Consider the following 230,686-nt stretch of genomic DNA (forward strand, 5'->3'; position numbering starts at 1 on the left):
CGTGCATCCGGTTCGACATTGAACGCAGTTGGCCGGGATAAGTCGGAAAAGGGTGATAGCGGGGCAGTAAGAGAACGCGAAAGGCGGTATCGACGCGGTTGTGCGGGGGATAACGCAACATAGCCGTCAAATTTTTACAAGAAACATTGCAGAAGCGATCGGATGCGGCACAGTTGCCGCGCATTTTGTTATAAACGGTCTGCGAATCGAGGCAGGGCGCGGCGCGCCCGCCGGTTCCGGGATAGAAAAGAATCGACGCAAGGACTTTGGGATGAGCGAGCCGCAGCACCCTTTCGGGACAGACGGAACAGAGACCAACGCAGGCTGTTCGGGATCCGACGGCTCGCCATCGCCGGTGCAGGCCGTGCCCGACACGCTGGCCTCAGTAGGCGCGCGTCTTGCGCAGTTGCGCACGGCAAAGGGCTGGTCGGTCGAGGATGTCTCGGCGCGTCTGAAAGTGGCGGTGCCGAAGCTGCGCGAGCTCGAGGCGGGCGATATCAGTCATTTGCCGGATGCGACGTTCGCGCTCGGCGTGGTGCGAGCCTACGCGAAACTGCTTGGCGCCGATCCCGCGCCGCTTACCCAGGCGCTGCGCCGCGAGCGCGGCGTGCCGCAGCCGGATCTGTCGATGCCCGCATCGGCGGGCGCGGATTTGCCGCGCGGCCGCGTCTCGCTTTCGCTGGGCGGCGGCGGACATGCGCCGCGTCGACGTGCATCGTGGCTATGGGGCCTCGCGCTCGTCGTGATCGCCGTGATCGGGATTTCGATGTGGCACACGAATAGCGGCGAATCGTCGGCATGGTTCGCGCGTCTGAAGTCGATGACGGGCGGCGCGACGAGTGCTGCGAGCAACGAATCGGGCGCTGCTTCGGCCACGGTGGCCGAGGGCTCGACGGCGGGCGCAGCGGTCGAGCGGGGTGCAGGCCAGGAGCGAGGTGGCGAGGCCGCGAACGCTGCCAATGCAACGAACACCCAGGCAGACGGTCAAGTTAGCGGTCAGGCGGCAGGCGCTCAAGGCGCAGCGAGCGCACCGCAGCCGGCCTCAGCCGCACCGGCAAGCGCCACGCCAGCCGCTACCCCCGCGCCGGCGAGCGCAGCGGCGGTAGCGGCAGCCGCACCGGAGCAAGCAGCTTCGGCGCCGGCGGCGCCCGGCACGTCTACGTTCGCGATTCGCGTGACGCAAGATTCCTGGGTCAGCGTGCGCCAGAAAGATGGTAAGGAGCTCTTCTCCGGGCTGATCCACGGCAACGATGGGCGTGAGATTTCCGGTGTCGAGCCGCTCAGGATCACGGTGGGCAACAAGGCCGGCATCGAGTCGATGACCATCGACGGCCAGCCGGTCGATGCATCGAAGTATGCGTCGGCGCGTGGCAATGTCGCGCGCTTCGTGCTGCCCTGATCAAGATATGACGTGCATCGCGGCCAGGTGACGGGCCGCGATGCTTTTTCAATTCGCGCTGCATCGCACTCGTCACGGGTGTCGTCGCGCGCGAGGTGTAAATGTGGGTTCTTCGATGCAAAGCGAAACGCTATCCCCGTCCAGCAACAGCCAGATATGTTCCAGCGAGCCTATCCTCGGCGGTCACGCGCCGCGCCGCAAGTCGCACGCGGTGCACGTGCGCTGGGGCGGCCAGTTGGTGACGATCGGCGGCGACGCGCCGGTGCGCGTGCAGTCGATGACCAATACCGATACCGCGGATGCGATCGGTACGGCTATCCAGATCAAGGAACTGGCGCAGGCCGGCTCTGAGCTCGTGCGCATCACGGTGAACACGCCGGAAGCCGCCGCGGCCGTGCCGCATGTTCGCGACCAGCTCGATCGCATGGGCGTGACGGTGCCGCTCGTCGGCGACTTCCACTACAACGGCCACTTGCTGCTGCGTGACTATCCGGCGTGCGCCGAGGCGCTCTCGAAGTACCGCATCAACCCGGGCAACGTTGGCCAGGGCGCCAAGCGCGACACGCAGTACGCGCAGATGATCGAAGCCGCCATCAAGTACGACAAGCCGGTGCGTATCGGCGTGAACTGGGGCAGCCTCGACCAGGATCTGCTCGCGCGCATGATGGACGAGAACGCGGCGCGCTCAACGCCGTGGGAAGCGCAGAGCGTGATGTACGAAGCGCTGATCCAGTCGGCCATTGGTTCGGCGGAGCGTGCTGTCGAACTCGGTCTCGGTCGTGACAAGATCATCCTGTCGTGCAAGGTCAGCGGCGTGCAGGACCTGATCGCCGTATACCAGCAACTCGCGAGGCGTTGCGATTTCGCGCTGCACCTCGGCTTGACCGAAGCGGGCATGGGCTCGAAGGGCATCGTCGCGTCGACGGCGGCGCTCTCGGTGCTGCTCCAGCAGGGTATCGGCGACACCATCCGCATCTCGCTGACGCCGGAGCCGGGTGCTCCGCGCACGGGCGAAGTCGTGGTCGGACAGGAAATTTTGCAGACCATGGGTCTGCGCTCGTTCACGCCGATGGTCATCGCCTGTCCGGGCTGCGGTCGCACGACCAGCACGTTGTTCCAGGAGCTTGCATCGCAGATCCAGAATTATCTGCGCGCGCAAATGCCGGTCTGGCGCGGTGAATATCCGGGCGTGGAGACGATGAACGTCGCCGTCATGGGCTGCATCGTGAACGGCCCGGGCGAGTCCAAGCACGCGAACATCGGCATCAGCCTGCCAGGCTCGGGTGAGAATCCCGCAGCGCCGGTCTTCGTCGACGGAGAGAAGGTCAAGACGCTGCGCGGCGAGCATATTGCCGAGGAATTCCAGCAGATCGTGAGCGACTACGTCGTGCGCAAGTACGGCAAGACCGAAGCGACGGCCTGAGCGCCGAGTTTTTCGGATATCGATTCCTGGCGCAACCGAATATCGCCCGAATTTCACTATTCGCAGGCACATACGCAACGCAATGACTGAACAGAAAAGAAAGCTCGAAAAACTGACCGGCGTGAAGGGCATGAACGACATCCTGCCGCAGGACGCAGGGTTGTGGGACTTCTTCGAAACGACCGTGAAGTCCATGCTCCGTTCGTACGGATACCAGAACATCCGCACGCCGATCGTCGAGCATACGCAGCTCTTTACGCGCGGTATCGGCGAAGTGACCGACATCGTCGAAAAGGAGATGTACAGCTTCACCGACGCGCTCAACGGCGAGAACCTCACGCTGCGCCCGGAAAACACGGCTGCGGTCGTGCGCGCGTCGATCGAGCACAATCTGCTCTACGACGGCCCGAAGCGTCTGTGGTACGTCGGCCCGATGTTTCGTCACGAGCGTCCGCAGCGCGGCCGTTATCGCCAGTTCCATCAGGTCGGCGTAGAAGCGCTCGGTTTCGCGGGCCCGGATGCGGACGCAGAAATCATTTTGATGTGTCAGCGTCTTTGGGACGACCTCGGCCTGACCGGCATCAAGCTGGAAATCAATTCGCTGGGTCTTGCCGAAGAGCGCGCCGCGCATCGCGTCGAGCTCATCAAGTATCTCGAGCAGCACGTCGATCTGCTCGACGAAGACGGCAAGCGCCGCTTGTATACGAACCCGCTGCGCGTGCTCGACACGAAGAACCCCGCGCTCCAGGAAATCGCAAACAATGCGCCGAAGCTGATCGACTTCCTCGGCGAGCACTCGCGCGCCCACTTCGACGGGCTACAACGTCTGCTCAAGGCGAACAACATTCCGTTCAAGATCAACCCGCGTCTCGTGCGTGGTCTCGATTACTACAATCTGACCGTGTTCGAGTGGGTTACGGACAAGCTCGGCGCGCAGGGCACGGTGGCAGCCGGCGGCCGCTACGATCCGCTGATCGAACAGCTCGGCGGCAAGCCGACGGCCGCGTGCGGCTGGGCAATGGGTGTCGAGCGCATTCTGGAATTGCTCAAGGAAGAAAACCTCGTGCCCGAAGAGGAAGGTTGCGACGTCTACGTTGTGCACCAGGGCGAGGCGGCACGCGAGCAGGCGTTCATCGTGGCCGAGCGGCTGCGTGACACGGGTCTCGATGTCATCCTTCACTGCAGCGCGGACGGTCAGTCGGCGAGCTTCAAGTCGCAGATGAAGCGTGCGGACGCAAGCGGAGCGGCGTTCGCCGTGGTGCTTGGCGAAGACGAAGTGGCCAGGGGCGAAGCGGGCGTGAAGGCGCTGCGCGGTGGCGCCGATGCGGCTCGCAGCGAGCAACAGACGGTAGCACTCGAAGACTTGACCGAATATCTAATCAATGCGATGGTTGCATCCGCCGAAGACGGCGACGATTGATAGGGCCACTTCGGGCAACTTCGGGGCGCGGGGTCTTCACGATCAGGATCGATGCATCCAGCCGGTGCCTGTGGCGCGCCCGGCAGTTGGCTCCAGAATAAACAAGGAATCGCTACGCGATGAGTTACCACGACGAACAGGAATCGATCGAGAGTTTCAAGGCATGGTGGGCGCAGTGGGGCAACGCCACTACGTGGATCGTGCTGATCGTTATGCTCGCGCTCGCCGCGTGGAACGGCTGGAACTTCTGGCAACGCCGCCAGGCCGCTGAGGCCGCGGTGTTGTACGACCAGGTGCAGCAGGCGACCGCTGGCAGTGACAAGGCCATGCTCACACGCATCGCGACTGACATGGAAGACCGCTTCGGCGGCACCGCGTACGCACAGATGACCGCGCTGGGTGTGGCCAAATCGCTCTATATGGCGGGTGACACCGCGGGAGCGAAAGCTCAATTGCAGTGGGCGGCCGATCATGCGAAGGACGAGGAGTTCCGCCAAGTCGCGAAGATCCGTCTGGCTTCCGTCCTGCTCGACGAGAAGGCTTACGATCAGGGCCTTGCGCTGATTCCGCAACCGGATTCGGGACCGTTCAAGGGTATCGTCGCGGATGGCCGCGGCGACCTGCTCGCGGCAGCGGGCAAGCAGGATGAAGCGCGCGCGGCCTACAAGCTTGCGCTCGACACCCTGCCCAAGAGCGATGCCGCCGAACGCCAGTTGGTCCAGTTCAAGCTTGACGCGCTGGGTGGCTGAGCAAGCTGCGCGTGCCGCCCGTGAATATAAACGCTAAACCATTTCCATTCATGCTTCGTTCACCGATGAATTTGCTGAAACGAACCGTTGTACCTGTCGCCTGTGCGATGACCGTTCTCGCGCTGGCGGCTTGCTCGTCGACGAAAGATGAGCGTCGCGTACCGGTGCCGCTGACCGAGTTCAAGCCGGTGCTGGACGTCCAGCAGGTGTGGAAGGCGAGCGTCGGCAAGGCAGGCCGTTATCTGTTCTCGCCGGTCGCCGTGGGCGATGCGGTGTATGCTGCCGGCGAAAACGGTTCTGTCGCAAAGTTCGACGCGCAGACGGGCAAAGAAGTCTGGAGTACGAAGCTCAAGGACGATATCTCCGCAGGCGTTGGCAGCGATGGCAATCTCACGGCTGTCGGCGGTCTGAAGGGCAACGTCTACGTGCTCGACGCCCATGGCAAGCTCTCGTGGCAAGCCAAGGCGCCGGGCGAGATAATTTCGCCGCCGTTGGTCGGCAATGGTCTCGTGATCGTGCGCACCATCGACGGCCAGATCGTCGCGTTCAACGGCCAGACCGGTGAGCAGAAGTGGGTCTATCGCAACCGTGCGGTGCCGCTCAACCTGCGGGTCTCCGCCGGTATGACTTTCGCGGGCGAGCAGGCTGTGATCGCCGGCTTCCCGGGCGGCTCCTTCGCAGCGATCAACCTGCAAAGTGGCGATGCGTTCTGGGAAACGCCGGTGTCCTATCCGAAGGGTGTGACCGAAGTCGAGCGCATCAATGACGTGAGTGGTCCACCCACGCTCGTTGGCGCGACCACGTGCGCGGTCACGTTCCAGGGCCAGTTGGGCTGCTTCGACGCCAATTCCGGCCGTCCAATGTGGGAGAAGCCGTTCTCGAGCACGAGCGGAATCGCCCAGGGCGACACCGAGGTGGTCGGTGGCGACGACTGGTCGGTCGTGAAGGCATATAACGTCTCGACCGGCGAGCAGGTCTGGAGTACGGACAAGCTTAAGAACCGCGACGTCAGCGTGCCTGCCGTGCTCGGCCACGCAGTCGTGGTTGGCGACTACCAGGGTTACGTGCATTTTCTTTCGCTCGACGACGGCAGCTTCGTCTCGCGCGTGAAGACCGACGGCAGCCCGATCACCGCCGCGCCGGTGCTGGCTGGCAACACGCTCGTCGTGCAAACGAAGGACGGCGATCTGTACGGCCTGCGTCCGCGTTGACCGGACGGGGACGCCCAGCGCGTGCTGCCGGGTGTCGCATCGAGGGGCCGCGCCCGCAGGCAGCGGCCTCTTGTATTTTGTGCTTGCGCATTGCTTTCCTCGGGCCGGTTGGCGGGGATGGGGCGCACCGATGTTGGGCCCCGATGGTCGCCCCTTGTCAGGCTGGGAATCCCGCTCGACGGCACGGCACGTGCCGGAACCCCTAAGGGCTCATCCAGCGGGCGCGCGACCCAATTCGTGATAATTTGCAACTATTGCAGCTCTGCAAGCCTGAACGCAGACGCTTGCCGCGCGATGCGCCGGACGTGCCGACGCCGCGCCTTACCGTAGAAAAGATCAGATGAAACCCGTAATCGCCCTAGTCGGGCGCCCCAATGTGGGGAAATCCACGCTCTTCAACCGGCTCACGCGTTCGCGCGATGCGCTGGTGGCCGATCTGCCCGGCCTCACGCGCGACCGCCATTACGGCGAAGGGCGGGTGGGCGATCGCGCCTATCTCGTGGTCGATACCGGCGGCTTCGAACCGATCGCGAAAGACGGCATCCTGCACGAAATGGCGCGTCAGACGCGCCAGGCGGTGGAGGAAGCAGACATCGTCGTGTTCATCTGTGACGGCCGCAATGGACTCGCGCCGCAGGACAAGCACATCGCCGATTACCTGCGCAAGACTGGCCGGCCGATCTTTCTCGTGGTCAACAAGGCCGAAGGCATGAAGTACAGCGCCGTCGCGGCCGACTTCTACGAGCTTGGCCTTGGCGACCCGCGCGCGATTTCCGCGGCGCACGGCGACGGCGTAACGGAGATGATCAACGAAGCGCTCGATCAGGCCTATGCGGATCGTCCGGAAGCGGGTGACGAGGACGCCGGCAAGCATGGCATCAAGATCGCGATCGTCGGCCGCCCGAACGTGGGCAAGTCCACGCTCGTGAATACGCTGATCGGCGAAGACCGCGTGATTGCCTTCGACATGCCCGGCACCACGCGCGACTCTATCTATGTGGATTTCGAGCGGGGCGGCAAGAAGTACACCTTGATCGACACTGCGGGTTTGCGTCGCCGCGGCAAGGTATTCGAGGCCATCGAGAAGTTTTCGGTCGTGAAGACGCTACAGTCGATTGCCGATGCCAACGTGGTCATCCTGCTGCTCGATGCGCGCCAGGAAATCTCTGATCAGGACGCGCATATCGCCGGCTTCGTGGTGGAGCAGGGGCGTGCGCTCGTGGTGGGCGTGAACAAGTGGGACGGCATGGACGACCACGCGCGCGAGCGCACCAAGCACCACTTGCAGCGCAAGCTGAAGTTCCTCGACTTCGCGGAAATGCGCTTCATCTCGGCGACCGAAAAATTCGGCATTGGCCCGCTGATGCGCTCGGTGGACGAGGCGTATGCCGCGGCAATGTCCAAGCTTCCGACCCCGCGCCTGACACGCGCGCTCATCGAAGCGGTGGAGTTCCAGCAACCGCGCCGTCGTGGCCCTGTGCGTCCGAAGCTGCGCTATGCGCACCAGGGGGGACAGAACCCACCCATTATCGTGATTCACGGCAATGCACTCGATGCGGTGACTGAGACCTACAAGCGCTACCTGGAGAACCGCTTCCGGGAAACTTTCTCGTTGACCGGGACTCCATTGCGCATAGAGTTTCGCTCTTCGACGAATCCCTACACTGAAAAAAGTTGAGCTGCGTTCGTTACCGCGCGCAAGTGCACTGTTGGGCCTCCTGGCCAGACGGTGTGGAGGGGTGCGGTGGAACGAGAATCAGCTATAGTGTAGCGATTGGCGCCGGATTTCTTTTTCTTCGGCGCCAGTTTAGTTAAACCTGCAAAAAATACGGAGTTTGCTATGAGCAACAAAGGGCAACTGTTACAAGACCCGTTTCTGAACGCGCTGCGCAAGGAGCACGTGCCTGTTTCGATCTATCTGGTCAACGGCATCAAGCTTCAAGGGAACATTGAATCGTTCGACCAGTACGTCGTGTTGCTCCGTAATACGGTTACGCAAATGGTTTACAAGCACGCCATTTCCACGGTGGTCCCGGCGCGTCCGGTGAACTTCCACCCGGACGCGGAAGCGTCCTGATCCTCGACGCGGCCGGTCCGGAGCGCCCCGCTGGCGCTTGCGGCCCGGCCGCTTTCATTTTGATATCTGCTAATTTGATCAACGCCGCACTCGTCGGCATCGACTTCGGCAAGACCGACTTCGAAGCCAGTCTCGAAGAACTCAGCCTGCTCGCGAAGAGCGCGGGCGCCTCGCCCGCTGTCACGCTTACCGGGCGCCGCTCCAGCCCGGACGCCGCCATGTTCATCGGCAGCGGCAAGGCCGAGGAACTGCGTCTCGCCTGTGAAGCGAACGACATCGAAATCGTCATTTTCAATCACGCGCTTTCGCCTGCCCAGCAGCGTAATCTGGAGCGTGCGCTGAATCGCCGCGTGGTGGATCGCACGAGCCTCATTCTCGACATCTTCGCGCAGCGCGCGCGCAGCCACGAAGGCAAGCTCCAGGTCGAACTCGCGCAGCTTCAATATCTCGCCACGCGCCTCGTGCGCGCATGGACTCACCTTGAGCGCCAGAAGGGCGGTATCGGCCTGCGCGGTCCCGGCGAGACTCAGCTCGAAACCGACCGGCGGCTGATCGGCGAGCGCATCAAGATGCTGCAGGGCAAGCTCGCCAAGCTGCGTCGCCAGCACGGCACGCAGCGGCGTCAGCGCGAGCGCACGCGCACGATGTCGGTTTCGCTGGTCGGTTACACCAACGCGGGCAAGTCCACGCTGTTTAACGCGCTCACCAAGGCGCAGGCTTATGCGGCCGACCAGTTGTTCGCGACGCTCGACACGACGTCGCGGCGCGTGTGGCTTGGCGACGAGGTCGGCCAGATCGTGTTGTCGGACACCGTCGGCTTTATTCGTGAATTGCCTCACCAGCTCGTTGCGGCGTTTCGCGCAACGCTGCAGGAAACCGTGCAGGCCGACTTGCTGTTGCACGTGGTGGACGCGTCGAGTTCCGTGCGGCTCGATCAGATCGACCAGGTGAACGAAGTGCTGCACGAGATCGGCGCGGACACGATTCGCCAGGTGCTGGTGTTCAACAAGATCGACGCCGTGCCAGAACTGGCGGCCCGGGGCGGGACGGTCGAGCGGGACGAGTATGGTAATATTTCGCGCGTCTTTTTGAGCGCGCGCACGGGCGTCGGAGTGGATGCGCTGCGCGCCGCCATCGCCGAAATCGCGACTGCCGAGCCGCTCGCCCAGCCGTCGCAGTTCCTCGCCGCCGACTGGAGCGCGGCGCCGCACGAACAACCCAGCAGGGAGCCCGAACTCGGCCGCTGAACGCTATCGGAAAGCGCCTCGCGGTGCGTCCGAACGGCGGACTGAAGTGCGCCGACGAGGTATTTCCACGCACATGACCCGCTGTCTACTCTGGTGAACGAACACAGGTGAACGATTACAACAAGCGGACTGGCTGGCAGCGCGCGAGCGCCATTTTCTCGTTGAACGACCCGCGTTGGGGCCGTGGCGAGGGCAATGGCCAGCGCACCGACGACGCACGGCGTCCGTCGGGCAACAACGGCGGCGGCAAGGGTGACGGCCCCCCCGATCTCGACGAAATGTGGCGCGATTTCAATCGCCGGTTGTCGACGCTCTTCGGCAAGAAGGGCAACAAGGGTCCGGGCGGGCTCGGGCCTCGACCGGACAACGGCCGCAATGCGCGCATCGGCGTGGGTATCGTGCTTGGCGTGCTGATCGCCATTTATGTGGGCAGCGGTGTGTTCGTCGTCCAGGAAGGGCAGGCCGGCGTCGTGCTGCAGTTGGGTCAGTATCGCCACACGGTCGGTCAGGGCGTGCACTGGCGTTTCCCGTTCCCGTTCCAGTCGCAGGAAATCGTGAATGTCGGCCAGATCCGCAGTGTCGAGATCGGTCGTAATAATCTCGTGCGTCCGGCGAATGTGAAGGACGCCTCGGTGCTTACGCACGATGGCGATATTCTCGATGTGCGTTTCACCGTGCAGTACCAGGTCAAGCAGCCTACAGATTACCTGTTCCATAGCGCCGACCCCGACCTTGCCGTGAGCCAGGCCGCGCAGGCCGCCGTGCGCACCGTGGTGGGCGCGCGTAGCACCCACGATCTGCTCTATGCGGACCGTGAACCGATTCGCGCGCAGCTTGCCGATTCGATCCAGCATGCGCTGGACGTCTACAAGACAGGGCTTGGCGTGGTCGGCGTGACGATTCAGGGCGTTTCGGCGCCCGATCGCGTGCAGGCCGCCTTCGACGACGAGACGAAGGCGCGCCAGGAAAGCGAGCGTGCGAAACGTGATGCGCAGGCCTACGCCGATCAGTTGCTGCCGCGCGCGCAAACCGAGGGGGCGCGTGTGATCGAAGACGCCAAGGCCTACAGCGACCGCGTGGTGGCGAAGGCGCAGGGCGACGCGCAACGCTTTAACAGCGTCTACGATCAATATGCGAAAGCGCCGGCCGTGATTCGGGAGCGCATGTATCTGGACACCATGCAGCACATCTACTCGAATACGACGAAGGTGTTCGTCGACAGCAAGTCAGGCAATAACGTGATCTATCTGCCGCTCGACAAGATCGTCGACGCGACGCGTCAGCGCGCTGCGGCTGCAACGGGCGCTCCTGGCACGGACGCCGCGCCGGCGAGCGGTGCATCAGATGCAGCGAGCGCCGCAGCCGCGCCTGCGGCAAGCAGCGACGCGCAGCCGCAAAGCACGCAGCAAGGTGCGCAGCAGGGCGCGCAATCCGCGCCGCGGAGCGCGGCACCGGCGCCGTCTGCGAGCGAAGCGGCCCAGGCGGCCAGCGATGCTTTCCGTTCGCGCGACGCGCTGCGTTCGCGCGGCCGCGAAGACGATGTGCAATAACGGAGCGCCGACATGAACAAGATCATTGCGTTCGTCGTCGCCTTCGTGGTGGTGGTGCTAGTGGCGTCGTCGGCGGTGTTCGTCGTCGATCCGCGCCATGTTGCGGTGGTATCCGCCTCGGGCGGCGCCAATGCGACGCTCGCGGGCCCGGGCCCGCACGTGAAGCTGCCGCCGCCGTTTCAGACCGCCACGCTCATCGACACGCGTATCCAGGCGTTCGATGCGCCCGATGCTGACCGTTACACGATGGCGGACAAAACCGAGCTGCTCGTGAACCCGGTCGTGCGTTACCGCGTGGCCGATCCGCTCAAGCTTTTCGCGGCCACCAAGGGCGACCCGCAGACCCTCGCGGACCGGCTCGCGCCGCTTTCGCGCGATGCGCTGTCGAGCGCGTTCTCGAAGGTCGATTTGAGCGAAGCTCTTGCACAGCAGGAGGCGATCGCCAACGGCGCGCGCGACGCCCTCAAGGTGGCTGCGGCGCCGCTCGGCATCGATGTGATCGACATCGAGCTCACGCGCATCGACTATCCGGCGGAGCTTGCCGAGGTGGTCTACAAGCGCATGAGCGCCGCGCGCGAGCAGGCCGCCGCCGAGCAGCGCGCGAAGGGCACTGCCGAGGCGCAGAAGATCAAGGACGCAGCCGAGCGCCAGCAGCAGGCAGCGCTTGCCGATGCGAACAGCCAGGCGCAGGCCATCAAGGGCGAAGGTGACGGCAAGGCTGCCGCAATCGCCGCGCAGGCGTATGGCCGCGATCCGGACTTCTATCGCTTCTATCAAAGCATGCAGGCGTACCGCGAAAGCTTCAAACCGGGCGACGTTGTCGTGGTCGATTCCTCGAGTGACTTCTTCCGCTTCATGCGCAGTCCGAACGGAGAGGCGCAGCCGGCTCCCGCTGCTGCTGCGCCGCGCAAACATTAAACAAACGAGACACGGGCGCCGCGCACCTGCGCGGCGTGTTTTTTCGCATGAACATAGCTGGTTCCCTGTTGCTCGCGATCGCGTTGATGCTGATTATCGAGGGCATGTTCCCGTTCGTCTTTCCGGCGGCCTGGCGCGACACGTTTCGTAGAATTGCGGAACGGCCGCCGCATCACATCCGGATCGGCGGGCTGATCGTGATGGGGCTCGGGCTCGTGTTGCTGTTGCTCGCTACTTGAATTCAAGGCTCATGCCTCGCGGCATGCGCCGTTTCTATCGTTCGGCCCGCGCATCAGGCGCGCGTTCGCGCTCAGGCCCTGCGGCTGGCGCGTTCCGCCGCCGCGTGGCCCTTATCGCTGTAGTTGTAGGATTGATTCGATGTCGACCTGGTTACTTCCCGAGAATATCGCCGACGTGCTGCCTTCCGAGGCACGCAAGATCGAAGTGCTGCGCCGCAGCCTGCTGGACCGCTTTCGCGCCTATGGCTACGAGATGGTCATGCCGCCGCTGCTCGAGTATCTCGAGTCGCTGCTGGTGGGCAGCGGGCGCGATCTGAACCTGCGCACCTTCAAGCTCGTCGATCAACTGTCGGGCCGCACGCTCGGACTGCGCGCGGACATGACGCCGCAGGTTGCGCGTATCGACGCGCATTTGCTGAACCGCCAGGGCGTGACGCGCCTGTGCTACGCCGGCAACGTGCTGCACACGCGCCCGCGCGGCCTGCACGCCACGCGCGAGCAGATTCAGATCGGCGCGGAAATCTATGGCCATGCGGGCCTGGAGGCCGACCTCGAAATCCAGCAATTGATGCTCGACGCGCTGCGCCTCGCGGGCCTCGCGAAGGTGCGCCTCGATCTTTCGCACGCGGGCGTGCTCGCGGCGATCTTCGAAGCCGATCCCGCCGCCGCGGCGCTCGGCGATGCTTTGTATGAAGCGCTGGCTGGCAAGGACGTGCCGCATCTGGCGGAACTCACCGCCGCTCTGCAGCCCGTGTCGCGCGACGCGCTGCGCGCGCTGCCGTCGCTGTACGGCGACGCCAGCGTGATCGACGAGGCGCGCAAGCGCTTGCCGGCGCTGCCCGGCATTGCGCGCGCGCTCGACGACCTCGCGTTCCTCATGGGCGAGATCGAGGGTGCGGAACTGATGATCGATCTCGCCGATCTGGGCGGCTACGCGTATCACAGCGGCGTAATGTTCTCTGCCTACGTAGACGGCGTGCCCAACGCGGTCGCGCGCGGCGGGCGTTACGACAAGGTGGGCGAGGCGTATGGCCGCGCCCGCGCGGCGACGGGTTTTTCGCTGGATCTGCGTGAAGTGGCGCGTATTTCGCCGGTCGAGGCACGCAGCACCGCGGTGCTCGCGCCGTGGGCCCACGACGAGTCGCTGCGTGCCGCGGTCGCGGCGCTGCGCGACGCCGGCGAGGTCGTGATCCAGGCACTGCCGGGCCACGAGCACGACATGGACGAATTCGCCTGCGACCGCGTGCTCGTCGAGCGCAACGGCGCGTGGGTGGTCGAGGCGCGCGCCTGAGTCGCAGCCAGGGAGCCGGGACGGCACGCGGTCTGCACGCATGCCGTTGAGCGCAAAAGGAAATCCTGGGAATTTTGGGAAAAAATGGCGGCCTTGCCGCCGAACCCAGGTAGAATACGTTTTTAACCAGCTAACGAAACACCATGTCTGCCAGCGCAGTGAATGTAACCCCGGGGCGCAATGTCGTCGTCGTGGGCACCCAATGGGGCGATGAAGGCAAGGGCAAGATCGTCGACTGGCTGACGGACCACGCGCAAGGCGTGGTGCGTTTCCAGGGCGGCCACAATGCCGGTCACACTCTCATCATCGGCGGCAAGAAGACCATTCTCCGGCTGATCCCCTCGGGCATCATGCGCGCCGGCGTCGCCTGCTACATCGGCAACGGCGTGGTGCTCTCGCCCGAAGCCCTGTTCAAGGAAATCGGCGAACTCGAAGAAGCGGGCATCGACGTCCAGAAGCGCCTCTTCATCTCCGAAGCCACCACGCTCATCCTGCCGTATCACGTCGCCATCGACCAGGCGCGGGAAGCCAAGCGCGGCGCCGCGAAGATCGGCACGACCGGCCGGGGCATCGGCCCGGCTTACGAAGACAAGGTGGCGCGCCGCGGCTTGCGCGTGCAGGACCTGTTCGAGCCGGAAGTCTTTGCCGAGCGCCTGCGTGAGAACCTCGACTATCACAACTTCGTGCTCACCCAATACCTGGGTGCGCCCGCGGTCGATTTCCAGCAGACCCTCGACACGATGCTCTCGTATGCCGAGCGTCTGAAGCCGATGGTCACAGACGTTTCGCGTCGCCTTTACGACGTGAACTGCCAGGGCGGCAACCTGCTGTTCGAAGGCGCGCAAGGCACGCTGCTCGACATCGATCACGGCACCTATCCGTACGTCACGTCGAGCAACTGCGTTGCCGGTGCGGCGTCGGCGGGCGCGGGCGTGGGCCCGCAGCAGCTCAACTACATCCTCGGCATCACCAAGGCGTACTGCACGCGCGTCGGCGCGGGCCCGTTCCCGAGCGAACTGTACGATGCCGATAACGCTGACCGTCAGGAAGAAGTCGGCCTCACGCTCGCGAAGGTGGGCAAGGAATTCGGTTCGGTCACGGGCCGCCCGCGCCGCACCGGTTGGCTCGACGCCGCCGCGCTGCGCCGCTCGATCCAGATCAACGGCGTGACGGGCCTGTGCATCACCAAGCTCGACGTACTCGACGGCCTCGACGAAGTGAAGCTGTGCGTGGGCTACAAGGTCGACGGCAAGGATGTCGATATTCTGCCGCGCGGGGCGTCGCAAGTGGCCGCATGCGAGCCGGTCTACGAAACGTTCGAAGGCTGGAAGGAAAGCACCATCGGCATCACGCAATGGGATGCCCTGCCCAAGAGCGCGCAGGCGTATCTGTCGCGTGTGCAGGAAGTGGCGGGCGTTCCGGTCGACATGGTCTCCACGGGCCCCGATCGTGACGAAACGATCCTGCTGCGTCATCCGTTCAAGGCGTAAAGACGCAGAAATAAGCAGAAACAAGGTAGATGCAAAAATGATTCAGATGATGGACCCGCGCAACGACGAAAAGAATCTGTGGGTCGGCTGGGATGAGTATCACCGGCTGATCGAGCTGCTCGCGCTTTCGGTACACGATTCGCGCTGGAAGTTCGACCAGATCCTGTGTCTTGCTCGGGGCGGCTTGCGCGTGGGCGACCAGCTCTCGCGCATTTACGACTTGCCGCTCGCGATCCTAGCGACGAGTTCGTACCGCGAAGCGGCGGGCACACAGCAAGGCGATCTCGACATCGCGCAGTACATCACGATGACGCGTGGCGAGCTTTCGGGCAACGTGCTGCTCGTCGACGACCTCGTCGACTCGGGCGTCACGCTTGCGCGTGTGCAGGAGCATCTCAAGGAACGCTACCCGGCCGTGACCGGTGTGCGCTCGGCGGTGCTCTGGTACAAGGGCTGCTCGAAGGTGAAGCCCGACTACTTCGTTCAGCATTTGCCGACTAATCCCTGGATTCATCAGCCGTTCGAGGAGTGGGATACTGTGCGTCCCCACAATCTCGGCGCATGGATCAAGCGGGGTCTGCAGCAGGCCCAGCAGGATGCGCAGAAGTAAGCGTCTGTAAGCCGCTGACATTACCGCGATACCCCCTCCGGAACGGAGCCTTTCAGGCTCCGTTTTTTTTATGCGTCGCGCGCTTTTAGCGCTATTGCCGTACGCACAGGCCAACCACGATACACGACCCGGTTGGCGCAGCTGGGGGCCATGCTAAACTCCCGCGGGACAGGCAGGCGTCGCGGGGTCGCAACGATCACTCGGGTTTCGTCCGCAGCCAGTTTAGAATAGCGCTCGTTTTTTCCGCCTCAAACGGATTTCCGCGTATATGACAACTAGCACGCACGTGGCAAAGCAGCCGCTACCGACACTCGCAGTAGCGGCTATCGGCGTGGTGTTCGGCGACATCGGCACGAGTCCGCTGTATGCGCTCAAAGAAGCGTTCAGCCCGGCCCACGGCATTCCGCTCAACAACACCTCCATCCTCGGCGTGATCTCGCTGCTGTTCTGGGCGATCATCATCGTCGTCAGCGTCAAGTACGTGCTCTTCGTGATGCGGGCCGACAACAACGGCGAAGGCGGCGTGCTCGCGCTCATGGCGCTCGCCATGCGCTCGTTCGACCGCAAGAGCAAGTCCGCGGTGGTGCTGACGGCGCTGGGCATCTTCGGTGCGTGCATGTTCTACGGCGACGCCGTGATTACGCCCGCCATCTCGGTGATGTCGGCGGTCGAAGGTCTCGAGATTGCGGCGCCCAAGCTCTCGCATCTCGTTCTGCCGCTCACGATGGTGATCCTCATTGCGCTGTTCTGGATCCAGCGGCACGGCACTTCGCTGGTAGGGCGTCTGTTCGGGCCGATCATGGTGCTCTGGTTCGTGACCATCGGCGTGCTCGGCGTTTCGCGCATCGTTCATGCGCCTGGCGTGATCGCCGCGCTTAATCCGTATTACGCGGTCACGTTCATGGGCGCGCACCTGCTGCAGGCCTATGTGGTGTTGGGCTCGGTCGTGCTGGTGTTGACCGGCGCCGAAGCGCTCTACGCCGATATGGGCCACTTCGGCGCCAAGCCGATTCGCTACGCGTGGTACGGGCTCGTGATGCCCTCGCTCGTGCTCAACTATTTCGGCCAGGGCGCGCTCCTGATGCAGGAGCATCGCGCAATCGAAAATCCGTTCTTCCTGCTTGCGCCGGAATGGGCGCTGCTGCCGCTCGTGGTGCTGTCGACGGTGGCGACCGTGATTGCGTCGCAGGCCGTGATTTCGGGCGCGTACTCGCTTACGAGTCAGGCGATTCTGCTCGGCTACGTGCCGCGCATGAAGGTGCTGCATACGTCCGATCTCGCCATCGGCCAGATCTATGTGCCGGTCGTGAACTGGATGTTGCTCGTCATCATTCTGTGCATTGTCGTGGGCTTCAAGAGCTCCGATAACCTCGCTGCCGCGTATGGCATTGCCGTGACGGCAACCATGGTCATCACTACCATGCTCGCGAGTGTCGTGATGGTGAAGGTTTGGAAATGGAACGTCTGGCTCGTGACGTTCATCATTGCGTGTTTCATGATCGTCGACCTCGGCTTCTTCGGCGCGAACCTGCTGAAGGTCGAGGAGGGCGGCTGGCTGCCGCTCAGCATCGGCGCGCTGCTGTTCTTCCTGCTGATGACGTGGTTCAAGGGACGGATGATCGTCAAGGAGCGCACTGCCGCTGACGGTATTCCGCTGATGCCATTCCTGCAGGGGCTGCTCGCGCATCCGCCGCACCGCGTGTCCGGCACGGCCATTTATCTCACGGGCAGCGACACGCTCGTGCCGGTGAGCCTGCTGCACAACCTCAAGCACAACAAGGTGCTGCACGAGCGCACGATCTTCCTGACGTTCCGGATTCGCGACATTCCTTATGTTGCCGACTCGGAGCGCGTGCAGATCAAAGATATCGGCGGTGGCTTGTATCTCGTGAAGGCCGACTACGGTTTCAATGAAACGCCGGACGTGAAGGCGGTGCTCGAAGAGATCGGCCGCAGAGAGAGCACGTCGTTCGAGATGATGGATACGTCGTTCTTCCTGGCGCGTGAAACGGTCGTGCCCACGCAGTTGCCGGGCATGTCGATATTTCGCGAGCGCGTGTTCGCGTGGATGCATCAGAACGCCGCGAAGCCGACCGACTTCTTCAGCATTCCCGCCAATCGCGTGGTTGAACTGGGGACGAAGATCGAGATTTAAAGTTTCGATCGTTGCGTGAACAACAAAAAAGGCACCGCTGCGGTGCCTTTTTTGTTGTTACCTGTTGCGAAGCGCGGCGCGGGGCTTCGCAGTTCCCGCGCCACCCCGCGCTGGTGCGTTAGCGCTTGAGTTTCGCGAAGGCCGCCGCCATTGCGCCTGCCGGTTCCGCGTCGCGCGAGCGCTGGCCGCCGCGGTTCGCATTGCTGCCGCGCTGATCGCGGTTGCCGCCATTGCTGCTGGCGCCGCTGCGTTGTGCGGCGCTTGCCGGATCGTCGTCCATGCGCATCGTGAGCGCGATGCGCTGGCGCTTCACATCGACGTCGAGCACCTTCACCTTCACGACCTGGCCCGCCTTCACAACTTCGTGCGGGTCCTTGATGAATTTCGTCGACATGGCCGAGACGTGCACGAGGCCGTCCTGATGCACGCCCACGTCGATGAACGCGCCGAACGCCGCCACGTTGGTCACGACGCCTTCGAGCACCATGCCTGGCACGAGGTCGGACACCTTTTCGACGCCTTCACGGAAGGTCGCCGTCTTGAACTCGGGGCGCGGATCACGGCCCGGCTTTTCGAGTTCCGAGAGGATGTCGCGCACGGTCGGCAGACCGAAGCGCTCATCGACGAACTCGGCCGGCGAGAGACCCGAGAGCGCCTCGCGGCTACCGAGCACGTCGCCGATAGTGCGCTTGATCTTCGCGAGCATGCGCTCGACGACGGGATACGCTTCGGGGTGCACCGACGAGCGGTCGAGCGGATTCTCGCCGCCGTTGATGCGCAAAAAGCCCGCGGCCTGCTCGAAGGTTTTGTCGCCCAGACGCGGCACCTTCTTCAGATGATCGCGTGAGGGGAAGGGGCCGTTGGCGTCGCGGTAATCGACGATATTGCGCGCGAGCGTCGCGTTCAGACCCGACACGCGCGCAAGCAGCGCCACCGATGCGGTATTGGCGTCGACACCCACGGCGTTCACGCAGTCTTCGACCACGGCGTCGAGCGAGCGCGCCAGCTCGCGCTGGTTCACGTCGTGCTGGTACTGGCCCACGCCGATCGCTTTGGGCTCGATCTTCACGAGCTCGGCGAGCGGATCTTGCAGACGCCGCGCGATCGACACCGCGCCACGCAGCGAGACGTCGAGCTCGGGGAATTCCTTCGCTGCCAGTTCGGACGCCGAATAGACCGAGGCGCCGGCCTCGGAGACCACGATCTTTTGCAGCTTGAGTTCGGGATGCTTCGAGATCAGTTCGCTCGCGAGCTTGTCGGTCTCGCGCGAGGCCGTGCCGTTGCCGATGCTGATGAGCTCGGCCTGCGTTTGCGCGGCGATGCGCGCGAGCTTCGCGAGCGAGCCGTCCCAGTCGCGGCGCGGCTCGTGCGGATAGATCGTATCGGTGGCGAGCAGCTTGCCCGTGCGGTCGACGACGGCGACCTTCACACCGGTGCGCAGGCCCGGATCGAGGCCGATCACGGCCTTCGGGCCGGCGGGCGCGGCGAGCAGCAAGTCCTTGAGGTTGCGCGCGAACACGCGGATCGCTTCGGTTTCGGCCTGCTCGCGCAGGTTCGTGAGCAGCTCGTTTTCGATGTGCGGCTGCACCTTCACACGCCAGCACCAGCGGCAGACGTCGGAGAGCCATTTGTCGGCAGGACGGGCTTGGTTGGCGATGCCGAAGTGACGCGCGATCATCGCTTCGCCGGGATGCGGCACCTGCGCGTCGAGCTCGCCGCCGAGGCCGAGCTTGACCATCAGCACGCCGGCGTTGCGGCCGCGAAAGAGGGCGAGCGCGCGGTGCGACGGCACCGTCTTGATCGTTTCCGAGTACTCGTAGTAGTCGCGGAACTTCTCGCCTTCCTCGTTTTCCTTGCCCTCGACCACGCTCGAAATCACGACGCCCTGGTTGTACAGCCAGTCGCGCAGCTTGCCGAGCAACTCGGCCGTTTCGCCGAACTGCTCCGAGAGGATGTCGCGCGCGCCGTCGAGCGCGGCCTTCACGTCGGCGACGCCCTTTTCGGCGTCCACGTACTGCGCGGCTTCCGTTTGCGGGTCGAGCAGCGGATTGGCGAGCAGCGCGTCGGCGAGCGGCTGCAGGCCGGCTTCGCGCGCGATCTGCGCACGCGTGCGGCGCTTGGGCTTGTACGGCAGGTAGAGGTCTTCGAGCACCTGTTTGCTGTCGGCGGCCTCGATGGCGGTGCGCAACTCGTCAGTGAGCTTGCCCTGTTCTTCGATGCTCGCGAGGATCGCGGCACGGCGGTCTTCGAGTTCGCGCAGATACAGCAGCCGTTCCTCGAGCGTGCGCAGTTGCGTATCGTCGAGATTGCCCGTGACTTCTTTGCGGTAACGGGCGATGAACGGAACGGTCGCTCCTTCGTCGAGAAGCTGGACGGCGGCCGCCACCTGACGCGGTTGAACGGTCAGTTCGCTGGCGATGCGCTGGACGATCTTGAGTGCTACGGTTTCCGTCATAGAGTCTGGATATTCCTGCGAGGATCGGTTTGCGGTCCCGGGTTCGTAATCCTGGGTTTGCGGCCGGATAGCCGGGCGGCGAGTCAAGCGAGCGAGCGCCCGCCGGCTGGTGGAGCGGGGCATTTTGCCATAAATGGCGGGGCGCTCAACTCGGGGGGTGTTAGAATTTCAGGCATGTTCCGTTGCCCTCAGAAGACGTTGATACCATCCCGTTTGACACAAATCCAGCCCGACGCGCGCGAACGCGCAGCATGGCGGACCACCGCCCGAGCGGCGGCCTGCGCTGTCGCATTGCTGGCGACGGCGAGCGTTCCGGGCCTCGCGCAAGAAGTGACGGCCAGCGGCGCGCAAGACACGCGCCCGGTCGAAGTCGGCGGGCCAATCGAGGGCGCGGGTGCGGCGTCGGCAGTGGAATCGGCGCACGCGCCGGGTGCGGCGTTGGGGGCTGCTCCGGGTGCAGCGGCGGTGGCCACGGGCGCAACGGCTCCGGATGCCGCCGCGAGCAATGGCTTCGCCGAGCGGCAGAAGGTTCTTGACCGGCGTACTGCGGAAAACAATTACCAGTACGCCGTCGCGCAGCACAATTGCTACGACACGTTTTTCGTGAACCGCTGTCTCGGCAAGGCGCGTGATGCGATGCGCGTCGTGCAGGCGGATATCCGCCGCGAGCAGTTGACGCTCGACGAAGAGCAGCGCGCAGACAATGCGCGCCGCCGCGACGAGCAGGCCGCGTTGCAGCGGGCGAAGGACCAGGCCGACGCGCCACAACGCGCTGCGAATGAGGCAGCGAGTGCGCAGGCCTATGAAGACAAGCAGCGTCAGCACGCACTCGCTCAGGCGCAGCGTCAGGCAGAAGCGCCGCAACGTGCCGCGAACGAGCAGGCGTTTCAGGAGAAGCAGCGCCAGCACGCGGTGCAGCAGGCACAGCGCGAGGGCGGACAGGCTCAGTCGCAACGTGCGGCCAACCAGGCCGCATACGACAAGAAACAGTCGGATTATCAGAAGCAACTGGACGAAGCTCGCCGCGAAGGCCAGCAGAAGGCGCAAGAGCGTGCCAAGAAAGCTGAGCGCTTCCAGCAGAAGCAGGAAGAGGCGGCGAAGCATAAGGCTGATGTGGAAGCACGTCAGAAGCAGGCGGCCGAGAAGGCGCAGCAGCAACAGCAACAAAAACCGCAGGGCCAGTAGAACTGAAAGGCCTCCAGCGGTACCAGGCAGCACCCCGCTTTTTCAGCCGGACAGCAACCTCAGGCGTGCGACCTTTCGCACGGCGTGCGCCGATCATGACGAGGAGGCGAGCATGCGCGAGCATCGTGAAGTCAAGGGCGAGGTCCTTCGTGACCGCATTCTGCAACTGGAATCGGAACACGACGGTCTCGACCGTCTGATCGAGAGGATGTGCGAGACATCGGACTACGATGATCTCGAATTGCAGAAGCTGAAGAGGCGCAAGCTCAAGCTGAAGGACAACATCATCCTGCTGCAACTGCAGCTGGAACCCGATTCAACAAAGACCTCGAACGGGCACGCCTGATTCCGGGTCCTGGCAGGCGCCGGGGCGCGGCTGGAGTCGGGCCGCGCTCCGAGGACCGAGCAGGAACCGCTTGCCTTGAATTCAACGACCGTTTCCCGATCCCGTCCCGCGCGCGAAGGCGGCGCGCAGGAGGGGGACGCACGCGCCACCCATTCATCATCGGCTGCACCTGCATTGAGCGCGCGCCGCGGCGCCGAGCTCGAAGAGCTCTTCGCCACCAATGGGTTGCTCGCACGCGAGATCGATGGCTATCGCCCGCGCGCCGCGCAGATCGAGATGGCGCGCGCCGTGGCCGCAGCGATGGAAGCCGCTGCCCAGGCCTTGCCGGAACCGGCGATGTTCGAGGCGCAGTCGCGTCCCGCACGGCGTCTCGAGCGTGGTGCACCGGTCCCCGCGCAGGATCGTGCCGAAGATGCCGCGCGTGCAGCCACCGAGTCCGGCGACAACACGCTGATCGTCGAAGCGGGGACCGGCACCGGCAAAACCTACGCCTATCTCGTGCCGGCCATGCTGTGGGGCGGCAAGGTAATCGTCTCGACGGGCACCAAGCACTTGCAGGACCAGCTATTCGCTCGCGATATTCCAACGGTGCGTGACGCGCTCGCCGTGCCCGTGAGCGTGGCCATGCTCAAGGGCCGCTCGAATTATCTGTGCCACTACTATCTGCAGCGCACGGCCGACAATGGCCGCTTGCCGTCGCGCCAGGAAACGGCGTATCTGCAGGAGATCATCCGTTTCGCGAAGATTACGCGTTCGGGAGATAAGGCTGAGCTCGCGAGCGTGCCGGAAACGGCCGCGGTCTGGTCAATGGTCACCTCCACACGCGACAACTGCCTGGGTCAGGAGTGCCCGAACTACAAGGACTGCTTCGTAATGCAGGCGCGCCGCGAGGCACAGCAGGCCGACATCGTTGTCGTGAATCACCATCTGTTCTTCGCCGACATCATGCTGCGCGACACGGGCATGGCCGAGCTGCTGCCGAGCGCCAACACGATTATCTTCGACGAGGCGCACCAACTGCCCGAAACCGCCACGCTGTTTTTCGGCGAGACGCTTTCGACTGCGCAGTTTCTCGAACTCGCGCGCGATTGCGTGGCTGAAGGCCTGAGCCATGCGCGCGATGCGGTGGAGTGGGTGAAGCTCGGGGCGGCGCTCGAACGCGCGGCGCGCGATGTGCGGCTCGCATTCAAGGAAGATTCGCTGCGCGTGTCGATCACGCAGTTGCCGGAGGATCATCCGCTCTTCGACGCGCTCGATGCCTTGCAAACCGAGCTCGACGCGCTCGCCGCCGCACTTGCGGGGCAAGCTGAGCGTGCAGAATCGCTGGGGGCGTGCCTGCGCCGCGCGCGCGAACTCCAGGGCGTGCTGGCAGGGTGGGTAGCGCCAGCCGCGTCCGGTGACACGTCGTCGCGCGTCGCGCAGGCTGCCAGCGGTGCTGACCAGCCCGACGCTCCAGGTGACGCCGCAGGCGAGTCCAGCGCCGACGATGAAAAGGTCCGCTGGGTCGAAGTGTTCTCGCACACGGTCCAGTTGCACGAGACGCCGCTTTCGGTGGCGCCCATTTTCGCGAAGCAGCGTGCGGGTGTGCCGCGCACGTGGATCTTTACGTCGGCGACGCTTTCCGTGCGCGGCGACTTCACGCACTACGCGGCGCAGATGGGCCTGAGCTCGCGGCGCTCGATGACGTTGCCGAGCCCGTTCGATTATCCGCAGCAGGGTTTGCTGTACGTGCCGCGCAATATGCCGCAGCCGTCGTCGCCGCAATTCACCGACGCGGTATTCGACGCCGCGCTACCCGCCATCGAAGCGTCAGGGGGCGGGGTTTTCATGTTGTGCACGACCTTGCGCGCCGTCGACAAGATCGCCGGGAAGCTGCGCGACACGATCGAGGCGCGTGGCTGGAATACGCCATTGCTGGTGCAGGGCGATGCGAGCCGTACTGAATTGCTCGAACGCTTTCGCGCGTATGGCAACGCGATCCTGGTGGGCAGTCAGAGCTTTTGGGAAGGTGTCGATGTGCGGGGCGATGCGCTGTCGCTCGTCGTCATCGACAAGCTGCCGTTCGCGCCGCCCGACGATCCTGTGCTGGCCGCACGCCTCGACGCGCTGGCGAAGAAGGGCTTGAGCCCATTCGCCGTTCATCAACTGCCGCAGGCCGTCATCACGCTCAAGCAGGGCGCCGGGCGCCTGATTCGTGCGGAGACCGATCGCGGCGTGTTGATGATCTGCGACACGCGCCTCGTGGACAAGCCTTATGGGCGGCGCATCTGGCAAAGCTTGCCTCCGTTCAAGCGCACGCGCGAGATCGAGGTCGTGCGGGCTTTCTTCACGGGCGAGGAAGATCAGGGCGCTCAATGACGCTGCCGAGCGCGCGTCGTGTAATTTCCGCTTGCATATGCGCAACGGTCGTTACATGCGTTGCGCATATGTCTGTGTGCTGACATGACGTTAAGTGATCGAGAAGATACAAACAAAAAGGCCACGAACCTGGGTTCGTGGCCTTTTTGTTTGCCCGCCGCGCATCTGACGAGGCCATCAGACTGCCCGGCGGTTCGCTTCGATGCTCGCTGAAGCCGGAGCTTCGGGCGAGCATCTCGCGAATGCAGCTTACTGGCTTGCGCCCGAAGCCGGAGCAGCAGCGCCAGCGTCCGAAGCAGCAGCGGTAGCCGAAGCAGCAGCGTCGCTCGCAGCAGCCGTAGCGTCGCTCGCAGCAGCAGCGGCGCCCGAAGCAGCAGCGGCTGCGTCCGAAGCGGCAGCAGCCGGTGCCGAAGCAGCAGCAGCATCGCTAGCCGGCGCAGCAGCTTGGTCGCTGCTCTTGTTGCACGCAGCCAGTGCAACAGCTGCCAGCAGGGATGCTACGAGGAGGGATTTCTTCATGATCACGTCCTTTTATGGTTAAAGGTAAGCAACAGCGCAAAATAATACCGGTAATGTGCCCCAACACCGACCTGAGCCGCTGGTGGAGATGCACTGCAAGAGCGTGAATCTTCCCTACGGCCTGGGCGGAAATTATAGGCACTTTCGTATCGACCGTCGACAAATCCGGGGACAATACGTTGTCTTTCTCATACAAGCACTATATTAGTACGGTATAACAGTCCGAAGCGCTTACGCAAGCACCCCGAGCCGTAACCAGCCCGCACAATACCATCCGTGTAGCAACGATGTCACACACGAATCGTGTGAGAGTGTTACAAAGCGTTTCCCATCCAGAAAGCGGTTGTCGGCCAATGCCGGCAGCCATTTTCTCACTTCTTTGAGCAAGTACTGCTCCCCGTTCAGGTAATACGACCGCGCATCGTAAAGCAGGATTGTCCTGCGGTCGAGTCTTATCCCATTTTTCGCGGCGCGCGCAACAAAACGCGCTTCGTCCAGCGGTTTCTCGGGAGCGTCGAATACCACATTCGATTTCGGTTCCGAAAGCCAGGAGCCGACGAACGAAGATACATCCGCTCCGTCCCATCGCACTTTAGCAAGCACGGCCGAGACGCGCTCCACAAGTGCCGGGGGCAGTTGTGCCGCATGCAACACCGCTGGCTGGTCAGGGTCGCGGTAGAGCGTGGGGTTGCCTGCGCTGCTGTTCGCGTCTTTGTCTTTGCCCGAATTCCGGCCAGCGGCGCCGTTTGCGCCGCGCTCGGCCAGCCAGTAGAGAAACTGGCTCGTGAGTTCCGTCGTGGAAGGCGAACGAAAGCCGATCGAGCAGGTCATGCATTCGCCCTCGGCCACGCCGTCGTGCGCGATGTGCGGTGGCAAGTACAGCATGTCGCCCGGCTCCAGCACCCATTCCTCTTCGGGTTCGAAATTCGCGAGGATCTTGAGCGGCAGCCCTTCCTGCAGCGACAGGTCGCGCTGTGCGCCGATGCGCCAGCGCCGCTTGCCATGCACCTGCAGGAGAAACACATCGTACGAATCGAAATGCGGGCCGACACCGCCGCCGTCGGAGGCGTACGAGATCATCAGGTCGTCGAGGCGGGCGTCGGGTGCGAAGCGAAAGCGTTCGAGCAGCGCCCGCGCGCGGTCGTCGTGCAGGTCCGCGCCTTGCACGAGCAAGGTCCATTGACGCGTCTTCGGTGTCGGCAGTTCGTCGGCGGCGAACGGGCCATGCTCGAGCGCCCAGCGCTTGCGAAAATGCGTGATGAGGCGGGATTCGACGTCGTCCTGGTCGGCCAGCGCGAAGAGTTCGTCGCGCGAGAGTGGCGCGGCGATGCCGGGTATCGCCTGGCGGATCAACAATGGCTTTTTCTGCCAGTATTTCTTCATGAACTGCGCCGGACTCAGGCCGCCAAGCAGTGGCGTGGGCGTATCGGGCGCGGGACATGCCAGGGAGGAGGGGGCGCGTCGCTTGCGGGCGTCCTCCGGGTGGTCTGGGGACCGCTTGGGCATCGTATAATGTGGTCTGTAATCTGGAGGATCGAATGAAAATTGCAAAGGACACCGTCGTGTCGGTCGCTTACAAGCTATCGGATGCGCAGGGCAATCTGATCGAGGAAAGCGACGAGCCGATGGTCTATCTGCACGGCGGCTATGATGGCACGTTCCCAAAGATCGAGGAAGTGCTGGACGGCAAGGAGCCGGGCTTCGAGACCCAGATCCAGCTTGAGCCTTCCGACGCTTTCGGCGAGTACGATCCCGAACTCGTCAAGATCGAGCCGCGCAACCGCTTCCCGGAACCGCTCGAAGTGGGCATGCAGTTCGAAGGCACGCCCGAAGAGGGCGACGACGATCTCGACACGCTCATCTACACCGTCACCGACGTTGCAGAAGACAAGGTCGTGCTCGACGGCAATCACCCGCTAGCGGGCATGGCGCTGCGCTTCGCGCTGTCGGTCAAGGAAGTGCGTCAGGCGACCGAGGATGAGATCGAGCACGAACATGCGCATGGCGCGGACGGTCTCGAAATCGCCGATGAGGACGATGACGAAGACGGCGACGAAGCCGCCTCCAAGCCCACCCTGCATTGACCGGGCAACGCGCTGGCAGTGACCTGGTAGTGACTGCTGGCGCGTTTTGCTTCGAGTCCCGGTTCGTTTCTCGCCTCGTGGAGTTCATGGCGCCGTGCGCTGTGAAGGCCACGCGGGCATCACCGTTCCCGCGCTCGCGCCGCCTGGCGCACCCATGTCTCCCGCCTGATTTGCACCGCTCGCGCCGTTTGTGCCATTCGTGCCGTTTTCGGCGGGCGCCTGTTGCATCCCGGGAATCTCCGTCACGTCGGGCATCGACGATATTTCGGGCATTTCCGGCAACGCGGGTTCGCTGCTGCCACCCTGCAGAAGAGCCGGCGGTTGAGGCGGCAGCAGCGGCAGGTGCCTGGGCACCTCATGCACACTCACGCGCAGCGGTGTGCGGCGCGCCATGTCCGCGTCGATTTGAAGCCACTGCGTGAGCGGGTCGTGAAGCGAGAATGCAATCCGCGTGACGTTAGCAATCCTGATTCCTTTCTCGTTGTGCAAGGGCTGATCGATGGCGAAGCCACGCGCGAGCTTCGTCGTTTCCGGATGCACGAGGATCACCGGGCCCCGGAACGTTTCCGCGAGCTTCGTGAGACTGTGCCGCAACTCGGTGTAGCCGTCGCGTGGCGTGCGGCGAAAACGTAGCCATGCAAAGCGGTCCTTGCGCTCGTACTGCTCGGGCATCGCATCGCCCTGCATGAAGATGACGATGGCACGCGCATTGCGGCGGCGCGCAAACTCGGCTGCATGCTCTAACCAGAAACCGTTGGCGATCACGCGGTCTTCGAATTCGCCGTTGCGGCCGCCGGCGTTCAGAAAATGATTGTTGCCGTTGGGCGCATTCAGTGCGATGAACACCGTGTCGCCGAGTTGCCAGCGTGTATTTTCCCGATAAGGCCGAAAACGCGAGACCTCGCTTTCGCGCGTGAGCGTGAGAGGGGATTGGCCGAGCGAATTGGTTTCGGTGAAAAAATTCTGGCGCAGGAAATCGAGCCGCTCGACTGGATCGTAGCCGCCTGCGCCAGCGCTGCCGCAGGTGGTCCAGTCGCGCTGGCCCGGCACGAACACGAGCGGTGCGCGCGAGGCGTCGAGTAATGCGCGGCGCCGGTCGTAGAGGTGATCCGTGCATGTCTCGTGCGGTCCTTTGAGATTGCCATCGTAAACGACGAACGAAATCTGCGGATCTCGGCCGATAGCGTCGATGAGGCGCTGAAGCGTAGCTTCGTCGCCCGGCTCGGTGACGACGTTCGCGACGACGGCGAACGAATAGCGTGGTGAAGACGAAGAATCTTGCGCTCGCGCGGCGAGGGACAGGCCGAACAGCGCCAGGCAGACAAGCGCGCACTGTAGTCCGCGACGCGACGAAATAGTGACACCCGGAACGACACCCGGAGCAACGCCTCGCACCTCGCCCCGGCCATGTGGAAATGGCCGGGGCGGCGTCGCGAGGCGACGCTCAGCGTTTGCCGTCCGGCGCGGTGGCCAGTTCATGCAGTTCGTACAGCAGATCGAGCGCATCGCGCGGTCGCAACTCGTTCGGATCGAGCGCGCGCAGCCGCTCGGCGACGAGCGCGGCGCCCGGGTCGGCTGCTGCCGGTGCGTCTTCCACGTACGGTTGCGTGTCGAAATCGTCGTCTTCGGCAGCGGCGGGGGCGGCGAACAGGTCGAGCTGCGGTGTGGGCTGTCCGGCCGAGAGCTGCTCCAGATACACGAGGTGCTTGCGCGCCGCGCGGATCACCGGGTTGGGCACGCCCGCAAGTTGCGCGACCTGGAGCCCGTAGCTCTGGTTGGCGGGGCCTTCGCTCACGGCGTGCAGGAACACGATGCCGTGTCCGTGCTCGACCGCCGACAGATGTACATTGGCTGCCTGCGCGAACTCCGCGGGCAACTGTGTGAGCTCGAAGTAGTGCGTCGCGAACAGCGTATGGCAGCCATTGCTCGTGAGCAGGTGCCGCGCGATGGCCCATGCGAGCGCGAGGCCGTCGAAGGTTGACGTGCCGCGGCCGATTTCGTCCATCAGCACGAGGCTTTGCGGCGTGGCGTCGTTGAGGATGGCGGCGGCTTCGGTCATTTCGACCATGAAGGTCGAGCGGCCGCCCGCGAGGTCGTCGGCGGCGCCGATGCGCGTGAAGATGCGGTCGATCGGGCCGAAGCGCGCGCGTTTTGCCGGCACATAGCTGCCCACGTAGGCGAGCAGCGCGATGAGCGCTGTCTGGCGCATGAACGTCGATTTACCGCCCATGTTCGGGCCGGTGATGAGCAGCAGCTTGCGCTCGGCGCTCAGGGTGCAGTCGTTGGCGATGAACTGCTCGACCTGCGCCTCGACGACAGGGTGGCGACCCTGTTCGATCTCGATGCTGGGCGCTTCGGTGAATTCCGGCGCATTCCAGTCGAGTGCGCGCGCACGTTCGGCGAAGGCCGCGAGCAGGTCGAGCTCGGCGAGCGCTGCCGCGACGCGCTGGCAATCGGGAATGAAGGGCAGTAGTGCCTGGAGCAGCGCGTCGTAGAGCGCCTTCTCGCGTGCGAGCGCGCGCTCCTGTGCGGAGAGCGCCTTGTCCTCGAATGCCTTGAGCTCGGGCGTGATATAGCGCTCGGCGTTCTTGAGCGTCTGGCGGCGGCGGTAGTCGTCGGGCACCTTGTCGGTCTGGCCGCGCGTGACTTCGATATAGAAGCCGTGCACCTTGTTGTATTCGACCCGCAAATTGCCGATCCCGGTGCGTGTGCGCTCGCGCGCCTCGAGATCGATCAGGAACTGGCCACAGTTCTCGGACAGGTTGCGCAGTTCGTCGAGTTCGGCGTCGTAGCCGGTCGCCATTACGCCGCCGTCGCGCACCATGGCGGCTGGCTCGGGCGCGACCGCGCGCTGCAGCAGGTCCGCGCACTCGCCGGGCGGTACAAGCCCTTCGACGATGTGTGCGAGCGTGGCCGAAGCGCCGCTCGCTGCGGCGACCTGCTTGCGCAGCGCAGGCAGATTGGCGAAGGTGTCGCGCAAGCTCGACAAATCGCGTGGGCGTGCCGAGAGCAAGGCGAGGCGCCCCGTGATGCGCTCGACGTCGGCGATCTGGCGCAGCGCGCCGCGCAATGCGTCGACGCTGGCGGGCGGCGGCGCTTCGAGCAGCGCGCCGATGGCCTGCTGGCGCATCTGCGCGATGCCCGCGTCGCGCGGCGGATGGTGGAGCCAATGCCGCAGCAGACGGCTGCCCATGGCGGTGCTGCACGTGTCGAGCAGCGAGCACAGCGTGGGTGATTCGGTGCCGCGCAGCGTTTCGGTCAGTTCGAGATTGCGGCGCGTGGCCGGATCGAGCCCGATGTATTCGGATTCGGCTTCGACCTTGAGGCTGCGCACGTGGCGCAACTGCTGGCCTTGCGTGGCGGCCGCATACAGCAGCAGCGCGCCGGCCGCGCCGCATGCGCTGGTGAGAGCCTGCGCGCCGAAACCGTCGAGGCTTGCGACGTCGAGCTGGTCGCACAGGCGCTGCTTGCCCGAGGTGACGTCGAAGTGCCAGGCCGGCACGCGCGTCAATGCTCCGCCTGAGCCTGCGCCGGTTCCAGCGGGCGGCGCCCAGCCCGAGGATTCCGCCGGCATTTCCGCGATGAGGATTTCCGCGGGACGAATGCGCTCGAATGCCGCCGCGGCCTGTTCCGGCGCGACTTCGGCGAGACGCAGCGCGCCGCTCGCGAGGTTCAGCCACGCGAGCCCGACGTTGACCGTCACGCCGCGCCGGTTGTGACCCGGGCAGACCGCCATCAGGTAGACGTCGTTTTTATCGGAAAGGAGTGCGGCGTCGGTCAGCGTGCCGGGCGTGACCACGCGCACGACCTTGCGCTCGACCGGTCCCTTCGAGGTGGCCGGGTCGCCGATCTGCTCGCAGATCGCCACCGACTCGCCGAGCTTCACGAGCTTCGCGAGATATTGCTCGACGGCGTGATGCGGCACGCCCGCCATCTTGATCGGATTGCCCGCCGACGCGCCGCGCTGCGTGAGCGTGAGATCGAGCAGGCGCGCGGCTTTCTCGGCGTCTTCGAAGAACAGCTCATAGAAGTCACCCATCCGGTAGAACACGAGCGTGCCCGGATGGTCGGCCTTGATGCGCAGGTACTGCTGCATCATGGGAGTGTGTTGCGCGGTGTCGCTGGCGCTGGCGGTGTGTGTAGCCATCCTCGGTGTCTTGCTAAGGGTTCAGGGCGTGAGTTTAACCCGCGTCGCGCTCGTGCGAACCTGGCCGGACGGCCTGGTGCGCGCGAGGCCCGTCGACGAGCGCCTGCATGTCGTTCGTGCGTGCGTTTGCCGCACTGCGCCGCATCGCGAGCCCGATCATCGCGGCGACGAACAGGCCGAACACGACGATGATCCACTGCACCGGCATCCTTGCCGTCAGCAGCAGCGCGTAGGCGCCGAGCATTAGCAGCACGGCGAGATTCTGGGTGAAGTTCTGCACGGCGATCGAATGGCCCGCTGAAAGCAGCGTCGCGCCACGATGCTGGAGCAGTGCGTTCATCGGCACGATGAAAAAGCCCGCGAGCGTGCCGAGCAGCACCATCAGCGGATACGCGAAGAGCAGGTAGAAGGGCATGACGAATGCGCCGACGCGCACGCCTTCGCCCGCCGGAAAGAGCGCCTTGCTGTAGAACGCCATCGCCACGGCCACCAAGCCGCACAGCACGCCCACCGGCAGCACACGCAACGACGCGCGCAGCGACACCCAGGCGGCCGCGGCCGCCGCGCCCAGCGCGATGCCGAGCCCCGTCACGCCTTGCATCACGGCGGCCTTCGAGAGCGACAGGCCGAGATTCGCATCGGCCCATTTGAGCACGAGCAGTTGCAGCGTGACGGCGGCGCCCCACATCAGCGTCGTGACCCATAGCGCGATCTGCGCGAGCTTGTCGGCCCACAGCACATTGAAGCAATGCACGAAGTCGGACACGAGGCGGCCCGGCTCCCTGAGCCGGTTCTCGTAGCGCGCGCCGGTGTCGGGAATGCCGATATTGATGAGCGCGGCGAGCGCGTAGGTAAGCATCACCGCGAGCATCGCGAGATCGGCGGCCGTCCGGATGAATGGCATCGGATGATGGGCGACGAAGCGTTCCGCGTAAGTAGAAACGAGCGCACCGCCCAGCATCGTGCCTGCGATCGTCGAGAGCACGGTGGCCGATTCGAGCCACGCGTTCGCCGCGACGAGCTTTTCGGCAGGCAGCAATTCTGTGAGGATTCCGTACTTTGCGGGCGAGTAGGCCGCCGCGCCGAAGCCCACCACGCCATAGGCGATCATCGGGTGCGCGCCCGCGATCATCAGCAGGCAGCCGGCGGCCTTTAGCGCGTTCGAGACGAACATTACGTGGCGCTTTTGCAGCGCGTCGGCGAACGCGCCGACGAAGGGCGCAAGCAGCACGTAGGAGATCGTGAAGAAAATCTGCAGGAGCGGCGTGACCCAGGCCGGCGACGAGATCACCGTGAGCAGCGCGATTGCCGCAATCAGAAGCGCATTGTCGGCGAGCGACGAAACGAACTGCGCGGCGATGATCGTATAGAAGCCTTTCTTCATCGCGGGGAAGAGCTGTTGAGGTGCCATCGTGGATCATCAGGGCGACGACCTCGCGCGAGACACCGTGCGCGAAACAAAAAAGCGGCCGAAGCCGCTTGATGCGCCAGAGCTGCGCGCGCAGGCGGCTTCGCTCAGCCTTCCTTCTTCACGCGCGTGTACTTCGAGAGCACGGGCACCATTTGCGCGTAAATCTTCGGATTGCCCGCGACGACTTCACCCATGTGCAGGAAGTCGGAGTCGCCCGTGTAGTTGCCGACCAGGCCGCCGGCTTCCGTGACGAGCAGGCCGCCCGCCGCGACGTCCCACGGGTTGAGACCCTGTTCGAAGAAGCCGTCCATGCGGCCCGCCGCGACGTTCGCGAGATCGAGCGCGGCGGCGCCCGGGCGGCGCAGGCCGGCGCAGACGTTGGTCATTTCGGCGAAGAGCTCGCAGTAGCTATCGAGGCCGTTCTTTTCGCGGAACGGAAAGCCTGTGCCGATCAGGCCGTCGGCGAGCCGGTCGCGGCGGCCCACGCGGATGCGGCGGTCGTTCAGGAACGCGCCGCGGCCGCGCGAGGCGGTGAAGAGGTCGTTGCGGGTGGGGTCGTAGACCACTGCCTGCGTGACGATGCCCTTGTGCGCGAGCGCGATCGAGACGCAGTAGTACTGGAAGCCGTGGATGAAGTTGGTCGTGCCGTCGAGCGGATCGATGATCCACTGATATTCCGATTCGTTCTCCGAGTGGCCGGATTCTTCGGCAAGGATCGCGTGATCGGGGTAGGCGGTCTTGAGCGTGTCAATGATGGCCGCTTCGGCCGCCTTGTCGACCTCCGTGACGAAATCGTTATGCTGCTTCTTCGCGACCTGGATGAGGTCGAGGTCGAGCGACGCGCGGTTGATGATCTGTCCGGCGCGGCGCGCGGCCTTGACAGCGATGTTGAGCATGGGATGCATGTGCCTGGATCCTTGTTGTCCGGCGCTTGCCCGAGCATGCGGCGCGCCGGTGGTGCAGAAGATAAAAGCGTCTAACGATTGGACAGGGCGCGAGCCACGAACGGCTCGCGGCTGGGCTTACAGGTCCTGAACCGCCAACGGAGACGAATTGGATAAGAGCGGGGCGCGTTGGCCTGGCCGGCCGAAAACGCGCGAATCTCGTATTTTACCCGAATATAGGTATTCCTATATCGCTGTATCGATAGCCATGCCGATAGAGGCTGGTCGACGGCGCGGATAGGCCGGGAGGCCAAGGCGCGATAACATAGAAATTTCTATATTTGTTGCTCTCAGAGATTCATCTTGGTGCCCCCAGATTCACACGTCCCGCCCGCCCATCCGGCCGCTACAGCGGCATCCCCGTCGCCCGCCGGCGAGGCCCACGAACCGCTACGAGGCGGTTTCACGTCCACCCGCTTCGTGCTGGTCGAGCCCAGCCATCCGGGCAACGTCGGCGCCGCGGCGCGCGCGCTGAAGACCATGGGTTTTTCGCGACTCGTGCTGGTCGCGCCGCGCGTGCCGCAGGTCCATTGCGATCCGGAGGCCGTCGCGATGGCGAGCGGCGCCGACGACGTGCTCGCCGCCGCCCACATCGTCCCGACGCTGGCCGACGCCCTCGCGGGCGTGCAATGGTCGATGGCGCTCACGGCGCGCACGCGCGAATATGGACCCCCGCCGGGGGCGCCGCGTCAGGCGGTGCAAGATGCCTGCCGCCAGGTCGCGCACGGTGACATCGCGCTCGTGTTCGGCAACGAGCGCACCGGGCTCTCGAACGACGACGTCGAGCGCTGCAGCGCTCTCGCCCACATTCCGGCGAATCCGGCCTACAGCTCGCTCAATCTCGCGCAGGCGGTCCAGGTGCTGGCCTACGAACTGCGACTGGCGTACCTCGGCGAGGGCGAGCCCGGCATGGCATTGCCGGGCGCGGGGGCGGTGCCGGGCGGGCCGTCCGCAGGGACGCCGCTCGCCACGAGCGACGACATCGAGCGCATGTATGTGCATCTCGAGAACGCCCTGATCGCGCTCGATTTTCTCGATCCCGCCAATCCGAAGAAGCTGATGTCGCGTCTGCGCAGGCTGTTCGCGCGCTCCGGGCTCGAGCGCGAGGAGGTCAACATCGTGCGCGGTATCGCCAAGCACATCCTGATGCGCAAGGGCAGGGAAGGCGGGAAATAGCCCGCATCGAGGCCCGCATCGAGGCCCGCATCGACGCCCCTAAGGAGGCGCACCGGGAGCAGACGCCACGGCCGCGCGTTCGACCTTGATGCCTGCGGGGGCTTGCTGGCTTGCGCGCGCCTTTCGCCTACAATCGATTTTCGATCACAAGCAAATAAGGATGGCTGCTAAAGCCGTGCATGAGCTGTGCGCGCCAAGGGCGACGCGCGGCCTTTTCCCCATGTCCCTCACGTCGAGCGTGTGACAGCCATGTTCAAGAGACTTCGCGAAGACATCGCCACGATCCGCGAGCGCGATCCCGCCGCCCGCAGCGCCTGGGAAGTCTTGACCTGTTATCCGGGTCTGCATGCGCTCGTCCTGCATCGCTTTGCCCATGCCTGCTGGCTCGCGAAGCGCCGCTGGCTTGCGCGCTATGTCTCGCAGGTTGCACGCTTTTTGACCGGCATCGAGATCCATCCGGGCGCCACCATTGGGCGGCGCGTGTTCATCGATCACGGCATGGGCGTGGTGATTGGCGAGACCGCTGAAGTCGGCGACGACTGCACGATTTACCAGGGTGTGACGCTCGGCGGCACGTCGCTCACGCGCGGCGCGAAGCGCCATCCGACGCTCGGCCCCGGCGTGATCGTGGGCGCGGGTGCGAAGGTGCTGGGCGGTTTCACGGTAGGCGCGCAGGCGAAGATCGGCTCGAACGCCGTGGTCGTGAAGCCGGTGCCCGCGGGCGGCACCGCGGTGGGTAATCCGGCGCGCATCGTCGCGCCCGCGAAAACCGCGCCGGAGCAAGTGAAGTCGGGGAGCGCGCGTGAGGGCTTCTGTGCCTACGGCATCACGCCGAATGCCGATGACCCTGTTTCGCTCGCCATTCACGGCCTGATCGATCATGCCGCCACGCAGACGCAGCGCGTGGATGCGATTGCCGCCGCGCTCGAGCGGCTGGGCGCGCGGCTCGAGGCGCTACATGGCGCCGATGCGACGCTCGCGGAACTGCGCCGGCTCTCGGAGGGACTAGAGGGCGGGGCGACCCCGCGCGAGCCCGGAAATGCACAAGAACAGGCGGCACGCGTCTGAGCGTCTCACGGTATTTTTTCATGTGCTGGCGCGTGTTTTCCGGCACGCGCTCAATCGAGCGGCAACATCCTGAACCCTTCAGCGTCGACGCGCAAATAGCCGCCGCGCGACTTGCCGTGATCGAGATCCCAGTCGGGCAGCACCCAGCGCGTGCCGCCGGGTTCCTGATGGCGCGCGGGACGATGCGTATGCCCGTGAATGATCGTGTTCGCGCGTGCGCGCCTGAAGAGCGTCGCAACCCCCTTGGCGGTGACATCGTATTTCGGCAGCGCGGGCCGCTCGCGGCCTGCCTCGCTCTTGTGGCGCATGCGCTCGGCGAGTGAGCGGCGCCAGCGGAACGGCCACGCGAGAAAAAGCAGTTGCGCGAGACGGTTGCGCGCGAAACGGCGAAAGAACTGATAGCCGCGATCGTCGGTGCACAGCGCGTCGCCGTGAGCGAGCGCGATGCGCGTGCCGAATGCGGTGATGGCGATGGGGTCGGGCAGCCAGATGGCGCCCGTGGCTTTCATGAAGCGCTTGCCCAGCAGGAAGTCGCGGTTGCCGTGCATGACGTAGAGCGCGATGCCGCGCTCGGCGAGCGTGTGCATCAGCGCGGTCATGCGCGCGACGAAAGGATCGGCGAGCATGTCGTCGCCGATCCAGTATTCGAAGAGGTCGCCGAGAATGAACACCGAGTCGGCCTGATCGGCCGTGACGCTGATGAAATGCTCGAACGCGGCGACCGTGCGCGGAATGGCTGCGCTCAGGTGCAGGTCGGAGATGAAGAAAAACGGACGCGCCGCGTGCGGACGTCTGCCCTCGCCGGGCACGCCCGCAGCGGCGTGTCTTAATGCCTTTTCCTGCAGCATGAATGAAGCGCGCGCGTCTTGACGTTATTCGACGACGACAGCCTTCTCGATCACGACGTTTTCGAGCGGCACGTCCTGATGAAAGCCCTTCGAGCCCGTCTTGACCTTCTTGATCTTCTCGACTACGTCGAGACCGTCGACGACTTTGCCGAACACGGCGTAGCCCCAGCCTTGCGGCGTCGGCGACGAGTGGTTCAGGAAGTCATTGTCGGCAACGTTGATGAAGAACTGCGCCGACGCCGAGTGCGGATCGTTGGTGCGCGCCATGGCGATCGAGCCGCGCTCGTTCTTCAGGCCGTTGTTCGCTTCGTTCTCGATCGGTGCCTGGGTGGGCTTTTGCTGCATGCTTGCGTCAAAGCCGCCGCCCTGGATCATGAAGCCGTCGATGACGCGGTGGAACACCGTGCCGTCGTAGTGGCCGCTCTTCACGTAGTTGAGGAAGTTGGCGACCGTCTTCGGTGCCTTCTCGGCGTTCAGTTCGAGCTTGATGACGCCGTGGTTCGTGTGCAGTTCGACCATGATGGATCCTTAGTCAGTGGCTGGGGGGAAAGGGCGGCGCGGTAGCGGTACGAGGCGGGGCGTGTGGCCGCTCGCGTGTACCGTTGCAGCGCCGCGTGACGAATAGTGAGGCAGCTTTGCGACGATTGAATTGCGGCGTTACTTGCCGACGACGGCGGCCGACTGGATCACGATTTCCTTTTGCGGCACGTCCGACATCGGGCCGCGCGAGGTGGTGGGCGCCGCTTCGATCTTCTTCACGACGTCCATGCCCTGGGTGACCTTGCCGAACACCGCGTAGCCATTGCCGTCCGGGTTCGGATAGTCGAGGCCGGCGTTGTCGACGGTGTTGATGAAGAACTGCGCCGTGGCCGAGTTCGGATCGCTGGTGCGCGCCATCGCGATGGTGCCGGTGAGGTTCTTCAGTCCGTTCTTGCTCTCGAGCGGAACAGGCGCGCGCGTGGGCTTCTCGACGAAGCTCGTAGTGTAGCCGCCGCCCTGGATCATGAAGCCGCGGATCACGCGATGGAAGATCGTGCCGCTGTACTGGCCGGACTTCACATACTGGAGGAAGTTGTCGACGGTCTTGGGCGCCTTCTCGGGATAGAGTTCGACGCGGATATCGCCTTCACTGGTCTTGAAGAGCACCTGCGGATGCGCGGCCTGCTGGCCGGTTTGCGCAAAGGCGGGCGCGTTCGCGATCAGGGCGGCGCTGCCGAGCGCCAACATCAACCATTTCATGAGTGTCCTCGGAAGTACGGGAAAAACGTGTCGCTGCGCGCCGCCGAACGAATCCGAAGCGCGCCGCGGCTTAGCGCGACGGCGCCACGAAGGGCGGCGTCGCGAGCGACCCGGTGGGGCCGCCGAACTGGTACACCGGATTGTCGAGCATCGGGCTCACGGTCGTCGTCCCGGCTTCCGGCGCGGGTGTTGCCGCTGCCGCTGCTGCGCGCGCGCGCTGCTTCGCTGCCGGCGGATTGACGATCTTCTCAATGTCGGTCAGGCGCTGCAGTGTTGCGCCGCTCGTGTGGCCAAGGCTGCTCGCGTGGCGGTACGACGCGTCGGCCATGCGCAGGTACAAATCGCCGAGGTTTTCCCACGCGAGACTGTATGAAGGGTTGGCCTTCGTGGCCGATTCGAGCGCGACGCGCGCCTCTTCATAGCGGCCATGCTTCGCGTAGAGCGTCGCGAGATTGTTATAGGGCTCGGGCAACTCGGGGTAGGCTTGCGTGAGCTCGGTAAAGGCTTCAATGGCGTCGTTGTCGCGGCCAAGGCGTGCGAGGATGGTCGCGCGCTTGAACTTCGCCTGCACGTCACGCGGGTTCGACTTGATGCGCGCGTCCAGCTCCGTGAGCGCCGCCGCCCAGTTGCGCTGGGCGATCGCCGCATCGGCGCCGGGTGTGCCATCGGCCGTGGCAGGCGGCGCGGCATGCGCCACGAACGCACCGCCGAAGACGAACGCGACACTCGCGAGAGCTGCCGCGGCAAGGGTCGCAGCGCGGGGCGCGCAGGCGCTGGAAGATTTCATAGGGGAAGGTCGCGGTGTTATACTCCGAGCCATTCTAACAAAAGGTCTGTGCGTTTTCGTCGCGCGCTTTTGGCCGCGCGACAGCGGGTGCCTGTCGAGCGTCCGCTCCGGTTCGTCGCGGCTTGTTGTGGCCGGCCCCCGGGGTGTTGCTTCCGGACAGTCTTCGCGGCACGCCAGGCTTTCTTTCACTACTCGTGGTCGTCTCCGCCCTGATGACTGATTGAGCGCGACTGTACGCAGCCTCGGGCAACGCGGTGCATTCACTCGCGGGCTGTTGTCGGCGCTGTCGCGGATTTCTTTCGACCCACGTATCCATCGTCTCTATGGAATCACTGCGCATCTACAACACGCTCGCGCGTGACAAGCAAAATTTCGTGCCAATCGAGCCCGGCGTCGTACGCATGTACGTCTGCGGGATGACGGTGTACGACTATTGCCATGTGGGGCACGCGCGCGTGATGGTGGTGTTCGACATCGTGCAGCGGTGGCTGCGCACGCTCGGCTACAAAGTGACCTACGTGCGCAATATCACCGACATCGACGACAAGATCATTCGCCGCGCGGTGGAAAACGGCGAGACGATCAAGGCGCTGACCGACCGTTTCATCGATGCGCTGCACGAAGATGCGGATGCGCTCGGCGTCGAGCGTCCCGATCTCGAGCCGCGCGCGACGCAGTACATCCCGCAGATGCTCGACATGATCGGCATGCTGGAAAGCAATGGCTACGCCTACCAGGGCAGCGACGGCGACGTGAATTACGCGGTGCGCAAGTTCGCGAGCTACGGCGCGCTGTCGGGCAAGTCGATCGAGGACCTGCGCGCGGGCGAACGAGTCGCGGCGAACGACGCCAAGCAGGATCCGCTTGACTTTGTGCTGTGGAAGCAGGCTAAAGCGGACGAGCCCGCCGACACGAGCTGGGATTCGAAGTACGGCCGCGGCCGTCCGGGCTGGCACATCGAATGTTCGGCAATGGGCTGCACGCTGCTCGGCAAGCATTTCGATATTCATGGCGGCGGTCAGGACCTGCAGTTTCCGCACCATGAGAACGAGATTGCGCAAAGCGAAGGCGCCACCGGCGAGAAGTTCGTCAATTACTGGATGCACAACGGTTTCGTCCAGATCGACAACGAGAAGATGTCGAAGTCGCTCGGCAACTTCTTCACGATTCGCGAGGTGCTGGCGAAGTACGATGCGGAAGTCGTACGTTTTTTCATGGCGCGCGCGCACTACCGTTCGCCGCTCAATTACAGCGATGTGCACCTCGACGACGCGCGCAATGCGCTCACGCGTCTGTACACGGCGCTCAAGGATGTGAGCCCGGATGCGGGCGAACTTGACTGGAACGAGGCGCACGCGCAGCGTTTCCAGGCGGCAATGAACGACGATTTCAATACGCCGGTTGCCATCTCGGTGCTGTTCGAGCTGGCAACCGAAGTGAACCGCTCGCGCGACGCCGTGCTGGCGCGTCAGTTGCAGCGCCTCGCGCGCGTGCTCGGCGTGCTCGTGCGTGAGCCGCGCACGTTCCTTCAGCAGGCCGCGGGCGCGCAAGATGCGGGCGCGCTCGACGTGGCCGCGATCGAGGCGAAGATCGCGGCGCGCACCGCTGCGAAGCAGGCGAAACAGTATGCGGAGGCGGACCGGATCCGGGCCGAACTGCTCGATGCCGGTGTCGCGCTCGAAGACAAACCGGGCGGGTTGACCGAGTGGCGCCGCGTGTAAGCGGGCTGTCCAGTTTCCACTGATCGATTCGCGAGGCAGGAGGCAGGATGGCAACGGCCACGAAGACGCAGGCAAAGCGCTCTGCGTCGCTCACGGGCGCGGCAGGCGAGGCTAAAAGGCGCGCCGCGCGCACTGGCGCCCTGAAGGCGCAGCAAGAAGACACCGCTGCGGTTGACGGCGCGAAGAAGGCGGGCGCGAAGGCGCAGGCCGAGCATCACGCGCCCAATGGCGCCGTCAAGGCGGGCGCCGCGGCCAGGCCGGCGCGCGCGAAGGGCAATGGCGCGCTCGACGGCGCCGCACCGATGGCGAGCGCATTTTCCGAGGGTGGCACCGCCAGTGACGGCATCGAGGCGCCGGCGGCGTCCGTGTGCGGCAACGAGCCGGAGGTCGTGCGTCCCGACTACTGGGACAAGGCTTGCGCGGATCTCGTCAAGCGCGACCGCATCCTCAAGAAGCTCATTCCGAAGTTCGGCCCTGTGCATCTCATGAGCAGCGACGACCCCTTCGTCACGCTCGCGCGCTCGGTGGTCGGCCAGCAGATCTCGACCGCGGCGGCCCAGGCGTTGTGGCAACGCGTCGAATCCGCATGCCCGAAGCTCGTGCCGCAACAGTTCCTCAAGCTCGGCCACGAGAAACTGGCGGCGTGCGGTCTGTCGAAGCGCAAGACGGAGTACATCCTCGATCTCGCCCAGCACTTCGTCTCGGGTGCGCTCCATGTGGGCAAGTGGACCAGCATGGAAGACGAGGATGTGATCGCGGAACTCACGGCCATTCGTGGCATTGGCCGCTGGACCGCCGAGATGTTCCTGATCTTCAACCTCGCGCGCCCCAACGTGCTGCCGCTGGACGACCTCGGACTCATCCAGGCAATCAGCGTCAACTACTTCAGCGGAGAGCCGGTCACGCGCAGTGAAGCCCGTGAAGTCGCGGCCAACTGGGAGCCGTGGCGAACCGTCGCAACCTGGTATATGTGGCGCAGCCTCGAACCGTCGTGAAAACGATGCTGCGACTCGGGTTTGTTAAGCTATTTTCTATCGATATCCGAATCTGATAGTTCAGTTCAGATTTCGACGATGGCCAGCGCGGTTAGAATACGCGCTGCCGCATAGTGCAAGGATTCCAACACATGAAAACCACGTTTCTGGATTTCGAGCAGCCGATCGCTGAACTCGAAGCGAAGATCGAAGAACTGCGCTTCGTTCAGGACGATTCGGCCGTCGATATTTCGGAAGAGATCGAGCGGCTGTCGAAGAAAAGCCAGCAGCTCACGAAGGACCTCTACGCGAACCTGAGCCCGTGGCAGGTCTCGCAGATCGCGCGTCATCCGCAGCGTCCGTACACGCTCGACTACGTGCACGAGCTGTTCACCGATTTCCATGAACTCCATGGCGACCGCGCATTCGCGGACGACCTTTCGATCGTTGGCGGCCTCGCGCGCTTCAATGGCCAGGCCTGCATGGTGATCGGCCAGCAAAAGGGCCGCGACACGAAGGAGCGCGCTGCGCGCAACTTCGGCATGCCGCGTCCGGAAGGCTATCGCAAGGCCGAGCGCCTGATGCGCCTTGCCGAAAAATTCGGCCTGCCCATCTTCACCTTCGTCGACACGCCGGGCGCCTACCCCGGCATCGGCGCGGAAGAGCGCGGCCAGTCGGAAGCCATTGGCCGCAATCTCTACGTGATGGCAGAGCTCAAGACGCCCATCATCACGACGATCATCGGCGAAGGCGGTTCGGGCGGCGCGCTCGCGATCGCCGTAGCCGACACGGTCATGATGCTGCAATTTTCGACGTATTCCGTCATCTCGCCGGAAGGCTGCGCATCGATTCTGTGGAAGAGCGCCGCCAAGGCGCCCGAGGCCGCCGAGGCGCTGGGTCTCACCGCGCACCGGCTCAAGGCGCTCGGCCTGATCGACAAGATCGTGAACGAGCCGCTCGGCGGCGCGCATCGCGACCCGAAGGGCATGGCCGCGCTGCTGCGCCGCGCGCTCTCCGACTCGCTGCGCCAGTTCCAGGGTATGAGCATCGCCGATCTGAAGGCGCGCCGTTACGAGCGCCTGATGGAGTACGGCAAGTTCAAGGAAACGACGTCGGGCGCGTAAGCGCGCGAAGTCGCTGACACGAGCCGGCGCCAGAGGCGCCGCCGTCATACCGTGACCGACCATCCCGAACCCGACGCCGGGCGCATCGTTCTCGATGCGCTCGGCGTTGTGCTTTCCAGCCTTCCCGCCGATGCGCGCATCGCCATTGCGTTCAGCGGCGGTCTCGACTCGTCGGTGCTGCTCGACGCGGCGGTGCGCACGGCGGGCGCGGCGCGGCTCGTGGCGCTGCACGTGCATCATGGTTTGAGCCCGAACGCCGATCAGTGGCTCGCGCATTGCGAGGCGACGGCGCGCGCCTGCGGCGTGACGTTCGACGCACGGCGCGTGACGCTCGCGCGCGACGATGCGATGGGCGCGATGGGCGTGGAAGCGGCGGCGCGCGAGGCGCGCTACCGCGCGCTCGATGCGATGTGTGAAGCGCACGGTGTTCGGTCGCTGTGGCTTGCACAGCACGCCGACGATCAGGCGGAAACGGTCCTGCTGCAATTGCTGCGCGGCGCGGGGCTGGCGGGACTCGCCGCGATGGCGCCCGCGCGCGAGATGACTGGCGCTGCCTCGCGCGTGCGGCCGTTGCTGCATTTGTTGCGTGCGCAACTAGAGCGCTATGCGCGCGCGTATCACGTGCACTGGGTCGAGGACGAATCGAATGCCGACACGCGCTATGCGCGCAACGCATTGCGCCATGACGTGCTGCCTGCGCTTTCCGCGCATTTCCCCGGTTTTCGCGATGCGCTCGCGCGTACGGCTGCACACGCTGCTTCCGCGCAACGCTTGCTCGATGACCTCGCGCGAATCGATTTGCACGCGGCCGGGCACGATGACACCGGCACGCTTTCGCATGCCGCGCTCGTCGCGTTAGACGATACGCGTGCGCTCAATCTGTTGCGCTACTGGATGCGCGCGCTCGGCTTGCCTGCGGCGTCGACCGCGCGGCTCGCCGACGCGCTGCGCCAGTTGCGCGAGATCGCGCGCGAAGGCGAGAGCCATGCGCTGCGGGTCGATCACGCCGGACGCACGCTGCGCTGCTATCGGGGCCGCGTGTCGTGGGAAGCGCCACGAGCGGAAGCGATGCCTGCGAGCACGGAGGACACCGTTGCGGGCGAAGGCGCCCGGCGCGGGCCCGTCAGCATGAACTGGCGCGGCGAGGAAGTCTGGCGCCTGCCATCATGGCGGGGCAGCTACGTCTTCGCGCCCGCCGATGCGAGCGATCCCGATGCCGTACCCGAAGACGTATTGCGCGAGGGCACGCTCGTGGCGCGTGCGAGAGGGGGTGGCGAGCGCCTGCGCGACGAGGCCGCGAACGTGAGCCGCACGCTCAAGAACCTGTTCCAGGCGCGCGGCGTGCCGGCGTGGGAGCGCGATGTGCCGCTGCTGTATGTCGGCGAGACGCTGCTGTTCGTGCCCCGGATCGGCGTCAACCGCTCGGCGTTCGGTGCGCAAGGCGGTGCGTCACGCTGGCGGCGCATCGAATGGCGCGAGGATTTGCTGATTGCGTGAGCACGCCAGCGCCAAATGCGCCAGCGCCAAATGGGCCAGCGCAAATCCTTGCCGCACAAGCCTTTTTCGCCCCCGATGGCCCAATTTCGCCTTGTAATTTTGACCTTGATCGGGTAGGGTAGCTTGTTTGTCCAGCCCGCTTTTTCGCGTTCACGGACGCCGTCAAAAGCGGCGTATGCCGTGCCAGGACGCGATGTCTCCTTCAGCGGTATCCGACGGTTGCAAGGACGTCGTAGCGGTATGCGGGCAGGGCGCGCGAGCGCGTATCAGTATCTCCTCGATGCCGATGCGGCTGCCTCGCGGCCGCCCGGGCAAATTCCGCGTGTGCTGCACGCGCCAAGCCTTCGCGCGGCCTGAACGGTACCGGGCGGAGCCGTCTTCGGTGCGCCAGCGCGGTAACATCTCCAGTTCAGAACGACAATGGCACTCATCGTACACAAATACGGCGGCACCTCGATGGGCTCGGTCGAGCGCATCAAGAACGTTGCCAAGCGCGTCGCCAAATGGCACAAGGCCGGCCACAAGATGGTCGTCGTACCCTCGGCGATGTCCGGCGAAACCAATCGTCTGCTCGGTCTCGCGAAAGAGATTTCGCCGCAGCCGAGCCCGCGCGAGCTCGACATGATTGCGTCGACCGGCGAACAGGTGAGCGTCGGTCTGCTGTCGATCGCGCTGCAAGAAGCCGGCGTGGACGCCATCAGCTATACCGGCTGGCAAGTGCCGGTCAAAACCGACAGTTCCTTCACCAAGGCGCGCATCAACGACATCGACGGCGAGCGCGTGCTGGCCGATCTCGATGACGGCAAGGTGGTCGTGATCACGGGCTTCCAGGGCATCGATCCGGAAGGCCACATCACCACGCTCGGCCGCGGCGGCTCGGACACCTCGGCGGTTGCGGTCGCAGCGGCGCTGAAGGCCGACGAATGCCTCATCTACACCGACGTGGACGGCGTCTACACGACCGACCCGCGCGTGGTGGACGACGCGCGCCGGCTCGATCGCATCACGTTCGAAGAAATGCTGGAAATGGCCAGCCTCGGCTCGAAGGTGCTGCAGATCCGCTCGGTGGAATTCGCGGGCAAGTATCAGGTGAAGACGCGCGTGCTCTCCAGCCTGACCGATCCGGCGATGAACCTCGACGAGGAAATGAAGTCGGGCACCCTGATTACCTTTGAAGAAGACGAGACCATGGAAAAAGCAGTCATCTCGGGTATCGCGTTCCAGCGCGACGAGGCCCGCATCATCGTGATGGGCGTGCCCGACAAGCCGGGCATCGCGTATCAGATTCTCGGCCCGGTGGCGGACGCGAACATCGACGTCGACATGATCATCCAGAACCAGAGCGTGGCCGGCAAGACCGACTTCACGTTCACGGTTGGACGCGGCGACTACCAGCGCGCAATGGATATCCTCACGAACCAGGTGAAGGGTCACGTGAGTGCCGAGCAGGTGCTGGGCGACGCGAAGGTCTCGAAGGTTTCCGTGGTCGGCGTAGGCATGCGCTCGCACGTGGGCGTGGCAAGCAAGATGTTCCGCACGCTCTCGGAAGAGGGCATCAACATCCAGATGATTTCGACGTCCGAAATCAAAATCTCGGTGCTGATCGACGAGAAGTATATGGAGCTGGCAGTCCGCGCGTTGCACAAGGCATTCGAGCTCGAGCACGCTTGAACCGGTGTCGTATGACGCGGGTGTGACGGGCAATTGTGAGCACGCACGAAAAAGTTTGAAAAAAGTGCGTCTTAAAAATTGACCAGAACGCTCGAACCCGCTATTATCTTTGCTTCGTTGCGCTGCCTCCCTGGCGCGAACGAAGTTTTCGGGAGACGTGGCCGAGAGGTCGAAGGCACTCCCCTGCTAAGGGAGCATCTGGGCCAAAACCTGGATCGAGGGTTCGAATCCCTCCGTCTCCGCCAGTAATGGCGGCGAAACCCCGCAAGTCTCGGCTTGCGGGGTTTTTGTTTTTCCGGCGCGAATTCACGGACGCATACTCGACCGGGCGATTCATTTCATTGAGCTTCGCATGAACGCCTGGGGTCATTGCCTGCTCGAATTTTTATAAGGATGCCGAATTGAGTGGTGCAATGATTTTTGCGTTTCAGCCGTTCATCTTTTCATGTTCTATTTGAAGTCGCATTCGAGCCGAGTCAAGGCTGAATGGGGCGAATTGCCTATGTGCCGCCTGTGTGCCGCGCGGGCGCGATTGCGAATTGGCCTCGGGTGTAACCAGACGTTACGCTGGCGAACTCACGGTGGTTTTGTGCATCAGTTATTACAATATTGAAATACGCGGTCCGGGAGCCTGCGCTATATTGACCCCAACAAAACATCAACCCCAAAAGGTGAGTTCATGAAGTTCGCTCGTGTTGTTGCAATGCTGGTCGCGGGCTTGGCTATCGGTGCATCGAGTGCGGCTATGGCTGGCGTGAGCGTCGGCGTCAACATCGGTATTCCGGCCCCGGTTTACGTCGTGCCACAACCGGTCTACGTTCCGCCGCCTCCGCCGCCCGTGGTTTATCAGCCCGCGCCGGTCTACGCGGCGCCGCCGGCCGTCGTGGTCGGCTGGTACGGTGATCGCTATTGGGATGGCCGCCGCTACTGGGCGCGTGACGACTGGTATCGCCATCACGGCGGTTACGACCATGGCCGCGGTCACTATGACCGCGATCACGGCGGTCCTCCGGGACATTGGCGCTAAGCCAGTTCGTCCGTGTCGCGAAGGACCTGAACCCGGTCAAAAGAAAAGCCGCCCGAGGGGCGGCTTTTTACTTGCTGCGGTTGCCGGCGCAACGAGGCCACGGGCAGGACCTGGCGGTGCGTTATTCGCCGAGGCCCGCCATGCCGCCGACCACGGCGTTAAAGCCCGCGTCGACGTGGACGATTTCCGCCGTCACGCCGCCCGCCAGATCGGAGAGCAGGAACGCGGCCGTGTTGCCGACTTGCTCGATCGTCACGTTACGCTGCAGCGGCGCATTGTGCTCGACGAAGTCGAGAATCTTGCCGAAGCTCTTGATGCCGCTTGCCGCGAGCGTCTTGATCGGGCCAGCCGAGATGCCGTTCACGCGCACGCCCTTGGCGCCGAGCGATACCGCGAGGTAGCGCACGCTTGCTTCGAGCGAGGCCTTCGCGAGGCCCATCGTGTTGTAGTTGGGGATCGCGCGCTCGGCACCGAGATAAGTGAGCGTGAGGAGCGAGGCGTTGGTCGCGAGCATCGGTTGCGCGGCTTTGGCGAGCGCGGGGAAGCTGTAGGCCGAGATATCGTGGGCGATGCGGAAGTTTTCGCGCGTCATCCCGTCGAGGAAGTCGCCTGCTATGGCTTCGCGCGGCGCGAAGCCGATCGAGTGGACGAGACCGTCGAGCGTGCCCCAGTGCTGCTTGAGGTCGGTGAAGAGCGCTTCGATTTGCGCGTCGTCGGCCACATCGCAGGGGAAAATGAGGTTGCTGCCGAACTCCTGCGCGAATTCGGTAATGCGGTCCTTGAAGCGCTCGCCGACGTACGTGAACGCCAGTTCCGCGCCTTCGCGCTTGCATGCCTGCGCAATGCCATACGCGATCGATCGGTTCGACAGCAGGCCGGTCAACAAAATGCGTTTGCCAGCGAGGAAGCCCATGAATTCTCCTGAACAGGTTCAATGCACCGGGCGCCAGTAGAGGCGGCGCCGCGTGGTTTGGGTAGAATTCTCTCACAATTGACACCGCACCCCGGACAAATCCCTTTCTATGACGACAGGAACGCGAGGCAGGAGAACGCGCATGGCGCGTGGGGCAATGGTTCCTGGCTGGAGTCCTGATCAGGGTTGCGCACGGCGGAGCAACGGGCGGGCAGGGTGGCGCATGCTGGGCATGGCGCTTGTGCTCGCCTTCGCATTCGCGACGGTGCCTTCGGCGCACGCGGTTTACGCCATCGCTCAATACGGCGAGCCGAAGTATCCGCAGGACTTCAAGCATTTCGATTATGTGAACCCGAATGCGCCCAAGGGCGGCACGCTGGTGCTCGCAAATCCTGACCGGCTCACGAGCTTCGACAAGTTCAATCCGTTCACGATGCGCGGCAACTCGGCGCCGGGACTCGGCATGATTTTCGAGAGCCTGACGACGGGCAGCATGGACGAGGTGGCGTCAGCGTACGGCTTGCTCGCCGACGATATCCGCATCGCGCCCGATGGCTTGTCGGTCACGTTTCACTTGAATCCTCGCGCGCATTTTTCGAACGGCGATCCGGTTACCGCGGCCGACGTCAAGTTCTCGCTCGACATGCTCAAGAGCCGTCAGGCCGCGCCATCGATGCAGGCCTATTTCAGTGAAATCGTGCGCGCCGTGGTGGTCGACCCGGCAACCGTCCGCTTCGAGTTTCACAGCAACAATCGCGAGTTGCCGCTCATCGCGGGCGGCATGCCGGTGTTCTCGCACAAGTGGGGCTTGCGCGCGGACGGCACGCGCATCGCGTTCGACCAGATCGGGTTCGAGGAGCCGATCGGCAGCGGCCCGTATGTGATCGAGCGTTATTCGAATGGCCGCACGATTACCTACAAGCGAGATCCCGCGTATTGGGGCAAGGATCTGCCCGTGCGCGTGGGCACCCACAACTTCGAGCGCATCGTCTACAAGCTCTATTCGGACGACGTCGCGCGTCTCGAGGCATTCAAGGCGGGCGAGTACGACGCGCTCGTCGAATACGTGGCGCGCAACTGGGTGCGCCGCGACGTGGGCAAGAAGTTCGACAGCGGCGAGCTCATCAAGCGCGAATTCCCGCAGCACAACGGCACCGGCATGCAGGGCTACGTGATCAACTTGCGCAGGCCGATGTTCCAGGACGTGCGCGTGCGCGAGGCGCTCGATCTCGCGCTCGACTTCCAGTGGCTCAACCGCATGCTGTTCTACAGCCAGTACAAACGCATCGACAGCTGGTTCGTGAACACGGATTTGCAGGCGAAGGGTGTGCCGACGCCCGGCGAACTCGCGCTGCTCGAGCCGTGGCGCAAGCAGCTCGATCCGGCGGTATTCGGTCCGCCGCCTGTGCAGCCGAGCACCAATCCGCCGGGCTCGCTGCGTGCGAATCTGCTCAAGGCGCGTGCGCTGCTTGCACAGGCGGGTTGGACATATCGCGACGGCGCGCTGCGCAACGCGCAAGGTCAGCCGTTCGTGCTCGAGGTGCTCGACGACACGAGCGCCGCCGCACAATGGGCGCCGATCATGGCGCAGTACACGCAAGCGCTGGCTCGGCTAGGCATTCAGGTGAACTATCGCTCGGTGGACTTTGCGCTTTATCAGAAGCGGCTCGATGCCTTCGACTTCGATATCACGACGATCAAGTTCCCCGACGTGCAGGTCCCGGGCGCGGAGCAACTGGACCGCTTCGGCAGCAAGGCCGCCGACGAGCCGGGCTCGGGTAACCTGATCGGCCTGAAGTCGCCGGCCGTCGACGCGATTCTCAAGTCGCTGATGCTGGCGCAGACGCGCGAGCAACTGCTCGACGCCACGCATGCGCTCGACCGCGTGCTGATGCACGGCTACTATGTCGTGCCGCAGTGGTACAGCGCGACGCACCGCGTGGCGTACAAGAACACCTTGGCTTATCCGGCGAAGCTGCCGCTGTACTATGGCGCGGTCGACTGGATCATATCGACGTGGTGGCTTGGCGGCGCGCACGCGCCGCAGCACTGAGATGCCCGACCATTCTTGACGGACACGAAGAACCATGTGGAGCTACATCGTCAAACGCCTGTTGCTGATGATCCCGACACTGCTCGGCGTGCTCACGCTGACTTTCGCGGTGATCCAGTTCGTGCCGGGCGGTCCCGTCGAGCAGGCGGTGCGCGAGCTCAAGCGCGGCGCGGAGCAGGGCATGCCGTTCGGCATGCGCGCGCATTCGGGGGTGGACGCGCAACAGATCGCGCAACTCAAGCAGCTCTATGGCTTTGATAAACCTCCGCTGCAGCGCTATTTTCTGATGCTCGGCCGCTTCGCGCGCTTCGATCTCGGGCAGAGCTATTTTCACCATCAGAGCGTGTGGTCGCTCATTATCTCCAAGCTGCCGGTGTCGATCAGCATCGGCTTGTGGACCTTCTTTCTCACTTATCTGATATCGGTGCCGTTGGGCATCGCCAAGGCGGTGCGCAACGGCTCGCGATTCGACCTCGTCACGAGTCTTATCGTGCTGATCGGCTATGCGATACCGGGCTTCGTGCTGGGTGTGCTGCTGCTCGTGCTGTTCGGCGGCGGTACCTTCCTGCAGCTTTTTCCGCTGCGCAACCTGACCTCCGACGACTGGGACACGCTCTCGCTCGGCGGCAAGGTTCTCGACTACCTGTGGCACATCACACTGCCGGTCACGGCTTCGGTCGTGGGGAGTTTCGCTGTCACGACCATGCTCACCAAGAACGCGTTTCTCGAAGAAATCCGCCGTCAATACGTGCTGACTGCGCGCGCGAAGGGCCTGTCCGAGCGCACCGTGCTGTGGAAGCACGTGTTTCGCAACGCGCTGCTGCCGCTCGTCGTCGGGTTTCCGGCTGCGTTCATCGGCGCATTCTTCACGGGCAGCCTGCTGATCGAAACGCTGTTTTCGCTCGACGGCCTCGGGTTGCTGTCCTACGAGTCGGTGGTGCGGCGCGACTATCCCGTGGTGCTCGGCACGCTCTATCTCTTCACGTTGATCGGACTCCTGACCAAGCTCATCTCCGATCTCTGTTACGTGTGGGTCGACCCCCGCATTCAATTCGAACAACTGGAGCGCTGAGTTGAACCGAACCCGCGCCGGCGCCGAACCCGAACTGCGCACCGAGAGCGTACGCGCCTTCAAGTCGCCCGCGCCCGCGCGCCGGGTGTGGCTGCGCTTCAAGCAGCAGCGCCTTGGCTACTGGAGCCTGATCGTATTCGTGATCGCCTTCGCGGCGAGTCTTGCGGGCCCGCTCTGGTGCAACGACAAGCCGCTCGTGGTGCGCTACGACGGGCACCTCTATTTCCCGCTTTTCAAGTCGTATCCCGAGACGACCTTCGGCGGCGATTTCCCGACGTCCGCCGACTATCTCGACCCGTACATTCGCCACCGCTTCGACGCGCCCGGCAACTTCGCGATCTATCCGCCGAATCCGTACTACTACGACACGCTCAATTATTTTTCGAAGGTGCCGAATCCGGCGCCGCCGTCGCGCGATAACTGGCTCGGCACGGATGCGAGCGGGCGCGATCTGTTCGCGCGGCTGCTGTATGGCTTTCGCGTCTCGGTGGAGTTCGCACTGGTGCTGACCGCGATCGGCACGCTGCTCGGCGTGCTGGCGGGGGCGATCCAGGGTTACTTCGGCGGACGCGTCGACATCGTCGGACAGCGCCTGATCGAGATCTGGAGCGCGATGCCCGAGCTCTATCTGCTCATCATCTTCGCGTCGATCTTCGAGCCGGGCTTCATCCTGCTGATCGTGCTGCTCTCGCTGTTCGGCTGGATTGGGCTTTCCGACTACGTGCGCGCCGAGTTCTTGCGTAATCGCAATCAGGATTACGTGATCGCCGCGCGCGCCATGGGGCTTTCGAACTGGCAGATCATCTGGCGCCACGTGTTGCCCAACAGCCTCACGCCCGTCATCACGTTTTTGCCGTTTCGCATGAGCGGTTCGATCCTCGCGCTCACGAGCCTCGACTTTCTCGGCCTGGGCGTGCCGCCGCCGACGCCTAGCCTCGGTGAATTGCTCGCGCAAGGCAAAGGCAATCTCGACGCGTGGTGGATCTCGATGTCGACGTTTGGCGTGCTCGTCGTGACCTTGCTGCTGCTCACGTTCATGGGCGACGCGCTGCGCAACGCGCTCGATACGCGCATCTCCGATGCGATGAAGGCCGGAGGCAATCAGTGAGCGCGCTGCCAGGGGATGTCGATGCGAAGAATGCAGGGCCCTTGCTCTCGATCGAGCATCTGAGCGTGCGCTTCGGCGAGACGCTCGCCGTGGACGACGTCGCGCTGTCCATCGAGCGCGGCGAGCGCGTGGCGCTCGTGGGCGAGTCGGGCTCGGGCAAGACCGTGACCGCGCTCGCGATCCTGCGGCTGTTGAGCGATGCACGCATCTCGGGTGCGATCCGTCTTGACGGCGAGGATCTGCTCGCGAAGAGTGAGCGCGCCATGCGCGGCTTGCGCGGCAGTGACATCGCGATGATCTTCCAGGAGCCGATGACGGCGCTCAATCCGCTCTACACGATTGGCGAGCAGATTGCGGAAACCATCGTGCTGCATGATGGCGTGACGAAGAAGGAAGCGTACGAACGCGCGGCGGGCCTGCTTGAGCGCACTGGCATTGCGGAGCCGCGCCGGCGTGTGTTCAGCTATCCGCATCAGCTTTCGGGCGGTCAGCGCCAGCGCGTGATGATCGCGATGGCGCTCGCGTGTCGCCCGCGCCTGTTGCTGGCGGACGAGCCCACGACGGCGCTCGATGTGACGATCCGCGGGCAGATCGTCGAACTCTTGCGCGAGCTGCAGCGCGAGGAGGCGGGCAAGTCCGGCGGGAGCATGTCGGTGCTGCTCATCACGCACGATCTGAATCTCGTGCGCCGCTTCGCGCAGCGCGTGGCGGTGATGGAGAAGGGCCGGCTCGTGGAGACCGGAAGCGTCGAGCAAATCTTCGCATCGCCTCAGCATCCCTACACACAGAGGCTCATTGCAAGCCGGCCCGAGCGCAACGTGCTGCCGGTGCTGCCGATCGCGCCGGTGCTGCTCGAAGCGAAAGACGTGAGCGTCGATTTCGCAACGAAGCTGCCTGGTTTTACGGGCTGGTGGCGGCACGGCCGCTTTCGTGCGGTCGACGACGCGAGCGTCTCGGTGCGCCAGGGCGAGACGCTTGGCATCGTCGGCGAGTCCGGGTCGGGAAAATCGACGCTCGCGATGGCGATGTTGGGTCTGCAACGTACCGCGGCTGGCGCGATCGAGTTCCAGGGGCGTTCCATCGAGAGCTATCAGGGCCGCGACAAGCTCGGGCTGCGTTCGCACCTGCAGGTGGTCTTTCAGGATCCGTTCAGTTCGCTTTCACCCAGGCAAACCATCGAGCGCATCGTAGGGGAGGGGCTGGCGCTGCACCGGCCCGAGCTCTCCGGCGACGAGCGCCGCAAGCGCATCGTGTCCGTGTTGCGGGAAGTGGGCCTCGACCGCACGGTTTTGCAGCGCTATCCGCACGAGTTTTCCGGCGGCCAGCGCCAGCGCATTGCAATTGCGCGCACGCTCGTGCTCGAGCCGCGCGTGATCGTGCTCGACGAACCCACCAGCGCACTCGATGTCTCGATCCAGCAGCAGGTGTTGCGTTTGTTGACTGATTTGCAACGCAAATACAATCTGGGCTACGTATTCATCAGCCATGATCTCGAGGTCATCGGTGCGATGGCACATCGGGTCGCGGTCATGCAAAACGGGGCGATTGTCGAGACCGGAGATGTAACAAGAATCTTTGACGAGCCTGCCCACCCTTACACGCGAAAGTTGCTGAAAGCCGCGTTCGATCGATGAACGATCGCGGAACTTAAGGGGGTTTTTTGGTGAAATTCACCAATGACGCCCGCATCGTAATTGTTTTTTTCTATTTGTTTTGACACACAAATACTTACTGGCTACTATCGTCCAAACTTTTTCTTCTAACCCTCTGATTTACGGGCAATTTATTTCGACCCATGCAGCACCGATCCTTGACCCAGGCTTGCACGCGCGTCGTCGCCGGGATGTTCATCGGCGCACTGATGGCTGCAGCTAACGGCGCATTCGCCGACGAAGCAAGCAGTTTTAATCAGAACGTCTCATTCTCGCCGAGCAACTCGACGAATCTCCAGTCGCTTTCCGCAGCTCAGCCCGCTGCTCAAGCCACGACCCAGACCACCGCTCCGGCTCCGGCTCAAGGCGGTGCGAAGGCATTTCTGTCCGGCATGGCCGGCAAGGCCGGCGACGTCGTAGTGGGCGCGTTGAACATGATCGGCGTGCGTTATCGCTGGGGTGGCAATACGCCGGACTCGGGTCTCGACTGCAGCGGTTTCGTGCGCTACGTGTTCCAGGATACGCTCGGCATGAACCTGCCGCGCCGCGCAGAGGAAATGAGCCGCGTGGGCGAGAAGGTGAGCATGAGCAACCTCAAGCCCGGTGACCTCGTGTTCTTCAACACGATGCGCCGCACGTTCTCGCACGTGGGCATCTATATCGGCGACAACAAGTTCGTGCACTCGCCGTCCACCGGCAGTACGATTCGCGTCGACGATCTGGACAACGGCTATTGGGAAAAGCGCTTCACGGGTGCGCGTCGCGTCGAAGCGTCGTTTACGCCGGATCAGGCGCAAGGCCTCAAGCAGCGCGTGAGCGCGCAGTTCGACGGCAGCAGCGGCAACTAATCGCCCAATCGGTTGCAATACGGGTGCAACAAAAAGCCTGCTTCATCGAAGCAGGCTTTTTTGTTTTCGATCGCCGCTTACGCCGTCGCCGTGCGCGCGGCAGCCAGCCGGCGTTCGATCTCGGGGAAGATCTTGGCGGCGGCTTCCTCGCCGGCGAGGATCGCGGCATTGCGCTGGGTGAAATCGCTGCTCGACATGGCGTTGAGGTTCGGGCGGATCACGATGTCGGCGTACTTCTCGAGCTCGTAGTTCTTGATCGACTGGCCCATGATCGTGAAGGTCTGCATCAGCACGTCGAACTGGCTTTGCGTGGGCGCCGTTTCCGGGCGCGACGAAATATCGACGGCAATCACGAAGTCCGCGCCCATCTTGCGCGCGAACGACGCCGGCACCGGGCTCACGAGGCCGCCGTCCACGTACTCGTGACCCGCGATGCGGACCGGCTCGAAAATCGACGGAATACTGCACGAGGCTCGCACGGCAATGCCTGTATTGCCGCGCTGGAACAGGATCGCCTGACCGGTGCGCAGATCGGTTGAGACCACGCCTAGCGGCTTGGCCATTTTTTCGATCGGGCGATCGCGCAGCGTCGTGTTCAGGAAGTTCTGCAGCGCCACGCCTTGCAGAATACCGCGGTTGCGAAACGGCATGGCCCAGTCGCTGATCGACGCTTCATCCATCGTCAGTGCCAGCTTGTTGAGCGCGAAGCCATTCATGCCCGACGCGTAGAGCGCGGCCACCACCGAGCCCGCGCTCGTGCCCGTGATCAGATCGACCTGGATGTTGCGCGCCTCGAGTCCCTTGATCACGCCGATATGCGCGAATCCGCGCGCAGCGCCGCCGCCGAGCGCAAGGCCCACACGGATCGGGCGCTGCGTTTTGGCGGACGGGGGTGGAGCGGCGGTGACGCTTTTGTTGTCGGTCGGTTGCGTGCCCGCGGTGGTGCAGGCGGCGAGGACGGTGGAGGCAGCCGCGAGCGAGAAATGGCGGCGGCCCAATGAAAGCGGCGACGGGTGACGGTCCGGTTGCGGGCCCTGTTGTGGGTCCGTTTGCTGGGCGGGATTCAGATTCGGCTTCGAACTGGGTTTCAAGCAGATTCTCCAGGCGGCGCGCGCGAAGGCTATTTTCGTGCGGTGCGCGTCGCGTCTATTCTTGCGACCACGCGGGGCCACGCAGGCGAGGGCGCCAGCGCGCCGACATGATAAGGCAAAGCCATGCGCGCTTACGTTGCGTGCGTGTAACGCGATGTGTTTGCGATGTGCCGGCGAATTTCGATGCGATGGATCGACAGCGGCCGGGCATTCTGCGCCTCGCGGATGGGCCCGGAGCTTCCCCCATGCGCGGTCGAACCGGCGCGCGGCGGGTATAATCCCGTCTCTAATTTTCCCGGTTTTCCGTTCGCGTCTTGCACTTGCCGTGTCGCGCTGCGTCGTGCGGCTTCCAAGCCCGCATCGCCATGGCTACGCCCGCGCGAACCTTTGCCGCCCACCGGCCTGTATTTCGCCTGCTGCGCCGCTCGTATCGAGCACGCCGCGGCGCCTGACGGTCGCCGGGCGGTACCGTCCTCGAGTATTCGCACATGACCACGACCCCCGTCCGTACCCGCTTCGCGCCGAGCCCGACCGGCTTCATCCACCTCGGCAACATTCGCTCCGCGCTCTATCCGTGGGCGTTCGCGCGCCACAACAAGGGCGTTTTCGTGCTGCGAATCGAGGACACCGATCTCGAGCGATCGAGCACCGAAGCGGTCGACGCGATCCTCGAAGGCATGCAATGGCTCGGCCTCGATTTCGATGAAGGCCCGTTCTACCAGATGCAGCGCATGGACCGTTACCGCGAAGTGCTCAAGCAGATGCAGGATCAGGGCCTCGTGTACCCGTGCTACATGTCGACCGAAGAACTCGACGCGTTGCGCGAGCGCCAGCGCGAGGCGGGAGAAAAGCCGCGCTACGACGGCACGTGGCGCCCGGAGCCCGGCAAGGTCCTGCCGACGCCGCCCGAAGGCGTGCAGCCGGTGCTGCGTTTTCGCAACCCGCTCACGGGCGTGGTCGCATGGGACGACGCGGTGAAAGGGCGCGTGGAGATCTCCAACGAAGAACTCGACGACCTCGTGATCGCGCGCCCGGACGGCACGCCGACCTATAACTTCTGCGTCGTCGTGGACGACATCGACATGAAGATCACGCACGTGATTCGCGGCGACGATCACGTGAACAACACGCCGCGCCAGATCAACATCCTGCGCGCGCTGGGCGCCGAGCCGCCTGTCTATGGGCACCTGCCGACGGTGCTCAACGAACAGGGCGAAAAGATGAGCAAGCGTCACGGCGCGATGAGCGTGATGGGTTATCGCGACGCCGGCTACCTGCCGGAAGCGGTGCTGAACTACCTCGCGCGCCTCGGCTGGTCGCACGGCGATGCGGAAGTGTTCTCACGCGAGCAGTTCGTCGAATGGTTCGATCTCGACCATCTGGGCAAGTCGCCGGCGCAGTACGACCACAACAAGCTCAATTGGCTCAACAACCACTACCTGAAGGAAGTCGACAACGCGCGCCTCGCCGAGCTCTCGAAGCCCTTCTTTGCGGCGCTGGGCGTGGACGATGCGGCACTCGCGAAGGGGCCGGCGCTCGCCGGCGTGGTGGCGCTCTTCAAGGATCGCGCGACGACCATCAAGGAAATCGCCGAGAGCGCCATGATGTTCTATCGCGAGCCGCAGCCCGAACAGGATGCGCTGGCGCAGCACGTGACCGACGCGGTGCGTCCGGCTCTCGCCGACCTCGCGAGCGCGCTCAAGAGTGCGGAGTGGACCAAGGAAGCCATCTCGGCCGCCTTCAAGACGACGCTGGGCGCGCACAAGCTGAAGATGCCGCAACTCGCGATGCCGGTGCGCCTGTTCGTGGCTGGCACGACGCACACGCCGGCAATCGACGCGGTGCTCGCGCTGTTCGGCCGTGACGTGGTCGTGAGCCGCATCGAGCAGGGTCTTGCGAAGGGCGCCTGAAAGGGCGTGCGTAAAATTATTTGAAGAATTTTCGCTCTGGCACTAGCGCCGGAGCGGGAGTTCTTGTAGTATTCGGGCTCCGTTGAATACGGAGCGCGAAACAGCGGTAAGTTTCACGCAAAGAGTGGTCGAATCGAGCAACGATGTTTCGTAGAAACCTCGAAGCGATGAAAAAAAGATTCGAAACACTCTTGACAAAAGCGAAATTGATGTTTAAAATCTCGCTTCTGTTCTGCAAGGGGGTATAGCTCAGCTGGGAGAGCGCTTGCATGGCATGCAAGAGGTCAGCGGTTCGATCCCGCTTACCTCCACCATCAGAACAGCGTAGTAAAGTGTGGCAAGGCATTATCTGAAAAGATTATGTCCCCTTCGTCTAGAGGCCTAGGACATCACCCTTTCACGGTGAGTACAGGGGTTCGAATCCCCTAGGGGACGCCAGACATGAGCGTCATCGAGCAAATCGTCACGATATCGATGAGGCAGCAGGTGGGAATCAACCGACGTCCATCTGTCTATGTCGAACTGGAGCGGTAGTTCAGTCGGTTAGAATACCGGCCTGTCACGCCGGGGGTCGCGGGTTCGAGTCCCGTCCGCTCCGCCAGATAGAAGCCCGTTCAGAAATGTTGAGCGGGCTTTTTAGTTGAAGTGTTATGGGCGCAAGCCTGTGTTGTCCCCTTCGTCTAGAGGCCTAGGACATCACCCTTTCACGGTGAGTACAGGGGTTCGAATCCCCTAGGGGACGCCAAATAAAATGCGGCGCCACAGCGTAGTACAGCGAGCAGCAGGGCGACGCCGCCAGCGGGTTCTAACCGACCGCCGGTGCAGCAAAGCAGGACTGGAGCGGTAGTTCAGTCGGTTAGAATACCGGCCTGTCACGCCGGGGGTCGCGGGTTCGAGTCCCGTCCGCTCCGCCAGATTCGATCTGCCCAGTGTCTCGGGTGGAATGTAGTTCAAGGCGCAAGCCTGTGTTGTCCCCTTCGTCTAGAGGCCTAGGACATCACCCTTTCACGGTGAGTACAGGGGTTCGAATCCCCTAGGGGACGCCAAATAAAATGCGGCGCCACAGCGTAGTACAGCAAGCAGCAGGGCGACGCCGCCAGCGGATTCTAACCGACCGCCGGTGTAGCAGGACTGGGAGCGGTAGTTCAGTCGGTTAGAATACCGGCCTGTCACGCCGGGGGTCGCGGGTTCGAGTCCCGTCCGCTCCGCCAGAATCAAAGCCCGCTGGATTTCCAGCGGGCTTTTTCTATTTCTCTCTTTCCTATCCCCATGCCGCATCCACGCGGATACGGACAAACGGCCATTGCCTGAGCCGGCGCGTTATCGTAGCGTTGTCGGAACTACGAATTTTCGCGTTTTGCCGCGTTGCCTGCCATGTTCGCACCGAACGACATTCCGTCGCGCTTCCAGTTGCGTCACGCCACCATGGACGACTTCGAGTTCGCCGAGTCGCTGACGCGCCGGAACATGGGGGGCTATTACGTGCGCCATCATCTGATCTGGCGCGGCGACCTCTTTCTGGCCAGCTACCGCGAATCGGAAAATTTCATCCTCGAACTCGATCGCGAGGCCATTGGCGTGCTGCGCGTGACGCAGGAGGCCGACTCGCTGCACATACGTGACGTGCAGATCGCCGAGGGTTATCGCGGCAACGGTGCGGGGACCTTCCTGCTCGACATGTCGCATCGCTGGGCGCGCGAGCGCGGCCTGCGCGAGTTGCAGTTGCGCGTGTTCGTCGACAATCCCGCGGCGCGGCTTTATCTGCGCATGGGCTACCAGGTGGCGGGGCCACGCCTCGCGCGCCTCGGCTCGATCCGTCATATGACGCGGCCGGTCTGACGAATTTCAGGAGATCTTAGCGCGAAGCAGCGTTGTAGCGCTCGGCCCGCCGTGCGTGCTCAAACGTCGTGCCGTGCCGTCAGCGGTCCCAGAGGCGCTGCCAGGGCCGGCGTGTCGATCGCCATGTCGTCTTCGTGCGGGCCCAATTCCCGCTCGCCTGTCCCGCGCGCAATGAACGCACGCGGGCTCTCGCCGAACGCGCGCCGGAACATCGCCGAAAACGCACTCTGGCTCTGGTAGCCGAGCTCATGGGCCACGACGGCCATCGGCTTGCCCTGGTTCAGGAGCGGAATCGCACGCGCGAGGATCGCCTGCTGGCGCCACTGCGAAAAACTCACGCCAAGCTCCTGCCGGAAGAGCCGCGCGATCGTGCGTGTGCTCGCGCCCACGTGCGCCGCCCAGTATTCGAGCGAACCCGGTCCGGCAGGATCGGCGAGCAGCGCCTCGCACAGCGAGCGCAGGCGCTTTTCCTCGGGCATCGGCACCGAGAGCGGCAGCGGCGCCGAGCGCGTGATTTCGTCGAGCGCCACGGCGCCCAGCAGGCGCTCGCGCGCGGGGTCGATGCCGCGCTCGTCGAACGCGGCGATCGCCTCGCGCAGCAAGCCGGACACCTCCACCACGCGGCAAGCGTCGAGCCCGGGCGGAATGACCGAGGCATCGACATAGAGCGTGCGCAGGAACGCATCCTCGACGATCGCCACTTCATGCATGACGAATGGCGGAGCCCAGATTGCCCGTGAAGGCGGGACCATCCACGTCGTGCCGGGCGTCGCCATGCGCAGCACGCCGCGCGACGCGTAGGCGAGCTGCGCCCACGCGTGCGTATGCCGCGCGATGCGCACGCCGGCAGCCATGGGCCGCGAGCGCACGCGGATCGGGTGCTCGGGTGTCGGCTCGAATTCGGGCGGGATGTCGGCGAGCTCGGCGGGCGGCAAGGCGGCGGGCGAGGAAAAGGGCATGGTGGATCTGCGCGTTTCTGTGCGCATTATTGTAGGCGCGCGTGTGCATGGCTGTCCGATGGTGCCCATCGGCATGGGCGCAGGCGCATAATGCTGCCGATTTGCTGCACGAGTCATCGGCAACAGGCAGCTAGCCGGCAGCCAGCCGGCAACCGGGAGCAAGGAGCACAAGCAATGAAGTACGTATTCATCTACGGCACGCTGCGCGCGGGCGAGATCAACGACATCCATCTCGCGGCGTCACGCAATGCGCTCCGGCAGCCGCGCCTCGTGGGCAGTACGGCGGTCGCGGGCTACCTGTTCGACTTTGGGGCGTACCCGGGGATGGTGGCCGATGCGCAGGCCACGCCGGTGATCGGCGAGGTCTACGAAATCGACGAAGCGCTGGTGGCCGTGCTCGACGAGATCGAGCAGGTGTATCCGGGCGTCGACGGGCTGTTCGTCTCGCAGAAGGTGAGCGTGGAAGTGGCGGGCGAGCGGCTCGAGTGCCTGTTCTATCCGGTGGCGCGTCATGCGGTGGAAGGGCGGCCGCGGATTCATAGCGGCGACTGGATCGCGCACCGTCTCGCGCGTTGATCGGTGCGCGGCACGGCGTAGAAGCGCTGCATAGAAGTACAAAGGCCCGGCGGATTCGCATCCGCTGGGCCTTTTGTATCGATCAGTCGTCAGGTGATTCGAACGATCAGATCTCCTCGTACAGCGGCAGCGTCAGGAAGTCGACGAAGTTCTCCGAGGTCGACATCTGTTCGAAGATCTGCGAAGCGCGCACGTACGGCTGGGTGTCGCCGCCGACCGAGGCCTTCACCTTGTCGAGTTCTTGCGGGATCAATTCACGCACGAGCTCGGCCGTGACCTTGCGGCCGTCTTCGAGCTTGCCCTTCGGCGAGCGGATCCACTGCCAGACTTGCGCACGGGAGATTTCCGCGGTTGCCGCGTCTTCCATCAGGTTGTGGATCGGCACGCAGCCATTGCCTGCGAGCCATGCGCCCAGGTAGTGGATGCCGACGTTGATGTTGTTGCGCAGGCCGGCTTCGGTGATCGGCGCTTCCGGACGGAAGTCGAGCACGTCCTTGGCCGTCACATTGACGTCGGGGCGCTGCTTGCTGATCTGGTTCGGCTTGTCGCCGAGCACCTTCACGAACTCTTCCATCGCGATGGGCACGAGGCCCGGGTGCGCAACCCAGCCGCCGTCGTAGCCGTCGCCGGCATCGCGCGCCTTGTCCGAACGCACGCCGCCCATGGCCTTGTCGTTCGCTGCCGGATCGTTCTTGATCGGGATCAGCGCGCTCATGCCGCCGATGGCCGGCGCATTGCGACGGTGGCAAGTCTTGAGCAGTTCTAGCGCGTAGGCGCGCATGAACGGCGACGTCATCGTGATCTGCGAACGGTCGGCGAGGCAGAAGTCCTTGTCGTTCTTGAACTTCTTGATAGCCGAGAAGATGTAGTCCCAGCGGCCGGCGTTCAGGCCCGAGCTGTGCTCGCGCAGTTCATAGAGGATTTCGTCCATCTCGAACGTGGCGAGGATGGTCTCGATCAGAACCGTGGCGCGGATCGTGCCGCGCGGGATGCCGACGGCTTCCTGCGCCACGACGAAGATGTCGTTCCACAGGCGCGCTTCGAGATGGCCCTCCATCTTCGGCAGGTAGAAGTACGGACCGCTGCCGCGTGCAACCAGCTCCTTCGCGTTGTGAAACAGGTAGAGCGCGAGATCGAAGACGCCGCCCGAGACGCGCTGGCCGTCGACCGTCACGTGCTTCTCGTCAAGGTGCCAGCCGCGCGGACGCACGATCAGCGTGGCGGTCTTTTCGTTGAGCTTGTAGGTCTTGCCGTTCTGTTCCAGCGAGATCGTGCGGCGCACCGCGTCCTTGAGGTTGATCTGGCCGGTGATCTGGTTGTCCCAGCTCGGCGCGTTCGAATCCTCGAAGTCGGACATGTAGGAGTCCGCACCGGAGTTCAGCGCATTGATGATCATCTTGCGCTCGACCGGACCCGTGATTTCGACGCGGCGGCATTCGAGGTCCTTCGGCAGCGGCGCGATCTTCCAGTCGCCTTCGCGGATCGACTTCGTTTCAGCCAGGAAGTCGGGACGCTCGCCGGCGTCGAGGCGCTTGGTGCGCTCAACGCGCGCCTTGAGGAGTTCCTGACGACGCGGCTCGAATGCGCGATGCAGCTTCGCGACGAGTTCGAGTGCTTCGGGCGTGAGGATCGTTTCGAAGCCGGGCTTGATTTCAGCCGAGATCTGCATGCCTTGCGGCAGGTTCAACGTGTTCGCCATGATTGCTTGCTCCTTGGTCGGTCAGACTTTGAATGCGGTGGTTGTTGTAATTACCGTGCCGGTCAGGACGATTTCGTCACGCGCCCGGGCTGGGGCGCGGGGCGGCTTCGCTCGGCAGGCACAGCGGTTTCGAGAAAGGCGGCGAGTTCTGCCATGCCGCCGCCGGTGCCGTGCGGCGGCACGCCGAGTTCTTCGGCGGGCAGTCGCTGGCGGTTGATCCAGAATGTGGTATAGCCGAACCAGGCGGCGCCGGCGGCATCCCAGCCGTTCGACGAGACGAACACCATGTCGCGCGGCGCGGCGTCGAACGCGCTGGCGCCGAGCGCGTAGGCGGCCGCGGCTGGTTTATAGGCGCGCACGGCGTCGACTGAGAGCACGTGGTCGAACAGGCCGTTCATGCCGGCGCTTTTCACCGCGATGTCGAGCATCTGCGGATTGCCGTTCGAGAGGATGGCGAGGCCCATGCGCGTGCCGTCAGCGGCCGGCGCACGCAGGCGGCGCAGCACGGGCAGCACGTCGGGAAAGGCCGAGAGGCAGGCGTATTCGTCCATCAGCCGCTTTTCGCCCGCGCCGGAAAGCGACAGGTTCAGGCGGCGCGCCGCGTAGCGCAGCGCGTCGAGCGTGATATCCCAGAAGGGGCGGTAGCGCGCGCCAGCGGGGTCCGAGAGCGTGCGCAACTGCGTGTATTCGATCTGCTTCAGGCGCCAGAGCTGCGAGAGCGCGTCGCCGTGACCGGGGAACATCTGCTCGGCTGCGGCAACGACCGAGTGCACGTCGAAGAGCGTGCCATATGCGTCGAAGATCACAGCCTTGGGGAATCGTGGTGTCGTTGTGGCCGACATAGCCTTGCACTCCATCATCAGAGGTCGGGAGGAATTGTATTCATGATCATGGGTGCTGAAAAAGACGGGATTGATCACTTGATCTTTTACTTTTACCCACCTAATCTGACGCGCTAGAGGTTTTTTTCTATCAAGGGTGTTGCGTAATTCCGTTTTCCTCCTTTTCCGATGGATCGCTTCAAACAAATCGAAACTTTCGCCAACGTCGCGGCGAAGGGCAGTCTTTCCGCGGCGGCGCAGGCCGAGGGCGTCGCGCCCGCCATCATCGGCCGGCGCATCGACGCGCTCGAAGAGCGGCTCGGCGTGAAGCTGTTTGTGCGCACCACGCGCCGCATTACGCTGACGTTCGAGGGCTCCGCGTTCCTCGAAGACTGCCAGCGCATCATTCATGACATGCAGAACGCTGAGGCCAGCGTCTCCGCGGGTGGCGTGAAGGCGAGCGGACACCTGCGCGTGTCCGCGCCGGCGGGTTTCGGCAGGCGGCACGTCGCGCCGCTCGTGCCCGATTTCACGTCCGCGCACCCTGACGTGACGACCACGCTCGACCTCTCGGACCGGCTCGTCGACCTCGTCAACGAAGGCTTCGACTGCGCGGTGCGGCTGGGCGAACTGCCCGATTCGTCGCTCGTTTCGCTCAAGCTCGGCGAAAACCGGCGCGTCTGCGTGGCGTCGCCCGCATACCTGTCGCGGCGCGGCGCGCCCGAGACGTTGGCCGACCTCGCGCGCCACAACTGTCTCGCGCTCGGCGCGAGCAGCGCGAACCAGCAGCGCGGCTGGACCTTTCAGCAGGACGACAAAGTGGTGTCGATTCGCGTTTCCGGCACGATGGAATGCTCGGACGGCGCGGTGCTGCACGAATGGTGCCTCGAAGGCTATGGCCTCGCGTGGCGCTCGTGGTGGGAAGTTGGTGAGGATATTGCAGCGGGCCGGCTCGCGAGCGTGCTCGACGCTTATGCCGCGCCGCCCATCGGCATTCACGCCGTGTTTCCGCAGCGCCGGCACTTGCCGTTGCGCGTGCGCCTCTTTCTCGACTTTCTCAAGCATACCTACGGCCAGCCGGGTTACTGGGGCCAGGACTGAGTCCTGGCGGTTCGTGCTTCCGCCTGTGCGTCACGGCCAGTGCATCCGCGTTTCCGATATGGGGGGATGCCCGCATGCGCGCCGTGCACCGTTTATTCGCGCACTACAATCGATCTGAGGGCGTAGCGGGGCGCCGTGCGAGGCCATGGCGCGGTTCGCAAGGCCACCCGGATGCAGAGAGCACGGGAACACGGAGGGCGCCATGTTCAAGCACATCCTCGTTCCAACCGACGGCACCGATCTGTCGAAGAAGGCGATCGACGGCGCGATCGACCTCGCGCGGACGGTGGGCGCCCGCGTCACGGCCTACGCGTGCCTGCCGCAATATCCGTACTCGCCTTACGCCGATGTCGTGATGGAGCTGCCCGGCGACTTTCAGACCCGCAGCGAGCGCGAGGCGCGCATCCACCTGCAGGAGGTGGAGGACGCGGCGCACAGCGTGGGCGTCACCTGCGACTCCTGCACCAGCGTGCATCCTTCCCCGTACCTCGGCATCATCGAAGCGGCCGAAAACTGCGGCTGCGACGTCATATTCATGGCTTCGCACGGGCGGCGCGGTCTGGGCAGCCTGTTGATCGGCAGCGAGACGCAGCGCGTGCTCACGCATACGAAGATTCCGGTGATCGTCTATCGATAGTGCATAGCCGCAGTTGGCGCATGGACATGCACGGCGCGATGTCCATGCGCCTTCCGTGGCTTGCCTCACTACACTCTGGCGCGCGTGCGGCGGTGGCGGCGTCCGGCAGGCCCCGCCAAGGACTTGCGAACCGGCTGCCGCGCCGTGCGTCCGGCGCCAGAAAAAAGCAGGGGGCGTGCCCCCTGCGGGTGGTCTTACGCCACCTTCTGGTCGAAGAACTGCTCGTCTTCGGTCGAGCCGTGCAGCGCCGTGGTCGATGCGTCTCGTTCGACCGTTTGCGTCACGGCGTCGAAATAGCCCGTCCCCACTTCGCGCTGGTGCTTCACGGCGGTGAAGCCCTTTTCTGCCGCGGCGAACTCGGCCTGCTGGAGCTCGACGAACGCGCTCATGTTCTGGCGCGCATAGCCGTGCGCGAGGTTGAACATCGAGTAGTTCAGCGAGTGGAAGCCCGCCAGCGTGATGAACTGGAACTTGTAGCCCATTGCGCCGAGCTCGCGCTGGAACTTCGCGATCGTCGCGTCGTCGAGGTTTTTCTTCCAGTTGAACGACGGCGAGCAGTTGTAGGCGAGCAGTTTGCCCGGGAATTCCTTGTGGATCGCCTCCGCGAACTTCTTCGCGAACTCGAGATCCGGCTTGCCCGTTTCGCACCAGATCATGTCGGCGTAGGCCGCGTAGGCGAGACCGCGCGAGATCGACTGCTCGAGGCCGTTGCGCGTGCGGAAGAAGCCTTCCACCGTGCGCTCGCCCGTGAGGAACGGCTTGTCGTTGTCGTCGATGTCGGAGGTGACGAGGTCGGCGGCTTCGGCGTCAGTGCGCGCGAGCAGCACGGTCGGCACGCCGCAGACGTCGGCGGCCAGACGCGCGGCCGTCAGCTTGGCGACGGCTTCGCGCGTCGGCACGAGCACCTTGCCGCCCATGTGACCGCACTTCTTCACCGAAGCGAGCTGGTCTTCGAAGTGCACGCCCGCGGCGCCCGCTTCGATCATCGCCTTCATCAGTTCGAACGCATTGAGCACGCCGCCGAAGCCGGCTTCAGCGTCGGCCACGATGGGCTGGAAGTAGTCGACATAGCCTTCGTCGCCTGGATTCTTGCCTTCGGACCATTGGATCTGGTCGGCGCGCGTGAGCGTGTTGTTGATGCGCTTGACCACCTGCGGCACCGAATTGGCCGGGTAGAGCGACTGGTCCGGGTACATCTCGCCGGCGAGGTTGGCGTCGCCGGCGACTTGCCAGCCCGACAGGTAAATGGCCTTGAGACCGGCCTTCACCTGCTGCATGGCCTGGTTGCCCGTGAGCGCGCCGAGCGAGTTGATGAACGGCTCGGTGGTCACGCCTTTCCAGAGCTTTTCGGCGCCGATCTTCGCGAGCGTGTGCTCGGGCTGGATCGAACCGCGCAGGCGTACCACGTCGTCAGCCGTGTAGTTGCGCTTGATGCCCTTCCAGCGCGGGTCGGTTTCCCATTGCTGTTGGAGTTGCTGGGCTTGCTGTTGGCGAGTCGACATGGTGTGCTCCTTCGTAGACCGGGTAAATGGGCTGATAAATGAAGCGCTGATCGGAACGGCTGAACCACTGAGCTTCGCGAAAGGGGCACCGGGAGCACTGCGCCGGGCGTTTCGTTTCACGAACTCTTATATAAGAGTCTAGGCAAATCGATCGCCCCGCAACAGACAGGCAGTGAGGAATTTTCGTGATTTTTAAATTAATAAAATCAAACGTTTACGATATTAATTTCGCGATAAGAAACGCAATTTTCCATCTCGCAATGCGCGTCTTTGTGCCCCGCAGCACGATTTTTTACGAAGCAAAAAAAATTTCCATATCGTGAAATTATGACTGCGGGCAAAAAAAGACCGGTGACGAAGCACCGGTCCTTGATTTCGACGTTAGTCGGCGAGCGGAAACTGCACTCCGCCCGCGTATGCCGACTTAGCTGTCGCGACGTGCGCCACGCGGGCCGTCGTTGCGGCGCGCGCCGTAGCCGCCTTCGCGCGAGCGGCCGAAGCCCTCGCCACGCGACTGGCCGTAGCCGCCACGATCGCCGCCACCACCTTCGCGGCGCGAGGCGCCGTAGCCGCCTTCACGCTGGCCATAGCCGCCGCGCGAGCCTTCCGGGCGGTTGCCCCAGCTGTTGCTGTTGCCGTTGCGCTCGCCGCCGTTCGAACGATCGCCAAAGCTGCGTTCGCCCTGGGGACGGTCGCCGAAGCTGCGCTCGCCGCCGCGGTTGCCATAGCCACCCGGCTTGCCGTTGCCGCTACCGAAGCGACGGCCACCGCCGTTGCCACCGCCCGGACGGCCACGGCCGCCAAAGCCGCGGTTCGAGGGCGGCGCCTTGCGCGGCTCGAAGCCTTCGATCACGTTGACCGGCAGCGGTGCGCGCACGAAGCGCTCGATGCGCTTGAGCGCGCCTTGCTCGGCGTGATGCACGAGGCTCACGGCGATGCCCGAGCGGCCCGCACGGCCGGTACGGCCGATACGGTGCACGTAGTCTTCGGCGAACTTCGGCAGGTCGTAGTTGAAGACGTGCGTGATGCCGGGGATGTCGATACCGCGCGCCGCGACGTCGGTCGCGACGAGCACGCGCACGCGGCGCTCGCGCAGTGCACGGATCGTGCGGTTACGCGCGCCTTGCGGCAGGTCGCCGTGCAGGGCGGCCGTTTCGAAACCGGCGTCGGCGAGCTTGCCGGCGAGTTGATCGGCATCCATCTTGGTCGCCGTGAACACGACGGCCTGGTCGAGCTTTTCGTCGCGCAGCAGATGGTCGAGCAGGCGATCCTTGTGGTCGCGGTCGTCCACATAGTGCACGGTCTGCGCGATGCTCGAGTTCGCCTCGACCTTGCGCACGATCTCGATGCGCTCCGGATCCTTGAGCAGGCGGCCCGTGATCGACGCGATCTTGCCGTCGAGCGTGGCCGAGAAAAGCATCGTTTGACGCGACTCGGGCGTGGCGGCCACGATCGTGTCGATGTCGTCGATGAAGCCCATGTCGAGCATGCGGTCGGCTTCATCGAGCACGAGCATCTTGAGTTCGGACAGGTCGATGCGGCCGCGCTCGAGGTGATCGAGCAGACGGCCCGGCGTTGCCACGAGAATCTCGGGGTTCTTCGCGAGCAGCATGAGCTGCTGGCCATAGGCCACGCCGCCGAGAATGCTGACAGTGCGCAGACGGCGCAGATGCTGGCCGTACGTCGAAGCGGCCGTGGTCACCTGCATGGCGAGCTCACGCGTGGGCGTGAGCACGAGCAGGCCGGGGCGCGCGACCGGCTGCGGACGGCGCTGGCGGCGGTCGCCCTGGCCTTGCTGGCCTTGGGGGCGCGGCTCGCGCGGTTGGGCGGCTTGCGCCTTTTGCAGCTGCGCGAAGCGTTCGATCGCGGGCAGCATGAAAGCAGCGGTCTTGCCCGAACCGGTCGGGCTGGAGACCAGCAAATCGCGGCCGGCGATGGCGGCAGGAATGGCGCGTTCCTGCACGGGCGTCGGGGCCTTGTAGCCCGCCGCGGTCAGCGCGGAGACGATCTCCGGCGACAGACCGAGCGATGCGAACGTCGGGCCTGCGGGCGTCTCGTCGGCTTGCACGGCGGCTTCAGGAGAAGCGGCGGCGGTGGCGTCGAGACCGAGGGCGTCGTTGGCAATCGCGTCGAGGGGGCTTTGGGTATTGCTCGAAGTCATGAAAATCCTTGGTACACAGGAAATAGAACGTCGGCGCCAATCGGCATACCCAAGTCGTCTGAATTTGCGAGCAAATCGAAAAACGGGGGCAATCCGCACCACACAAGGGCGAAGGCGGATTTTCGTTAGAAGCTGTTTTGGGTGCGGCTTAGCCGGGATTGGCCAACCGCCAGCCTGATACTTGACGGCCCGGAAACTGGGCCATGGCAGGGGGGGACAGGTTCTAAACTGGATTGGAGCTTAACGCTACGTGGCGTATTGCTGATCGCAAGGGCGACCGGAGCGAAACGCAGCGCGTATTGTATCTTGTTTTGTTGCAGTGCGCCAGCAATCGTTTCGTCTGGTTTGAGGCGAGGCCGCTCGCTGGCGCTTCCGGTTGCTTCTAGTTCGCGGCGCCGCTCTTGAGCGATTCGACGACCTCGACGTACTGCGCCTTCGCAACGTCCTGCGCGGTGCCTTGCAGCGCGGCCCACGCCTCGTACTTGTACTTGCCGACGATATCGGTGAATCCTGGCTTGTCGCCGTGCACGTCGCCTTCGGTGGCCTGCTTGAAGAGCGCGTACAGGCGCAGCAGCGTCAGGTTGCCCGGGCGCTCCGGCAGCTTTTGCACGTCTTGCTGGGCCTGCTCGAATTGGGCATTCACATCGCTCATTGTTTTTTCCTCCACTGGATGATCGGAACAGCCCGGCGATGGTAGCAGCGCCGTCTGGTAACGGGCTGGAACCGTTCCTCCATTCTATGGAGGCTGAGCGCCGCCGCATGGGCCATGCCTGGCCGGCGACTGCACGAAGGCGGCGCATTACAATAGCGCTCATGACTGAAACCGTGCTGCTTGCTCTCGATACCTCGACCGAATATTGCTCGGTCGCATTGCTCCGCGCCGCCGCGCCCGTCAGCGGCGCATCCGGATCCGCCAACGAGGCGCCGCCCGAGCCGCGCGTCTGGATGCGCCATGAAGCCACCGGCGCCGTCTCCAGCACGCGCCTCTTGCCGGCGATCGGCGAGTTGCTGGCCGAAGCGGGGCTCGCGCTGGCCGACTGCGATGCGATCGCGTTCGGTGCGGGCCCAGGCTCCTTTACCGGCCTGCGCACCGCCACGGGCGTCGCCCAGGGCCTGGCCTTCGGCCTCGACATTCCCGTGGTGCCCGTGAGCACGCTGCTCATCTGTGCCGAGAGCGCACGCATGCGCGATCCGGCGGCGACACGCATGCTCGCGGCGCTGGACGCGCGCATGGACGAAGCGTACTGGGCCGATTACGCGTGGGATGCGGCCGCGAACGATTGGCGCACGCTGCGCCCGGCGTCGCTTGATGCACCCGAGGCCATCGCGGCGCCCGACGAACCCTTCACGCTCGCCGGCAACGCGGCGGCGGCGTTCGGCGCGCGCCTCGTCGCCTCGACGACCGCGCGCACCATCGACGCCGAAGCCCTGCCGCACGCGCTGCCGCTCGCACACGCGGCGCTGCGCGCGTTCCGCGCGGGCCGCACGCTGCGCGCCGACGAGGCAGCGCCCGAATACGTGCGCAACAAGGTCGCGCAGACCACGGCCGAACGCATGGCGGCAAAAGCTGCGCAGGGCGGGGTACACAACAGCGGCGAGGGGGGGCGATGAGCGGCGTGCTGATGACGGACCGCTACCTCTCGCAGATGACCGAGAGCGATCTCGACGAGGTCGTGGTCATCGAAAAATCCGCGTACGAATTCCCGTGGTCGCGCGGCAACTTCGAAGATTCGCTGCGCAACGGCTACTTTGGCGTGTGCATGCGCCATGTGACGGGCACCTTGATCGGCTATTGCGTGCTGATGCCGGTCGTCGACGAGATGCATCTGCTGAACCTGTGCGTCGCGCCGCAGGCGCAGGGCTTGGGCGCGGGCCTTGCGCTGCTGCGCGAAAGCGTGCGTCTCGCGCGTGCGCAGCAACTCGAAGGGCTGTTGCTGGAAGTGCGGCCGTCGAATCATCGCGCGATCCGGCTCTACGAGCAGTTTGGCTTCGTCACCATCGGGCGTCGCAAGAACTACTATCCGGCTCGCCATCACACCCGTGAAGACGCGATCGTGATGCGCTTCACCTTTGCAATGGAGGGCGCCGATGCCGCTCGATGAGATCGCGCTGGAGGAGCTCGGCCTCGCGCCGCGCTGGGTGCGCCGGGGCATGACTACGGCGGCACCGTCATCCTCTGAATCGATGACGGCTGCGAGCGCCAGCCTGGCCGGACAAGCCGCGCCGAACGCAGAGCCGCGAACAGCGCCGACGCCGCAACCGGTTGCGCAACGCGTCGCAGCGCAAGCGCCGCAACAGGACGCCGTTGTGCAAGCGCAGGTCTCGCCGCTGCCGCCGTCCGACCCCGACCGTGGCCGCGCAGCCGCCGTGCCCGTTCAGGCGGCCCAGGCCGCGCAGGAAGAACCGCCGCCGCTGACCGAAGACGATTTCGCCTGGTTCGATGCGATGCCCGAGCCGTCGTTGCCGCATGATCTGGAGCCTGCTCCGGCTCCGCGCGATGACGTCGCGACGCTCGACTGGGATGCGCTCGCCGAACGCGTGGCCTCCTGCACGCGTTGCCGTCTGTGCGAGAAGCGCACCAACACCGTGTTCGGCGTGGGCGATCGCGCTGCGGAGTGGATGCTGATCGGCGAGGCGCCGGGCGAAAACGAAGACCGCCTCGGCGAGCCGTTCGTCGGCCAGGCAGGCAAGCTGCTCGACAACATGCTGAAGGCGTTGTCACTCGCGCGCGGCGAAAACGTCTATATCGCGAACGTCATCAAATGCCGCCCGCCCGGCAACCGCAATCCCGAGCCCGACGAGGTCGCGCGCTGCGAGCCGTATCTGCAACGCCAGGTGGCGCTCGTGAAGCCGAAGATCATCGTCGCCCTTGGGCGCTTCGCCGCGCAAAGCCTGCTGAGGACCGACGGCAGTATCGCCTCGCTGCGCGGGCGCGTGCACCAGTACGAGGGCGTGCCCGTGATCGTGTCGTATCACCCCGCCTATCTGCTGCGCAGCCTGCACGACAAATCGAAGGCGTGGGCCGACCTGTGCCTTGCCCGCGACACCTGGCGCGCGGCGGGTGGCGGCAAGCGATGACGATGATGCGGCCCGCGGATGCCTCGTCGGGCGAGCTGGCTGCCGCGGGTTTTAGCAAGCTGCTGCTTGATTCGCTCTATCGGGATCTCACTGACCCAGTCGTGCGCGATCTCGCGTGGCTGCTATTCAGTGCCGATTTGTTGCGCGCGCAACCACATGCGCCGCTTGCCGAGCTATGGGCGAGCAATGAGGAGGCGAATGCCGCCGCAGCGTGGCTTACGCAACTCGATCGCGATCCTGCCCGCTTGCATGCCTCGCTCGACGCGACGCGCCTCACGCGGCTGGGCCGCTATGCCGAAACGCTGCTCGGCTGGTTTCTCGCCCATGGACCGGCGCCCCGGCTCGTTGCGGCCAACGTCGCACTGCGGCGCGCGGGCCTCACGCTGGGCGAATGCGACTTCCTCGTTCAGACGCGCAACGGCCAGCGGCTCCATTGGGAACTGGCGGTTAAGTGGTACATGCACCTCGGCATGGCGGAGAACGGTGCGCCGGGACTTGCCGATTTCGTCGGGCCGAACCTGCGCGATCGTTTCGATTTGAAGCTCGCGCATCTGCGCGATCACCAACTGCGCCTGAGTGCGCGCGAAGAGTTCGCCTGGCTCGGTTATCCAGGGCCGTGGCTCGCGCAGATGTTCTGGAAGGGCTGGCTTTTCTATCGCGCGGGCAAGGGGGCGGGCACGCCGCCGGGCGACCCGCCCGAACTCGCGGAGCAGCATGGGCGCGGCTGGTGGGTCACGCGGGCGGACTGGGCCGATTTCGCGGATCGTGAAGGCGCCGATGGCTGGAGTGTGCTGCCGCGGCTCGCCTGGCTTGCACCACGGCGGATCGGGCCGGACGGTGGGCAATGCTTGCCGATACCCCACGACGAGCGTGACCGGCACGAGGGCAGCGGCGCCAGGCACCATCGCGATGTGGAGGGCGATGCGTCCGCGGCCCGCAGAACCGTGGCCGCGCCGGTGCCGGCTGCACCATTGTTCGCAGGCCTCACGCAGGCTCATGAGCCCGTGATGGTCGCCGCATTTGTGGCCGATGGCGCGGGCGGCTACGTCGAGCGCTCGCGAGGTTTCATCGTTCCCGACGACTGGCCGGCGCGCGCCCAGGCCTTTGCGCGCCCATGACGTCAGCTACGACGTTACGAATGACGAGCGCGCCGCGCCGGATTCACCACCAGCGCCAGAAGTGATGCACCGGGCCGACGCCATGGCCTACGTCGAGCCGCTCGCTCGCTTCGAGCGCTCCGGTGAGATACGTCTTCGCCTGCGTGACAGCCTCCGCGAGCGTCGCATGCTGCGGCCACAGCGCGGCGATCGCCGAGGAGAGCGTGCAGCCCGTGCCGTGCGTGTTCGTCACCGGCACGCGCGACCCGCCCAGACGCAGCGTCCCGCCGGCTTCGATCAGCCAGTCGGGGCTGTGTGCGCCGCCCAGGTGGCCGCCTTTCATCAGCACGGCTTGCGCGCCGAGCGCGCGCAGCGCCTCGCCTTGCTCGACCATCGCGGCTTCATCGGCGGCCGGCATCACGCCGAGCAGCGCCGCGGCCTCGGGAAGATTTGGCGTGACGACGCCCGCGAGCGGCAGCAGTTCCTCGCGCAGCGCCGTCACGGCCTCGGGCGCGAGCAACGCGTGATTGCTCTTCGAAATCATCACCGTGTCGAGCACGATGCGCGGCGGCTGGTAGCGGCGCAGCGCATCGGCGATGGCGCGCACGATCGATGCGTTGGCCAGCATGCCGATCTTCACGGCGTCGATGCGGATGTCCTCGAACACGGCGTCGAGCTGCGCGGTGACGAAGCCCGCATCGGGCGCGTGGATGGCGGTGACGCCGCGGGTGTTCTGCGCAGTGAGCGCGGTGATGACGCTCGCGCCATAGGCGCCGAGCGCGGAGAAAGCCTTGAGGTCGGCCTGGATGCCTGCGCCGCCGCCCGAGTCGGAGCCGGCGATCGTGAGGACGTTGGAAATCGGTGAGGTCATGGCGGCGTCGCTAATGTGCCGCGCGCCGGGCCCGCAGGCCACCGCCGCGCGGACGCGGGATTCAGTGGCGATGATTTTCGCCGATCAGCGCGACCGAGTCGAACGAGCGCTGATTGGCCTGGTGGCGTCGCATCACGAGCCACATCATCAGGCAGACGAAGGTGCCGAAAAGCACGATCACGATGGTCACGGGCACATCGAGCCAGACGAGCACGGCGTAGAGGCACAGCATCACGAGCACCGAGAGGTTCTCGTTGAAATTCTGCACGGCGATCGAGTGACCGGCGGAGAGCAGCACGTGGCCGCGATGCTGGAGCAGCGCGTTCATCGGCACGACGAAGAAACCCGAGAGCGCGCCCACCACCATCAGGAAGATATAGGCGAACACGAGGTAGCCCGGGATGCGCATATGGCCGATATGCAGGCCCCAGTGCGGCGGAAACAGGCTGCGCGTGTAAAACGCCATGAGCATGACGGCGATGCCCATCATGATGCCTACTGGCAGCACCGAGAGCGACTTCTTGAGCGGCACGCGCGCGGCGGCGATCATCGCGCCGGCGGCGACGCCCACGGCCACCACGGCTTGCAGCACAGCGCTTTCCGATAGCGACATGCCGAGCGACACTTCGGCCCACTTGAGCACGATGAATTGCAGCGTCGCGCCGGCGCCCCAGAACAGCGTCGTGACCGCGAGCGAAATCTGGCCGAGCTTGTCGCGCCAGAGCGTGTTGAAACACTCGGCGAAGTCGGTGATGAGGCGGATCGGCCCGTGCTGCTGGCGCGGATAGCGCGCGCCGGTGTCGGGGATGCGCAGATTGAAGAGCGCGGCGATCACGTAGATGACCATGATCACGAGCATCGCGGCTTCGGCGGGGGTGCTGATCGAGGCGGGCGTGTGGCGAATGATGTGGGCGGCGATATGCGGGCTGATCAGCGCGCCGCCGAGCACTGTGCCGAGGATGATCGAGCCGACCGTGGTGCCTTCGATCCAGCCGTTGGCGGCCACGAGGCGCTCAGGCGGCAGCAGTTCCGTGAGAATGCCGTACTTGGCCGGCGAATAGGCCGCCGCGCCGAAGCCGACCACCCCATAGGCAAACAGCGGGTGCGTGCCGGCGAGCATGATGGCGCAGCCCGCGACCTTGATCGTGTTCGTGATGAACATGACCTGGCCCTTGGGGCGGGAATCAGCGAAGGCGCCGACGAATGCGGCAAGAACGACGTAGGAGAGGACGAAGAACAGCTTGAGCAGCGGCGTCATCCAGTTCGGGGCGTGGAGGTCTTTCAGCAGTGCGATTGCAGCGATGAGGAGCGCATTGTCGGCCAACGACGAAAAAAACTGCGCGGCCATGATGGTGTAAAAGCCTTTTTTCATCTGATGCGATGCTTTCCTCGCTGCGGTCCGTCCGCCCCGGACGGGTGGGAGGCATCCGGGCTTTATTACGTTCGAAATGGGTTGTGCGCAGGGCTTTATATCACGAAAATAGCGTGATTCGGACTAGCACATTCCTTGACCGCCTGTCAGACAGGCCTGACGGGTGCTGAAATCACCCTGTAAGGTCCTGATTCAAAAGCGTCTTTGCGAAAAAATCCCATGCCTCGCCCCCTTTCCGCCACGATTCACACCACCGCTCTCGCCAATAATCTCGCCGTCGTCCGCAAATACGCGCCGCAGTCGAAAATCTGGGCCGTGGTCAAGGCCAATGCCTACGGGCACGGGCTTGCGCGCGCTTTTCCCGGCCTGCGCGCGACCGACGGTTTTGGCCTGCTCGACCTCGAAGAGGCGGTGAAATTGCGCGAACTGGGCTGGGCCGGGCCGATTCTGCTGCTGGAGGGCTTCTTCCGGCCGACCGACATTGACGTCATCGACCGCTATAGCCTCACCACGGTGATCCATTGCGACGAACAAATGCGCATGCTCGAAATGGCGCGTCTGTCCAAGCCGCTCAATGTTCAGCTCAAGATGAACAGCGGCATGAACCGGCTCGGCTATACGCCGGAGAAATACCGTGCGGCGTGGGAGCGGGCGCGCGCTTGCCCCGGCATCGGCCAGATCACCTTGATGACGCACTTTTCGGACGCCGATACGCCGCGCGGCATCGGCGCGCAGATGGCGGCGTTCGAGCGCGGCGCGCAAGGCATCGCGGGCACGCGCAGCCTTGCGAACTCGGCGGCCACGTTATGGCATCCCGAATCGCATTTCGACTGGGTGCGCCCCGGCATCATTCTGTATGGCGCTTCGCCTTCGGGCGCGGCCTCGGCGCTCGATGGCGTCGGTTTGCAGCCGGCCATGACGCTTGCCTCCGAGATCATCGCCACGCAGACGATCGCTGAAGGCCAGAGTGTCGGCTACGGCTCGATCTTCACGGCGCGCCAGCCGATGCGCATCGGCGTGGTGGCCTGCGGCTACGCGGACGGCTATCCGCGCGTCGCGCCCGAAGGCACGCCCGTGATCGTCGAAGGCGTGCGCACGCGCGTTGTCGGGCGCATCTCCATGGACATGCTCACGGTCGATCTCACGCCGGTGCAGGGCGCGGGCGTGGGCGCGCGCGTCGAGCTGTGGGGCACGAACTTGCCTATCGACGATGTCGCGCAAGCATGCGGCACGATCGGCTACGAGCTGATGTGTGCGGTCGCGCCGCGCGTGCCGGTTCGCGCGGAATAAACCCACCATGGCAAAAAGCATGGCGAAGGCGAAGACGCTCTATATCTGCACCGAATGCGGCGGACAGGCGCCGAAATGGCAAGGACAGTGCCCCGCATGCGGCACGTGGAACACACTGGTCGAGAGCGTTGCGGAGCCGGCCGGCAATCACCGCTTTCAGGCGCTGGCAAAGAGCGCGCCGGTGCGGCGTCTGGCCGATATCGAGGCGTCCGACGTGCCGCGCTTCACCACCGGTGTCGGCGAGTTCGATCGCGTGCTGGGCGGTGGTCTGGTCGCGGGCGGCGTGGTGCTGATCGGCGGCGATCCGGGCATCGGCAAGTCCACGCTGCTCCTGCAGTCGCTCGCGCAGATCGCGGCCGAGCGGCGCGCGCTCTACGTGAGCGGTGAGGAGTCGGCGGCACAAATCGCGTTGCGCGCGCAACGGCTTGCCTTGCTCGATCCGGGCTCGAAGGCGAGCGAGCTGCAATTGCTCGCCGAAATCCAGCTCGAAAAAATCCAGGCGACCATCGAGGCCGAAAAGCCCGACGTCGCCGTGATCGACTCCATCCAGACCATCTATTCCGAGGCGCTCACCTCCGCACCCGGGTCGGTTGCGCAGGTGCGCGAGTGTGCCGCGCAGCTCACGCGCATTGCCAAGCAGTCGGGCACGGCCATCATCATGGTTGGCCACGTGACGAAGGAGGGCAATCTCGCGGGCCCGCGCGTGCTGGAGCACATCGTCGACACGGTGCTGTACTTCGAGGGCGACACGCACTCGTCGTTCCGGCTCGTGCGCGCGTTCAAGAACCGCTTCGGCGCGGTCAACGAGCTGGGTGTGTTCGCGATGACCGAGCGCGGGCTGCGCGGCGTGGCCAATCCGTCGGCGCTGTTTCTCTCGCAGCACGAGCAAAGCGTGCCGGGCTCCTGCGTGCTGGTGACCCAGGAGGGCTCGCGGCCGCTGCTCGTGGAAGTGCAGGCGCTCGTCGATACGGCGCAGGTGCCCAATCCGCGCCGCCTCGCGGTCGGGCTGGAGCAGAACCGCCTCGCGCTGCTGCTGGCGGTACTGCATCGCCATGCCGGCATCGGCTGCTTCGATCAGGATGTATTCCTGAACGCGGTGGGCGGCGTCAAGATCACCGAACCGGCCGCCGACCTCGCCGTGCTGCTTTCCATCCACTCATCGATGCGTAACAAGGCGTTGCCAAAGGGCCTGATCGTATTTGGCGAAGTGGGGCTCGCCGGGGAGATCCGGCCCTCGCCGCGCGGGCAGGATCGCTTGAAGGAAGCGGCCAAGCTCGGCTTTACGTGTGCGCTGATTCCCCGCGCCAATGCGCCGAAACAGCCGATCGAGGGATTGAACGTCATCGCCGTGGAGCGGATCGAGGAAGCCATCGACCGCGTGCGTGAGCTCGAGTAGGGCGGGCGCGCCGCCGCGGTCTGGCGCGTAATGATTGGTAACAACCCTGGTACGCACTGTAACCTTTTCGTTTCGTGATTTCCCTATGCTTTCGCGATGCTCAACCCGCATCCAGCGGAAAGGATAGCGACTTGAAACAGACAGAATCGTCCATCGGCATCGGCGGTAGCTCGATCGTCGTGCGCGGCTGCCGGGTCTCCGAGCCGCTCTTGCAGCCCTGGGGCAGTAGCTGTCGCATCGTCGAGTGGATCGACAGCGACGGCCGCATTTCGCGTCAGGTGGTGGCTGGCAACGTGACCGCGGCTCAGGTGCGCAGCACCATCGCGCATCATGTGGAAGGCCGCAAGCACGTACTTTACGACGACGAGCGCTCGCCACGTCAGACTTTGCCGCGTCGTTAGGCCGGAGCCTGCAGCTCGGCTTCGCACCGTTCAATCTTCATCGTGAAAATGGGCGCTTGATGCTCCGCTTCGGCGCCGGCAAGCGCCCATTTTCATTTACGGCTTCTTCAGTCAGCCCCAAGGACCATAGTTGAACGGCTTCTTGCCGGGCGCCTGGCCGGCTGGCGCGGGGTTGCTCCCAGCCGTTGCGGTGGGCGCGGCCGTACCCTGACTGGTTGCGTTGCGCGCAGTGGCCTCGCGCTGGGCAGCGGCGTCGTCGAGCAGGGCTTGCAGCACGTCGGGGTTGAACAGCGGGTGGTTGGCAGCCTCGCCGGGCTTGAGGACGGGGGAGACGCAACAATCGATCACCTCTAGCCGGTCGATCCACGTCTGCAGCGTTTCGCTCGCGATGAGCGCGGCCAGTTCGCGCGTGAGCGCCGCTGCGTCCGCCCCGCCTGGCGTCTGGCCGAGGCTCCAGTGCCGCCGGGCCCAATCCTCGCGGCCAATGGCCGTGCACAGCGTTTGCCAAAACTTCAGTTCGAGCGCACCCACGGCGAGCCAGCGCTCGTCCAGCGTGCGGTACAGGTTGTAGCAGGGCACGCCACCATTGAGCAGGCCGCCGCCGGGCTGGAGCGCCGCTGCGTCGTCGTTGGCGAGTGCGACGTGAGCCATCACGTTGTGCGCATGCGCCTGGTGCGCCATCGAAACATCGACGAAACGGCCTTCGCCGCCACGCGCCACGTGCCAGAGCGCGGCGAGGATCTGCGAGAGCGCGGCTTGCGCACCGCCGAGCAGGTCGGCGATCTGGAAGTTCGGCAGCACGGGCTCGCCTTCATGCGTGGCGATCTGGTCGAGCACGCCCGCGTACGCGATGTAGTTCAGATCGTGGCCGGCCCGGTCGGAGAACGGCCCGTTCGCGCCATAGCCGGTGATCGCGCAGTAGACGAGCTTGGGATTATTCGCGCGCAAGGTTTCGTAGCCGAGGCCGAGCCGCTCCATCACACCGGGGCGGAAGCTCTCCACGAGCACATCGGCATCGCGCGCGAGCGCGAGCAAGACGGCGCGGCCGCCTTCCGATTTGAGATCGAGCCGCGTCTCGCGCTTGCCCCGGTTGACGAGCCGGTAGAACGCGCCTGGCCGGCCCGCGATTTCGTCCTCGGCGCTTTGCATCATGTTGCGCGCTGCGTCGCCGGCGCCGGGCGGTTCGATCTTCAGCACGTCGGCACCCATTTCCGCGAGGCGCAGCGTGGCTACGGGACCAGGCAGGAGGCGGGTCAGATCGAGAACGCGCAGGCCCTGCAATGCGGGGGGGGTCGACACTCGATTCGACACTCGTTTGCTCCTGATTAGCGCCTGACAATGGGAATGACCGTGTGGGGATGACCGTGGCGGCGCCGATTGTGTCAGCCGATCTGCTCAAGCTCCTCGTGCGCGCCGAGCCAGTCGGCTTCGAGCGTTTCGAGGCGCGCCTGGACTTCGGCTTGACGGCGGATCGCTTCGGTCAGCCGGGTCTTTTGCGCCGGCTCATAGCTGGCCGGGTCGGCGACGAACGCGTCCAGCGTGCCTTTCTCGGCATTGAGTGCATCCATCTCCTTTTCTATCTTGCCGATTTTCGCCTGCAATGGCTTTTTCAGGTGCGAGAGCCGCTGGCGCGTCTCCGCTTCCTGGCGCCGTTGCTCCTTGCGGTTCACGGCGTCGCCCGTGTCGCCATCCAGCGCATTTGCCGTGCCGAGCGCCGCGCTCTTGATGGCTGCGCGCTGTTCGGCGGCGTGCTGGAGCAGCCAGTCGCGGTAATCGTCGAGATCGCCGTCGAACGGTTGCAGGCGATGCTTCGCCACCAGCATGAACTGGTCGGTCGTGGCGCGCAGCAAATGCCGGTCGTGCGACACGAGGATCAGCGTGCCTTCGAATTGCGCGAGTGCCATGGTGAGCGCGTGGCGCGTTTCCAGGTCGAGGTGGTTGGTCGGCTCGTCGAGCAGCAGGAGGTTCGGCTTCTGCCAGATGATGAGCGCGAGCGCGAGGCGTGCTTTCTCGCCGCCCGAGAATGGGGCAATGGGCGCCGTGGCCATCTCGCCCGGAAAGTTAAAGCCGCCCAGGAAGTCGCGCAGTTCCTGCTCGCGCGTGTCGGGCGCGAGGCGCGCGAGGTGCTGTAACGGCGTGTCTTCCGGGCGCAGCGTTTCCAGTTGATGCTGCGCGAAATAGCCGATCTGCAGGCCCTTGCCGGTGCGCAATTCGCCCGAGAGCGGCGCGAGCGTTGCGGCAAGCGTCTTGATGAGCGTGGACTTGCCTTGTCCGTTCGCGCCGAGCAGGCCGATGCGCTGGCCGTTCTGGATCGACAGCGCGACGCCCTCGACGATGGGCGTTTCGGTGCCGTCGTCGGCACGGTAACCGCAGCGCACCGTGTCCATCACGAGCATCGGATTGGGCGCGGAGTCGGGCGTGCGGAACTCGAACGTGAACGGCGAGCTTGCGTGCGCGGGCGCGATCAGCTCCATCTTCTCCAGCGCCTTGACGCGGCTCTGTGCCTGGCGCGCCTTGGTGGCCTTTGCCTTGAAGCGGTCGATGAAGCTTTGCAGATGCGCGACGGTCTTCTGCTGCTTTTCGTAGGCACTTTGCTGGAGCGCCAGCTGTTGTGCGCGCAGGATTTCGAACTGCGAGTAGTTGCCGCCGTAGCGTTTGACCTGCTGGTTTTCCAGATGCAGCGTGACGTTGCAGACGGAATCGAGAAACTCGCGGTCGTGCGAGATCACGACCAGCGTGCCGGGGTAGCGGTGGAGCCAGTCTTCGAGCCAGACGATCGCGTCGAGGTCGAGGTGGTTAGTGGGTTCGTCGAGCAGCAACAGGTCCGAGCGGCACATCAGCGCCTGGGCGAGGTTCAGGCGCATGCGCCAGCCGCCCGAGAAGCTCGCCACCGGTTGCTGCGTTTGCTCCATGGTGAAGCCGAGGCCCAGCAGCAGCGCCTCGGCGCGCGCGGGCGCGGTGTAGCCGTCGGCGTCAGCGAAGGCGGCGTGCGCCTCGGCCTCGGCCGCGCCGTCGTGGGCCGCAGAGGCAGAGGCGATGCGCGCCTCGATTTCGCGCAGCGCGGCGTCGCCATCGAGCGCGTATTCCAGCGCGTTTTTCTCGACGGCCGGCGTTTCCTGCGCGACGTGGGCGATCTGCCACGACGGCGGCATCGAAAAATCGCCGGCATCCGCATGCAACTCGCCGCGCAGCACGGCGAAGAGCGTGGACTTGCCCGCGCCATTGGCGCCGACGAGGCCGACCTTTTCGCCCGGATTCAGGGTGAACGAGGTCTGGTCGAAAAGCGGCTTGGTGCCGCGGGCGAGGCTGAATTGATTGAAGCGGATCACGAGAGCGCTGGCGCGGACAAAACCGCGGATAAAACGTAAAGCGCTATTTTAACCGGGCCGGTTTTCTCACGTAGACTGGCGCTTTCGTTGGGAGAGCCAGATGTCGACGGTTTATTCGTTTTCGGCCACGCCGCTCGGTGGTGGCGCGCCAGTGAGCCTCGCGCAATACGAGGGCAAGATCATGCTGATCGTCAATACGGCGAGCGAATGCGGATTCACGCCGCAGTACCAGGGCTTGCAGAAGCTCCACGAGCAGTACGCCGCGCGCGGCCTCGCGGTGCTCGGTTTTCCGTGCAACCAGTTCGGCAAGCAGGAGCCGGGCGACGCCGCGCAAATCGGCGCCTTCTGCGAGAAGAACTTCGGCGTCACGTTTCCGATGTTCGAGAAGGTCGAGGTGAACGGCGCGAACGCGCACCCGCTGTACCAGTGGCTCAAGGGCGAGGCGCCGGGGCTGCTCGGCATCGGGCGGATCAAATGGAACTTCACGAAGTTTCTCGTGGGTCGCGATGGCAAGGTCGTCAAGCGCTATGCGCCCGCCACGAAACCCGACGCCATTGCTGCGGACATCGAGCAACTGCTGTAAAGGCGTACCGGCTAGATCGTGGGCGGGCTACAGAACGGGCGCGAAGAGGCGGGCAACATGCATCGAGATCTTGCGCCACGCGTGGGCGTCGCGATATTCGCTGCGGTCGATCTCGAAGGTCTGCTCGAAGTCGTGCAGCAGCATCGCCTCGACTTCGGCGGCGAAGCCGCGGTGCACGGTCAGCACCATGATTTCGAAATTCAGGCGGAACGAGCGGTTGTCCAGGTTCGCGCTCCCGATGGCGGCGGCGGTGTCGTCGATCAGCACGACTTTCTGGTGCAGGAAGCCCGGCTTGTAGCGGAAGATGCGAATGCCCGCGCGCAGCGCGTCGTAGGCGTAGAGCGTGGACGCCTCGAACACCACGAAGTGATCGCGCCGGCTCGGGATCATGATGCGTACGTCCACGCCGCGCAGCGCCGCGAGGCGCAGCGCCGAGAGCACCGCTTCGTCGGGCACGAGGTAAGGCGTGGTGATCCAGACGCGTTTTTTCGCGGCGTTGATCGCCTCGACGAAAAAGAGCGAGCAGGTCTCCTGACGATCGGCGGGGCCGGTGGGCATCACGAGGCAGTGCATGTCGCTGCGCTCGCGCGACTCGACCCGTGACTCGACCCGCGGCTCGACTCGCTGCATGAGGGCGGGCGGTTCGCAGCCGGGCAGTTCCTGGGTGACCCAGTACCAGTCTTCGGTGAAGGCGAACTGAATGTTGGCCACCACCGGGCCGCGCACCTCGATATGCGTGTCGCGCCACGGCGAGAGCGGCGCCTTTGCGCCCAGATATTCGACGCCTACGTTATGGCCGCCCACGAACGCGCGCTCGCCGTCCACCACCACGATCTTGCGGTGGTTGCGGAAGTTGAGCTGGAAGCGGTTGACGAAGCGGCGCTTTGCCGAGAACGGATGCACTTCGATGCCGCCCGCACGAAGCTCGTGCACGTAGCGCGCCGGCAGGTCGAAGCTGCCGATGCTGTCGTAGAGGAACAGCACGCGCACGCCGCGCGCGGTGCAGGCGAGCAGCGCGTCCTTGAGCATGTCGCCGAGCGCGTCGGCGCGCACGATGAAGAACTGCACGATCACGTAGCGGCGCGCTTGTTCGATCGCGTCGAAGATCGCAGAAAACGTGGCTTCGCCATTGACGAGCGTACGCACCGTGTTGCCCGCCACGAGCGGCATGCCGGCCAGGCGCGAGAACGAGCGGATCATGCGCGTGCTCAGTTCGTCGACGGGCCAGTCGGACGTATTGGCCAGTTCGTCATCGGGGCCGCCGGGCGGGCGCCAGGCGGGCATGTGCGCGCGCGTGCGCAAGGTTTCGTTGCGTAGACGCCGTGCGTCCGCATAGCCCTCGAACTTGCTGCGGCCGAGGAACAGATAGGGGATCAGCGTGAAGTAGGGCATCGTCGCGAGCGAGACGGCCCAGGCGATTGCGCCTTGCGAGGTGCGCGTATTGAGGATGGCGTGGCAGGCGGCGATCAGGCCGAGCAAATGGGTGATCGCGAGCAGAATGCCCAGGGTTGACCAGTCGAATCGCATAAAGGCGCGGGACGCTCCTGAAGCCGTGCGGCGCAGCTGCGAGTGCGAGCCGTGCGAACCGCGTGAGCCGGGAAACATTCATCTTACCGAACCCTGTCGCGCCGCGGCGAGTCTGCTTGCACGCCGGCATTGCGCTAATCGGGAGCGCGTGAGGGCGCGCCGCGGCCCGGCAGCGTTCCCGAGTGCATTCGAGCGCTGCCGGACCGCTATTTCCCCATGCTCAGACCGGCAGGTCAGCGGCCTGGATCAGGAACACCTGGTCGTCGCCCGCGCTCGTCGAGAGCCAGACGAGTTCGAGGCCGCCGAACGCGGCTTCCACGTTCGCGCGCTCGTTGCCGATTTCGACCACGAGCACGCCGTCGTCGGTCAGCCAGTTACGCGCTTGCCCGATGATGCGGCGCACGATATCCATGCCGTCCGCGCCGCCCGCGAGCGCCATCTCCGGCTCGTGGCGGTACTCGGGCGGCAGCGCCTGCATCGATTCGGCGTTCACGTACGGCGGATTCGTGATGATCACGTCGTAGCGGCGCTCGGGCAGCGGCGCGTACAGGTCGCCTTCGAAGAGCGCGATGCGCTCGTCGAGACCGTGCTCGTGCACGTTGCGCGCCGCGACTTCGAGCGCGGGCGCCGAGAGGTCGACGGCGTCGATGTCGGCGTTCGGGAACGCGTGCGCCGCGAGGATCGCAAGGCTTGCGGAACCCGTGCACAGCTCGAGCACGGCGGTGACCTGCTCGGGGTCTTCCACGTAGGGCTGCAAACCGTCTTCGAGTAGTTCGCCGATGAACGAGCGCGGCACGATCACGCGCTCATCCACGTAAAAGCGCAGGCCGTGCATCCACGCTTCCTGCGTGATGTAGGCGGCCGGCACGCGCTCGTTGGCGCGGCGCTCGATCACGGCGAGCACCTTGTCGATTTCCTCGGGCGCGAGGCGCGCGTCGAGAAACGGATCGAGCAGGTCGAGCGGCAGATGCAGCGTATGCAGGATCAGATACGCGGCTTCGTCGTAGGCGTTGGTCGAGCCATGGCCGAACGCGAGATGCGCGGCCGAAAAGCGCGAGACGCCGTAGCGCAGCAGGTCGCGCACGGTGGAAAAGGTCGTGGCTAGTGAATGGGGCATGTCATTGACTCCAGCAATAGGCCGCTCAGGCGATCAGTTGTTCCAGCACGCGACGGTACACGTTCTTGAGCGGGTCGACGAATTTTACTTCGATATGCTCATCGATCTTGTGGATGCTGCCATTGGGCGGTCCGAACTCCACGACCTGCTCGCACATGCGCGCGATGAAACGGCCATCGGACGTGCCGCCCGTGGTCGACAGTTCGGTTTTCACGCCGGTCTCGCCGAGGATCGCCTGTTCGAGCGCATCCGAAAGCGCACCGCGCGGGGTGAGGAAGGGCAGGCCGCTCACGCTCCAGTGCAGATCGTATTCGAGGCCGTGCTTGTCGAGAATCGCATGCACGCGCTTTTGCAGGCCTTCCACCGTGCTCGCGGTCGAAAAGCGGAAGTTGAACATCACGTCGGCATGGCCGGGGATCACGTTGGAGGCGCCGGTGCCGCTATGGATGTTGGAAACCTGCCAGGTGGTAGGCGGGAAGTACTCGTTGCCGTCGTCCCATTTTTCGGCGACGAGGTCGGCTAGCGCGGGCGCGAGCAGATGCACCGGATTCTTCGCGAGATGCGGATAGGCAATGTGGCCCTGCACGCCCTTCACGACGAGCTTGCCCGACATCGATCCGCGCCGGCCGTTCTTCACGCAGTCGCCGAGCGTGTGCGTGGAAGTAGGCTCGCCCACGATGCAGTAATCCATCTTTTCGCCGCGCGCCTGCAGCGCTTCGACGACCTTGACGGTGCCGTCGGTGGCGGGGCCTTCCTCGTCGCTCGTGATGAGAAAGGCGATCGCGCCGCGATGCTGCGGATGCGCGGCAACGAACTCTTCGCTCGCCACCACGAACGCCGCGAGCGAGGTCTTCATGTCGGCGGCGCCGCGTCCGTAGAGCTTGCCGTCGCGGTGCGCGGGCTCGAACGGCGGCGAGCTCCATTGCTCGAGCGGGCCGGTGGGCACTACGTCGGTGTGCCCCGCGAAGGCGAGCAGCGGGCCCGCGGCGCCGCCCGTGCCGCGCTTGACGGCCCACAGGTTGGTCACGCCGTTGGATTCGATCGTTTCGCACGCGAAGCCGAGCGCACCGAGGCGTTCGGTCATGATGCGCTGGCAGTGCTGGTCGTCGGGCGTCACGGACGCGCGGGCGATCAGGGCTTCGGTAAGGGCGAGGGTGGCGGACATGAATGAACCACTTTCAATAAAAATGCCGGCGCCGCTGATCGAACAGGGGCCGGCAACAGCAACGGAAAACCGTTTCAGGCGAACGGCGCTTTTCTCAAGCGAACAGCGCCTCGTATTGTTCGGCGGAAAAACCCAGCGTCTTCACACGGCCATTCACGGCCACGACCGGCCGCTTGATGATCGACGGCTTGTGGATCATCAGCGCGATCGCGCCGGCGGTCGTGTCGGCTTCGGCCTTGTGCACGTCGGACAGGCCGCGCCAGGTCGTGCCGCGCTTGTTGATGAGCAGATCCAGAGACACATCCTTGAGCCAGTCCTGGACCAGCGCATTCGACACGCCGGCCTTCTTGAAGTCGTGGAATTCGAACTCGATGCCGTGCTCTTCGAGCCACACGCGGGCCTTCTTCACGGTGTCGCAGTTCGGAATGCCGTAGACGACGACGGTTTTTGCGGCCTTCGCCATCAGTCGCCTCGCAGCAGCTCGTTCAGGCCGACCTTGGCGCGCGTCTTCGCGTCGACCTTCTTGACGATCACGGCGCAGTAGAGGCTGTGCGAGCCGTCCTTCGAGGGCAGGTTGCCGGCCACCACGACCGAGCCTGCCGGAATGCGGCCGTACGAGACTTCGCCGGTTTCGCGGTCGAAGATCTTGGTCGACTGGCCGAGGTACACGCCCATCGAGATGACCGAGTTTTCCTCGACGATCACGCCTTCCACGACTTCCGAACGCGCGCCGATGAAGCAGTTGTCTTCGATGATGACGGGGTTGGCCTGCAGCGGCTCCAGCACGCCGCCGATGCCCACGCCGCCCGAGAGGTGCACGTTCTTGCCGATCTGCGCGCACGAGCCGACAGTGGCCCACGTGTCGACCATCGTGCCCTCATCGACATAGGCGCCGATGTTGGTGTACGACGGCATCAGCACGACGTTCTTCGCGATGAACGAGCCGCGGCGCGCGATGGCCGGCGGCACGACGCGGAAGCCGCCCGCGGCGAAGTCTTCGGCCGTGTAGTTGGCGAACTTCGAGGGCACCTTGTCGTAGAACTGGCTGTAGCCGCCGGCGGGCATCGGCACGTTGTCTTCCAGGCGGAACGACAGCAGCACGGCCTTCTTCACCCATTGGTTGACGACCCAGTCGCCGTCCTTCTTCTCGGCGCAGCGTAGCGCGCCTTTGTCCAGCTCGGCGATGACGTGGGCGACGGCTTCGCGCACGTCGTTCGGAGCCGACTTGGGCGAGAAGTCGGCGCGGTTTTCCCAGGCGGTGTCGATGATCTGCTGAAGTTGTTGCGACATGATGGTGGTTTCGTATGAGTTCAAGTGCGATGACTCGCGCATCCGGGGACGGGCGCGCGTACGTAGATGGCTTTACTGTTACTGCTTGAGCGAGCGGCAGAACTCGACGATGCGCTGCGCGCCCTCGATGCACTCCTCGACGTCGGCGACGAGCGCCATGCGGACGAAGTCTTTGCCGGGATTCGCGCCATGCGCTTCGCGAGCGAGGTACGAGCCGGGCAGAACCGTCACATTATAGTCGGCGTAGAGGCGCTGGGCGAACGCGGTATCCGTAAGGCCAGTGCGCGCGACGTTGGCCCACAGATAGAACGCGGCGTCGGGCAGTTTCACATCGAGCACGTCGGCGAGCATCGGCGTCACGGTCGAAAACTTCTGCAGATACTTCGCGCGGTTCTCGCGCACGTGCGCCTCGTCGCCCCAGGCCGCGATGCTGGCGGACTGCCAGACCGGCGACAGCGCCGAGCCGTGGTACGTGCGGTAAAGGAGAAACTGCTTGAGCAGGGCCGCGTCGCCCGCGACGAAGCCCGAGCGCATGCCGGGCGCGTTCGAGCGCTTTGAGAGGCTCGAGAGCATGATCAGACGCTCGAAGCCGCGGCCGAGCTGGTGCGCCGCTTCCAGGCCGCCGAGCGGCGGATGTGCTTCGTCGAAGTAGATTTCCGAGTAGCACTCGTCGGAGGCGATCACGAAGCCGTAGCGCTCGGAGAGCGCGAACAGCTCGCGCCAGTCCTCGAGGGTGAGCACGGCGCCCGTCGGATTGCCCGGCGAGCAGACATAGAGCAACTGCGTGCGCGCCCAGACCTCTTCGGGGACCTGCGAATAATCGCAGGCGAAGTTGCGGCTGGGATCGCTGTTCACGAAGTACGGCTCGGCGCCTGCGAGCAGCGCAGCGCCTTCGTAGATCTGGTAGAACGGATTCGGACAGAGTACGATCGGCCGCTTTGCCGGATCTTTTGCTCCCGCCGAGGGATTCGCCGTCGGGTTCACTACGGCCTGGGCGAGCGCGAAGAGCGCCTCGCGCGAGCCGCACACGGGCAGCACTTGCGTGTTCGCGTCGATGGCGGGCAGGCTGTAGCGCTCGGTCACCCATTTCGCGATCGCCTCGCGCAGCGCGGGGCTGCCGGCCGTGGCCGGGTAGGCCGACAGGCCGTCGAGCGAAGCGACGATGGCGTCGCGGATCAGCGCGGGCGTCGGATGTTTCGGCTCGCCGATCCCGAAGCTGATATGGCGCAGGCCGGCATTCGGCGCGACGTCCTTGAAGAGCGCACGCAGCTTTTCGAAGGGATAGGGCTGGAGAGTGTCGAGTAGCGGATTCACGGGCTTGGCGGGCGAAAGGCGAAATACGGTTGGACAGCGCGCGGTGCAATGGTCGGCATATCGGCCGGCAGCGGCGGCCCGGCTTCGGCGACGATGTGATCCGATGTAACCCGGCGCGGCGATGTCGTGGCCATGATAGGGCCGGTTTCTGCCGTGCCTGGCGGCGCGATCCGGCATGGATGGCGTGGATCGCGGCGGCACGGAGCTTGTCGCGCGTCGGGGATGAAGGCTGCTGCGGCTGGAAAAGCGTCGATTATAACGTGGCGATGCACGGCCTGCGGGCGCTCCGGCGTGTGCGCAGGCAAGGCATGTGGCCCGGACCATGATCCAGAAATGCACCCGGAAGGCCCGGTGGGCGCGCTTCGGCGACGAAGCTTGCTCGGGCGTGGCGCAACGCGCATACCGCACATACGGCATCGGGCAAGACAAACCGGCAGGACAGTCAGCAACAAACGAGAAGCAGCAAAGGAGGAGTATGCAGTCCGAAAAGCAGCCGTTGCGCGCTGTCTTCGCGCGGGCGCGGTGTGAGAGAGCCGGGCGATGAACACGAGCCTGAAGTCCGGCTGGCCGACGCTCGCCATCATGATCGGCGCCTCGGTGTGGGGCGTGATCTGGTATCCACTGCGCACGCTCGCTAGCCTCGGGCTGACCGGCACGGCCGCCGGAGCGGCCACTAGTGCGGCGGGGTGCCTCTTCGTGCTGTTGTTGCGCCATCGCTCGATCGCCACGGTGCGCTGGCACTGGGTGCTGCCGATGCTTGGGCTGGCTGCGGGCGTGGCCAATATGGGCTTCGTGTGGGGCGCGATCCACGGCGAAGTGATGCGTGTGCTCCTGCTGTTCTACCTCACGCCGGCATGGACGGCGATCTACGCGCATTTCATCCTGAACGAGCGCCTCACGGGGGCTGGCGCGGCGCTTTCCGCGCTGTCGCTGCTGGGCGCGGCGCTCATGCTGTGGTCGCCGAAGCTCGGCGTGCCGTTGCCGGCCAACGCGGCCGAATGGGCGGGGCTCGCGGGCGGCATGGGCTTCGCGATGAGCAATGTGCTCGTGGTGAAGACGAGCCGCGTGCTGCCGCAGATGAAGCCGGAGATGCGCACTGCCGTGATCTTTGCCGGGGCGGCGATCTGCGGCGTCGTGGCGTCGCGCTTCGAGCCGACGCCGGTGCTGCACGGCGGCGAGCCGCTGGCGCGCATCGTGCTGCTGGTGGTCGTGCTCGGGCTGCTGCTGAGCTCGAACAACATGCTGGTGCAGTATGGCCTCGCGCGCGTGCCTGCGAACCGCGCGTCGATCATCATGCTGTTCGAACTCGTGGTGACCGCGCTTTCGTCGTGGCTGCTCGCGGGTGAAACGCCAGGGCCGCGCGAGTGCGCGGGCGGCGCATGCATCGTGCTGGCCACGCTGCTGTCGAGCTGGGTGCACCGCGCGCAGGACGCCAAAGCGGGCGGGAGGCACGAGCAGCACGCGAGCGCCGATGCCAGCGTGATTGCCCACGCGCAAGCGTGCCCGATCGACGAAAGCGGCGAAGGCGACGATGCCGACGGCGGGACCCATGACGCCGGCGACCCCGGAGCTTCGCCGCGCAGCGGGCAGAAAGGCGCGCGCACGATGGTATGATTGCCGCTGATCCTCGCCGGGCGGGCGCGCACACAGTGCTTCGCGCGGCGAGCCGTGGCAGCTGCCCGAGATGTAGTGCCCGAAGTGCTGGTGTTGTGCCTGAAGCGCCCGCAGCATTCGATGCGTGACCCATGCGCGTGCGGCGCATGGCTTGCGGCGCGGGCGGTCCCGTTCACTTCCCTATTCAAACAGCGATATCGCCGTGCGTCTGACCTCGATTAAACTCGCTGGCTTCAAATCCTTCGTCGATCCCACGCATTTCCAGGTCCCGGGCCAACTCGTCGGGGTGGTCGGGCCCAATGGCTGTGGCAAATCGAACATCATCGACGCCGTGCGCTGGGTGCTCGGAGAATCGCGCGCCTCGGAACTGCGCGGCGAGTCGATGCAGGACGTCATTTTCAACGGTTCCACCGCGCGCAAGCCCGGCAGCCGCGCGAGCGTCGAACTCGTGTTCGACAACGCCGACGGGCGCGCCGCGGGCCAGTGGGGCCAGTATGCCGAGATCGCCGTCAAGCGCGTGCTCACGCGCGACGGCACCTCAAGCTACTACATCAACAATCTGCCGGCGCGCCGGCGCGACATCCAGGACATCTTCCTCGGCACCGGCCTCGGGCCGCGTGCGTACGCGATCATCGGGCAGGGCATGATCGCGCGCATCATCGAGGCGAAGCCCGAAGAACTGCGCGTGTTCCTCGAAGAGGCCGCGGGTGTCTCGAAGTACAAGGAGCGCCGCCGCGAGACGGAAAACCGTCTGCACGACACGCGCGAGAACCTCACGCGCGTGGAGGACATCGTGCGCGAGCTCTCCACCAACCTGGAGAAGCTCGAAGGGCAGGCCGTGGTGGCGACCAGGTTCCGCGAGCTGCAAGCCGAAGGCGAAGAAAAGCAGCGCCTGCTATGGCTCTTGCGCAAGAACGAAGCGGCCGGCGAGCAGCAGCGCCAGCAGCGCGCGATCGAGCAGGCGCAGATCGACCTGGAGCGGCACACCGCGCAGCTGCGCGAAGTCGAAGCGCAGCTCGAAACGCTGCGCGTCGCGCACTATTCGGCCAGCGATGCGATGCAGGGCGCGCAAGGCTCGCTCTATGAAGCGAACGCCGAAGTGAGCCGCCTCGAAGCGGAAATCAAGTTCATCGTCGAATCGCGCAATCGGGTGCAGGCGCAGATCGCGGCGCTCACCGCCCAGCGCGAGCAATGGCAGGTGCAGGCGCAGAAGGCCCAGGACGACATCGCCGATGCCGAAGAGCAGCTCGCGATGGGCGAGGAGAAGGCAGCCATCGCCGAAGAACAGGCGGCGGCGAAGCAGGAAGCGCTGCCCGCGCTCGAAAACCGCTGGCGCGACGCTCAGTCCCAACTGAACGACGAGCGCGCGGGCATCGCGCGCACCGAGCAGGCGATCAAGCTCGAAGCCGCGCATCAGCGCAACGCCGATCAGATGCTCCAGCAGCTTCAGCAGCGCCACGAGCGCTTGAACTCGGAGGAAGGCGGGCTCGACGCACCCGACGAAGCACAGCTCGAAGAGTTGCGCATGCAACTGGCCGAGCAGGAAGAGATCCTGCACGAGGCGCAGCAGCGCCTTGCCGATGCGCAGGAAGCCGTGCCACGCCTCGACGCCGAGCGCCGCGCCGCGCACGAGCGTGTGCAGGCCGAAGGCGCGCAGATCCATCAGCTCGAAGCGCGCCTCGCGGCGCTCAAGCAGCTTCAGGAGAACGTGCAGACCGAAGGCAAGATCCAGCCGTGGCTCGAGCGCCATGAACTGGGCGCGCTGCCGCGTTTGTGGAAGAAGCTCCATGTCGAAGCCGGCTGGGAGACCGGGCTCGAGGCCGTGCTGCGCGAGCGCCTGGCCGCGCTCGAAGTGTCGAACCTCGACTGGGTGAAGGCATTCGCGACAGACGCGCCGCCGGCCAAGCTCGCGTTCTACGCGCCGCCGCCCGCTGGCCCGGCGCTGGCCGCGCCTGCGGGCCTCACGCCGCTGCTTTCTCTCGTGCGCATCGACGACGCGGGCCTGCGCGCGGTGCTCAACGAATGGCTCGGCACGACGTTCGTGGCCGCCGATCTGGCCGAAGCGCTCGCGAAGCGCGCGCAGTTGCCCGAAGGCGGCGCGTTTGTGGTGAAGGCAGGCCATGTGGTGACGCGCGTGGGCGTGCAGCTCTATGCCGCCGACTCGGAGCAGGCGGGCATGCTGGCGCGCCAGCAGGAAATCGAAAACCTCACGCGTCAGGTGCGCGCCCAGGCGCTGCTCGCCGACGACGCACGTGCCGTCGCCGTGCGCGCCGAGGCCGCGCACACCCAGGCGGCCCAGGCGCTCACCGAAGTGCGCCAGCAGGCCGAACGCGCGACGCAGCGGGTGCACGCGCTGCAGATGGAGGTGCTCAAGCTCACTCAGGCGCACGAGCGCTACACGGCGCGCAGCACGCAGATCCGCGAGGAACTCGAAGAGATCCGCGCACAGATCGAAGAGCAGCGCGCGCTGCGCGCAGAGTCGGAGGCGAACTTCGAGCGTCACGACGTCGAGCTCGCCGAATTGCAGGCTCGCTTCGAAGACAATCAACTGGCGTTCGAGGCGCTCGACGAGGAATTGGGCAGCGCCCGCAACGAGGCGCGCGATCTCGAGCGCGCGGCGGGCGATGCACGCTTCGCGGCGCGCAACATGGCCAACCGCATCGAAGAGCTCAAGCGCAACATCCAGGTCGCGCACGATCAGAGCGAGCGCGTGGCCGCCTCGCTCGAAGACGCGCGCGCGGAGCTGGAAACGATCAACGAGCAGACCGCGCACACGGGGTTGCAGGACGCGCTGGAAATACGTGCGGAGAAGGAAGAGGCGCTGCGCGCCGCGCGCGCCGAGCTCGACGACCTGAGCGCGAAGCTGCGCGCAGCCGACGAGATGCGTCTCACCGCCGAGCGCGCACTGCAACCGCTGCGCGACCGCATCACCGAATTGCAGTTGAAGGAGCAGGCCGCGCGACTGAACGGCGAGCAGTTCGTCGAGCAACTGCAGGCTGCGGGCGTGGACGAAACCGCGCTGCAGGAGAAGCTTTCGCCCGACCTCAAACCTTCGTATCTGCAGGGCGAAGTTACGCGCATCAATAACGCGATCACGGCGCTGGGGCCGGTCAACATGGCCGCGCTAGACGAACTGGCCGCCGCGAAGGAGCGCAAGGTCTTCCTCGACGCGCAGTCCGCCGACCTCACGAGCGCGATCGAAACGCTCGAAGACGCGATCCGCAAGATCGACCAGGAAACGCGCACGCTGCTGCAAGGCACCTTCGACGAGGTGAACCGGCATTTCGGCGACTTGTTCCCGCGCCTCTTCGGCGGCGGCCAGGCGAAGCTCATCATGACCGGCGACGAGATTCTCGACGCCGGCGTGCAGGTGATGGCGCAGCCGCCCGGCAAGAAGAACTCGACGATCCACCTGCTCTCGGGCGGCGAGAAGGCGCTCACCGCCACGGCGCTCGTGTTCGCGATGTTCCAGTTGAACCCGGCGCCGTTCTGTCTGCTCGACGAAGTGGACGCGCCGCTCGACGACGCCAACACGGAACGCTTCGCCAATCTGGTGCGCGCGATGTCGGACAAGACGCAGTTCCTGTTCATCTCGCACAACAAGATCGCGATGGAGATGGCGCAGCAATTGATTGGCGTGACGATGCAGGAGCAGGGCGTTTCGCGCATCGTTGCGGTCGACATGGAAACGGCGGCGGGTTTCGCACAGAATACGGCCTGATGGCCACGCACGCGGCGTGCGTGTTCGGGAAGGATGAAGGGACCAGGCGCGCCGCCGGAAAAGAATTGCAGATGGAGCATGCATGGATCAGTTGACTCTCGGTTTGATCGGCGCGGGTGCCGTGGTCGTCGGGGGCGTAGTGGTGTACAACGCGTGGCAGAACGCCAAAGTGCGCCGGCGCATGCCGCGCCCGATGCCCGAGGAAGCGGTCGAGGCGCCGTTGCGCGACGACCTGAACGAGCAGAGCCCGTTCATCGAGCCAGCCCGCGCGCCGGCCAAACGCGAGCCGTCGCTCGCGGGCGGCAGCGCCGCCGAGGAGCGCATGGAGCCGGGCTTCGGCGCGGTGGCGCCCGCGGATACGCCGGTGGACATCCAGGCGGAGAGAACTTCGTCGAATGGCTTTTCGAGCGACGAGGCTGAGGAGGCCGACGAGTCGCTTGCGTCCTCAACGGAGCACGGCGAGCCCGCGGCTGATGTCGCGAAGGATGAGAAGCGCGACGAAAAGCATGATGAAAAGCAGGGCGAAAAGCGCGCGGAAGACGATCGCGTCGAGCCGGTGCTGCCGGCCGCTACGACGATATCGTCGGCGCCGCCCGCCATCGTGGATCGGCGCATCGACTGCATCGTGCCGATCCGGCTCGGCGGGCCGCAGCCCGGCGAGCGCGTGATTCCGCTTGCGCAGCGTTTGCGTCGCGCGGGCAGCAAGCCGGTGCATATCGAAGGCAAGCCCGAAGGCGGCGATGGTTGGGAACTGCTGCAAAACGGCGTGCGCTACGAGGAATTGCGCGCGGCCGCGCAGCTGGCGAATCGCAACGGTCCGCTCAACGAACTGGAGTTCTCCGAGTTCGTCGCGGGCGTCCAGCAGTTCGCGGATGCGCTCGATGGCCTGCCCGAATTCCCCGATATGACCGAAACTGTTGCGATGGCCCGTGAGCTCGACGGCTTCGCGGCGCAGTGCGATGCCCAGCTGTCGATCAACGTGCTCTCGGACGGCGCGCCGTGGTCGGCGAACTACGTGCAGGCGGTGGCCGCCCAGGACGGCTTGCTGCTTTCGCGCGATGGCACGCGTTTCGTGAAGCTCGATTCGAAGCAGAGCCCGGTGTTCATGCTGCAATTCGGCGACACCAACTTCCTGCGCGACGATCTCACCTACAAGGGCGGCCAGATGATTACCCTGGTTCTCGACGTGCCGGTGGCCGACGAAGACATCCTGCCGTTCCGCCTGATGTGCGATTACGCTCGCTCGCTCGCGGAACGCATCGGCGGCCGCGTGGTGGACGATCAACGCCGGCCGCTGCCGGAGTCCGTGCTGCAGTCCATCGACAAGCAGCTCATGACGCTCTACGCAAAGCTCGAGCAGGCCGGCATTCCGGCGGGTTCGCCGGCCACGCGGCGGCTCTTCAGCCAGTAAGGGCTAAGTCTTTGCCATTGCGAGAAGCGCGGCGCCATCACGGCGCCGCGCTTTTTGTGCGGGGCGCAAACGCGAGCTTGCAAACGCGGGCCGTTCGGCGACGCACGAAGCTGGCCGCTCGGCCGATGCCACGGCGGTGGCTTCCTGAGATAATCTGACAATCCAGATCACTCAGAAGAAACCGCCCCAAGCATGGTCCGTTCTCCCGCCCGTCCTTCCGAAGAGTCCACTGCGGCGCAGCGCGCGTCGTGGTTGCGCGCCGAACTCGAGCGCGCCAATCACGCGTACTACGTGCTCGACCAGCCGGAGCTGCCCGACGCGGAATACGACAAGCTGTTCCGCGAGCTCCAGCAGATCGAGTCCGGGCATCCGGAACTCGTCTCGCCCGATTCGCCCACGCAGCGCGTGGGCGGCGCGGCGGCAGCGGGCTTCGAGCAAGTGGTGCACGACGTGCCGATGCTCTCGCTCAACAATGGCTTTGCCGACGAAGACATCGTCGCCTTCGACAAGCGGGTGTCCGATGCACTTGGCAAGGGCGAAGGCGAAGGCGACCCGGTCGAGTACGCGTGCGAGCTCAAGTTCGACGGGCTGGCGATTTCGCTGCGCTACGTGGACGGTATGTTCGTGCAGGCTTCCACGCGCGGCGACGGCACGACGGGCGAGAACGTCACCGAAAACGTGCGCACGATCCGCTCGCTGCCGCTGCGGCTCAAAGGCCGGCGCGTGCCGAAGGTGTTCGACGTGCGCGGCGAGGTGCTGATGTTCCGCCGCGACTTCGACCGCATGAACGAGCGTCAGCGCGAAGCGGGCCACAAGGAGTTCGCGAACCCGCGCAATGCCGCGGCAGGCAGCCTGCGCCAGCTCGATTCGAAGATCACCGCGCAGCGGCCGCTGTCGTTTTTCGCCTACGGCATTGGCGTGCTCGAAGGCGAGCCCATGCCCGCCACGCACAGCGAACTGCTCGACTGGTACGCCGAAATGGGCCTGCCCGTGAATAGCGAGCGCGCGGTCGTGAAAGGCGCGCAGGGGCTGCTGGAATTTTTCCGCGCCGTGGGCGAGAAGCGTGAGTCGCTTCCCTACGACATCGACGGCGTGGTTTACAAGGTCAACCGGCGCGACGAGCAGGATACGCTCGGCTTCGTCTCGCGCGCGCCGCGTTTTGCGCTCGCCCACAAATTCCCGGCGCAGGAGGCGCTCACGAAGGTTGTCGCCATCGACGTGCAAGTGGGCCGCACGGGCGCCATCACGCCGGTCGCGCGCCTCGAACCCGTGTTCGTGGGCGGCGCGACCGTCACCAACGCCACGCTGCACAACGAAGACGAAGTGCGTCGCAAGGACATCCGCATCGGCGACACGGTGATCGTGCGCCGCGCGGGCGATGTGATTCCCGAGGTGGTGAGCGCGCTCGCCGAGCGGCGCCCTGCGGACGCGCGCGAGTTCGTGATGCCCACCGAATGCCCGGTGTGCGGTTCGAGCATCGAACGTCTGCCCGACGAAGCGATCGCCCGCTGCACTGGCGGCCTCTTTTGTCCGGCGCAGCGCAAGCAGGCGCTATGGCATTTCGCGCAGCGCCGCGCGCTCGATATCGACGGTCTCGGGGAAAAGATCATCGACCAGCTTGTCGACCAGAATCTCGTGCGCACGCCGGCCGACCTGTTCAATCTCGGCTTCTCCACGCTGGCCGAGCTCGACCGCATGGCGGACAAGTCGGCACAGAATCTGCTGGATTCGCTCGAGAAGGCCAAGTCCACCACGCTGGCGCGCTTCATTTACGCGCTCGGGATTCGCCACGTGGGTGAATCCACGGCGAAGGATCTGGCCAAGCATTTCGGCTCGCTCGACCCGATCATGGACGCGTCCATCGAGCAATTGCTCGAAGTGAATGATGTCGGGCCGATCGTGGCCGAGTCGATTCATCGGTTCTTTGCGGAAGAACATAACCGCACCGTAATCGAGCAACTGCGCGCACCGGGCAAGGTCAGATGGGCGGACGGTCCTCCCGCGCCGAAAGCGCCCGTGGGGGTGCTGGCGGGCAAGACGGTGGTGCTCACCGGCACGCTGCCCACGCTCACGCGCGATGAAGCGAAAGAAATGCTGGAAGCGGCCGGCGCGAAGGTGGCTGGCTCGGTGTCGAAGAAGACCGATTACGTGGTGGCGGGCGCCGAAGCAGGCAGCAAGCTTGCGAAAGCCGAGGAACTCGGCGTGCCGGTGCTCGACGAAGAAGGGTTGCACAAGCTCTTGGGGGGGCACACGACATGATTCGCGAAATTCTCAGAATGGGTGATCCGCGCCTGCTCGGCATCGCCAGACCGGTCGACCATTTCGACACGCCCGAATTGCACGAGCTGATTGCCGACATGTTCGACACGATGCATGCGGCTAACGGGGCAGGGCTCGCCGCGCCGCAGATCGGCGTCGATCTGCAGGTCGTGATCTTCGGCTTCGAAGACAACGAGCGCTATCCGGAAGCGCCGCCGGTGCCGCAAACCGTGTTAATCAACCCCGTCATCCATCCGCTGTCGCACGACATGGAAGAGGGCTGGGAGGGCTGCCTTTCGGTGCCCGGCCTGCGCGGCGCGGTGAGCCGCTATTCGATGATCCGCTACAACGGCTTCGACCAGTACGGCAACTCCATCGAGCGCGTGGCGGAAGGCTTTCACGCGCGCGTGGTCCAGCACGAATGCGATCATCTGATCGGCAAGCTGTACCCCATGCGGATCACCGACTTCTCGAAGTTCGGTTTCACCGACATCCTGTTCCCCGATCTCGACCCGAAGAGCGACGATTAAGGTCGGGTGTGCGAACAAGCGGTGCGCATGAAAAAAACGGGAGCCGCGGCTCCCGTTTTATTTGCTGCGACTGGCATCAACTTGCGGTGCTCAGAACGCCTCGTCCGCCGACAGATAGCGCCACTGCCCCTGCGGCAGTGCACCTAGCAGCACGCGGCCCATGCGCACGCGCTTGAGGCCCACCACTTTCAGTCCAACGAGTTCGCACATGCGGCGGATCTGGCGCTTCTTGCCTTCGCGCAGCACGAAGCGCAATTGCTCGCCGTTTTGCCAGCTCACCATGGCGGGCTTGAGCGGCACGTCGTCGAGCGAGAGGCCGTGGCGCAGCTTCGCCAGCAACTCGGGCGGGAAGTGCTGGTCGACTTCCATCTCGATGTCGCCATAGGTCACGCGCACGAGGTATTCCTTGTCGATGTCGGAGCTCTCGCCGATCAATTGCTTTGCCACGCGGCCGTCCTGGGTCAGCACGAGCAGGCCGGTCGAGTCGATGTCAAGGCGGCCCGCCGGCGCGAGCGTCCGCAGGTGTTTTGCCGAAAAGCGGATGCCCGAGTGATCGCCGTCCCAGTGATTTTCGGCCGTCACGAGCGTGGCCGCCGGCTCATAGCCGTCCTCGGCCTGGCCCGAGACGTAGCCCACCGGCTTGTGCAGCAGGATCGTCACCTGACGTGCCTGTGCGGCGAGCGCGGCCGGGTCGACTTCGATGCGCTGTTGCGGCGTGACCTTGGCGCCTAGCGTGTCGACGACTTCGCCGTCCACATAGACCCAGCCCTTTTCGATCCATTCGTCGGCTTCGCGGCGTGAGCACAGGCCCAGCTCCGACATGCGCTTGGACAGGCGCAGGGTATTGTCGCCATCGATTTCCACGCGCGCGGTGCGTTGCGGAGCAGTGTGGTCGCCCGCGGCTGGTGCGCGGCGCGGTGCGTGGTCGGAGCCCTTCGCCAAGGGTTTGCGCTCACGCGGCGCGAACGATTCGCCTTCGTTGCGGCTGCGTGGGCGCGGGGCGCTGCTGCCGCGCTCGTTTGCGTTGTCCCAGGAGGCTTTCACGGGGCGCGCGAAGCCTCGTTCGTCACGCGGGCGGCGTTCGTCGGAGCCTTGGTCGCGGCGAAATGCGGGGCGATCGCCACGTGGTGCGGCACCCGGTGCGCGGCGATCGTTTTCTTCGCGTGCACGGAACGGGCGGCGACCTTCGTCGCTGCCGCTACGTTCGAAGCGGCGTTCGGCGCCCTCCTCGCGCGGGCGGGACGGGCGACGTCCTTCGTTATTGCCGCTGCGCTCGAAACGGCGCTGCTCGCCACCTTCCTCGCGCGGGCGGAACGGGCGGCGTCCTTCGCTATTGCCGCTGCGCTCGAAGCGGCGCTGCTCGCCACCTTCCTCGCGCGGGCGGGACGGGCGGCGTCCTTCGCTATTGCCGCTGCGCTCGAAGCGGCGCTGCTCGCCACCTTCCTCGCGCGGGCGGGACGGGCGGCGTCCTTCGCTATTGCCGCTGCGCTCGAAGCGGCGCTGCTCGCCACCTTCCTCGCGCGGGCGGGACGGACGGCGTCCTTCGCTATTGCCGCTGCGCTCGAAGCGGCGCTGCTCGCCACCTTCCTCGCGCGGGCGGAACGGGCGGCGTCCTTCGTTATTGCCGCTGCGCTCGAAACGGCGCTGCTCACCGCCTTCCTCGCGCGGGCGGAACGGCCTGCGCCCTTCGTCGCTGCCGCTACGTTCAAAACGGCGCTCGGAGGAGCCCTCATCACGCGCCCGGAACGGCCGGTGTTCGTCGCCCTCGCCACGATTGCGCGGGAACGGGCGCTCATCGCCATCAGTCCGCGCGCGGGCCGCACGTCGCGGCCCCACGGTTTGGCGCTGCGTGGCGCGTCGCCCGCGTCGCGGCGGCGGCGCTCGTCGCCGGGCCGCCGCCTTCGCGCGCGCGCGCGCGGGCCGGTTCGACGTGTCGCGCTCGCGCGCGGTCGCTGGCTTCCCGGACATGGGCTTCCCGCCGGGTTTTGCCATGGACGGGCGCGCTTGTGCGGGCCGTCCTTCAGCCGGCCGCGCCTCGTCTGAGCGCACCGGCTTGCGGGCGGTCGTGCTGCCGCGGCGCACGGGGGCGCGTTCGGGCGTGGCCGGGCGCGGATGTTTGGCTGTCAGTTTGGCTCGCATGGTTCTACGTCTTTCGATGTTACTTTCACACTGCTATCGCGCGCAGCAGTTCGGTTTCGACGCGGATCTGCTGGCGGTTGTCGGACAGACCCGACCCGTCGAGCAGAAACACGTCCTCCACGCGCTCGCCAAGCGTATTGATCCGCGCCGCCTGGACGCCGATGCGGTGCTCGGCGAGCACGCGCGCGATGGAATAAAGAAGGCCCAGCCGGTCGTTCGCCGACACGGACAGGATGTAGTACTGGTCGCGCTCGTCGGCCCGCAGGTCGACGCGCGGCGTGACCGGGAAGGTGCGCGACAGGCGCGAGAGCCGTCCCTTCGACGGCTCCGGCAGCGGATTGCCGGACGCCGCGAGGCGCTGGGCGAGTTCCTGCTCGACCAGATTCGCAATATCGCGGTAATGCACGTCGCCTTCGGGGTGGGCGACGATGAAGTTGTCGAGCGCGTAACCGTGGCGCGTCGTACTCACGCGCGCATCGAGCACGGACAGGCCGCTGCGGTCGAAGTAGGCGCACATGGTGGCGAACAGGTCCGGCCGGTCCTTCGCATAGACCAGCACTTGCAGCGCTTCGCCCACGGGTGAGGGCCGAGCGCGCACGACGGGCGAGGGCGTTTCCACGTAGCGGTAGAGCACACGCGTTTGCCACGCGATGTCGGCGGCGTCGTGGCGCAGGAAATAGCCCACATCGAGCTTGTCCCACAGCGCGCGATGCGCGTTCTCCGGCACGGTTTCGAGGCGTAGCAGCGCGAGCGCCAGTTCCTGGCGCGTCTTGAGCTCCGAGTGCGCGTCGGGCTGGGCGCCGCCGAGCACGGCGCTCGTCGAGCGGTAGAGATCCTCGAGCAGCTTGCCCTTCCAGTTGTTCCATACCTTCGGGCTGGTTCCGCGGATATCGGCCACCGTCAGCAGATAGAGCGCCGACAGCCGGCGCTTGGAGCCCACCAGATCGGCAAAGCGCTTCACCACTTCGGGATCGCTCGTGTCCTGCTTCTGGGCGACCTGGCTCATGGTCAGGTGCTGTTGAACGAGCCAGACGATCAGGTCGGAGTCTTCGCTGGCGATGCCATGCTCGCGGCAGAATCGCCGCGCGTCGGCCATGCCGAGCTGCGAATGGTCGCCGCCGCGCCCCTTGGCGATGTCGTGGAACAGCGCCGCCACGTAAAGCACCCAGGGCCGCTCGAAATCGGCGATCAACTGGCTGCAGAACGGGTACTCGTGCGCGTGCTCGGCCACGGCGAAGCGCCGGATATTGCGCAGCACCATCAGGATGTGCTGATCGACCGTGTAGACATGATAGAGGTCGTGCTGCATCTGCCCGACGATGCGCCTGAAATTCAGCAGATAGCGCCCCAGCACGCTCGTCTGGTTCATCAGCCGGATGGCATGCGTAATGCCTGCGGGCTCCTTCATGATCGCCATGAAGAGGCGGCGGTTTTCCGGGTCGCGGCGCCAGTGCTGATCCATCTTCTCGCGGGCGTTGTACAGCGCCCGCAAGGTGCGCGCCGAGAGGCCCTTCACGCCAGGCACCTGTTCGTAAAGCAGGAAGGCTTCGAGGATCGCATGCGGTTCGCGCTCGAACACGTCGTCGGTCACGATTTCAATCATGCCCTGTTTTTCGACGAAATGATCCGAGAGGGTACGCGTGATGCCGCTCGTGCTCGGGAAGAGTTGCGCCTCGATGTTCTGGATGAGGATGGTCGCAAGCTGCGTGACCGCCTTGGCCGCCCAGTAGTAGCGGCGCATGAGCTGCTCGCTCGCGCGCCGCGCCGCGCTGGCCGAGTAGCCGAAGCTTTCCGCCACGCTCGTCTGCAGATCGAACACGAGGATGTCCTGGCGGCGGCCGGCGATTACGTGCAGGCGCGCACGCAGGGTTTTCAGGAACGCCTCGTTGCGGCGCAACTCGCGCGCTTCGCGCTCCGTGATGAGCCCGCGCTGATCGAGTTCTTTCCAGCTGCTGCCAAAGGCTGCCGCTTCGGTGACCCACAGGATCAGTTGCAGGTCGCGCAAGCCGCCGGGGCTTTCCTTGACGTTCGGCTCCAGCGCATAGGGCGTGTCCTGGAAGCGCCCATGACGCTGGCGCATTTCCAGCACCTTGGCCTGGAAGAATGCGCGCGGATCCATGGCGTCGCGGTAGCGCTGGACAAAATCGCCGAACAGCGTCGGGCTGCCCGTGATGCGGCGCGCTTCGAGCAGCGATGTGCGCACCGTCACGTCGCCGGCGGCTTCTTCAAGGCATTGCGAGACGCTGCGCACACTGCTGCCGATTTCGAGGCCGAGGTCCCACGCGAGGCCGATGAAGTGCTCGAGGCGGGATTCGAGCGGTGCGAGCGCTTCATCGTCAGGCAGCAGCACGAGGATGTCGACGTCGGAGTACGGCGCGAGTTCGCCGCGCCCGAAGCCGCCCACGGCCACGAGCGCGAGCGAGGCCGGCAGCTCGCACAGGCTCCATGCGCGGCGCAGGGTGTCGTCGGTGGCGCGGGCGAGCGCGCGCATCAGCGAGTCGACATTGGATGCGCTCCTGAACCGTTCGAGCAACTGGGCCTTGGCGGCCTTGTAGTCGGACTTCAGCGACGACGTATCGGGTGCGGCGACGGCGGGAACGCTCATGGGCTTCGGTACAGTTGGCGCGGGTTGGAGAATGCCCGGCGCCCACGCGCGGACTGCCGGGCGGTGGACCGTGCGGGCGGGGGGGCGATGCCGGGTTAAGCCTGATTTATGTCCGGGGTATGCCTGAATGATGCCTGGGTGAAGCCTGCTTACAGAACTGCATTGTGCCGCCTGCTGTTGCGATCGCCCCCAGCGCGCGCCTTGCAATCAGGCGGCCGAACCGGCCATCTGCGCAACGATGGCAGGCTTGGCTGGCGTGCCCGCCGAAACCGTCAGCACTTCGTAGCCGGTCTCGGTCACGAGCACAGTGTGCTCCCATTGCGCCGAGAGGCTGCGGTCCTTGGTCTTGACGGTCCACTGGTCCGGCATGGTGCGGATCTCGCGGCGCCCGGCGTTGATCATCGGTTCGATGGTGAAGATCATGCCCGGCAGCAGCTCGACGCCCGTGCCGGCGCGGCCATAGTGGAGCACCTGCGGCTCGTCGTGGAACACCGTGCCGATGCCGTGGCCGCAATACTCGCGCACGACGCTGTAGCCTTGCGCTTCGGCGTAGCGCTGGATGGCATGGCCGATGTCGCCCAGATGGCCGCCCGGGCGCACCTGGTCGATGCCGAGCCACATGCATTCATAGGTCGTCTGCACGAGGCGCTTCGCGAGAATCGACCCCTCGCCAACGATGAACATGCGGCTCGTGTCGCCGAAATAGCCGTCCTTGATCACCGTGATGTCCATATTGAGCGTGTCGCCGTTCTTCAGCGCCTTGTCGCCCGGAATACCGTGACAAATCACGTCGTTCACCGAGGTGCAGATGGCCTTCGGGTAGGGCGGATAGCCCGGCGGCTGATAGTTCAGCGGCGCCGGAACCGTACCTTGCACGTTGGTCATGTATTCGTGGCAGAGCCGGTCGAGCTCGCCCGTCGTCACACCCGCCACGACGAACGGTGTTATGTAGTCGAGCACCTCGCTTGCCAGCCGGCAGGCGACGCGCATCTGCGCGATGTCGTGTTCGTTCTTGATCGAAATGGCCATGGTGTGCGCCCGAAAATGCAGTCGAATATCAAATTATCGCACCTTATCCGGACGATCGTTGGCTTTTGAGGGGGGCGGCCGAGCGCGCCGCGCGCCGGCGCATTCGTTCCGAGGGTAATAGCTGGCTTGAGTGCGCTCAGCTTTACGTGCTATACTCTTCGGCTAAGTCGCTTCCTGTATCTTTCGGTTGCGGAAGTTTTGGAGCGCGATTATGCCTGCTGTCGCCGCGGGCAAAAAATAACGGCGACAACATTAAGTAGTAAGGCAGTAACAAAGCGAAATCGCGAGCCGGTGCACCCAGGGTGTCGGGTGCGTCAGCCCTGTAAGCGGGGCGGCGTACCGATACGGCAGCCGGCTTAAGACCCAACCCTAGCGGAGAATTGAAACATGGCAGTTACCATGCGCCAAATGCTGGAAGCAGGTGTCCACTTCGGTCACCAGACGCGCTTCTGGAACCCGAAGATGGCCCCCTTCATTTTCGGTCATCGCAACAAGATTCACATCATCAACCTCGAAAAGACGCTGCCGATGTACAACGACGCACTGAAGTACGTGCGTCAGCTGGCATCGAACCGTGGCACGATCCTGTTTGTCGGTACGAAGCGTCAATCGCGCGACACGATCGCCGACGAGGCAGCGCGCGCTGGCATGCCGTTTGTGAACGCACGTTGGCTCGGCGGCATGCTGACCAACTTCAAGACGCTGAAGGTTTCGATCAAGCGCCTGAAAGACATGGAAGCAGCAGTGGAAGCCGGTGAGCTCGAGAAGATGAGCAAGAAGGAAGCGCTCCTGTTCGAACGCGAAATCGCCAAGCTGCAAAAGTCGATCGGCGGCGTGAAGGACATGGGCGGCATTCCTGACGCAATTTTCGTGGTCGACGTCGGCTACCACAAGATTGCCGTGACGGAAGCCAACAAGCTGGGCATCCCCGTCATCGCCGTGGTCGACACGAACCACTCGCCGGAAGGCATCGACTACGTGATCCCGGGTAACGACGACGCCAGCAAGGCTGTCGCGCTCTACACGCAAGGCGTGGCTGACGCGATCCTCGAAGGCCGTGCCAGCGCGGTCAACGAAGTGGTTGCAGCCGTGCGCGGCAACGAAGGCGACGACGAGTTCGTCGAGGTCAATCCGGAGGCGTAAGCCGCCCCGTGTCCGGCAAGAAAAGGGGGCTTCCATAGGCCCCTTTTTTTTAAGCCGTGGCGTTCGAAGCCGCGTCATATGGGCGGCACCGTAGTCCTGTAGAAGCAGCTGTAAAAAAGCGTTTCAGCACGGTATTTACGGAAACGAATTCCTGTCGGCCGCATCGAATCATGCGGCTGGCGCGTACCAGACAGATTCAAGGAGCGAATGATGGCGGCAATTACCGCAAGCATGGTGGCAGAACTGCGCGCGAAGACCGACGCGCCGATGATGGAATGCAAGAAGGCGCTGACGGAAGCCGACGGCGACCTCGCGCGTGCTGAAGAACTGCTGCGCGTGAAGCTCGGCAACAAGGCGAGCAAGGCAGCTTCGCGCGTCACGGCAGAAGGCGTGATCTCGTCGTTCATCGGTGCCAACGCTGGCGCGGTGGTCGAACTGAACTGCGAAACCGACTTCGTTGCGAAGAACGACGACTTCCTCGCATTCGCGAAGCAGATCGCCGAGCTCGTCGCTACGCAGAACCCGGCTGACGTCGCTGCGCTGTCGGCGCTGCCGCTGGACGGCTCGACGGTCGACGCAGTGCGCCTCGCGCTGGTCGGCAAGATCGGTGAAAACCTCTCGATCCGCCGTTTCGCGCGTTTCGAAACCGCCAACAAGCTGGCTGCGTACCTGCACGGCACGCGCATTGGCGTGCTGGTCGAGTACACGGGCGCCGACGAGCAAGTGGGCAAGGACGTCGCGATGCACATTGCCGCCATGAAGCCGGTCTCGCTGTCGTCGGACGACGTGCCGGCCGACCTGATCGCCAAGGAGCGCAGCATCGCCGAGCAGAAGGCTGCCGAATCGGGCAAGCCGGCTGAGATCGTCGCGAAGATGGTCGAAGGTTCGGTTCAGAAGTACCTGAAGGAAGTGTCGCTGCTGAACCAGCCGTTCGTGAAGAACGACAAGCAGACGATCGAGCAGATGCTCAAGGCTGCTGGCACGACGGTGCAGAAGTTCGCCCTCTTCGTGGTGGGCGAAGGCATCGAGAAGCGCCAGGACGACTTCGCCGCCGAGGTGGCCGCACAAGTCGCTGCTGCAAAGCAGCAATAAAGGCCGCGCAAGCCGTAAAGCTTCAAGCCGTACCGCAGTAAAAGCACCAAGCAGCATCAAGCAGTACCGTAGCAAGCCGCGGCGGAGCGTTTCCGCCGCGGTGGGCAGCATAGCGACGCCCGATGTAGCGGCGCCTTGCGCGGCGGACGCCCGCCGCGCCCCGTGGCGCAAATCTTCGCTATTCTGGCGGCGCTTGCCCCAAGCCGTATTTCACCCCTACAGTTTCAAGTTATTGCCCTTTGCGCGCGATCCTGGATACCCCCATGCCCACACCCGCCTATAAACGCGTCCTGCTCAAACTTTCCGGCGAAGCCCTGATGGGCGACGATGCCTTCGGCATCAACCGCGCCACGATCGAACGAATGGTGGCGGACGTGGCCGAGGTGGTGCGGCTTGGCACCCAGCTCGCGGTCGTGATCGGCGGTGGCAACATTTTTCGCGGCGTCGCGGGCGGCGCAGCCGGCATGGACCGCGCGACGGCCGACTACATGGGCATGCTCGCCACCATGATGAACGCGCTCGCGCTGCAGGACGCCATGCGTCACGCAGGCATCGAGGCGCGCGTGCAATCGGCGCTGCGCATGGACCAGGTGGTCGAGCCGTATATTCGGCCGCGTGCGATTCGCCAGCTCGAAGAGGGCAAGGTCGTGATCTTCGCGGCGGGCACGGGCAACCCGTTCTTCACCACCGACACCGCCGCTGCGCTGCGCGGCGCGGAAGTGGGCGCGGAAGTCGTGCTCAAGGCCACCAAGGTCGACGGCGTCTACTCGGCGGACCCGAAAAAGGATCCTTCGGCCACGCGCTACTCGACGATCAGCTTCGATGAGGCAATCGGCCGCAATCTGCAGGTGATGGACGCGACGGCGTTTGCGCTGTGCCGCGACCAGAAGCTGCCCATCCGGGTTTTTTCCATCGTCAAGCCGGGCGCGCTCAAGCGCATCATTCAAGGCGAAGACGAAGGCACGCTCGTCCACGTGTAAACTCTCGTCTCAAACGGGAAACGAACATGGGCCGCGCCGCCCCCCGAGCGCGCTGGCGGGCCCGTTCCGTAATGAAGGTTCGGAGGTATCAAAATGGCTGTGGCTGACATCAAGAAGGGCGCTGAGCAAAAAATGCAGCGCTCGATCGAAGCGTTCAAGAGCGATCTGGCGAAAATCCGTACGGGCCGTGCCCATACCGGTCTGCTCGATCACATCCAGGTCGACTACTACGGCTCGCCCGTGCCCATCTCGCAAGTCGCGAACCTCACGCTCGTGGACGCTCGCACGATCGGCGTGCAGCCGTGGGAAAAGAAGATGGTGCAGGTCATCGAAAAGGCGATCCGCGAGTCGGATCTCGGCCTGAACCCGGCTACGCACGGCGATCTGATCCGCGTGCCGATGCCCGCGCTGACCGAAGAGCGCCGCAAGGAGCTCACCAAGGTTGTCAAGAGCGAAGGCGAGACGGCCAAGGTGGCCGTGCGCAACCTGCGCCGCGACGCTAACGAAACGCTCAAGAAGCTCGTGAAGGACAAGGAAATCTCTGAAGACGACGAGCGCCGCGCTGGCGACGACGTCCAGAAGCTGACGGACCGCTTCGTTGCCGAGATCGACAAGCTCGTCCAGACCAAGGAAGCGGAGATCATGACGGTCTGAGGCCGCCAGGTTCTCAGCTCCGCCAGGGTTCTCCTGCCCTTTTGTCCGTATCCGTAGTTTTAGTCTGACGGCCATGACCTATACCAGCTCAACCGTTCGCGTGCCCGACGTGGCGGCCGTGCCGCGCCACATCGCGATCATCATGGACGGCAACGGCCGTTGGGCAACTCAACGCCGTTTGCCGCGCGTCGCGGGCCATACGCGCGGCGTCGATGCCGTGCGTTCGGTCGTCGAGGCCTGCGTCGAGAATGGCGTCGAATACCTCACCCTGTTCGCGTTCAGTTCGGAAAACTGGCGGCGTCCGACCGACGAAGTGTCGTTCCTGATGCGCCTGTTCGTCACCGCGCTAGAGCGCGAAGTGGCGCGCCTTCATGCGAACGGCATTCGTCTGCGCGTGGTCGGCGACCTGTCGATGTTCAACGAGCGCATCCAGGACCTGATTCGCCGCGCGGAAACCAAGACCGCGCGCAACACGCGGCTCACGCTCACCATCGCGGCGAATTACGGTGGCCGCTGGGACATCATGCAGGCGACCCGCAAACTGGTCGAGGCTGCCGCTGCGGCCGGCGAGCCGGTGCCCGTCACCGAGGACACCATCGGCCAGCATCTGGCCATGAACTACGCGCCGGAGCCCGATCTCTTCATTCGCACCGGTGGCGAGCAGCGTGTGAGCAATTTCTTGCTCTGGCAACTCGCGTACGCAGAATTTTATTTTACCGACACGTTCTGGCCGGACTTCAACGCCGATGCGCTCAATCGCGCGATCGGATCCTACGCGGAACGTGAGCGCCGCTTTGGCCGCACGAGCGCCCAGCTCGCAAACCAATCCCAGAACGCCGACTCGCTTTCATGCTAAAGACCCGTGTCATCACGGCGCTCGTCCTGCTGGCCATCCTCCTGCCGGTCACCCTGTTCGCACCGGTTGCCTGGTTTGGCGTGCTGATCGGCGTCGTGGTGTTGTTTGCCGCGTGGGAGTGGGCGCGCCTGCTCAAGGCCGGCAAAGCGGGCTCGATCGTCTATGCGGCAATTGCCGTGCTGGCTGTCATCGCAAGCCAGCGGCTCGAGTCGGCCCATCCGCTTTATCAGGCCGCCGGCATCTTCTGGCTCATCGCCGGCCCTTACGTGCTCGTGCGCAAGCCGACGCTCGGCGCCGGCGTCTGGCGCGCCTTCCTGCTTGCCGCCGGGCTCGTGATTTTCTGCGCCTGCTGGCACGCGCTGGTCGCGGCGCGCACGGTGGGCGTGGCGTTCGTGCTCTCGCTGCTGCTGATCGTCTGGCTTGCCGATATCGGCGCATACTTTGCAGGTAAGGCATTCGGAAAGCATAAGCTCGCGCCCGCGATCAGTCCGGGCAAGACCTGGGAAGGCGCCGTGGGCGGCTGGGTGGCCGTGATGGCCGTGTCGGGCGCCGCGCTCACGCTGCACGCGTTCGAGCCGACCCTGTATTCGGCGCTGGCGACCCGCCTCGGCCTTGGCCGGGCGCTCTTCGTGCTCACCGTACTAGTCGCGTTCAGCGTGATCGGCGATCTGTTCGAGTCGATGACGAAGCGCCAGGCGGGCGTAAAAGATTCGAGCGGCCTCTTGCCAGGCCACGGCGGCGTGCTCGATCGCATCGACGCGCTGCTGCCGGTCCTGCCGCTTGCCATGCTGCTGCTCGGTTAGAGACTAATGGAAATGCAAAAACGACTCACCTTGCTCGGATCCACGGGCTCGATCGGAGACAGCACGCTCGACGTGGTTGCGCGTCATCCGCAACAGTTCTCCGTCTACGCGCTCACCGCGCACCGCAACGGCGACAAGCTCGTCGAACAATGTCTGCGCTTCGCGCCCGAAGTGGCCGTAGTCGGCGATGCCGATACCGCCGCGGCGGTCGAGCGCAAGCTGCGCGCGGCAGGTTCGAAGACGGTTGTGGCGTACGGGCCGCAGGCGCTCGCCGATGTCGCGAAGAGCGATGGATGCGACACCGTGGTTGCCGCCATCGTCGGCGCGGCGGGCCTCGTGCCCACCCTCGCGGCGGCGCAGGCCGGCAAGCGCATTCTGCTCGCAAACAAGGAAGCGCTCGTGATGTCGGGCGACATCTTCATGAATGCGGCGCGCGATAACGGCGCGGTGCTGTTGCCGGTGGACAGCGAGCACAACGCCGTGTTCCAGTGTTTGCCCGCCGAAGGCACGCAGCATGGCGGCGTGACGACGATCATCCTGACCGCTTCTGGCGGCCCGTTCCGCACGCGCGAGCCGGCCACGCTCGTCGACGTGACGCCGGACGAGGCGTGCAAGCACCCGAACTGGTCCATGGGCCGCAAGATTTCGGTCGACTCGGCCACGATGATGAACAAGGGCCTCGAAGTCATCGAGGCGCATTATCTGTTCGATCTGCCAGGCGAGCGCATCGACGTGCTGATCCACCCGCAGAGCGTGATCCACTCGATGGTCTCGTACGCGGACGGTTCGGTGCTCGCGCAACTGGGCAACCCGGACATGCGCACGCCGATCGCGCACGCGCTCGCGTTCCCGGATCGTGTGGATTCGGGCGTTGCGCAACTCGACCTCGCGCAGGTGGCCACGCTCAATTTCGAGAAGCCGGACTACGCACGTTTTCCGTGTCTTGCGCTGGCAATGAAGGCGCTGGCCGAGGGCGGCGTGGCGAGCGCCACGCTCAACGCAGCCAACGAAATCGCGGTGGAGGCGTTCCTCAACCGCCGGATCGGTTTCATGGCGATTGCGCAGACGGTCGACGCCGTGCTCAACGCGCTGGACAATCGCCGCGCCGCGAGTCTCGAAGTCGTGCTCGAAGCCGACGCAGCCGCGCGCCGCGCGGCGCTCAAGATCATCGACAGCCTGCCGGTGCCGGCCTGAAGCCTCGCTCGGGCCGCTCCCGGGCTGTGCTCAGGCCGCCCGCGGAGGCGTGAGGGTCTGCTTGCAGACCCATCGGCCCGCCAACGAGGTTGACCCGCATTGGCGCGCTGCTTCCAGCAGAGGAGGCGCATATGAATCTGCTCACCGAATTGGTGTCTTTTGTCGTGGCGATCGGCGTACTCGTTGTCGTGCACGAATATGGACACTACAGCGTTGCACGCTTGTGCGGCGTCAAGGTTTTGCGATTTTCGATCGGCTTCGGCAAGCCGCTCGTGCAGTGGGTCAGCAAGAAGAGCGGGACCGAATGGACGATCTCGGCGCTGCCGCTCGGCGGCTACGTCAAGATGCTCGACGAGCGCGAGTTGCAGGACAAGCAAGGGGACATTCCCGCCGAAGATTTGCCGCACGCGTTCAACCGGCAGTCGGTTGGCAAGCGCATCGCCATCGTCGCTGCCGGGCCGTTGGCCAATTTCATTCTTGCCATCGTGCTCTTCGCAGCGGTGTTCGCGAGCGGCGTGACCGAGCCGACCGCCATCGTTGCCGTGCCGCCGGCACAGACGGCCGCCGCGCAGGCCGGCTTCCAGGGCGGCGAGACCATTCTCGCCGTGAGCGACGCGAACGGCAGCGACACGGAGCCCGTGCGCTCGTGGGCCGATCTGCGCTGGAAGCTGCTGTCCGCGGCCTTCGATCAAAACCGCGTGGTGCTCTCCGCGCGTGACGGCGGCGGCACCTACGACTTTCCCCTCGATCTCTCGCGCCTCACCAGCAAAGATCTCGACGACGACTTCATGTCGAAGCTCGGTCTCGAGGCCGGCGGAGCCAAACTGACGATCGCGGGCGTGGAGGCGGGCAGTGCTGCCCAGCAGGCGGGGCTGGAAAAAGGCGATCGCCTGGTTGCGATCGATGGCCGCCCCGTTGACAGCGCAAGCACTTTCATCGGCTACGTGAAGGCCCACGCGGGCAAGCCTGTGCACGTGCGCGTCGTGCGTGGTGATACGCAAAACGTTGCGCAGAACGGCGCGTCCGGGCAAGGGCAGACGTTGACGCTCATGATCACGCCCATGGCGCAGCGTGACGGCGAAACAGGTGAGGAAGTCGGGCGCATCGGTGCGGCGCTTGCGGCCCAGGCGCCCACTGTGGACGTCCGCTACGGGCCGATCGAGAGCGTTCGGCTGGGTGCGTTCCGCACGTGGGATATCGCGATCTATTCGCTGCGTATGTTCGGCCGCATGCTCACGGGCGAGGCGTCTCTGAAAAATCTGTCGGGCCCGGTGACGATTGCTGACTATGCGGGCAAGAGCGCAAGACTCGGTCCGTCCGCCTTCCTGTCGTTCCTCGCCCTTGTCAGCATTAGCCTCGGCGTACTCAACCTGCTCCCAATTCCGGTATTGGATGGGGGGCATCTGTTATATTATGCGGTTGAAGCCGTAACGGGCAAAGCCGTCTCGGACCGCTGGCAGCTCGTCCTGCAGCGCGCGGGACTTGCCTGCATCGTCGCGCTGTCGGCGATCGCGTTGTTCAACGATCTGGCTCGGTTAATCCATTTTTAAAGATGTCTGGCGGCGTCCGAGGGCGGGCCGCCTGATCTGATGCAGCTATACATACTGGGGAAGCACGTTGTTTAGACCTCATCGCTTGGTTCCAAAAACGGTTGCGGCTGCGGCGATTGCCGCGCATGGCCTGGTCGCTCACGCGGCGACAACGCCTTTCGTGGTACAGGACATCCGCATCGAAGGACTGCAACGCGTCGAGCCGGGCACGGTGTTCGCGTACTTGCCCATCAAGCAGGGCGATACGTTCACCGACGACAAGGCATCCGATGCCATTCGCGCATTGTATGCAACGGGCTTCTTCAACGACGTGCGCATCGGCACCGAAGGCGGTGTCGTGGTCGTGCAGGTGCAGGAGCGGCCAGCCATCGGCACGATCGACTTCGCCGGCATCAAGGAGTTCGACAAGGACAACCTCACGAAGGCGCTGCGCGCAGTCGGTCTCTCGCAAGGCCGCTATTACGACAAGGCGCTCGTCGACAAGGCCGAGCAGGAACTCAAGCGTCAGTACCTCACGCGCGGCTTCTATGCCGCCGAAGTCACGACCACGGTAACCCCGATCGACCGCAACCGCGTCGGCCTGCTGTTCTCGGTGGTCGAAGGCCCGAGCGCGAAGATCCGGCAGATCAACTTCATCGGCAACAAGACGTATAGCAGCGGCACGCTGCTCTCGGAGATGCAACTCTCCACGCCGAACTGGTTCTCGTGGTACACGAAGAACGACCTGTACTCGAAGGAAAAGCTCACGGGCGACCTCGAGAACGTGCGCTCGTACTACCTGAACCACGGCTATCTCGAGTTCAACATCGACTCGACCCAGGTTTCGATTTCGCCCGACAAGAAGGACATGTACCTGACGATCGGGATCCACGAAGGCGAGCCCTACAAGGTTTCGGGCATCCACCTGGCGGGCAATCTGCTCGACCGCGAGGCCGAGCTCAACAAGCTCATCAAGATCAAGCCGGGCGACCGCTTCTCGGCCGAGAAGCTGCAGGCTACGACCAAGTCGATCGTCGACAAGCTCGGCGAATACGGCTACGCATTCGCCACCGTCAATGCGCTGCCGCAGATCAATCAGGCCGACCACACGGTCGACCTCACGCTGCAGATCGACCCGAGCCGCCGTGTGTACGTGCGCCGCATCAACGTGATCGGCAACACGCGCACGCGTGACGAAGTCGTGCGCCGCGAAATGCGCCAGCTCGAAAGCTCGTGGTTCGATTCGAGCCGCCTCGCGCTTTCGAAGGACCGTATCAACCGTCTCGGTTACTTCACCGATGTCGACGTGACCACGGTGCCGGTGGAAGGTACGCCCGACCAGGTCGACGTGAACGTGAAGGTGGCCGAAAAGCCGACCGGCGCGATCACGCTGGGCGCGGGCTTCTCGTCCACGGACAAGGTGGTGCTCTCGGCCGGGGTCTCGCAGGACAACGTGTTCGGCTCGGGCACGAGCCTCTCGGTGAACATCAACACCGCGAAGACGTACCGCACGCTGGCTGTCACGCAGGTGGACCCGTACTTCACGGTGGACGGCATCAAGCGCATTACCGACGTCTACTACCGCACGTACCAGCCGCTGTACTACTCGACCGATTCGAGCTTCAAGATCATCACGACGGGCGCTGACCTGAAGTTCGGCATTCCGTTCTCGGAAGTGGACACGGTCTTCTTCGGCCTCGGTTTCGAGCAGGACACGCTCGACACCGACGCGTACACGCCGCAGAGCTACATCGATTACGTGAAAAACTTCGGCCGTGTGTCGAACAACATTCCGTTCACGATCGGCTGGTCGCGCGACGCGCGCGACAGTGCGCTGATTCCGAGCCGCGGCTACTTTACGCAGGCGAATTTTGAATGGGGTACGCCGGTCGGCTCGACGCCTTACGTCAAGACCGACGTGCAGGCGCAGTACTATTACTCGTTCGCACGCGGCTTCGTGCTGGGCATGAACTTCCAGGCCGGCTACGGCAAGGGCCTCGACGGCAAGCCGTACCCGATCTTCAAGAACTACTACGCGGGCGGTATCGGTTCGGTGCGTGGCTACGAGCCGAGCTCGCTGGGTCCGCGCGACGCCAAGACTAACGACCCGATCGGCGGTTCGAAGATGGTGGTCGGCAACATCGAGCTCACGTTCCCGCTGCCCGGCACGGGCTACGATCGCACGCTGCGCGTCTTCACATTCGTCGACGCCGGTAACGTCTGGGGCGACGAGGGCAACACCAGCACGGGCGCGAACGGTCTGCGCTATGCGTACGGTGTGGGTCTAGCGTGGATTTCGCCGATCGGCCCGCTCAAGCTGAGCCTTGGCTTCCCGATCGTCAAGCACGAAGGCGATCAGTACCAGAAGTTCCAGTTCCAGATTGGCACGGCCTTCTGACGAGGCTCGCAGGAACAGGTATTTACAGAAACGAGAGGATAACTTTGCTAACGGGTATGTTTTCCAGACGGACGATCGGGGCCTTGACGCTGTCGCTGGCGATGCTCGCTGTTGGCACGGGCGCGGCCCATGCGCAGGAAGCGAAGATCGCGGCGGTCAACTCCGATCGCATCCTGCGCGAATCCGCCCCCGCGAAGGCCGCGCAAACCAAGCTCGAAGCCGAGTTCGCAAAGCGCGACAAGGACTTGCAGGACATGGCGCAACGCTTGAAGTCCATGTCGGACTCCCTCGACAAGAATGGGCCGGGCATGTCGCCCGGCGATCGCGCGCAGAAGCAGCGCGATCTGTCGCAGCTCGACAGCGATTTCCAGCGCAAGCAGCGCGAGTTTCGCGAAGATCTGAACCAGCGTCGCAATGAAGAGCTTGCGGCGGTGCTGGATCGGGCGAACAAGGTGATCAAGCAGATCGCCGAGCAGCAGCACTACGATTTGATCGTGCAGGAAGCGGTGTACGTGAGCCCGCGCATCGACATCACCGACCAGGTCCTGAAGGCGCTCGCGTCTGGCGGCGCTGGCAGCAGCAATTGAGGCAGGAGCATCTCGCGCATGGCTTTTACGCTTGAGGACATCGCCGGGCGCTTCGGCGGCGCTGTAGTTGGCGACCCGACGCAACGTGTCGGCTCGCTCGCGCCGCTCGATCAGGCGGGTCCGCAACAACTGGCGTTCCTCGCCAACCCCAAGTATCTGGCGCAGGTCGAGACGACTCGCGCAGGCGCCGTTCTGATCAGCCCGGAAGATCTCGAAAAACTGGCTTCCCGCGACGGTCGTAATTTCATCGTCACGCCCAATCCGTATGCTTATTTCGCGCGCGTGGCGCAGGCGTTCATCGATCTGGCTGCACCGAAGGTGCAGGCGGGCGTGCACCCGAGCGCCCATGTCGATGCCACGGCAAAGATTGCCGCGAGTGCGGTGATCGGCCCGAACGTCACGGTGGAGGCGGGTGCCACGATCGGCGAGCACGTGTGGCTGGACGCCAACGTGTTCATTGGCCGCGGCACCCAGGTGGGCGAGGGCTCGCACTTCTATCCGGGCGTGACGGTTTATCACGGCTGCAGGATCGGCGCGCGCGCCATCGTGCACGCCGGCGCCGTGATCGGCTCGGACGGCTTTGGCTTTGCGCCCGACTTCACGGGCGAGGGTGATGCACGCACGGGCAGCTGGGTGAAGATTCCGCAAGTGGGCGGCGTCTCGATCGGCCCCGATGTCGAGATCGGGGCGAACACCACGATCGATCGTGGCGCGATGGCCGACACGATCATCGAGGAGTGCGTCAAGATCGATAACCTCGTGCAGATCGGTCACAACTGCAAGGTGGGCGCATACACCGTGATTGCGGGTTGCGCGGGCATCGCGGGCAGCACCACGATCGGCCGCCATTGCATGATCGGCGGCGCAGTTGGCATCGCGGGACATGTCACGCTGGGCGACTACGTTATCGTCACGGCGAAGTCGGGTGTCTCGAAGTCGTTGCCCAAGGCTGGCATCTACACGAGCGCGTTCCCGGCGGTCGATCACGCCGACTGGAACAAGAGCGCCGCGCTGCTGCGCAATATCGACAAGTTGCGCGATCGCATCAGGGCGCTCGAAGCCGCTGCCCAGAAGGCACAAGGCGGCGCGTAACAAGGTAAGGCAGGTTCGTGGCTCGGGCGTGAAGCGCTCGAGCCTTGGGCGCGTGCCTATCCATGTGTCCCGGTCTGCGAGACCCGGTTGCGAGATCTGGTCTGCGAGACCCGGGGCAATCCGCATGCACGAAGTGTCGCACATGGCGCATACTGCGCCAGAAGCGCGGGCCGTGAGGCACCGCGGGAGCCATGCTTCGGCAAGGCACTTCGGACATCGCATTCGACAGTCACACGCAATTCCAGCGTGAGCAGAAACACCATGAACATCGAAAAACTCAACTTCGACATCCACAAGATCCTCACGCTGCTTCCGCACCGTTATCCGTTCCTGATGGTGGACCGGGTCACCGAAATCGTGCCGCACAAGAGCATCAAGGCGTTGAAGAACGTGACCGTCAATGAGCCCTTTTTCCAGGGCCATTTTCCCCAACGCCCGGTCATGCCTGGCGTGATGATTCTCGAAGCCCTGGCGCAAACCGCTGCGCTCCTCACGTTTTCGGAAGAGGAGCAGGACTTCGAGAACACGCTGTACTACTTCGTCGGCATCGATGGCGCGCGCTTCAAGCGCGTGGTCGAACCGGGCGATCAACTCATCCTGAACGTGACGTTCGAGCGCTACATGCGCGGCATCTGGAAGTTCAAGGCGCAGGCCGAAGTGGAAGGCGCTGTCGCCTGCGAGGCGGAACTCATGTGCACCGTCAAGAAAATGGACGCGGCGCAGTAAGACGCGCCAGCACGGCAACAGAATGGAGAGCCAGGACGAATGAGCAGGATCCATCCCACCGCGGTCGTCGAGACCGGCGCGCAAGTCGATGAATCGGCGGAGATCGGGCCGTACGCGGTGATCGGGGCCAACGTCGCCATCGGTGCACGCACCAAAATCGGCTCGCACAGTGTGCTGGAAGGCCATACGACGATCGGCGAAGACAACATGATCGGCCACTACGCGATCATCGGCGGCCGTCCGCAGGACATGAAGTACAAGGGCGAGCCCACGAAGCTCGTGATCGGCAATCGCAATACCATCCGCGAGTTCACGTCGATTCATACGGGCACGGTGCAGGACACCGGCGTCACGATCGTCGGCGACGACAACTGGATCATGTCGTATGTGCACGTGGGTCACGACTGCAGGCTCGGCAACAATGTGATCATGTCGAGCAACGCGCAACTCGCGGGCCATGTGATCGTCGACGATTTCGCGATCGTCGGCGGCATGACGGGCGTGCATCAGTTCGTGCGCATCGGTGCGCACTCGATGGTGGGCGGCGCATCGGCGCTCGTGCAGGATGTGCCGCCGTTCGTGGTCGCCGCGGGCAACAAGGCGGTGCCGCATGGCATCAACGTCGAAGGGCTGCGCCGCCGCGGCTTTACGCCCGATGCGATCTCGGCGCTGCGTTCGGCCTATCGCGTGCTGTACAAGAACGGCCTGTCGCTCGAAGAGGCGAAGATGCAGATCGCCGAACTCGCGCAAGCGGGCGGCGACGGTGACGCACACGTGAAGGCGCTGCTCGATTTCGTCGAGCAGTCGCAACGCGGCATCATCCGCTAACCGATGGCGCTTCAAACCCGTCCGCTGCGCCTCGCCATGGTTGCCGGCGAGCCGTCCGGCGACCTGCTTGCGGCGTCGATGCTCAAAGGGCTGACTGGCAGGCTGCCCGATACTGCGCACTACTACGGAATCGGCGGGCCGCGCATGCAGGCCGCCGGTTTCGAAGCGCATTGGCCGATGGACAAGCTCACCGTGCGGGGCTATGTCGAGGCGCTCAAGCACATTCCCGAGATCCTGCGCATTCGCAGCGAACTCAAGCATCAACTGCTCGCGGACCCGCCCGACGTTTTCATCGGCGTGGACGCGCCCGACTTCAACTTCGGTCTCGAACACCCGCTGCGCGACGCGGGCATTCCCACGATCCACTTCGTGTGTCCGTCCATCTGGGCGTGGCGCGGCGGCCGCATCAGGAAGATCCAGAAGGCCGTGGATCACATGCTCTGCGTGTTTCCGTTCGAGCCGGCGATCCTCGAGAAAGCGGGTGTGGCGGCGACCTACGTGGGGCATCCGCTTGCCGACGATATCCCACTCGAGCCGGATGTGCCCGGCGCGCGCCGCGCGCTCGGCTTGTCAGGCAGCGGACCGATCATCGCGGTGCTGCCGGGCAGCCGCCGCTCCGAGATCAACCTGATCGGCCCGACGTTCTTCGACGCGATGCAGATCATGCAGCAGCGCGAGCCGGGCTTGCGCTTCGTGATGCCGGCGGCGACGCCGGCGATCCACGCGCAGCTGCAGGAGCTCGCCAACTCGCACCAGGGCCTGGCGCTCACGATCATCGACGGGCAGTCGCAGGTGGCGATGACCGCCGCCGATGCGATTCTCGTCAAGAGCGGCACGGTCACGCTAGAGGCGGCGCTGCTCAAGAAGCCGATGGTCATCTCGTACAAGGTGCCCTGGCTCACGGGGCAAATCATGCGCCGTCAGGGCTACCTGCCGTATGTCGGTCTGCCGAACATTCTCGCGGGACGCTTCGTGGTGCCCGAGATCCTTCAGCACTTCGCCACGCCCGAGGCGCTCGCGGACGCCACGCTCACGCAATTGCACGACGAAGCAAACCGGCGCACGCTGACCGAAGTGTTCACGCAGATGCACCATGCGCTGCGGCAGAACATGTCGGAGCGAGCGGCGGAGGTGGTTGCCAGCGTAGTGGATCGCCGCAGGAGCCTGGCATGACCGAAGGCGCGATCAAGCGCACTCGCGCGAAGGCGCCAGCGGCGAAAGCCGCAGCGCAAGCCAGCTCCAAAGCACCGTCGAAAGCGGCCGAGAAACGCGCGGAGCGGCAAATGTGGGCGGAGCAAGCGGGTCTGTTGTTCGAGTCGCCTGACGACATCGTCTGCGGCGTGGACGAAGCTGGACGAGGGCCGCTCGCCGGCCCGGTCACCGCCGCCGCCGTGATTCTCGATCCGGCGCGTCCGATCGCCGGTCTCGACGACTCCAAGGCGCTCACGGCGAAAGCGCGCGAGGCGCTCTACGACCTCATCGTCGAACGCGCGCTCGCATGGTGCGTGGCGTCGGCGAGCGTCGAGGAGATCGACTCGCTCAATATCCTGCACGCGACCATGCTGGCGATGCGGCGCGCCGTGGAGGGCCTGAGCGTGAAACCCACGCTCGCCAAGATCGACGGCAACCGCTGCCCGGTGCTGCCGGTGCGCAGCGAGGCCGTGATCGGCGGCGACGCGCTCGTGCCCAGCATCTCGGCGGCGTCGATCATTGCGAAGGTCACGCGCGACCGCATGCTGTTGGAGTTGCACGAGGCGTTCCCCGTGTATGGCTTCGATGCGCACGCGGGTTACGGCACCGCACAGCATCTGGCCGCGCTGCGCGAGCATGGTCCTTGCGTGCACCACCGGCGCACGTTCGCGCCCGTGCGCGACGCGTATGCGCTGCATGGCCTCGCGCTGACGAGCTTGGCAAGTACAGCTGGCGACGCCGCTCCGGACGACGACGCCTTCGCATCAGCCTGAGCAGCGCAATGCCCGGGTTCATGCAGTCCGGCGTCGCTTCGTGCGGCGCCGTTGTTCTTTTCAACCTTCCTTTTTCAAATCGCCAGGCCCGCCCGTGAAAGCCATTACTTCGCGCGACAATCCGCTTTACAAGCGCCTGAAGGCGCTGGCCGGCTCGACGCATCAGCAGCGGCGCAGCCATCAAGCTCTGCTCGAGGGTTTTCACCTCGCGAGCGCATGGCTCGACGGCGGCACGCAGCCCGAATATTGCATCGTGACCGAAGGCGCGCTCGCGCATGCCGAGGCGCAGGCCATTGTCGAGCGCGTCGACGAGCGCCGTGTGATCACGCTGCCCGATGCGCTCTTTGGCCAGCTTTCGAACGTCGTGCACGGCGTGGGCATGCTGCTGCTCGTGGATATGCCAGAGGCGCATCTGCCTGAGCGGGTCGAATCGACCTGCCTCGTGCTCGACGGCCTGCAGGATGCGGGCAACGTCGGCTCGATCCTGCGCAGCGCGGCGGCGGCGGGCGTCGACAAGGTGTTCTGCACGCCGGGCACGGCATACGCGTGGTCTTCGAAGGTGCTGCGCTCGGCAATGGGCGCGCACTTCCTGCTGCAGGTCTTCGAAAATGTCGAACCCGAGACGCTGATCGCCATGCTGGGGGTGCCGGTCGTGATCACCGACTCGCATGGCGCGCGGGCCATCGACGAGACCGATCTCACGGGGCAGGTGGCGTGGGTTTTCGGCAACGAAGGGGCGGGCGTCTCGCAGCTGTGGCGCGACGCGGCGGCGTTGCGCGTGACGATTCCTCAGCCGGGCGGCATGGAGTCCCTGAATGTGGCGGCGGCTGCCGCTGTATGCATCTTCGAGCAATGCCGTCAGCAGCGCCACGCGCGTTGAGCTGCGCTCAGTACGGGTTCACGCCTTGGTGACTGATGCAACAAAAAGGCCTGCTCGCGAGTGAGCAGGCCTTATTCGTTTCTACACGGAGCGATCTTCAGTACACCGGCTTGTCGAGGCGGATTTCCTGCAAGATCGTCGTGGCGATTTCCTCGATGGACTTGTGCGTCGACGAGAGCCATTTGATGTTCTCACGGCGCATCATGGCCTCGGCTTCATTGACTTCGTAGCGGCAATTCTCCAGCGCCGCGTACTTGCTGCCAGGCCGCCGCTCGTTACGGATTTCCGTGAGACGCTGCGGATCGATCGAAAGCCCAAAGATCTTTCCGCGATACGGCAGCAGCGAATTGGGCAGCTTGCCGCGTTCGAAGTCGTCGGGGATCAGCGGATAGTTTGCCGCTTTCACGCCGTACTGCATCGCCAGATAAAGGCTGGTCGGTGTCTTGCCGCTACGCGACACGCCCACGAGGATCACGTCGGCGTCGTTCAGATTGCGGTCGGACTGGCCGTCGTCGTGCGCGAGCGAGAAATTGATGGCCTCGATGCGGTTCTTGTATTCGTCGGTGTCGGCGTTCTGGTGGCCACGGCCCATCGCGTGGCTCGACTTGAGCTCCAGTTCCTGCTCCAGCGGCTCCACGAAGGTCTGGAACATGTCGAGCACGAGCGCGTTCGAGCGCTTGAGGATTTCGTTGGAGTTGCTGTCCACCAGCGTCGTGAAGACGATCGGGCGGCGGCCTTCATGCACTGCGGCTTCGTTGATCTTTTCGGCGGTCGAGTAGGCCTTGTCCGTCGAGTCGATGAACGGCACGCGCACGAGGCGGAATTTCTGGTCGAACTGCGAGAGGATCGAGTGCGCGAAAGTTTCGGCAGTGATCCCGGTACCGTCGGAGACGATGAATACGGTAGGCGACATCGATTGAGGCTGGGTGTGTAAGTGGGGCCAGACGGGCGGAGCGCCCGGAAGAGACTCCCTGAGCTTTGTGGATGAGCCCTGAGAGGGGATTCTCACCGACAGACACATTTTCGAGAGTCGGCACGGTAGAATAGCGGCAACCTGTTGGATAAGCAATTGCAGTGCATTCGCGCCAAACCGCAGCTCATCGTGGCTCAATTGGACGTCAATTCGCAGCGATTCCGGGTAATTTCGTGCAATCGCGCGCATCTCCCTGCTTCTCCTTGTGCTGGATGCTAGCCCCCGGTGGTGGCGATTGCTTCTCCAACAGGTTGCGCAAGACGCGAATCCGCTCCCAATGGGCGGCCCGCGTTCGAGCCCACTTGCGCAATCGTGAATTTTTTTCACACTTAGGGGCTTGTAATGACTAACACCGTTGCCAAGGATCAGGCTTATGTAGTGCCTTTCGAGCAGTTGCGGATGACCGATGTCGAGATCGTGGGCGGCAAGAACGCCTCCCTCGGCGAAATGATCAGCCAGTTGGCTGAAGCTGGCGTGCGTGTGCCTACGGGCTTCGCGACGACCGCGCTCGCCTTCCGCGACTTTCTGAAGCACAACAACTTGACCGAACGGATCGCCGCTCGTCTGGAGACGCTCGACGTCGACGACGTCAAGGCGCTGGCCGAAGCGGGCAAGGAAATCCGCCAGTGGATCGTCGACGCGCCGCTGCAGCCGAAGCTGGAGGCAGACATCCGCGCGGGCTTCGAGACGCTCAAGAACAGCTCGCCGTCCGAGCTTTCGTTCGCTGTGCGTTCGTCGGCTACGGCCGAAGACCTGCCCGACGCATCGTTCGCCGGCCAGCAGGAGAGCTACCTGAACGTGGTGGGCATCGAGGACGTCCTCGATCGCCTCAAGCACGTGTTCGCGTCGCTCTACAACGACCGCGCCATTTCCTATCGCGTCCACAAGGGCTTCACCCACGCCGAAGTCGCACTGTCGGCTGGCGTGCAGCGCATGGTCCGCTCGGACCGCGGCGCCGCGGGCGTGATGTTCACGCTCGACACGGAGTCGGGCTTCAAGGATGCCGTCTTCATCACGTCGAGCTACGGCCTTGGTGAGACCGTCGTGCAGGGCGCGGTGAATCCGGACGAGTTCTACGTCTTCAAGACCACGCTCGCGCAGGGCAAGGCGCCGATCATCCGCCGCTCGATCGGCTCGAAGCTCATCAAGATGGAGTTCACGCAGCCGGGCGAGCCGGGCCGCGTGAAGACGGTCGACGTTTCGCATGAGCAGCGCAACCGCTTCTCGATCACCGACGAAGACGTGATCGAGCTGGCGAAGTACGCCGTCATCATCGAAAAGCACTATCAGCGCCCGATGGACATCGAGTGGGGCAAGGACGGCCTCGACGGCAAGATCTTCATTCTCCAGGCGCGTCCGGAGACGGTGAAGAGCCAGGCCGCGGGCAAGGCCGAGCAGCGCTTCAAGCTCAAGGGCCAGTCGCAGGTTCTCGCAACGGGCCGCGCGATCGGTCAGAAGATCGGCGCGGGCCGCGTGAAGGTGATTCACGATCCGTCCGAAATGGAACGCGTGCAGCCGGGCGACGTGCTGGTCGCCGACATGACCGACCCGAACTGGGAGCCGGTGATGAAGCGTGCTTCGGCCATCGTCACGAACCGTGGCGGCCGTACCTGCCACGCCGCGATCATCGCGCGTGAGCTGGGCGTGCCGGCAGTCGTGGGCTGCGGCGATGCAACCGACGTGCTGAAGGACGGCGCGCTGGTGACCGTGTCGTGCGCCGAAGGCGACGAAGGCCGCATTTACGACGGTCTGCTCGAAACCGAAGTCAGCGAAGTGCAGCGCGGCGAGCTGCCGGCGATTCCGGTCAAGATCATGATGAACGTCGGCAACCCGCAACTCGCGTTCGACTTTTCGCAACTGCCGAATGCAGGTGTTGGCCTCGCGCGTCTCGAGTTCATCATCAACAACAACATCGGCGTGCACCCGAAGGCGATCCTCGAGTACCCGAACGTCGACGCGGACCTGAAAAAGGCGGTCGAGAGCGTGGCGCGCGGCCATGCGTCGCCGCGTGCGTTCTACGTCGACAAGCTCACGGAAGGCATCGCCACGATCGCGGCGGCGTTCTATCCGAAGCCCGTCATCGTGCGTCTGTCGGACTTCAAGTCGAACGAGTACAAGAAGCTGATCGGCGGTTCGCGTTACGAGCCGGACGAGGAAAACCCGATGCTGGGTTTCCGCGGCGCGTCGCGTTATGTCGCCGAGGACTTCGCGCAGGCGTTCGAGATGGAGTGCCTCGCGCTCAAGCGCGTGCGTGAAGAGATGGGCCTCTCGAACGTCGAGATCATGGTGCCGTTCGTGCGCACTCTCAAGCAGGCGGAGCGTGTGGTCGGCCTGCTTGAGAAGTTCGGTCTGAAGCGCGGCGTGAACGGTCTGCGTCTCATCATGATGTGCGAAGTGCCGTCGAACGCGATCCTCGCCGAAGAGTTCCTGCAGTACTTCGACGGCTTCTCGATCGGCTCGAACGACCTCACGCAGCTCACGCTCGGCCTCGACCGTGACTCGGGCATGGAACTGCTGGCAGTCGACTTCGACGAACGGGATCCGGCCGTGAAGTTCATGCTCAAGCGCGCGATCGAAACCTGCCTGCGCCTGAACAAGTACGTCGGCATCTGCGGCCAGGGTCCGTCCGATCATCCGGACTTCGCCCAGTGGCTCGCGGACGAAGGCATTGCGTCGATGTCGCTGAACCCCGACACGATCGTCGATACGTGGCAGGCGCTCGCGAAGTCGCAGGCGAAGTAATGCCCGCCTGTTGACCCTGCCGCTCCGGCACGCGCAGCGTGCGGAAGTTGAGGCTGCTTATGCCTTGCTTCGCACGCTGCGCAAATCAGTGTCAGCTTCGTGCTATAACACCCCGGTCAAGCCGGGGTGTTTTACTTTGGGAGGTCGACGTGGGTCCGCATGGTGTGTTCTGGTGGATCGGCGCAGGCGTGCTGATCGTGGCCGAGCTGATGACCGGCACGTTCTATTTGCTGATGATCGCGCTCGGGTGCCTCGCGGGTGTGCTCGCCTATGAGCTGGGCGCGCCGCTCGAACTCCAAATGGTGGCAGCTGCGCTCGTGGCCTTGATGGCCGTGATCGCACTGCGGCGCTCGCGGTTCGGGCGGCGCCGGCGCATGGTCGACGCGTCAACCGATCCGGGTGTGAATCTCGACATCGGCTCGACTGTCCCGGTCGCCGAGTGGCGAGACGGGCGCGCACGCACGATGTATCGGGGCGCCGAGTGGGATGTCGAACTCGCGCCGGGCGAGCCCGAGGACGCCCATCTCTACGAAATCAAGGCGGTGCGGGGCAGTTGCCTCGTTGTTGCGGCGAGGCGCGCCGGCAGCGTGGCGCCGGGTGCGCGCGAAGGCACGCGCCACGCCTGAACGAAGTCAAATCGAAGCCGAAGTCAAAGCAAAAAGGGGATGCGTATGCAAGTGCCTATCGTTGGGGTGATTCTGCTCGTGATCGTCGTGGTGCTGATCTCGAGGACCATGAAGATCGTGCCGCAGCAACATGCCTGGGTGCTCGAGCGGCTGGGCCGCTACCATGCCACGCTTACACCGGGTCTCTCGATCGTGCTGCCGTTCATCGACCGCGTGGCCTACAAGCACGTGCTCAAGGAAATTCCGCTCGACGTGCCGAGCCAGATATGCATCACGCGCGACAACACGCAACTCCAGGTGGACGGCGTGCTGTACTTTCAGGTGACCGATCCGATGAAGGCCTCGTACGGCTCGAGCAACTTCGTGTTCGCCATCACGCAGCTTTCCCAGACCACGCTGCGCTCGGTGATCGGCAAGCTGGAACTCGACAAGACGTTCGAGGAGCGCGATTTCATCAATCACAGCGTCGTCTCGGCGCTCGATGAAGCCGCCGCCAACTGGGGCGTGAAGGTGTTGCGATACGAGATCAAGGACCTCACGCCGCCGAAGGAAATCCTGCACGCGATGCAGGCGCAGATCACGGCGGAGCGTGAAAAGCGCGCGCTGATCGCGGCCTCGGAAGGGCGCAAGCAGGAGCAGATCAACCTTGCGGCGGGCGCGCGCGAAGCGGCGATCCAGAAGTCGGAAGGGGAGAAGCAGGCCGCCATCAATCAGGCGCAGGGTCAGGCGGCCGCCATTCTCGCGGTGGCCGAGGCGAATGCGCAGGCCATCCAGAAGATCGGCAACTCGATCCAGGCGCAGGGGGGCATGGATGCGGTCAATCTCAAGGTGGCCGAGCAGTACGTCACGGCGTTCGGCAATCTCGCGAAGCAGGGCAATACGCTGATCGTGCCCGGCAATATGAGCGACCTGAGCTCGATGATTGCTTCGGCGCTCACCATCGTGAACCGCTCGGGCATGAAAGAGACGCAGTTGAGCCGCGATGCGGCGAAGGGCGCCTGAGCGGGTGCCTGGGCGTGCTCAGGTCGGCGTGCGCATGAGGCGCGCCTTTTCGCGCTGCCAGTCGCGCTGCTTCTCCGTTTCGCGCTTGTCGTGCAGCTTCTTGCCCTTCGCGAGGCCAATCTCGCACTTCACGCGGCCGCCCTTGTAGTGGAAGTTCAGCGGCACGAGCGTGAACCCGCGCTGCTCGACCTTGCCGATCAGTTTGTCGATTTCCTCGCGGTGGAGCAGCAGCTTGCGGATGCGCGTAGGGTCGGGCTGGATGTGCGTCGAGGCTTCGGGCAGCGGGCTGATGTGCGTGCCGATCAGGTACAGCTCGCCGTTCTTGATCACGACGTAGCTTTCCTTGATGTTGGCTCGTCCGGCGCGCATGGCCTTGACCTCCCATCCTTCGAGCGCGAGCCCCGCCTCGTGGCGCTCTTCGATGAAGTAATCGAAGAAGGCTTTTCTGTTGTCGATGATGCTCATAGGAAAATGGGAAACGCCCAACTCGTTTAAAATTACGATTTTAGCAAAGCGGGCCACCGAAAGCCCGTGGCGCTTTCACCCTTGCCTCGCATTGCGCAATTTATGGCGGATGTTCAGAAAACCGTGTTGATTCGCCATTCGGCGGAGCAGATGTTCGACCTCGTGACCGACGTCGACGACTATCCCAACTTCCTGCCGTGGTGCGGCGGCGTCGAGGTTCGCCGCAAGGACGAGAACGGAATGGAAGCGAAAATCGATATCAACTTCAAGGGCATCAAGCAGCACTTCGCCACGCGCAACAAGCACAAGCGGCCCGAGCGCATCGACATGGAGTTCGCCGACGGGCCGTTCAAGAAGTTCACGGGCGCCTGGCGCTTCACGCCGTTGCGCTCCGATGCCTGCAAGATCGAATTCTCGCTGCACTACGAGTTTTCTAACATTCTTCTCGAGAAGATCATCGGCCCCGTGTTCCACCATATTGCGAACACCTTCGTCGACACGTTCGTGAAGCGCGCCGACCAGCGTTACGGCAAGAACAAGCCATGAGCGCGAAACTGTTCATCGACGTCTGCTATGCGCTGCCTGACGCGCAGACGCTCATCGGGGTGGAGCTCGAGCCCGGCGCGACGGTGCAGCAGGCCATCGACGCCAGCGGCATTCTCGTCCGCCATCCGGAAATCGATCTGACGAAACTGAAGGTGGGCGTCTACGGCAAGCTCAAGCCGCTCGACACGGTGCTCGCCAATCACGATCGCGTGGAAATTTATCGCCCGCTGGTGGTCGACCCCAAGCTCGCGCGGCAGCGCCGTGTCGACAAGACGCGCAAGGAAGGCTCGATCGAGGGCCGCAAGTGGCAAAACAAGGATTCGCGCTAAATCGGCGTTGACGGGGCAAATGAGTGGCTATCCGAGGGCGCGTGTTGCGCCCTCGGGCTTTTCAATTCGCCGTGCGGCGGCGCTCCGGGCCGTTACTTGCAGAGGCGTTCGTTTCGCCAATGGCAGGAATTCCCGGCAAATCGCCTTTCGGCACGATACCGTCTCCATGCGCCGTGTCTTCCGGGCTGCCCGAATGCTGGCGGACTGACCAACTCACGCCCGCGACCAGCAGCACGATGGCTGCGACTTCGAGCATGCGTGGCAGGCGGTGGTCGTAGACGAAACCGTAGAGCAGGGCGAACAGCGTCTCGAATACGATCATCTGACCCGAAAGCGTAAGCGGGAGCCGCTTGGACGCCGCGTTCCAGAGGCCGTTGCCAAGCCACGACGCGCCGATGGCCAGCACGAGGTTCAGTTGCCAGAATGCCGTCCAGCGTCCGCTGGCCACGCTGTGCTGCACCATGCCGGCGGGCATGACGAGCACCGCGAGCCAGAGCGGGCCACCGAGCGCGCCTGTTACGACGCCCCAAAGCACCGACCACTCGTTGCCGCCGAAATGGGCGTTGCGTTGCAGATAGCGGGCATTTTCGACGGCGTACCACGTCCAGCAAGCGAGCGCGCCAACCGCGCAGCCAAGGCCGGCTATCTTCGTGAGCGTGCTGGCGTGATCGCTTGCGCCCGCAGTGAAAACGTCGATGTTGATGCACACGATGCCGGCCGCGATCATGGCGAGCGGCCAGACCAGCTTAGAGAGTGCCACCGCGCCATGATCGCCGCGTCCGAGCAGCGTGACCGTGACGGGCAGGACGCCGACAATCAGCGAGGCCGGCGCGATGCCCACGAGGTGAATCGCGCTCGCAAGAAAGAGGTAGTACAGAAGGTTGCCCACGAGAGCGAGTTTCACGAGCGCGGCGAGGTCCGCGCGAGTCAGGCGTGGCCAGACGTGCCGCAGCATGGGCAGAAGGGCCGCGAACGACACGAGGCCATACATTGCGTAGCGCCCGGCGCTCAGGAGCAGCGGCGAGAACTCCGGCAACTGGCGCGGAACCAGGAACACCGTTCCCCATAACGCACCGGCGAGCACGCCGTACAACACACCACGCTGCATTTCCCTTGCCTCCACAATTTCAATCCGGCCATTCTGGCCTTGCAGGATGGGTGGAAGCTTAATCACAGGCCGCGTGGCCGTCTTGTTCAATCCTGCACGGCGCGATTCCCGATCTTCCGATTCCTGAGTCGCAGCTTTCGGCCTGCGGCCAGAAAATCGGGTCTGACACAGGGCTCTTATACCCCCACATGCCCCGCCCCAAACCTCAAAAAAATCCCGAAAACGGCGCTAAGCTACTGTAGACACTGATGATTTCCAGGGCGCTATCCCGTATAATCTGCTTTTGCGCCTATAGGATTTGCCATGCGTCTGATCCAGAAAGCACTCACGTTCGATGACGTGCTCCTCGTCCCCGCCTTTTCCGACGTTCTCCCGCGCGACACCAGCCTGAAAACCCGGCTGACCCGCAATATCTCCCTGAATATTCCGCTTGTCTCGGCCGCGATGGATACCGTCACGGAAGGCCGCCTCGCAATCGCGATGGCGCAGCAGGGCGGCGTCGGCATCATCCACAAGAACCTCACGCCGGCCGAGCAGGCGCGCGAGGTTGCGAAGGTGAAGCGTTTCGAATCGGGCGTGGTGCGCGACCCGATCACGGTTCCGCCGCAGATGAAAGTCGCGGACGTGATCGCCCTCTCGCAGCAGCATGGCATCTCGGGCTTCCCGGTGGTGGAAGGCGCGCAACTCGTCGGTATCGTGACGAACCGCGACCTGCGCTTCGAAACGCGTCTGGATGAGCCGGTGCGCTCGATCATGACGCCGCGCGAGCGCCTCGTCACCGTCAAGGAAGGCACGCCGCTTCTCGAAGCCAAGGCGCTCATGCACAGCCACCGTCTCGAGCGCGTGCTGGTCGTGAACGACGCGTTCGAACTGCGCGGCCTCATGACCGTCAAGGACATCACCAAGCAGACCGAGCATCCGGCCGCGTGTAAGGACGAGCACGGCAAGCTGCGCGCGGGCGCGGCCGTCGGCGTGGGCCCGGACAACGAGGAGCGCGTCGAACTGCTGGCGCAGGCCGGTGTGGACGTGATCGTGGTCGATACGGCGCACGGCCACAGCAAGGGCGTGCTCGAGCGCGTCCGGTGGGTCAAGCAGAATTTCCCGCACGTCGAGGTGATCGGCGGCAACATCGCTACGGCTGACGCGGCGCGCGCGCTCGTCGAGTACGGCGCGGACGGCGTGAAGGTCGGCATCGGCCCGGGCTCGATCTGCACGACGCGTATCGTGGCGGGCGTGGGCGTGCCGCAGATCAGCGCGATTTCCAATGTCTCGGAAGCGCTCAAGGGCACGGGCGTGCCGTGCATCGCCGACGGCGGCGTGCGCTACTCGGGCGACGTTTCGAAGGCGCTGGCAGCCGGAGCGAACGCTGTGATGATGGGCAGCATGTTCGCAGGCACCGAAGAGTCGCCGGGCGACGTGTTCCTGTTCCAGGGCCGCCAGTACAAGTCGTACCGCGGCATGGGCTCGGTCGGTGCGATGAAGGACGGCGCCGCGGACCGCTACTTCCAGGACAACTCGGCCAATATCGACAAGCTCGTGCCGGAAGGCATCGAAGGCCGCGTTGCCTATAAGGGGCCGATCAACGCAATCCTGTTCCAGCTGATCGGCGGCGTGCGCGCCTCGATGGGCTACTGCGGTTGCCGCACGATCGACGAGTTGCATGCGAAGGCGGAGTTCGTGCAGATCACCGGTGCCGGCCTTAACGAATCCCACGTCCACGACGTGCAGATCACCAAGGAAGCGCCCAACTACCACGTGGACTAAACCGCGATGAAGCCGCTGCTGCGCATAGTGCTGATTGTCGACGCGTTGATGCTGCTGGGGTTCGGCGTGCTGTTCCTGCTCACGCCCTGGAGCTCGCTCTACAACGCCTTGGAGTTGGTGCAGGCGCAGCCGCCGCTCATCGGCCAGGCGTTCGGAGTGGTGCTGGCTGGTTTCGCGTGGATTGCGCTGCGAGCGGCCTTTGACGGCGACTTGACCGTCACGGTCGGGCGCACGGTGGGGCACGTTAACTGGATCGCTGGCGTGCTGATGCTGGTCTGGCTGATTGGCCTGCATACGCCGCAACTCACGGGCTTCGGCCAACTGGTGGCTGGAGCACTGGGCGCCTGGCTGATCATCGTCGGGCTGGGCGGCACACGGCTTGCCGGTGCGGTGAAGCGGCGCGAGAAGGCACAGGCGGCCGAGGCCGCCGCGCAGGAACGCGAAGCGCGCGCCGTGGCCAGGACGAAGCGCGAAGAGCCCGTGGCATACGCGAAGCCGGTTTTTGTGGGCGGCGCGGTGGCAACTGGCGCGGCCCGCGCAGAACCCGCGCCGGCAACACCCGCTTCAGCGGGTGCGGCTGCGCAAGTGCAAGATCCGTATCTTGCCGCGCGAGACGAAGCAGCAGACGCGCCGCGGCCGCCGCTGCGTGGCTGATTAGCGCGAGAAGCCGGGGCGCGGGCAATACCCGTCGCTTTATGTCCGGATTGCGCTATCTGCTTATTGGCTCGTTCGCCGGTTTATGCACCGTTTTGCGCCGCAGCCATCAAGCGCCAGGTTTCCGATGAATTCACGCCGCGCGCCAGATTCACCCAGCGCGCGGCTTTCTGTATCTGTTCTTTTTTAGGTCTCGTCCGCTGCCATGCACGACAAAATCCTGATTCTCGACTTCGGTTCGCAAGTCACCCAACTGATCGCGCGCCGCGTGCGCGAAGCCAACGTCTACTCTGAAATCCATCCGCACGACGTCGACGACGCATTCATCCGCGAGTTCGCGCCAAAGGGCATCATCCTCTCGGGCGGACCGAACTCCGTCACCGAAACCGATACACCGCGCGCACCGCAAGCGGTGTTCGAACTGGGCGTGCCGGTGCTCGGCATTTGCTACGGCATGCAGACGATGGCCGAGCAGCTCGGCGGCAAGGTCGACGGCGGCCATCTGCGCGAATTCGGCTACGCCGAAGTGCGCGCGCGCAACCACACGAGCTTCCTCGAAGGTATCGAGGACTTCCGCACGAGCGAAGGTCACGGCATGCTCAAGGTGTGGATGAGCCACGGCGACAAGGTCACCGACATGCCGCCAGGCTTCAAGCTGATGGCATCGACGGAATCGTGCCCGATCGCGGCGATGGCCGACGAAGCACGTCACTTCTACGGTCTGCAATGGCACCCGGAAGTCACGCACACGGTGCAGGGCCGCGCAATGCTCGAGCGCTTCGTGCTGGGCATCTGCGGCGCGAAGGCCGACTGGGAAATGGGCCACTACATCGATGAAGCCGTCGAAGCGATTCGCAAGCAGGTGGGCAGCGAGCACGTCATCCTCGGCCTCTCGGGCGGCGTGGACTCGTCGGTGGCGGCAGCGCTGCTGCATCGCGCGATTGGCGATCAGCTGACTTGCGTGTTCGTCGATCACGGCCTCCTGCGCTTGAACGAAGCCGAGCAGGTGATGTCGATGTTTGCGGATAACCTCGGCGTGAAAGTGGTTCACGTCGATGCGAGCGCGGCGTTCATGTCGAAGCTGGCGGGCGTGACCGATCCGGAGGCGAAGCGCAAGATCATTGGCGCGGAGTTCGTCGAGGTGTTCCAGGCCGAGGCGGGCAAGCTCACGGATGCGAAGTGGCTCGCGCAGGGCACGATCTATCCGGACGTGATCGAGTCGGCGGGCAAGGGCAAGAAGAGCGCACATACGATCAAGAGCCACCACAACGTGGGCGGCCTGCCCGAGACGCTGAACCTCAAGCTGCTCGAGCCGCTGCGCGAACTCTTCAAGGACGAGGTGCGCGAACTGGGCGTGAAGCTCGGTTTGCCGCACGATATGGTGTATCGCCATCCGTTTCCGGGCCCGGGCCTCGGCGTGCGTATTCTCGGCGAAGTGAAGCGCGAGTTCGCGGATCTGCTGCGTCGCGCCGATGCGATTTTCATCGAGACGCTGCGCAACACCATCGATAAGGAATCCGGCAAGTCGTGGTATGAGCTCACGAGCCAGGCTTTTGCCGTGTTTCTGCCCGTGAAGAGCGTGGGCGTGATGGGCGATGGCCGTACCTACGAGTACGTGGTCGCGCTGCGCGCGGTGCAGACTCTCGACTTCATGACCGCGCATTGGGCGCATCTGCCGCATGAGCTGCTTGGGCAGGTGTCCAACCGCATCATTAACGAGGTGCGGGGGATTAATCGGGTGGTGTACGACATTTCGGGGAAGCCGCCGGCGACGATTGAGTGGGAATGATTTAGACTGCTCCCAAGTCGTTCCGTGAGGTCCGGTTTTTCATGTTTTTCCGTTTAAAAACATGAGGTTATTGTCCGGTGTGGTCTGCTGTGATCCGGGCAATACCTGATGGAAATGTCGGTATCGGTGACGGTACCGACATTTCTTCCTCGGACGGCCTTGTCCGATACCGTCAAGTTAGTCTGACGGTATCGGTTGACGGTATACGTTCGAGGAGTCCCTATGCTCACAGACATGCAGTTGCGAGCGCTGAAGCCGGCCCAGAAGATCTATAAGGTTGCTGATCAGCGGGGGCTATATGCGGCAGTGACGCCGTCAGGCGCGGTGAGCTTCCGGTACGACTACCGGGTGAACGGTCGCCGGGAAACCCTGGTTATCGGCCGCTACGATCCATCACTTTCCGCACGGAAGCCACGCAAGCCAGACGAACTCGGATTCGGGATGGCTATTAGCCTCCCGGAAGCCCGGCTTCTACGCGACTATGCCTACGGAGCAATCCAACGTGGCGAGAGTCCGTCACGTGCGAAAGTCGAGAAACGGGTCGAGGCGACCGAGGCGCTGACGTTTGGTAAGTGGGCGGAGAAATACTTTGTGGAGACTGCTCTTGCCGACTCCACACGAGCGATGCGCAAATCAGTATACGAGCGGAATCTCGCGTCGGAATTTGGCCGGCTGAAGTTGGGAGAGATCACGCCCGCGCGACTGATGGCGCGCTGCGAGAAGATCAAGGAGAGGGGCGCTGCGGCCCCTGCCGTGCAGGCGCGCGACATCGTTCTGCAGGTTTACCGTTTCGTGCAGGCGCGGGGACTAAAGGTGGACAATCCTGCGGAGGCCATCCGCCCGTCTGCGATCGCCACCTTCAAGCCGCGCGATCGGACCCTGTCGCCTTCCGAAATCCATCTGTTTTTCAGTGCATTGGAACAGACGCCGACGATGCCTACGCTGCGCCTTGCTATCAGATTCATGCTGCTCACTCTGGTGCGCAAGTCCGAATTCATTTTGGCGATGTGGGGTGAGATAGATTTCGACGCCGCAGTCTGGACAATTCCGAAGGATCGGATGAAGGCCGGTCGCCCCCACATTGTCTATCTGAGCCAACAGGCTCTGGACATTCTGGTCGCATTCAAGACGTGCTTCGGAGCGAGTTCGTACGTGCATCCCGGCCGCTATGAGACGGCATCCCCAATAAGTATGGCGACTCTGAACCGGGTCATTGACAGCACGGTCAAGCTGATACGCGACGATGGGACAGATTTTAATCCTTTCACGGTGCACGATCTGCGTCGGACTGCCAGCACGCTGTTGCATGAAGCAGGGTTCAACACCGACTGGATTGAGAAATGCCTCGCTCACGAACAGCGTGGCGTGCGCGCGGTCTACAACAAGGCGGAGTATGCAGAGCAGAGGAGGACGATGCTCCAGGCGTGGGCAGATATGCTGGACGGCTGGATTGCTACGAATCCAAAGGCGAGCGACCTAACGCTGGCACACCCAGCTAAGACTCGTGAGTACATCTCTTGAGTTCGAACGTCTGTGTGCTCAAGAATGAACCCGTTTGCATTAGGATCGCCATGTTTGACGCTTGACGGCAATGAACAAAATTTCGTCATACGGCAAAAAACTTTTCTAGATGAATCGGTTTCCTATTCATTTGGACAAACATTGGTTGTCTCCAGGAGAGGATTCAAATGGTCGGGCTGGGTCTTACCACCGGCGCGAAATGCGGGTAGGGGAGCGCGATATTCCCGATGTGCGGGCATATCGTCGCGCAGCGCCGCAGTCCCGCGATTGTGGCCGCAGACGTCGCGGCATAGCCTTGCAGGCGGGCGTTTTCCCAGCGAGCAACAAACTGACCATCGACGCTTTGATAGAGTGTGCGATTCGCAGACGCAGAAACCATGCAAAATTCGTTTCTGCTCCGCTTACAAGGCGCCACAGCCCACCGCGTTGCCCGCCATCTCGCGGGCCGCCTTCGCGCCTTCGACCCGTAGAAGTTCTGGCAACGACACGCCATTTTTTGCGGCCGTCAATTCGGCAAGTATCGACAGGGCGATCTCCGGCGGCGTCCGGCTGCCGATGTAGATGCCCACCGGTCCGTGCAGGCGTGCGAGTTCTTCATCGTTGAGATCGAACTCCCTCAAGCGCTTCCGCCGCGCCGCGTTATTACGACGCGAACCGAGCGCACCCACATAGAACGCAGGCGTTTTCAGCGCTTCCATCAGCGCGAGATCGTCGAGCTTCGGATCGTGCGTCAGCGCGATCACCGCACAGCGTTCGTCGAGCTTCATGTCCATCACGGTGTCGTCGGGCATGGCGCGAACGATGCTCGTGCCCGGCACGTTCCACTCGTCCGTATATTCCTCGCGCGGATCGCACACCGTGACCTGATAATCCAGCCCAACCGCGATGCTGCAAAGATAGCGCGACAACTGTCCCGCGCCGATCACCAGCATCCGGTAACGGGGCCCATGGATGGTCAGCAGCGTCGTCCCGTCGAAGAGGACGCCGTCCGTCGCCTGCGCCGGTTCGAGGCGCGCAGCCCCCGTCGTCAAGTCGAGCGTGCGCGCGACGAGCCTGCCTGCCTCCACCGCTGCACACAGCTCGGCGATACCGCTCGCAAGCATCAACGGCTCCAGCACGAGCTGAATGGTGCCGCCACAAGGCAGGCCGAAGCGATGCGCCTCTTGCGCGCTGACGCCGTACTTCAACGCCTGCGGCCTTTCCTGTTCGATGCCTCGCTGCCGCACGCGATCGATCAGATCGTCTTCGATGCATCCGCCCGACACCGACCCGACCACATGCCCATCGGCGCGCACGGCGAGCATCGCGCCTACGGGACGCGGCGACGATCCCCATGTCTTCACCACCGTCACCAGCAGCACGCGATGCCCGTCTGCCAACCATCGCGCGCTGCTTTTCAGTACTTCGAGATCCACGCTGTCCATTGACTCGCCTCCCTGCCATTCACCGCAACGGCGCGATACGTTCCGCAACGCCGGCCGGCATGCAGATGTGCTTCAACTCGGTGAAGTCCGCAAGCGCATCGTAGCCGTGCAGCCGACCCAGTCCGCTTTGGCGATACCCGCCTGTTTCGGCTTCGGCGAAAAGCTTGTTGTGGTCATTGATCCACACAGTGCCGTTGCGCAGCGCACGCGCGACGCGGAACGCGCGCGCCCCGTCGTGCGTCCATACGCTTGCCGAGAGACCGAAGACCGTGTCGTTGGCTTTGTCGATCGCTTCCATTTCGTTCTCAAAGACTTCCAGCGTGACGAACGGGCCAAAGATCTCGTCCTGACAGAAGAACGCCTTGGGATCGCCATGTTCGACGAGCGTCGGCGACAGAAACGCATGCCCCGAGCAAGTGCCTCGCAGCAGCACGCGCTCGGCCATCCCGCACGCGCGCTCGATCGTCCGTTGCACCGCATCGCGCGTCGTGCCGTCAATGAGCGCGCCGATATCCGTTGCCCGATCGATGCCCGGTCCGACCCTCAGCGACGCAAGCGCCGACGCGAGGTGCTCGCGCATCTCCGCGGCGCGCGACGCATGAACCAGCACCCGGCGCGCCGCCGTGCATTGCTGCCCGGAGATGATCGTCGCGGCGCGCGCGAGACGCGGCGCTATCGCCGCAATATCGGCATCGTCGAAGACGACGCAGCATGACTTGCCGCCAAGTTCGAGCGACAGCTTCTTCATGCTGTCGGCAGCGGCCGCCATGATCTTCTTGCCCGTTGCCGTCGACCCCGTGAAGCTCACCACATCGACGTCGTGAGAATCCACGAGCCGCTGGCTGGCGGCGTGTCCCCGTTCGTTGACGAGGTTCACCGCACCTTCAGGCAACGCCGTGCATTCGAAGCAGCGCAACATCGCGGCCGTGAGCAGTGACGTCTGCGCCGCCGGTTTGACGATCGCCGTGCAGCCGGCCGCCAGTGCAGGCGCGAGCGAGCGCACGAGCAGCACGGCGGGTGCATTCCACGGCACGATGATTGCCGCAACGCCGGCCGCTTCGCGCAGCATCGTCGATATCGTGCCCGGTTCCGGTTCGAGCACGTGCCCGGCAATATGCCGCGCGAGCCCCGCGTAATAGCGTACTTCCGATATCGCACCCGCAATCTCGCCGCGCGATTGCGTGATCGCCTTGCCGTTCTCGCGCGTGAGCAGCGTTGCGAGCGTGTCGCGTTCGGCTTCGAGCGCCGACGCCCAGCCGAGCAGCACGTCCTGGCGCAAACGCGCGTCCTGCGCCCATGTCGTGCGATCGAACGCGTGGCGCGCGGCGGCGATGGCGGCATCGGCTTCGCCCGATCCGCCGTCGGCGAACTGGCCGATGGCCTCGCCCGTCGCGGGATCGATGCTGTCGATGTCGGGCGTGCCGGTCCATTCACCGGCAATCCAGTGTCGTGCGTTCATGCTGAACGTTCCTTGATGGTGTGTGAGGGCTCGTCGCCCGACATGTTCGACGCGCGGTGCAACTCGTCGCCGATGATCTCGATCAGTGCTTCTGCCGCCGCGCTCAACGGGCGGCGCGGATGGCTCACGCAGACAATGTGCCGCACGATGCGAGGCGCCAGAATCGGGCACGCGCGCAACGTGCCATGCCGCGCCGCCCGCTCAACGACGATGCGGGGCAGGATCGTCGCGAACCGCGTGTGCTCGACGAGCTTCAGAATCGTCGAAAGCACGTCGATCTCGAAGCGCGGCGCGAGCAAAACGTCCTCGTGTTGCGCGGCGCTGTCGAGCACGCCGCGCAGGCCGTGGCGCTTCGTCGGCAGCACCAGTTCGAGTTCGGGCAATTGCGCGAGTTCGATTGCATGGGGCAAGTCGGGACCATGCGCGGCGCTGGTGGCAAGCACCATCTCTTCGTCGAGCAGCGGGCGCGAGTCGAGCGAAAGGCGCGCTCGCGGCTTGTTGATGATGGCGGCATCGAGCTGGCCGCCCGCCACCCAGTCGATGAAGGTCGCGCTGTAGCCATCGGCGACGGTGACTTCGACATCGGGGTAACGCGCGTGAAAGCGCGACAGCGAATCCGCGAGCACGCTTTCCGTCACCGATGCGATCAGCCCGATGCCGACATGCCCGGTCACCACTTCGTCGCGCTGCACGAGTTGCTGCCGCGCGTGGGCAAGATCGCGCATGATCGGCAAAAACAGGCGGTACATCAGCCGTCCGGCGGCGGTCGGCGCCATGCCGTCTGCGCCGCGCTCGAACAGCTGCTGATGTAGTTCGTCCTCGAGCTTCGCAATCTGCATGCTCAAGGCCGGTTGCACGATGTTCAGCCGCTTCGCGGCGCGCGTGACCGAGCCGTCCTCGAACAGCGCGATGAAGTACTGAATTTGCTTGAGGTCCATGTTCCCTCGGGGCATCAGTTACGCTAATGGGGTGCGATGACATTATCACCCTGCGTTCGTCGACGGTGCAGGGCGGCTTATCGTGACGCGCCCTTCCGTAAGGGCGTGCGCGAGCGGTCTATTGATACGTAACTGTAAGAACGCTGTCATCAGGGCTAACACTAATATAAGAACGAATGATTCGTCGCATCAGTAAACAGTATTAGATGTTATGGCGCGATCTCGCTACGCTTCATCCCATGCGCTTGCCATGGCAGGCGCTCACAGATGGAGACGATGATGAACACACGCGATGCCGCGACGCACGGCATTCCCTCATTCGCCTGGGCACGGGATCACGCCGACACCGGCTTGTCGCTGCGCGACTGGCTCGCGCATCTCGCGAAAACCGGCCGTGTCGCGACGATCGACAAGCCCGTCGCGCTCGAGCACGAACTCGCCGCCATTGCGAAGCGGCTCGACGGCGACCAAGCTGCTTTTTTCACGCAGCCGCACGGACATGCGATGCCCGTCGTGAGCGGCTTCATGTCGAAGCGCGCGTGGATCGCGGAAGCGATGGGCGTCGATGAATCCGCGTTGCTCGCGCGTTTTTCCGCTGCGGCCGCCGTGCCGCTCGCATCGAAACTGATTCAACGTGAGGACGCGCCCTGTCAGCAAGTGGTGCATACGAGCGGCATCGATCTTCACGCGCTGCTGCCCATTCCCACGCACAGCGAACACGACAACGGCCCGTACATCACCGCCGGTCTCGTGATCGCGCGCAATCCGCGCACCGGTGTGCAGAACGTCTCGATCAACCGCATTCAGGTGCATGGCGCCGATCGCATGGCGATCCTGCTGCTGCCGCGTCATCTCTACGCATTCCAGCGCGACGCGGAAGCCGCGGGCGATGCCCTCGACGTCGCCATCGTGATTGGCGTCGATCCGCTGACGATGCTCGCGTCGCAAGCGATCACGCCGATCGATCACGACGAACTCGAAATCGCGGGCGCGCTGCACGGTGCGCCGCTGCCTGTCGTGCGATGCATGACGAACGGCGTGCACGTGCCGGCGTTTGCGGAGATCGTCATCGAAGGGCGCATTCTGCCGAACGTGCGCGAGCCGGAAGGTCCGTTCGGCGAATTTCCGAAGTACTACAGCGCGAAGGAAGCACGCGAAGTCATCGAAGTGACGGCCGTCACGCATCGGCGCGATCCGATTTTTCATACGATCGTGCCCGCCGAAATGGAGCATCTGCTGCTCGGCGCGATTCCGCGCGAAGCCACGTTGCTCGCGCATCTTCAGCGCAGCCATCCCGCCGTGAAGGACGTGCATCTGTCGGTGGGCGGCGTGTGCCGCTATCACCTGTGGGTGCAATTCGACAAGCAGCGCGAAGGCGAAGCGAAGAACGTCATCCTGTGCGCGTTCGGCGCGCATTACGACATCAAGCAGGTCGTCGTCGTCGATACCGATGTGAACGTGCACGATCCCGCCGAAATCGAATGGGCGATCGCGACGCGCTTCCAGGCAGACCGCGATCTCGTCGTGATAGCAGGCGCGCAAGGTTCGCCGCTCGATCCATCGACGACGGTCGGTCAGCCCGACGATGCGCCGTCGCATCTGCAAGGCGTGAGCGCGAAGATGGGCCTCGATGCGACGCGCCCCGTCGTGTATCCCGCGCATGTGTTCACGCGCGTACACATACCGGGGCAAGACACGGTCGACCTGCACGCACTCGTCGCCGCTGACAACAGCGCGTTCGACGCCTATTTGTCGCGCGATCATGGCTGAACGAAAGAAGCGCATCGTCGTCGGCATTTCGGGCGCAAGCGGCGCGGTGATCGGCGTGCGTTTGCTCGCCGCGTTGCGCCGGCTCGGCACGCACGAGACGCATCTCATCGTGTCGTCGTCGGGCGCGGTGACGGCCGCACAGGAACTCGGCCTCGCGCGTGGCGATCTCGAAGCCGTTGCCGATGTCGTGCACAACGTGCGCGATATCGGCGCGGCCGTGGCGAGCGGATCGTTTCTGACCGAAGGCATGGTGATCGCGCCATGTTCGATGAAAACGCTCGCGGGCGTCGCGAACGGCTTCGCGGACAACCTGCTTACGCGTGCCGCCGATGTGATGCTCAAGGAGCGCCGCCGCCTCGTGCTGGTCGCGCGCGAAACGCCGCTCAATCTCGCGCATCTGCGCAACATGACGCTCGCCACGGAAATGGGCGCGATCGTGATGCCGCCGGTGCCCGCGTTCTACGCGCATCCGCAGACTATCGAGGACGTGGTCGACCACACGGTCGGGCGCATTCTCGATCTGTTCGGCATCGAGCACGACGAGATTGCGCGCCGCTGGAGCGGTCTCGCCGATGAATTCGGCGGCCGCGCCGCACGTGAGGAGTAACGTCATGAATCAGCGCGAAACCGCATTTGCCGACATGGACGCGCGCGTCGCCGGCAAAGAGATGCGCGAAGCGACCGCACCGCAGCGTCACATCGGGCGCTCGATGGAGCGCCTCGAAGACCCGGCGATCCTGACGGGCCGTGGCCGCTATGGCGACGACATCGCTGTCAAGCCGGGCACGCTGCACGCCGCGATTCTGCGTTCGCCGCACGCGCACGCGGATATCCTGTCTATCGATACGCAAGCCGCATCGAAACTCGCGGGCGTGCGCGCCGTGCTCACGCGCGACGATTTGCGTCCGTGGTCGCGACCGTTCGTCGTCGGCGTGAAATCGCCGATGGAACAGTGGGCGCTCGCGATGGACCGCGTGCGCTACGTCGGCGAGCCGGTCGCGGTCGTGATGGCCGAATCGCGTGCGCTCGCGGAAGACGCGCTCGATCTGATCAAGGTCGACTACGCGATGCTCGATCCCGTGACGTCGATTGAACAAGCCGCGAAGGACGACGCGCCGGTGCTGCACGAACGCGTCGGCAGCAACGTCATCAGCGACCGGCATTTCCGCTACGGCGAGCCGGAAGCGGCCTTCGAGCGCGCGCCGCATCGCGTGAAGCTGGTCGCGCATTATCCGCGCAACACGTGCGCGCCGATCGAGTGCGGCGTGGTCATCGCCGAGTATCTTTCGGGCGATGAAGGCTACGACGTCACGTCGAATTTCATGGGGCCGTTCTCGCTGCACGCCGTCATGGCAATGGCGTTGAACGTGCCCGGCAATCGCCTGCGTCATAAGGCCCCGCGCGATTCCGGCGGCAGCTTCGGCGTGAAGCAGGCCGTGTTTCCGTATGTCGTGCTGATGTGCCTCGCGTCGCGCAAGGCGGGTGTGCCAGTGAAGTGGGTGGAGGATCGGCTCGAGCACTTGAGCGCGGCGACATCGGCGACGGCGCGTGTTTCAACGATAGAAGCGGCCGTCGAAGCGGATGGCCGCATCGTCGCGCTGTCTTACGATCAGTTGGAAGACGTCGGCGGCTACGTGCGCGCGCCCGAGCCCGCGACGTTCTACCGGATGCACGGCTGCCTGACGGGCGCGTACGCGATCCCGAATCTGCTCGTGCGCAACCGCGTCGTGCTGACGAACAAGACGCCGACGGGGCTCGTGCGCGGCTTCGGCGGGCCGCAGGTGTACTTCACGCTGGAGCGGCTGATCCAGCGCATCGCGATCGAACTGAAGCTCGATGTGCTCGACGTGTATCGCCGCAACTTCGTTCCCGCCGATGCGTTCCCGTATCGCGCGGCGGCGGGCGCGCTGCTCGATTCAGGCAATTATCAGGAAGCGCTGCGCCGTTCACTCGACGAAGGCGGATACCGGGAACTCGTTGCGCGCCGCGACGCCGCGCGCAACGAAGGGCGGCTGTATGGCATCGGCTTCGCGGCGATCGTCGAGCCGTCGGTATCGAACATGGGCTACATCACGACCGTGATGCCCGCCGATGCGCGCAGGAAAGCCGGGCCGAAGAACGGCGCGATCGCGAGCGCGACCGTCAGCGTCGATCTGCTCGGTGGCGTGGTCGTCACGATTGCTTCGACGCCCGCGGGCCAGGGCCACATGACGGTGTGTGCGCAAGTCGTCGCCGATGTGCTCGGGCTCGATCCGAAGGACATCGTCGTCAACGTCGAATTCGATACGCACAAGGACGCCTGGTCCGTCGCGGCGGGCAATTATTCGAGCCGGTTCGCGGGCGCAGTGGCGGGCACGGTGCATCTCGCCGCGACGCGCGTGCGCGACAAGCTCGCGCGCGTGCTCGCGAAGCAGTTCAACTGCGCGCCCGGCGACGTGCGCTTCGCAGGCGCGCGCGTCTTTCCGCACGACGCCGAAGACCGCGCACTGCCGTTCGCGCGCGCCGCGAGCAATGCGCCGCACTGGGCGCCCGCGCTCTTGCCCGAGGGCGAAGAGCCTGGCCTGCGCGAAACCGTGTTCTGGTCGCCGCCGCACATGGATGCGCCCGACGAACAGGACCGCATCAATACATCGGCGGCGTATGGCTTCGCGTTCGACATGTGCGGCGTCGAAGTGGATCGCGTGACGGGACGCGTGCGCATCGACCGATATGTGACCGTGCACGACGCCGGCACCATCCTCAATCCCGCACTCGCCGATGGCCAGATTCGCGGCGCGTTCGCGCAAGGCGTCGGCGCGGCGCTGATGGAAGAGTTCCGCTACGGCGCGGACGGCAGCTTCCAGTCCGGCACGCTCGCCGACTATCTGATGCCGACGACCTGCGAAGTGCCCGATCCGCTGATCGTCCATCTGGAGACGCCTTCGCCTTTCACGCCGCTTGGCGCGAAGGGTCTCGGCGAAGGCAACAACATGAGCACGCCGCCGTGCATCGCGAATGCGGTGGCGGACGCGCTCGGCGTCGAAGACATTCGCCTGCCGCTCACGCCGCCCAGAGTGATGGCGATGATCGGCGTGGACGATCCCGAACCGTCGCGGCCGGAATATCGCGAAGCGCCCGCCACGAAGCCCGCGACGCCAGGCGGCGGACGCGCACTGACGGCGCAGGGCGCTGTCGATCTGCCCGCGACACCCGAAGCTGTGTTCGCCGTGCTGCTCGATCCGAAGGCACTCGCGAACGTCATTCCCGGCTGTCACGCGCTCGAAGAGACGGCGCCGAACCAGTATCGCGCGGACGTGACCGTCGGCGTCGGCATGATCAAGGCGCGTTTCGAGGCGCGTATCGGCTTGTCGGAGATCGATGCGCCGCGCCGCCTGCGACTCGCTGGCGCGGGCATCTCGCCGCTCGGCAGCGCGCGCGGCAGCGGTCTCGTCGAACTGACGCCGCAAGGCAGCGGCACGCGGCTCACGTACGACTACGAAGCGCAGGTGTCAGGCAAGGTCGCGGCGGTCGGCGGCCGCATGCTCGAAGGCGCGGCGAAGGTCGTGCTCAAGCAGTTGTTCGAATCGCTCGGACGCCAGGCGGCGGGTAAGCCCGTGCAAGCGCACGGATCGTGGATCGCAAGACTCCTCGCACGTTTCAGGAGACACGCATGAAGCCCGCACCGTTCGATTACCTGCGCGCGATGACCGCGCAAGACGCGCTCGACGCGCTCGCGCAATACGGCGAAGACGCCCGCGTGCTGGCGGGCGGCCAGTCGCTGATGGCCGTGCTCAATATGCGGCTCGCGCAGCCGAAGGTGCTCGTCGATATCTCGCGCACCGCCGAACTCGATGCCGTGCGCGTGGACAAGCAGGCGGGGCATCTCGTCGTGAACGCCGCGGCGACGCAAGGCAGCGTCGAATGGCGCAGCACGCTCACCGACGAAGTGCCGCTGCTCGCGATGGCGTTCCCGCATATCTCGCACTTTCAGATTCGCAATCGTGGAACCGTGTGCGGATCGATCGCGCATGCGGACCCGAGCGCGGAGTTGCCGCTCGTGCTTTCGGCGCTCCGCGGCGACGTGATGCTGCGCTCGCGAAAGAGGCGCCGCACGCTCGCCGCGCAGGACTTCTTTCAGGGAATGCTGATGACCGCGCGCGAGCCCGACGAACTCGTCGAAGCGGTCCGCTTCCCGCTGTGCAAGGCAGGCGAGCGCTACGCGTTCGCGGAATTTTCCGCGCGACACGGTGATTTCGCGATCGTCGCGTGCGCGGCCGTGGTCACCGACGAGTCGATCCGCATTGCAGTCGGCGGCGTCGCTGACCGGCCGGTGACTGAGCAATGGCCGCGTTTGCAGGGCGACGACCTGCGTGGCGCATTGAACGATTTGAGCTGGAAACTGAACGCGCAGGACGATGCGCACATCAGCGCGAAATATCGCCGGAATCTGGTCCGGCAACTTGGATGGCGCGTGATCGAGGAGGCAAAGTGAGCAAGATGTCGGACACCATCATGCGGCACGGCAAAGCGCAGCGCATCGCGCTGACGCTGAACGGCCGCGAACGAAGCGGCCATTGCGAGCCGCGCGAACTGCTGTCGGACTTCATCCGGCACGAACTCGGCGCGACGGGCACGCACGTCGGCTGCGAACACGGCGTGTGCGGCGCATGTACCGTGCAGGTCGATGGCGTCGCGGCGCGCTCGTGCCTGATGCTCGCGGTGCAGGCCGATGGGCGGCATATCGATACCGTCGAAGGCCTTGCGCCCGATCAGACGCTTGGCGACCTGCAGCAGGCGTTCCAGCGGCATCACGCGCTGCAATGCGGCTTCTGCACGGCGGGCATTCTGATGTCGTGCGCGGATTATCTGCGGCGCGTGCCGGATCCGTCCGAAGAGCAAGTGCGCGAGATGCTCTCGGGTCATATCTGCCGCTGTACGGGCTACACGCCGATCGTAGCCGCCGTGCTCGACGTGGCCGCGCGCCGCCGGGCCGAGGCAAGCACGGAAGAGGTCGAACATGCTTGATCTCGGCCGCACGTTTCTGCAAAGCGTCGAGCGCAGTCCGAACGTGCTCGCGCTCGTCGATGGCGATGTCCAACTGACGTACGCGCAGTGGCATCGCATGATCCGGAATGTCGCCGATGGCCTGCGCGAGCTCGGCCTGCAACGCGGCGACCGGCTGCTTGTCGTGCTGCAAAACCGCTGGGAAATGGCGACGCTGCATTGGGCCGGACAGTTTGCGGGCATCGTGATCGTGCCGCTCAACTGGCGCGCGAAGCCGGAAGAAGTCGATTACTGCGTGACTGACGCGGGGGCGAAGGCGATCGTCTACGAACCCGTCAGCGCCGATTCCGTCGCGCAGAGCGCCGCCGCGCAAAACGTGCCGCGCGTCGGACTCGACGATGCACCCGGCCGCACCACCACCTTCGATGCGCTCATCGCCGAACGAACGCGCAGCGGCGACGTGACCGACACGACGCACGCCACCGCCGACGACATCTCGCTGATCCTTTACACGTCCGGCACGACGGGCAAAGGCAAGGGTGTGCCGCGCCGGCATCGGCATGAACGCGCGGGCGCGCTCGCGCACGTCGCGCAGAACCTGTACAGGCGCGGCGAACGCACGCTCGGCGTGATGCCGCTCTATCACACGATGGGCGTGCGCTCGCTGCTCGCGATGGCGCTCGTCGATGGCCTTTTCGTTTGCGTGCGGCGCTGGAACGCGAAGCTCGCGCTCGAAAGCATCTCGAAGCACGCGCTCACCTGCCTCTATCTCGTGCCGACGCTCTATCACGATCTGCTCGCTGACAGCGCGTTCGCGAGCACGGACACGTCGTCGGTCAGAAAGCTCGGCTTCGCGGGCGCACCGATGAGCGACGGCCTGCTCAAGCGCCTCTCGGCCGCGTTCGAGCCGGAGCTCTTCGTCAATCACTACGGCTCGTCCGAGGTCTACACGTTCAGCATCGACCAGGACGCGACAAAGAAGCCCGGCAGCGCGGGCCGCGCGGGCATCAATACGCGGCTGCGCGTCGTGAGGCTCGATGCGCTCTCGCCCGATGAGGTCGCCGAAGTCGGCGAAGAAGGGCAGATCATCGTGGACCTGCTCGGCGACGAGGCCTTCGAAGGCTACTGGAATCGCCCGGACGCGAATGCGAAGTGCTTGCGCGAGGGCTGGTACTTCACCGGGGACACGGGCTATCTCGACCGCGACGGCGATCTGTACGTGACGGGCCGCGTCGACGACATGATCATCAGCGGTGGAGAAAACATCTCGCCGGTGGATATCGAATCGGTGTTGTCGCTGCATCCCTCCGTCGATGAAGTCGCGGTCGCGGGTGTCAAGGACGAGCGCTGGGGCCAGCGCGTGGTTGCATTCATCAAGCGCCGCGAGTACGTCGATTCCGACTCGCTCGATGCATGGTGCCGCCAGTCCGACCTCGTCAACTTCAAGCGCCCGCGCGACTACGTGTTCGTCGATGACATTCCGAAGTCGCCTGTCGGCAAGATTCTGCGCCGCAAGCTGCAAGCAGGCGAGTACACGCCCGATTCGAACGCCCAGGCCACGCAACCTACAGAAACCACCAAGGAGTAACCCACAATGAGTGATCTCAACCATCACGGCCAGACACTGCTGCAAGACCTCGACGGCTTCTCGGTCGAAATCGACGCGCAGCGCGCGCGCGCGGACATCATCCTGCATCGCCCGCCGTTCAATGTTATTTCGATGCGCGCTCGCGACCAGTTGCGCGCCGTATTCGAAGCACTCGACGAAGACGAACGCGTGCGCGTGATCGTCGTGCGCGCGAAGGGCGAGCACTTCTCGAGCGGCGGCGACATCAAGGGCTTTCTGGAAGCATCGCCGGAACACGTGTCGAAGCTCGCGTGGAATATCGCGGCGCCCGCGCGCTGCTCGAAGCCGGTCATCGCGGCGAATCGCGGCTTCTGCTTCGGCGTGGGATTCGAGTTGTCGCTGGCGTGCGATTTCCGCATCGTCACCGATACGACCTTCTATGCGCTGCCGGAGCAGAAGCTCGGCCAGATTCCCGGCTCGGGCGGCTCGGCGCGTTTGCAATCGATGGTCGGCATCGGCCGCACGAAGGACATCGTGATGCGCTCGCGCCGCATTCCGGGCAAGCAGGCGTACGAGTGGGGCATCGCGGTCGAATGCGTCGCGGACGCGGAACTAGAATCGGCGACGGATGCGCTCGTCGACGAACTGCGCGCGTTCTCGCCGCTCGCGCAGCGCACCGCGAAGAAGCTCTTGAACGATTCGGAAGACGCGCCGCTGTCGATCGCGATCGAACTCGAAGGCCATTGCTATAGCCGTCTGCGCTCGTCGGACGATTTCCGTGAAGGCGTCGAAGCGTTTCATGGGAAGCGCAAGCCGGTGTTTCGCGGCAGCTGATACCTGACACGCCGCGCGGCGGACGAGACAAGAGGAGACAACGCGATGGATCGCTTCGACTACGTGATCGTAGGCGGCGGCTCGGCAGGATGCGTGCTTGCGCATCGACTGTCGGCGGAGCCGTCGGTGCGCGTCGCGCTGATCGAGGCGGGCGCCGACACGCCGCCGGGCGCGGTGCCCGCGGCGATACTCGACAGCTATCCGATGCCTGTCTTCTGCGGCGACACGTACATCTGGCCCGATCTGAAAGCGAAAGCCACGCAGCACGCCGCGCCGCGCGTCTACGAGCAGGGTCGCGTGATGGGCGGCGGGTCGAGCATCAACGTGCAGTCGGCCAATCGCGGGCTGCCGCGCGACTACGACGAATGGGCCGCGAACGGCGCCGAAGGCTGGTCGTGGCGCGACGTGCTGCCGTACTTTCGCAAGCTCGAACGCGACGTGGACTTTCCCGGCGGCGAGTTGCACGGCGGCGACGGTCCCGTACCGATCCGCCGCATCTTGCCGAAGGACTGGCCGGCGTTCTGTCATGCATTCGCGAAGGGTTTGCGCGCGAACGGCTTCGCGGAACTTCAGGACCAGAACGGCGAATTCGGCGACGGCTTCTTTCCGGGCGCGTTCTCGAACATCGACGACAAGCGCGTGTCGACGGCCATCGCCTATCTCGACGAAGCCACGCGCAAGCGCCCGAATCTCAGCATCTATTCGAATCTGCGCGTCGAACGCATCGTGATGGAAGGTGCGACGGCGCGCGGTGTCGCCGCGATTGCGGCGAACGGCGAGCGCGTGCGTTTCGATGCGGGCGAAGTGGTGCTGAGCGCGGGCGCGTTGCAGTCGCCCGCGATGCTGATGCGCGCCGGTATCGGCGATGCGCGCCAACTCGTGGCGATGGGTATCCCGTGTACGGTCGATTTGCCGGGCGTCGGACGCAATCTGCAGGATCATCCGTCGCTCACGTTCTGTCATTTTCTCGAGCCGCGCTTTCGGATGCCGCTCGCGCGACGCCGCGCGAGCATGATGGCCGCGCGCATGAGTTCGGGCGTCGCGGGCTGCGACGAGTCGGATCTGTATCTGTCGAGCGCGACGCGCGCAGCGTGGCATGCGCTCGGCAACCGGCTGGGCCTCTTTTTCCTGTGGTGCAACCGGCCGTATTCGCGTGGCCGCGTGCAACTGGCATCGCCCGATGCGGCCGTTGCGCCGCGCGTCGATCTGAATCTGCTCGACGACGAACGCGATCTGCAACGGCTCGCCGCTGGCGTGCGGATGCTGGCCCGCATTGTCGATGCATCGGGTCTGGGACGCGATTTACGTGACTTCTTTCCGGCGGCTTTCTCGCCGCGCGTGAAGGCGCTGAGCAAGGTAGGCGAAGGCAATGCGCTTCTGACTTCGATGCTCGGCGCGCTGCTCGATACGCCCGCGCCCGTGAGGCGTTTGCTGATCGAACGCTTCTTCACGCGCGGGCTGAAGATGGGCGCGCTGCTTGCCGACGACCGCGCGCTCGCCGATTTCATCCGCGCGAACGTGTTCGGCGTGTGGCATGCGAGCGGCACCTGCCGCATGGGTGGCGCGCAGGACTGCGACGCCGTCACCGACACGGAAGGCCGCGTGCGAGGCACACGAGGGCTGCGCGTTGTGGATGCATCGCTGATGCCGCGACTGCCATCGGCGAATACGAACATACCGACCATCATGATCGCCGAGAAAATCGCCGATGCGATGGTTGCCCAGCGACGGGCGAGCGTGGCATCGCCGCTCGCCGCGGCCCACTGACGATTTTTCAACCTCGACAAGAGCGCGCATCCAACAAAGCGTGCCTGTGACACACAAGGAGATACAAATGTCTGTAGCAGCGCAAGACGGGGCCACCGTGCTTCCGGTTAATCAGCGGCAGATCATGGGCGCGGTGCTGGCGTCGTGCATGGGCTGGGCGCTCGATCTGTTCGACCTGTTCGTGTTGTTGTACGTCGCGCCGGTCGTCGGGCGTCTGTTCTTCCCGTCCGAGCACGCGATGCTTTCGCTCGCTGCGGTCTACGCGTCGTTTGCGGTGACGCTGTTGATGCGGCCGCTCGGCTCAGCGCTCTTCGGCTCTTACGCGGACCGTCACGGCCGCAAGGGCGCGATGATCGTCGCGGTCGTCGGCGTCGGCGTGTCGACGGCGGCCTTCGGCGTGCTGCCGACGGTCGCCCAGGCGGGCATCGTCGCGCCGGTGTTGTTCTTGCTGCTGCGTCTCGTGCAGGGCGTGTTCGTCGGCGGCGTGGTCGCATCCACGCATACCATTGGCACCGAATCCGTCGCGCCGAAGTATCGCGGCGCGGTGTCGGGGCTGATCGGCGGCGGCGGCGCGGGACTCGGCGCGCTGCTCGCTTCAGTAACGTTCCTCGCGATGTCGGCGCTTTTCCCCGGCGATGCCTTTGACGTATGGGGCTGGCGCTGCATGTTCTTCACCGGCATCATCAGCTCGGTGCTTGGTCTCTTCGTGTTCAACAGCCTTGAAGAGTCGCCTCTGTGGAAGAAGCTCGCCGCCGAAAAGGCTGCGAGGGCCACCGCGCAGGTCAAGAGCGCGACCGTCGAAGTGGCGCGCTCGCCGATCCGCACGCTTTTCTCGCGTGAATATCGCGGCGTGCTGTTCGTCAATCTGCTGCTGACTATCGGCGGCGGCAGCGGCTACTACCTGACATCGGGCTACCTGCCGACGTTCCTCAAAGTCGTGAGTCATGCGCCGAACGGTGCCGCCGCTGCGATCCTGATGATCTGCAGCGCGGCCGTGGTGATCGCTTCGGTCGCGGCAGGGCACGTGAGTACGTTCATCGGACGCAAGGGCGCGTTTATCTTGATCGGCATCATCCGGCTCATCGCGTTGCCCGCGCTATTTTTGCTGCTGCCTACCGCAGACAGCATCATGATGGTCGGCGTCTATGCAGTCCTTCTCAGCGCGCTCGGCAGCGCCGGCTACGCGCCGGTCCTGATCTTCCTGAACGAACGCTTCCCGACCTCGATCCGCGCGACCGGCACGGGCCTCTCCTGGAATATCGGCTTCGCGATCGGCGGAGTGATGCCGACGGCCGTGTCGCTGGTGGCGAAGGACGCGAGTCAGTTGCCGATGACGCTAGCCATCTTCGTCGGCGCGATCAGCGTGATCTTTCTCGTGGGCGCATTCGTCGTGCCCGAGACGCTCGGCAAGCTCGAAGGCGGTTCCGCGCGCAGTCCCTCCTGAGTCATTGGGCATAACGGCGGACGCCAACGGGCGCACGCCTTTCACAACAGCCGGAGACATCGATGAAATTCGAAGAAGACGTTCGTGCGCGTTCCTACAAGTTCCGTGACGAGTATGTCAATGCCACGCCATGGTGGTATCGCGGCGAAATGCACCTCGGCTTCACATTGCTCTTCACCGGCGGCGTGATCGTGTATTGCCTGATGCAGCTTCATGCACCGACGCTCGCCGAATGGCTGGCGGTCATTCCGCTCTTTCTGTTCGGCAACTGGGCGGAATGGGCGGCGCACCGCTACGTGCTGCATCGTCCGACGAAGTATTTCAGCATGATCTACAAGCGCCATTGCGCCGTCCATCACCGGTTCTTCACGCATGTGACGCTTGAATACAAGGGTCACCGTCACTGGCGCGCGCTGCTGTTTCCGCCTTTTGCGCCGGTTGCGTTCGTGCTGGCGGCCGTGCCGTTCGCGCTCGTGATTGGGTTCGTATTCTCCCGCAACGCAGGCTACATCGCGCTGCTCACGATGGCGGCGTACTTTCTGATGTACGAGGGCCTGCATACGCTCTCACACGTCACCGACAGCCCGTTCCTCGACCGCGTTCCGCTCGTCAACACAGTGCGGCGCCTGCACGCCACACACCACGATCCCGAAGTGATGGCGACACAGAACTTCAACCTCACGTTCCCGATCTGCGACACGCTGTTCGGCACGCGCAGCGACGTTCCGAGTAGTGCGCGCGAGCCGTTGGAACGCGGCCGCTAAGGCGCTTGTTTCCCCAAAACACCCGTCGTCACGCGCTTTATCTCATCAGTGATAATCGTGATGAGCGCCTGGGCGGCCGGCCCGATCGGCCGCTTCGGATGCGTGACCTGAATGATGTGGCGCACGATCGGCGGCGACGCGATCGTGCGTGCGCGCAAGCGCCCTTCGTCCACTTTCGCCTGCACGACGACGCGCGGCAGGATTGTCGCGAAACTGCTCTGCTCAACGAACTGCACGATGGTGCTGAGCAGATCGATCTCAAACTTCGGCTTGATGACGACGTCAGCCGCCATCAGCGCGGCATCGAGCGCGCCTCGCAGGCCGTTGCGGCGCGTGGGCAGCACGAATTCGATGCCCGACTGCTGCGTGAGATCGATCTCGTCGGGCAGCGTTGGGCCATGCACCACGCTCGTCACCAGCACCATTTCTTCGACGAGCAAAGGCTCTACGTGGAGCGTCAGCCGTCCGCGCGGCTTGTTGATGATGGCGGCATCAAGCCGGCCAGATTCGACAGCGTCGATCAGTTGCGCGCTGAAGCCATCGGCGACGGAGACTTCGACTTGCGGGAAAAGCGCATCGAATCTGGCGAGCGATTCGGGCAATACGCTCTGCGCCTCCGACGACACCATGCCCAGCGACACGCGGCCCGTCACGATGACATCGCGACGACTCAGGTGCTCGCGTGCGTGATCGATGTCGCGCATGATCGGCGTGTAAAGGCGGTACATCAACCGTGCGGCTTCGGTCGGCGCCATGCCGTGCGGCCCACGCTCGAAGAGCTTCTGCCGAATCTCCGTTTCGAGCTTGGCGATCTGCATGCTGAGCGCTGGTTGCGCGATGTTGAGCCGCCTGGCGGCGCGCGTGACGGTGCCTTCTTCGAAAAGCGCGATGAAGTACTGGATCTGCTTCAGTTCCATGGGACAGGGGTATACGGGACGGGGCCGACGAAGATAGTACCGCGCGCCGTCTTTCATGAGGTGGGCGTCGTATCGCTAACCCACGGTATCGATTCGCTGATTGTAGCCGAGCGTCCATCAGGGCCGACCGAGGCGATTGCGCAAGCCATACCACGGGGGAGGCGGCGTGGCGTTGGGCTACCGTTTCTTGCGCATGGAGCCCGGTTCGCAGCGCCCGAGCGGTAGTCCCGACGTGGCCTCGCCCGTCAGCCTTGCGCCGCGTCGGGCGCGTGCACGACGCTGACGAGGGGGAGTATGGTATTCGATCGCCAGCAATTGGAGACCTTCGCCGTTGTCGTAGAACTGGGGCATTTCGGGCGAGCGGCCAGTGCATTGAACATCACCCGCGGTGCGGTTTCTCAACGGATCAATGCACTGGAAGCTTCGCTAGACGCCCCTGTTGGTGCGAGATGGGGCGGTGCCGACACCTGCGGGCGAGGCCCTCGGTATCGATGATCGACGAGACCGACTTGACTAAACGCGCAAATCCGTCGTCCCCGATTTACAGACATTGCATACGGCGCCCAAATCCGGCGGTAGCCTATCCTGCCATCCCTTGTTTCAATGTCGTTTTTTATCTGCTGGCTAAACGCTCTCGGCGAGGTTAGTCGAGAATTTCCGTGAGGTAACCAGTGGCGTCCGCAGGATACTCCCAATAAGTCCGCTGGTCTCTCTTTGCGCGACCGCGTACCGCGCCGCGTAAGTGCGGGATATCGATTGATCGAGTCTGCGTACTGTGCGGGCAAATTCCTGCGTAGTGATCTGATCCACGGCCGATATTTGAATGCCAGATGTCTGCGATGGCGCTGTTGGAGTCGACAATCGCGCGCGCTGAATCGGCAACGTCGATACAGCTTCGGGCGGGTGTTGATTTGCAAAATATGCTGGGTCTTTTCCGAATGCATGCATGGCTATCGGAAGTTCGCAGAGTAAGGGATGTAATCTGCGAGACTATCGTGTCTCTGTCGGCTCGCAGTTCCATTGTGTGCATCACGGTGACCAGAACGATTCAGTCCGTTGCCTGTGATCGTTTTGCGCCTGCACCGTCGTGGGGTCTGCTCGGCATCCCTTCGCTACGTTCTCCGTATATCGGACCGGTCCGTTGCTCGTGCCAGACGCATCCAAAATATTTCTTTTGCTCCAGCGCGATCCGTCTGATTCCCTGACGCTCCGATAGCGAAAATCCGGCGAAGAACAGGTGTTGACTGCGTCTTCCTGAGTGAACAAGATGGGATGGAGAGAGCACGACGGAGCGAGCCATGCCGGTTGCGAAAAGCTATACCCGGGCGCAATGGGATGAGCTTGTCCGCTCTCTGGAGTCACTGCCGGTCAAGCCAGAGGCCGAGCAGCGCGTCTCGATTACCGATGCGATGAAAGAGATGCGTCTGGTGATTGGTGCGGTGCGAAAGAAGGGATATACGCTGGAAGAAATCGTTGAACATGCAAGGAAGAAGGGCGTCGATTTTAGCGTTGGCTCCGTCAAATACGCGTTATACCAATCGAAGAAAGAACAGCCAGCTCGGCAGGCTGCAAAGGAACCGGCGCGAGGCAATGCCGCGCCATCGCCTCGCGTGAAGAGGGTAAGTAAGGCCGATGTACCGCGCGAGGAGGTTGTCAGGGAAAATCAAAAGCAGGATGGGGGAAAGCCAGTCAGCAGGCCCGGAAGCATGGTGATGCGTGACGCGTTCTCATTCGAGATCCGGCCCGACACCGAGAACCTTTAGAGGATTCAAATGGGCATGACGACTTACCCCATCTATCTCGTTGGTGGCAGCAAGGGCGGCGTGGGCAAGAGCTTTGTTGCGCTCGCGCTGGCCGATTATCTGCTACGGCGGGATATTCATGCGGCGCTGGTAGAAACCGATACCGCCAATCCGGACGTAATGAAAGCGGTTCAGGATGAGATACGTTGCATCGCCTATAACCTGGACGATGCAAACGGCTGGATCGGCCTCGTCAATTTCTGCGACGAGCAACGGGACGCTGCGATCGTTGTCAACACGGCGGCACGAGCCAGACCGGTGTTGAGCAGTTCGGCGCGACATTGGCCGGAGCGCTTGCCGAGCTTCAGCGCCGGCTTGTTGTCCTGTGGGTGATCAACCGGCAACGTGACAGCCTTGAACTGCTGAGCGCTTTCAGCGAGACGTTCCCGGATGCGGTGATGAATGTCGTGCGCAATGGTTACTTCGGTCCGGCTGACAAGTTCACGCTGTATCAGGGGTCGCAGCTTCGCCGTTCCCTCGAATCGCGCGGGCACTCACTGGACTTTCCCGATCTTGCGGATCGGGCCTGTCAGTAATTTCGTGTTCAAGGCATATGATGCTCCCCAGGAGAAAATATGCCTCGCAAACAAAAAACCGCACCTGCGGACCTACCGGCGATCCCCGATGAGCTGCTCGAACAATTCGGCAATGGCCCGATGACGGCCGAAGCCATCAATGCCGCGACGCTGGCTCTCAAGAAAGCGTTGATCGAGCGGGCGCTGGGCGCTGAGATGAATCACCATCTGGGCTTCCGTCTGGCGCTGCCAAGCCTGCCGCGACGGCGCGGAGCAGCTTGAAGATGCGCAACACTACCTCGTCGAATTTCGCTCTCAGCGCCGCGCATAATGCTGTTCGATGCCTTGCGCGAGCTGTGTGACGAGCCGCTGCATCGCCACCTGAGTCCGCCATGCGACATGTGGAGTCACGATCAGATCCTTGCGCGCCCTGGCTAACAGCGGATGATTCACCGCTGGCGGCTCCTGCTCGAGGACGTCGAGCGCGGCATTCGCGATGAACTTGCGGTCGAGCGCCTCGATCAGCGCCGCCTCGTCGACAATGCCGCCGCGCGCGGTGTTCACGAGCGACGCGCTGCGCTTCATTCGCTCGAATTCGGCGAGACCGAAGAGATGCTGCGTTTCGTCGGTAAGCGGGCAGTGCAGGCTGATCACATCCGCCTCACGCAGCACCTCGTCGAATGCAGCGTAGCCTTCGCGCACCGCCTTGGCGTGCCTGCGCTCGGCGAAGAGCACACGCATGCCGAACGCGCGGGCCAGTTCGGCGAGTCGCTTTCCACCGTGACCGGCACCGACGATACCTAGCGTCGAGCCATACAGATCCTCGATCGAATGCAGCTCAGCGTAAAAAGTGGCGGAGCCGCTCCAGCGTCCAGCATAGACGTCGTTCCAGTAAGGAACCAGGTTGCGACGCAGCGCGAGCATCAGTGCGAACGCGTGCTCCGGCACGGAGATCGTCGAATAGCCAGGACACGCGACTACTTCGATGCTCCGTTGCCGGCATGTTTCCATATCCAGATGATTGACACCTGCGGCCGGCACGCCGATGACTTCCAGTTGCGGCAACTGCGCGAGCACCTCGCCCGTTAGCGGCACCTTGTTGGTCACGACGATCTGCGCGTCACGGCAGCGCTGCACCACCTGTTCTTGCGTAGTGGAAGAATATTCGACCCAGCGATGCGGGAACGAAAAATCGGGTAGATCGGCCGCCAGCGTCGCGCGGTCCAGAAAGACTATGGTTTTCAACAAGCGACTCCAAGCTCATTAACGATCGGACGGATTGGTGGACACGGTGTCGAGCATGCGCTTCTTGCCCGTCTGCACGTGATTCTCGAAAGCCTGTGCGGCCGCGTCGGCCTGACCCGCGCGGAGAGCCTCGAAAAGCTCGCGGTGTTCCTTCGAAGAACGCTGCATCTGCGTGAACGAGTACACGCCTTTGTGAATATAAAGCGTCAGTTCGTCCTCGACAGCCTGGTTGATCGTGATCAGCCGCGGATTCTTGGTCGCTGCCATGAGTTGACGGTGGAACTCGGTGTTCAGGGTCTGATACAGAGCGGTGTCGCGCTCAGCCACGGCGGAGTCCATCTGCTCGACGAGAATGCTCAGCAACTGCTCCTCGTCGGTGGTCAGACGCAGCGCGGCGAGACGTCCCGCCGTGCGTGCGAGCCCTGCTCGAATCTCGTAGAGATCCATCGCCTCTTCGAGCGACAGTCGCCGTACTTCGGCGCCCCGATTGGGGATGATTCGCACGAGCCCCGCATGTTCGAGCGCGCGCAGGGCCTCGCGCGCCGAATTGCGGCCGACGCCGATCTGGTTTGCGAGCGCCTGCTCGTTCACCCGTTCACCAGGGCGCAAGTCCCCGCGCTGAATCATGGCGCGCACCCGATCGCGAATGTCGTCGAGCTTCGACGCAATCACCTCGGGCGCGCGCGCGTTCACCTTGCCGTTCAGTTCACTGTTGGACGCGTTTTTCATGTCCATTGCCCTTTCTGTGCCATTCGATACCCTATTTTAATTGCAGGAAACCCGTCGAAGCCCACGGCACCAGCACTATCACCATGAGAGCCACCGCCAACGCCCCCAGATAGGGCCACACGCGGCGCATTGCGGTTGACGGATCGACCTTGCTGACCGCGCACGCAGCGTAAAAGCCGAGGCCAAGCGGTGGCGCGAACAGGCCCAGTCCCATCGCGAATACCACGACCATTGCATAGTGCACGTCGGAGATACCCATCGCACGCGCGATCGGGAACAGGAGCGGCCCGAACAGTACGATTGCCGGAATACCTTCCAAGAAGCTGCCGAGCACCACGAACGTAATGGCGGAGATCGCCAGGAAGCCGAGCGAGCCCCCGGGCGCTGCCATCATCAAGGTCGCGAGTTGCGCGGAGAAGCCTGACTGCGTAAGCGCCCATCCCATTGCCGTTGCGCAACCGATGATGATCAGGATCGCGCCGGACAGCGAGGCCGCTTCCACGAGAATGGGATAGAGCCGGCTCCAGTCGAAGCGGCGGTACAGTAACAAACCGACCACGCTGGTGTAAGCGACACCGATCGTCGCCACTTCCGTCGCGGTTGCGATCCCTTCGACCACGGCGGCGCGGATCACGAAGGGCAGCGCGAGCGCAGGCAGCGAGATCATGAATGCGCGGCCCACCTCGGCCCGGGAGGCCCGTTGCACGCCTTGCAGGATTTCCCCGCGGCTTCTGAACCAGACGACTGCCGCGAGTGCTACCGCGCCGACCACCGCCGGCATGAAGCCGCCTGTGAACAGCGCGGCAATCGAAACGCCGGTTACCGACCCAATCGTGATCAGCACGAGACTCGGCGGAATGGTTTCCGACATGGCCGCGGCCGAACTGAGCATTGCGACGAGGTCGCCTTCATTCGCCCCGCGCTTTTTCATTTCCGGGAACAAGCCCGGCGCGAGAGCGGCCATATCCGCCACCTTCGAACCGGAGATGCCGGACACCAGGTACATGGCGCCGATCAGCACATAAGCGAGGCCGCCGCGTTTATGCCCGATCAGCGAGGCGAGGAAGCGGATCATCGCTTCGGCGAGCCCCATCGCTTCCATCAGCGCGCCGAGCAGGATGAACAGCGGGACGGCGAGCAGGATCAGGCTGGACATTCCCTGATTCATCGTGCTCACGACGATCGACAACGGTGCGCCGGTGACGGTTGCGAGATAAGCAAACGTGCACACGCCAAAGGCGACCATGATCGGCACGCCGAGACAGATGATCGTGACCACGCCCACGGCGAAGAAAAGGATCAGGCTGACGGCGGTCAGTGGCGCAAGCGCGTGCCGTGCAAGGTAGAGCGTAATCGCGACCCCGCCCACCAGCGTGACAGCCTTCGCGCAATCGCGCACCGACGAGCGTTCGAGCAACCGGGTGATGGCGAGTACGAGCATCAGCACAGCCGCCACTGGAATGGCGGCCGCCGAAACGGTATTCGGCAGATCCAGTGCCGGCGTACTGATTATCCACTCGTTCATTGCCCAGTCGGTCGCCGGCCGCACCAGCAGCAGCACAAACGTCATCACGATGAAATTTCCAAGCGTTTCCGCAAACGCGCGTTTTTGCGGAGACATCCTGGCGACGAACATCGTCAGCCGCATATGCTCGCCACGCCGCAACGCCACCACCGCGCCCAGCATCGACAGCCAGATGAACAGGATCGACGCGAGTTCATCGCCCCAGATCAACGGATCCTGCAGCACGTAGCGGCAGGTAACGTTGGTGAGCAGCAGCACGACCTCGGCCACCAGCAGCAACGCGGCGGGCACTTCGGTGATCCACTTGATTGCCGTTTCCAGCGCGCTGCCGACGCGCACGACTTTCGATGTCGGATGTCGGTCTTTCGGGACGCCCATGTCTGGGGCGAACACCTGTTCGGGATGAACTTGGGAAGTCATGACTCGCTCTCCGGAAACTCTTCGATGGTCCGCGCTCATGCGAACTTCTGCGTGTACTTTTCGAGCAACGCCCAGGCTTCGTCGCCGTATTTCTTGCGCCACTGATCGTAAAAGCCGGCTTTTTGCAGCGCGGCACGGAACGGCTGGATATCGGGCTTGTTGAACGCCATCCCGTGCGATTGCAACTTTCCGATCAGCGATGTGCTCAGTGCGGCGACGTCCGCGCGTTCAGCCACTGCGGCCGCGTTCAGGTGTTTCGCCACGATGGTCTGCAAGTCCGGCGGCAGCGCGCCCCAAGACCGCGCGTTGCCGAGAAACCAGAAGCCGTCCCAGATATGGCCGGTCAGCGAGCAGAACTTCTGGACTTCATAGAAGCGTCCCGTTTCGATCAGAGCGAGGGGGTTTTCTTCTGCATCAACGACCTTGGTTTGCAGCGCCGAATACGCCTCGCTGAAGTTGATGCTGGTGGGCGAGGCGTCGAGCGCCTTGAACATCGAGGTCCAAAGGGGGCTGACCGGCACGCGAATTTTCAGGCCTTTGAGATCGGCCGGGCTTTGCACCGGCCTGACCGAGCTCGTCAGATGCCGGAAGCCGTTGTCCCACGGTTTCTCCATCGCGACGAGGCCGACCTTCGAGATCGCCGCGCGAATGTAGCTCCCGAGCTCGCCGTCCATTGCTGCCCAGACCTGGTTGTAATCCTTGAACGCGAAGCCGATGCCGTTGATCGCCGAGACCGGCACGAGGGTCGACAGCACCACGCCACCCTGAGTCAGGAAGTCGATGGCGCCCGAGCGAACCTGCGACAGCATGTCTGTATCCGTGCCCATCTGACCGTTCGGGAAAATCTGCAAATCGACACGGCCGCCTGATTCGTTCTTGATGGCGTCCGCCGCTTGTTTCGCGCGAACGTTGAGCGGATGGGACAGCGCGAGGTTGTTCGCGTACTTCAGCTTGAACTGCGCGGTCTGCGCCCGAACGAGGGATGGCAAAGCGACGGTCCCCGTCGCCGCCACCGTGGCGGCTCCGAGGGTTTGAAGAAAGGTACGACGGGAATACGAACTCATTTCGTCTCGCTCCATGAAAGGAAATGCTGAGTGACGCATTCGGCGGTGCCGGTGGCGTTCTTCTTGTGACCTCAGCGACGGAAATGCATACGACTGACAGCATTTCGCTGACACACACTCTAAAAGTGTTGACACTTCGATGTCAAGGTGTTGATATAAGAAAAAGAGTGCATGCAATATGAGCCCGGGAAAGCACCTACAAAGCCGGGAACATCCGCGATACCTATCAGGAGGAGGCAATGGAACTAGAAGCGCACTACCGCGAGCACGGCTTGCTGCTCGGAGGCCGCTGGCAAGCCGCGACGGCTGACAACGGCCAGATTTCCATCAATCCGGCGACGGAACAGCGGCTGGGCTATCTGCCGCTGGCCAGCCGGGCCCAGGTCACGGAGGCCATCGACGCCGCGACCGAGGCCTCAGCCGCAATGCGCAAGCTCACGCCGTGGGAGCGCTCGGCGCTGCTGCGCCGGGCAGCGACGCTGATCCGCGAACGCACGCCGCAGCTCGCGCGAATCGTGGCGCTGGAAACAGGCAAGCCGGTCGCACAGGCCAGTGGGGAAGCCAATGCGTCCGCTGAGTCGATCGACTGGTTCGCCGACGAAGCGCGCCGTGTGTTCGGCATGTCTTACGAAGGTCGCGTCAAGGGCGGACGGTATTTGGTGCATTACGAGCCGCTTGGGGTGGTCGCCGCCTTTACGCCGTGGAATTTCCCGCTGCTCCTGCTGGCCCGCAAGATGGGCCCGGCGCTGGCCGCCGGCAACGCGATCGTGATCCGGCCGTCGAACGAAGCGGCCGGCGCGACGATGGCACTGGTGCGCTGTTTCGTCGATGCCGGTTTCCCCGAGGGCGCGGTGAATCTGGTGATCGGCAAACCCGACACGATTACGCCGACGATCATGGCCGACCCGCGCGTGGCAAAGATCAGCTTCACCGGTTCGGTGCCTGTCGGCCGTCAGATCGTCGAAATGTCCGCGCAGACCCTCAAGAAGGTCACGATGGAACTCGGCGGCCATGCGCCCGTGATCGTGCATCGCGATGCCGACATCGACGCTTTTGCGCATCTCGCGTCACTCGGCAAGTTTCGCAATGCCGGCCAGGTGTGCGCGTCGCCGACGCGTTTTTATATCCACGAATCGATCTTCGACCATGCCGTCAAGGCGCTGGTCGAGCGCTCCAGGGCGCTTCGCGTCGGCGATCCGTTGCAGCAGGACACCGATCTCGGTCCGCTGACCACGTCCAGGCGCCGCGATGCGATCGAAAGTCTCGTCGATGAAGCCGTGAGTGAAGGCGCCAGCGTGCTGTGCGGTGGCCGACGCCCCGCGCAATTCGGTCGTGGCTGGTTCTACGAGCCGACGCTCGTCGCGAACCCCGCTTCGCACATCGGCCTCATGAACGACGAACCGTTCGGCCCGGTCGGGACGCTCACCTCTTTCACGACGATGGACGAAGTCATCACCGAGGCGAACCGGCTGCCGTTCGCACTCGCGGCGTATGTCTTCACGCGCTCGATGCGCAACACCCTGGAAACCACGGAGCGCCTGCAGGCCGGCGTGGTCGGCGTGAATACGTTCGTGGCGTCGACGGCGGAGACGCCATTCGGCGGCAGCAAGGACAGCGGGTTCGGACGCGAAGGCGGACCGAACGCAATCCGCGACTACATGGACACCAAATTCATCAACCTCGAACTGGCGAACGACGAGCCGCTCGACGCCAGCGCCTGAACGGAAGAATCCATCATGCGAAGCATCAAGAATCACGCGAAAGCACAACTCGCCGCGGGTCAACTGGCACTCGGCATGGGGCTGCGCCAGGCCCGCACCGTCGACATCGCGCAGATTGCGCAGACGGCGGGTTTCGACTGGCTGTTCATCGATATGGAACACAATTCGATGGACATCGACACGGCCGCACAGATTTGCGCAGCCGCCCTCGTGGGCGGCGTGACGCCGATCATCCGCGTGCCGGGGCACGAGCCGTTCCACGCGACTCGCCTGCTCGATACCGGCGCGATGGGCATCGTGGTGCCGCACGTGAGTACACCCGAACAGGCCGCGCGGATCGCCGACATGTGCCGCTTCCCGCCTGCCGGCGGACGGTCGATCCCGGGCATGTTGCCGCAGGTCGGCTTCAAGGCTCTTCCCATCGCCGATGTGGTCCGCGCGATCAACGAAGAGGTGCTGGTCGTGGCGATGATCGAAACCCGCGAAGGGCTCGAGAACGCCGACGCGATCGCTGCGGTGCCGGGCATCGACGTGCTGCTGGTCGGCGCGACCGATCTCGCGGCGGATCTCGGTATCACTGGACAACTCGGCCATGTGCGTGTGGCGGCCGCCGTCGACGCCGTGTGCGCCGCATGTCGCCGGCACGGCAAGGTGCCGGGCGTCGGCGGGGTGTACGACGAGGCATTGATGACCGCCTACGTGCAAAAAGGCGCGCGTTTCATTCTCAGCGGCTCGGATCTTGCCTTCCTGATGACGGGGGCGAAGTCGCGTTCGCAGATGTTGCGTGCAATCCCGCTCGGCGAGACGCAACAAGAAATGGCGCAACGCAAGGCGTCCTGATCGGTCAAGAAGGAGACGTCATGAACCCCGAATACGCAAGCAATCTGGTCAACCGGCGCGACCTGAAACCCTATCTGAATGCCGATCAATTCGAATTTCGAGATTCGGTGAATCGCGTGCTGACGCGCCATGCATCGCCGGAATACGTTCGCCAGTGCGACGAAGAGAAACGCTTCCCGCAGGAACTCGTGAAGGTGGCAGCCGAACAGGGATGGTTCGGCATCACGCTGCCAGAAGCGTACGGCGGCGTCGGAGGCTATCTCGACATGGCCGCTTATCTGGAGGTCGTCGCGTATCACACCATTGCGCTCGCGCGCTTCTGGAATGCCAACGTGAACATGGTGGGCGGCGCGCTCGCGCGCTTTGCTACAGACGAGATCAAGACCCTCGTGTTGCCGAAGCTAGCCGAAGGGCGTGCCTTTCTTGCCTTCGCACTGAGCGAAAACGGCTCCGGCTCGGATGCCGCCTCGCTGACGACGCGCGGCGTGGCCGACGGAAACGACTTCGTTCTCGACGGCACAAAGATGTGGATTTCCGGCGCGCTGCAGGCCGACTACATTCTGACCGCGGTGCGCACCAATCCGGAAGCGAAGAAACACGACGGGATCAGCCTGTTCCTCGTACCGAAGGAATCGAGAGGCCTGACCATCAACCCAATCGATTTGCTCGGCGGCCACGCTATCCGGACGTGCGAAGTGGTGTACGACGGAGTACGTGTTCCGAAGGACATGATCGTGGGCGGCCTGCACGTGGGTTGGAAGAAGCTCACCACGGTGCTGTCGAAGGAGCGTATCGCGTTGTCGGCGATGTGTGTGGGCGGCGCGCAGGCGGCGATCGATCTTGCGCGCTGGTATGCGAATGACCGCAAACAGTTCGGGCAGTCCATCATCGACTTCCAGGCCGTGTCGCATCTGCTCGCCGATATGCAGACGCGCGTGGATGCCGCTCGCCTGATGGCGTTTCGGGCGGCGAAGCTGCTCGACGAAGGCGACAGCTGCGACGTGGAGTCGTCGCAGGCAAAGTACTTCGCGTCGGACACCTACGTGCAGGTCGCGACCGACGGCATTCAGATCATGGGTGCCAATGGCTACTCCGCGGAATACGCGATGCAGCGTCACTACCGCGAAGCCAAGATGTTCCAGATCTTCGGCGGCACCAATCAAATCCAGCGCAACATCGTGGCGCGCGGGCTCAAATCGTAAGCGGAGACAGACGTGACGGCAGTTCGGACATTGGAGAAATTGGGCTTTGGCGTCGACTACACGCAAGCCGACGTAGTGGTGGTCGGCGGTGGCGGCGCGGCGTCGCGTGCTGCCGTGTCCGCGGCACAGGCAGGTGCGAAGGTCCTCATGCTGGCCAAGGCGCCGGTCGGACAGGGTGGCAGTACGGTGCACGGCGCCAGCGAAATCATGAGCATGGGGGCATCCGGCTACGGCAGTCCCGACGATAGCGCAACGGTCCACTACGAAGACACGATGCGTCCGGCAGCTGGGTTCATCGACCGCGAGCTGGTGCGCGTTCTGGCTGAGGACGCACCGCAGCGCATCGCTGACCTGATCGAACTCGGCGTGCCGTTCGATCGCATCGACGATGGCTATAAGCTCATTCGCAGCGACTTCGGCAGCTATGCGCGGGCGCTCGGCGTGAAGGGCAAAACCGGCAAAGCCTTCGTCACCGCGCTCGCGGACGAGGCCAGAAGGCTCGGTGTCGAGACCCGTCAACCAGCGGCGCTGATCGACCTTCTACGCGATTCGACAGGGCGCGTGAGCGGCGTGGTCGCGATGGACCTCGATTCGCGGCGGCTGCTGGTTGTGTCGGCGGGGGCCGTCGTGCTTGGCACGGGCGGCGCGCACGGTCTGTTCTCGCAGCAGGTGTCGACAGCGGAGATGACCGGCGACGGCCAGGCGATCTGCTTCCGGCATGGCGCAGAACTCGTGAACATGGAATTCCACCAGTTCGGGCCGGCGATGGTGCACCCTTACGTGCAGCTCTTCAGCAAGTCGTGCTTCATCCTGCATCCTAAGATGCTCAATCGCGACGGTCGCGAATTCCTTTCGGACTATCTGCCGACTGGCGTGACGCCCGAGGCTGCGATGGACGAGAAAGTGTTCCCGTTCACCATCTCGAACGAGTCGCGCTACATCGATATCGCGATCGCAACGGAAATCGCGCAGGGCAGAGGCACGGAACGCGGCGCAGTGCATTTCTCTTTCGCCGACATCGCCGAGGAACGCTTGGCGGCCACCATTCCGAACACCCTGCGCTGGATGCGCGCCAAGGGACTCGATCCGAAGCGCGATCTGCTCGACGTCGGGATTGCTTTTCAATGCCTGAATGGCGGTGTCCGCATGACCAACACCGACGCGATGTCGACCATCGAGGGGCTCTTCGTGATCGGCGAACTTGCGGGCGGCGTGCGGGGTCCCGATCGTCCGGGCGGCAACTCGCTTGCCGAAGGTCAGGTTTTCGGTCATCGCGCAGGCGTGAGTGCGGCCGCATTCGCACGCGGCAGCGCGGGGCCGGCCACGTCTGATGTGGCGCCGCTTGCACGGCGCCTCGAAACGGCGCTGAAACCGAATGCGTCGTTCGACGCTCAAGGTATCGCCTCCGATCTGCGTGCAGCGATGCAGGCGCATTGCCTCGTCGAGAAGACGGAAAGCGGTCTGAACATCGCGTTAGCCGCCGCTCGCGAGGCGCGCGCGCAGTTTGCAGCAGGGGGCGGGGCGACGCCCCATCAAGTGATCGATGCGTTGACGATCGACAACATGGCAACGACTGCCGACGTCATCGTGCAGGCGTGTATCGAGCGGCGCGAATCGCGCAGCAGCCACTATCGCACCGATTATCCCGAGCGCGACGACGACCGTTTCAGTCACGCATTGACCATCACGCGCGGTGAGGCCGACCCGTTCCGTCTCACCTTCGACGTGCTCGATTACCCCCGTCCCGAATTCACGGACGCATCGCATTCCCAGGCGGCAAATCATGGATAAGAAGCAAGTCGGCCCGTTGTCGGGCTACCGCATTCTCGATCTCACCGTCATGACCGCAGGTCCGGTCGGTACAGTGCTGCTTGCCGACCTCGGCGCGGACGTGATCAAGGTTGAGGAACCGAACGCAGGTGACCTCTCGCGCAATCTCGGCAATCAATTCGTCGAAGGCGAAAGCGTGCAGTTCCTGTCGCAGAACCGTAACAAGCGCAGCATCCGCCTCGACCTGAAATCGCCGAAAGGACGCGATGCATTTCTGCGCATGGCGGAGCAGGCGGATGTCGTCGTCGAAAACTTCCGACCGGGCACGGTGGATCGGCTCGGCATCGGCTATGAGGCGGTGAAAGCGCGCAATCCGATGATCGTCTATGCAAGCGTGTCGGCGTTCGGACAGAGCGGTCCTTACGCCGCGTGGCCCGCAAACGATCCGATCGTGCAAGCTGTCGCAGGTCTCATGGACATGACGGGCGAAGCCGGCGGCAATCCGGTTCGGCTCGGGGCGCCGTTGCCCGACTTCGGCGCGGCTGCGCTGCTCGCGTTCGGCATCTCGGCGGCGTTGTTGCATCGTGAACGGCATGGCGAAGGTCAGCGCATCGATACGTCGCTGCTGTCGGCTGCGCTTTTCAGCACCATCCCTCGCGACGGCGAGACACTAAGAAGCGGCAAAGCGCCGGAGCGCCTCGGCAGCGGCCATCCGACGATGGTGCCGTATCGCAACTATCAGGGCTCCGATGGCCGCTATTTCTTCGCGGCTTGCTTCACCGAAAAATTCTGGCAGAACCTTTGCAGGGCACTCGGCCGCGAAGACTTGCTGAGCGACGAGCGATTTGTCGGCAACACCGCGCGGACCGCGAATCGGCATGCGCTCGACCTGATCCTCGAACAGCAGTTTCTGCTGCATACCGCCGAGTACTGGGTGAGGCAGCTCAGTGCCGCGGACGTGCCGTGCGCGATGGTGCAGGACTATCACACCGCGTTGACGGAGGACCCGCAGATCGCGCATAACCGCGCGGTCATCCAGATCGAACATCCGCTTGCGGGCACGATAACGAACATCGCGAGTCCGGTGAATTTTCGCGGCAGCCCGGTAGCTTACCGCCGTCCGCCACCTATGCTCGGACAACACACGGCTGAAGTACTTGCCGAATTCGGTTTCGCCGAGGAGGAGATCGCAGCACTCGAAGGTCGTGAACCGGCCGCTGTCGGAGCGAAATCATGAATTCGTACACAGCGGACTACGTGATCGTCGGCGCGGGGACGGCGGGTTGCGTTCTCGCAAACCGCCTCACCGAAGATCCGAACGTCTCAGTGATTCTTGTCGAAGCCGGCGAGCGCGATCGTCACCCGTTCATCCACGTACCGGCCGGCTTCGTGCGATTGCTCGACCATCCAACCGTGACATGGCGCTATCGCACGCGGGCCGACGCCGAGACCGGCGGCCGTGCAATCCTGTTTCCGCGTGGACGCGGACTCGGCGGGTCCAGCGCGATCAACGGCCTGCTTTATGTGCGCCCGTTTGCGGAGGATATCGATAGCTGGGAGCAGTTGGGCGCCAAGGGCTGGACCTTCGACAATTGTCTGCCGTTCTATCGTCGCTCGGAAACGTGGACCGAGGGGAACAGTCCGCAACGCGGCACCGATGGTCCGATCCAGGTCAGCCGGGTGAAGAATCCGCCGGAGATTTGCGGTGCGGTCGTGCAAGCCGCCCAAAAGGCCGGTCTCGAGTTTGTAGACGATCCAAACAGCGACACGCGCGGTCCGTCGATCTGGTACTACCAGCAAACCCGCGACGGACGTCGCCGGTCCAGCGCAGCGCGCGGTTATCTGCGGCCTGCAATGGCGCGGCCGAACCTCACGGTGGTGACCGGCGTGCAGGTGTCCGGGCTCGAAATGAACGGCAAGCACGTGAGCGGCGTCAATGCGACGACGACCGCAGGCGTTTCGATGCAGTTTCGCGCGACCCGCGAGGTCATTCTAAGCGCCGGCGTGATCGGCACGCCCAGGCTGCTCGAAATGAGTGGCATCGGCGATAAGGACGTGCTCGACAATGCGGGCATTCGAACACGCATTGCGTTACCGGGCGTCGGCAACAATTTGCAAGATCACTATGTAGTCCGGCTCGGCTATCGGGTACGGGGTGCAGGTACCGCGAACGAGCGCTCGCACGGACTCGCCCTCGCGCACGAGACGATGCGCTACGTCGTGTCGGGCACCGGCGTACTGACGTATAGCGCGGCGATCGTCGGCGGCTTTGCACAGACGCGGCTCGCAACCCGGTCCGACGTGCAGTTCGTGATCGCGCCAGGCAGCTTCGCCGAAGGACGGATCGGGGTGCTGGAGTCGGAGCCCGGTGTCTCCTGCGGCGTCTGGCAGATGCGCCCGGAAAGCCGTGGGCACGTGCACATCACCAGCAGCGAGATCACGGCAGCGCCGACGATCGCACCGTCATACCTCAGCAGCGAACTGGACCGCAACACGATGGTGGAAGGACTCAAGATCGGCCGCCGGATTTTCGCGCAGCCCGAGGTCGCCCGCTATATCGTCGACGAAACGATACCTGGCCGTCAGGCGGACACCGATGAGGCGTTACTGCAATACGTGCGTGACAATGGCTCGACTGTGTATCACGCGGTTGGCACGTGCCGGATGGGAGAGGACGAAAGGAGCGTCGTCGATTCTGAAATGCGGGTGCGCGGAACGACCGGGCTGCGCATCGTCGACGGGTCGGTGATGCCGTCGATAACCTCGACCAACACTAATGCGACGGTGCTGATGCTGGCCGAGCGCGCAGCTGACATGATCCGTTCGTCAACGGCGGCGCGCCCGGCTTCGACACATTCGAAGGAGACGGTATGAAAGTGCTAGTGGGTGTAAAGCGAGTGGTCGACTATAACGTGAAGGTCCGGGTCAAGTCGGACGGTACGGGCGTCGACTTCGCCAACGTGAAGATGTCGATGAATCCGTTCGATGAAATCGCGGTTGAGGAAGCGGTGCGGTTGAAGGAAGCGGGCGTCGCGACGGAAGTGATCGCCGTGTCGGCGGGTGTGGCGCAGGCGCAGGAAACGCTGCGCACCGCGCTCGCGATCGGCGCGGATCGCGCAGTGTTGATCGAATCCGGTGAAGACCTTCAGCCGCTCGCCGTCGCCAAGCTGCTCAAGGCGCTGGTCGACAAGGAGCAGCCTTCGTTGATCATTCTCGGCAAGCAGGCCATCGACGACGACTCCAACCAGACCGGCCAGATGCTCGCTGCGCTCGCGAATCTGCCGCAGGCGACGTTCGCCTCGAAGGTCGTTGTTGCTGACGGCAAGGCGACCGTGTCGCGCGACGTGGATGGCGGCGCGGAAACGCTGTCGCTGAAGCTCCCCGCAGTCGTGACGACCGATCTGCGGCTGAACGAGCCGCGCTACGTGACGCTGCCGAACATCATGAAGGCGAAGAAAAAGCCGCTGGAAACCGTGAAGCCGGAAGACCTGGGCGTGGACGTGACGCCGCGTCTGAAGACGCTGAAGGTCAGCGAGCCGCCGAAGCGCTCGGCTGGCGTGAAGGTGGCCGACGTGAAGACGCTGGTCGAGAAGCTCAAGACCGAAGCCAAGGTGCTTTGATTTTTCGGGCACACGGAGACGAATGAAATGACGATTCTGGTAATTGCTGAACACGACAACGCGGCGCTGAAAGCGGCGACGCTGAACACGGTGGCCGCCGCGCAGAAGATCGGTGGTGACGTGCATGTGCTGATCGCTGGCCACAACGCGCAAGGCGCGGCTGATGCTGCTGCGAAGGTCGCAGGCGTCGCGAAGGTGCTGCTCGCGGACGCGCCGCAACTGGCCGAAGGCCTTGCGGAAAACGTCGAAGCGACGGTGCTGAACATCGCGAAGGACTATTCGCACATCCTCGCGCCGGCAACGGCTTATGGCAAGAACATCGCGCCGCGTATCGCCGCGAAGCTCGACGTCGCGCAGATCAGCGACATCACGGCTGTCGACTCGGCCGATACATTCGAGCGCCCGATCTATGCGGGCAACGCGATTGCGATCGTGCAATCGGCCGATGCGATCAAGGTCATCACGGTTCGCGCAACGGGCTTCGATCCGGTTGCAGCGGAAGGCGGTAGCGCGTCGGTCGAGAAGGTCGAAGCTGCGGCCGACTCCGGCATCTCGCAGTTCGTGAGCCGCGAAGTGACGAAGCTCGACCGTCCGGAACTGACGTCGGCGAACATCATCGTGTCGGGTGGCCGTGGTCTGGGCAGCGGCGAGAACTACACGAAGGTGCTTGAGCCTCTGGCCGACAAGCTCGGCGCAGCCATGGGCGCATCGCGCGCAGCCGTCGACGCCGGCTACGTGCCGAACGACTATCAGGTCGGCCAGACCGGCAAGATCGTCGCGCCGCAGCTGTACATCGCGGTCGGCATTTCCGGCGCGATCCAGCATCTGGCGGGCATGAAGGACTCGAAGGTCATCGTTGCGATCAACAAGGACGAAGAAGCGCCGATTTTCAGCGTCGCGGATTATGGTCTGGTCGGCGATCTTTTTACGGTTGCGCCAGAACTTACTGGAGCGATCGACGGCTAGAATCGTTGCGATAGCTCGCCCCCGATTGAATTTGCTCCACGAGCCGAAGCTGTGCACGCGGAGACAGGTGACGCCGCTCCTTGGCGCTGGTTGTTATCTTCATGCCCGAAATGGGACTTCGACAGTGCCGGGCGGGTGACCGTTGGCTTATTACCGTCGAGCACAAGCACGTGGCAATCGAGCGTCACTTCGGCGAGGCGATGCGCTTGGCGAAGACATTCGCATGCGCAACGTTTCGGTACCTTTCGCATTGCTTTCGGTTCGTGCCATCTAGAAGTCAAGTCGGTAGACAAACCGGGCCCGTGGCGTCCGAGCAGGTGTCCAGCACAGCCTCGACGAATGACCGCTGCCGATCTGATATCCGACGACAAGTCCGCCATGTGTCGGACGACCGGAATGGGTCGATCAGCCGCCGACCGGCTCAGTTAGCCAGTTGTGACCTGACGGTATCGCTGACGGTATCAACTTCCGAAGTCATCTGGAGATGCATGGCTTAGACAATCTTTCTTAAGCAGGCGGCGCTGATTTTCCGATGCGGCCCACCTACGGCTGTTGAGTGCCGGGCGGGAATGCCGGTATCGCTGACGGTATCGGCGGGCGCTATGGGACCCGAGTCAAGCGCAGCGTTGGGTTTGCGGCTGGTGGTTGCTAATCGAGTGGGAGTAGGCGGTAAAAAATTCCCAATAAAATCAATGGCTTGAATCTGCGCGAGAAGTCTTTACTTGCTCGAATGCGGATTTCAAGTCATTGAATATAAAAGGATTTTTCGGCGATTCCAGTGACAGCCAAGGACGTCTGCGTCACAAGATGACGGCAAAAGAGACGGTATCCATCTTATTCATTATCCGGACTCGATAATCTACCGACAGCGCAATTCGGGCGTGACGGTAGATTTTTTTCCAAAAAGCTAGGCGTGGTGCGGGTTTGCGGGCACATCCAGGGCTCGTGGTTGATGACGGTAAAAGTTGTACCAACCACGAGAACGAGAAAAGATGCTCACCGAATTTGCACTTCGCAACCTCAAGCCCCGTACAGCCCTGTACAAGATCGCCGACCGCGACGGCATGTATGTCGCAGTCTCTCCGGCGGGCACCATTTCTTTTCGATACGACTACCGCGTGAACGGGCGGCGGGAAACGCTGACCATCGGCCGCTATGGTCGAGGGGGCATCTCGCTGGCGTTCGCGCGGGAAAAACTGCTGGACGCCCGTCGTGCCGTCCGTGAGGGCAGGTCGCCGGCAGTGGAGAAACAGCGGGAAAAGCAGCGGCGAGCTGCCGCGAAGACCTTTGGTGAATGGGCCGACAGCTGGCTTAAGGGCGGCAGAATGGCGGACACGACGCGACCTGTACGCAAGGACAGCCGGTACAAGAGACGCGCCCGATAGAACATGCTCAGGCTCGAAGCACGACTCATGTCAGCCTGTGTTTCGAGATTCCCCCAAGCGGTTAGCTGGGTGAGAGCCTGATTCAAGTCTTCCAGGGAAGGCGGGGGCGAGCCCGACGTTCCTTCAGCCAGGACGTCGTCAGGCCGCAACTGCAGCCGAAACTGACGCCGCGCCGAGGCAAAAACATCCAGGATCTGGCGATATAGGACACCTCGATCCGCGCTCACGTGGCGAAATAGGAGCGCCTCTTCTTCTCGCATGTCTCCTCCCCCGGTCAGGCAACTCTGCCGAATCTGAGTTACCGAGCGTAGCATTTTGTCAGTACATTGCCATTGCTGTGACTCATTATATGAGCGAGCCTGGCTCGTCCTCGATTAGACGGCGGCTCGATGCAGCGCACCTCGCCAAGTGGGGCTGGCGTCAGCTCCGTCACCTGGCACGGCTTCCGGTTCGTAGTGGAAACGAGTTTTTCGCGATGTGGTCGAACTCGACCGGAACCTGGCTGGATGGCGAGCCGAAGTCAGCATCCGACGTCGAGCCACTCAGCCGATGCCGACTATCGGGGAAGAAATGCTATCTTCGTGATACATTAACCAAGTATAGAGACTCATGAAGATAGCAAAATGCCGACCCCTCATACTCCTTCCGCCGGCGTCCGGCGGGCCCTGCGCAAATTCGGCTCCGACATTCACGACGCGCGCCGCCGCCGCCGGTTGACCATGGCGGTGATTGCCGAGCGGGCCTTTACGTCGAGAGCGACTCTGCAGCGCGTCGAGGCGGGCGATCCGGGCGTGAGTATCGGCATCTACGCGGCCGTGCTGCAGGCGCTTGGGCTTCTGGATGGACTACGGGGGGTTGCCGATGCTGCCCGGGATACAGTGGGACAGTCACTTGCAACCGCGGCTTTGCCTCAGCGCGTCCGATTGCCTCGTGCAGGAGGGAAAGGTGACCATGGCTGATGTCGAGGTATACATCGATCTCGATGGCTCACTGCGACCGGTGGGGTTGCTCAGGCGCCATGCGTCGCGTCGGGAAGAAACGGTCACGTTCGAATATGATGAGGCTTGGCTCGTCGACGACGAGCGCTTTTCGATTGAGCCGGCGCTTGCGTTGACGCGTGGTGTCTTCCCGCCGCCGCCAGATCAACCCGTCTTTGGTTCGATCGGCGATTCGGCGCCCGATACGTGGGGGCGTCGCCTCATGCAGCGCGCGGAGCGTCGACAAGCCGAACGTGAAGGACGGCGCGTCCGCACGCTCGGTGAACTGGACTATCTGCTGGGCGTAGCTGACGAAACGCGCTTGGGCGCGCTGCGATTCCGCTGGAATGGAGAAGATGAATTCCAGGCGCCCGTGCCCGCTGGTGTCCCCGCGCTGATCGAATTGGGGCGGCTGCTTCAGATCACTGAGCGCATCTTGCGGGACGAGGAAACCGATGATGATCTGCAACTGATCTTCGCGCCCGGGTCGTCACTCGGTGGCGCACGTCCCAAGGCTTCGGTCATCGACCAGTATGGCCATTTGTCGATTGCCAAATTCCCGAAGGAGACCGACGAATACAGTATCGAGGCCTGGGAGGAAGTTGCCCTGCGCCTGGCTGAACGCGCCGGTATTTCCACCCCGCATCACGAACTGCTTCAGGTAGCGGGCAAGTCTGTGCTGTTGTCGCGCCGCTTCGATCGCGCCGGGAGTATTCGCATTCCCTTTCTCTCGGCAATGTCGATGACAGGATCGCGGGACGGCCAACGCGGCAGCTATCCCGAACTGGTTGATGTACTGACACAACACGGAGCGAAGGCGCGGACCGATGCCGCGCAGTTGTATCGTCGTGTGACCTTCAATGTTCTGGTTTCCAACGTCGATGACCATTTGCGCAACCACGGTTTCCTCTGGGCCGGCCGCGACGGTTGGGTGTTGTCGCCGGCCTACGACCTCAATCCCACGCCAACCGACGTCAAGGCGCGCATCCTGACGACTAACATCGATCTCGATGAGGGGACGTGTTCGGTCGACCTTCTTGAGAATGCGGCGGAGTTTTTCGGCTTGTCGCTGAAACAGGCTCGGGCCATGATCCGGGAGGTAGCCGACGTGAGCCGGACATGGCAGGCGGTTGCTCAGGAAGTCGGTTGCAAGCGCGCAGAGATCGCTCGCATGGCAAGTGCCTTCGAGCACGACGATCTTTGCGCCGCATTGCGGTTGTGACGGTACAGAGAATCGCGTTCGAACTAGCCTGACGGTATCAGCGACGGTATCGCGTTCGCAAATCGTCCGGAGATATGGGTGTCCGCGGTTTTTGAAACAAAGCGAGCTCGAATGCTCCGGCGTGGCCCGGCGAAAGCTGATAAGTGCCGAGCAGGATTTTCGGTACCGCTGACGGTATCGATGTCGCGTGACCAAGCGGAAACGCCGTCCCTAAAAGGCTCCATCCCGGACATTGACAATCGAGTGGGAGTAGGGATTTTTAAAATTCCTTTTTAAATTCAATGGGTTGAGGTGGTCGATCACCCACGCCCGATTCTAAATTGCCGGACGCAGGTTCGTAAGCCCTTGATTAGTATGGGAATCCTTAACCTGCGTCCGCGCCTGCGTGGAGCCCGAGCAACCGCAATTTGACGGTATTTCTGACGGTATCCGCAGGCAGTATGTACGGATGCTCGCTTAATACCGTCAGCGGCGCTGACGGTATCCGGGCGGTACAGCAGACGCTTGGCTTGTCTGCTTGCGGATACCGCGGGGAGCCAGGATTGCCGCGGTGTTCGGCGTCCGATCCAGTCGTCGCGCGCTCATCGCCCATAGCGCAGCCATTACCGTAGGCACGGTCTTATGTGTGGGGCGCTTGTTCATAGGGTCGGTCCTTTGAACGGGGGGAGGCTGCCCTCAGCGGGCGTGAAGTCGCTGGAACTCATTGAGCAGCAGTCCCACGACCTGGACCAGGTCCAAAGGCTGCAGGCGGTTCTTCTTCAGGAATGCTGTCCATTGCTTCTGCTTCGAGGCATCCTGCGCAAAGGCGTCGCTCAGGCCCACAGGGGTCGCTTCGGGGATGTCCAGCCTTCGCCGGGCGAACGTGGCTTGGACGGCGCGATGCAGTTCGGCAGGGTCCAAGGTCTCCTCGGTCAGCAACACCCAGAGATCGAAATAATCTTTCATGCGGGTGTTGGCCATGCCCAGCAGACACACTGCGTGAAATTTCTCGGCCACCACGGTGTACTTCGGATAGGCCCGTAGTTGTGGAGCCGGAAGATCGTCGAGCAGCACCGGATAGTTCACGGGTTCAGGTGCCGGCGTGACGGCATCCCCGAATCCGATATCCACCTGCAGCGCAATGCGCGCGCCATCCAGCTTCGCACTCAGATCGATCCGCACGCCGCCATAGCCCGCCTCCTTGCGGATTTCGGAGCCCCTCACGGATCCCGGTTCGAACGCAACGCCGTCCTCGACTTCGATCTGGCCGATCTCGCGGAAAATCGAGACGGCGGTGTCGATGTCGTCGGGGCCATAGCCGAGCAGATCAGCATCCCGCGTTGGCCGGTGCGGCTGGTCGTACCACAAGGAAAACAGCAGGGCGCCCTTGAGCAGGTAGTTGGCGGCATGCCGGGAGATCGACAGCCGGTACAGCAACCGCTCTAGCCCGTATTGGGTGAGCGTCAGGTTGAAGTCCTGCTTCGAGGCATCCGCGTGCTGCTTCAGGCGGGCCCGAATGGAGGCGGCGAGGTTGTGGCTCATGTGGTCACGCTCTCCAGATAGGGGCGCATGACATTGGTCACGCGGTTCACTGTCGCGTAGTGCCAGAGCGTGTCCATCGTGAGCCTGCGCTGCGACCAGCCATCGCGCAGCGCTTCCAGGGCTACGTCAAGGCCGATCTTGTTGCGGTACTTGAAGCAGTCCGCCACCGTCTTGGCCAAGTTGAATACGGGCACCTGTACGCCATCGATTTCCATGTGCTCGACGCCTTCGGTCAGGGCTGCGCCTGACATGCGCACCACGCGCAGGTGCGGGTGATCTAGGCGCGGCGTGGGCGTATGTGGGGGAATGGCCATCCAGACCTCGAAGGGGGCCTGTGTGCCGATGCCGTGGACGCGTAGTGCCGACAGCAGGCACACCACACCACGCGGCACGCGCAGTGCGGACTCGGCCAAGGATCTATGCTCATTGGGTACGTGTCCTTTCAGGCTGTAGACGCCACGGGCGACGCGTTCCAGCTTGCCCGCCGCAACGAGCCGGCTGAGTACCATGGTCGGGAGGCCTTGTTTGACCAAATCGCGCGCGCGCAGCAACGGCTGGCGCTCAGCGAGCGCCAGGACGGCTTGTTCGAGCGTCTTGTCAGTGGAAGGCATCGTACTTGAAGTTTGTTGCATTATTTAGTCATTTGTCAACAAAAGACTAGCCAATGAATCGCGAGCGCATGACGCTTGGCGGACGGTCGGCGCCCCCTTCTGGGGCGAAGTCGGCGAATGAATGAGCCAGTCATATTCGCTTTGCAGCGAATCCTGCCGTCGCCAGGCGGAGGATCGAATCCGCGGGTGATGGACGATGAGGCCCGGGATATACTGTAGCCCCTCCTTTCTCCCGAGCCAGTCGGTAATCAAGGACGCTACGGACTCGATCCGGGCGGCGAATTCAGCCGTTGGGCGGCTTGATCGAGATCTGCACGCGTGAGAGGCAACCCGAGACCCGCGGGACTCCGCATTGATGGAGTGGGCCGGTCGCGCGAATATCAGGTCAAGCCACGACTAGCCAACGCTCTTCCATCAAGTCACATCGATCCCCGAAGCTTTCTCGCACACACGCCCCCGATCAAATGTCACCCGCCGACTGGCAGCGCGCCTTGCGTCGGCAATTCGGCCAAGAGCAGGCGTTCTCGCTGGAGAACCTCGGGACGGAGCCGTATTTCTCCGAATTTCGCGTCGGCAATCCGGAGTCGAACTCCAGCTATCGCGTATCGATTCGTGGAGCCGGCCCGGGCGATAACTTTTGCGCCTGCCCCGATTACGCCACCAACGAACTCGGCACTTGCAAGCACATTGAATTTACCTTGGCGCGACTGCTGCGCAAGCGCGGCGCAAAGGCGGCCTTTGCCCGTGGTTATCAGCCCGCATTCTCGGAGCTTTATTTGCGCAACGATGGAGGGCGATCGGTCCATTTTCGCGCCGGCACGGATTGCCCGACAAAGGTGTCCAAAGCGGCCGCCGCTTTGTTCGACGAGTCTCGGCGATGGCATTTGCCGGAGGGCCGTTTCGAAGATCTCGGGCGCTTTCTATCCAGTGTGGCTAAGGCTGGGCACGAATTGCGCGCCCATGACGACGCGCTCGATCTCATCGCCGGCCGTAACGATGCGGCGCGCCGTGCCAGGATGCTCGACGGGCAGTTTCCGCAAGGAGCGGCGACTCCCTCGCTGAGGAAGCTGCTCAAGGTGCCGCTCTATCCTTACCAGGCCGAAGGGGCATTGTTCGCCGTGCGGGCCGGGCGCGCCTTGATTGGCGACGAAATGGGCCTCGGCAAGACGGTGCAGGCCGTCGCGGCGGCTGAAATCCTGATCCGGCATTTTGGCGTGTCGAAAGTGCTGGTGATTTGCCCGACTTCGCTCAAGTATCAGTGGCAGAGCGAGATCAGGCGGTTCTCCGGCCATGCCTCGAGGGTGGTCGCAGGCGGCCTTGCCCAGAGGCGGGGCGAATATGCGGCCCAGGATCTCTACAAGATCACCAACTATGAGAAGCTGAAATCGGACCTCGACGTGATTTCCGCGTGGGCGCCGGAACTGGTTATCGTCGACGAGGCGCAACGCATCAAGAACTGGAACACCATCGCGGCGAAGGCTCTCAAGCGAATCGACAGCCCCTATGCCGTCGTGCTGACGGGAACGCCTCTCAAGAACAAGCTGGAAGAACTCGTTTCCATCGTTCAGTTCGTCGACCAGCACCGTCTCGGGCCCACGTGGAAGTTGCTGCACGAACATCAGGTCAAGGACGACGCGGGACGCGTGACGGGATACACGGGCCTCGAGAAGATCAGCCAGACTCTGGCGCCGATCATGATACGGCGCCGCAAGTCTGAGGTGCTGCCGCAGTTGCCCGGGCGTACCGACCAGAATCTGCTGGTGCCGATGACCGAGATGCAGATGGCGTACCACACGGAAAACGCGGACATCGTGGCCAAAACAAAATCGTCCGGCGCTGGCGTAACACGAAGTTTCTGTCGGATCAGGACCAGCGGCGCCTCACCTGTGCTTTGCAGAACATGCGCATGTCGTGCAACAGCACCTATCTGCTGGACCAGGAAACCGATCATGGCGTGAAGGCCGACGAGCTGGCGACGCTGTTCGAGTCGCTGTTCGCCCAGCCGGACGAGAAAGTCGTGGTGTTCAGTCAATGGACGCGCACGCATGAGATCGTCATTCGCCGGCTCAAGACGCTCGGCATCGGCTACGTCAGCTTCCACGGCGGCGTGCCGTCGGAAAATCGGCCCGCGCTGGTGCAGCGCTTTCGGGACGATCCGGACTGCCGGGTGTTTCTGTCGACGGACGCGGGCAGCACGGGGCTCAACCTCCAGCACGCGTCGACGCTCGTGAACATGGATCTGCCATGGAACCCGGCGGTGCTGGAACAGCGCATCGCGCGCATCTATCGGTTGGGCCAGAAAAAGCCTGTACAAGTCGTCAATTACGTCGCGAAGGGAACGATCGAGGAGGGCATGCTGTCGGTGCTGGCTTTCAAGCGCTCGCTGGCGGAGGGCATCCTCGACGGCGGCGCCAGCGAAATTCTGCTTGGCGGTTCGCGCCTGACCCGCTTCATGAAGGATGTCGAGAACGTCACGGGGCGCATGGGAGAGAGCGAGGTCATGGCCGTGGCGGAAGAAGCCGCAAGCGGCGCCCTCGTGTCTGGCAACGCGGCGCGTGACGCGAGCGTCCTGGAAACCGACCTCGCCGGTGGCGGAGAGCGGCCTCAAGCTTCGACCGCCGATGCAGCGCAACGCGGCGCGTCCTTCGAACCGTGGTCAGGGTTGCTGCAGTTCGGCGCGGTGCTGGCGTCGGCGCTGAGTGAGCCGAGCGATGGCGCGCTTGCCGAGCACCCGTGGGTCGAGCGCGATGCGGTGACGGGCGAGCATAGTCTCAGGTTGCCGCTGCCATCTTCCGAGACCGCAAGACGACTGGCTGAGGTGCTGTCGACGATCTCTGATGCTCTGCTGCGCAACGGCAGCGCAAACCGAGGTCGCTGAACCTTGGAGTTGAGCCGGGCATCTTTGAGGCGGCTTCTGCGGTGAGATCGGCAAGTTCTAAGCGCAAGCCCGCTCTTCGAGTGCCGCCCTGACCCACCCGAATCCCACGCGCTCTTGCTCCAGCCGCAGTCCATGGCGAATCCGGTTGTCGCGGAGGTCGTCGAAGAGTTCCCGCTCTTTAGCCGTGAGTCGCTGCAGATCGCGTACGACCTGATCGCCTTCTTCTCCCCAAAATGCTTCATGTGCCATCAGCGTGGCGCGGTCCATCAAGAACGACCCAACATTGGGGAGGCAGCTGCGCAATTGGTCCAGAATGGCGAAGCCGTGCGTGTCGATGTCACCCCAGTAGTGAAGCGCGCAATCCGTGAGCCATCGCGCGGGCTCCAGTGCTTCCCAACCGTAGCCCGCTCCGAAGACCACTATCGATTGTGGAACGTCAGGAAACGCCAGGAAATTTGTCTCGTTCTCCGTAATGAACACGTGTCGGCACGGCAGTGCGACGCGCGCGAAGCTGTCGGCGTCGAGTGCGATGTCAGGCCGCCTCACGCCGGGTAGTACGACGAGGCGCTCATCGAGCACGCGAAATCGGATACGAGACGGCTTCTCACGGAAGCCGTAGCGAGCGGCGAATTGCGTGGCGCCGGTCCGGCTGCCGTCGATTGCCTCGGGTGGTAGCACGTGATCGAGCCATTGCGTGAGCACCCCGCGCCGCGCTTCGATGAACTTCGTGTCGACAGACGCGATTTCCGCCTGCCGTAGATACAGACCCGGACGAGGATGTCCCACCATCCAGTCGACGACGGCGAGCAACCGTTCCCAGTCGTCGGCAACTTCCAGCGCTAGCAACGGGCGCTGCGCGAGCCACGAGATGAGCTTCGGCTGGCGGGCGCGCGTGATCTCGAGCAGCCGCTCGAATTGCGCGGCCTCGCGGCGCTTGCCGGCGAGCGCGAGCGCATCGTGCAGATTGTCGACCCAGGCTGCCTGTGGCACGCGCTGCATGCCGAGAATTCGATGATTGATCTCGCGCCATTCGATGCGCACGCGCGGTGTGGCCACGAGTTCTGCGATCCACGCGCGGACGGCGTCGAAGCGCTCAGCCAATTCAGGCGAACTGGGCCCTTTTATTGCCAGGCGCAGCGGGAATAGGCCTTCGCCGCCAACGACCAGGCTTCGTAACCATTCGCCACGCTCCCATAGGCGCTGAAGGCGTGCCCGCAGATCCGCAGCCGTCGTCCAACTCATCGCTCCAACTCCGCCTTGCGCGCGCGATACTCCTCGATCGACAGGTTGCGCAGCTTGGAGGCGCGTCCGCCATCGTTCTGTACGAATCCGACGCTCGACACGAACGGTTCGATGATGTGAATCTTCTGAAGCGGGGTGACGATGAGCAGTTGTAAGTTCAGTTTTTGAAACAACGTGAGACCGTACTGTGCCGACTCGTCGGAGCCACGGCCGAAGGCTTCGTCGATGACGACAAAACGGAACGATCGCGAGCGCACGGCACCCCATTCGAGACCAAATTGGTAGGCGAGGCTCGCGGCAAGGATCGTATAGGCGAGCTTTTCCTTCTGACCGCCGGACTTCCCGCCTGAATCCGAGTAGTGCTCGTATTCGCTGTCGTCTTCGCGCCAGCGCTCGCTGGCGGCGAACAGGAACCAGTTACGCACGTCGGTCACTTTCGCGCGCCAGCGCCGGTCCTGTTCGGTCAGTCCTTCGCGGCCGCGGAAGCGGTCGATGATGCGTTTGACCTGCATGAACTTCGCTTCCGAGTATTGGCTATCGTCCGAGCCGGTCAATTCGCCTTCGGTGCAGGCGCGCAGGTCGCCCTGGAATTCGCGGATCTCGGTGTCGGGGCTCGGCTGACTCTCGAGAACGATGTATCTGCCCGCGTTGTAGTCGATTTGGCGCAACGATTCGTTGATGCACCCAATTCGCTCCTTGATCGTCTCGCGCTCGCGCGCGAGTTGCGCATGAAAGTTGGCGATCTCGTTGATCGTATTGACGTTCAGCAGCTCCTTGAAGCGCGCTTCGAAGCGCGGCAAGTCGTCGGCTTGCAGCCGCGCGAGCATTTCGCGGTACTCGAACGTCGCTTCGAGGCTCGCATCAAAGTCGGCTGTCTCGAGCTTGTAGGCATCCTTGAAGGCCGCCATGGCCTTGACGATTTTTTCCGCGAGGCGGCCGAGCGCCCTGGTTTCGTTGTCGATGCGAGTGGTCAAGGCCTCACGTACATCGCGTTCGCGGTTGTCACACGACTCGACGGAGAGCTGGTGTTCGCCGAGCATCTCCATGCGCAGCGCCTCGATGCGTTCGACAAGCTCGGCAGTTACTTCCACGGCCAGCGCGCGCGTTTCATCGCGCAACATTTCTGCTGATTCGCGCCTGGCTAGGATGCCGCCTAGTTTCGAGTCGGTTTCGGATATCGCTGCTTCAGTCGCTTTCAATGCCGCTTGTGCCTGCTCCAGCTGAGCCGTTAGTTCCGCGAGGGTGTCGCTTGCCGCTTCGAGGCGGGCTTTTTCGTCTGCCAGACGCGCGATCGCGGCCGCACAGCTTCCCCAGTCGATGTCGCGGAAGTCGACGAACTCGCCGATGCGCGCAAGCGCTTCGAGCTGCTCGCGCACCTTCGCGTGCTCGCTTTGAGCTTCTGCAAGCTTCTGCCCGATCTCGCCCAGACGAACCTCGAGCGTGCGCCGTTGTGCTTCGAGCGCAGCGATTTTAGCCGTGTTGCTCCAACCGAGCACGTAGCGGCTGCGGTCGTCGAGTGCGTGGCGGTCGTCCTTCTCGTGACGCTCGCCGGGCGCTTTGGCTTGGCCTGCGCGCGTGATCGCACGCGTCTCGCGCCGAAATTGCTCCTGCGTTTCGCAACATGCGTAGTCGAAGCGACGGCCGATTTCGCGCTCGAGCCAGACATAGAACGGCGAATCTGGCTTGATCGCGAGCTGGTGCGCGAGTGAGTCGCGGTGCAGTTCGAGCGCTCCGGCCGTGAGCGGGGTGCGCTCCGCGCGCACGCGGAAGTAGACGAGCCGCCCTCGTAGATGGGTGCGATCGACCCAGGTCGCTACGTCTGCATAGTGCTCGTCAGGCACGAGCAGTGACAGGCCAAAGTTGCGCAGCACGCGTTCGGCGGCGCCTTCCCAGTCGCGGGCATCAACACGCACCTGGATGAGTTCGCCCGCGAACGGCAGGGTCTCTTCTTCGAGGCCAAGCGCTGAGTAGAGGCTCGCGCGCATTGTCACCTGTTCCTTCGGGATGTTGTTGCGTCGAGCCTTCAGGCTCGCGATTTCATCCTCCAGCAGGTCGCGGCGGGCTTTTCCTTCGCGAAATGCCACGCTCCATTCGGTGATGGCGTTTTGCTTTTGCGCCTCGTCGTCGGCGAGCGAGCTGCGTCGTTCGGCCAGACGTTGGCGCTGGGACGCAAACGATACTTCGTCGGTGACCTCGACCTCGCCGAGCACGGTAACGATGGCGGCATAGCGTTGGGTGCGTTCGCGGCGGCGTGCGCTTTCGCGCTCGTGCTCGCGGATTTCAGCCTCGAGCTGCGCGATGCGATCGCCGCCGTGCTCGGCCACGGCGCGGCGCAGGTCTTCGACGCGCTGGCGGGTTCGGTCGCGCATTTCTTCGTGCCGCGCCTTGCGTGAGCTCGCGCCTGTGTGGTCCTCGTCGAGCAGTTGAAGGCGACGCTCGATGAGGCCGAGCTTGAGCCCGGCGAAGTAGGGCTTCAACGCTTCACGGCATGCTCGCCAGCCATCCAGCGTGTGCCCTTGTTCGGCGTGACGATCGCAGTCCGCGACGAGCGGTGCCAGCAACTCCACCTGGCGCTTGGCTTTGAGAACCGCCTCATGAGCGCGATTGAGATCGTCGAAGTGGGTGATCAGCGCGTCGACGCGAGGCGCGACGTCGAATGGCTCGAGCATGTGGCTGCGCACGAAGTCGGTCAGGTTGCCCACTGACTTCATCGAAACGGTCTGGTGAAAGAGCTCAAGCGCTTGCTCGTTTTCGATCCCGAAGCGCCGCCGGAACCAGGCACTGTACCTGGGAAAGGTATCCTCGATTTCGGCGCCAAGCCCGCGCAGTTTCTTGCGTAGCTGGGCGATGTCGGTGCCGAAGCGCGAAAAGTCGGCGGCGATCGAGAGATCGCGTTCGGCGCAGACGAAGAACCGCGCGGGCTGGGCCTGCGCGTCTTTCATCCAGAACACCTGCGCGATCGTGACGGTCGTATCGTACCCAGCGTTGCGGAAGACGCCCAGGACCACCGAATAGCTGTTATGGTCGCGAAGGCTCACGGGCTTGGCCGTCCCCGTTACCTCGTTGCGCTCGGACTTGTAGTAGCCGAGCACATATGAACGGAGCGTGCGCTCCTTGCTGTCCGCGCCGGCAGCCTTGTTGTAGGCGATCCGCTGCGCGGGCACGAGGAGCGTCGTGATCGCATCGACGAGCGTCGACTTGCCTGAACCGATATCGCCCGTCAGCAGGCCGTTGCGGCCATCTACCCGCAGGACCCAGACCCGGTCGTCGAACGTGCCCCAGTTGAAGACCTCGAGTCGCTCGAGGCGAAAGCCCGTCAGTGCACCGTCGGCGGAAAAATCGAGGCCAAGCGTGCGCGGCTCATTCATCGCGATTCTCCGGTGATTCCGAAACCGTCGAGCTGTCCAGGTGCGCCTGATAACCCGCGAGCCGCGCGTCGAAGTCAAGCAGCCATTGCGCATCGACGAAGGCCTTCAGGATGCGCCGCACCTCGAATGTGGGCGGTCCGCTCGTGGTCTTCATCCGGCGCAGGAAACCGAGCTCGACGATCTTGTTCACGTGCGTGTCGATCTGGTCGACGAGGCGCACCTCGTTGGTGCTCGCGGGCAGGAACACGCGTACGAGTTCGACGATCTCCTCGCGCGTGAGAACGAGCCGCGTATCGCCGCCGCCAGCGTCCCATTCGGCCAGCTTTTTCCGCAGCAGCGCGAGCAGCAGGCTCACGGGGAACGAAAGCGGGCGCCGGGCGACGAGGCGCGGTAGCTTCGCCTGTTCCCCGCTCTCGACGTCAGCGGCCTGCTCGGCGCGGCTTCTAAGGAAGGCGTAGCCTTCCGCTTCGTCTACCACGAGGTCAAGCCCAAGCACGGCGACGTAGTCGCGCACGTGCGGCTGCAATTCGAGCAGCACAGCCCAGAGACGGTCGTTTCCATCGCGGTAAACCACGCCCTTGAGCAGCGTGATGGCAACCGTCGATAAGTCACCTCGACCAAGCGACGTGTCTTGCTGTTCTTCCCTCATCGCTACCTTGTGAAAATCACGCGCGGCAGCGTCGCGCGTTTGATGATTGCTGTTCCGTTTGCATCGTTCACCTGCCATTCGATCATATCCGAGACGGATTCATCGACGGCGGCTCGAAACGATTCTCCTGAGGCGCTCATTTGCAGATACGCGACGAGCTCGGCAAGTCCGTGCTCGAGCGGCCGCGATTCGACCAACTCGGCGAGCGTCACGTGTGGCCGATCCTGCAGGCATCGGCGGATGTGACTCGCGAGACGCGCGCGGTCAACGACGATCTGCGCGTACAGAGCCGAGGCGTCAAGGTCCGCATCGCCGGACTCGAGCGCGACGTTGGCGATAATGGGGCGCAGTGTCGGGGCATACAGCGGACGTTCCATCGGCAACTCGATATCGGCCGAAGCTGTCTCGATCTCCGTCATCGCACCGGCAGGCGGCGTTTCACGCAGCGCGAACGCTTTGGCTTCTATACCGCGCAGGATGTCCATGATGCGGCGATTTTCAAGCCACGCTTGATCGTCAAGGAACCGCCGCAACTGCTGTGAGAGCTGCGCGACCGTGCGCTGCGTGTGTTCGCCTGCCTCAAGCCAGTCATAGTGGATGCGCCGTGTGCGTGCGTCCGGTGTCATGGCCGCTACGGCGGGGAGGGTGAGTACTTGCTCGAGCCGCGCCGAAAGCTCGTCCTGACGGCGGCTCGACATCAGGAAGTCCCAGAACGCCCGGAAGCTGCTGCCTTGATCAGAATCGGCGATTGCGTCGCGCTCGCCCATGATTTCCTCGATGAGCGCGCCCTTTGAGCCCTCCCAGAGCGTGATTCGCTCGCGTACGTGTCGATCCAGCAGCCGGAAGTTCTGCTCGACTTCGCGGAAGTCCGTCAGGAGATCGCGCGCCATCTGGATGAATTGTTGAAAGCGGTCCTTGAGCGCAGCGTCATCCAGCAACCGCACGTCGCCCGCCTCGACGCGAGCGATCTCTTCGTCTATCTGGGCTCGCCGTGCATGCAACTCGGCAAGGCGCTTTTCCGGGTCGGCCTCGCTGCCTTCGCTCATCTGCCGCAGCAGTTCGAAAAGCGTCAGCAGGCGCGATTCGGTGCCTACGAAGCTGCGTTCCGTCAGCGTGCCGAGCCACGCAATGGCTTTCTCCGCGGCGGGCGTCAGGTCGAACTGTGGTTCATCCGACCCCTGGCGATAGAATTTTCGCAGCCATCCCTTCTCGGGACTGGCCCAATCGTTCAGGTACTCGAGCGCGGGTCTCGGGAAAGCGCCATCGCCGAGTTGCTCGCGCAACGCGTAAAGCTCGTCCTCGAGCGCTTCGGCAAGAAGCGGAGCCGCCATCACGCGCACATTTGGCGCGACGAACACGCCATGCAGGAAGCTGACAGCGAGCGGCGCGTGGTCGGAACGCAAGAGGCGCCAAGCGGGGTGGCGCGTGCGCAGCGCGTCGAGGGTAGGGTAGTCGAGAGGCATCGGTGCGGGACGACGGATTCAGCGATCTTGAGGCGATCGCCGGCTGAGGCTCAAAAGACCATCATCCTACCGCAACTGTTATCCGACTTTGCCAGGGCCGCGCTCCAAAGAGCCTGACGGTATCAACGACGGTATCGCGTTCACAAATCGTCCTGAGACGCCCAAGGTTCGCGATTTCTCAAACAAAACGTGCGTTGGTTCTCTGGTATGAGGTTGACCCGGTTCGACGAACGCCATTAAGTGCGAGGTAGGATTCTCGGTATCGCTGGCGGTATCGACGCCGCCCGACCGAGCGGAAACGCCGTCAACACAAGGCTCCAACCTCGGATTGACAGTAGAGTGGGAGTGATCCCCAGCGGCGCGGCCGGGCCAACGGCCGTGGCCGCACGCCCAACGTATCGAATGGTAGTTGGCCGCAAACCGCTGCTCACCCAGTGTTCTGAGAAACGCCCGGCAGGGAATACTGGCCGGGAGTTGTTTTTTTGCGCGATGACCGAGGCTGCATACCGAGCGCCTGCACCTCACGTGCTGTACGGCGACGACGGCCCGGTCGATCCGCGCGAGATTAAGCCGATCACATGGACCGTGCGGGAATTCGTTCTGGTCGATAGCTGCCTCGGCAAGACGCGTTACGACACAAAAGGTCGTTGGCTGCTGAAGTGCGGCGGCCCGTCGGACTGAGAGGGCTGATAGTTATCGGGATCTCCCGTACCCCGCGCGCAAGTCCACTGCCGGCATGCCTTCCCTCAGCGAGAGCGCAATCATCCCTCATACGGGGCATGCAAATGCTATAAAATTGCGTTTCGCACTGGACTTATCCCCAGCAAGCCTGCTTCACTCCGTCTGGCGCTCCGCTCACGCCTCCAGCGGCAGGGCGCTCGTTCCCTTGAGTTCATCGAGGCAGACGATCGAATGCACGCTGCTCACACCGGGCGCGCGCATGAGCGTGTCGAGCAGGAATTCGGACAGCGCCTTGAGATCGCGCGCGACCACCTTCAGCACATAGTCGATATCGCCAGTCACGGAATAGCACTCCTGCACCTGGGGCAACTGCGCGACGAGTTCCTTGAACTTGACGAGCTCGCGCATGTGCCCGCGCTCCATCGTCACCTGAATGAACGCGACCACGCCAAAGCCGAGCGCCTGGGCGTCGAGCCGCGTCTCGTAGCGCTTGACGACTCCCAGTTCCTCGAGCCGGCGATGACGTCTCAGCGTTTGGGCCGGCGAGAGCTTGACGGCGGCGGCCAGTTCCAGATTCGAGGCGCGTCCGTGCTCCTGTAGCGCGGCAAGGAGCCGCAGGTCGATGGAGTCAAGGGTGAAGTTTTGCACTTTCGTTGCCTTGGGGGTGGCTAATGCGAAATGAAATTGTACCAATCAGGGTTTGCCTGCGTATCAGATGAAATCATATTTTTCCGCTCCGCCTATACACTTTGTTCGCCTGACGGGACTGTCGGTCAACGCTGACGGCCTTGAGAGCGCGCCGGCGCAGAGGGTTGTGCGCGCAATTTTATTTCGCGCGGCCGCGCTGGGAACCCACCAGGATCCCCGGCGGACGCATCGATAAAGAAGAGACAGGAAGAGACATGGTTTCAAACGACACACGTGGCGGCAGTGGTCAACCCGGTGCGCAACCCGGCGACCAGGACGGTCACCTGAAGCGCGGCCTCAAAAACCGTCATATCCAGCTGATCGCACTGGGCGGCGCGATCGGCACGGGACTGTTCCTCGGCATCGCGCAGACGATCCAGACCGCCGGCCCCTCGGTGCTGCTCGGCTACGCGATTGCGGGCATCGTCGCGTTCTTCATCATGCGGCAACTGGGCGAGATGGTCGTCGACGAGCCCGTCGCCGGATCCTTCAGCTATTTCGCCGATAAATATTTCGGTCCGTTCGCCGGCTTTCTGTCGGGCTGGAACTACTGGGTGCTCTACGTGCTCGTGAGCATGGCCGAGCTTTCGGCCGTGGGCATCTACATGCATTACTGGTGGCCGGCGCTGCCGACCTGGGTGTCGGCGCTCGTCTTCTTCGTCGTGATCAATGGCGTCAATCTCGCGAGCGTCAAGTCATATGGCGAACTCGAGTTCTGGTTCGCGATCATCAAGGTGCTGGCGATCGTCGGCATGATCGCGTTCGGCGGCTGGCTGCTGCTCTCGGGCTCGGCGGGGCCGGAAGCGGGCGTGTCGAACCTCTGGCGCCATGGCGGCTTCTTCCCCCATGGCATGTCGGGTCTCGTGATGTCGATGGCGGTCGTCATGTTCTCGTTCGGCGGTCTCGAACTCGTCGGCATCACCGCCGCCGAAGCCGACGACCCCTCGCACACGATTCCGCGCGCGACCAATCAGGTGATCTATCGCATCCTGATTTTCTATGTGGGCGCGCTGGGCGTGCTGCTCTCGCTTTATCCGTGGGAAAAGGTCGTGTCTGGCGGCAGCCCCTTCGTGCTGATCTTTCACGCGATGAACAGCAATCTGGTCGCAAGCGTGCTCAACGTCGTGGTGCTCACGGCGGCGCTTTCGGTCTACAACAGCGGTGTTTATTGCAACAGCCGCATGCTTTACGGTCTGGCACAGCAGGGCAATGCGCCCAAGGCATTGCTCAAGGTGAACCGGCGCGGCATTCCGCTGGCGGCGCTCGCCGTGACGGCGGTCGCGACGGCGGCGTGCGTGATCATCAATTACTTCATGCCGGGCAGGGCGTTCGAGTTGCTGATGGGGCTGGTGGTGTCGGCGCTCATCATCAACTGGGCGATGATCAGCCTGATTCACCTGAAGTTCCGCCGCGAGAAGGCTCGCGCGGGCCAGACGACGCGTTTTCAGAGCCTCGGCTATCCGCTCACGAATTACCTGTGCCTGGTGTTCCTCGCCGGCATTCTCGTTGTAATGTATCTGATTCCGGATCTGCGGATTTCCGTCTATCTAATTCCGGTCTGGCTGGCGGTGCTCGCGCTCGCCTATCGCTTCTGGCGCCGCGGCGCGGTGCCGGCGCTGCAAGGCAGCGTCCAGGCCCGCTAGACCCTGTCGCATGTCACGTCACGTCACGTCACATCGCTCCGGCCAGCATTTCGTAAACATCCATAACTCGCAAGCCAACGCCATGTTCGAACATATCGATGCCTACCCCGGCGACCCGATCCTCTCGCTCAACGAGAACTTCCAGAAAGATCCGCGACAGAACAAGGTCAATCTGAGCATTGGCATCTATTTCGACGATGAAGGCCGTCTGCCGGTGATGAAGGCGGTTCACGAGGCCGAAGCAGCGATCCTGGCCGAACCGGGCGCGAAGCCGTATCTGCCCATGGCCGGTTTCGCGCAATATCGCGACGCTGTGCAGGCGCTCGTGTTCGGTGCGCAATGTCCGTCGCGTGCGGCGAACCGCATCGCCACGGTGCAGACGCTTGGCGGCTCGGGTGCGCTCAAGGTAGGCGCCGATTTCATCAAGCGCTATTTCCCGCAGAGCCAGGTGTGGGTGAGCGACCCGACGTGGGAGAACCATCGCTTTATCTTCGAGCGCGCGGGATTCGTGGTGAACACCTACCCGTACTACGACGAAGCCACCGGTGGCCTGAAGTTCGAGGCCATGCTTTCGGCCATCGACGCACTGCCCGCGAAGAGCGTCGTGCTGCTGCATGCCTGCTGCCATAACCCGACCGGCGTGGATCTGGACGAGTCGCAATGGGCCCAGCTGATCGACGTGCTGCAAAAGCGCGATCTGCTGCCGTTCGTCGACATGGCCTATCAGGGCTTCGGCGCGGGTCTCGATGCCGACGCATTCGCGGTGCGCGAGCTTGGGCGGCGCGGTGTGCCGGCGCTGGTGGCGAATTCGTTCTCGAAGAACTTCTCGCTGTACGGCGAGCGCTGCGGCGCTCTGCACGTAATCTGCGATGACGCCCAGGCGGCCGATTGCGTGCTCGGGCAACTGACGGGCGCGGTGCGTTCGAACTACAGCAATCCGCCGACGCACGGCGCGAAGATCGTTACGCGGGTGCTCACGAACCCGGAGCTCAAGGCGTCGTGGGAAGCGGAGCTGGCGGCGATGTGCGAGCGCATCGCGCGCATGCGTCGGGCGATTCATGACGGGCTCGCGGCGCACGTGAGCGGCGAGGCGCTTTCGCGCTATGTGAAGCAGCGCGGCATGTTCACGTACACGGGCCTGAGCGCGGATCAGGTCGAGCGTCTGAAGGAGGAGTTCGGGGTGTATATCCTGCGCTCGGGCCGCATGTGTGTCGCGGGGCTCAACGAAAGCAACGTGAGCATCGTGGTCGATGCGGTGGGCAAGGTGCTGAAGGCCTGAGAGTCCAGGGCGCCCTCAGCGGCGCCTCAAAATCTCATTCCCGTTCCCACCCCGCATCCCCCTCCTATGCCGCCGCTGCCGCCGCCCGCGGCGCAAAACACGCCGCAGCCGGAAAGGCTGGCGGCCAGCAGCATTAAAGCGGCCCCAAGGCGCAGCCGCCGCGCGGTGCGGTAGCTGCGCGAACCAGCTTGGGGGGCGTCGGTGCGATCGCCGGAAGCCGGCGAAGCGTCGAAAATCGAAGCAGATTTCATGGTTTTTTTAGCGCGAATTGGGCCCGAGTTGAGCCTGAAAGCGGAATTGAGCCGCCGGATCGCCGCTCCATCGCGGCCGTTGCGGATCTGGCTCGAAAATAAGCTACTCGGCATGCGCGCTCCAATCAGACGAATCCGGCTTTGCGTTGCCGGCGATCACATGCGCAGCGCATTAAATTCTCCATCTGTCAATCCGTCGGAATCGAACGTCAGCCATGACAGACGCGCAGGGTCTTCCAGGTGTTACCCTGATAGAATCTGATCGACGCAACGTAGTGGATTGCTGATGAAATTGCTTGATGCTCTCGTCGAACAACGGATTGCCGCCGCAGCCGCGCGCGGCGAATTCGACGATTTGCCGGGCGCCGGAGCGCCGCAGTCGCTCGACGACGACCCCTTCGTCCCCGAAGAGGTGCGCGTGGCGAACCGCATTCTGAAAAATGCGGGTTTCGTGCCGCCCGCGGTCGAACAGCTTCGCGCACTGCGCGATCTCGAGGAAGAACTCGCCAAGGTGAGCGATAAGGCCGCCCAGTGCCGGCTGCGCGCCCGCATGCTGGCGCTCGACATGGCGCTGGAGTCGCTGCGCGGCGGCCCGCTGGTGGTGCCGCACGAGTATCGCCGCCGCATTGCCGAGCGTCTGACCGAGCGTGCGACGCTGCAAGGCGTCGCGGCGGGGGCCGCGTGAGCGGCGTGCCCGCTGCCACGCCGCCGTGCGAGCTCGAGAAGCGCCACGTGGAGCGCCCTGAGCCCGTGCCGGGCGAGGGCGCGCCGCAAACCGATCCGCCTGGATCCACAGACTCTCCCATATCCACCGAAGCTGCCGAGGCCCGAGCCGAGCTTGTCGGCGAACCCGTCACCGAGCGCGACCGCCATTTCATGCGCCTTGCACTGGACGCGGCCGAAACGGCGCGCGCGGCCGGCGAAGTGCCTGTCGGCGCGGTGCTGGTGCGTGGCGACGAGGTCGTCGCGACGGGCTTCAATCATCCGATAGGTGCACACGATCCTTCGGCGCATGCCGAAATGGCCGCGCTGCGCGCCGCCGGCACGGCGTTGAGCAACTATCGCTTGCCCGGCTGCGAACTCTATGTGACCCTGGAGCCGTGCCTGATGTGCGCGGGGGCGATCATGCACGCCCGCATCGCGCGCGTGGTGTACGGCGCGCGCGATCCGAAAACCGGGGCATGTGGCAGTGTCGTCGACGCCTTTTCGAACGGCCAGCTCAACCACCACACGTGCGTGGCGGGGGGCGTGCTCGAGACCGAATGCGGCGATGCACTGCGCTCGTTCTTCGCGGAGCGCCGCCGCGCGAGCCGCGAAGCGCGCCGCGCGGCCATTGCCGGCGCCGATCCCGGTGTGGCCGAAAACAAGCAATAACAAGCGATAGCAATCGATAACAACGGATAATAGCCGCTGGCGGCCACGCGTCCGCGCCGTGGCAGGCGCATGGCACGGTCGCCGATTACCTGACCTGTTGACCATGACCATGCATCGCACCATCGAACTGATTGCACCGTCGGGCTATCCGCATGACCAGGAAGCCGTGTACCGCGGGATTACGCGTCTTCGCGCGCAGGGCCACCGCGTAGAGGGAACAGAGGCCGCCGAGCGGCGCTTCCAGCGGTTTGCCGGCACCGATGGCCAGCGCGCCGCTGAGCTGAATCGCCTCGCCGATCCCGGGCGCGACCTGCCCGATATCGTGCTCGCCGTGCGCGGCGGCTACGGTGCCGTGCGCATCCTGCACGGCCTCGACTACCACGGCCTGCAAAAGCGCCTCTCCGGACAGCCGATCGCATTCGTCGGACATAGCGACTTCACCGCGATCCAGCTTGCGCTCTACGCACAAGCCGGGCTCACGACATTCGGCGGCCCGATGCTCGTGAGCGATTTCGGCGCGCCGGAGTTGAGCAGCTTCACGATGGACCACTTCTGGAACACGCTCTCGAAGCCCGAATTCACGCTCAAGGTCGACGCGCCGCAGGCGCAGCATGCCAACGTTTCGGGCATGCTGTGGGGCGGCAATCTCGCCATGCTCACTTCGCTCGTCGGCACGCCCTATATGCCGCCGGTGGAGGGCGGGATCCTGTTTGTCGAGGACATCAACGAACAGCCGTTCCGGGTGGAGCGGATGCTTTATCAACTCCATCTATCGGGCATTCTTTCGCGCCAGCATGCGTTGGTGCTCGGCGATTTTTCCGGCGGCAAATCCTACGATTACGACAACGGCTACGACTTCCTGGCGATGGTCGAGCAAGTTCGCTCGGTCGTGGGGATTCCGGTTATTACGGGCCTGCCGTTCGGCCACATCGACAACATGGTCACGCTGCCGTTCGGCGCCCACGCTCACCTGAATGCCGACGCTCACGGCTTCGAACTCACTGTGAGCGACTATCCATATCTCGCCTGACTCGACGATTGCGAGATAGAAAAAGCGCCTTCGGGCGCTTTTTCTAGGTGTCATATATGCAACTAACAGCCAAAAACTTACGAGTCGGGCGGGTGCTCTGGAAGCGTCATCGCCATTAAATTGTTGACAAAAAATGAGCTGGAATGGAATGGGGGCTCACTGGATCTGTGCGTTGTGCCCTATATTTGCTCGGGTTTGGCGAAAATTGGGCATACGAATCGGACGCTGATCTGAGTATCTTCCCCAGGTTGGTCGATAAAATTGTTGACAATCTTTATGTCCAAACTAGGATACACAACATCAAGGTGAGAGACATGCGAAACGCCGATACCGAAGCCGACGCGACCGGAACGAAACCCGAGGCCATTGCCGCGCGCATCCGCGCCGCGATCCTCGAACATCGTTTGCCGCCTGGCGCGAAGCTCACGGAAGCGCAGTTGTGCGAAGTGTTCAATGTGAAGCGCGGGCCGATCCGGCAGGCGCTTTCGCTGCTCGCCGGCGATCACCTCGTCGATCTGGAGCCGAACCGCGGCGCCTTTGTCGCCAGCCCGTCGCTCCAGGAGGTGCACGAGGTGTTCGAGATGCGCCGCATCATCGAACTGGCGGTGGTGGAGCGCATTTGCAGTGCGCAGCATGGCAGCCGGCGGCTCAAGGGCATCGGCGAGACCATTCGGCGCGAGCGCAAGGCGTTCGAAGGGCGCGATTTCCCGGCCTGGATCCGGCTGTCGGGCGAATTTCATACGCAGCTTGCGGCACTGACTGGCAATACCGTGTTGTGCGATTGCCTCAATGGCCTCGTGGCGCGCTCGACGCTGATCTCGGCGCTGTACGAGTCGCCGGGCCGCAGCCCATGCTCGTTCGACGACCACGAGGCGATCGTGCAGGCGCTGGAGGCCGGACAGGTGCAGGAGGCCACCGCGCTGATGACGCGCCACCTGCAGGGCGTCGAGCTCAGGATGCTCGACCGTCCGGCGGGCGCGTCGGTGGATCTGCAGGACGTGTTCGGCACGCGCGCCGCAGCCACGGCTGGGCGTTGACGAAAGATCGAGTGATTTCCCACCGGGGCGGAGCAGCGCGGCGCCGGGCAAAAGTGCAACACTGAATTGAACTGGAGACACGCGCGGCGCTGCGAAATTCGGGCCGCCGCGCGCTAGAGAAAGGATCGATGTGGCAGCGGGCGTCGCTACGGCGCCCGCAGGACGGGCAACACCATGGGCAGGGCGCGCGTAGGCGCGACCGCACGGTGCGATGGGCGTCGAGCCAGACGCCGCGAGGGCGCAACGCCCCCTGCCTGGGTCCGGAGCCATCCGGGAATATCGCGGCGGCCGCGGCATGCGGCGCAGCGCGCGTTTCGAGGCGTTTCACGCGTCTTTTTTCCGTCGGCGTATCCATCCCAAGGAGCGGACCATGGCTCAATTCAGCGCATCACCAGGCAGTCCGGCAGTGCCCACCTTCGATTCTTCCGAGAGCAGCGACACGGCGGACGGCATGCGTCTGCCGGCCGGCTACAGCGAACGCCTCTACAACGAAGACCTCGCACCGCTCAAGGAGCAGACCTGGGGTGCCTATAACATCTTTGCGTTCTGGATGTCGGACGTGCACAGCGTCGGCGGCTACGTGTTCGCGGGCAGTCTCTTCGCACTCGGCCTGACGAGCTGGCAGGTGTTGCTGGTGCTGATCGTCGGCATCTCGCTCGTCAACGTCCTATGCAACCTCATCGCGCGGCCCAGCCAGCGTCACGGCGTGCCGTATCCGGTCGCCTGCCGTGGCACCTTCGGCGTGCTCGGCGCGAACATTCCTGCTGTGATTCGCGGCCTGATTGCAGTGGCATGGTATGGAATCCAAACTTATCTGGCGTCGAGCGCGCTCGTGATCGTCGTGCTCAAATTCATGCCGCAACTGATGCCATACGCGGACGTCCACAAGCACGGCATGCTCGGACTCTCGGCAATGGGCTGGGCCGGTTTCATGACACTGTGGGTGCTGCAGGCACTGGTGTTCTGGAACGGCATGGAAACCATCAAGAAGTTCATCGACTTCGCCGGTCCGGCAGTCTATGCGGTGATGTTCATTCTGGCGGGCTACATGGTGTATCGCGCGGGCTGGCACAACATCGGCCTGAATCTCGGTGGCGTGAAGTATCACGGCGCGGAGGTGATCCCGGTGATGATCACTGCGGTCTCGCTCGTGGTGTCGTATTTCTCAGGGCCGATGCTCAACTTCGGCGACTTCTCACGCTACGGAAAATCGCTCAGAAGCGTGCATCGCGGCAACTTCTGGGGCTTGCCGGTCAACTTCCTCGCGTTCTCGATCGTCACGGTGATCACGACCTCGGCGACGCTGCCTGTGTTCGGACAACTGATTACTGATCCGGTGGAAACGGTGAGCCGCATCGATCATCCCACCGCCGTCATTCTCGGTGCGCTGACGTTCACGATCGCGACCATCGGCATCAATATCGTCGCGAACTTCGTTTCGCCGGCGTTCGATTTTTCGAACGTGGCACCGCGTCTCATTAGCTGGCGTGCGGGCGGCATGCTTGCCGCGGTGGCGTCGATTTTCATCACGCCGTGGAATCTCTTCAACAATCCCGCCGTGATTCACTACACGCTCGACGTGCTGGGCGCCTTCATCGGGCCTTTGTATGGCGTCCTGATCGTCGACTTCTATCTCGTGAAGCGCGGCCGTCTCGCCGTCGACGATCTCTACACCGTCTCGCCGAAGGGCGCGTACTGGTACAGCAACGGCGTGAACTGGCGGGCGGTGTCGGCGCTGCTGCCCGCAGCGGTCATCGCGATTCTCTGCGTGATGCTGCCGTCGCTCGAGAGCGCAGCGAACTTCTCGTGGTTCATCGGCGCGGGACTGGGCGCACTGTTCTATCGCGCGTTGACGATGGGTGAGCGTGCACGGGCACGCACGTAACACGAAACAGGTGCGAAACAGGTGCCAAACGACCAGAGAACTGACATGCGTATCAAACTGATCAATCCGAACACCACGCAGCGCATGACGGCTGCGATGGGGCAGTGCGCCCGCGCGGTGGCTGCGGCGGGTACGGAGATCGTCGCCGTGAGTCCGACGATGGGGCCGCCCTCTATCGAGGGCTACTACGACGAGGCGCTCGCGACGCCGGGCCTGCTCGCAGAAGTGGAGGCGGGCGAGCGCGAGGGCTTCGATGGTTACGTGATCGCCTGTTTCGGCGATCCGGGGCTGTACGCGGCGCGCGAGCTCGCGCGCGGGCCGGTGGTGGGGATCGCCGAAGCGGCCATGCACGCGGCGAGCGTGCTCGCGCCGGGCTTTTCGGTCGTGACCACGCTCTCGCGCACCAAGACGATGGCGTGGCATCTCGCCGAGCGTTATGGCATGAATCGCTTTTGCCGCAACGTGCGGGCGATCGATGTGGCCGTGCTCGAACTTGACGAGCCGGGCTCGGCGGCGCGCCGCGCGATCGTTGACGAGTGCCGCCGGGCGCTCGACGAAGACGGCGCGGACGCGATCGTGCTCGGCTGCGCCGGCATGACGAGCCTTTGCGCACAAGTGGAAGACGCGCTTGGCGTACCGGTGGTGGATGGCGTGACAGCAGCCGTGAAGTGGGTGGAGGCGCTGGTCGCGCTGCGTCTCGCGACGGCCAAGCGGGGCGACTTCGCGCGGCCCCTCGTGAAGCGTTACGATGGAGAATTCGCGCACTTTAGCCCGACCAGTGCGGCGAGCGCCACCGAAACGCCGTCGCCGGCGCGGCCGCTGCGGTTCGGGTAAACACGCAACGGGCCCTGTGCCGCGCCGGACGGGGCTTGCGCGGCACATACATCTCGCTTGACCCCTACTATCTGTCAGTGCGTATGGGCGTGCCCGGGTGATTTAGCTACACTGGGCCGATTCTAAAAGCAGTCTCGCCCGGCGCGTCGCAAAGCCTTGTGGCGCAAGGCTTTCAGCCGGTTCAGCCGCTTTCTGAAAGTGTGGACCGTCCGCGCGGTTTTTACGTTTCGTTATCCATTCCGAAAGATTCGATCAGCATGCCACTCGATCCCCAATATCCCCGCGATCTGATCGGCTATGGCCGGCATCCGGTGCAGGCCAACTGGCCCGGTCAGGCGCGCGTCGCAGTGCAGTTCGTGCTCAATTACGAAGAGGGCGGTGAGAACTGCGTGCTCCACGGCGATCCAGCCTCCGAGCAGTTCCTCTCCGAGATCGTTGGCGCTGCCGCTTATCCGGCGCGTCACATGAGCATGGAGTCGATCTATGAGTACGGCTCGCGCGCGGGTGTGTGGCGCATTCTGCGCGAATTCGAAAAGCGCGGCCTGCCGCTCACCGTGTTCGGTGTCGGCATGGCAATCGAGCGCCATCCCGAAGTTGCGCGCGCATTCGTCGAGCTCGGCCACGAGATCGCATGCCACGGCTATCGCTGGATTCACTATCAGGACGCCACGCCCGAACTCGAAGCCGAGCATATGAAGCTCGGCATGGAAGCGATCGAGCGCGTGACGGGCGTGCGTCCGCTAGGCTGGTACACCGGCCGTGACAGCCCCAACACGCACCGCCTCGTGGCGGAACACGGCGGCTTCCTCTACGACTCCGACAATTACGGCGACGATCTGCCGTTCTGGATGGATGTCGAAGTCGCCGGCGGCAAGCAGGTGCCGCAACTGATCGTGCCTTATACGCTCGACACCAACGACATGCGGTTTGCGACGCCGCAGGGCTTCAACACGGCAGATCACTTCTTCACCTACCTGCGCGACGCGTTCGACGTACTCTACGCAGAAGGCGACGAAGCGCCGAAAATGCTTTCGATCGGTATGCACTGCCGTTTGCTCGGCCGCCCGGGGCGGTTCCGCGCACTGCAGCGCTTCCTTGATCACATCGAACAGCACGATCGCGTGTGGGTCACGCGTCGTGTTGACATTGCGCGCCACTGGCGCGAGCACCATCCCTATCAACCGCAGCAGAACGACCACCGCGGGGCCGCCGCATGAAGGCAATGCAATACACCCTCGACCAGTTGAATACCGCCTCGACCGACGCCTTCGTGGCAGCGCTTTCGGGCATTTTCGAGCACTCGCCCTGGGTGGCGGAAGCAGCGGCGCAGCAGCGCCCCTACACGAGCATCGACACGTTGCACAAGACGATGTCGAATATCGTGGAGACCGCTGGCGAAGAGAAGCAGCTCGCACTCATCAACGCTCACCCGGAACTCGCGGGCAAGGCCGCCGTGCGCGGCGAGCTGACCGACGAATCCACGCGTGAGCAAAGTGGCGCAGGCCTGAACCTGTGCACGCAGGAGGAATTCGACAAGCTGCAGGCCCTCAACCAGGCTTATCGCGAGAAGTTCGGTTTTCCGTTCATTCTCGCGGTGCGCGGCTATGACCGCCATGGCATCATCGCGAATTTCGAGTCGCGTGTGAACAACACGCGCACCGACGAAATGCGCGCGAGTCTCGACCAGATCTATCGCATCGCGCGCTTCCGGCTCGACGAGTTGATCGACGCATGAGATTGACGCCGCGCCTCGCATATCGCGACGGCGCGTCTGCTACCGCGCGGCGCCGCTAACCCGGGGTTCGCGCGTGCACCCGCTTGAGCGATAACGAGGCGAATATGAGCGATACGACACAGGATCTTGGCATGACACTAGCAATCGAATTGCTGACCCCCGAAGCATTCGCGCCCTTCGGCGACGTGATCGAGCTGGCTGGCGCGAAGCAAATTCCGATCAATCTGGGCACGACGATCCGCTATCACGATCTCGCGAAAGTGGACGTCACGGACGAGAACGGCCGCACGCTGGTCAATCTCTTCCGCGGCCAGCCGCGCGTGCTGCCGTTCGAGATCAAGATGCTCGAGCGCCATCCGCTCGGCAGCCAGGCATTCGTGCCGCTCAACGACAAGCCGTATCTCGTCGTGGTGGCGCCGGCGGGCGATCTGGACGTCGCGAAGATTCGCGCATTCGTTTCGCACGGCTGGCAAGGCGTGAACTATGCGAAGGGCGTCTGGCATCACCCGCTGATCGCACTGGGCGAGGTGAGCGACTTCATCGTCGTCGATCGCGGCGGCGATGGCTTGAACCTCAACGAGCAGGATCTGCCGGAGTCGCTCTGGCTGACCGAAGAGGCGATGGTCGCAGCGCAACGCTGATGCGCTGAAGCATCGCGCTGGCGAAAGAAAAAACCACGGCCGAGGCCGTGGTTTTTTGCATTTGAAGAGGCATGCGCGTTAGCGACATGCCCCGGTCATGCGAGTTTGGCTGCGATCAGAACTCGTAGCCGACCTGAGCGCGAGCCGCCGTGTTGCCGGTGCTCGTGACAGAGACGCCACCGTTGACGAGCCAGTGCGCGTTCGCCGAACGATACGTCACGCCGACTGCCGCAGCGCTGCCGCCCATGTAGTAGCCGCCACCCGCCGCGACCACCGTGCGCCCTGGACCCGAAGGCGTGAGGTTCGGCATGGCCATTGCAGCCGCCACGCCGGCGTACGCGTTCTTCGAAACCGTGTTGATCGAGTTCTGCAGATTGCCGATCTGCTGACCGAACGCGTTCGATTGCTGCGCCATCGCGTTGTTCAACTGGTTCAGGTTGACCGCGTCGGTGCCCGACGTGCCGGCCGCGACGTTGACGATCTGACGCTCGGAGCCTTCGGCGCCGACCGAGACCGCGTTGTCGCGGTTCGCGATCGAGTTCGCGCCGATCGCCACGGCGTTGTTCGCCGACGCGTTGGCTTTGTCACCGATCGCCGTCGAGTTCGCGCCCGTTGCCACGGAGCCGCCGCCGACTGCAAACGATTGCGAGCCCGAGGCTGCCGCGACGCCGCTCGTCGAGTTGATCGAGGTTGCCGTGGAGCCGCCCACGCTGATGTTCTGCAGGGCCTGGTTCAGGCTGTCGACCTGCTGGTTCGTGGCGTAGAGCTGCTGTCCGGTCACCGCGTCCGTGCTGTCCAGCGAGAGGGCGCCGTTCGACAGGCCGCTCAGCTTGACATTGCCGCCGCTCGTGCTGGCGAGCGTCACGCTCGAGTGGTCGGCGTTATCGTAATGGACTGCATCGGCGTCGGTGCCGGACGAGGTGTCGCCAACGGCGGCCATCGACCTGACGGAGTTGCTGCCGGCCGTGCTTGCGCCGAGCAGCGAGCGCGGTGCCGCAGCCATTTGCACCACGGGCGCAGCCGCTGCCGTGCTCGATGCGCTTTGGACCGTTGCCGACGAACTCGTTGCGTCCGCAGCCAGCGCCGCGATCTCGGCCGTGTTCTTCTGCACGCGGTTGTCGAGATTGGCGATGGCGTCGCCCACCGTATTGACCGTCGTGCCGCCCACCGAGTAGGACGGTGCGATCAGGCCGCCGGCCGCATTGATACCGGCGCCGCCGCCCAGAGCCGCTGCCACACTGCGCAGCTGGCCGACATTGACCGCGTCCGTGTCGCCCTGGCCCGCTGCGAGGTTGACGATACGGCGCGTGTTGACGGCGTTCTGGATCGTCTGCACCTGGCCGTTCGCGTCATATGCGATATACGAACCGGTACCGTCATTACCGACCGAGACCGTGTTCGACTGGTTCGCCACCGAGCCAGCGCCGATCGCTACCGCGTCCTTCGCGCTCGCAAACGCCTGCACACCGACAGCGACGCCGTTTGCCGAAGGCGTAAAGGCGTTCGAGCCGATCGCGATAGAGCCGGCGCCCGAAGCGCGTGCCGCGTCGGACGGACCCCGAGAACCGGAGCTGTCCGCGAGGCCGCTGACTTGCGAGTAGTACGCCGCAGTCGTATAGGTCCGCGTGAGGCCGGCCGCGTTGACGCCGGAGCTGCCGTTCGCGGGGTCGGGCGCCTGTGAGCGCAGCAAGGTGCTCTGGAGGCCGCCGCCCGTTGCCGCACTGACGATGTCGTAGACCTGGCCCACGCTGGCCGCGTCGGTGTCCACCAGACCGTTCGCCACGTTGCTGATGACGGTGCCCTTGGGCAGGTACTGGGACCGGCTGCCGTTGACGAAATACGGGCTATTGCCCTGGCCCGGATCGAGGACGATCTGCGATGCCGAGGTCCCGATGGTGTTCGGAACGTAGAGGACGGCAGGATTGCTGACCTTGCCGCTGGCGTCCATGATGAAGCCGCCATACGTATAGCCTGTGGGATCCGACGACGCAGCCTGCGCACCCCAGCCCGCGGTGGTCAGCGTGTTGTTGATCTTCGTAATGGCGATATTGGCGCCTTCCTTGACGTCGTACAGCTGCGCGCCGTTAACCGCGTCCGCGCTCGAAACCGACGCGTCTCCAGCCGCCACGTTGGTGAGCTTCGTGCCTTGTGCGCCGCCGAACGTGATGGTGCTCTTGCTCGTATCGTCGTACTGCACGATGTTGCTGGTTTGCTGCGCGAGGTTGTCGAGCGCGCTATTGGTCGCGTACAGCTGCGAACCGTTGACGGCGTCGGTCGACGAAGCGCTCAGGCGGCCGGCTGCGACGTTCGTGAGCGTACGTTCGTTACCGACGCTGCCGATGCTGACGGTGCTTGCCGGATTGCTGCCCGCGAAAGTGTAGTCCTGACCGCCGATCGTGGCGTCGGTGGTGGCGATTGCGGCTTCCGTCGTCGAGCCCGCGCCGAGTGCGACGGCGTCGCTGTGCGAGGCCGTGGCGCCAGTGCCGATGGCGAGCGCATTGTCGCCGCTGGCGAGTGCGTTCGCGCCGACGGCGATCGCAGCCGTGCCGGTTGCGCCTTCTCCGTTGTAGTTGCCATCGTTCGGCATGCTGTTGATGCCGACGTAATGCATCGACTTGCTGTCGAATTTCTGGATGGCGTCATAGAGCTGCAAACCGTTGATGACGTCGTTGCTGGCAACCGAGACTTCACCATTGGCGACGTTATGCAGTCCGACGGGTTTCATGTCGCTCGCGTTGCCCAGCGTTACCGAGTCGTGCGCGGACGGGTCGTACATCACCGCATCAGCGAGCTTGCCGTTGATGTTGGTAATGTCGCCCTGGATGTTGGTGACGTCGCCCGCGAGGTTCGAGATGCTCGAATTCGTCGCGTAGAGCTGGCCGCCGTTGACCGCATCGGTGCTGGCCGCCGAGAGTGTGCCGTTCGCGACGTTGTGCAGCGCGACCGGGTTCATGGCTGCCGCGCCGCCAAGCGTGACAGAATCCTGTGCCGGCGAGTCATACTGCACGGCGTTGCCGACTCCGACGCTGAGCGCGTAGAGTTGCGAGCCGTTGACGGCGTCCGTGCTGTCCGCCGATATCGTGCCTGGCGAGAGTTGCACGATCTTCTGGTTGCTCATCGTGACGACGCTGTCGAACGTCGTCGGACCGTAAACCATCACGCTAGCGCCACGGATAGCGAGCGTGCCATTCTGGTAGCCAGCGACCTGTGCGGTCGATGCGCCGAATCCGTAGCCACCCTTTGCATCCGCGGCGTTGTTCAGCGAGAAGGCCAGGCCGTCGGACGTGCCGCTGCCACTGGAGCAATCGAGCGACTGGCTGCCACCGCTGGAGCCCCACGAATATCCCGAGGTGCCGAGCAAATCTCAAGACCGCCCTGGCCGACCGTTCCCGGCACCGGCGCAACGGTTGTACCTGTTGTGGTGCTTGTCGTGGTTTTGGTCGTCGAAGCCGCGGCGGAGAGAGCGGCAAGCTGCGCAGGTGTCAGCGTTGCAGCACCGGTTGTTGCGGAAGAGAGGCCTGCAGCGAATCCAACAGCACCGGTGGCGAGGACAGCGAGCCGGCGCGAAGATTTGCGGTGTGCCGTGGCGGTTTCGGGCGCGGCGACCGAGGTTTGGTCTGTTCGCTCCAGACAGAGCGATAGGTCTTATTCATTCAGGCAACCATATTAGAGTTGATTTTCGTCAGCGCATGCGCCAATGACCTCCGTGTGAGTGCACGGCTGTCGAAAAAGGAAACCCCGTTTCGGCGATGCGTTGGGCAACTCTATGGGGGGAGTGCGGTGTCATGAATACGAATATTATTAATTCTAGTTATAAGGATGACGTAATTTATGGAAAGGAGATTTTTACATAAATATGAGTCTTAAATTTATATCCATTGACTACAGCAGAAAAAGCACAATTCTTATTCATTGGTCGCTTTTGCTTATTTACTGACGTGTGCACCAAATAGTGCGTGGTGCGTTATACGTGCATGAAGACAAAGACTGATGCCCGGAAACTGGATGTCGCGACGCAAGCCCACCTGAGAAGACTCGTGGTGGAAGCGGTCCGAGGGGGAATGACGCAGACCGGAGCGGCGTCGACGTTTGGCGTAAGCCTGCGAGCGGTCAGCAAATGGATGAAGCTGTCCAGAGAAGGCGGCGTACGGGCGTTGAAGCCCGGCAAACGGGGCCGCCGCCCTGGCGGCGGACGGTTGGATGCTCGTCAGGGTAGCCGGATTCGTGGGCTGATCGTGAGCAGGATGCCGGACCAGCTGGCGATGCCGTTTTACCTGTGGACGCGCGAGTCCGTCGCGAGCCTGATCGAGCGGGAATACGGTGTCACGGTTTCGCTGACGACAGCCGGGCGCTATCTCAAGGCGTGGGGCATGAGTGCCCAGAAGCCGGTGCGCCGCGCGTACGAACGAAACGATGCGGCGATCGCCCGCTGGCTGAATGAGGACTACCCGAAGCTCGTGAAGGAGGCGAAGCAAGAAAGGGCCACCATCCATTGGGGCGATGAAATGGGATTGCGCAGTGACCATGTGAGCGGAAAGAGCTTTGCGCCGATGGGCCAAACGCCAGTGGTGCGCGCCACCGGCCAGCGCTTTGGTTGCAACATGATCTCGGCGATCACCAATCGCGGGGAGTTGTCCTTCATGGTCTTTGAGGGCAAGTTCAAGAACGCCGTGTTTATCGAGTTCATGAAGCGCATGCTCAGGCAGGCAACACGCAAAATCTATCTGATCGTCGACGGGCATCCGGTGCATCGGTCGGTCGCAGTCCGGCAGTTCGTCGCGGAAAACGCTGAGCGTCTGCGCCTGATCCGGCTGCCGGGATATTGCCCCGAGTTGAACCCCGACGAATTGCTCAATCAGGACGTGAAAACCAACGCGATGGGCAAGAGCCGGCCGACCAGCAAGGCTGACATGGTCAAGAGCGTGCGACGCCACCTGCATCGACGGCAGAAGCAGCCTTACGTTATCCGCAATCTGTTTCAAGAAAAGCATGTTCGCTACGCAGCTTGATCAAATATACGCACTATTTACTGAACTGGTCAGTAATTGAGAAATTTGTGGGGATTTGAAGATTAATACGAAAATGTGTCAATAATGGATTGAATTTTATTCCGGCTGTTAAGATGGCCGCGCCACCAAAACGGGGTGGCTTTCATCCGAAAACTGGAGAACCAAAATGGAAAAAATCGATCGTGGCCAACTGGCCAACGCCAAGCTCGCAGGCGGCTGCTGCAAGTCGAAGAATCAGCCTCAGCCGGATCCGACGCCGGTTCTGCGTTGATCGCCTGATCTGAACGAAAGGGGGGGGTAAATGCACCCCTTTCGGTTTTTAGGGCTTCGGTTCGTTCCGATACTGTTGGGCCAAGAAATGTCCGTGGGCACAACCTCACAATTCTTCAAACGCCTTTACGCACGATTTGCCAGTGGGCGTCTGGCGCTGCGTCGCCGGCTGCTCGCCCGTTTGCCATTCGTCGCGGTCGAGCGGGGGGCGCTTGCCAGCTGGATGATTCGATCGGTCTTCGACGGCGGCATCCGCGCAAACGGTGTATCGCGTTACGAAGCCGGCCGCATTGACGTGGGCCTCGCACGCACTCAAGCGCTACGTACGATGAGCGCGAACGTACGCGAGGCATGGCTGGACGAACGCATCTATGCCGGGCGCGCATTGCACCGGGACGCCTGGCCCGATCTGCGCGCGGCAGCTTAGCAATTGGTTTTGCGAATCAATCAGATCAGGACTAAAGAACCGGGTCGCGTCATCGTGCTCTCGCCGTTTCACTATGTGTCCCAGTACGCGAACATCTGGGTGGTGGACGAAGTGCGTCGCGTTCTGGGAATGGAATCAATGGCAGTCGTTTCCGGCGTGCAGCGCGACATGTACGGTAACGACGCGGCGATGATTCCTTCGATCCGTGTGCTTTACACCTACGACGAGAATGGCCGCGAAAGCCGCAACGGTTTGGGCTTGCGGGTCATACGCGCATTGCGTCGCGATGGCGTGGCCGTGGTGTTTTCCGATGTTCCGCCTTATACATTGGCCAAGTTTCCCATGGAGACGGTCGGTGTGACGATCGGGGACCGGCCCGCGCGCCTGCATAACGGCGTATTCCGGCTAGGCATGCCGGTGGATGCGCTATTGCTCCCGTTTTATCTGAATTTCGAGAAAGGACGATTTGGCATTAGGATATTCGATCCTATCGCGCTTGCCGATGCCGCTGCACCTCAATATCTCGCTAACGATATCGAGATTGCGCGCCGCGAAAATTATCCGCATTGGCTCTATGCTGGGCATCCGTCGGTATATCACTTTGCGGCAGCTCGTTAGAAATCCTTAAGAAGTACAAGAGCGAGTAGACCAAACGGCGCATGGCGCCGAAAAAATACACTTCGGCCGGCATGACCGGCCGCGGGGGAACGATAACAACGTGGAACCGATTTATCTTCCCGAGTTCCGGGATATTCGCTGGCGCTGGATTGCCTACGCGGCGTCGACGATCGTGGTGTTTGGCGTGGCGTTTGCCTTCACGCACGAGGTAGAGCTGAAGCAGGACGTGCGCTGCGAAATCGTGTCGCCGGCTGAAATCAAGATCCAGGGCGCGAGCGGGTTGATCTCGTCGATCTACGTTCAGCCGCCTGAGCAGGTAAGTGCGGGACAGCCGCTTTTTCGCGTCGAGCGCGACTTGTCGCTCGCGACCGACGGCACGCGCCGAACGGCCTTCGACGCCCAGGTGCGCGACGACGAGCGCCGCGCTGCCGACGCGCGCTATACCCAGCGTCGCATCGAACTCACGACGCAGCTCTCCACGGCGCGCAGCAACGAAGCCAGCCGCTGCGCTGAGCTCGCTGAACTGGGCGTGCAGGGCGCGCAGAACAGCCTGCTCGTGAGCGAGGCGCAAAAGAAGCTCGCGCGTCTCGAATCCGTTTCCGATTACGTCGCCGCCGACCGTGTCGAGCAGGCGCGCGCTGACTTGCACCAGAGCCGCATTGCGAGCGCCGAGGCGGCGTCGCGGCGTCAGCAGGCCCAGGCGGCGATCGCCGATCTGCAAAATACCCAGACGGCTCTCGCCGCGCAGCTCAAGGAACTCGAATCGAGCCATGCGCGCGAACTCCAGGAAGCGGATGTGCGCTTCGAGCAAAACCGGCGCGATGCGACGATTTCGGCGCCGAAGGCTGGCATGATGACGTTCTCGCGCCTCGTGCAGGGAAGCACGCTGCAGCCCGACGACGTAGCGATGGTGATCGTCACCGATCCGAAGCAGCCCTTGCGCGCCGAATTGCGCATTCCGTCACGTCGGCGCGGTTTCGTGCACGAGGGCCAGACGGTGCGCCTGAAGTTCGATGCATTTCCCTACGCACGCTTCGGCTCATACGAGGCACGCATCAACTCGATTTCGCACACGACGGTAGCGGCTGCGTCGCCGCCCACCGGAGCGGATGCAGCCGCCGCGGCTACCGGCGGCACGCCGCCGGAGCAGGGCGACGAGTACGTTGCGTGGGTCACGCTGCCCGGCAATACGTTCCACTATGGCTCGCAGCGTTTCGACATTCTGCCGGGGATGCAGGCGACCGCGAGCGTCGTTGTCGAGCGGCGCACCATCGCGGAATGGGTGCTCGAGCCGTTGTTCAAGATCGTATGAGGCTGAAATGCAGGTGATTTACCAGAACGAAGTCGCCGAGTGCGGCTACGCGTGTCTTGCCATGGTGCTCTCGCATTTCGGCCGCGCCACGGAGGTCCGCGAGCTTTCGGCGTACCGGCCGATTTCGGCTAACGGCCTGTCGTTGATGGACTTGTACGACACGGCAACCGATTTCGGCCTTGAAGTTCAGGCGTTCCGCTTCGATGCCTCGCAGGTGGGCGAGATCAAGCGCGGCTCGATCATCCATTTCGGCGGCGCGCATTTCGTGGTGTTCGAGCGTGCCTCACGCCATTACGTCACGTTGCTCGATCCGGCGGTCGGACGCCGGCGCATCGCAAAGGACACCTTCCTCGCGTGCGTATCCGGCTATTTGATCGAATGCGCGCCAACACCGGCGCTCACGCAGATCAAGCGGCGCTCGCGGGTGCCCGCCGCACTCGCACGCGTGCGTGAGCTCAATCCACAGATGCGCGGCCAGTTCGCGAAGATTCTCTTCGTTGCGCTGGGGGCGCAGTTCGCGATTCTCGCGCAGCCTTACTTCGGTTCGTTCGTGCTCGATCATGTCGTGTCCGCGGACAATCTCGAACTTCTTAACGTGCTCGCGCTCACGTTCGGATCGATCTTCCTCGTGGGCGCGCTCAGCCAATATGTGCAAGGCGTGCTGGTCGAGTTGCTCTACGCGCACACGAGCGTGAATGCCACGGAGGGGCTGTTTGCGCATCTGTTGCGTGTGCCCATCGCGTACTTCGAAAAGCGCAATGTCGGAGATATCTTCACGCGCTTCAAGTCCCAGGACGAGATCAACGGTTTCGCGTCGCGCAAGGCCGTGTCGTTTTGCATCGACATCACAGTCGGGTTGCTGGCGATGTTCCTGATGTTCGTTCAGAACGTCAAACTATCGCTCCTCGTGCTGGTGATTTTTGCGGCCTACGTCATCGTTTCCGGAGCGATCTTCTCCTCGATGCGCGACGCGCATGCGCGCGTGCTACAGGAAGGCGCACGTTGCGACGACGCACTCTTCGAGACCGTGCGCGGCGCATCGCTCATCAAGCTGTCGCAAGGCGAGACGCGGCGCGTGGCGCGTTATATGGAGATCTTTCGCACCTATGCGTCGGCGCTGTTCCGCAGCAGCCGGCTCGCGGCGACGCGCGACGCGGTGCTCAAGCTGCTCATGCATGTGGAGACGCTGGTCGTCACCTGGTTCGCAGCGAAGCTGATGCTCGGCGGCGTGCTTTCAGTCGGCGCGTTCTACTCGTTCATGATCTACAAGGCGCTGTTTTCGGAGCGGATCGCTTCCACCATCAACACGGGCTTTGCGTACTACATGCTGAGCGTGCCGGTCGCGCGGGTCGACGACATCGTTGCCTGCGAGCCCGAGCGTTATACGGCACTCGCCGACGTGCACAAGACCGTCGAAGTGCGCGAGTTCGAGCGCATCGGCGTACGCAATGTGACCTTTGCGTATGGCGTCTCCGACCAGCCCGTGCTCGCGGGGGCGAGCATCGACATCGCGCGCGGCGACAAGATCGTGATTACTGGACCGTCGGGCGCTGGCAAGTCCACGCTCTTCAAATTGCTGGCCGCTTCCGAAGTGCCGCAGCAAGGAGAAATTACGCTTAACGGCGTCGCCTGGCCCAATTTGAGCGTCGACGAAATCCGCCGCCACGCCGTTCACATGCGCCAGGGCGACATCATTCTGCACGGTTCGATCGCCGATAATATTTCGCTCTTCGAAGGCAACCCGGACGAAGCGCGCATTCTCGCGCTGCTCGAGGAGGTCGGTCTGCTCGATGACGTGATGCGTTTGCCGATGCGCACGCGCACGATCATCAGCGATTCGCTCGCGAATATTTCCGCCGGCCAGCGGCAACGGCTGCTGCTTGCCCGCGCGCTTTATCAGCGGCGCGAGTTGCTGCTGCTCGACGAGCCGACTTCGAATCTCGACCCCGTTGCGGTGCGGCGCATATCGGCGCTGCTTCAGCGGCTCGATCGCACGGTCGTGGTGATCACGCACGACGTTGCCGAGCGGCACTATCGTCTCGTCGATGGTGCGTTCGTGCGCGTCGAGCGCGAGCACGCCGGCGCGGCGATGGAGGGCGTGGCATGAGCGGCGCGCGTTCCCGCCGTGGCGTGCGCGCGCTCGCGCTCGCGTGCTTCCTGCTCGCGAACGGTGTGCATGCCGCAGACCTGCTTTCCGTGGTCGACGACGCGCCCGATCACGATCCGGCGCTGGCCGCTTCGCGCGCGGCGACGCGCGCAGCCGCGCAGGCCGTGCCCAAGGCGCGCGCTGGGCTCCTGCCTCGGGTCACGGGCGGTTTGGGCCGCGCTTACAACGGCATTGTGATGGAGGATTTCCCGACCCAGCATTACTGGCAGAGCGGCTGGACGATCGGGTTGACGCAACCGCTATTCAACTGGGCGAACTGGACTGCGTACCGGCAGGCCGACTACGAGGTGATGCGTGCACGCCTGCAGGCGGCCAATGCGACGCAGGACACCATCCTTGCCGCAGCGCGTGCGTATTTCGATGCGCTTGCGGCTGGCGACGAGGTGGCGCGGGCGACGGACTATTTGCGCGCGCTCGACGCGCATCTCGCGCTGGTCAAGCGTGCGAAGGCAGCGGGCGAGGCGACGCTCATCGATGTGCACGATGGCGAAGCGAGCCGCGCACAGGCGCAACTCCAGTTGCTCGACGCGCAGAGCCAAGCGCGTCTTGCGCGCGCAGCGCTCGAACGGCTTTCAGGAAAATCTGCGGAGACGCTCGCGCCGCTGCCGCCAGGCGGCGCGCCCATGCTCCAGCCTGCCGATGTCGAGCCTTGGGTCACGCAGGCGCAAACGCACGGCTACGCGGTGCAGATCGGCGAGGTGGCGCTGCAGATCGCGAAGTTCGACACCGAGAAGGCGCGTGCGGAACGTTATCCGACTGTCGACTTGCAGGTGAGTCACACGCCGGCCGGTGCGGCGGGCGGCTATGCGAGGCCCACGACGACGACGACCGGCATGCTCGCCGTCACGATTCCGCTTTTTGCGGGCGGCGAGATCTCGGCGAAAGTCGACGAGGCGAGGGCGCTCGAAGACAAGGCGCGCGACGATCTCGACGTGGCGGTGCGCGACTCGGGAGCGGGGGCGCGCGACGCGTGGCTGCGCGTGACATCGGGGCAGGCGCGCGTGAGCGCGCTCGAACAGGTCGTGCGGCGTTCGCAGACGGCGCTCGACGCGACGCGCATCGGCTTCGGCGTGGGCAGCCGCACGAGTCTGGACGTGCTGCGTGCGACCGATACGTTCTACGCGAGCCGTCGCGACCTGATCCGCGCGCGCTATGAATCCGTGCTCGCGTTGCTAAAGCTGCTCTCGCAGACCACCACGCTTGACCTGGACGAAGTGGGGCGGATCAATGCGCAGCTTTTCGCGAGCGGTGCGATGCCCGAGCGCGGGCAGCCGCTGGCCACGGCAAGTCAGGCTGGTGCGAGGCAGGCAAGCACGCCCATCGCCGAGCCGGTCGTGCACGATGTCGTCGATAACGAGGCCTCCGTCATGCGCCCCCCGGAGCCCGCCGGGATGCCGGTCCCTCCACCACGCGCAGCGGCGGCGGCGCCGGCACAAAGCGCACCGCCCCAGGCTGCGCCGCGAGCGCATCGTGTGCTTTCGGCGGCCGACATGGCGCCCGCAGCGCAGGCCTTGAATAGCTACGTGCCGTTCGTTCGCTGATCTGATCGGTAAAAGAAAAAGCCCGAAGCGTTGCGCTTCGGGCTTTTCATTTTGCTTGACTGCCTGTTTCGCGGCGAGGGCAGATTACTGCTTTGCGCCGCCCTGGAACCACGCTGCAATCTTCTGACGCTCATCATCGGTCATGTGCGTGACGTTGCCAAGCGGCATGGCCTTGAGCGTGACGGCCTGCTGGTACAGACGCTGCGCGTTCTGCGAGATTTCGTCTGGCGTATCGAGCATCACGCCGGCGGGCGCTGCACCCATCATCGTCGGGTGAGCCGAGTGGCAGCCCGCGCAACGTTGCTGCAGGATCGGCTGGATGTCCGAGACCTTGATCGACGGAGCGTTCGCGGCTTCGGCCTGCGGCACGACCGGCTTCGGCAGCGTCCAGATCAGTGCGACGAACATCAGCACCACGCCGCCGATCGGCAGATACCACAGCTGCTGACCACGGTGACGCATCACGAAGAACTGGCGAATCAGCGCGCCGGCCAGCATGATCACGACGAGCACGGCCCAGTTGTAGGCGTGCGCGTAGGTCATGGCGTAGTGGTTCGACAGCATCGCGAACACGACGGGCAGCGTGAAGTAGGTGTTGTGCACCGAACGCTGCTTGCCGCGTTTGCCGTAGATCGGGTTCGGCGTTTCGCCCTTGAGCATCGCTGCGACCATCTTGCGCTGGCCCGGGATGATCACGAAGAACACGTTCGCCGACATGATCGTTGCCAGCATGCCGCCCATGATCAGGTACGCTGCGCGGCCCGAGAAAATGTGGCAGGCGAGGTAGGCCGCGACCACGACATAGATGCCGACGCAAACGCCGAGCAGCTTGTCGTTCGTGCCGAGTGTGCGGCACAGCGTGTCGTAGACGATCCAGCCGGCGGCGAGGAAGCCGAGTGCCGAGAAGACCGCGACGACCGGGCCCATGTCGAGCACGTTCTTGTCGATCAGGTACGTGTTCGGCGCCATCAGATACAGCACCGTGAACAGCGACGCGCCCGAGAGCCACGTCGTGTACGACGGCCACTTCGACCAGTGCAGGTCTTCGGGCATTTCGGGCGGCGCGACGGTGTACTTCTGCATGTTGTAGAAGCCGCCGCCGTGCACGTGCCACAACTCGCCGAACACGCCGCGGCGACGCTGGTTGGCGTCCGTAGGCGGTTTGAGGCTGTTATCGAGTGCGACGAAGTAGAACGACTCGCCAATCCAGGCGATGGCCGCGATGACGTGGAACCAGCGCAATGCGAGGTTCAGCCAGTCGGTAATAAAGCCTTCCATGAAACTCCTCCAATCCTGATTCGATGCGCGCGGACGGCAATGCGTCTCGCGCTGACTGCGGGGACGGCGCGCAGGAACCGGGTAATCCGGTCTCGCACCAAACGCCGAGAGAAAGTGCGGCGCGTCAAAAGCGGAGTGTCGCTTGCGCGGGCCGCTTTCAGTCTGTTATGCGTTTTTGGGTTTGGCGGGACCGTTCAGCTACCGCGATAGGTGCTGTAGGACCACGGCGAAACGAGCAGCGGCACGTGGTAGTGCGCGTCCGTGTCGGCGATGCCAAAGCGCAGCGCGACGCGGTCGACGAAGCGCGGCTCCGGCACTTTGGCGCCCAGCGCGGCGAAGTAGTCGCCCGCGTGGAAGATCAGTTCGTATTCGCCCCTGGCGAGCGCCGGGCCTTCGAGCAGCGGTTCGTCGCAGCGGCCGTCGTGGTTGGTCGTGACGGTCTTCAGCGCACGGCGGGTTTCGCCTTCGAGCGCATAGAGTTCGACCTTGATGCCCGCGCCGGGACGGCCGTTCGCGGTGTCGAGCACGTGGGTAGTCAGCTTGCCCATTCGCAGTTTTCCTTGTCTTTTCCTGGTGTCATTGCGAGGTTTCGGCGGCAGTCCGATCCGTCGAACCCGAAGGTTCTTGGCGGATCGAGGCTCCACGTCAGCTGTGGCTACATACCCGTCGGCGGATCGATATGAGCGCCGTGCACGCATTTTAAGAACAATGCGGCATAAGCGCGCGACCGATAGGAAAGATAATCCAGGCAGCATGTACCTCGCGCGCCGAGCCTTGCTCCGTGGGGCTTACACGGCGGCAAGGGGTTGGGGTTTTCACCCATGGATGAATCTTGAACGAGCCAAAAATCGACCTTTATACGTATTCCGTGAATGTGGTTATCCCGTCCGGGTGAATTGTCAGCCTGATTTTGGCCACGCAAGGTAACGGTTATGTGCGGCTCACGAGTTGAGCCGCGCGTCCCGAAGACGGCGCCAGGCGCTGGGTAACCGGGCCAGCGGCGTCTGCAGTCGGGACGCGTCGGCACCGGGGTCCCGGATTGGCTGGCGCGTGCGGCGAGGGCGTCTGCTTCACATTCATGGTCATCTCAAACGCGGCGTGCGGCGCGCTTACTGGCGCGCGGCATGCGCCGCGGCAAGACAACGGAGCGAACAGACACAATGGAACCCACGAACCGCACAGCGCAAGGCTCAAATCAAAAGCGCGGCAAGACCTTGCTGGTGAAAAACGCTGACATGCTGGTGACAATGGACGGCGCGCGGCGCGAGATTCGCGGCGGCGGTCTCTACGTCGAAGATAACCGCATCGTCGCGGTCGGCACCGCCGGCGAGCTGCCGGAAACTGCCGACGAAGTGCTCGATATGCGCGGCTATCTGGTGCTGCCGGGCCTCGTCAACACTCACCATCACATGTACCAGAGCCTCACGCGCGCCGTTCCCGCCGCGCAGGACGCCGAGCTGTTCGGCTGGCTCACGAATCTCTACAAGGTCTGGGCGAACCTCACGCCCGAAATGATCGAGGTGTCGACGCTCACGGCCATGGCCGAGCTGCTGCTCTCGGGCTGCACGACCTCGAGCGACCATCTTTACATCTACCCGAACGGCAGCCGGCTCGACGACAGTATTCGCTCCGCGCAGCAGATCGGCATGCGCTTTCACGCGGCGCGCGGCAGCATGAGCGTCGGCCAGAAGGATGGCGGCTTGCCGCCCGATTCCGTGGTCGAAAACGAAGACGCGATTCTCGCCGATACCCAGCGTCTCATCGAGACGTATCACGACGAGGGCCGCTACGCGATGCTGCGCATGGTGGTGGCGCCGTGCTCACCGTTCTCGGTGAGCCGCGACCTCATGCGCGAATCGGCGACGCTGGCGCGCCACTACGGCGTCTCCATGCACACGCACCTCGCGGAGAACGTCAACGACATCGCCTATAGCCGCGAAAAATTCGGCATGACGCCGGCCGAGTACGCCGAGGATCTGGGCTGGGTGGGCCACGACGTCTGGCATGCGCACTGCGTGCAGCTCGACGAGCATGGCATCGGCCTGTTCGGGCGCACCGGCACGGGCGTCGCCCATTGCCCGTGCTCGAATATGCGGCTTGCCTCGGGCATCGCGCCCATCAAGAAGATGCGCCTGGCTGGCGTGCCGGTGGGGCTCGGCGTGGATGGCTCGGCTTCCAACGACGGCGCGCAGATGGTGGCGGAGGCGCGTCAGGCCATGTTGCTCGCACGCGTGGGCTTCGGCCCCGACGCGATGACCGCGCGCGAAGCGCTCGAAATTGCCACGCTGGGCGGCGCGCGCGTGCTGGGCCGCGACGACATCGGTGCGCTCGCACCGGGCATGGCCGCTGACTTCATCGCGTTCGATCTGCGCCAGCCGCACTTTGCGGGCGCGTTGCACGATCCGGTCGCGGCGCTCGTGTTCTGCGCACCGTCGCAGGTTGCGCTGTCGGTGATCAACGGGCGGGTTGTGGTGAAGGAGGGGGGGCTGCAGACCATCGAGCTGGGGCCAGTGATCGAGCGGCATAACCGGCTCGCGTCGCAGCTCGCGCAGTTGGCGCGCTAAGTGGAATAAGTGCAGGGAAGATCCGATGGGAGGGGCGGTGCGCATGCGCGTGCCGCCCGGCAAGGAATGGATAAAGCAGGGAAGGAACGTAGAAAGTGCGGCGGCGCAACCTCATGCGGCCCGCTTGCCGCAGCAGCGTTGCCTGCCGCTTAGGGCTTGTCGATCAGCGTCTTCGTCGCTTCGGCCACGAGACTGCGCAACCAGCGTACTTCGTCCGAGTAATGACAGCGTTCATGCCACAACTGGTAATACTGCATCGGCGGGAAGTCGAGCGGCGCCGGCACGACCGTGAGCGGCAGGAAGCGCGCATAGTGGTCGGCGAACAGGCGCGTGGTCGTGAACACGAGGTCCGACTTGATGAGCACGTAGGGCGCGAGGTTGAAGTACGGCAGTGTGACGACCACGTGGCGTTTGAGGCGCTCGCGCGCGAGATGCACGTCGATGGCGCCGCGCTGGCCCACGGAATAGGGCGTGGGCGCGAGGTGCGGCGCGTTGAGGTACTGATCGAGCGTGAGCCCGCCGCGCTTGGCGTATGGGTGCGTGCTGTTCAGCAGGCAGACGATCTGGTCGACGAACAGATTCGAAAGATGCAACTGCTCGGGCGGCTCGGGCCAATTGCCGATCACGATATCGAGCTTGCCCTCCTCGAGCGCGAGCTCATAGTCGAACGCGGGCCCGAGCGAATGGAACTCGAGCGTGGCGTTGGGCGCGGCCTGGCGGAAACGCTCGACCACGGTGGGCACGAACAGCACGTTCAGATAGTCCGGGCAGCCGATGCGGTAGCAGCGGATGGAGGTGGCCGGATCGAAATTGTGCTGCTGGAAACGGATGCGCTCGATCTCGCGCAGGGCGTTCTGCACGGGTTCGAGCAGGCGCAGGCCGTATTCGGTGGGGACCATGCCGGACTTGCCGCGCACGAGGAGCGGGTCGCCGGTGATGTCGCGCAGGCGCCGCAGCGCGGCGCTGATCGCGGGTTGCGATTGATTCAGTTTGACGGCCGCGCGCGTGACGCTGCGTTCCATCAAAAGGGTGTGCAAGACGCGCAAGAGGTACGTGTCGATCGCCTCGCGTTGCTGGCTCATGAACTCTCCGGATTATATGTTTAGGCTGATCGAGGGGCTTTGTCAGTATATGATTTTTAATATGAACTAAAAGCTCCGTCAAGGGAGTCTTTCTACCAGGCGTGCTTGTCGAGCCTGTGCCGCGCGGGGAAACGCGGGTTTTTGGCGGCTCGACTCTGGCACTGTGAACAAGTATCGTCATTTCGCGCGGCGACGCCTCACGGAGGCTCGCCGCGGCATCGAACGGCACCGCACCACGTCGAAACACAGATTGCCATAACGTACTACAGCGAAACCTCCATGGGCGACTCATCTTCACGTCTGGCCGGCAGTCCACACGCGGAGCGCGCTGCTGCGCACGTGCCGCGGCTGGCGCTTGCCGGCATCACCAAGCAGTATCCCTCAGTGCGCGCGAACGACGATGTCACGCTCTCGGTCGCGCCGGGCGAGATTCACGCGTTGCTCGGCGAGAACGGCGCGGGCAAGAGCACGCTCATGAAGATCGTCTACGGTGCGGTGCGCCCGGATGCCGGCGAAATCCGCTGGGAAGGGGAGACGGTCGAGATTCCCAGTCCGGCTGCTGCGCGCAAGCTCGGCATCGGCATGGTGTTCCAGCATTTTTCGCTGTTCGAAACGCTTACAGTGGGCGAGAACATTGCGCTTTCGCTCGACGAGGCGTTCGACCTCAAGGCTTTGGCCAAGCGTATTCGCGAGGTATCGGCGCAATATGGGCTCGACGTCGATCCCCAGCGTCATGTGCACAGCCTCACGGTCGGCGAGCGCCAGCGCGTGGAGATCGTGCGCTGCCTTTTGCAGAACCCGCGCCTGCTGATCATGGACGAGCCGACCTCGGTGCTGACGCCGCAGGCCGTGCGCAAGTTGTTCGGCACCTTGCGCCGGCTGGCCTCGGAAGGTTGCAGCATCCTCTACATCAGCCACAAGCTCGACGAAATCCAGGCGCTTTGCGACACGGCTACGGTGCTGCGCGGCGGCAAGGTGACGGGCAACGTGACCCCGCGCGAGGAGACCCACGCCTCGCTGGCGCGGCTGATGGTGGGCCACGAGTTGCCTGACTACACACGCCGCGCGCATGCGCCGGGCGACGTGCGGCTCGACGTGAAGCATCTGTCGATGCCAAGCGAGGATCCATTCGGCACCTCGCTCGAGGATGTCACGTTCGCCGTGCATGCGGGCGAGATCCTGGGGATCGCCGGCGTGTCAGGCAACGGCCAGGCGGAACTGCTCGCGGCGCTCTCGGGCGAGGCGCGCGATGCGCTCCAGTCCCGGGCGGCCCGCCACCGCGTGGCCGCCGATGCAGTGACGATCTGCGGCAAGCCGGCCGCGCGTCTTTCCGCCGGCGCGCGGCGCAAGCTCGGCTTCGCTTTCGTGCCCGAGGAGCGGCTCGGGCGCGGCGCCGTGCCCGCGATGTCGCTAGCCGAAAACGCGCTGCTCACGGGCCACCGGCAGGGCATGGTGCGCTCCGGCTGGCCCATCCCGGGCTGGCTGCGCACGGGTACGATGCGCGCATTCGCCGAGCGCTGCATCGACGCTTTCGACGTGCGCTGTGGCGGTCCCGACGCGCTTGCCCAAAGCCTCTCGGGCGGCAACTTGCAGAAGTACATCGTCGGGCGCGAGATCCTGCAGGCGCCGCAGGTGCTGGTGGTCGCGCAACCCACCTGGGGCGTGGACGTCGGGGCGGCCGCATTCATCCGGCAGCAACTGCTCGATCTTTCGGCGCGCGGCGTGGCAATCCTGGTGATTTCGGAGGAGCTCGACGAACTCTTCGACATCTGCGACCGCATTGCGGTGCTTGCGGGCGGCCGTCTTTCGCCCGCGCGCCTCACGGGCGAGACCAATGCGGAGGAGATTGGCCGCTGGATGGCGGGCCTGTTCGGGGAGCGCGGCGAAGGCGCGGGGCGCCCGGACGGCGGCCCGCCGCCCGCCCAGTCTGTGATGCATCCCTGAGCGAAGCGCGCCACCTGCTGCGTCCCCAAGCTTTGGCGCAGAGCCAACACCACAATCACCGGACCGCTTGACGATATAGCCATCATGATCTTCCCGTACCGCCTCGAAGCCCGCACGACGCCGTCCCGCACGGTGCGCATTGCCGTGCCGCTGGTCGCCGCGCTCCTCACGCTCGCCATCGGCTTTCTGATCTTCGGTCTCGTCGGGCGCGATCCCGTGCAGGCAATGCGCGCGTTCTTCATCGATCCGCTCTCAAGCATCAATGGCTGGTCCGAGCTGCTGCTCAAGGCGTCGCCGCTATGCCTGATCGCGCTGGGCCTCGCGGCGGGTTACCGCGCCAACGTCTGGAATATCGGCGCAGAAGGGCAGATGGTGCTGGGCGGCATCGCGGCGAGCGGCGTGGCCATCTATTTCGATCAATCGAGCGGCTGGTGGATCCTGTTCCTGATGATGCTCGCGGGCGTGCTGGGCGGCATGGCCTGGGCGGCGATTCCCGCCTGGCTCAAGAGCCGCTTCAACACCAGCGAGATCCTCACGAGCCTGATGCTCACCTACGTCGCCACGCAATTGCTGATCTGGCTCGTGAGCGGTCCGTGGCGCGACCCCAACGGCATGAATTTCCCGCTTTCGGAGATGTTCAGCGGCGACGCGCTCTATCCGACTTTCGGCGGCGACTGGCGCATTCACTGGCTGCGCGGCACGCGCCTGAACGCGTCGATCTTCCTCACGCTCGCGGCCGTGCCGCTCGTCTGGCTGTTCATGCGCCGCAGCTTTGCAGGCTACCGCATGAGCGTGGGCGGCCTCGCGCCGCTCGCCGCGCGCTACGCGGGCTTCTCGGAAAAGACGACGATCTGGACCTCGCTGCTGCTGTCGGGCGGCCTCGCCGGACTTGCGGGCATGAGCGAGATCGCGGGCCCGATCGGCCAGTTGCAGGCAACGTGGTCGCCGGGCTACGGCTTCACGGCGATCATCGTCGCGTTCGTGGGGCGCTTGCATCCGCTCGGGATCGTGCTCGCGAGCTTGCTGATGGCGCTGCTTTATCTGGGTGGCGAAGCCGTGCAGACCTCGCTGCAATTGCCCCAGGCGCTGTCAGGAGTGTTTCAGGGCCTGCTGCTGTTCTGCCTGCTCGGCGCGGACCTGTTCGTGAATTACCGCGTGCGCCGCCGCCATCCCATCGCCGCCGCCCGCTGATCCGCCAATCGACCGGCTCACGAAAAAGACCATCACGAAAAAGTCCACAAAAAGGCCTCAGGACATGGATATTCAGCAAGCCAGCTCGCTCGCATCGAGCGCCGTCACCGCAGCGATCCCGCTGATGTTCGCCGGCGTGGGTGAACTCGTCACGGAAAAGTCGGGCGTGCTCAATCTCGGCGTCGAAGGCATGATGCTGATGGGCGCGGTGAGCGGCTACGCGCTCACCACCATCACAGGCGATCCATGGCTCGGGCTGCTGGCCGGCATGGGTGCGGGCATTGCCATGGCGCTGCTGTTCGGCTTTCTCACGCTCACGATGCAGGCCAACCAGGTCGCCACCGGCCTGTCGCTCACGATCTTCGGCGTCGGGCTTTCGGCGTATGTGGGCAAGCCCTACACTTCCGCTGCCACCTCGGCGACGATTGCCGCCTGGCCGATTCCGGGCCTCTCGCATCTGCCAGTGGCCGGGCCGGCGCTCTTCAGCCTCACGCCCGTTGATTACCTCGCATTCCTGATGTTCGCCGCGGTAGGCTGGTTTCTCTATCGCACGCGCGCGGGGCTCGTGCTGCGCTCGGTGGGCGAGTCGCCGCAGGTCGCGCATTCGGTAGGCTTTCCGGTGATCGGCGTGCGCTATGGCGCGACGGCGTTCGGTGGCGCGATGGCGGGGCTCGCGGGCAGCTACTATTCGGTCGTGCAACTGCACCTGTGGCAGGAGCAGATCACGGCGGGGCGCGGCTGGATCGCGCTCGCGCTGGTCGTGTTCGCGACGTGGCGGCCGGGGCGCCTTCTGATCGGCGCGCTGCTGTTTGGCGCTGTCACGGGCGCGCAATTCTATGCGCAGGCCGTGGGCGTGCCGGTGCCCACGCAGTTTCTCGCCATGCTGCCCTATGTGGCGACGATCGTGGTGCTGGTCCTCATTTCCCGTAATCCGAATACGATTCGCCTGAACGCGCCGGCCTCGCTCGGCAAGGCATTTTATGGAGCCGCGTAGGGGAGCCGCCCAGGTGGTCGCATTGAAGCTTCGAACGCACGCAGTACCCCTATCCACGACAGGAGATCCACGATGAGAAAAACCATCCTGACCGCATTCGCCGTAGCCGCAACCTGTAGCGCGGCGGCGCTCGCGCCGCAGGCCCAGGCCGCCGATGCGCCGGGCGTCGCGTTCGTCTATCTCGGCAATCCGGGCGATGCCGGCTGGACTTTCGCACACGATCAGGGTTCGAAAATGGTCGAGCAGAAGTTCGGCAACAAGATCAAGATCACGCGCATCGAGAATGTGCCCGAGTCCGCCGACTCGGAGCGCGTGTTCCGTGATCTCGCGAACAAGGGCAACAAGATCATCTTTGGCACGAGCTTCGGTTATCAGGACTTCGAACTAAAAGTCGCCAAGGATTTCCCCGATACCGTGTTCCTGCACGCGACCGGCTACAAGAAGGCCGCGAACTTCGGCACCTATGACGTGCGCATGTATCAGGGCGCGTATCTCGCAGGCGTGGCGGCCGGTTACGCGACCAAGACCAATACGCTGGGTTTCGTCGCCTCGGTGCCGATTCCCGAAGTCGTGCGCAACATCAACGCTTACACGCTGGGCGCGCGCTCGGTGAATCCGAAGGTCCATACCAAGGTCATCTGGATCAATAGCTGGTTCGATCCGGGCAAGGAGAAACAGGCGGCCGAGACGCTGATCGGCCAGGGTGCCGACATGCTGCTGCAAAACACCGATTCGAGCGCGACGCTCGCGACCGCCGAAGAGAAGCACGTTCACGCCTTCGGCTGGGACTCGAACATGAAGAAGTTCGGCCCGCATGCACACCTGGGCTCGGTGGAGGCGAACTGGGGCGTCTACTATACGGCCGCGATCCAGCAGGTGCTGGACGGCAAGTGGAAGAACGATCCGGTCTGGTGGGGCATCGCGCAGAAGGCCGTCGATCTTGGCGACATGAACACGTCCGAGCTGCCCGCCGACGCGCAAAAGGCCGTCGCCGCGAAGCGCGAACAGATCGCGAGCGGCAAGTGGGACGTCTTCACGGGCCCGATCAAGGATCAGACCGGCGCGGTCAAGATTCCGGCCGGCAAGACGCTGACCGATCCGGAACTGCAGCGCCTGAACTGGTACGTCGAGGGCGTGGACGGCGCGTTGCCGAAGTAAGCCGAAGCAGGGCCTGGCGGCGCCACGCGGCTGCGCACGAACCTTACTCGTCGATGCGCAGCCCGACTTTGATGGTCACCTGCCAGCGCGTGATCTGGTCGTTCTCGATCAGTCCGCGCGTTTCGGTGACTTCGAACCAGTGCAGATTGCGCAGCGTCTTCGAGGCGCGCGCAATGGCGCCGCGCACGGCGTCGTCGCTCGAGACGGTGGAGGAGCCGGTGAGTTCGATCTGCTTGTAGACGTGGTCGTTCATGACAATGTCTCCTGTGTGTCGATGGGACTTGACGCTTTAGCGCTTAGTCCCAGTCCCATGCAAAGCTCTTGCGGGGCGGCGCGGTGCATTCGGCGCACGTGTCAATCGAGTATAGGCAACGGCGGGCAACGGCGGGCAACGGCGAACAACGACGGCCGGTATCATGGCGCCTTGCGATTGCGCCGCATCGGACGTGCCGGCCGGAGCCTGGCAGAGACCGCACGCGGCGCGGAATGTGAAATGTGCCGGACTCGAATGTAGCGAGGCACGATGCAGGAGACGGAGAGGATGCAGAAGCAGGAACTGGGATTTTGCGGGCCGGGGTTGATGGGCGCACCGATGATTCGCCATTTGTTGCGCGCGGGTAACACGGTGCACGTGTGGAATCGTTCTCCGGCGAAGGCCGAGGCGCTGGTCGCCGATGGCGCGCAGGTCGCGGCCACCCCCGCGGCGCTGGCGCAGCACGCGGATGTGGTGCTGCTTTGCGTCGCGGACGGCGCAGCCGTCGAGCAGGTGGTGTTCGGGGAGCACGGCTTGCTGGCCGCTGCGGTGGCCGAGGGCGGCCAAGCCGTGCGTGTGCGCCGGATCGTCGACCATTCGAGCATCCCGCCCGAACAGACGCGCGAGTTGGCCGCGCGCGCGGCGACGCTGGGCGTGGGCTGGGTGGACGCGCCCGTGTCGGGCGGCGTGGCTGGCGCACAGGCGGGCTCGCTCGCGGTCATGGCGGGCGGGACGGCGGAAGACATCGGGGCGGTGGCGCCGATACTTGCTGCCTATGCGGCGCGAGTCACGCACATGGGCGGCCCCGGCGCCGGTCAGACCACGAAGCTGTGCAACCAGGCGATCGTCACGGCGACGGTTGCGGCCATTGCCGAGGCGGTGGGGCTCGCCCGCCGCAGCGGCATCGACGCCGCCAAGCTGCCTGAGGCGCTCGCGGGCGGCTGGGCCGACTCCACGCTGCTGCGCACGTTCGTGCCGCGCATGACGCAGGACGGCCTCGTGCCGATCGGTGCACTGAGAACGTTCCAGAAGGACGTGGACACGGTCGCGGATGCCGCCCGCCAGACCGGCACGCCCATGCCCGTCGCGGGCACCGTGCAGCAAGTCCTGCGCCTCGGCGCCGCGATGGGCCTGGCCGAGGCGGACTTGTCGGGTTTCGTCGACGTCCTGCAGACGCCGCGCCGCGCCTGATGGCGTGAGCTGATGAAGGCGGCATCGAGCGGCCACCTCTTGCCCAAAGGGCTTTCATCAGACCCCATCCCGGGCGGCTCCTGCGCCGCCTGCACCAATCTGCCACGAATTTCCGGTAGTTTTCCTGAGTGCGCCTGCAAGGCCGGAGCGCTGGCAGCCGCGCGCGAACTGGCATAACCTGCTAAAATTACAGGTTTTTCGTCGATCTACTTTCCGGGACGCGCTGTGCTCTCTACCGCCAACATCACCATGCAATTCGGGCCGAAGCCCTTGTTCGAGAATATCTCGGTCAAATTCGGCGAAGGCAACCGCTATGGCCTGATCGGCGCGAACGGTTGCGGCAAGTCCACGTTCATGAAGATCCTCGGTGGCGATCTCGAGCAAAGCTCGGGCACCGTGATCCTCGAGCCGAACGTGCGTCTGGGCAAGCTGCGCCAGGACCAGTTTGCGTACGAAGACGTGCGCGTGCTCGACGTCGTCATGATGGGCCACACCGAAATGTGGGCCGCAATGACCGAGCGCGACGCGATCTACGCGAACCCCGAGGCCACCGACGACGACTACATGCACGCCGCCGAACTGGAGGCGAAGTTCGCCGAGTACGACGGCTACACGGCCGAAGCGCGCGCGGGCGAGTTGCTGCTTGGCATCGGCATCGGCACGGAATTCCACAACGGCCCGATGAGCGCCGTGGCGCCGGGCTGGAAGCTGCGCGTGCTGCTCGCCCAGGCGCTGTTCTCGAAGCCGGACGTGCTGCTGCTCGACGAACCGACCAACAACCTCGACATCAACTCGATCCGCTGGCTGGAAGATGTTCTGAACGAGTACAACTCGACCATGATCATCATTTCCCACGATCGACACTTCCTGAACCAGGTCTGCACGCACATGGCGGACATGGACTACGGCACGCTCAAGGTCTGGCCGGGCAACTACGACGACTACATGCTCGCTTCCGCGCAGGCGCGTGAGCGTCAGCAGGCCGCGAACCAGAAGGCGAAGGAGCGCGTGGCCGACCTGCAGGACTTCGTGCGCCGCTTCTCGGCGAACAAGTCGAAGGCACGCCAGGCGACCAGCCGTCTGAAGATGATCGACAAGATCAAGATCGAGGAATTCAAGCCGTCGTCGCGCCAGAACCCGTTCATCCGCTTCGAGTTCGAGAAGAAACTGCATAACATCGTGGTGGTCGCGGAAGAAATCACGAAGACCTACGATCGCAAGATCTTCAATAAATTCAGCATCAGCGTGCAGCCGGGCGAGCGCATCGCGATCATCGGCGAAAACGGCGCGGGCAAGACCACGCTGCTGCGCTCGCTGCTGGGCAACCTGGCCGTCGACAACGGCACGGTGAAGTGGGCCGAGAACGCGAACATCGGCTACATGCCGCAGGACACATACGAAGAGTTCCCGAACGATGTCACGCTGATGGACTGGATCGACCAGTACCGCCAGGAAGGCGACGACGAGCAATCGGTGCGCGGCACGCTGGGGCGTCTGCTTTTCAACGCCGATGACATCCGCAAGTCGGTGAAGGTGCTGTCGGGCGGCGAGAAGGGCCGCATGATCTGGGGCAAGCTGATGCTCGGCCGCCACAACGTGCTGCTCATGGACGAGCCGACCAACCACATGGACATGGAATCGATCGAGTCGCTGCAGATCGCGCTCGAGAAGTTCGAAGGCACGCTTATTTTCGTGTCGCACGACCGTGAGTTCGTGAATGGTCTCGCCAACCGCATCATCGAAGTGAAGACCGATGGCAAGATCAACGACTACAGCGGCAACTACGAGGACTTCCTTGCGAGCCAGGGGCTGCACTAAGCGCTGGTTGAGCGAGTAGAGCAGACAGGGAAACAAATCGGGCGGCGTGCATGCGTCGCCCGATTTGTTTTTGGAGCGGCGCAATTGCCTGAGCGCACGAAAGCCCGAACTTACGTTTGCGTCAACCACGCTAGAATGCACTGTTCCCGCGGTGCAAGCCGCGACGAGACCGCAAACGAACACGGAGTCAGGAGAGACGCGCATGCATAACTACGACCAGCTCTACATCAACGGCCAGTGGGTCGCGCCGCATGGCAAGGGCACGATCGACGTTATCGATTCGGGCACTGAAGCCGTCATGGGCCGCATCCCTGAGGGCAATGAAGCCGACGCCGAGGCGGCCATCGCCGCAGCGCGCGCCGCCTTCGACAAATGGGCCGCGACGAGCCCGCAGGAACGTGGCGCTTATCTGCAGAAAATCGCCGATAACCTCAAGGCCCGCACCGACGAGCTCGCGCAACTGATTGCGGGTGAAGTGGGCATGCCGCTGAAACTCGCGCGCGCGATTCAGGTGGGCGGTCCCGTCTACAATTGGGGCGCTTATGCGAAACTCGCAAACGAGTTCCAGTACGAGGAGCGCGTGGGCAATTCACTCGTCGTGCGCGAGCCGGTGGGCGTGGTGGCGGCCATCACGCCGTGGAACTATCCGCTCAATCAGATCACGCTCAAAGTGGCTGCCGCGCTTGCGGCAGGTTGCACCGTCGTGCTCAAGCCGTCCGAGGTTGCGCCGCTTAATGCGTTCGTGCTCGCCGAGGCCATTCACGAGGCCGGCCTGCCCGCCGGCGTCTTCAATCTCGTGACCGGCTATGGGCCGGTGGTCGGCGAACTGCTCGCGCGTCATCCCCAGGTCGACATGGTCTCGTTCACGGGCTCGACGCGCGCGGGCAAGCGCGTCTCGGAAGTGGCGGCGGCCACCGTCAAGCGCGTCGCGCTGGAGCTGGGCGGCAAGTCGGCCTCGGTCGTGCTGGACGACGCCGATTTCGCCGCGGCCGTGAAGGGCACCGTGGGCGCCTGCTTCCTGAACTCGGGGCAGACCTGCTCGGCGCACACGCGCATGATCGTGCCCGAGGCCCGTTACGAAGAAGCGCGCGCACTCGCGAAGGAGGCTGTCGAAGCTTATACGGTAGGCGATCCGCGCGACGAGAAGGCGAAGCTGGGGCCGCTTGCCTCGAAGGTGCAGCAAGAACGTGTGCAGCAGTACATCGAGCGTGGCATTGCCGACGGCGCCGAACTCGTGACGGGCGGCGCAGGCATGCCAGAAGGCGTGACGAAGGGCTTCTTCGTGAAGCCGACCGTGTTCGGCCGCGTGCCGCGCGATGCTGCGATTGCGCAGGAGGAGATCTTCGGCCCGGTGCTCACGATCCTCACGGCGAAAGACGAGGACGACGCCGTCGCCATCGCCAACGACTCGCTCTATGGCTTGGGCGGTGCGGTGTGGGCCGGCAGCGACGAGCGCGCGGCGCGCGTGGCACGACGTATCCGCACAGGACAGATCGACATCAACGGCGGCGCCTGGAACATGGCCGCGCCGTTCGGCGGTTTCAAGCAATCCGGCCATGGCCGCGAGAACGGCGTATACGGTCTCGAAGAGTACCTCGAGTACAAGTCGATGCAGTTCAAGCTGCCAAAACCTTGATCTGATGACGTTTTCGCGCCTTGCAAATGTTTTGGTGCGACGTTTTGATTTTCGTCAAAAACGCGGGGATCCCCAAGGGGCTCCGCGTTTTTTATTGACATGTATCAATATCGTCTGTGGGCAGCGCGCGACTATTAACGTTTTGCCACCGATAACGCAAAGCGGTCCACCATGTTTCCTAACTATTCTTTCGCGCCGCTCCATATTCGCGGCCGCCAACTGTTGCCCATCGTGCAAGGCGGCATGGGTGTCGGCGTCTCGGCGCACCGGCTTGCGGGCAGCGTCGCGCGCGAAGGCGCGCTTGGCACCATCGCGAGCATCGACCTGCGCCATCATCATCCCGACCTTGTCGATCTGTGCCGCGCCGACCCTCGGCACGAAACGCTCGAGCGCGCCAATCTCGTCGCGCTCGGCCGTGAAATCGCGGCTGCGCGCAAGCTGGCGCAGGGCAACGGCATGATCGCCGTGAACGTAATGAAAGCGGTCAGTGCGCATGCCGACTACGTGCGCGCGGCCTGCGAGCATGGCGCCGATGCCATCGTCATGGGCGCGGGCCTGCCGCTTGATCTGCCGGATCTCACGCAGGGCATGGACATCGCGCTCATCCCGATTCTTTCGGATGCGCGCGGCGTCTCGCTCGTGCTCAAAAAGTGGATGAAGAAGGGGCGTCTGCCCGACGCCATCGTGCTCGAACACCCCGCACATGCGGGCGGCCACCTTGGCGTGACCGACATCGCCGACATGGACAACGAGCGCTTCGGGTTCGAGCGTATTTTCGAGGAACTCGACGGTGTTTATGCGTCGCTCGGCATCACGCGCCGCGAGGTGCCGCTCATCGTGGCGGGCGGCGTCAACAGCCACGAGGCCGTGCGCAAGTGGCTGGAGGCGGGCGCCAACGGCGTGCAGGTGGGCACGCCGTTCGCCGTGACGGAGGAGGGTGACGCGCACCCGAATTTCAAGCGCGTTCTCGCCGACGCCAAGCCCGAGGACATCGTCGAGTTCGTGAGCGTGACCGGCCTGCCCGCGCGCGCGGTGAAAACGCCATGGCTCGATCGTTACCTGCGCAACGAGTCGCGCATCCGCATCAAGATTGGCTCGAAGAAAAATGCCTGCCCGACCGGGCTCGAATGCCTGTCGATCTGCGGCCTGCGCGACGGCATCGAAAAATTCGGCCACTTCTGCATCGACACCCGCCTGGCGGCGGCGTTGCGCGGCGATGTGGCAAACGGCCTGTTCTTCCGTGGCCGTGAAGCGTTGCCGTTTGGCAACGCCATTCGCAGCGTCAGGGACCTGCTGGAGCTGCTTTTGACCGGTGTTACGCGGCCTCAGGTCGCACAACAGCCGGCATTGGCCATGAACTGACAGCTGTCAATTTCGTGATGGGATCTCCCGCAGAGAATCTCTGCGGACCTGCGAATCTACGCGGGGAAAAAAGGGGGTAACCATCATGACGAGGCAATTGAAAACCATCGCGGCCGTTGCCGCATTGGCGCTGGGCGCCGCGTTCGCCGTATCGGCTGCTCATGCCGCCGATACGCCCACCACGGGTATCTACGCGGGGGACTGGCTCGTGCGGCTGCGCGCGATCGCCATCACGCCGCAGGTGAGTTCAAGCGGCGCGCTCAATACGCTCAAGGCTGGCGTCAACAACGCAATCGTTCCTGAGCTCGACTTCACCTACATGGTGACGAACAACATCGGCGCCGAGCTCATTCTCGGCACGTCGCGCAATCAGGTCACGTCCAGCCTCGGCGCGCTGGGTGGAGTCGGCGTGCTGCCGCCCACGCTGCTGCTGCAGTATCACTTCAACAATGCAGGGGTATTCCGGCCATACGTGGGCGCCGGCATCAACTACACGCTGTTCTACAACAATGGGCTGCACGCGGGTGGCCAGCCCGTGTCGATCGACAACCATAGCTTCGGCCCGGCGCTGCAGTTCGGCGTCGACTACCAGGTCGCGAAAAACGTCTTCGTGAACGCGGACGTCAAGAAGATCTGGATGCGTACGGGTGCGTCGCTCAATGGCTCGTCGCTCGGCACGCTCTATATCGATCCGATCGTGGTGGGCGTGGGGGTCGGCATGAAGTTCTGACCGCTGCCGCCCGCTATCGAAACGAAAAAAACGCCGGTTCGCCCGGCGTTTTTTCGTGCTGTGGGCCGCTGGGTCAGGCGCGGTTTTGCTGGAAGCGCATGGCGGTGCCTTCGCGCTCGATGCGCGTCCACACGGCGCGCTTTTCCTCGTCGGTCAGGAACACCCAGTTCGAAACTTCCGTCGCTGTGCGGCCGCAGCCTTTGCAGATTTCGTCGAACAGCGTCGAGCACACGCCGATACAGGGGCTGTCGGGAAGGTCGTGGAGATTGGAGGCCATCGATATGTCTTGGGGGCAGGATGACCGGCACGCGGACATGCGCACCGGCTTTGCGGAAAACCCCGCTATGTTAATCGATTCGCGGGCGCCGCCTGATTAGCCCAATTGGCGGAGGGGCGATGGCCTGGTGGCGAGCGGCGTCGCGCGAATGTTGCGCGGGCCGTTTTTTTGGTGGACAGGGGCCGATAAACGGCTAAAATTGCGCGCGATTTACTGTCAGTGGCGCCCAACCGCGGCGTGCGCAGCTTGCGGCCGGCCTGGCTGCACGGCGGGTCCTGTTCCGTTTGTGCGACAGGCCGGTGCGCTTTCTTTGTCGCCCGGCAGGTTTGATGGTAGGTTCGATGAAATATTCAGGCGGGCGCCGCCAGGCTGAATACCGGCAGGGACAAGCAGCACGCAAGCTAACAGGCAGGTTAACAATCAGGCCTTCAATCGGGCTATCAATCGGCTAAAAGCGGAGAACGGGATGAAGAAACGGGTTTTGGCGAAACTGGCTGTACTCGCGCTGTGCGCGGCGCCGTGGGTGACGTCGGTGGCGAAGGATACGCAACTGAATGTGTATAACTGGTCCGATTACATCGCCAAGGACACGATTCCGAACTTCACGAAGCAGACCGGCGTTCAGGTCAAGTACGACAACTACGATAGCGACGATACCCTCCAGGCCAAGCTGCTCGCAGGCAATTCGGGCTACGACATCGTGGTGCCGACCAGCAACTATGCGGGCAAGCAGATTGCCGCCGGCATTTTTTCGCCGCTCGACAAATCGAAGATCCCCAACCTCAAGTATCTCGATCCGCAACTCATGGCGCTGGTCGCCGGCGCGGATCCGGGCAACAAGTACGCGGTGCCCTGGGCCTACGGCACGACCGGACTCGCCTATAACGTCACCAAGGCGCAGCAGATCCTTGGCAAGAACGTGCCGCTCGACAACTGGGACATCCTCTTCAAGCCCGAGAACATCTCGAAGCTGAAGGCATGTGGCGTATCCGTGCTCGACGCACCGGACCAGATGTTCGCGGCCGCGCTGCACTACATCGGCAAGGACCCGCTTTCGACGAACCCGGACGACTATCGCGCCGCGCTCGCGATGATGAAGAAGATCCGTCCGTACATCACGCAGTTCAACTCGTCGGGCTATATCAACGACCTCGTGGGCGGCGACATCTGCTTTGCCTACGGCTGGTCGGGGGACGTCGTGATCGCCAAGCATCGCGCCATCGACGCGAAGAAGCCGTACAAGATCGAGTACTACATCCCGAAGGGCGGCGCGCCGATCTGGTTTGACGTGATGACCATCCCGAAGGACGCGCAGCACAAGGAAGCCGCTCACGAGTGGATCAACTATATCGAGACGCCGCAGGTTCACGCGGCCATCACGAATGCGGTCTACTACCCGAGCGCGAACGCCGAAGCACGCAAGTACGTGAACAAGGACATCGCCAACGACCCGGCCGTCTACCCGTCGCCCGAAGTCCTGAAGACGCTGTTCCTGCTCAAGCCGCTGCCGCCTGAGATCCAGCGTCTGCAGACGCGTCTGTGGACCGAGTTCAAGTCGGGCCGCTGATGCGCTGGCGCGCCGTTGACAGATTGCGTTGGCGGTGCGCGTAGCGTCTTCTGATCGCTTTACCCGAGCCCTCGGCATGATGCCGGGGGCTTTGTTCGTCAACCCCGTCCAGCATCAAGGCAGAACCAGGCAGGGCAGAGAGAATCATGAGTGACCAGTCGAGCGCGCCGGCAGCCCCCGGCGTGCTGCCTTCGGGCAACGCCACGGCGGATAGCGCCGCGGACAACTTCGTGCAGGTCGTTGACGTCGTCAAGAAGTTTGGCGAAACGACGGCCGTCAAGGGCGTCAACCTGTCGGTGAAGAAGGGCGAACTGTTCGCGCTGCTCGGCAGCTCGGGCTGCGGCAAATCCACCTTGCTGCGCATGCTTGCCGGTCTGGAGACAGTGACCTCGGGCAAGATCCTGATCGACGGCGAGGATCTCGCGATGCTGCCGCCGTACCGTCGTCCGGTCAACATGATGTTCCAGTCGTATGCGCTCTTTCCGCATATGACCGTGGAGTCGAATGTCGGCTTCGGGCTGCGCCAGGAGGGCGTGAAGAAGTCCGAACTCAAGGACCGCGTGGCCGTCGCGCTCGAACTCGTGCAGATGTCGCGTTTCGCCAAACGCAAGCCGCATCAGCTCTCGGGTGGCCAGCAGCAGCGCGTCGCGCTCGCGCGCTCGCTCGTCAAGCGTCCCAAGCTGTTGCTGCTCGACGAGCCGATGTCGGCGCTCGACAAGCAGATTCGCCAGCGCACGCAGATCGAACTCGTCAACATTCTCGAGAACGTGGGCGTCACCTGCATCATGGTCACGCACGATCAGGAAGAGGCAATGACGATGGCCGACCGTCTCGCAGTCATGAGCGAAGGGCAGATCGTGCAGCTGGGTGCGCCCAATGAGGTCTACGAGTTTCCGAACAGCCGTTTCTCGGCGGAATTCATCGGCTCGACCAATTTGTTCGAGGGCAACGTGGTCGAGGACGAGCCCGATCACGTATTCGTCGAGTCGCCGGACCTGACGGTGCGCCTTTACGTGAACCACGGCATCACCGGTCCGCTCGGCATGCCCGTGACGATCTCGGTGCGGCCCGAGCGCATCGCGCTCACGCGCAAGCCGCCCGAGGGCGCGTTCAACTGGGGCAAGGGCGTCGTCAAGAACGTCGCGTACATGGGCGGCTACTCGCTTTATCACGTCCAGCTCGAATCGGGCAAGACGGTGATCGCGAACATGTCGAGCCTCGCGCTCTCCGAGATCGACTCGCCCACCTGGGACGACGAGGTCTACGTGCGCTGGAGCGCATCGGCCGGGGTGGTGCTGACGTCATGAGCGCGCTGAGCTTCAAGAATCTGCTGCACTGGCCGGCGAAGCGTTTCAACCTGACCGGCCGCACGGCCGTCGTGGCGGGCCCGTTCTTCTGGCTGCTGCTGTTCTTCCTCGTGCCGTTCTTGCTGGTGGTGAAGATCAGCTTCGCCGACCAGCAGCTCGGCATCCCGCCATACACCGAGCTCACGTCGTACGCGAATGGCGTCTGGCACATCGCGCTGGATCTTTCGCACTACGCGTTCCTGCTTCAGGACAGCCTGTATTTCGCGACCTACGTGAATTCGGTCGTGGTGGCAGCCATCTCGACGCTGCTGTGTCTGCTGATCGGCTATCCGATGGCGTACTACATCGCGCGCTCGAATCCGGCCACGCGCAACGTTCTCATGATGGCGGTGATGCTGCCGTTCTGGACGTCGTTCCTTATTCGCGTGTACGCGTGGATCGGCATCCTGAAGAACAACGGACTGCTGAACAATTTCCTGATGTCGCTCGGCATCATCCATTCGCCCATCGAGCTCTATCACACGAACACGGCGGTTTATATCGGCATGGTGTATTCGTATCTGCCGTTTCTCGTGATGCCGCTCTACGCGCACCTCGTGAAGATGGATCTCACGCTGCTCGAAGCCGCCTATGACCTCGGCGCGAAACCGTGGCGCGCGTTCGTGGAGATCACTCTGCCGCTCTCGAAGAACGGCATTATTGCGGGCTGCCTGCTGGTGTTCATTCCGGCGGTGGGCGAGTACGTGATTCCCGAGTTGCTCGGCGGCGCGAACACGCTGATGATCGGCCGCGTCATGTGGAACGAGTTCTTCGACAATGCCGACTGGCCGATGGCTTCCGCCGTCACCTGCGCAATGGTCCTGCTGCTGCTCGTGCCAATGGCACTGTTCCAGCACTTCCAGGCGAAGGAACTGGAGGGCCGCGGCAAATGAAGCCGAATCGTGTTCTGCAGTTCATCGCGCTCGGCATCGGCTTTGCGTTCCTCTATATTCCGATCCTGAGCCTGATCGTCTACTCGTTCAACGACTCGCAGCTCGTGACAGTGTGGACGCATTTCTCGACGCGCTGGTATCAGGCGCTCGCGACCGACGACGAGCTCATCACCGCCGCGTGGCTGTCGCTGCGCGTCGCGCTGATGACGGCGTTCGCCTCGGTGATCATCGGCACGTGGGCGGGCTTCGTGCTCGCGCGCATGGGGCGCTTTCGCGGCTTCACGCTCTTTTCGGGAATGATCAACGCGCCGCTCGTGATTCCCGAAGTGATTCAGGGCATCTCGCTGCTGCTGCTGTTCGTGGAAATGGGCAAGCTGTTCGGCTGGCCGGCGGGGCGTGGCGTGTTCACGATCTGGATCGGCCACGTAATGCTGTGCATTTCCTATGTGGCCATCATCGTGCAATCGCGCGTGCGCGAGCTCAATCCGTCGCTGGAAGAAGCCGCGCTCGACCTGGGCGCGACGCCCTTCAAGGTGTTCTTCCAGATCACGCTGCCGCTGATCTCGCAGGCGCTTGCGGCAGGCTGGCTGCTGTCGTTCACGCTGTCGATCGACGACCTCGTGCTCTCGGCCTTCCTCTCCGGCCCCGGTTCGACGACGCTGCCGCTCGTCGTGTTCTCGCGTGTGCGCCTCGG

At 64.0% G+C, this 230,686-nt stretch carries 189 protein-coding genes, 8 tRNA genes and 5 pseudogenes (2 of these 202 running past the window's edge); 144 read left to right on the plus strand and 58 right to left on the minus strand.

The features are described from left to right. From rlmN to P5W98_RS06220, 16 genes are all read left to right on the plus strand, one after another. A protein-coding gene (rlmN, locus tag P5W98_RS06145; protein WP_421023737.1) for a 23S rRNA (adenine(2503)-C(2))-methyltransferase RlmN crosses the window boundary here: on the plus strand, nucleotides 1-22 show its 3' end. Its footprint begins 1,133 nt before the window's first position; only the last 22 of its 1,155 coding nucleotides appear in the window; the start codon falls outside the window, past its left edge; its stop codon occupies nucleotides 20-22. 249 nt (nucleotides 23-271) lie between these two features. Further along, nucleotides 272-1,399, plus strand: coding sequence for a helix-turn-helix domain-containing protein (locus tag P5W98_RS06150; RefSeq protein WP_434718483.1), 1,128 nt, complete (start codon nucleotides 272-274; stop codon nucleotides 1,397-1,399). Nucleotides 1,400-1,514: 115 nt separating this feature from the next. After that, entirely contained in the window at nucleotides 1,515-2,822 is a 1,308-nt protein-coding gene (gene ispG, locus P5W98_RS06155) for a flavodoxin-dependent (E)-4-hydroxy-3-methylbut-2-enyl-diphosphate synthase (protein WP_421023739.1), read from the plus strand. A gap of 82 nt (nucleotides 2,823-2,904) precedes the next feature. Continuing rightward, nucleotides 2,905-4,242: a histidine--tRNA ligase gene (hisS, locus tag P5W98_RS06160; RefSeq protein WP_421079375.1), complete on the plus strand. Its 1,338-nt coding sequence runs from the start codon at nucleotides 2,905-2,907 to the stop codon at nucleotides 4,240-4,242. A 119-nt stretch (nucleotides 4,243-4,361) separates the two neighbouring features. After that, nucleotides 4,362-4,991 (plus strand): tetratricopeptide repeat protein, encoded by a 630-nt coding sequence (locus tag P5W98_RS06165; RefSeq protein ID WP_421023741.1) that lies wholly within the window; start codon nucleotides 4,362-4,364, stop codon nucleotides 4,989-4,991. A gap of 65 nt (nucleotides 4,992-5,056) precedes the next feature. Then, nucleotides 5,057-6,202 (plus strand): outer membrane protein assembly factor BamB, encoded by a 1,146-nt coding sequence (bamB, locus tag P5W98_RS06170; protein WP_421079376.1) that lies wholly within the window; start codon nucleotides 5,057-5,059, stop codon nucleotides 6,200-6,202. A gap of 340 nt (nucleotides 6,203-6,542) precedes the next feature. Beyond that, nucleotides 6,543-7,880, plus strand: a complete 1,338-nt coding sequence (gene der, locus P5W98_RS06175; protein ID WP_421023742.1) for a ribosome biogenesis GTPase Der — start codon at nucleotides 6,543-6,545, stop codon at nucleotides 7,878-7,880. 162 nt (nucleotides 7,881-8,042) lie between these two features. Further along, a complete protein-coding gene (gene hfq, locus P5W98_RS06180; protein WP_028210028.1) occupies nucleotides 8,043-8,279 on the plus strand; it encodes an RNA chaperone Hfq in 237 nt (78 codons plus the stop codon). A 74-nt stretch (nucleotides 8,280-8,353) separates the two neighbouring features. Beyond that, entirely contained in the window at nucleotides 8,354-9,526 is a 1,173-nt protein-coding gene (hflX, locus tag P5W98_RS06185; protein WP_421079377.1) for a GTPase HflX, read from the plus strand. A gap of 107 nt (nucleotides 9,527-9,633) precedes the next feature. After that, nucleotides 9,634-11,076: an FtsH protease activity modulator HflK gene (hflK, locus tag P5W98_RS06190; RefSeq protein WP_421079378.1), complete on the plus strand. Its 1,443-nt coding sequence runs from the start codon at nucleotides 9,634-9,636 to the stop codon at nucleotides 11,074-11,076. 12 nt (nucleotides 11,077-11,088) lie between these two features. Beyond that, the gene (gene hflC / locus P5W98_RS06195; protein ID WP_421079379.1) at nucleotides 11,089-11,994 is read left to right on the plus strand and encodes a protease modulator HflC; all 906 of its coding nucleotides are present in this window, start codon (nucleotides 11,089-11,091) and stop codon (nucleotides 11,992-11,994) included. Between the two features lie 47 nt (nucleotides 11,995-12,041). After that, complete coding sequence (locus P5W98_RS06200) at nucleotides 12,042-12,233, plus strand: DUF2065 domain-containing protein (RefSeq protein ID WP_035535019.1); 192 nt, start codon at nucleotides 12,042-12,044, stop codon at nucleotides 12,231-12,233. Between the two features lie 139 nt (nucleotides 12,234-12,372). Then, nucleotides 12,373-13,524 carry an ATP phosphoribosyltransferase regulatory subunit gene (locus P5W98_RS06205; RefSeq protein WP_421023746.1) on the plus strand — a complete coding sequence of 384 codons (1,152 nt, stop codon included), beginning with the start codon at nucleotides 12,373-12,375 and terminating at the stop codon, nucleotides 13,522-13,524. Nucleotides 13,525-13,667: 143 nt separating this feature from the next. Further along, on the plus strand, nucleotides 13,668-15,014 hold the full coding sequence (locus P5W98_RS06210) for an adenylosuccinate synthase (RefSeq protein WP_421079380.1): 1,347 nt from the start codon (nucleotides 13,668-13,670) through the stop codon (nucleotides 15,012-15,014). A 37-nt stretch (nucleotides 15,015-15,051) separates the two neighbouring features. Then, complete coding sequence (locus P5W98_RS06215; protein WP_413189228.1) at nucleotides 15,052-15,624, plus strand: phosphoribosyltransferase; 573 nt, start codon at nucleotides 15,052-15,054, stop codon at nucleotides 15,622-15,624. 268 nt (nucleotides 15,625-15,892) lie between these two features. Then, nucleotides 15,893-17,779 (plus strand): potassium transporter Kup, encoded by a 1,887-nt coding sequence (locus P5W98_RS06220; RefSeq protein WP_421079381.1) that lies wholly within the window; start codon nucleotides 15,893-15,895, stop codon nucleotides 17,777-17,779. 118 nt (nucleotides 17,780-17,897) lie between these two features. Here P5W98_RS06220 and P5W98_RS06225 read toward each other — a convergent pair whose 3' ends face one another. Then, a complete protein-coding gene (locus tag P5W98_RS06225; RefSeq protein WP_421079382.1) occupies nucleotides 17,898-20,234 on the minus strand; it encodes a Tex family protein in 2,337 nt (778 codons plus the stop codon). Between P5W98_RS06225 and P5W98_RS06230 the strand changes: the two genes are divergently transcribed. From P5W98_RS06230 to P5W98_RS06240, 3 genes are all read left to right on the plus strand, one after another. Next, complete coding sequence (locus P5W98_RS06230) at nucleotides 20,175-21,419, plus strand: hypothetical protein (protein WP_434718484.1); 1,245 nt, start codon at nucleotides 20,175-20,177, stop codon at nucleotides 21,417-21,419. The genes P5W98_RS06225 and P5W98_RS06230 overlap by 60 nt on opposite strands. Before the next feature lie 112 nt (nucleotides 21,420-21,531). Continuing rightward, a complete protein-coding gene (locus tag P5W98_RS06235; protein WP_413189224.1) occupies nucleotides 21,532-21,765 on the plus strand; it encodes a DUF465 domain-containing protein in 234 nt (77 codons plus the stop codon). 75 nt (nucleotides 21,766-21,840) lie between these two features. Further along, nucleotides 21,841-24,123: an ATP-dependent DNA helicase gene (locus P5W98_RS06240; RefSeq protein WP_434718485.1), complete on the plus strand. Its 2,283-nt coding sequence runs from the start codon at nucleotides 21,841-21,843 to the stop codon at nucleotides 24,121-24,123. A gap of 249 nt (nucleotides 24,124-24,372) precedes the next feature. Here P5W98_RS06240 and P5W98_RS06245 read toward each other — a convergent pair whose 3' ends face one another. Next, nucleotides 24,373-24,642 (minus strand): hypothetical protein, encoded by a 270-nt coding sequence (locus tag P5W98_RS06245; protein WP_421023752.1) that lies wholly within the window; start codon nucleotides 24,640-24,642, stop codon nucleotides 24,373-24,375. A gap of 231 nt (nucleotides 24,643-24,873) precedes the next feature. Then, nucleotides 24,874-26,148 carry a JmjC domain-containing protein gene (locus tag P5W98_RS06250; protein ID WP_421079385.1) on the minus strand — a complete coding sequence of 425 codons (1,275 nt, stop codon included), beginning with the start codon at nucleotides 26,146-26,148 and terminating at the stop codon, nucleotides 24,874-24,876. A 32-nt stretch (nucleotides 26,149-26,180) separates the two neighbouring features. On the opposite strand from P5W98_RS06250, the gene P5W98_RS06255 reads away from it, so the two are divergent. Beyond that, on the plus strand, nucleotides 26,181-26,726 hold the full coding sequence (locus P5W98_RS06255; protein ID WP_421043911.1) for an FKBP-type peptidyl-prolyl cis-trans isomerase: 546 nt from the start codon (nucleotides 26,181-26,183) through the stop codon (nucleotides 26,724-26,726). 84 nt (nucleotides 26,727-26,810) lie between these two features. Here P5W98_RS06255 and P5W98_RS06260 read toward each other — a convergent pair whose 3' ends face one another. From P5W98_RS06260 to P5W98_RS06275, 4 genes are all read right to left on the minus strand, one after another. Next, complete coding sequence (locus P5W98_RS06260; protein ID WP_421079386.1) at nucleotides 26,811-28,121, minus strand: hypothetical protein; 1,311 nt, start codon at nucleotides 28,119-28,121, stop codon at nucleotides 26,811-26,813. A gap of 49 nt (nucleotides 28,122-28,170) precedes the next feature. Continuing rightward, on the minus strand, nucleotides 28,171-30,873 hold the full coding sequence (gene mutS, locus P5W98_RS06265; RefSeq protein ID WP_421079387.1) for a DNA mismatch repair protein MutS: 2,703 nt from the start codon (nucleotides 30,871-30,873) through the stop codon (nucleotides 28,171-28,173). A 34-nt stretch (nucleotides 30,874-30,907) separates the two neighbouring features. Next, nucleotides 30,908-32,257: a lysophospholipid transporter LplT gene (gene lplT, locus P5W98_RS06270; RefSeq protein ID WP_421079583.1), complete on the minus strand. Its 1,350-nt coding sequence runs from the start codon at nucleotides 32,255-32,257 to the stop codon at nucleotides 30,908-30,910. A gap of 131 nt (nucleotides 32,258-32,388) precedes the next feature. After that, the gene (locus P5W98_RS06275) at nucleotides 32,389-33,189 is read right to left on the minus strand and encodes an inositol monophosphatase family protein (protein ID WP_421023799.1); all 801 of its coding nucleotides are present in this window, start codon (nucleotides 33,187-33,189) and stop codon (nucleotides 32,389-32,391) included. A gap of 345 nt (nucleotides 33,190-33,534) precedes the next feature. Between P5W98_RS06275 and P5W98_RS06280 the strand changes: the two genes are divergently transcribed. Further along, a complete protein-coding gene (locus P5W98_RS06280) occupies nucleotides 33,535-34,404 on the plus strand; it encodes an RNA methyltransferase (RefSeq protein WP_421025201.1) in 870 nt (289 codons plus the stop codon). A gap of 249 nt (nucleotides 34,405-34,653) precedes the next feature. Further along, entirely contained in the window at nucleotides 34,654-35,472 is an 819-nt protein-coding gene (gene cysE / locus P5W98_RS06285; protein ID WP_421079388.1) for a serine O-acetyltransferase, read from the plus strand. Nucleotides 35,473-35,522: 50 nt separating this feature from the next. Here the strand turns inward: cysE and P5W98_RS06290 are convergent, their stop codons facing one another. The 4 genes from P5W98_RS06290 to P5W98_RS06305 form a co-directional block, all read right to left on the minus strand. Further along, on the minus strand, nucleotides 35,523-36,320 hold the full coding sequence (locus P5W98_RS06290) for a UDP-2,3-diacylglucosamine diphosphatase (protein WP_421079389.1): 798 nt from the start codon (nucleotides 36,318-36,320) through the stop codon (nucleotides 35,523-35,525). Between the two features lie 24 nt (nucleotides 36,321-36,344). Further along, a complete protein-coding gene (locus tag P5W98_RS06295; RefSeq protein ID WP_035531969.1) occupies nucleotides 36,345-36,839 on the minus strand; it encodes a peptidylprolyl isomerase in 495 nt (164 codons plus the stop codon). A 138-nt stretch (nucleotides 36,840-36,977) separates the two neighbouring features. After that, the gene (locus tag P5W98_RS06300) at nucleotides 36,978-37,559 is read right to left on the minus strand and encodes a peptidylprolyl isomerase (protein WP_421079390.1); all 582 of its coding nucleotides are present in this window, start codon (nucleotides 37,557-37,559) and stop codon (nucleotides 36,978-36,980) included. Nucleotides 37,560-37,629: 70 nt separating this feature from the next. Further along, entirely contained in the window at nucleotides 37,630-38,346 is a 717-nt protein-coding gene (locus P5W98_RS06305) for a tetratricopeptide repeat protein (protein ID WP_421079391.1), read from the minus strand. A 323-nt stretch (nucleotides 38,347-38,669) separates the two neighbouring features. On the opposite strand from P5W98_RS06305, the gene cysS reads away from it, so the two are divergent. The 7 genes from cysS (at nucleotide 38,670) to P5W98_RS06340 (ending at nucleotide 46,360) form a co-directional block, all read left to right on the plus strand. Next, nucleotides 38,670-40,067 (plus strand): cysteine--tRNA ligase, encoded by a 1,398-nt coding sequence (cysS, locus tag P5W98_RS06310; RefSeq protein WP_421079392.1) that lies wholly within the window; start codon nucleotides 38,670-38,672, stop codon nucleotides 40,065-40,067. A gap of 47 nt (nucleotides 40,068-40,114) precedes the next feature. After that, the gene (locus P5W98_RS06315; protein ID WP_421079393.1) at nucleotides 40,115-41,062 is read left to right on the plus strand and encodes a DNA-3-methyladenine glycosylase family protein; all 948 of its coding nucleotides are present in this window, start codon (nucleotides 40,115-40,117) and stop codon (nucleotides 41,060-41,062) included. A 131-nt stretch (nucleotides 41,063-41,193) separates the two neighbouring features. Further along, nucleotides 41,194-42,165, plus strand: a complete 972-nt coding sequence (locus tag P5W98_RS06320) for an acetyl-CoA carboxylase carboxyltransferase subunit alpha (RefSeq protein ID WP_035531959.1) — start codon at nucleotides 41,194-41,196, stop codon at nucleotides 42,163-42,165. Nucleotides 42,166-42,216: 51 nt separating this feature from the next. After that, the gene (gene tilS / locus P5W98_RS06325; RefSeq protein WP_421079394.1) at nucleotides 42,217-43,662 is read left to right on the plus strand and encodes a tRNA lysidine(34) synthetase TilS; all 1,446 of its coding nucleotides are present in this window, start codon (nucleotides 42,217-42,219) and stop codon (nucleotides 43,660-43,662) included. 420 nt (nucleotides 43,663-44,082) lie between these two features. After that, on the plus strand, nucleotides 44,083-45,333 hold the full coding sequence (locus tag P5W98_RS06330) for an aspartate kinase (RefSeq protein ID WP_421023807.1): 1,251 nt from the start codon (nucleotides 44,083-44,085) through the stop codon (nucleotides 45,331-45,333). A gap of 151 nt (nucleotides 45,334-45,484) precedes the next feature. After that, nucleotides 45,485-45,578: transfer RNA gene (locus P5W98_RS06335), tRNA-Ser, on the plus strand. 434 nt (nucleotides 45,579-46,012) lie between these two features. Continuing rightward, nucleotides 46,013-46,360, plus strand: coding sequence for a hypothetical protein (locus P5W98_RS06340; RefSeq protein ID WP_421079395.1), 348 nt, complete (start codon nucleotides 46,013-46,015; stop codon nucleotides 46,358-46,360). Between the two features lie 121 nt (nucleotides 46,361-46,481). Here the strand turns inward: P5W98_RS06340 and fabI are convergent, their stop codons facing one another. After that, entirely contained in the window at nucleotides 46,482-47,273 is a 792-nt protein-coding gene (fabI, locus tag P5W98_RS06345; protein WP_434718486.1) for an enoyl-ACP reductase FabI, read from the minus strand. A 223-nt stretch (nucleotides 47,274-47,496) separates the two neighbouring features. On the opposite strand from fabI, the gene P5W98_RS06350 reads away from it, so the two are divergent. From P5W98_RS06350 to P5W98_RS06370, 5 genes are all read left to right on the plus strand, one after another. Beyond that, a complete protein-coding gene (locus P5W98_RS06350) occupies nucleotides 47,497-49,326 on the plus strand; it encodes an extracellular solute-binding protein (protein WP_421079396.1) in 1,830 nt (609 codons plus the stop codon). A gap of 34 nt (nucleotides 49,327-49,360) precedes the next feature. Then, nucleotides 49,361-50,398, plus strand: a complete 1,038-nt coding sequence (locus tag P5W98_RS06355; RefSeq protein WP_421023810.1) for a microcin C ABC transporter permease YejB — start codon at nucleotides 49,361-49,363, stop codon at nucleotides 50,396-50,398. A gap of 1 nt (nucleotide 50,399) precedes the next feature. Then, nucleotides 50,400-51,506 carry an ABC transporter permease gene (locus P5W98_RS06360; RefSeq protein ID WP_421079397.1) on the plus strand — a complete coding sequence of 369 codons (1,107 nt, stop codon included), beginning with the start codon at nucleotides 50,400-50,402 and terminating at the stop codon, nucleotides 51,504-51,506. Then, entirely contained in the window at nucleotides 51,503-53,140 is a 1,638-nt protein-coding gene (locus P5W98_RS06365; RefSeq protein ID WP_421079398.1) for an ABC transporter ATP-binding protein, read from the plus strand. Before P5W98_RS06360 ends, P5W98_RS06365 begins: the two co-directional genes overlap by 4 nt. Before the next feature lie 161 nt (nucleotides 53,141-53,301). Continuing rightward, nucleotides 53,302-54,006: a C40 family peptidase gene (locus P5W98_RS06370; protein WP_421079399.1), complete on the plus strand. Its 705-nt coding sequence runs from the start codon at nucleotides 53,302-53,304 to the stop codon at nucleotides 54,004-54,006. A gap of 77 nt (nucleotides 54,007-54,083) precedes the next feature. Here P5W98_RS06370 and P5W98_RS06375 read toward each other — a convergent pair whose 3' ends face one another. Then, entirely contained in the window at nucleotides 54,084-55,073 is a 990-nt protein-coding gene (locus P5W98_RS06375) for a patatin-like phospholipase family protein (RefSeq protein ID WP_421079584.1), read from the minus strand. Between the two features lie 512 nt (nucleotides 55,074-55,585). Between P5W98_RS06375 and gltX the strand changes: the two genes are divergently transcribed. From gltX to P5W98_RS06420, 9 genes are all read left to right on the plus strand, one after another. Next, entirely contained in the window at nucleotides 55,586-57,007 is a 1,422-nt protein-coding gene (gene gltX / locus P5W98_RS06380) for a glutamate--tRNA ligase (protein ID WP_421079400.1), read from the plus strand. A gap of 238 nt (nucleotides 57,008-57,245) precedes the next feature. Further along, nucleotides 57,246-57,321 (plus strand) — tRNA-Ala (locus P5W98_RS06385). A 48-nt stretch (nucleotides 57,322-57,369) separates the two neighbouring features. Further along, nucleotides 57,370-57,445: transfer RNA gene (locus P5W98_RS06390), tRNA-Glu, on the plus strand. 86 nt (nucleotides 57,446-57,531) lie between these two features. Next, nucleotides 57,532-57,608 (plus strand) — tRNA-Asp (locus P5W98_RS06395). A 68-nt stretch (nucleotides 57,609-57,676) separates the two neighbouring features. Further along, nucleotides 57,677-57,752, plus strand: a tRNA-Glu gene (locus P5W98_RS06400). A gap of 92 nt (nucleotides 57,753-57,844) precedes the next feature. Continuing rightward, nucleotides 57,845-57,921 (plus strand) — tRNA-Asp (locus tag P5W98_RS06405). Between the two features lie 56 nt (nucleotides 57,922-57,977). Continuing rightward, nucleotides 57,978-58,053: transfer RNA gene (locus P5W98_RS06410), tRNA-Glu, on the plus strand. An 88-nt stretch (nucleotides 58,054-58,141) separates the two neighbouring features. Then, a tRNA-Asp gene (locus P5W98_RS06415) sits at nucleotides 58,142-58,218 on the plus strand. A 163-nt stretch (nucleotides 58,219-58,381) separates the two neighbouring features. After that, nucleotides 58,382-58,846 carry a GNAT family N-acetyltransferase gene (locus P5W98_RS06420; protein ID WP_421023815.1) on the plus strand — a complete coding sequence of 155 codons (465 nt, stop codon included), beginning with the start codon at nucleotides 58,382-58,384 and terminating at the stop codon, nucleotides 58,844-58,846. 59 nt (nucleotides 58,847-58,905) lie between these two features. Here P5W98_RS06420 and P5W98_RS06425 read toward each other — a convergent pair whose 3' ends face one another. Continuing rightward, nucleotides 58,906-59,805, minus strand: a complete 900-nt coding sequence (locus P5W98_RS06425) for an AraC family transcriptional regulator (protein ID WP_421079401.1) — start codon at nucleotides 59,803-59,805, stop codon at nucleotides 58,906-58,908. Between the two features lie 174 nt (nucleotides 59,806-59,979). Between P5W98_RS06425 and P5W98_RS06430 the strand changes: the two genes are divergently transcribed. Beyond that, nucleotides 59,980-60,381, plus strand: a complete 402-nt coding sequence (locus P5W98_RS06430; protein ID WP_421079402.1) for a gamma-glutamylcyclotransferase family protein — start codon at nucleotides 59,980-59,982, stop codon at nucleotides 60,379-60,381. 106 nt (nucleotides 60,382-60,487) lie between these two features. Here the strand turns inward: P5W98_RS06430 and aceB are convergent, their stop codons facing one another. Together aceB and P5W98_RS06440 are read right to left on the minus strand one after the other, a co-directional pair. Beyond that, complete coding sequence (aceB, locus tag P5W98_RS06435) at nucleotides 60,488-62,080, minus strand: malate synthase A (protein ID WP_421079403.1); 1,593 nt, start codon at nucleotides 62,078-62,080, stop codon at nucleotides 60,488-60,490. Nucleotides 62,081-62,142: 62 nt separating this feature from the next. Then, nucleotides 62,143-62,922: a haloacid dehalogenase type II gene (locus P5W98_RS06440; protein ID WP_421023819.1), complete on the minus strand. Its 780-nt coding sequence runs from the start codon at nucleotides 62,920-62,922 to the stop codon at nucleotides 62,143-62,145. A gap of 168 nt (nucleotides 62,923-63,090) precedes the next feature. Here P5W98_RS06440 and P5W98_RS06445 point away from each other — a divergent pair, with 168 nt between their 5' ends. Further along, complete coding sequence (locus P5W98_RS06445; protein ID WP_028219462.1) at nucleotides 63,091-64,002, plus strand: LysR family transcriptional regulator; 912 nt, start codon at nucleotides 63,091-63,093, stop codon at nucleotides 64,000-64,002. A 202-nt stretch (nucleotides 64,003-64,204) separates the two neighbouring features. After that, nucleotides 64,205-64,639 carry a universal stress protein gene (locus P5W98_RS06450; protein ID WP_421023820.1) on the plus strand — a complete coding sequence of 145 codons (435 nt, stop codon included), beginning with the start codon at nucleotides 64,205-64,207 and terminating at the stop codon, nucleotides 64,637-64,639. Between the two features lie 194 nt (nucleotides 64,640-64,833). Here P5W98_RS06450 and aceA read toward each other — a convergent pair whose 3' ends face one another. The 3 genes from aceA to P5W98_RS06465 form a co-directional block, all read right to left on the minus strand. Further along, a complete protein-coding gene (gene aceA, locus P5W98_RS06455) occupies nucleotides 64,834-66,141 on the minus strand; it encodes an isocitrate lyase (RefSeq protein ID WP_421023821.1) in 1,308 nt (435 codons plus the stop codon). A 424-nt stretch (nucleotides 66,142-66,565) separates the two neighbouring features. Then, the gene (locus P5W98_RS06460; protein ID WP_421023822.1) at nucleotides 66,566-68,302 is read right to left on the minus strand and encodes a DEAD/DEAH box helicase; all 1,737 of its coding nucleotides are present in this window, start codon (nucleotides 68,300-68,302) and stop codon (nucleotides 66,566-66,568) included. A gap of 382 nt (nucleotides 68,303-68,684) precedes the next feature. Further along, nucleotides 68,685-68,954, minus strand: coding sequence for an acyl-CoA-binding protein (locus P5W98_RS06465; RefSeq protein ID WP_421023823.1), 270 nt, complete (start codon nucleotides 68,952-68,954; stop codon nucleotides 68,685-68,687). Between the two features lie 161 nt (nucleotides 68,955-69,115). Between P5W98_RS06465 and tsaB the strand changes: the two genes are divergently transcribed. Genes tsaB through P5W98_RS06485 form a run of 4 tightly spaced genes read left to right on the plus strand, consistent with a single transcriptional unit; the run spans nucleotide 69,116 to nucleotide 72,498 of the window. Next, entirely contained in the window at nucleotides 69,116-69,913 is a 798-nt protein-coding gene (gene tsaB / locus P5W98_RS06470) for a tRNA (adenosine(37)-N6)-threonylcarbamoyltransferase complex dimerization subunit type 1 TsaB (RefSeq protein ID WP_421023824.1), read from the plus strand. Next, nucleotides 69,910-70,404, plus strand: coding sequence for a ribosomal protein S18-alanine N-acetyltransferase (gene rimI / locus P5W98_RS06475; RefSeq protein WP_421023825.1), 495 nt, complete (start codon nucleotides 69,910-69,912; stop codon nucleotides 70,402-70,404). Before tsaB ends, rimI begins: the two co-directional genes overlap by 4 nt. Next, the gene (locus P5W98_RS06480; protein WP_421079404.1) at nucleotides 70,391-71,380 is read left to right on the plus strand and encodes a uracil-DNA glycosylase family protein; all 990 of its coding nucleotides are present in this window, start codon (nucleotides 70,391-70,393) and stop codon (nucleotides 71,378-71,380) included. Before rimI ends, P5W98_RS06480 begins: the two co-directional genes overlap by 14 nt. 5 nt (nucleotides 71,381-71,385) lie before the next feature. After that, a complete protein-coding gene (locus P5W98_RS06485; RefSeq protein WP_421025203.1) occupies nucleotides 71,386-72,498 on the plus strand; it encodes a DUF1853 family protein in 1,113 nt (370 codons plus the stop codon). 43 nt (nucleotides 72,499-72,541) lie between these two features. On the opposite strand, the gene thiD is transcribed toward P5W98_RS06485, so the two are convergent. Further along, nucleotides 72,542-73,348, minus strand: a complete 807-nt coding sequence (gene thiD, locus P5W98_RS06490) for a bifunctional hydroxymethylpyrimidine kinase/phosphomethylpyrimidine kinase (RefSeq protein ID WP_434718487.1) — start codon at nucleotides 73,346-73,348, stop codon at nucleotides 72,542-72,544. 61 nt (nucleotides 73,349-73,409) lie between these two features. Continuing rightward, the gene (gene lplT, locus P5W98_RS06495) at nucleotides 73,410-74,720 is read right to left on the minus strand and encodes a lysophospholipid transporter LplT (protein ID WP_421023828.1); all 1,311 of its coding nucleotides are present in this window, start codon (nucleotides 74,718-74,720) and stop codon (nucleotides 73,410-73,412) included. A 219-nt stretch (nucleotides 74,721-74,939) separates the two neighbouring features. Between lplT (P5W98_RS06495) and alr the strand changes: the two genes are divergently transcribed. From alr to P5W98_RS06510, 3 genes are all read left to right on the plus strand, one after another. Further along, nucleotides 74,940-76,010 carry an alanine racemase gene (gene alr / locus P5W98_RS06500; RefSeq protein ID WP_421023829.1) on the plus strand — a complete coding sequence of 357 codons (1,071 nt, stop codon included), beginning with the start codon at nucleotides 74,940-74,942 and terminating at the stop codon, nucleotides 76,008-76,010. Between the two features lie 19 nt (nucleotides 76,011-76,029). After that, nucleotides 76,030-77,406 (plus strand): DNA repair protein RadA, encoded by a 1,377-nt coding sequence (radA, locus tag P5W98_RS06505; protein WP_035531908.1) that lies wholly within the window; start codon nucleotides 76,030-76,032, stop codon nucleotides 77,404-77,406. A 131-nt stretch (nucleotides 77,407-77,537) separates the two neighbouring features. Beyond that, complete coding sequence (locus P5W98_RS06510; protein ID WP_421023830.1) at nucleotides 77,538-77,807, plus strand: DUF2866 domain-containing protein; 270 nt, start codon at nucleotides 77,538-77,540, stop codon at nucleotides 77,805-77,807. Nucleotides 77,808-77,918: 111 nt separating this feature from the next. On the opposite strand, the gene P5W98_RS06515 is transcribed toward P5W98_RS06510, so the two are convergent. Both P5W98_RS06515 and P5W98_RS06520 read right to left on the minus strand, forming a co-directional pair. Further along, nucleotides 77,919-79,088, minus strand: coding sequence for a CaiB/BaiF CoA transferase family protein (locus P5W98_RS06515; protein WP_421025204.1), 1,170 nt, complete (start codon nucleotides 79,086-79,088; stop codon nucleotides 77,919-77,921). A gap of 101 nt (nucleotides 79,089-79,189) precedes the next feature. Further along, the gene (locus P5W98_RS06520) at nucleotides 79,190-81,136 is read right to left on the minus strand and encodes an ATP-binding cassette domain-containing protein (protein WP_421023831.1); all 1,947 of its coding nucleotides are present in this window, start codon (nucleotides 81,134-81,136) and stop codon (nucleotides 79,190-79,192) included. A 100-nt stretch (nucleotides 81,137-81,236) separates the two neighbouring features. Between P5W98_RS06520 and P5W98_RS06525 the strand changes: the two genes are divergently transcribed. Then, nucleotides 81,237-81,719 (plus strand): glutathione peroxidase, encoded by a 483-nt coding sequence (locus P5W98_RS06525; RefSeq protein ID WP_421023832.1) that lies wholly within the window; start codon nucleotides 81,237-81,239, stop codon nucleotides 81,717-81,719. A 27-nt stretch (nucleotides 81,720-81,746) separates the two neighbouring features. Here the strand turns inward: P5W98_RS06525 and cls are convergent, their stop codons facing one another. From cls to dapC, 6 genes are all read right to left on the minus strand, one after another. Further along, nucleotides 81,747-83,246: a cardiolipin synthase gene (gene cls / locus P5W98_RS06530; protein WP_421023833.1), complete on the minus strand. Its 1,500-nt coding sequence runs from the start codon at nucleotides 83,244-83,246 to the stop codon at nucleotides 81,747-81,749. A 220-nt stretch (nucleotides 83,247-83,466) separates the two neighbouring features. Further along, nucleotides 83,467-84,363, minus strand: a complete 897-nt coding sequence (prmB, locus tag P5W98_RS06535; protein ID WP_421023834.1) for a 50S ribosomal protein L3 N(5)-glutamine methyltransferase — start codon at nucleotides 84,361-84,363, stop codon at nucleotides 83,467-83,469. Nucleotides 84,364-84,388: 25 nt separating this feature from the next. After that, entirely contained in the window at nucleotides 84,389-85,528 is a 1,140-nt protein-coding gene (dapE, locus tag P5W98_RS06540; RefSeq protein WP_421023835.1) for a succinyl-diaminopimelate desuccinylase, read from the minus strand. Nucleotides 85,529-85,622: 94 nt separating this feature from the next. Next, on the minus strand, nucleotides 85,623-85,991 hold the full coding sequence (locus P5W98_RS06545) for an ArsC family reductase (protein WP_035531888.1): 369 nt from the start codon (nucleotides 85,989-85,991) through the stop codon (nucleotides 85,623-85,625). Continuing rightward, nucleotides 85,991-86,818, minus strand: coding sequence for a 2,3,4,5-tetrahydropyridine-2,6-dicarboxylate N-succinyltransferase (gene dapD, locus P5W98_RS06550; RefSeq protein WP_421023836.1), 828 nt, complete (start codon nucleotides 86,816-86,818; stop codon nucleotides 85,991-85,993). The genes P5W98_RS06545 and dapD overlap by 1 nt, the downstream gene beginning before the upstream one ends. 78 nt (nucleotides 86,819-86,896) lie before the next feature. After that, the gene (dapC, locus tag P5W98_RS06555; protein ID WP_421023837.1) at nucleotides 86,897-88,132 is read right to left on the minus strand and encodes a succinyldiaminopimelate transaminase; all 1,236 of its coding nucleotides are present in this window, start codon (nucleotides 88,130-88,132) and stop codon (nucleotides 86,897-86,899) included. Between the two features lie 540 nt (nucleotides 88,133-88,672). On the opposite strand from dapC, the gene P5W98_RS06560 reads away from it, so the two are divergent. The 5 genes from P5W98_RS06560 (at nucleotide 88,673) to def (ending at nucleotide 97,667) form a co-directional block, all read left to right on the plus strand. Continuing rightward, nucleotides 88,673-89,746 carry a DMT family transporter gene (locus P5W98_RS06560; protein ID WP_421023838.1) on the plus strand — a complete coding sequence of 358 codons (1,074 nt, stop codon included), beginning with the start codon at nucleotides 88,673-88,675 and terminating at the stop codon, nucleotides 89,744-89,746. A gap of 202 nt (nucleotides 89,747-89,948) precedes the next feature. Continuing rightward, on the plus strand, nucleotides 89,949-93,467 hold the full coding sequence (gene smc / locus P5W98_RS06565; protein WP_421079405.1) for a chromosome segregation protein SMC: 3,519 nt from the start codon (nucleotides 89,949-89,951) through the stop codon (nucleotides 93,465-93,467). Nucleotides 93,468-93,549: 82 nt separating this feature from the next. Next, the gene (locus P5W98_RS06570; protein ID WP_421023840.1) at nucleotides 93,550-94,878 is read left to right on the plus strand and encodes a cell division protein ZipA C-terminal FtsZ-binding domain-containing protein; all 1,329 of its coding nucleotides are present in this window, start codon (nucleotides 93,550-93,552) and stop codon (nucleotides 94,876-94,878) included. 192 nt (nucleotides 94,879-95,070) lie between these two features. Further along, nucleotides 95,071-97,137: an NAD-dependent DNA ligase LigA gene (ligA, locus tag P5W98_RS06575; RefSeq protein WP_421079406.1), complete on the plus strand. Its 2,067-nt coding sequence runs from the start codon at nucleotides 95,071-95,073 to the stop codon at nucleotides 97,135-97,137. Then, complete coding sequence (def, locus tag P5W98_RS06580; protein ID WP_213295933.1) at nucleotides 97,134-97,667, plus strand: peptide deformylase; 534 nt, start codon at nucleotides 97,134-97,136, stop codon at nucleotides 97,665-97,667. Before ligA ends, def begins: the two co-directional genes overlap by 4 nt. A gap of 90 nt (nucleotides 97,668-97,757) precedes the next feature. On the opposite strand, the gene P5W98_RS06585 is transcribed toward def, so the two are convergent. Further along, on the minus strand, nucleotides 97,758-98,711 hold the full coding sequence (locus P5W98_RS06585; RefSeq protein ID WP_434718488.1) for a pseudouridine synthase: 954 nt from the start codon (nucleotides 98,709-98,711) through the stop codon (nucleotides 97,758-97,760). A gap of 48 nt (nucleotides 98,712-98,759) precedes the next feature. Between P5W98_RS06585 and P5W98_RS06590 the strand changes: the two genes are divergently transcribed. Then, nucleotides 98,760-99,710, plus strand: a complete 951-nt coding sequence (locus tag P5W98_RS06590; protein ID WP_434718489.1) for a hypothetical protein — start codon at nucleotides 98,760-98,762, stop codon at nucleotides 99,708-99,710. A 121-nt stretch (nucleotides 99,711-99,831) separates the two neighbouring features. Here the strand turns inward: P5W98_RS06590 and P5W98_RS06595 are convergent, their stop codons facing one another. Both P5W98_RS06595 and map read right to left on the minus strand, forming a co-directional pair. Then, nucleotides 99,832-102,411: a [protein-PII] uridylyltransferase gene (locus P5W98_RS06595; protein ID WP_421079408.1), complete on the minus strand. Its 2,580-nt coding sequence runs from the start codon at nucleotides 102,409-102,411 to the stop codon at nucleotides 99,832-99,834. 207 nt (nucleotides 102,412-102,618) lie between these two features. Further along, a complete protein-coding gene (map, locus tag P5W98_RS06600) occupies nucleotides 102,619-103,440 on the minus strand; it encodes a type I methionyl aminopeptidase (protein WP_421023846.1) in 822 nt (273 codons plus the stop codon). Between the two features lie 387 nt (nucleotides 103,441-103,827). Between map and rpsB the strand changes: the two genes are divergently transcribed. The 16 genes from rpsB to P5W98_RS06680 all read left to right on the plus strand — a co-directional run bounded on the left by rpsB (nucleotide 103,828) and on the right by P5W98_RS06680 (nucleotide 120,166). Beyond that, nucleotides 103,828-104,583, plus strand: coding sequence for a 30S ribosomal protein S2 (gene rpsB, locus P5W98_RS06605; RefSeq protein ID WP_035531861.1), 756 nt, complete (start codon nucleotides 103,828-103,830; stop codon nucleotides 104,581-104,583). A gap of 210 nt (nucleotides 104,584-104,793) precedes the next feature. After that, nucleotides 104,794-105,675, plus strand: a complete 882-nt coding sequence (tsf, locus tag P5W98_RS06610) for a translation elongation factor Ts (RefSeq protein ID WP_421023847.1) — start codon at nucleotides 104,794-104,796, stop codon at nucleotides 105,673-105,675. A 263-nt stretch (nucleotides 105,676-105,938) separates the two neighbouring features. Next, complete coding sequence (gene pyrH, locus P5W98_RS06615; RefSeq protein WP_035531856.1) at nucleotides 105,939-106,655, plus strand: UMP kinase; 717 nt, start codon at nucleotides 105,939-105,941, stop codon at nucleotides 106,653-106,655. A gap of 93 nt (nucleotides 106,656-106,748) precedes the next feature. After that, nucleotides 106,749-107,309, plus strand: a complete 561-nt coding sequence (gene frr, locus P5W98_RS06620; RefSeq protein ID WP_421023848.1) for a ribosome recycling factor — start codon at nucleotides 106,749-106,751, stop codon at nucleotides 107,307-107,309. A gap of 73 nt (nucleotides 107,310-107,382) precedes the next feature. Further along, nucleotides 107,383-108,165 carry a polyprenyl diphosphate synthase gene (gene uppS / locus P5W98_RS06625; RefSeq protein ID WP_421079409.1) on the plus strand — a complete coding sequence of 261 codons (783 nt, stop codon included), beginning with the start codon at nucleotides 107,383-107,385 and terminating at the stop codon, nucleotides 108,163-108,165. Then, a complete protein-coding gene (locus P5W98_RS06630; RefSeq protein ID WP_421079410.1) occupies nucleotides 108,159-108,968 on the plus strand; it encodes a phosphatidate cytidylyltransferase in 810 nt (269 codons plus the stop codon). The genes uppS and P5W98_RS06630 overlap by 7 nt, the downstream gene beginning before the upstream one ends. A gap of 12 nt (nucleotides 108,969-108,980) precedes the next feature. Continuing rightward, complete coding sequence (locus tag P5W98_RS06635; RefSeq protein ID WP_434718490.1) at nucleotides 108,981-110,162, plus strand: 1-deoxy-D-xylulose-5-phosphate reductoisomerase; 1,182 nt, start codon at nucleotides 108,981-108,983, stop codon at nucleotides 110,160-110,162. A gap of 131 nt (nucleotides 110,163-110,293) precedes the next feature. Beyond that, nucleotides 110,294-111,712, plus strand: a complete 1,419-nt coding sequence (gene rseP / locus P5W98_RS06640) for an RIP metalloprotease RseP (protein WP_421079412.1) — start codon at nucleotides 110,294-110,296, stop codon at nucleotides 111,710-111,712. A gap of 67 nt (nucleotides 111,713-111,779) precedes the next feature. Next, nucleotides 111,780-114,089, plus strand: coding sequence for an outer membrane protein assembly factor BamA (bamA, locus tag P5W98_RS06645; protein WP_421079413.1), 2,310 nt, complete (start codon nucleotides 111,780-111,782; stop codon nucleotides 114,087-114,089). A gap of 44 nt (nucleotides 114,090-114,133) precedes the next feature. Beyond that, the gene (locus P5W98_RS06650; RefSeq protein ID WP_152617265.1) at nucleotides 114,134-114,676 is read left to right on the plus strand and encodes an OmpH family outer membrane protein; all 543 of its coding nucleotides are present in this window, start codon (nucleotides 114,134-114,136) and stop codon (nucleotides 114,674-114,676) included. Nucleotides 114,677-114,694: 18 nt separating this feature from the next. Next, on the plus strand, nucleotides 114,695-115,768 hold the full coding sequence (lpxD, locus tag P5W98_RS06655; protein ID WP_421079414.1) for a UDP-3-O-(3-hydroxymyristoyl)glucosamine N-acyltransferase: 1,074 nt from the start codon (nucleotides 114,695-114,697) through the stop codon (nucleotides 115,766-115,768). Nucleotides 115,769-116,029: 261 nt separating this feature from the next. Beyond that, nucleotides 116,030-116,494, plus strand: coding sequence for a 3-hydroxyacyl-ACP dehydratase FabZ (gene fabZ, locus P5W98_RS06660; protein ID WP_421023855.1), 465 nt, complete (start codon nucleotides 116,030-116,032; stop codon nucleotides 116,492-116,494). A 39-nt stretch (nucleotides 116,495-116,533) separates the two neighbouring features. Then, the gene (gene lpxA, locus P5W98_RS06665) at nucleotides 116,534-117,322 is read left to right on the plus strand and encodes an acyl-ACP--UDP-N-acetylglucosamine O-acyltransferase (RefSeq protein WP_421079415.1); all 789 of its coding nucleotides are present in this window, start codon (nucleotides 116,534-116,536) and stop codon (nucleotides 117,320-117,322) included. A 3-nt stretch (nucleotides 117,323-117,325) separates the two neighbouring features. Further along, a complete protein-coding gene (lpxB, locus tag P5W98_RS06670; protein ID WP_421079416.1) occupies nucleotides 117,326-118,495 on the plus strand; it encodes a lipid-A-disaccharide synthase in 1,170 nt (389 codons plus the stop codon). Nucleotides 118,496-118,605: 110 nt separating this feature from the next. Further along, nucleotides 118,606-119,286, plus strand: coding sequence for a ribonuclease HII (rnhB, locus tag P5W98_RS06675; protein ID WP_421025205.1), 681 nt, complete (start codon nucleotides 118,606-118,608; stop codon nucleotides 119,284-119,286). Nucleotides 119,287-119,380: 94 nt separating this feature from the next. Continuing rightward, the gene (locus P5W98_RS06680) at nucleotides 119,381-120,166 is read left to right on the plus strand and encodes a TrmH family RNA methyltransferase (protein ID WP_421043869.1); all 786 of its coding nucleotides are present in this window, start codon (nucleotides 119,381-119,383) and stop codon (nucleotides 120,164-120,166) included. A 97-nt stretch (nucleotides 120,167-120,263) separates the two neighbouring features. On the opposite strand, the gene ppsR is transcribed toward P5W98_RS06680, so the two are convergent. Then, the gene (ppsR, locus tag P5W98_RS06685) at nucleotides 120,264-121,079 is read right to left on the minus strand and encodes a posphoenolpyruvate synthetase regulatory kinase/phosphorylase PpsR (protein WP_035531822.1); all 816 of its coding nucleotides are present in this window, start codon (nucleotides 121,077-121,079) and stop codon (nucleotides 120,264-120,266) included. Between the two features lie 402 nt (nucleotides 121,080-121,481). On the opposite strand from ppsR, the gene ppsA reads away from it, so the two are divergent. The 3 genes from ppsA (at nucleotide 121,482) to P5W98_RS06700 (ending at nucleotide 125,509) form a co-directional block, all read left to right on the plus strand. Then, nucleotides 121,482-123,881, plus strand: coding sequence for a phosphoenolpyruvate synthase (gene ppsA / locus P5W98_RS06690; RefSeq protein ID WP_421023859.1), 2,400 nt, complete (start codon nucleotides 121,482-121,484; stop codon nucleotides 123,879-123,881). A 209-nt stretch (nucleotides 123,882-124,090) separates the two neighbouring features. After that, the gene (locus tag P5W98_RS06695; RefSeq protein ID WP_421025206.1) at nucleotides 124,091-124,507 is read left to right on the plus strand and encodes an NfeD family protein; all 417 of its coding nucleotides are present in this window, start codon (nucleotides 124,091-124,093) and stop codon (nucleotides 124,505-124,507) included. Nucleotides 124,508-124,552: 45 nt separating this feature from the next. Beyond that, nucleotides 124,553-125,509 carry an SPFH domain-containing protein gene (locus tag P5W98_RS06700; RefSeq protein WP_421023860.1) on the plus strand — a complete coding sequence of 319 codons (957 nt, stop codon included), beginning with the start codon at nucleotides 124,553-124,555 and terminating at the stop codon, nucleotides 125,507-125,509. A gap of 18 nt (nucleotides 125,510-125,527) precedes the next feature. Here the strand turns inward: P5W98_RS06700 and smpB are convergent, their stop codons facing one another. Further along, nucleotides 125,528-125,974, minus strand: a complete 447-nt coding sequence (gene smpB / locus P5W98_RS06705; RefSeq protein WP_129561912.1) for an SsrA-binding protein SmpB — start codon at nucleotides 125,972-125,974, stop codon at nucleotides 125,528-125,530. 102 nt (nucleotides 125,975-126,076) lie between these two features. Here smpB and P5W98_RS06710 point away from each other — a divergent pair, with 102 nt between their 5' ends. Further along, nucleotides 126,077-126,520 (plus strand): type II toxin-antitoxin system RatA family toxin, encoded by a 444-nt coding sequence (locus P5W98_RS06710; protein WP_421023861.1) that lies wholly within the window; start codon nucleotides 126,077-126,079, stop codon nucleotides 126,518-126,520. Then, nucleotides 126,517-126,849 carry an RnfH family protein gene (locus tag P5W98_RS06715; RefSeq protein WP_421043866.1) on the plus strand — a complete coding sequence of 111 codons (333 nt, stop codon included), beginning with the start codon at nucleotides 126,517-126,519 and terminating at the stop codon, nucleotides 126,847-126,849. Before P5W98_RS06710 ends, P5W98_RS06715 begins: the two co-directional genes overlap by 4 nt. Nucleotides 126,850-126,910: 61 nt before the next feature. Here P5W98_RS06715 and P5W98_RS06720 read toward each other — a convergent pair whose 3' ends face one another. Next, complete coding sequence (locus P5W98_RS06720; RefSeq protein ID WP_421079417.1) at nucleotides 126,911-127,957, minus strand: DMT family transporter; 1,047 nt, start codon at nucleotides 127,955-127,957, stop codon at nucleotides 126,911-126,913. A 303-nt stretch (nucleotides 127,958-128,260) separates the two neighbouring features. On the opposite strand from P5W98_RS06720, the gene guaB reads away from it, so the two are divergent. The 4 genes from guaB (at nucleotide 128,261) to P5W98_RS06740 (ending at nucleotide 133,685) form a co-directional block, all read left to right on the plus strand. Further along, complete coding sequence (gene guaB / locus P5W98_RS06725) at nucleotides 128,261-129,721, plus strand: IMP dehydrogenase (RefSeq protein WP_421023864.1); 1,461 nt, start codon at nucleotides 128,261-128,263, stop codon at nucleotides 129,719-129,721. Nucleotides 129,722-129,727: 6 nt separating this feature from the next. Then, nucleotides 129,728-130,375 carry a hypothetical protein gene (locus P5W98_RS06730; RefSeq protein WP_434718491.1) on the plus strand — a complete coding sequence of 216 codons (648 nt, stop codon included), beginning with the start codon at nucleotides 129,728-129,730 and terminating at the stop codon, nucleotides 130,373-130,375. 205 nt (nucleotides 130,376-130,580) lie between these two features. Beyond that, nucleotides 130,581-132,164, plus strand: a complete 1,584-nt coding sequence (gene guaA, locus P5W98_RS06735; protein WP_421079419.1) for a glutamine-hydrolyzing GMP synthase — start codon at nucleotides 130,581-130,583, stop codon at nucleotides 132,162-132,164. Between the two features lie 222 nt (nucleotides 132,165-132,386). After that, on the plus strand, nucleotides 132,387-133,685 hold the full coding sequence (locus P5W98_RS06740; protein WP_421023867.1) for a tyrosine-type recombinase/integrase: 1,299 nt from the start codon (nucleotides 132,387-132,389) through the stop codon (nucleotides 133,683-133,685). Between the two features lie 401 nt (nucleotides 133,686-134,086). Here the strand turns inward: P5W98_RS06740 and P5W98_RS06745 are convergent, their stop codons facing one another. Genes P5W98_RS06745 through P5W98_RS06755 form a run of 3 tightly spaced genes read right to left on the minus strand, consistent with a single transcriptional unit; the run spans nucleotide 134,087 to nucleotide 137,506 of the window. After that, the gene (locus P5W98_RS06745) at nucleotides 134,087-135,109 is read right to left on the minus strand and encodes an XdhC family protein (RefSeq protein WP_421023868.1); all 1,023 of its coding nucleotides are present in this window, start codon (nucleotides 135,107-135,109) and stop codon (nucleotides 134,087-134,089) included. Nucleotides 135,110-135,128: 19 nt separating this feature from the next. Continuing rightward, a complete protein-coding gene (locus tag P5W98_RS06750) occupies nucleotides 135,129-136,568 on the minus strand; it encodes an aldehyde dehydrogenase family protein (protein WP_057928643.1) in 1,440 nt (479 codons plus the stop codon). After that, complete coding sequence (locus tag P5W98_RS06755; protein WP_421023869.1) at nucleotides 136,565-137,506, minus strand: LysR family transcriptional regulator; 942 nt, start codon at nucleotides 137,504-137,506, stop codon at nucleotides 136,565-136,567. Before P5W98_RS06755 ends, P5W98_RS06750 begins: the two co-directional genes overlap by 4 nt. 279 nt (nucleotides 137,507-137,785) lie before the next feature. Between P5W98_RS06755 and P5W98_RS06760 the strand changes: the two genes are divergently transcribed. From P5W98_RS06760 to P5W98_RS06805, 10 genes are all read left to right on the plus strand, one after another. Beyond that, nucleotides 137,786-139,276 carry a UbiD family decarboxylase gene (locus P5W98_RS06760; RefSeq protein WP_421023870.1) on the plus strand — a complete coding sequence of 497 codons (1,491 nt, stop codon included), beginning with the start codon at nucleotides 137,786-137,788 and terminating at the stop codon, nucleotides 139,274-139,276. Next, complete coding sequence (locus P5W98_RS06765; RefSeq protein ID WP_057928645.1) at nucleotides 139,269-139,883, plus strand: UbiX family flavin prenyltransferase; 615 nt, start codon at nucleotides 139,269-139,271, stop codon at nucleotides 139,881-139,883. The genes P5W98_RS06760 and P5W98_RS06765 overlap by 8 nt, the downstream gene beginning before the upstream one ends. Before the next feature lie 4 nt (nucleotides 139,884-139,887). After that, entirely contained in the window at nucleotides 139,888-142,929 is a 3,042-nt protein-coding gene (locus tag P5W98_RS06770) for a xanthine dehydrogenase family protein molybdopterin-binding subunit (protein ID WP_057928646.1), read from the plus strand. Beyond that, entirely contained in the window at nucleotides 142,926-143,747 is an 822-nt protein-coding gene (locus P5W98_RS06775) for an FAD binding domain-containing protein (RefSeq protein WP_057928647.1), read from the plus strand. Before P5W98_RS06770 ends, P5W98_RS06775 begins: the two co-directional genes overlap by 4 nt. Beyond that, nucleotides 143,744-144,280, plus strand: a complete 537-nt coding sequence (locus P5W98_RS06780; protein WP_028213734.1) for a (2Fe-2S)-binding protein — start codon at nucleotides 143,744-143,746, stop codon at nucleotides 144,278-144,280. The genes P5W98_RS06775 and P5W98_RS06780 overlap by 4 nt, the downstream gene beginning before the upstream one ends. Beyond that, nucleotides 144,273-145,847, plus strand: a complete 1,575-nt coding sequence (locus tag P5W98_RS06785) for an AMP-binding protein (protein WP_434718492.1) — start codon at nucleotides 144,273-144,275, stop codon at nucleotides 145,845-145,847. The genes P5W98_RS06780 and P5W98_RS06785 overlap by 8 nt, the downstream gene beginning before the upstream one ends. Before the next feature lie 6 nt (nucleotides 145,848-145,853). After that, entirely contained in the window at nucleotides 145,854-146,660 is an 807-nt protein-coding gene (locus P5W98_RS06790; RefSeq protein WP_421023871.1) for an enoyl-CoA hydratase/isomerase family protein, read from the plus strand. A 45-nt stretch (nucleotides 146,661-146,705) separates the two neighbouring features. After that, nucleotides 146,706-148,427: a GMC family oxidoreductase gene (locus tag P5W98_RS06795; protein ID WP_421023872.1), complete on the plus strand. Its 1,722-nt coding sequence runs from the start codon at nucleotides 146,706-146,708 to the stop codon at nucleotides 148,425-148,427. Between the two features lie 67 nt (nucleotides 148,428-148,494). Continuing rightward, entirely contained in the window at nucleotides 148,495-149,871 is a 1,377-nt protein-coding gene (locus P5W98_RS06800) for an MFS transporter (RefSeq protein WP_057928651.1), read from the plus strand. A gap of 62 nt (nucleotides 149,872-149,933) precedes the next feature. Further along, nucleotides 149,934-150,635 (plus strand): sterol desaturase family protein, encoded by a 702-nt coding sequence (locus tag P5W98_RS06805; RefSeq protein WP_057928652.1) that lies wholly within the window; start codon nucleotides 149,934-149,936, stop codon nucleotides 150,633-150,635. Here P5W98_RS06805 and P5W98_RS06810 read toward each other — a convergent pair. Further along, nucleotides 150,632-151,552 carry a LysR family transcriptional regulator gene (locus P5W98_RS06810; protein WP_057928653.1) on the minus strand — a complete coding sequence of 307 codons (921 nt, stop codon included), beginning with the start codon at nucleotides 151,550-151,552 and terminating at the stop codon, nucleotides 150,632-150,634. The genes P5W98_RS06805 and P5W98_RS06810 overlap by 4 nt on opposite strands. Nucleotides 151,553-151,846: 294 nt before the next feature. Here P5W98_RS06810 and P5W98_RS06815 point away from each other — a divergent pair. The 4 genes and pseudogenes from P5W98_RS06815 to P5W98_RS06830 form a co-directional block, all read left to right on the plus strand. Then, a pseudogene (locus P5W98_RS06815) lies at nucleotides 151,847-152,036 on the plus strand (LysR family transcriptional regulator); the annotation flags it as partial. A gap of 814 nt (nucleotides 152,037-152,850) precedes the next feature. Beyond that, complete coding sequence (locus tag P5W98_RS06820; RefSeq protein ID WP_421023873.1) at nucleotides 152,851-153,315, plus strand: hypothetical protein; 465 nt, start codon at nucleotides 152,851-152,853, stop codon at nucleotides 153,313-153,315. A 9-nt stretch (nucleotides 153,316-153,324) separates the two neighbouring features. Beyond that, nucleotides 153,325-153,878 (plus strand): annotated as a pseudogene (locus tag P5W98_RS06825) (protein mobD); the annotation flags it as partial. A gap of 51 nt (nucleotides 153,879-153,929) precedes the next feature. Further along, nucleotides 153,930-154,129 (plus strand): annotated as a pseudogene (locus tag P5W98_RS06830) (IS256 family transposase); the annotation flags it as partial. 55 nt (nucleotides 154,130-154,184) lie between these two features. On the opposite strand, the gene P5W98_RS06835 reads toward P5W98_RS06830, so the two are convergent. From P5W98_RS06835 to P5W98_RS06850, 4 genes are all read right to left on the minus strand, one after another. Next, nucleotides 154,185-155,114: a D-2-hydroxyacid dehydrogenase gene (locus P5W98_RS06835; protein ID WP_421023874.1), complete on the minus strand. Its 930-nt coding sequence runs from the start codon at nucleotides 155,112-155,114 to the stop codon at nucleotides 154,185-154,187. A gap of 18 nt (nucleotides 155,115-155,132) precedes the next feature. Beyond that, entirely contained in the window at nucleotides 155,133-155,843 is a 711-nt protein-coding gene (locus tag P5W98_RS06840; RefSeq protein WP_421023875.1) for a GntR family transcriptional regulator, read from the minus strand. Between the two features lie 31 nt (nucleotides 155,844-155,874). Continuing rightward, a complete protein-coding gene (locus P5W98_RS06845; protein WP_421079585.1) occupies nucleotides 155,875-157,746 on the minus strand; it encodes a TRAP transporter large permease in 1,872 nt (623 codons plus the stop codon). 77 nt (nucleotides 157,747-157,823) lie between these two features. After that, nucleotides 157,824-158,852 carry a TRAP transporter substrate-binding protein gene (locus P5W98_RS06850; protein ID WP_421025208.1) on the minus strand — a complete coding sequence of 343 codons (1,029 nt, stop codon included), beginning with the start codon at nucleotides 158,850-158,852 and terminating at the stop codon, nucleotides 157,824-157,826. Between the two features lie 239 nt (nucleotides 158,853-159,091). Here P5W98_RS06850 and P5W98_RS06855 point away from each other — a divergent pair, with 239 nt between their 5' ends. From P5W98_RS06855 to P5W98_RS06895, 9 genes and pseudogenes are all read left to right on the plus strand, one after another. Beyond that, nucleotides 159,092-160,573 (plus strand): NAD-dependent succinate-semialdehyde dehydrogenase, encoded by a 1,482-nt coding sequence (locus P5W98_RS06855; RefSeq protein ID WP_421023876.1) that lies wholly within the window; start codon nucleotides 159,092-159,094, stop codon nucleotides 160,571-160,573. A 15-nt stretch (nucleotides 160,574-160,588) separates the two neighbouring features. Then, on the plus strand, nucleotides 160,589-161,413 hold the full coding sequence (locus P5W98_RS06860) for an HpcH/HpaI aldolase family protein (protein ID WP_421023877.1): 825 nt from the start codon (nucleotides 160,589-160,591) through the stop codon (nucleotides 161,411-161,413). Between the two features lie 20 nt (nucleotides 161,414-161,433). Next, nucleotides 161,434-162,615 (plus strand): acyl-CoA dehydrogenase family protein, encoded by a 1,182-nt coding sequence (locus P5W98_RS06865; RefSeq protein ID WP_421079420.1) that lies wholly within the window; start codon nucleotides 161,434-161,436, stop codon nucleotides 162,613-162,615. Nucleotides 162,616-162,627: 12 nt separating this feature from the next. Beyond that, the gene (locus tag P5W98_RS06870; RefSeq protein ID WP_421023879.1) at nucleotides 162,628-164,406 is read left to right on the plus strand and encodes an FAD-dependent oxidoreductase; all 1,779 of its coding nucleotides are present in this window, start codon (nucleotides 162,628-162,630) and stop codon (nucleotides 164,404-164,406) included. Further along, the gene (locus P5W98_RS06875) at nucleotides 164,399-165,622 is read left to right on the plus strand and encodes a CaiB/BaiF CoA transferase family protein (protein WP_421079422.1); all 1,224 of its coding nucleotides are present in this window, start codon (nucleotides 164,399-164,401) and stop codon (nucleotides 165,620-165,622) included. The genes P5W98_RS06870 and P5W98_RS06875 overlap by 8 nt, the downstream gene beginning before the upstream one ends. Then, nucleotides 165,619-167,259 (plus strand): GMC family oxidoreductase, encoded by a 1,641-nt coding sequence (locus P5W98_RS06880; protein WP_421079423.1) that lies wholly within the window; start codon nucleotides 165,619-165,621, stop codon nucleotides 167,257-167,259. The genes P5W98_RS06875 and P5W98_RS06880 overlap by 4 nt, the downstream gene beginning before the upstream one ends. Then, nucleotides 167,256-168,005 (plus strand): electron transfer flavoprotein subunit beta/FixA family protein, encoded by a 750-nt coding sequence (locus P5W98_RS06885; RefSeq protein WP_421023882.1) that lies wholly within the window; start codon nucleotides 167,256-167,258, stop codon nucleotides 168,003-168,005. Before P5W98_RS06880 ends, P5W98_RS06885 begins: the two co-directional genes overlap by 4 nt. A 27-nt stretch (nucleotides 168,006-168,032) precedes the next feature. Beyond that, complete coding sequence (locus P5W98_RS06890) at nucleotides 168,033-168,971, plus strand: electron transfer flavoprotein subunit alpha/FixB family protein (RefSeq protein WP_421023883.1); 939 nt, start codon at nucleotides 168,033-168,035, stop codon at nucleotides 168,969-168,971. Nucleotides 168,972-169,963: 992 nt separating this feature from the next. Then, nucleotides 169,964-170,326: pseudogene (locus tag P5W98_RS06895) on the plus strand (Arm DNA-binding domain-containing protein); the annotation flags it as partial. A 32-nt stretch (nucleotides 170,327-170,358) separates the two neighbouring features. On the opposite strand, the pseudogene P5W98_RS06900 reads toward P5W98_RS06895, so the two are convergent. After that, nucleotides 170,359-170,670 (minus strand): annotated as a pseudogene (locus P5W98_RS06900) (DUF2397 family protein); the annotation flags it as partial. Nucleotides 170,671-171,075: 405 nt separating this feature from the next. On the opposite strand from P5W98_RS06900, the gene P5W98_RS06905 reads away from it, so the two are divergent. Beyond that, nucleotides 171,076-171,315 carry an XRE family transcriptional regulator gene (locus tag P5W98_RS06905; RefSeq protein ID WP_434662480.1) on the plus strand — a complete coding sequence of 80 codons (240 nt, stop codon included), beginning with the start codon at nucleotides 171,076-171,078 and terminating at the stop codon, nucleotides 171,313-171,315. Next, the gene (locus P5W98_RS06910; RefSeq protein WP_421079425.1) at nucleotides 171,308-172,555 is read left to right on the plus strand and encodes a type II toxin-antitoxin system HipA family toxin; all 1,248 of its coding nucleotides are present in this window, start codon (nucleotides 171,308-171,310) and stop codon (nucleotides 172,553-172,555) included. The genes P5W98_RS06905 and P5W98_RS06910 overlap by 8 nt, the downstream gene beginning before the upstream one ends. A 675-nt stretch (nucleotides 172,556-173,230) precedes the next feature. Here the strand turns inward: P5W98_RS06910 and P5W98_RS06915 are convergent. Both P5W98_RS06915 and P5W98_RS06920 read right to left on the minus strand, forming a co-directional pair. Continuing rightward, entirely contained in the window at nucleotides 173,231-174,076 is an 846-nt protein-coding gene (locus tag P5W98_RS06915) for a nucleotidyl transferase AbiEii/AbiGii toxin family protein (protein WP_421079426.1), read from the minus strand. Beyond that, nucleotides 174,073-174,708, minus strand: a complete 636-nt coding sequence (locus tag P5W98_RS06920; protein WP_421079427.1) for a type IV toxin-antitoxin system AbiEi family antitoxin domain-containing protein — start codon at nucleotides 174,706-174,708, stop codon at nucleotides 174,073-174,075. The genes P5W98_RS06915 and P5W98_RS06920 overlap by 4 nt, the downstream gene beginning before the upstream one ends. A 443-nt stretch (nucleotides 174,709-175,151) precedes the next feature. Between P5W98_RS06920 and P5W98_RS06925 the strand changes: the two genes are divergently transcribed. Both P5W98_RS06925 and P5W98_RS06930 read left to right on the plus strand, forming a co-directional pair. Then, the gene (locus P5W98_RS06925; protein WP_421079428.1) at nucleotides 175,152-176,645 is read left to right on the plus strand and encodes a DEAD/DEAH box helicase; all 1,494 of its coding nucleotides are present in this window, start codon (nucleotides 175,152-175,154) and stop codon (nucleotides 176,643-176,645) included. Beyond that, nucleotides 176,594-177,565 carry a DEAD/DEAH box helicase gene (locus P5W98_RS06930; protein ID WP_421079429.1) on the plus strand — a complete coding sequence of 324 codons (972 nt, stop codon included), beginning with the start codon at nucleotides 176,594-176,596 and terminating at the stop codon, nucleotides 177,563-177,565. The genes P5W98_RS06925 and P5W98_RS06930 overlap by 52 nt, the downstream gene beginning before the upstream one ends. Before the next feature lie 57 nt (nucleotides 177,566-177,622). On the opposite strand, the gene P5W98_RS06935 is transcribed toward P5W98_RS06930, so the two are convergent. From P5W98_RS06935 to P5W98_RS06950, 4 genes are read right to left on the minus strand one after another with little or no spacing between them, the layout of a single operon-like run. Then, nucleotides 177,623-178,807, minus strand: a complete 1,185-nt coding sequence (locus P5W98_RS06935; RefSeq protein ID WP_421079430.1) for a DUF3322 domain-containing protein — start codon at nucleotides 178,805-178,807, stop codon at nucleotides 177,623-177,625. After that, complete coding sequence (locus tag P5W98_RS06940; RefSeq protein WP_421079431.1) at nucleotides 178,804-182,175, minus strand: ATP-binding protein; 3,372 nt, start codon at nucleotides 182,173-182,175, stop codon at nucleotides 178,804-178,806. Before P5W98_RS06940 ends, P5W98_RS06935 begins: the two co-directional genes overlap by 4 nt. Then, nucleotides 182,168-182,824 (minus strand): DUF4194 domain-containing protein, encoded by a 657-nt coding sequence (locus P5W98_RS06945; protein ID WP_421079432.1) that lies wholly within the window; start codon nucleotides 182,822-182,824, stop codon nucleotides 182,168-182,170. Before P5W98_RS06945 ends, P5W98_RS06940 begins: the two co-directional genes overlap by 8 nt. Before the next feature lie 2 nt (nucleotides 182,825-182,826). Further along, nucleotides 182,827-184,287: a DUF3375 domain-containing protein gene (locus P5W98_RS06950; protein ID WP_421079433.1), complete on the minus strand. Its 1,461-nt coding sequence runs from the start codon at nucleotides 184,285-184,287 to the stop codon at nucleotides 182,827-182,829. Between the two features lie 402 nt (nucleotides 184,288-184,689). Between P5W98_RS06950 and P5W98_RS06955 the strand changes: the two genes are divergently transcribed. Continuing rightward, nucleotides 184,690-184,968: a hypothetical protein gene (locus tag P5W98_RS06955; protein ID WP_421079434.1), complete on the plus strand. Its 279-nt coding sequence runs from the start codon at nucleotides 184,690-184,692 to the stop codon at nucleotides 184,966-184,968. 174 nt (nucleotides 184,969-185,142) lie between these two features. Here P5W98_RS06955 and P5W98_RS06960 read toward each other — a convergent pair whose 3' ends face one another. Then, nucleotides 185,143-185,616 (minus strand): Lrp/AsnC family transcriptional regulator, encoded by a 474-nt coding sequence (locus P5W98_RS06960; RefSeq protein WP_421043849.1) that lies wholly within the window; start codon nucleotides 185,614-185,616, stop codon nucleotides 185,143-185,145. A 254-nt stretch (nucleotides 185,617-185,870) separates the two neighbouring features. Between P5W98_RS06960 and P5W98_RS06965 the strand changes: the two genes are divergently transcribed. Together P5W98_RS06965 and P5W98_RS06970 are read left to right on the plus strand one after the other, a co-directional pair. Next, on the plus strand, nucleotides 185,871-187,298 hold the full coding sequence (locus tag P5W98_RS06965; protein WP_421023886.1) for an amino acid permease: 1,428 nt from the start codon (nucleotides 185,871-185,873) through the stop codon (nucleotides 187,296-187,298). Between the two features lie 82 nt (nucleotides 187,299-187,380). Then, nucleotides 187,381-188,577, plus strand: coding sequence for an amino acid aminotransferase (locus tag P5W98_RS06970; protein ID WP_421079435.1), 1,197 nt, complete (start codon nucleotides 187,381-187,383; stop codon nucleotides 188,575-188,577). A gap of 26 nt (nucleotides 188,578-188,603) precedes the next feature. Here P5W98_RS06970 and P5W98_RS06975 read toward each other — a convergent pair whose 3' ends face one another. Then, nucleotides 188,604-188,942 carry a hypothetical protein gene (locus tag P5W98_RS06975; protein WP_421023888.1) on the minus strand — a complete coding sequence of 113 codons (339 nt, stop codon included), beginning with the start codon at nucleotides 188,940-188,942 and terminating at the stop codon, nucleotides 188,604-188,606. Between the two features lie 172 nt (nucleotides 188,943-189,114). On the opposite strand from P5W98_RS06975, the gene P5W98_RS06980 reads away from it, so the two are divergent. From P5W98_RS06980 to P5W98_RS07020, 9 genes are all read left to right on the plus strand, one after another. Further along, nucleotides 189,115-189,513, plus strand: a complete 399-nt coding sequence (locus tag P5W98_RS06980) for a DnaJ family domain-containing protein (RefSeq protein ID WP_421023889.1) — start codon at nucleotides 189,115-189,117, stop codon at nucleotides 189,511-189,513. 119 nt (nucleotides 189,514-189,632) lie between these two features. After that, complete coding sequence (gene tadA, locus P5W98_RS06985; protein ID WP_421025209.1) at nucleotides 189,633-190,202, plus strand: tRNA adenosine(34) deaminase TadA; 570 nt, start codon at nucleotides 189,633-189,635, stop codon at nucleotides 190,200-190,202. A 103-nt stretch (nucleotides 190,203-190,305) separates the two neighbouring features. Further along, entirely contained in the window at nucleotides 190,306-191,232 is a 927-nt protein-coding gene (gene ldcA / locus P5W98_RS06990; RefSeq protein ID WP_421023890.1) for a muramoyltetrapeptide carboxypeptidase, read from the plus strand. Between the two features lie 314 nt (nucleotides 191,233-191,546). Next, the gene (locus P5W98_RS06995; RefSeq protein ID WP_421079436.1) at nucleotides 191,547-192,269 is read left to right on the plus strand and encodes a GntR family transcriptional regulator; all 723 of its coding nucleotides are present in this window, start codon (nucleotides 191,547-191,549) and stop codon (nucleotides 192,267-192,269) included. A gap of 370 nt (nucleotides 192,270-192,639) precedes the next feature. Continuing rightward, the gene (locus P5W98_RS07000) at nucleotides 192,640-194,154 is read left to right on the plus strand and encodes an NCS1 family nucleobase:cation symporter-1 (RefSeq protein WP_421023892.1); all 1,515 of its coding nucleotides are present in this window, start codon (nucleotides 192,640-192,642) and stop codon (nucleotides 194,152-194,154) included. A gap of 45 nt (nucleotides 194,155-194,199) precedes the next feature. Next, nucleotides 194,200-194,988, plus strand: a complete 789-nt coding sequence (locus P5W98_RS07005) for an aspartate/glutamate racemase family protein (RefSeq protein ID WP_421023893.1) — start codon at nucleotides 194,200-194,202, stop codon at nucleotides 194,986-194,988. A gap of 257 nt (nucleotides 194,989-195,245) precedes the next feature. Further along, nucleotides 195,246-196,205: an allantoinase PuuE gene (gene puuE / locus P5W98_RS07010; protein ID WP_421079437.1), complete on the plus strand. Its 960-nt coding sequence runs from the start codon at nucleotides 195,246-195,248 to the stop codon at nucleotides 196,203-196,205. Then, the gene (gene uraD / locus P5W98_RS07015; protein ID WP_421023895.1) at nucleotides 196,202-196,723 is read left to right on the plus strand and encodes a 2-oxo-4-hydroxy-4-carboxy-5-ureidoimidazoline decarboxylase; all 522 of its coding nucleotides are present in this window, start codon (nucleotides 196,202-196,204) and stop codon (nucleotides 196,721-196,723) included. The genes puuE and uraD overlap by 4 nt, the downstream gene beginning before the upstream one ends. Before the next feature lie 131 nt (nucleotides 196,724-196,854). Next, complete coding sequence (locus tag P5W98_RS07020) at nucleotides 196,855-197,364, plus strand: ureidoglycolate lyase (RefSeq protein ID WP_421023896.1); 510 nt, start codon at nucleotides 196,855-196,857, stop codon at nucleotides 197,362-197,364. Nucleotides 197,365-197,479: 115 nt separating this feature from the next. Here P5W98_RS07020 and P5W98_RS07025 read toward each other — a convergent pair whose 3' ends face one another. Continuing rightward, nucleotides 197,480-200,725 carry a YadA family autotransporter adhesin gene (locus tag P5W98_RS07025; protein ID WP_421079438.1) on the minus strand — a complete coding sequence of 1,082 codons (3,246 nt, stop codon included), beginning with the start codon at nucleotides 200,723-200,725 and terminating at the stop codon, nucleotides 197,480-197,482. A 613-nt stretch (nucleotides 200,726-201,338) separates the two neighbouring features. On the opposite strand from P5W98_RS07025, the gene P5W98_RS07030 reads away from it, so the two are divergent. From P5W98_RS07030 to P5W98_RS07055, 6 genes are all read left to right on the plus strand, one after another. Further along, nucleotides 201,339-202,373, plus strand: coding sequence for an IS630 family transposase (locus P5W98_RS07030; RefSeq protein WP_434718493.1), 1,035 nt, complete (start codon nucleotides 201,339-201,341; stop codon nucleotides 202,371-202,373). A 301-nt stretch (nucleotides 202,374-202,674) separates the two neighbouring features. Further along, nucleotides 202,675-203,070, plus strand: coding sequence for a hypothetical protein (locus P5W98_RS07035; protein WP_421079440.1), 396 nt, complete (start codon nucleotides 202,675-202,677; stop codon nucleotides 203,068-203,070). A gap of 9 nt (nucleotides 203,071-203,079) precedes the next feature. Continuing rightward, nucleotides 203,080-203,688 (plus strand): hypothetical protein, encoded by a 609-nt coding sequence (locus P5W98_RS07040; protein ID WP_421079441.1) that lies wholly within the window; start codon nucleotides 203,080-203,082, stop codon nucleotides 203,686-203,688. Nucleotides 203,689-203,788: 100 nt separating this feature from the next. Further along, nucleotides 203,789-205,000 carry an HlyD family efflux transporter periplasmic adaptor subunit gene (locus P5W98_RS07045; protein WP_421079442.1) on the plus strand — a complete coding sequence of 404 codons (1,212 nt, stop codon included), beginning with the start codon at nucleotides 203,789-203,791 and terminating at the stop codon, nucleotides 204,998-205,000. 7 nt (nucleotides 205,001-205,007) lie between these two features. Further along, nucleotides 205,008-207,107 carry a peptidase domain-containing ABC transporter gene (locus P5W98_RS07050; protein WP_421079443.1) on the plus strand — a complete coding sequence of 700 codons (2,100 nt, stop codon included), beginning with the start codon at nucleotides 205,008-205,010 and terminating at the stop codon, nucleotides 207,105-207,107. Next, nucleotides 207,104-208,708, plus strand: coding sequence for a TolC family outer membrane protein (locus tag P5W98_RS07055; protein WP_421079444.1), 1,605 nt, complete (start codon nucleotides 207,104-207,106; stop codon nucleotides 208,706-208,708). The genes P5W98_RS07050 and P5W98_RS07055 overlap by 4 nt, the downstream gene beginning before the upstream one ends. A gap of 84 nt (nucleotides 208,709-208,792) precedes the next feature. Here the strand turns inward: P5W98_RS07055 and P5W98_RS07060 are convergent, their stop codons facing one another. Both P5W98_RS07060 and uraH read right to left on the minus strand, forming a co-directional pair. Next, nucleotides 208,793-209,986 (minus strand): urate hydroxylase PuuD, encoded by a 1,194-nt coding sequence (locus P5W98_RS07060; RefSeq protein ID WP_421043834.1) that lies wholly within the window; start codon nucleotides 209,984-209,986, stop codon nucleotides 208,793-208,795. Nucleotides 209,987-210,180: 194 nt separating this feature from the next. Beyond that, complete coding sequence (gene uraH / locus P5W98_RS07065; RefSeq protein WP_421023905.1) at nucleotides 210,181-210,534, minus strand: hydroxyisourate hydrolase; 354 nt, start codon at nucleotides 210,532-210,534, stop codon at nucleotides 210,181-210,183. 612 nt (nucleotides 210,535-211,146) lie between these two features. Here uraH and P5W98_RS07070 point away from each other — a divergent pair. Next, the gene (locus P5W98_RS07070) at nucleotides 211,147-212,550 is read left to right on the plus strand and encodes an 8-oxoguanine deaminase (RefSeq protein WP_421023906.1); all 1,404 of its coding nucleotides are present in this window, start codon (nucleotides 211,147-211,149) and stop codon (nucleotides 212,548-212,550) included. Nucleotides 212,551-212,699: 149 nt separating this feature from the next. Here the strand turns inward: P5W98_RS07070 and P5W98_RS07075 are convergent, their stop codons facing one another. After that, nucleotides 212,700-213,632: a LysR substrate-binding domain-containing protein gene (locus P5W98_RS07075; protein WP_035532552.1), complete on the minus strand. Its 933-nt coding sequence runs from the start codon at nucleotides 213,630-213,632 to the stop codon at nucleotides 212,700-212,702. A gap of 279 nt (nucleotides 213,633-213,911) precedes the next feature. Here P5W98_RS07075 and P5W98_RS07080 point away from each other — a divergent pair, with 279 nt between their 5' ends. The 4 genes from P5W98_RS07080 (at nucleotide 213,912) to P5W98_RS07095 (ending at nucleotide 218,919) form a co-directional block, all read left to right on the plus strand. Further along, nucleotides 213,912-215,576 carry an ABC transporter ATP-binding protein gene (locus P5W98_RS07080; protein WP_421079445.1) on the plus strand — a complete coding sequence of 555 codons (1,665 nt, stop codon included), beginning with the start codon at nucleotides 213,912-213,914 and terminating at the stop codon, nucleotides 215,574-215,576. Between the two features lie 84 nt (nucleotides 215,577-215,660). After that, nucleotides 215,661-216,767: an ABC transporter permease gene (locus P5W98_RS07085; RefSeq protein ID WP_421023908.1), complete on the plus strand. Its 1,107-nt coding sequence runs from the start codon at nucleotides 215,661-215,663 to the stop codon at nucleotides 216,765-216,767. A gap of 64 nt (nucleotides 216,768-216,831) precedes the next feature. Continuing rightward, entirely contained in the window at nucleotides 216,832-217,761 is a 930-nt protein-coding gene (locus P5W98_RS07090; RefSeq protein ID WP_421023909.1) for an ABC transporter permease, read from the plus strand. 72 nt (nucleotides 217,762-217,833) lie between these two features. Beyond that, nucleotides 217,834-218,919 (plus strand): BMP family ABC transporter substrate-binding protein, encoded by a 1,086-nt coding sequence (locus P5W98_RS07095; protein WP_421023910.1) that lies wholly within the window; start codon nucleotides 217,834-217,836, stop codon nucleotides 218,917-218,919. Between the two features lie 43 nt (nucleotides 218,920-218,962). Here P5W98_RS07095 and P5W98_RS07100 read toward each other — a convergent pair whose 3' ends face one another. Next, nucleotides 218,963-219,172 (minus strand): dodecin, encoded by a 210-nt coding sequence (locus P5W98_RS07100; protein WP_421023911.1) that lies wholly within the window; start codon nucleotides 219,170-219,172, stop codon nucleotides 218,963-218,965. Between the two features lie 288 nt (nucleotides 219,173-219,460). On the opposite strand from P5W98_RS07100, the gene P5W98_RS07105 reads away from it, so the two are divergent. From P5W98_RS07105 to P5W98_RS07125, 5 genes are all read left to right on the plus strand, one after another. Then, on the plus strand, nucleotides 219,461-220,363 hold the full coding sequence (locus P5W98_RS07105; RefSeq protein ID WP_421023912.1) for an NAD(P)-dependent oxidoreductase: 903 nt from the start codon (nucleotides 219,461-219,463) through the stop codon (nucleotides 220,361-220,363). 225 nt (nucleotides 220,364-220,588) lie between these two features. Next, nucleotides 220,589-222,181 carry an ABC-F family ATPase gene (locus P5W98_RS07110; protein WP_421043830.1) on the plus strand — a complete coding sequence of 531 codons (1,593 nt, stop codon included), beginning with the start codon at nucleotides 220,589-220,591 and terminating at the stop codon, nucleotides 222,179-222,181. Nucleotides 222,182-222,383: 202 nt separating this feature from the next. Then, nucleotides 222,384-223,817 (plus strand): aldehyde dehydrogenase family protein, encoded by a 1,434-nt coding sequence (locus P5W98_RS07115; protein ID WP_421079446.1) that lies wholly within the window; start codon nucleotides 222,384-222,386, stop codon nucleotides 223,815-223,817. A 171-nt stretch (nucleotides 223,818-223,988) separates the two neighbouring features. Beyond that, a complete protein-coding gene (locus P5W98_RS07120; protein ID WP_421023915.1) occupies nucleotides 223,989-225,179 on the plus strand; it encodes an NAD(P)H-dependent flavin oxidoreductase in 1,191 nt (396 codons plus the stop codon). A gap of 85 nt (nucleotides 225,180-225,264) precedes the next feature. Then, complete coding sequence (locus P5W98_RS07125; RefSeq protein WP_421079447.1) at nucleotides 225,265-225,909, plus strand: OmpW/AlkL family protein; 645 nt, start codon at nucleotides 225,265-225,267, stop codon at nucleotides 225,907-225,909. A 73-nt stretch (nucleotides 225,910-225,982) separates the two neighbouring features. Here P5W98_RS07125 and P5W98_RS07130 read toward each other — a convergent pair whose 3' ends face one another. After that, nucleotides 225,983-226,186, minus strand: a complete 204-nt coding sequence (locus P5W98_RS07130; RefSeq protein ID WP_421023917.1) for a DUF1289 domain-containing protein — start codon at nucleotides 226,184-226,186, stop codon at nucleotides 225,983-225,985. 466 nt (nucleotides 226,187-226,652) lie between these two features. On the opposite strand from P5W98_RS07130, the gene P5W98_RS07135 reads away from it, so the two are divergent. The 4 genes from P5W98_RS07135 to P5W98_RS07150 form a co-directional block, all read left to right on the plus strand. Continuing rightward, nucleotides 226,653-227,753 (plus strand): polyamine ABC transporter substrate-binding protein, encoded by a 1,101-nt coding sequence (locus tag P5W98_RS07135; RefSeq protein ID WP_421023918.1) that lies wholly within the window; start codon nucleotides 226,653-226,655, stop codon nucleotides 227,751-227,753. Between the two features lie 146 nt (nucleotides 227,754-227,899). Then, nucleotides 227,900-229,060, plus strand: a complete 1,161-nt coding sequence (locus tag P5W98_RS07140; RefSeq protein ID WP_421079448.1) for an ABC transporter ATP-binding protein — start codon at nucleotides 227,900-227,902, stop codon at nucleotides 229,058-229,060. Beyond that, the gene (locus tag P5W98_RS07145; protein WP_421079449.1) at nucleotides 229,057-229,992 is read left to right on the plus strand and encodes an ABC transporter permease subunit; all 936 of its coding nucleotides are present in this window, start codon (nucleotides 229,057-229,059) and stop codon (nucleotides 229,990-229,992) included. Before P5W98_RS07140 ends, P5W98_RS07145 begins: the two co-directional genes overlap by 4 nt. Further along, nucleotides 229,989-230,686, plus strand: the 5' portion of a protein-coding gene (locus P5W98_RS07150) for an ABC transporter permease subunit (protein WP_421023921.1). It continues 121 nt past the right edge of the window; only the first 698 of its 819 coding nucleotides appear in the window; it begins with the start codon at nucleotides 229,989-229,991; its stop codon lies off the right edge, out of view. Before P5W98_RS07145 ends, P5W98_RS07150 begins: the two co-directional genes overlap by 4 nt.

The organism is Paraburkholderia sp. A1BS-2L (genome assembly GCF_051125205.1).
GTDB lineage: Bacteria > Pseudomonadota > Gammaproteobacteria > Burkholderiales > Burkholderiaceae > Paraburkholderia.

Bases quoted from the DNA above. Each gene is read 5' to 3' on its own strand.
- P5W98_RS06150 (WP_434718483.1), top strand. From the start codon at position 272: ATGAGCGAGCCGCAGCACCCTTTCGGGACAGACGGAACAGAGACCAAC.
- ispG (WP_421023739.1), top strand. From the start codon at position 1,515: ATGCAAAGCGAAACGCTATCCCCGTCCAGCAACAGCCAGATATGTTCC.
- hisS (WP_421079375.1), top strand. From the start codon at position 2,905: ATGACTGAACAGAAAAGAAAGCTCGAAAAACTGACCGGCGTGAAGGGC.
- P5W98_RS06165 (WP_421023741.1), top strand. From the start codon at position 4,362: ATGAGTTACCACGACGAACAGGAATCGATCGAGAGTTTCAAGGCATGG.
- bamB (WP_421079376.1), top strand. From the start codon at position 5,057: ATGAATTTGCTGAAACGAACCGTTGTACCTGTCGCCTGTGCGATGACC.
- der (WP_421023742.1), top strand. From the start codon at position 6,543: ATGAAACCCGTAATCGCCCTAGTCGGGCGCCCCAATGTGGGGAAATCC.
- hfq (WP_028210028.1), top strand. From the start codon at position 8,043: ATGAGCAACAAAGGGCAACTGTTACAAGACCCGTTTCTGAACGCGCTG.
- hflC (WP_421079379.1), top strand. From the start codon at position 11,089: ATGAACAAGATCATTGCGTTCGTCGTCGCCTTCGTGGTGGTGGTGCTA.
- P5W98_RS06200 (WP_035535019.1), top strand. From the start codon at position 12,042: ATGAACATAGCTGGTTCCCTGTTGCTCGCGATCGCGTTGATGCTGATT.
- P5W98_RS06205 (WP_421023746.1), top strand. From the start codon at position 12,373: ATGTCGACCTGGTTACTTCCCGAGAATATCGCCGACGTGCTGCCTTCC.
- P5W98_RS06210 (WP_421079380.1), top strand. From the start codon at position 13,668: ATGTCTGCCAGCGCAGTGAATGTAACCCCGGGGCGCAATGTCGTCGTC.
- P5W98_RS06215 (WP_413189228.1), top strand. From the start codon at position 15,052: ATGATTCAGATGATGGACCCGCGCAACGACGAAAAGAATCTGTGGGTC.
- P5W98_RS06220 (WP_421079381.1), top strand. From the start codon at position 15,893: ATGACAACTAGCACGCACGTGGCAAAGCAGCCGCTACCGACACTCGCA.
- P5W98_RS06225 (WP_421079382.1), bottom strand. From the start codon at position 20,234: ATGACGGAAACCGTAGCACTCAAGATCGTCCAGCGCATCGCCAGCGAA.
- P5W98_RS06235 (WP_413189224.1), top strand. From the start codon at position 21,532: ATGCGCGAGCATCGTGAAGTCAAGGGCGAGGTCCTTCGTGACCGCATT.
- P5W98_RS06245 (WP_421023752.1), bottom strand. From the start codon at position 24,642: ATGAAGAAATCCCTCCTCGTAGCATCCCTGCTGGCAGCTGTTGCACTG.
- P5W98_RS06250 (WP_421079385.1), bottom strand. From the start codon at position 26,148: ATGCCCAAGCGGTCCCCAGACCACCCGGAGGACGCCCGCAAGCGACGC.
- P5W98_RS06255 (WP_421043911.1), top strand. From the start codon at position 26,181: ATGAAAATTGCAAAGGACACCGTCGTGTCGGTCGCTTACAAGCTATCG.
- mutS (WP_421079387.1), bottom strand. From the start codon at position 30,873: ATGGCTACACACACCGCCAGCGCCAGCGACACCGCGCAACACACTCCC.
- lplT (WP_421079583.1), bottom strand. From the start codon at position 32,257: ATGAAGAAAGGCTTCTATACGATCATCGCCGCGCAGTTCGTTTCGTCG.
- P5W98_RS06275 (WP_421023799.1), bottom strand. From the start codon at position 33,189: ATGCATCCCATGCTCAACATCGCTGTCAAGGCCGCGCGCCGCGCCGGA.
- cysE (WP_421079388.1), top strand. From the start codon at position 34,654: ATGTTCAAGAGACTTCGCGAAGACATCGCCACGATCCGCGAGCGCGAT.
- P5W98_RS06290 (WP_421079389.1), bottom strand. From the start codon at position 36,320: ATGCTGCAGGAAAAGGCATTAAGACACGCCGCTGCGGGCGTGCCCGGC.
- P5W98_RS06295 (WP_035531969.1), bottom strand. From the start codon at position 36,839: ATGGTCGAACTGCACACGAACCACGGCGTCATCAAGCTCGAACTGAAC.
- P5W98_RS06300 (WP_421079390.1), bottom strand. From the start codon at position 37,559: ATGAAATGGTTGATGTTGGCGCTCGGCAGCGCCGCCCTGATCGCGAAC.
- P5W98_RS06305 (WP_421079391.1), bottom strand. From the start codon at position 38,346: ATGAAATCTTCCAGCGCCTGCGCGCCCCGCGCTGCGACCCTTGCCGCG.
- cysS (WP_421079392.1), top strand. From the start codon at position 38,670: ATGGAATCACTGCGCATCTACAACACGCTCGCGCGTGACAAGCAAAAT.
- P5W98_RS06315 (WP_421079393.1), top strand. From the start codon at position 40,115: ATGGCAACGGCCACGAAGACGCAGGCAAAGCGCTCTGCGTCGCTCACG.
- P5W98_RS06320 (WP_035531959.1), top strand. From the start codon at position 41,194: ATGAAAACCACGTTTCTGGATTTCGAGCAGCCGATCGCTGAACTCGAA.
- P5W98_RS06330 (WP_421023807.1), top strand. From the start codon at position 44,083: ATGGCACTCATCGTACACAAATACGGCGGCACCTCGATGGGCTCGGTC.
- P5W98_RS06340 (WP_421079395.1), top strand. From the start codon at position 46,013: ATGAAGTTCGCTCGTGTTGTTGCAATGCTGGTCGCGGGCTTGGCTATC.
- fabI (WP_434718486.1), bottom strand. From the start codon at position 47,273: ATGGGCTTCCTCGCTGGCAAACGCATTTTGTTGACCGGCCTGCTGTCG.
- P5W98_RS06350 (WP_421079396.1), top strand. From the start codon at position 47,497: ATGCTGGGCATGGCGCTTGTGCTCGCCTTCGCATTCGCGACGGTGCCT.
- P5W98_RS06355 (WP_421023810.1), top strand. From the start codon at position 49,361: ATGTGGAGCTACATCGTCAAACGCCTGTTGCTGATGATCCCGACACTG.
- P5W98_RS06370 (WP_421079399.1), top strand. From the start codon at position 53,302: ATGCAGCACCGATCCTTGACCCAGGCTTGCACGCGCGTCGTCGCCGGG.
- gltX (WP_421079400.1), top strand. From the start codon at position 55,586: ATGACCACGACCCCCGTCCGTACCCGCTTCGCGCCGAGCCCGACCGGC.
- P5W98_RS06420 (WP_421023815.1), top strand. From the start codon at position 58,382: ATGTTCGCACCGAACGACATTCCGTCGCGCTTCCAGTTGCGTCACGCC.
- P5W98_RS06425 (WP_421079401.1), bottom strand. From the start codon at position 59,805: ATGCCCTTTTCCTCGCCCGCCGCCTTGCCGCCCGCCGAGCTCGCCGAC.
- P5W98_RS06430 (WP_421079402.1), top strand. From the start codon at position 59,980: ATGAAGTACGTATTCATCTACGGCACGCTGCGCGCGGGCGAGATCAAC.
- aceB (WP_421079403.1), bottom strand. From the start codon at position 62,080: ATGGCGAACACGTTGAACCTGCCGCAAGGCATGCAGATCTCGGCTGAA.
- P5W98_RS06440 (WP_421023819.1), bottom strand. From the start codon at position 62,922: ATGTCGGCCACAACGACACCACGATTCCCCAAGGCTGTGATCTTCGAC.
- P5W98_RS06445 (WP_028219462.1), top strand. From the start codon at position 63,091: ATGGATCGCTTCAAACAAATCGAAACTTTCGCCAACGTCGCGGCGAAG.
- P5W98_RS06450 (WP_421023820.1), top strand. From the start codon at position 64,205: ATGTTCAAGCACATCCTCGTTCCAACCGACGGCACCGATCTGTCGAAG.
- aceA (WP_421023821.1), bottom strand. From the start codon at position 66,141: ATGTCGACTCGCCAACAGCAAGCCCAGCAACTCCAACAGCAATGGGAA.
- P5W98_RS06460 (WP_421023822.1), bottom strand. From the start codon at position 68,302: ATGACTTCGAGCAATACCCAAAGCCCCCTCGACGCGATTGCCAACGAC.
- P5W98_RS06465 (WP_421023823.1), bottom strand. From the start codon at position 68,954: ATGAGCGATGTGAATGCCCAATTCGAGCAGGCCCAGCAAGACGTGCAA.
- tsaB (WP_421023824.1), top strand. From the start codon at position 69,116: ATGACTGAAACCGTGCTGCTTGCTCTCGATACCTCGACCGAATATTGC.
- rimI (WP_421023825.1), top strand. From the start codon at position 69,910: ATGAGCGGCGTGCTGATGACGGACCGCTACCTCTCGCAGATGACCGAG.
- P5W98_RS06480 (WP_421079404.1), top strand. From the start codon at position 70,391: ATGCCGCTCGATGAGATCGCGCTGGAGGAGCTCGGCCTCGCGCCGCGC.
- P5W98_RS06485 (WP_421025203.1), top strand. From the start codon at position 71,386: ATGCGGCCCGCGGATGCCTCGTCGGGCGAGCTGGCTGCCGCGGGTTTT.
- thiD (WP_434718487.1), bottom strand. From the start codon at position 73,348: ATGACCTCACCGATTTCCAACGTCCTCACGATCGCCGGCTCCGACTCG.
- lplT (WP_421023828.1), bottom strand. From the start codon at position 74,720: ATGAAAAAAGGCTTTTACACCATCATGGCCGCGCAGTTTTTTTCGTCG.
- alr (WP_421023829.1), top strand. From the start codon at position 74,940: ATGCCTCGCCCCCTTTCCGCCACGATTCACACCACCGCTCTCGCCAAT.
- radA (WP_035531908.1), top strand. From the start codon at position 76,030: ATGGCGAAGGCGAAGACGCTCTATATCTGCACCGAATGCGGCGGACAG.
- P5W98_RS06525 (WP_421023832.1), top strand. From the start codon at position 81,237: ATGTCGACGGTTTATTCGTTTTCGGCCACGCCGCTCGGTGGTGGCGCG.
- cls (WP_421023833.1), bottom strand. From the start codon at position 83,246: ATGCGATTCGACTGGTCAACCCTGGGCATTCTGCTCGCGATCACCCAT.
- prmB (WP_421023834.1), bottom strand. From the start codon at position 84,363: ATGCCCCATTCACTAGCCACGACCTTTTCCACCGTGCGCGACCTGCTG.
- dapE (WP_421023835.1), bottom strand. From the start codon at position 85,528: ATGTCCGCCACCCTCGCCCTTACCGAAGCCCTGATCGCCCGCGCGTCC.
- P5W98_RS06545 (WP_035531888.1), bottom strand. From the start codon at position 85,991: ATGGCGAAGGCCGCAAAAACCGTCGTCGTCTACGGCATTCCGAACTGC.
- dapD (WP_421023836.1), bottom strand. From the start codon at position 86,818: ATGTCGCAACAACTTCAGCAGATCATCGACACCGCCTGGGAAAACCGC.
- P5W98_RS06560 (WP_421023838.1), top strand. From the start codon at position 88,673: ATGAACACGAGCCTGAAGTCCGGCTGGCCGACGCTCGCCATCATGATC.
- P5W98_RS06570 (WP_421023840.1), top strand. From the start codon at position 93,550: ATGGATCAGTTGACTCTCGGTTTGATCGGCGCGGGTGCCGTGGTCGTC.
- ligA (WP_421079406.1), top strand. From the start codon at position 95,071: ATGGTCCGTTCTCCCGCCCGTCCTTCCGAAGAGTCCACTGCGGCGCAG.
- def (WP_213295933.1), top strand. From the start codon at position 97,134: ATGATTCGCGAAATTCTCAGAATGGGTGATCCGCGCCTGCTCGGCATC.
- P5W98_RS06595 (WP_421079408.1), bottom strand. From the start codon at position 102,411: ATGAGCGTTCCCGCCGTCGCCGCACCCGATACGTCGTCGCTGAAGTCC.
- map (WP_421023846.1), bottom strand. From the start codon at position 103,440: ATGGCCATTTCGATCAAGAACGAACACGACATCGCGCAGATGCGCGTC.
- rpsB (WP_035531861.1), top strand. From the start codon at position 103,828: ATGGCAGTTACCATGCGCCAAATGCTGGAAGCAGGTGTCCACTTCGGT.
- tsf (WP_421023847.1), top strand. From the start codon at position 104,794: ATGGCGGCAATTACCGCAAGCATGGTGGCAGAACTGCGCGCGAAGACC.
- pyrH (WP_035531856.1), top strand. From the start codon at position 105,939: ATGCCCACACCCGCCTATAAACGCGTCCTGCTCAAACTTTCCGGCGAA.
- frr (WP_421023848.1), top strand. From the start codon at position 106,749: ATGGCTGTGGCTGACATCAAGAAGGGCGCTGAGCAAAAAATGCAGCGC.
- uppS (WP_421079409.1), top strand. From the start codon at position 107,383: ATGACCTATACCAGCTCAACCGTTCGCGTGCCCGACGTGGCGGCCGTG.
- P5W98_RS06630 (WP_421079410.1), top strand. From the start codon at position 108,159: ATGCTAAAGACCCGTGTCATCACGGCGCTCGTCCTGCTGGCCATCCTC.
- P5W98_RS06635 (WP_434718490.1), top strand. From the start codon at position 108,981: ATGCAAAAACGACTCACCTTGCTCGGATCCACGGGCTCGATCGGAGAC.
- rseP (WP_421079412.1), top strand. From the start codon at position 110,294: ATGAATCTGCTCACCGAATTGGTGTCTTTTGTCGTGGCGATCGGCGTA.
- lpxD (WP_421079414.1), top strand. From the start codon at position 114,695: ATGGCTTTTACGCTTGAGGACATCGCCGGGCGCTTCGGCGGCGCTGTA.
- fabZ (WP_421023855.1), top strand. From the start codon at position 116,030: ATGAACATCGAAAAACTCAACTTCGACATCCACAAGATCCTCACGCTG.
- lpxA (WP_421079415.1), top strand. From the start codon at position 116,534: ATGAGCAGGATCCATCCCACCGCGGTCGTCGAGACCGGCGCGCAAGTC.
- lpxB (WP_421079416.1), top strand. From the start codon at position 117,326: ATGGCGCTTCAAACCCGTCCGCTGCGCCTCGCCATGGTTGCCGGCGAG.
- rnhB (WP_421025205.1), top strand. From the start codon at position 118,606: ATGTGGGCGGAGCAAGCGGGTCTGTTGTTCGAGTCGCCTGACGACATC.
- ppsR (WP_035531822.1), bottom strand. From the start codon at position 121,079: ATGTCGCCTACCGTATTCATCGTCTCCGACGGTACCGGGATCACTGCC.
- ppsA (WP_421023859.1), top strand. From the start codon at position 121,482: ATGACTAACACCGTTGCCAAGGATCAGGCTTATGTAGTGCCTTTCGAG.
- P5W98_RS06695 (WP_421025206.1), top strand. From the start codon at position 124,091: ATGACCGGCACGTTCTATTTGCTGATGATCGCGCTCGGGTGCCTCGCG.
- P5W98_RS06700 (WP_421023860.1), top strand. From the start codon at position 124,553: ATGCAAGTGCCTATCGTTGGGGTGATTCTGCTCGTGATCGTCGTGGTG.
- smpB (WP_129561912.1), bottom strand. From the start codon at position 125,974: ATGAGCATCATCGACAACAGAAAAGCCTTCTTCGATTACTTCATCGAA.
- P5W98_RS06710 (WP_421023861.1), top strand. From the start codon at position 126,077: ATGGCGGATGTTCAGAAAACCGTGTTGATTCGCCATTCGGCGGAGCAG.
- P5W98_RS06715 (WP_421043866.1), top strand. From the start codon at position 126,517: ATGAGCGCGAAACTGTTCATCGACGTCTGCTATGCGCTGCCTGACGCG.
- P5W98_RS06720 (WP_421079417.1), bottom strand. From the start codon at position 127,957: ATGCAGCGTGGTGTGTTGTACGGCGTGCTCGCCGGTGCGTTATGGGGA.
- guaB (WP_421023864.1), top strand. From the start codon at position 128,261: ATGCGTCTGATCCAGAAAGCACTCACGTTCGATGACGTGCTCCTCGTC.
- P5W98_RS06730 (WP_434718491.1), top strand. From the start codon at position 129,728: ATGAAGCCGCTGCTGCGCATAGTGCTGATTGTCGACGCGTTGATGCTG.
- guaA (WP_421079419.1), top strand. From the start codon at position 130,581: ATGCACGACAAAATCCTGATTCTCGACTTCGGTTCGCAAGTCACCCAA.
- P5W98_RS06740 (WP_421023867.1), top strand. From the start codon at position 132,387: ATGCTCACAGACATGCAGTTGCGAGCGCTGAAGCCGGCCCAGAAGATC.
- P5W98_RS06745 (WP_421023868.1), bottom strand. From the start codon at position 135,109: ATGGACAGCGTGGATCTCGAAGTACTGAAAAGCAGCGCGCGATGGTTG.
- P5W98_RS06750 (WP_057928643.1), bottom strand. From the start codon at position 136,568: ATGAACGCACGACACTGGATTGCCGGTGAATGGACCGGCACGCCCGAC.
- P5W98_RS06755 (WP_421023869.1), bottom strand. From the start codon at position 137,506: ATGGACCTCAAGCAAATTCAGTACTTCATCGCGCTGTTCGAGGACGGC.
- P5W98_RS06760 (WP_421023870.1), top strand. From the start codon at position 137,786: ATGAACACACGCGATGCCGCGACGCACGGCATTCCCTCATTCGCCTGG.
- P5W98_RS06765 (WP_057928645.1), top strand. From the start codon at position 139,269: ATGGCTGAACGAAAGAAGCGCATCGTCGTCGGCATTTCGGGCGCAAGC.
- P5W98_RS06770 (WP_057928646.1), top strand. From the start codon at position 139,888: ATGAATCAGCGCGAAACCGCATTTGCCGACATGGACGCGCGCGTCGCC.
- P5W98_RS06775 (WP_057928647.1), top strand. From the start codon at position 142,926: ATGAAGCCCGCACCGTTCGATTACCTGCGCGCGATGACCGCGCAAGAC.
- P5W98_RS06785 (WP_434718492.1), top strand. From the start codon at position 144,273: ATGCTTGATCTCGGCCGCACGTTTCTGCAAAGCGTCGAGCGCAGTCCG.
- P5W98_RS06790 (WP_421023871.1), top strand. From the start codon at position 145,854: ATGAGTGATCTCAACCATCACGGCCAGACACTGCTGCAAGACCTCGAC.
- P5W98_RS06795 (WP_421023872.1), top strand. From the start codon at position 146,706: ATGGATCGCTTCGACTACGTGATCGTAGGCGGCGGCTCGGCAGGATGC.
- P5W98_RS06800 (WP_057928651.1), top strand. From the start codon at position 148,495: ATGTCTGTAGCAGCGCAAGACGGGGCCACCGTGCTTCCGGTTAATCAG.
- P5W98_RS06805 (WP_057928652.1), top strand. From the start codon at position 149,934: ATGAAATTCGAAGAAGACGTTCGTGCGCGTTCCTACAAGTTCCGTGAC.
- P5W98_RS06810 (WP_057928653.1), bottom strand. From the start codon at position 151,552: ATGGAACTGAAGCAGATCCAGTACTTCATCGCGCTTTTCGAAGAAGGC.
- P5W98_RS06820 (WP_421023873.1), top strand. From the start codon at position 152,851: ATGCCGGTTGCGAAAAGCTATACCCGGGCGCAATGGGATGAGCTTGTC.
- P5W98_RS06840 (WP_421023875.1), bottom strand. From the start codon at position 155,843: ATGAAAAACGCGTCCAACAGTGAACTGAACGGCAAGGTGAACGCGCGC.
- P5W98_RS06845 (WP_421079585.1), bottom strand. From the start codon at position 157,746: ATGGGCGTCCCGAAAGACCGACATCCGACATCGAAAGTCGTGCGCGTC.
- P5W98_RS06850 (WP_421025208.1), bottom strand. From the start codon at position 158,852: ATGAGTTCGTATTCCCGTCGTACCTTTCTTCAAACCCTCGGAGCCGCC.
- P5W98_RS06855 (WP_421023876.1), top strand. From the start codon at position 159,092: ATGGAACTAGAAGCGCACTACCGCGAGCACGGCTTGCTGCTCGGAGGC.
- P5W98_RS06860 (WP_421023877.1), top strand. From the start codon at position 160,589: ATGCGAAGCATCAAGAATCACGCGAAAGCACAACTCGCCGCGGGTCAA.
- P5W98_RS06865 (WP_421079420.1), top strand. From the start codon at position 161,434: ATGAACCCCGAATACGCAAGCAATCTGGTCAACCGGCGCGACCTGAAA.
- P5W98_RS06875 (WP_421079422.1), top strand. From the start codon at position 164,399: ATGGATAAGAAGCAAGTCGGCCCGTTGTCGGGCTACCGCATTCTCGAT.
- P5W98_RS06880 (WP_421079423.1), top strand. From the start codon at position 165,619: ATGAATTCGTACACAGCGGACTACGTGATCGTCGGCGCGGGGACGGCG.
- P5W98_RS06885 (WP_421023882.1), top strand. From the start codon at position 167,256: ATGAAAGTGCTAGTGGGTGTAAAGCGAGTGGTCGACTATAACGTGAAG.
- P5W98_RS06890 (WP_421023883.1), top strand. From the start codon at position 168,033: ATGACGATTCTGGTAATTGCTGAACACGACAACGCGGCGCTGAAAGCG.
- P5W98_RS06905 (WP_434662480.1), top strand. From the start codon at position 171,076: ATGGCGGTGATTGCCGAGCGGGCCTTTACGTCGAGAGCGACTCTGCAG.
- P5W98_RS06910 (WP_421079425.1), top strand. From the start codon at position 171,308: ATGGCTGATGTCGAGGTATACATCGATCTCGATGGCTCACTGCGACCG.
- P5W98_RS06915 (WP_421079426.1), bottom strand. From the start codon at position 174,076: ATGAGCCACAACCTCGCCGCCTCCATTCGGGCCCGCCTGAAGCAGCAC.
- P5W98_RS06920 (WP_421079427.1), bottom strand. From the start codon at position 174,708: ATGCAACAAACTTCAAGTACGATGCCTTCCACTGACAAGACGCTCGAA.
- P5W98_RS06925 (WP_421079428.1), top strand. From the start codon at position 175,152: ATGTCACCCGCCGACTGGCAGCGCGCCTTGCGTCGGCAATTCGGCCAA.
- P5W98_RS06930 (WP_421079429.1), top strand. From the start codon at position 176,594: ATGTCGTGCAACAGCACCTATCTGCTGGACCAGGAAACCGATCATGGC.
- P5W98_RS06935 (WP_421079430.1), bottom strand. From the start codon at position 178,807: ATGAGTTGGACGACGGCTGCGGATCTGCGGGCACGCCTTCAGCGCCTA.
- P5W98_RS06940 (WP_421079431.1), bottom strand. From the start codon at position 182,175: ATGAATGAGCCGCGCACGCTTGGCCTCGATTTTTCCGCCGACGGTGCA.
- P5W98_RS06945 (WP_421079432.1), bottom strand. From the start codon at position 182,824: ATGAGGGAAGAACAGCAAGACACGTCGCTTGGTCGAGGTGACTTATCG.
- P5W98_RS06950 (WP_421079433.1), bottom strand. From the start codon at position 184,287: ATGCCTCTCGACTACCCTACCCTCGACGCGCTGCGCACGCGCCACCCC.
- P5W98_RS06955 (WP_421079434.1), top strand. From the start codon at position 184,690: ATGGTAGTTGGCCGCAAACCGCTGCTCACCCAGTGTTCTGAGAAACGC.
- P5W98_RS06965 (WP_421023886.1), top strand. From the start codon at position 185,871: ATGGTTTCAAACGACACACGTGGCGGCAGTGGTCAACCCGGTGCGCAA.
- P5W98_RS06970 (WP_421079435.1), top strand. From the start codon at position 187,381: ATGTTCGAACATATCGATGCCTACCCCGGCGACCCGATCCTCTCGCTC.
- P5W98_RS06975 (WP_421023888.1), bottom strand. From the start codon at position 188,942: ATGCCGAGTAGCTTATTTTCGAGCCAGATCCGCAACGGCCGCGATGGA.
- P5W98_RS06980 (WP_421023889.1), top strand. From the start codon at position 189,115: ATGAAATTGCTTGATGCTCTCGTCGAACAACGGATTGCCGCCGCAGCC.
- ldcA (WP_421023890.1), top strand. From the start codon at position 190,306: ATGACCATGCATCGCACCATCGAACTGATTGCACCGTCGGGCTATCCG.
- P5W98_RS06995 (WP_421079436.1), top strand. From the start codon at position 191,547: ATGCGAAACGCCGATACCGAAGCCGACGCGACCGGAACGAAACCCGAG.
- P5W98_RS07000 (WP_421023892.1), top strand. From the start codon at position 192,640: ATGGCTCAATTCAGCGCATCACCAGGCAGTCCGGCAGTGCCCACCTTC.
- P5W98_RS07005 (WP_421023893.1), top strand. From the start codon at position 194,200: ATGCGTATCAAACTGATCAATCCGAACACCACGCAGCGCATGACGGCT.
- puuE (WP_421079437.1), top strand. From the start codon at position 195,246: ATGCCACTCGATCCCCAATATCCCCGCGATCTGATCGGCTATGGCCGG.
- uraD (WP_421023895.1), top strand. From the start codon at position 196,202: ATGAAGGCAATGCAATACACCCTCGACCAGTTGAATACCGCCTCGACC.
- P5W98_RS07020 (WP_421023896.1), top strand. From the start codon at position 196,855: ATGACACTAGCAATCGAATTGCTGACCCCCGAAGCATTCGCGCCCTTC.
- P5W98_RS07030 (WP_434718493.1), top strand. From the start codon at position 201,339: ATGAAGACAAAGACTGATGCCCGGAAACTGGATGTCGCGACGCAAGCC.
- P5W98_RS07035 (WP_421079440.1), top strand. From the start codon at position 202,675: ATGCACCCCTTTCGGTTTTTAGGGCTTCGGTTCGTTCCGATACTGTTG.
- P5W98_RS07050 (WP_421079443.1), top strand. From the start codon at position 205,008: ATGCAGGTGATTTACCAGAACGAAGTCGCCGAGTGCGGCTACGCGTGT.
- P5W98_RS07055 (WP_421079444.1), top strand. From the start codon at position 207,104: ATGAGCGGCGCGCGTTCCCGCCGTGGCGTGCGCGCGCTCGCGCTCGCG.
- P5W98_RS07060 (WP_421043834.1), bottom strand. From the start codon at position 209,986: ATGGAAGGCTTTATTACCGACTGGCTGAACCTCGCATTGCGCTGGTTC.
- uraH (WP_421023905.1), bottom strand. From the start codon at position 210,534: ATGGGCAAGCTGACTACCCACGTGCTCGACACCGCGAACGGCCGTCCC.
- P5W98_RS07070 (WP_421023906.1), top strand. From the start codon at position 211,147: ATGGAACCCACGAACCGCACAGCGCAAGGCTCAAATCAAAAGCGCGGC.
- P5W98_RS07075 (WP_035532552.1), bottom strand. From the start codon at position 213,632: ATGAGCCAGCAACGCGAGGCGATCGACACGTACCTCTTGCGCGTCTTG.
- P5W98_RS07080 (WP_421079445.1), top strand. From the start codon at position 213,912: ATGGGCGACTCATCTTCACGTCTGGCCGGCAGTCCACACGCGGAGCGC.
- P5W98_RS07085 (WP_421023908.1), top strand. From the start codon at position 215,661: ATGATCTTCCCGTACCGCCTCGAAGCCCGCACGACGCCGTCCCGCACG.
- P5W98_RS07090 (WP_421023909.1), top strand. From the start codon at position 216,832: ATGGATATTCAGCAAGCCAGCTCGCTCGCATCGAGCGCCGTCACCGCA.
- P5W98_RS07095 (WP_421023910.1), top strand. From the start codon at position 217,834: ATGAGAAAAACCATCCTGACCGCATTCGCCGTAGCCGCAACCTGTAGC.
- P5W98_RS07100 (WP_421023911.1), bottom strand. From the start codon at position 219,172: ATGAACGACCACGTCTACAAGCAGATCGAACTCACCGGCTCCTCCACC.
- P5W98_RS07105 (WP_421023912.1), top strand. From the start codon at position 219,461: ATGCAGAAGCAGGAACTGGGATTTTGCGGGCCGGGGTTGATGGGCGCA.
- P5W98_RS07115 (WP_421079446.1), top strand. From the start codon at position 222,384: ATGCATAACTACGACCAGCTCTACATCAACGGCCAGTGGGTCGCGCCG.
- P5W98_RS07120 (WP_421023915.1), top strand. From the start codon at position 223,989: ATGTTTCCTAACTATTCTTTCGCGCCGCTCCATATTCGCGGCCGCCAA.
- P5W98_RS07125 (WP_421079447.1), top strand. From the start codon at position 225,265: ATGACGAGGCAATTGAAAACCATCGCGGCCGTTGCCGCATTGGCGCTG.
- P5W98_RS07130 (WP_421023917.1), bottom strand. From the start codon at position 226,186: ATGGCCTCCAATCTCCACGACCTTCCCGACAGCCCCTGTATCGGCGTG.
- P5W98_RS07135 (WP_421023918.1), top strand. From the start codon at position 226,653: ATGAAGAAACGGGTTTTGGCGAAACTGGCTGTACTCGCGCTGTGCGCG.
- P5W98_RS07140 (WP_421079448.1), top strand. From the start codon at position 227,900: ATGAGTGACCAGTCGAGCGCGCCGGCAGCCCCCGGCGTGCTGCCTTCG.
- P5W98_RS07145 (WP_421079449.1), top strand. From the start codon at position 229,057: ATGAGCGCGCTGAGCTTCAAGAATCTGCTGCACTGGCCGGCGAAGCGT.